The sequence below is a fragment of the Flagellimonas sp. S3867 genome (genome assembly GCF_014698935.1).
Lineage (GTDB): Bacteria > Bacteroidota > Bacteroidia > Flavobacteriales > Flavobacteriaceae > Flagellimonas.
Genome location: NZ_JACVMN010000001.1, coordinates 1,095,267 through 1,325,952 on the forward strand (window position 1 = coordinate 1,095,267; position 230,686 = coordinate 1,325,952).

Sequence of the window (230,686 nt, forward strand, 5' to 3'; positions counted from 1 at the left end):
ACCTTTAATACCAGGCCACCCAAAACCAGTGCTAATCCTTGTCCAAGTTTTACGACCCACCAGTATAATGCTCCAAAAGTACCTTCCTTCCTCGGCATTCCGTTAACAAGTTCATCCAAATCACAAACATCGGCTGTCATACTCATCATCAATGTGAATAAACTTCCTAAACCAAATGACATTAAAGGTATTGGAACAAAAGAAAGCCAAATATTCTCAGGGGTAAAAGCCCACCATTTCATGGCATACCCAACAATAGAGAGGGCCGTTGAAATAATAAACGCTTTCCTTTTACCCCATTTTTCAGCCATTTTTGATACAATTGGAATGACCAAAAACGCCGAAACCAATGCTCCAACAGAACTAAACCATGCAGGCCATGTAGAAGTGGCTTCATAACTACCGTTAAAAATGTAAAAAACGAAAATGAAAAAACTAAAAGATGCCACAATTTGGTACCCATTAAATACTAAAAAAGTCGCACCGCATAACTTCATAAAGGGTTTATTCTTTACAGCCTCTTTTATACTGCCCAACAAATCCTTCAAACTGCTAAATATTGAAGTAAAAGTTAATTTTTTTCTATTTCCCATATGGGAAGCATCAATACCTCTACAAAAAATAGCTGGCAAAAGCCCTAGAAGTAAACATGCTACACCAACATACATTGCCATTGTCCTTACTCCTTCGGCTTGATTACTAAAAAAATCCGGATCAGCGATAATTACCCAAAACCAAGGCACAATTACCCAAGCCAACAGTCCAACTGTTTGCGAAAATGCCATTAAACGAGTACGCTCGTTGTAGTCGGAAGTCATTTCATACCCTAAGCCAACCAAAGGTGTAGCAAACATGGTGTTTCCAATAAGAAAAACCATTGACATAATTAGGAAGTACCAAAAATTATAATCTGAAGAATTGTTTTCATGCAGTTGCCAAAGCAAAACAAATGTAATGGCACTTAAAATACCTCCCACAAAAATATACGGTCTTCTTCTACCCCATTTTGAACTCGTGTTATCTGAGATAAATCCCATAATAGGGTCGGTAATAGCATCAAAAAAACGTGGTAATCCACCTAAAAGTCCTGCCAAAAATGGGTCCATGCCAAAAGCAGTTAGCAAAAAGAACATAAAGAATCCCAATGCTCCTGGATATAAGTTCAAAACCAAATGTCCTGCTCCAAAAGCGGCTTTTTGCCCCAAAGGAACTCTATCTGTTTTGATGGTTTTTACGTTTGACATAATTTTAGTTTTTGTTAGTAATAGTTGGTTCCTTTTATGATTTACTAGGTATTAAAATAGTTTGTATGGCCTGGGGACTTATTGTTATCCCAGATGCATTTTCACCTAGTGCAAGTGTTGTATGTTTGGTTTCATTATCCTGATTCAATAGTATTACCACGATGGACCCATCAGGATTTCTGGCAGCTGTGACCTGTAAAGATTCGTCGGTATGTTCAAAACCAATCCGGACAGCTCCAGGTCTGATGTATTTACTGAAATGGGCCATGGTGTAGTAAAGCGGTGTAAAATACACCTCATCTTTATCAGGGTCGACAATAACTGGGGCAACGCACCAATTTTTAAACCAATTGGGGCCTCCTTTGGTATCCAGAACCATATTCCAATCGACCCAGCCATCTACCCAATTGTTCAAACAACCTATAATATCCCTTGCATATCGATACACCGGAACATATTTTGGATGTAGGTGTTTTTGGCTTTCGGGAGCCCAATCCCAACCCCAATCCGTTGCTTCTTTGGACCAATACCATGCATCATCGTTCCATTTTGGCACTTGGGCATCAACACAGGCTTCGGTTTGAATAAGATATTTATCCGGAGCTTTTTCATGAGCGTATTGCAATTCTTCAGGAAACACTTCATAGGTACTGGCATACCAATGGATAGCCGTTCCGTTAAAGTATTTGGAGCTTGCTTGGTCTTTGAACATTTCATCAACCCATTCCTGCAGATGTTCCCGATTTTGGTCATATCCTAGAATTTTCACCTCGCTTTTGCCATCTTTTTCCAGTTTTGGACCTAAATGATTTTGAACGAATTGAGTCATTTCAGCAGGAGAGAAATGCATGCTTTCCCAATTATTGTCGTTGCCCAAGGGTTCATTTTCTACTGTAAAACCCCAAATATCAATTCCTTCGGCTTTATAAGCGTCGATATATTTTGAGAAGAACAAGGCCCAAGTATCATAGAATTCGGGCAGTAGTTTGCCTCCCCTCCAGTCGTTATTATCCTTCATCCAAGGTGGAGCTGTCCATGGAGAAGCCAATATCTTAAATCCATCTTTGGAAGTAGCCATGGCCTCTTTGATAAAAGGAATGATATCATCTTGGTCTTCTTGAACAGAAAAATGTTCAAGTTCCAAATCTCCATCAACTGGAGCGTATGAATAGTTACCTAATGAAAAATCACAGGAGTTCATGTGTGTTCTGGTCAAGGAATATCGAGCTCCATCTTCACCAAAATAAGCTTCTATGACCTTTTTTCGGTTGTCCTTGCCTAGTCTGTTCAACAGGGAAGCTGAAGCTTCTGTAAATGAGCCACCAAATCCGGTAATGGTCTGAAACTTTTGATCAGGAAACAGCTTGATTTGTGAAGCATTATCCCCATCGGAGAATTCGTTAATGGCTGTCAGTTGGTTTCCTGCAGCAGAAGTCTCATAAATTTCCAAATCCAATTTGTTATGCGTACAAGAACTTAACATCATTATCGATACCAATAAGTAAACACTTTTGTTGAACATATTTTTCATTTTTGACGAAGGCTGTTGAATCTAATCTCGATACGTCAATGCGTTACCTCATATTCTTTTTTTAAAGGAGGAACCAAAACATCTTTAAGCAACGCTTCTTTATCTCCATCGTACGTTTTGGTTATTGGATTTCCATTTCTTGTCAAACCTTTGAATATTCCTTGATCCACCAAATCCCATAATGCATATTTTGCCTGTCCATCCAATGTGAACAATCCAAAATGGTTCTCGGACCCATTTTTATTGTGTGCATCTTTCCATTTTTCGTTGAACGCTTCAAAGTAGAAACAGGAAATTCCTGCTTTGTTGGTCCATTCCCTAAGGTGTTTGTGATAAAGTGCTTCTTTATATTCATCGGTAGCTCTAGAACCTTTTGGGCCATAATGTCCGCTGGATATGGTTGCCCATCCGGTTTCTCCGATATGGATGGGTTTATCTACTCCCAAGCTTTTTACATAATTTGATACAGCATCATATTGTGCCATTGCAAAGGCTTTTGACCTTAACATGGCTGCTTCTATTTTTCCTATATCGGAAAGCGGTTCCTCATCATCAGGCACCAGCCAGAATTCCGGATTGTAATGGGAATTGTGATATGCGTAGGTATGCATGGAGATATAGTCCACTGCCTTTACCAATTTCTCCAAATCTTCGGTATGATAACTGGAATCTCCGCCTCCCCAGGAAGAAAAATCGTCAGAACTGGTAATCCATAAGTCTTTGGACAGTTCTCCTTTTTCCTTGAGTTCCTGAAGATGGGTCACCCATTTTAGAATCACCCCTGGTTGTACATAATAGCTTGTAGCCCATTTTACCATTGCTTCGTTTCCAACGGCCAGAATTTTTACAATTTCTGGATACTGGTTGGCCAAAGCTACTGCCCTTGTAATTTCAGCTTCATTTTGCTCACTTTCAACATTGTGGTCGGGTTCCATACCGGTCCATGCATTCTTACAGTCGATCCACGCACCCAGCATCACATACATTTCAAACTGTGCATTTTCTTGCTTTAGCTCTTTTATAGCCTTCAATAAATTGGAAGCTTGCTGTAATTGCACATTATAGGTACGAACAATTCTGATTCCCATGGCGGATAGAATCTTCATATCTTCCTTGAGTTGTTCTACTGTAGGTTGAATCTCACGAGTGATCTCTCTGTATCCACCGTAGGAAATAGCCAAATAATCGGGATTGCCTAGTATATCCTTAGCTGTCACTTCTTGTTGTATTTGGGATTTATTCTCTTCACTATTTTTATTCTTGTCCTTACATGAATTACAAAGGATTAAAACCATTGCAACTAAGGTAATTTTTATAACTGGGTTCATAGTATTCCTTTTTTTTCATCTTAGATTTTTAGTACTAACATATACGCGAACATGGTCTACCTCACCTGTTCTTTTAAAAATTTTATTGCTGATGGATTGATCCAGCGATAAAAACCCAATGTTTGTGGTGGTATGGTTTTTATGAATCACCTCTAAACTTTCTTCCTTGGAGAGCATATAAACCACAGGTATTTGGCAATATGTAAAACAAAGTGATCCCTTGCCGAGTTCAAGCTGCTTTGGATTACCTTCTACATCAACATAGTCAAAAACCTTTGATTCGTTCAAAAATTCATTTTTTCGAAGTAGACATGGTTTAAAGTGGAGTTTTCCTTCCTTTACAAAAACACCAAGTTCACCATAGCGGCTTAGGATATCTTCTTTTACCTGACCTGTCATTCCTGGCTGTTGCGCCCCTTTGCCTGCTGGGGTATGCGAATAAGGATCCGTGGGGAATGCTCCGTATAAGGATGGTGGTTTGTGCACTCCTATTCCTTCATTGATTTCATAAAAATGCTCCAATAGCCTTCCAACAATCTCTTCATTTTCTCCTTCCGCAATGGCTTTTAAACAACATTCTTGCACTGCTAACAACAGTTTGGAAACCATATGCCAATATATCGACCCCAATCCTTCATAACCGTAAAAGGTACCTGACCTTCCAGTAAAGGATTTATGATCAAAAACATCTTCAAATATTTGTAGGATGTTCTCTTTTTCCGCAGTCGCCAATTTCCCGTATTGGGTTTGCGCCAATTCGGCCAAAGCTGTTTCAAGATCTCCTGCATTCTTAAAATTGCCGTTAAAGTGATATGCTCCGTTGCTGTCTTTCTCAATAATTCTTGAATCGCCTTCTGCTGCCATTTGCCCAAGTAATTTTGAAGCAAGAACAGCATCTTCTGGAACATTGTTCCTTTCTGAGAACGATGGCAATTCTTTATTGGGATACAACAAATAACTGTATTGATCTTCTCTGAAAAGCTTGCTGTTTTTTAAACCATCCAATGCTTCAAGTGCTTCTTTGGATGACAAATAACCTGAACTTAAGACCGCTACTTGGCCTTCCAACATTTCACTGAGATATGAGATGGATACCTCTTTTTCGTTTTCAACGGTCATTATGTTGTACGCATGGTACAACTGATCCTTCCTTTTGTTGGCTCTTATGGAATGCTCCAGAAACTGGATACCAACATCGACAAACTGTTTTAGTTCATCCAAGGAAACCGTATTTTTCTCGCCAGAAAATGAGCTTTCGTAGATTTTCTCCCTAAAATCACTTCCAGAGAGTCCAAGGCCATCCATGATTTGTTTTCGAGACTTGTCGTCAATTGTATCTGACAAAAGATTTATGTTACCTTCCAGAGTCTTCCGAATTCCGTTAAAAAGTTCGACCAATTCCTTGGATATTGGAATTTCTGCTGAAGCAGATGCATTCAATACTTCGTTGAAAAAATTCAAAAATCGTCTTAGATAATAAAGTGTCACCATTGAAACTCCATTACCGACCAGGGCATTATTGGCATCATTCCATTCGGGACGTTGTGTGTTCATCCAAATACCTCCTTCGGGAATAAAATTTGATAGTTTGGACAGTACGGTTGCCAATATCTTCTCAATAAAATTTACACGGTAAATGTTACCGTTTTCATCTTGCAACAAAGCTCCATCCGCTCCAATTGCATCCCTCCTATCTCGAATTTGAATATCAAGTTTGTGGTCGAACTCTATGGTGTCCTTAGGATTTTTGAGAATACTCTCATAGTTTTTGATCCTATAGGGTACGTTAGCATAGACAAACTGATCTTGGGCAAAATAACCCTCCATTTTCCCTGGGGCATGGTCCTGCATAAACTCCAAGAATTTGAGCAGGTAGATAATCTGGTGATCACCCCAATAGCCAATATAAGACCACGGATCATCAGGCTCAATGATTTCCCAATCAAAACCACCCTTGGTAACCCTATAAGGGTTATAGCCATCAAAAGTGGTGGCATTCAGAAATTTATTGATCATACTTTCAATAAACTCCGGATATGAGTGTGCAAGTGCCTCCCAGTTTTGGAATATATCTCGCCAATTCCCTTCATAATCCAAGATTTTGGATCCGTCACTTTCATTTTTTGTGTTGATGGAAAAACGGTTCCAAGGTCTACTGGGGTCTCCGTGCCTTCTGCTGAACTTCAAGGGCATGTATTCCAAACAAAGTCTTTTAAAGTCTTTATTCCCGCTTTTATCCGCCAATTCTTTTAAAGCAGATACTGAAAAGGTATCGGGAAGTTCCTGAATCAGGCCCTTTGAAGTTTCAAAGACTTCACTGTTAGCTTTTGAAATGTAATTGGAGAAATCCCATTTTTCAATTTCATAATTATTGTCAAAAATTCCCCCACGCATAATATTGAACAAGGTGTTGGAAAAATGTCGGGTATCCCGAAGTCCATCGGCCGTCAATTGCAAGCCATCTGAAGCTGCGCCAAGTTGAATCAATCGATTTGTTCCAAGTTCAATATCCGCTTCAACTTTTTGTTGAAGTTGGGCATCTTGTTTTATCTGGTTTGAAATCTTGACAATGGATGAATGGTTTTGATTAAGGTTTGCCGCGAACATCCATTTCTTTTCCTCTTTCGGAGGCAAGGTCAGGGCTGTATATGCAAAATAGGCTCCTTTTTCGGCCTTAATATCCGCTTCGGGTTGAAGTGGTATTCCTTTTCTGAAATTGGATAATTGCAAGGATGACAATAAATTTTCTGCATTTTCAAGTCCAAGAGACCACACAATGTTAGCCTTTAAGGCTTCACTAGGTTCTGCCTTGTCCACAATTATTGCGCTAAGCGCATAAATCCCCAATCCGGAATCCTTTACAAGTTCGCTTCGTTTATAGGCATCGACCAAGTTGCTCTGTCTGTTTTGAAGATCACTCCCCACTCCATAGGGTACAATATTTTGTAAGCCATCCAAAACGGATATGGTCCTATCGTTATACCCATCATTTATCAAAGTACAATGTCTTACGAATCCGTATGTATCGGAAGAACTCCATTGATACCGGAAAGTCAATTCTAAATGATGGTTGATCTCTTCGAAAATTATTTTGTTACCGTGTACATTTTTGTACAGGTTTCTACTTACCCAATAAACTCCTTGTAATCTATCTGAGAATGGTTCCCAAAGTTGGGAATCTTCACCTTTGCCAACTCTAAACAGGGTTTTGCAACCAGTAGTCTCAATAGCTTCCGTGATTTTATCGTCAGTATAATATGGAAATAGCGAATATTCGGCATTTTTTCTCCCGGCCGTGAGTCCCCCATTACTTGAAATAAACATCCAATGGTCCGAGTCGCTCACAATACTCATAAAAAATGGGCGAAGGTTATCACTGTTCGAAATTTTAAAATAGTTCTCGTTACCTATCTTAATTTGTTCCATTTCTTTGATATCGTTCTCTTTAATTTCTTGCATTATCGATTCTTCTATCATCTTAATTTTTATTCATCAAAATTTAATCCCTTATCAACAATTGTTCTACTTCTTCCAAGGTTTTTCCTTTTGTTTCGATCACATATTTGTATACAAAGAAGAAAGCCAGCAACGACAGTAAGGCATATATTGCAAATGTTGATGTAGGTCCTAAATTTGATAGTTCCCAAGGAAAAATTTGGGTTACGGAAAAACTCACTAGGGAGTTAAAGAAACCCACCACCGATATGGCAATCCCTTTTATCTTGTTCGGAAATATTTCTGAAATCAATGTCCACATTACTGGGCCCAATGAAATTGCAAAAGCTGCTACATATAACAAGATAGCGATTAAAACCAGTGTTGCATCTATATTGATGAAATTGGTAATTTCATTCCTTTTGAAATTTAAAAACTGCTCGTCATTGAGTTTTTCCCCTATTGTTAAAAATAATTCGGATTGACTGTCAAAGGATTCCCCTTCCATGATTTGCAGTGCATTGTGTATTTGTGGATCATTGACTCTTTTTAAGGCATCTTCCGTGAATTTATAGGTAGCATTATTGAAAGCCAAGGTGGCCAAGAGCAATGCAATGGTCATAAAACCTGTACCTAAAAGTAATAAGGGTTTACGTCCTAACCTGTCTATTAACCAGATGGCCACAAGGGTAAATACCAAATTGGTAAGTCCCACAACAATCGCTTGTAAGAAAGATGAATCTGTGCTACCTCCTGCCTGTTCAAAAATTGTAGGGGCATAGTAGAAAATAGCATTTATTCCCGTTATCTGCTGGAAAAATGCTATGCCCAAGGCAATTATCATTATAGTTGCATACTTACTTTTGAACAAATCGGAAAACCGTCCCTTCTTTTCCTTTTTTTCCAATCCTCTTTGGATTTCAGCAACTGTTATCTCTGCATACTCCTCTCCTCCGATTTTTTGCAATATTTTTCGGGCGAGTTTTACCTTATTCAGTTTTAAAATCAACCATCTTGGGCTCCGAGGGACCGTAAATAAAGATGCAAAATAGACTATTGCCGGAATGGCTTCTACTCCAAGCATCCACCTCCAGCTTTCATCTCCGTAGTTTACCAAAAAATAATTGGAAAAATAGGCTACCGAAATTCCGATAACAATGTTTAATTGATTGAAGGAAACCAAGCTTCCCCTGAGTTTAGGCGGAGCTATTTCGGCAATGTAAATGGGTGCGATTAGAATGGCACCTCCAATTCCGACACCTCCAATGATCCTGGCAATAATAAATTCCAAATACCCCGTTGCAAAGGCAGACCAGGTTGCCGAAACGGCAAAAAGTGCTGCAACAACAATCAAGACTTTTTTTCTTCCGAATTTATCAGCGAGTGGTCCGGCCATTAGATTGCCGGCCATTGCACCAAAAATGACACAACCCACAGAAAATCCCAGCATGGCATCCGTCATGTTAAAATAAACGGTAATGCCTTTGACCGCACCCGATATTACCGCACTGTCAAACCCAAGTAGAAAGCCTCCCAGTGCAACTATTAAACTTATGAGCACCGTGTAGGACTTATTCATTTTAACTGCTTGTTGGTTGGATGGCAAAATATCTTTGTTTATTGTTAGTTCTTGTTATTTCTTAATTGTAGTTGAACAGGCCGAAAATCTGTTTCCGACCCATTCAACAACCAATTTTCTAATTCACTCTGTTACTCCTGACTACTCAAGAATAATATCATCTACATAATAAGTTTCTGTAGTAGATGTTGGATTATTTCCAGGATCAAAATCAGGTATTATTACAATGGCATTATATATACTAGGGTTAAAATCCACTGGTACAATAGCTCCAAAATCAAAGGTTAACTCAACCCATTCATTTGCATTTACAACGGTCTGTTGTATCGAATAATTTGGAATACTACCATCATTGGGTCTTGACTGTAACTCAAACTGAAATATAGCGTTTGCCTTCGTTGAATATACTTTGACCTTAAATGTTCTTGTTGTGGTCATATCCAATGCCGAAGCAAAAACATTTTCCATACCACCGTAGAATTCTGTTCCGGATGGTTTGTTGAAGGTATAAATGTTTGCTGATGTATTGATACCTCCAGAAACAGTATTTGAAGTAATGGAACCGTTAACACTAGCCGGTTCAAAAACCGCACTAAATTCTTCTCCCCCTTCAAAATCAGCAGGCAAAGCAGAAAGAGCAGTAGGACCTCCACCGGAACCACCTCCATCGACTACCAAGGATACATTATCAATGTTCACCAAACCTGCTTCACCATTCAAATCAAACAATACTCTTGAAGTAGCATCACCAAATCCTGTAGCGGTCAAGGTAGCCATATACGTTTGTCTTGTTGTATTGATGTTCACCGTTTCCGTAGTATTTGCAAAACTTCCACCGCTTAACCCAATACCGGCAATGATAGATCTATTCGTATCTGACCAAGCATCAAAAGTTAAAGTATATGTTTCGTCAGGAGTAATCGCCAGTTTCTGGCTCAAATTAACCAAGAATGGCTGTCCAGGATCAGGAGTGGTAACGTTTACAGAATAAAAAGAATTACCACTATCGGTAGTAATTGGTGCTGCAGCACTATCATCCACACCTAAAATCCATGGTGCGCTTCCATTTTCAAAATCACCATTAGTCAAGAGTCCGTCATCAAATGAATTATCTGTAACAATAACTGTTCTAGTTACTTGTGTAGCTGCATTACCAGCGGCATCACTAACATTATACGTAATTGTATAAGTTGCCTCAACATTTGTATCTACTGTATCGCCACCTACTACAATATTACCGGAAATATCACCATCAACATTATCATTGGCAGTAGCACCTGCATCTACGTATGCTGGGTCACCCAAAGCAAGATTAACCGTAGCATCTCCAGTCAAAGTAATCACTGGAGCTTCTGTATCTCCACCTCCTGAAGAATCCAAAACAAGGGATACATTATCAATATTCACCAAACCGGCTTCACCATTCAAATCAAATAATACTCTTGAAGTAGCATCACCAAATCCTGTAGCGGTCAAGGTAGCCATATACGTCTGTCTTGTTGTATTGATACTAACTGATTCAGTAGTATTTGCAAAACTTCCACCACTTAATCCTATTCCTGCTATTATTGCTCTATCTGTATCGGACCAAGCATCAAAGGTCAATGTATATGTAGCATCTGGTGTAATCTCCAATTTCTGGCTCAAATTGACCAAGAATGGCTGTCCAGGGTCTGGAGTGGTTACATTTACAGAATAAAAAGAATTGCCACTATCGGTGGTTACTGGTGCCGCAGCGCCATCATCCACGCCCAAAATCCAAGGCGCGCTTCCATTTTCGAAATCTCCGTTAGTCAACAGACCATCATCGAAAGTACCACCGCCTCCAGAAGTATCTTCTTCCAAGCGCACGTTATCAATTACTACAACACCTACTTCAGCTCCCATATCGAATAGTATACGGCTATTGGCACCACCAAAATCCGTTGCAGAAAGATTAATTGTAAATGTTTGTGTATCTGTTGTCAAACTAACTGATTCATTAGTATTTGTAAAAGGAGCTTCGTTTAGTCCGATTCCTGCCAGTATTGTCCGTGCACGGTCCGAAGAAGCATCAAATGTCAATATGTAATCTGTGCCTTGTGTAATCTCTACCACTTGGCTTAAGTTAACATCAAATGCATTTCCTGCAGTTGTTACATCCGCTTCGTTAAAGCTATTTCCTCCATCAGTGACAACATTCAAGGCATTGCCTATCCAAGAATCTCCACCATTTTCGAAATCGCCATTGGTCAACAATCCATCATCAAAACTACTTCCACCACCTGCTGTATCAAGAATCAGATCATCTATATAATATGTGCCACCAGCGGTGATTGCACTATCTGCCATATCATTGTCTGGTTTGATAACCAATTGGTTATAAGCGGTAGGACCGCCCGGTAATCCCGTAAAAGTAACCTCAACCTCTGTCCATTCATCTGCATTAGGAATAGTAACAAATACAGGTGCTGGATTTCCGGTCACAGGGACTGTTTGAGGATTCAAGGCTAATTCAAATCGGAAAACCACATTTGCTTTGGTAGAATACACTTTTAATTTAAAGACATCGGTAGTAGTTAAATCAAAATTGCTTGCAAAAGTATTTTGAACTCCTGCAAAGAAATCTGAACCTGTAGGCTTGTCTATTTGAAGTACAAAATCAGATGTATTAATACCGGTCTTAAACGGATTCTCGGTAAGTTGCGATGTAATTCCATCTCCAAAGTTTTGTGAAGAAAGGAAAGTTTCACAACTTTCAAAATCCACAGGAACCGCTATAGCAGCAATTTCAGTATCTGTACATCCGCTAGGCGTTGTTGCGGTTTCAACCTGCTCAACGTCATCCATATAGAATGTACCTGCGGTAGTCCCAGGACCATCAACAAACATGGTCAATCTTGGGAAACTGTCTGAAGAAGTGAAATCGAATGAAATCAATTCCCATCCTGTACCTCCATGGCTAGCTGTAAGCTCAGTATCTGCTCCTGTTCCTTCTTCAAGTTTTACCAAAACATCTACTGGAGCATCTGCCCAGAAATTCATTTGAACGGTCTTGTTCGTAGTTAAATCAATATTTTCTCCCAAATCAAAAAAGATACCTTCAAATTCAGCGCCGCTATTTGTAATAGCACCAACATTGGAAGCTGCATCATTTGAACCTCCTAAATCTGGATTTTCCACTATTTCAAAAGTAGCTCCACCAAAGGTGGTTGGGTCATAATCAACATTTGCTCCATCAAAAGTAATGGGCAACATTACGAGTTCGGGAACCACGATGACCAATTCATCTTCAAAAGTATTGGTTCCGCCAGCTGCATTGGAAGCTGTTAAACTTACCGTATATGTACCTGTAACATAGGTTTTAATAGGGTCTACTTCCGTGGAACTGGTTCCATCTCCAAAATCCCATTCGTAGCTATCCGCATTTTCCGATACATTGATAAAGGAAACTGTTCCTGAATCTTCGCTGATCAATTGTGTAAAACCAGCCAATACTTCTGGAAGTAAATTGCCTTCGTCATCTTCTTCACATCCTGAGAAGGATGCTACCAATATCATTAAAAATACAATCTTGGCTCTGTTAAATAATAGTTTCATTGTCTTGAGTGTTAGTTTAGTCCGTTATGTTATTTTCATATACTCTTACATAGTCCACCAACATGGTCTGTGGAAAAGTAGTTTCTTCATTGGGTGATCCTGGAAAGCTGCCACCAACGGCAACATTCAAAATAATGTAGAAAGGGTGGTCAAAAACCCATTCTCCCACCACATCATCTGGGGTTATCTGATTGTATAGGTCACCATCTACATAATAATTGATGTAGTCTGGTCCCCATTCGATGCCAAAAACATGGAATCCTGTGTCAAACCGGTCGTCTTCAAGTGCATATTCTTTGGTTTCTCCTTCAGCAGCCGAATATCCGGGTCCGTGAACGGTACCAAAGACCACGTTAGGTGAATCTCCTAAGTATTCCATAATGTCTATTTCGCCACATTGAGGCCAGATGTTTTGGGCACAATCGTTGCCTAAAAGCCAAAATGCCGGCCATAGACCCTTGCCATATGGCAATCGAATCCTGGCCTCAAATCGACCATAGGTCTGTTCGAACAATCCACGGGTGACTAATCTTGCGGATGTATAGGATGCGCCTTCAAACGATTCTTCTTGTGCCGTGATGAGCAACAGCCCATTATCCACTTTCACATTTTCGGTGCGATCTGTATAGTATTGTAGTTCTTGGTTTCCCCATCCATCACCATTGGGACCTCTACCTAAATCGTATGTCCAAAGGGAAGGATTAGGTGCTCCTTCCGTATCGAACTCATCAGCCATTACAAGGTTTGTCAAGGTTGTAACTGTTTGCACATCATCGGTTTCACAGCTGGAAACCATCAATAGCATCACAAACAGCAACGATGGAAACTGTAAAGCTTTTACTTTTTTGTATGTATATGAATTATTCATCTTTTCTTTGTTTGAGATTAGTTTGCTACCTGTAGTAATAAATATTGTCCACGAAAATGTCGGCTATAGTAGCATCCGAAATAAAGAACAACAGTCCAATCTGCGAGCGATCTCCCAAGCCGTTAAAATCAGCAAGTGGTATATCCAAACTAACCCATTGATTTGCTGTTAGCGCAGCGCCATCAATGGTATAATCACCGGATGTTTCATTGTTCCCTACGGAATTCAACAGCTGTAATCGTATAAAATCACCTGAATCTATACTTTCGTTTACTTTGATGTCCACATGAATATGCGTCATCTCGGTTAGATTGACAGGAGCAACATCTTGGAAAGTTCCTATACCAACAAAATTCAAAACTGTGTAGTTGATAACCATATCGCCATTGACATCAATTGGAGGAGCACCACCTTCTGTTGTTTGAAAGCCATCTGTAAAGAATCCATTGTAGTAATCCACCGCCACATTGGTATAGGCATCACTAAATATGGAAACAACATCGTCAGGGTTCCTGGTGGGAGGTGTTGGTGCAAAATCAAACGTGCCGGAAACATCAAGTGCCAAAGAGCCCGCAGCGGCCACATTGGCCAAGGATGCAGTAATTGTTGCCTCACCTGTATCTACCACAGATACAATCCCAAGCTCGTTCGCTCTTGCCACATCAACATTGGTTGATTGAAAGTCGAAGTACGAAGGCGTTGTATTAACTGTGATATTTCCGCTGGCTGTGCTAAAAGTTTGCGTAAGTCCAGAAATGGTGATAGGAATATTGATAAAGGCGTCTTGTTCAACATCCACTCCGTTTAAAATTGCTGGCTGTGCCTGAGCAATGGTACCTAACTTTTCAAACTTTACTTCATCTAACCAAAAGGTATATCCAAAACCACCTGTTTCATTGGTTCCTGCTGAATACCAAAGCATTCCTCTTTCCTCTGTCAATTTAGATGGGTCTGGAATCGGTATAACATATTTTGCCCATTGGGTGCCCAAGGATACGTTTGTTCGGGTAACCTGGAACTTGTTTTCGCCAAAATCTTGACCAAATCCTATTTCTCCGATGTTAACTCCTTGTGAAGCTCTGGCCCAAAAGGTCAAAGCATCAAACTCTGTCAAGTTTCTACCTGAACCTTCTATTCTAAAAATGGCTCCGGCAAAGTTTCCTTCTGGGTCATTTGCATTTGGAACATCGAAACGCATGGATGCACCACTTTCATAAGCAACAAACTCGTCTACTGAAAATGCTGTAGCCTTTGATCCCAAAAATGGAAAGTAAAAGTCACTGCCAAGACCAATTGGTAAATCGGTAAACACCTCTCCTGTTGTTGAGAATGTTGCAAACTCCGCATCATTCGAGAGTTCTCTCTCACAACCTATTAGTGCCATAAAAACCAATATTGAAAAGATGGTTTTCATATGTTGTTGTTTTATATTTTTCATATCCATTTTTTTATTTTCCTATATTGATGTGAACATATGTGCTGATCTGCCACTCTTGACCCTCGTCAAATCCAACAGGGCTTAATACTGGAACCGGCGGAAAAGTATTCGGTGGTACGGCGGTGGGTGCATAACGAGGTGAAAACTCATCAAGTGAACGCCATATGCCCCTTACTCCAATTTTGGTATCTGGCAGGATAAACCAATCTGGTTTCCCTAAAGAGGTAGATATATCCAACATTAGCTGTACTGGATAGGTAAGGTTAAAATCACGATGGTAATCATAAGGACCCCAATCATTTACCTTGAAAGCATGTTCCAATTTCCATTTTTTGTAAATCACTCGAATATCACCGCCGAATCTTTCTATACTTCTAGAATCACTACCATTTGCTTGGGCATTACCACCATATATGTTGGCAATCAACGCCAAATCTGGACTTACCTTGGATACAATTCGCGAGCTAGCCTCCCATAGATCTTTGGCAGGCACAGAGTTCGGGAATGCAAAAGGGTTACGATCTGCGTTAAAACCAATTGCAGCGTCCATAGTAGTAGGCTGGTGTCGGAATACAAAACCTAAATTAAAGGCCAGTTTGGCATCTTCGCTACGGTCATTATCCCACTCATAAAACCAAGAACCGGGAGTAGGGTCAAATGTCAATAACAGTTCTCCTGCTGTTGTTTTCCTATTCCCTCGAACGGCAAATGGGTCGTCTTGTACATTTCTAAGTACTGCAGGGCCTCCTGCATCTCCTGGTACAGGACCTACCAAAGGTTCTTGCCATAAAAAGTTAGGCGCTATTTGAACATTTCCGAATGTATAGGTAAATCCAGAAAGGAAACTGTTTTGGTTCCCGCTTCCGTTATCTTTTAACTTCCAACCAGTAAATGTTCTGGTTTGGTCAACACCTCCATTAGCTACCAATCCCGTTGAAGCACCAAGGGCATACCAATTAAATTTACCTTTTGAATATGTGATTTTAGCTTTTGCTCCCCAATTGTCATCGGTGTTTATTTCGTCAGTGTATATAATGTAATTTCCTGGTCCGCCTTCCACAAATTGGAACTCACGTCCATTTAGTGGTTGTCCACCCCAAATACCACCAACTTCTAATCCTAAATTGCCAAACTCTCTTTCAACATGAAGAGTTGCTCTTCGAGTTTTAGGTAATGGAATAGCTCCTGAAGTTTCGGCATTACGTCTTTGTCCAATATCTTCATGATATACACCAGTTATATCGAAGTGTTTCCATTTCGTAGTGTATTTGAACAAAATTGCCGGGTTTGCGCCCCACCATAATTGATCTCCAAATGCTGCTTTTAATCCTTTAAAGGTCTTTTTCCCATCTACTTCCAAACCGAGTATCTCACCATTATACAAGTCCAAATTAGGACCGTAATTGGCTTCTGGGTATAGTCCAAAGAAATCACCTTCATAACCCCAATGGTAGTGTCCGGTTCTGTAAAAACCTCTTATATCTGCATCCTTGGTTTGCCAATCGAACTCAGCATTATACACTCTTACTCTATTAGGGTCGTCAAATGTTATATCGCCATCTGTTTCTAAAATTACCGGTCGGCCAACATTCTCGTAAAAAATCTCATTAATCGGATTTTGCGCAATATTGCCCAACACATTGAAATTGATATTAGCTCTCATATTGGAAGAAGGTTGTCCTTCTACACCTACATAATAGGATTGCATATGGTCAAAACCTCTTTGATCTGGAAAAGAATTTGAATCAGGATCTGCGATGGCTGGAGTTGTAATTAGTTTTCCTCCTGTATTAAAGGTGGTAAACTCAGCTCTTAATTGGCTTACTCTAATTTTCCCTCCTTGTGTAGCTTCAAAAGCGGCTTTATCTCCGCGAGCTCTGAGCACCGCACCAGTGAGCTCAATTCCTTTGAAATAGTTGTCAATGAAACTTAAATCGGTTCCGTCTGCATAAGGATTTAGTTGATGCGCATCTTTTAACGCATAATAAGCGGCGCGGGGATACAATTCGTAAAGTCCTCTTTCGCTAGTTGGTCCTTTGGCACAGATACCAAACCACTCTTCATTCATGTTGTTTTCTCCCGGTCCTGGTAAGTCTCTTGAGTATCCACCATTGGACCAAGAAGCATTGTTGTCATGGAGGTCAGCATTTTTTCTATCATCAAAACCAAACTTCCACCAGCCATCACTGAATTGGAAGGTAAAACCACCTATTGAGTTTCCAACTTTACCAACTCCAGCGGCATTTTCATAGATTTCTCTCCAGTTACCTACCATATAATAGGCCTGGGAATATTGATCTTCCTTATTCTCTTTGGCACTGAATGCATCCGCTCCAAATTCTGTGAACATCACTGGTTTTTGAAGTTTATCTTGTACTACCTGAAACATATCCCCGAAAGAAACACCTCGGTAGGTATTGGTTCCGTAGATATCTACATCTTTACATTCTTCAGCTACAATATCAATAAACAAGACATCTCCATTACAAATGGCCACTGGGTGCGAAGCATCCATGGCTTTCATTCTTTTGGCAGCTTCATTCATTAACTTATACATGGGTCGGCCTCGACTTTCACCTATAAATTGTATCCTCCCTTCATCATCGGGAAAATCTTCGGTTTCTGCTCCTGCCCAGAACAAACCGTAGTTATTCTCATTTCCTAATAAATACAGTAGTAATCCAGGGGTGTCTTTATACCCTTTGACCAATTCTTCCATTTCTTGGAGTAAAAACTCCGCCGTTTTCTCGTCATCATAAATGGTCACTGGAGTCCAAACTCCGTCCAAGGTCAGTCCGTAACGGCCGAATGAATGGTTAAGCATGGTGTAGATTCCATAATTTTCATAGATATACCGAATCCACTTAGCGGGGACGCCAGTATATTGACGAATAACATTTACGCCCATGTTTTTAAGGAGTGCCATCTCATGGTCGAGTCCTGCCTTAATGACATCATCGGACTTTTTCCAGAAATTTGCGTTTACGGTATTGGTTCCAATGGGAATATAATCCCAGTTCATACCATTGATAATGAAATCTTCGCCATTGACGACCAATTTCATTCCTTCTTCATTGCTAACAACAGATACTTTATCTGCTTGTGCAAATGCACCGAAGGCAACCAAGAAAAGTAATAATCTGAATAGATAATTTTTCATAGTAGAGTTTAGTTTAAGTTTATCCGAACTGATGGAAAGTTGTCCAACACAGCTAGCCATTGATTTGCCAGCAGCCGTTTTTCGGATGGTTAAACTTATCTTAATTAAATAGGAAATCCTCAAGAAGTACCTCAACAAAAAATATACACTTCAATAAATTTTCAATTTTATTGACAAATTCTCAAAAACCCTGTTTTTAAAGGGTTTGAGGGACGCTATTGAAATTGAAGTATTAGCAGAAAGTCGGTGTTGTATAGGTAATGTTGAGGTGAATAGAGGGTTGTGCTGTAGTTTAGAGCTTAAGAATGTAATCCACTAGGTTATCATCATGGGATAGATTCATCTTTTTACGCAGTCTATAACGCTTTATCTCAACACTTCGGGGGGAAATATTGAACATGGGGGCTATTTCTTTGGAGGACAAGTTAAGGCGAAGATAGGCGCACAATCTTATGTCATTCGGGGATAAATTGGGGTGGGCATTTTTTAATTTCTTTAAAAACTTTCTATCTGCATTGTTGAAAGCTTCCTTGAACAATTCCCAATCATCATTTTGTTTCAAGTTCTTATCAATAATCCCAATTATGGATTTCACAGATTCTTTGTTTTCCATACTAGCTGCCAATTGTTCTTTCACTCTTGTCAATAACTCATTCTTTTTAATGATGCTCATTGTAGAGGCCGCTAACTCGTTGCTCTTGCTTTTAAATTCTTCTTTTAGTTGCTGATTTTTAAGTTTGATGATCTCTTTATCGTTTTTGGCCTTGGCCAAAGCCATTTCACGCTGGTTTTTCTCTATTAGTTTTTGTTGACGCTTGTGGTAGTGCCTTCTATACGCATTATGTATTGCAATTGAACCTAAAATGACCACTATTAAATAAATGATCAAAAATAGATTTGAACCATACCAAGGTCGCGCAATCTTAAAACTATAGGAGGCGATATTATTGGAAATCTCTTCGCCAATTTTTGCCCTTACCTTGAAATTATATTCGCCGGGTGGAAGGTTTTCAAAAGCGACTGATGAATCTCTTGTCCAATCACTCCAGTTCGGGTAAATACCCTCCATCATATATTGATATTGAGGTTTAATGTATTTGTTGTAGGTGGGAACGTAATATGAAAATTCCAGACTGTTTTCGGTATTGTGAAAATCTCCGTCTAAATTTTTATTCAGTAAGCTTTTCTCCGTTTCGCTTCGATTTTTGCCCGCTTTTTTGATTGTGGCGATGTTCACATTGAATTCACTGTCTTGGAAATTATGGATGTTTATTGTAAAATATCCAGACCTGGCTCCGAAAATATATGTGTCTTTGTTGAGAGCGGTAGCACTCTCGTATCCGATTATGCCGTTTCTCATGTCCTCGGTAAGCGGAATTTGTCTAATGCTTGGCGTACTACCCAATCCACCTGCTGGCACAAATCCAATATTAGAGTTGGAAAATGTCCATAAATGACCATTGCTTTGGTCCAATACCATCTTGCCCGAAACATACTCCTCCTCTGTGTAAAGGTTGCTTAAAAAGGTATCCTTAGTAAACTTGTTTTGGTTCCAATCATATTTGAACACTCCTTTTTTATAAGCATACAGCAAATCTCCCCTATACTTTACAATTCCAGAATTGGACCCTTTAATCAATGTATCAATCTCCAAAGTTTTTAATCGGGAAAAAGTTTCATCCAATTGCAGCTTAAAAACACCTTTGTATTCGTGATTGACAAAAATCCCTTTTTTAAAAACTTCAAAATAGCGAGCTGAATGTTCAAACCCTTCAATCTTGTTCCTTAACTGCCAAGTATCATTAAATTTTTCTAAAACATATAGCCCATCGTAGTTTCCTTGTAATAAAAGGTTGGGGTGGTCTATAATCTCCCCTACCTTCCAAGTACCTTGTACGTCTGAAATTCTTTTTACTTTGTCGTTTTCCACCACATAGGTTCCTGTATGATGGCTACAAAATAGGTTTCCAGCGATAACTTCCAATGACCAAACTTGTCCCTGAGTGCCTTCGATAAATTTAAAATCGGACTCTTCATTAACCTTTTTGTAAAAAAGACCATGGTTAGTACCCAAATACAGATTACCTTCCTTTAAGGCCGAAGCATAAACGCTTCCTAATAAGCCTTTACTATCCGAATAAATACGAAATGGCGAACCGCTATTGATATAGCTTATTCCAACATCAAGGCCCAGCCAGATATTGTCATCGATATCTTCATATAAGGACAACACCGTGTTATTTTGTAAACTTTTGACTTGATTGATTTGCTCTATAATTTTTCCTTTTCCATCGATAAGGAATAAACCATGTGATATGGTTCCCAGGGCAAATCCACCCCCTTTCAGTTTTATGCCGCTGTAAAGACTTATTTCCGACAAAAGCTCCGATGCTTCAATTTCCCATTTTTCAATTGAACTGTTTTGGATCGTATAAAAGCCATTCTGTTTGGTGAGAACGAGCAAATTACCTTCTTCTTGAAATATATTAATTATCTCATCATCTCTTATCGGTGTTAAATCATGGACCAGCTCATCCCTACCATTTTCAATCTTAAATATTCCTTGGCCCATTTTTTGAAAATAAATGGTTTGGCCCACTCTAAATATTTTGGGTAAAAAAGAATCTGAATCAATAATATTTACAGAATGGTCCTCTATGTTTAATACATAAATACGGTTGTGCGATTGAAAAACAACGAATTCGCCCAATTCGAGAATTCCCCAAAACTCCTCATCTTGAAGTAATTTATCATTTATTACAGCAGATAAACTGGTGTATTCCAATGTACCCAATGCTCCTTTTTGCCAATAGCCAAACTCTTTGTAACTACCTGTATAAATCCTAGACCCTATGGCCTTGACCGATCTTATTATAGATTCGTTCGGGGAAGCATATAGGGTCCATGAAGCACCATTAAACTCTAACAACCCGTTATTGTTGGCCACATAAATGGTTTTGTCAACACTCTGTGTTATTGCCCAATTTTGACTTTCAGAACCGTATGCCGAAGGAGAGAAATTTTGTATGGGAGAGAGTTCTTGTGAAACCCCAATACTACATAGGGTAAGTGTGATTATGAAAAGAATGTGCCCTAGTTTGTTCACAAAATTTAATTCCAAGTTAGTCGAGTATTACTTTGTTTAAGCAAACGTAAACAAAAGTACTTTATACAATAGGTTGCGTTAAACAAAATCAACTTCTGCACATTTAAGTTACATAAAATCATTTTATGATTCCCTACTGAACAAACTTTATTGCCCATTACCAAATAAAAATTACACATATGAGTATGAATATCCTGGAGGAACTACCAAAAGAGTCCAGAAGAAATTAACCAGAGAACAGAAAAAATGTTCTCAATAGTAGAACATAAGAATCCCGTTGCCGCTAGTTTCCAACTTGTAGTCTAGCAACCAACAACAGCAACTCTTTATGGGTTGCTGTTTTTTCACCCACCCAACCCCTCTACCCTTTTTAGCTCGTTAAGTGGAGGAGTTTATTAAAAATCATCTCCTCAATGTACTATTTCAGTATAGGTGTGCTTTATCATAAGTTTTAAGTCTTTCTGTGGTGCATCTATGGTAAACTGTAAGCACAACTTTTCGGCATGTATCTCCAAAGTGCCATCGGCCAAGGGGCGGGACAGTTTTAACATCTTGGTATGGTATTCCTGGGAGAACGAAGGCCTTTCAAACCAAAACCAAAAGGGAAATACCAGGTTGTCCACCACTTTTATTTTGGCAAAATTTTGATCCTTCAGCTTATACAATACCAATCTAGCATTGGGCCGTAGGATGGTTTTTAGATAATGTCCGTGTTGATACATATCAATTTGCAACTGGGCAAAGCTGAGTTTTAGGGTGGTTCCCGTTTCTTGATCAAGAAAATCGATCAGGGTCTCAAATAGGTCTGCTTTGGTCATAATTAAAGATTTGGGTTGTTCAAATTCAATCGCGGGGTAAGTCAAATTTAAGTAAAAACAACTGAACGGTTGTTACATAAATTGAATTTTGACCTGAAATTGCCTGTATGGAAACTGAGAGCAAAGAGCAACTACTTAAAAGCTTGGCAAAAAGAGTCAAACAATTGCGAAAAATTAAGGACGTTACCCAAGAAGAAGCTCTTAATGATACCGGAATCCAATTTTCACGAATTGAACAGGGCAAAAGAGATGTTCAATTATCTACCATCTTGAAACTCTGCCAATATTTTGAAATTACACTGCATGACTTTTTTGATGGTTCTTTTGAGTGTAAGTAAGTACATAGCCGTATTAAAATTATTAAACCTGGCGAATGATATTTACAAAAAGTAAGCTGTTTTTTTATCTTCTATTTTTAGCATGCCTAATGTCATGCTCGAAGAGAAATGGAAAAGAGTATTATAGCAATGGTTATCTTATGGCTCAACATTATTATAACATGAGTGACCAGATTGATTCTTCAACATTTTATAGTGAAGAAATAGAGAATTTAATTGTATATAAAACATATTATCAAAGTAATCAGATTTATAAAAAGAACTTTGATCTTGATAATAGAATTACATCAGAAGGATACATTAGCAAAAGTAACAATAGAGTTGGAAAATGGTCACTTTACGATAAATCATCATATTTAAAGGAGGTACACGAGTATTTTGAGATTGAAGAAGACGAATATCTAAATCAAAGTTGGGCCTTTGACAAATCTGGGGACACCCTTTTTAGTAAAAGTAAATTTGTTGAATTTTTATTCAATAAAGACACTATCCCATTAAATGAACCTTTAAGGGCAGCGGTTTACTTAAGAGCAAATCTTTTTGAGTATGAAGATTCAGGTTTTTATGTGCTATTATCAAAGGGCTATGAAAATAACCTGGAAGAAAAATTTGCAAATGAGAAGAAAATTGAACTTGATACCTTTTACAGTCTTGCCATAGATTCTTTAAATGCTGGGGTTTTTGACTCAGAAATAGACAGCAAATATTTAGTTCCATTTGGAAAATGGTTTAAAACAAATGGAGATAAAACTCTAAGGGGTATAGCAATCGAATACCATAAAGAAAAACTAAAGGATAAGGATTCATTTTATATTGAAGTTAATAAAACCTATTTTGAAAAAAAACTACATGTGAAAGATTCAGTGGTGCATTAAAATAGTTTTTTTGACTTCAAACAACCAACAACAGCAGCTCTTTATGGGTTGCTGTTTTTCTTTACAACCGCTATTCCTTTCAGTGTGGTAATTTTCATCCACCAACCTCTATCCCATTTTTGGCCGGTTAAGTGGAAGGGCGACATTTTTTTAATTCTGGAAACTTAGTGCAATTAATTGCATATTTGCACCACAAATGAAAAATATAAGTGTACATAACAAACCCGGAGCACTGTTTGGTCGGTGCGACAATCGCAGAATAATGGAAATATTCTCGCGAAAGGGACGTGATGTGTCTAGTTTAAATAGGTTTTTATGTTGATTTAAAACAAATCTTAAGACCATATACAAGCGTCCAACCAAAATTGGGCGCTTTTTTTATGGAAATTTTCAAAATATGTTTGAAAAATAAAACCACATAACAATAGCTAAGTGAAACAGAAAACAATTGACAGACAGACGATTGTAAAAAGTTCAGAATCTGCTGAAAAGCGGACAGGGTCACTATTGTTTAAAATTAACATAACTAACTGGTTTTCAATTAATTAATTTCAATATTTGTTTGTGTAATTCAAAAATTGATTTCATCTTTGCCCCATCGAATCAAAAACGACAAAACAGAATAGTAACAACAAAAACGAAGCTATGCTTTTACATCAAAATTGTTTTAAAAGCCGAATGATCAAAGAAGGATCATTAAGAACGCTTCGGTTCTTGCCATAAGGGAGTTTTAGACTCCAAGAAGATCCGAAGCATTCGACCAGAGTGTTTCGGATTTTTTATATCCATCCGATATAACCATTCCGAAATCTAAAGGAAAACCGCATTGTTGGGGCAGCATAGCTGTGTCCAAAATGCACAAACTAAAATGTCATGGAAAGAACAAATTATAACATATACCTGTTCAAAGCATTGGAGGCATACCCATATGAATTGGAAAAAGCGGTTGAAGCCTTGAACTATGCCCTGTCTTATGAACCCAAAAATGCTACAGCTCTTTTGTTGATGGCAAGAGTTTACAGCGAACAATTGGGTGATTATGAGACTGCAAAGGAATATTATGCAGAGGCCTTGGCCGCGGATATGAACAACCCGAACATATATCTGTACTATGCCTATACCTTGTTCTTGAACGAGGATTATGAAGAGGCCAAAAAATTGCTTGATTATGCACTTACAGTCCGTGCTACCGATAAAGTTTTGATGCACTACTACCTAGGTCTTATAAACGAGGCGCAAATGAAGTATACAGAGGCCATCAAAGCAATGAAAGTTGCACGAGAGCAAACCCTCAATGAAGATTTTGACGCGTTTTTGGGAAGACAAATTCAAAGAATCGAAAAAAAGATTTCCCAGCAAACGAAGGAAAAACGACATAAAGATGCTCAGGAGAAATCTAAAAAAACCGGAGTACTTCGTAGGTTGAACTTGCTCTAGGCTAGTTTGGAGGAAATGCCAAATTTGGTAGATGTTAAATGCGCCAGCCAAGGCTGGCGCATTTTCTTTTGGCCCTTTTAATTCATATTAAATCAACACTCTCTTAAAATAAAACCAAATTGGTTCAGTCCATTTTCTAGAAATAATTGGTTAAAACCATTATCCCATTGTAAGAAATAACCAAGGAAAAGAACAATGCAGCTATCAGTCCAATATTAATCCATAGACCTGTTCTATGGGCCTGCATCAATTTTTTGTTGTTGATTAGTAATAAAATCCCAATGATAACCAAGGGCAATACAAAAACATTGAAAATCTGAGAGATAATCTGCATCTCAACAGGGTTTGATCCAAATATGGGAACAATCAGGGCAAATAAGCAAGCGAAGGCAGTTATTCGCTTAAACTGCTTGGAACTAGTGTCCAATTCCCCCGATTGGTAGTCAGCTATTAAAATAGGAACTATCAGTAAAATTGGGAAAACTGAGGAAAGCCCAGCACTTAGGGTTCCAAAAAAGAACAGGGTCAGCGCAAATTTCCCGGCAACCGGTTCCAAGGTATTTACCATATCCAAAACTTGGGTTACCGGTTTTCCTTCGTAAAAGAGTGCTCCGGTAGCAACCGCCATGATAGCGGCACTTATTACAAAGACCAAGATTGCGGCCACAATAGCATCCTTTTTTTGTTCTTTCAAGTTTTTAATCGTCCAACCCTTGCCTTTTATAAAAAGTGGACGTGATAAAAACGTTGCAGCGGCCATGGTCGTTCCTACAAATGCGGCCACCAATATTTTACCACCTTGTACTTCAGGAATACTAGGAACAAGTCCGCGCACCACATCCAAAGGTAATGGGTAAACCATAAAAAGGGATATGAGAAAGGAAAGCCCCATTATGGTAACAAAAATGACAAGAATTTTTTCAAAGAAAGTGTATTTGCCTACCAGAAGAAGGGCATAAAAAATAGCGATTACCACCACGGCAATGACTATGACCGCTTCATATTTGACTTCGGTGATTTGCGGAAAATAAATCGCAAATATCTCATAAATGATATTTGCGGAAAGGCCCATAATTCCCATCAAAGAATTCCACTGACCAAAAGCGATTCCAATAATAATGAGAATACCAATGAGCTTACCATATTTCAGGTGTTTTTTAAATGCGAATAAGGCTGTTTCACCCCTTATTAAGGTGTAATTGCCATAAACATATATAAGAATCCCTGAAAAAAAACAACTAAGTAACAGAACCCACAAAAGCTGCATCCCATAGGTGCTACCGGCAACAATCATTGAGGTAACGCTCCCTGTTCCGATGGTATAGCCAATAGCAAAAATTCCAGGACCAAATGCCAACACAGCAGCAAGTAGTTTTTTAACTAATGAATTACTGGTTGGTGATTGATTACTCATTTGGTCAGTTTCTTATCTTTATAATAGTATTTAACGTCTTTTTCACCAGATTCTCAAGAGTTTGAAAATTCTTGTTGGGCAATATTTCCTTTCCTAGGTGCTGGAGTTACTATGCAATTGACTCTCATTTGCACGAACATCGAGGTTGTCATTTTCCTTAAAATCATCTGAATGTAATAAAAATAAAAAGCACCATCAACTATTAGTTGACAGTGCCTTGATACCCACTGAAAAGTGGTTTGTCGGGATGACAGGTAGATGTCCAATCCTTTCCATCCCTTTATTTACAATACTTCCAAAAAATATCTTTCTTAGAGGTAACCGAACAGGTAACTTTTTATTTAATACAACTTGCGTTAAATTATAAGTAAGTTAGAAAATATAATTCACTTATTACAAGAATTATCTCCACCTCAAAACTTCATGCAGGACGGGATTGAACATAAATTACAGATAGGTTCTCGGAAGTAACCAATTCATGTGGGCTATCAACAACAAAAACTTATCCACAACCAAATTCAATTCCAAAGATTTGGTTTTAAGCCATTTATATTATACAGCTTAGTGATCAATAAGCAATATTCACAAATATATACGAAATTGTTTTAAATATAATAACTAATTTTCTTACATAGTAGAAATTAAATACCTAATATTATTGTAGCTTAAAATGACATTAATCACCTCCTCAATCGTAATTACTTTATCTATAACTACACACCTTAAGTTCCCAATAAGGCAAATTCATTCACGGAAAGCATACTATAAAACAGGGTAATATTCCTATATGCGTCCAATTCGGACGTTCGAACTACTACAATTTATATCGATTTATAAATTGACGCAAAAATCCTTTGTGATTTCTTCTGTTTACTTACAAAATTCCATAAGATTACTTACAAATATTATTTCATCTAAAACGGCATTTTGAACACACTATTAATATAGCAATCAAATCAACAGTTAAAAATGAAAAAACGAATCCGCCAAAAAGAACCCAAAAAAACCTTGGTCTGTCTTTTGACCATGTTGTTTACAATCGTCTCCTACACGCAGCAATCTTCATTCGATTTACCAAATTATCATCCGGTATCTCCTAATGCGGCTAGCTTGGGGAGTTTTGGATTATATCCAGTAAATAAGAATTTAGGGACCGCTAGTGTTAACGTTCCCATTTACACATTATCGGAAAAGGGACTAAGTGTTCCCATAAGCATAAGCTACAACACCTCAGGGGTACGATTAAACGACCTTGCCTCATGGGTAGGGCTTGGTTGGTCTCTCAATGCTGGTGGGGCCATAGTAAGAAATACTAAAGGATTACCGGATTTAGCTTATGATAGAACCATCCTCGATATTGAAAATGCCACTTTCAGTCAAACAAACTGGGATTATATGTACGGGGTGACCCTAGGTACAAAGGACACTGCACCCGATGCCTATGTTTTAAATGCCCTGGGCAGAAGTGCCACCTTTTATTTTGATCAGGACCAAAACTTTAAAGCAGTTTTTGAAGATGGTTCTCCTATAGCAATTAAAGTCATTTCGGTAGATGAAATACATGCTGTTCTTGAAGACGGAACAACGCTGATTTTTGGTAAAGGAAGTGATGGCAGCATTGCAACAGAAGTCACAGATTCAAATTTAAATGATCCTTTCTATACCTTAAATTTTATCTCTGCTTGGTATCTCACCGAAGTGATTTCCAAGGATGGGGAACACACTATTTCCTTTCGCTATAAATCGGGAACTGGAGGAGATGAATATGCTCTGGCCGCTACTGAAAGTATTGTTCTTGGGACACCAGGTATTACGACCTCCAATGCTACCGCCAATTTAAGCACTGGAAATTATGAATACTCCACCATCAGCAAAAAGTATTTAGATGAAATCACCTTTAGTAACGGGTACATCAAATTTGAATCAACCTTAAATCGTAATGACCTTATCGATGATTATCAATTAGATGCGATAAAAGTATATATGGATGATGGAAGTCCCAGTGGTACGATGATAGATGAATATCATTTTACCTATGGTGAGTTCACCAGATCAGGCGGCGTTTTTTCCAAAGACTATGATCATTCCGGTTCGCAATTCAATACCACAAGACAAAAGAACAGCCGAGAAAAATCACTGAAACTCTTAAGTATGTACCGGGGACCGTCGGCCAGCACGGGAGAAGTCCATAGTTTTGAGTACAATAGTACCCTTTTGCCCAAAAGGGGTACCACAGCAATGGATTCTTGGGGGCATCCCAATAACAACACCGGAACACTTCTACCGGAAACAACAACAACTGTTGAAGCCATAAATATAGTGACCTATACTTTGGGTAATGGAAATAGGGAGGTCAATGAATCCAAGATGAAAGCCGCTGTCTTGGAAAAAATCACCTACCCTACAGGAGGACATACCATATTTGAGCATGAAGCCAATAGGTTACTTACCACAGATCCTGTATGGGATACCAAAACCAAAGTGGCCAGGGCATTTGGAACCGAATGCACCGACCCTGCATACCCACACTATGACGAAGAGGTCAACTTCAATATTCCTTCAAATGCCACAAATATCAAAATGACCCTTTTCCTGAGTCCGGTAACTTCGCAGGGATCAAACCAATCTTATGTTTCCATAGATGGTTATCAATATTATCGTCCAACCCCAGATAGTAATGGAGGGGGTAGCGATAGTTCGGATGGGTATAGTGAGACCATTGGTTTGGTTTTTGGTCAAGATTTGGATCCTGATCCATTTGTAGCTAACATTTTTAATCCAGGTTTACATACAATAAAGGCTAATGACACAGGGTATGGGCCTTTTGGCGCCTATGGTTGCTCCACACTCAGTATTACACTTACTTGGGACGAACCTAATGGAACCCAGCAGGTAGAAAAATTGATCGGGGGCTTACGGATAAAATCCATCACTAATTATGACGGAACAGCATCCACACCGGTGAGCGTTAAAAAATATGAGTATGCACAGCCTAATTTGATTCAGCCAATACGAAACCGGGGTTATGTACGCAAATTCTTCTCTATAACCGATTTCATTTTAAAGACCCGTGTCTCCTCTTCGCCACATTTTAATAACAACTTGGGAGGTGAACCTGCCATCGAATATGGAACGGTGACCGAATACGACGAAGATCCGGTCACCCTGGAAAAAAAGGGTAAAATGGTTTCCTATTTTGACAATGTTACAAACACCAGGGTTCTCAGTTCCGTGGTCCCGGCCTCTCCATTTAAACATACAAGTTTCAATTATAACTTTAATTATGCAGGTCCCAACAATGATCTTGGTGATCTCTTTGTAAGACCACTCATATATAAGGCTTTGGATGGTTTAGAGGAATTTTCATTCTATAAAACCAATAAATGGAAAAGAGGAAAACTGCTCAAAGAGGAAACCTATAAAACAGAAAATGGCTCAGATATCTTGCTTTCTAAGGTGGAGAATGAATACGAGACTATTGCCCCTCTTACCATACCCAATAATTTTATTTTCTCTACCGGGGTTAACTCCAACCAAACCGTTTGGAGTGTTACGGACAATCCTTATGACCAGAATTTTGATTTTTGTAGCTTACAGTTTTGCTATCAGATTGGGGACGTCGAAATGGGGAGAAGGACACTTAAAAAGACCATAAACACCCAATACGATGATAGTGGGCTGAATCCGGTGGTGACCACCACAGATTATTTCTATGAGAACCTTACCCATATGCAGGTCACTAAAACGGAGACCACAGAAAGTTCCGGGAATACGGTCACAGTGAAAACATATTACCCGGATGATATACAGAGCACAAGTGGTTTGGGAGAACCTTTTCTTTCCATTCCTGAATTGGATGCCATTCAGAGACTTAGAAGATATGATTCAAATAACGCTACCCGTCTGAACCGTGTTACGGAACCCATACAGACCGAAACTACAATTAAAAATAGTGGGGGAACAGTGTTGGCCGAATCTCGCGTACGAACCAACTACAGAGAATGGACTACCGATTTGGTCATGCCTGAATTTGTAAAATCCTTAAAAGGGACCTATAATGTCTCAACCAATACAGAAGAAGATAGAATCATCTATAAAGCTTACGATGATCATGGCAATGTGCTTGAGGCATCCAAGGCGAATGGTCCTCCCATTAGTTATATATGGGGGTATAATAAAATGTATCCCGTAGCAAAGGTAGAGAACGCAACAAGGTCTCAGATTGAAGCGCTATCAGAATTTAGCACTGGTTTTCATGCAGGGGACGGAAACCTGACAACCGCTGAGGAGAATGCGCTCAGAGGGTTATCCGGTGCTCTTATAACTACCTACTCCTACGATCCTTTGGTAGGTGTGACAAGCATCACCGACCCTAGTGGTTATACCATAAATTATGTCTACGACAGCAATAACCGTCTGAAAGAAATCAGGGATGAAGATAATAATCTGGTCACCGATTATCAATACCACTACGAAGGACAATAAAAAACAATCATCATGAAAATGTTTATCATACCAATCAATATCATAAGAAAGGTTGTTTTGACCTTGTCTTTAATACTACTATTTACCTTGTCCTCAAACGGACAAGAAAGCAAACCACAAAATCCCTTGCTCGGAGGGTGGACCTTGGACTATTCCACTACAGCTAAAGCTGCAGAAGGTAAGGGATTGGCTCGTTTTAGCGGTATGGAAACCGCTACAAAACAACAGGTGACCACTTTCTATCAAGGACGTCAGTTTGTCTTTTTGGGCAACGGAACCTACCTAATGAAATCAACCGGCAGACCACAACGTGGAGGTTCATGGACATTGGCCAATGGTATACTTACCCTTGCAGACACAGGAAACAACCAAAAATTGACCTACGCCGCAGCCTTTACCAATACGCATCTGGTATTGCGATTGGAGGGTAATGGCGCCGAGAATGCCCTTTTTAGAAACCTCTACCTAATACCTTCCCTCTGATATGGCCGCAATACGTAACAACATGGAAACCGTACCGAATCAAAAAAATCATTTGATGAAAAAAATCAATTCCAATCAAAATAAGCAACACCATTTGCTTGGTTTGCTGGCCATGGTCATCTGCATGCTTATGACAACAGGGCTTAAGGCACAAACCATAAACGGCCCCTCCACTGTCAATCAGGGAAGTACCTATGGGTATACGCTATCCCATGGCAGTAGTATTATTTTTATGGTTTGGATTGCTCCTGGGGGAACCATAACTTCTTCAGGAAATACCTATGCCAATGTCCGTTGGGATCAGTCAGGAAATAAATCCCTTATCGCGGATTTTCAGGATCCTTACAATTTTTATACAATAACAAAGAATGTGACGGTAAATGCCACAGCACCTTCCACGCCAAGCACGCCCTCGGTATCCTCAAACGGTTGTGGACAGGCCGTGCTATCTCGTGGAACACCTCCTGGAGGGGTTACTTGGTTCTGGCAGACCAGTAGCAGTGGTACCAGTCTGGCAAATTCCTCATCAACATATACCGTGACCAGTACGGGCACCTATTACCTTAGGGCCCGCAACAGCGGTGGCACATGGAGCAGCAGTTCCAGTTCCCGCTACGTGGGAATCATAAACCTTACGGCAGGGGTCATTACAAATGCACAGACCATTTGTTACAGTGGCAACCCATCTACCCTTGGAAACTTTGAAGGGGCTGGGGGCACCAGTGGTAGCTTCAATTACCAATGGCAATATTCCAATAACGGCAGCAGCGGTTGGACCAATATCAGTGGGGCAACGGGTACGACCTATAATCCGCCCGGTGGGCTTACCGCTTCGCGCTGGTACCGCAGACGTGTTATCTGTGCCTCCCAGACAAAATACACCAATTCTATTAAAGTAACCGTACGTGCCAACCTTGCGGCAGGTAGTATTGGAGGGACCCAGACTATCTGTTATAATGGAAATCCCGGAAACCTGCATAGCAGCACCTCAGCCTCTGGCGGAGATGGTAGCTATAGTTACCAATGGCAATACTCCAATAATGGTAGTAGTGGATGGACCAATATAAGCGGGGCCACTTCTACGGCATACAACCCGCCGAGTGGATTGACCGCAGATCGCTGGTATCGCAGAAGGGCCATCTCTTGTGGGCAGACGAAGTACACCGGTGGTGTTAAGGTCACCGTGGCCTCCACTCCTGGCACACCTTCTAGCCCAAGCGTGACGAACAATTGCGGGAATACCGTGTTAACGCGTGGCACCCCGCCCAGTGGCATCACCTGGTACTGGCAGTCCAGTTCCTCGGGTACCAGCACCTCCAACTCAAGCACAACTGTTACCCGAACCAGTGGTACCACCTATTATTTAAGGGGGCGAAACAGTACTGGTTGTTGGGGGTCCTCAAGGACCATAAGCTATTCGGTGACACAGCCCACAACCTGGTATGCTGATACCGATGGAGATGGCAAAGGGAATTCCGCTGCTTCCACCTCGGGTTGTTCCCAACCCTCAGGTTATGTATCCAATAGTTCTGACCATGATGACACTACGGTGATGATTACCGATATTGCACCCCAGACCTATTATAAAGATGCGGACGGAGATGGTTTTGGGGTGAGCAGCCCAACCATTTATGCCAGTTTCAAACCCTTGGGCTATGCTACCAATTCTACCGATCAATGCCCGGATTCGCCAGGGACGACCAACGGATGTGATTATGTTTCACCTACGTTGAGTGATGAAAACTATGTGTACACCCGTTCCTACCAATCCGCCATGTCGGCTGCAACGGGCATTAAAAAGAACCGTGATGTGCTGGAGAGCGTGGCCTATTTTGATGGGCTTGGCAGGGCCAAACAGCAAGTAGCAGTACGGGCATCGGGTACGGCTACAAGGGCCTCAAGCCCCAATACGCCCCCCGAATGGACCATGGATTGGACCACAGGGACAGGTGGCACCCCTTTCTTCAATAAAAATGGGACAACGGCCGAAAACGAACGCATCCAGGGTCCAAACCCCTTTGGGGAGACCGATCTCATATGGCGTTGTGGAAACGAGCCCGATTATGGCTCCGATGGTGGCTGGAACACCGATTATATCAATGTGGACAAGACCAAGACCTATCGATATATGGTCTGGGTCAGGAGAGACCAATCCCAAGATGGTAAAACTTATCACGGAACACAGAACGTTGACAATCTTGGAGGAGGTGCCAATACAAACCCCTATTTCTGGTCCGGTGATATGCCACAACTTAGTGAATGGTATCTTTTGGTCGGGATCATACATCCGTATACCCATGGCAGTACCGATACTGGGGTCAGTGGGGTATACGACATGAACGGTGCAAAGGTAATAGATGGAACCGAATACAAATGGGGTTCTGGAACCACAACATCTAGATTTAGAAGTTACTTGTATTATAGCACCGATGTGAACGTGCGCCAGTACTTCTACCGCCCCATATTGGAGATTGTGGACGGCAACGAGATTCCACTCTCAGAAATGTTCGAGACGGGGAAAGCCGAGGACATTGTAACCCATGTCAGCTATGACAATTATGGAAGGCAGGACAAGGAATGGTTGCCCTATCATGAACCCACGGGCAATTATGGTAGCTATCGGGGAGACGTGGCAACACCCACCCAGCAGTACTACCAGAACAATTATGCTGATGACTTTATAGGACTTTCCACGGCCAATGTAAATGCGTATGCTGAAAAAGAGTTTGAACCCTCTCCGTTGAACCGGGTCTTGGAACAGGCCGCTCCCGGTAAGGATTGGAAATTGGGCAATGGGCATGAGATTCGATTCGATTATAAAAGCAATGCGGCCAATGAGGTGAGGCGTTACAAGGTGACCCTCTCCTTTGCCAACAACACCTATACCCCTACTCTGGTGGCCGATGGGCATTATGCGGCCAACGAACTGTACAAAAGTGTGACCAAGGACGAGAACTGGACCTCTGGCACGGATCACACCACCGAGGAGTTCACCGACAAACAGGGCAGGGTGGTGCTCAAACGTACCCATAACAGTGGGGACCATGACACTTATTATGTGTATGACGATTACGGGAACCTAACCTATGTATTACCACCAAAGGTGGTACACGACAGCAGTATCTCGGCCACCGAACTCTCCGAGCTCTGTTACCAATATGTATACGATTTCCGTAACCGTTTGGTGGAGAAAAAAATACCGGGCAAGGGATGGGAATATATTGTCTATGACAAGCTGGACAGGCCCATCATGACCCAAGATCCCTATTTGGATGCCCAGAACAAATGGCTGTTCACCAAATACGATGCCTTTGGTCGGGTGGCCTATACCGGGCTTTCCAATGCAACCACCTCAAGTAGGACGGCTTTACAGAATACCGTTAATGGATTGAGCACGCAATATGTTACCAAAAGTGGTTCGTCCATTGTGATAGCCGGAACCACCATCTATTATAACAATGGGGTCTATCCCACCGGGATATCTGAGGTACATACCATCAATTATTACGATAGCTATGTGGATACCAACGGACTCAATGTACCCGCCAACGTATTGGGGCAGACAACCGTATCAGGCAATGATCTTAAAGGATTGGCCACCGTGAGTAAGGTACGTGTGCTCACCACCAGTGACTGGACCACCACCATAACCGGTTATGACAGCAAAAGAAGACCCGTATATACGGCCAGCAAGAACAATTACTTGAATACTGTGGATGCAGTGCTCACGGAGCTCGACTTTGCAAGCAAGGCCATACAGGTAAAAACGGACCATACCATGGCCGGTCAGAGTACCTTGACCACTACCAATGACTTTACCTATGATCATGCGGCCAGGTTGTTAAAGCAGGAACAGACCATTGGGGCTAATACGGAAACATTGGTCGAGAACCATTATGATGGCCTAGGCCAATTGATTACCAAGGAGACCGGTGGTGGCCTACAGCATGTGGACTACAATTACAATGTACGCGGGTGGCTTAAACAGATTAATGATCCAGATAATCTGGGTACGGACCTTTTTGCCTTCAGTATGGAATATAACGATCTTACAGATGTAAGCAAGCGTCTATATAACGGCAATATAGGTAAAACCAATTGGATCACTGCTAGTGTAAATAGTTCTGGTAATCCAGTGAGCAATACCTATACCTATACATATGATGCGTTGAACAGAATAACTTCGGCAACCGAAAATACCAACAACTATTACGTAACAGGAATTGAATATGATAAAAATGGCAATCTGACCAAATTGAAAAGAAAAGGTGTTGGTAGTTTAATAGATGACCTCCATTATACATATTATGACAACCAGACAAGTAATAGGTTGCAAAGGGTCAGTGATAGTGCTGGAAACACCGAAGGCTTTAATGATGGCGCCTCTGCGACAACGGAGTACACCTATGATACCAACGGTAATATGATCACGGATAGCAATAAAGGTATTACGGCCATTACATACAACCACTTGAACCTACCCACCTCGGTAACCATGGGCGCCGGTACAATTTCGTATATTTACGATGCCGCGGGCACCAAGTTAAAAAAGACCGCGGGAAGTTCTGTGACAGAGTATGCCAATGGTTATGTGTATTCGGGTACAACCAGCTCCACCGCCCTACAGTTTTTTAACCACCCTGAGGGCTATGTGTACAAAGATGGTAGTGCCTATAAGTATGTATACCAATACAAGGACCATTTGGGCAACATACGGCTGAGCTATGAAGATGGCAACGACAATGGCAGTGTGGACCAAAGCGAAATTGTGGAGGAAAACAACTACTACCCCTTCGGGCTTAAGCACAAAGGTTATAATAGTGGCACCTCCCCTTTGGGGAACAGTGTGGCGAATCGATGGAAGTATGGTGGAAAAGAATTGGATGACAGCTTTAACGATGCTTTGGCCACTTATGATTTTGGAGCAAGGAACTATAGTCCAGATTTGGGAAGGTGGATGAATATTGATCCGTTGGCAGAAAAGTATATGCCTTTGACTCCATATAATTATGTTGGCAATAATCCAAATCTTTATGTTGATGAAACGGGAGAGGATTTTGCGATATATTTAGAGCGTAATGAAAATGGTGATTGGCAAATAAGAATTGCAGCAACATATTATGTTAAGACAGGAGATGAAGACTCTAAGAAATCAGCAGAAGCAGCCGTTAAAGCATGGAGTAATAAAACTGGCTATTCATTACAGATAAAAGATGAAAACAAAAACAAAAGTCAAATAGGAATCGTCTTTGATTTGAATGTAGTTGAAGTAGATAATCCACAATCAGAAAAAGATAAAGATGTAAGAGGAGATGATGATGCAAAAACAAAAGATGGATCAAGTAACATTTATTCTGTCGTCTCCGAACATGAGATAAAATCAAAATCCTCCCATGCGAGAGGGGTGACCACAGGTTTGTATAATATACTTGTCCCTGATAATGATCCAGGCATCAAAGTTGGAGCACATGAAATTGGACATACACTAGGATTAGACGATAAGGGGTCAGGTATAATGGCCGGTGGAAATGACACATCCATTTCACAATGGGATGTTCAAGATATTATTGAATTTGCGGAGAAAACTAAAAAAGCTTTTCCTAACCTGAATAAAGTTAGCGTTCATGGGAAAATTCCTAAAGGCCATAGAAAAAACAAAGTAAAACCTACATCAAATAACATTAAAAAATATCATGAGTAAAATAATCGGACAATATCAATGGTTTTTTAGTATTCTAATTTTGACTTCCTCTTGCTCACCAATTCAATATTGCAAAAAGACTAAAAATTATATCAAAAAAGTTGATACAACCAAGCCATTTAATATTGATGGTCAATACTGTATATCTAGTATTGCAAAAATAGATAAAGATCTTGCAGAAGTAAAATTAAATATATATGACCGAATATCAGGGAAGCCTCTGGAAGGGGTTATTTTTTTCACGGATTCAATATCATTAAAATCCGAATTTAATTCTGGGCAGATTACAAAAGAACTACCACCAGGTAATTATCAAATTGAAATTGCAAGTACCGGTCCAAATAGCATTTATAGTTTACCCTTTAAAACAAAAAAAATAAAGTTAGAAAAATTTTCCTCTACAGAAATTAATTGTTACATAGGGGGCATTCTTCAGCACTGACCCACTCCCGCTAGTCTATGACTAGTGGCATAAAACCAACAACAGCAGTTCATTATGGGCTGCTGTTTTTTCACCCGCCCAACCCCACTGCCCTTTTTGGCTGGTTAAGTGGAGGAATTGAATACTAGTTGTCAGTCATGCAATGATAAAAAAACAAAGGCTATTTATATTGAAAAAATTTAATTCAAGATGTGTCTTTGTGGTAACAAAGACATCTTGTTTTGCTCTCCATGGTCGCAAAAAACCTTCCATTACAAGAAACCCCGACGTCGGTAACATTGAAAGAGCGAGTGGAACAAAGTTTCACGCTGCAAGTCCCAAATCATACCAAAACTAATCTGCTGAGCGAGGCAAAAGTTCTGTTTTAAAGCAGAATTGGGTCAACTTTTCGCTCTGTTTATAGGGCTTTCAAAGGGATTTGACCCAATTCCCAAAAAATGAGCAATGGAAAATGCAAGTTGCCCTATTCATTTGGGTTGACTAAAAGATGCCATTGCTCTACTCACAATTTTTAGGTTTTTATTGTAAAATTTTTCAGTGTTTTTAGGGGTTTCCCGAGGTTTTACAGCAAAAAATAAAAATTTCATTAAGAGAAATAACCAATAAAAAACATTGATTTTACTGGCCTTTGAGCCAAAAATTGGTCATTGTAGCACCGCTTTAGCGTGCTACCCTCTCGCTATACCCCTCAACTCCCTTTCGGTCATTGTTGGGCATACCTTCGGCCTAACAAAAAGCAGGTTGCACCCTCTTCCAATTTTATTTGACGCTAATCTCCCGGATCGCTATAAAATCGGAACAGGGACCGTGCGCAAAGTCCAGTGGTAAGAAAAGGGACTTTTTTGTATTGCCCTTTTTGTTTCGGGAGAGGAACGGAAATAAAAAACCCGTCAATGGACATACTGATCCATCAACGGGCCTTCTTTATGATCTGACTTTCATACGCCAAACTATTTCTCCACTCCTGTGGCTTAATGCCTGCTTTTCATTTTAACAGTGATTTTCTCCCGGTTTTGAGGTTCTTTCGATCTTCTGGGGCTCAAACAACATTTTTTTCCTTCAAAATCAACCTGTTCTCCAACAGCTCCATATCACTGCTGATCTTGTTCTCGAGCACACGGGCGTAAATCTGGGTCGTTGAGAGTTTGGTGTGGCCCAATAACTTGGACACGGTCTCAATGGGCACGCCATTGGATAGGGTCACGGTCGTGGCGAAGGTATGTCTGGCCACATGGAAACTGATATGTTTGTTGATTCCGCACAGATCTGTCACTTCCCTAATATACTTGTTCATCTTTTGGTTGGAATATACCGGAAGGCTGTTTCTTATCCGAAGGTCCTCCCCATATTTATCCAATATGGCCAGGGCCTTGGCCAGCAATGGCACCTTCACTGGTTGCTTGCTTTTCTCCCTTTGCAAAAAAAACCATTTCTTTCCGTCTATCCCTATCGTTATCCGGTCAACCGTCAGTTGCTTCAGGTCGATATATGAAAGTCCGGTATAGCAGGCCAACACGAACATGTCCCTGCAAATGGACAATGCCGGTTTTTGGAGCTTTATCGTTGCAAAGTCTAACAACTCTTGTTCGGTCAGATAGCTACGGTCGTATTTGGTGAATTTAAGGGAGTACCTGGCAAAGGGGTTCCTTTCCGACCATTCAAGGTCCACAGCCAGGTTCATCAGCTTGTTGAGGCGCTCCAGGTGCTTCATCGTCCCGTTATTGGTCAACGGTTTGTTGCTAAGTGCATTCTTGGAGTTCCTCAGGTACCGTTCAAAATCTATGATGAAACCGTATTGCAGTTGTTCTAGGTAAATGTCCCTTGTCCTAAGGACTTTCAGTAGGTAACCTTCCAGATAGGTCTTTGTGGTCCGGTAGTTCTTGAGCGTACCCTCCTTGAATACACCTTCCATCTTTTGCCCATGGTAATCGACAATCTCCAAAAGGGTCCTTCCCTTTCGGTCCTCGCCAAGGTACCTTGACTTCACCGCCCTTGCGTCCACGAACGTGCCCTGGTCCAAGAGTTCTTTGTAACATTCATGGAGCCTGTGCTTGATCCGTTCCAGTTCTTGGTTAAGGGCCCTGGCACCCTCTGATCGTCCAACGATCCTGCTCGTTTTGCTGTCCCAATTCGCGACCGGGCAGTTTCTCCCCGTGCTGATCTCCGCACGCCTTCCCCTGATCGTGATTCTGGCATAGATCGGTGCCAATCCATTTTTTGCCTTTGCCCCATTCTGCCAGAGCAATACTTTAAAAGTCTTCATCTTGCTTTCGTTTTAGGTAACCAATAATTTTACTTTAACGAAAGTCAGATCATATGGAAAGCCCTGCTCCCACAGGAAAAGTTACGAAAAATTAGTAACCTGACAGGTAACCGAATAGGTCACTTTTTTTTCATAAAAAAAGCCAACCAAATGATTTCAATAAAAATTAACTTGTTGAAATCCATTAAGTTAGCTGTTCTTTGATACCCAATGATACCATCTTGGTCGGGATGACAGGATTTGAACCTGCGACCCCACGCCCCCCAGGCGTGTGCGCTACCGGGCTGCGCTACATCCCGCGATGTACTACAATTTTAAAGTAGTGCTTTAATTAGGAAGTGCAAATATACAATTTGACGGGATTTATCAAACATAGGTTTTGTTTATGTCGCAAAATACTTTTCTCTTTTCATTATCCTAGGAAGCTGTCATAAATTAGACTCGTATTTTACCAATTATCCAATAGGCTATAGAATTGGTCAATTTTAATATAAAAATTGAAATGAAATTAATATATTACGGAGATAGCTAATTCATTTCAAGAAATTTGAAACGGATTGTAATTGTTGGTCAAACTATGAGAAGAATTCTCACAATTACAATATTGTTGTACTCCTGTGCTGCTTTATCACAAGATAAAGAGGCTGCAATATGGCATTTTGGCCAGTTTGCGGGATTAGACTTCAGCAACCTTGTTCCACAATCCTTAATTGGAAGCTCCATGGATACACCTGAAGGAAGTGCCACCATTTCCACAGAAAATGGAGACTTGCTTTTCTATACCGATGGATTAACCGCGTACAACAGATTACATAGGCGTATGCCGGGGAGCAGAGCCTTATCAGGAAGTGGTTTTAGTACACAATCTTCTATTATTGTTCCTAAACCAGGTTTTCCAAACTTCTATTATCTCTTTATAACGGATGACTATGAGACAGTAGATACTATACTATGGGAGGGTGATGGTCTTAATTTTTTTGAGGTTAATATGACTGGGCCTGGGTCGATAAGCAGTAGAGGGGCACACCTTATTACTTATGACACTTCCAATAAGTTTGAAAAAGGTCTAAAATGTTCGCAAAAACTAACGGCTATCAAAGACCCTTGTGAAGATATTTATTGGGTAATAACACATTTCAAAGATTCTTTCTACGCTTTCAAAATTGATGAAAACGGAGTTGATGAAACCCCGGTCGTTTCTAAAATAGGTCCAAATATTTATTTGGGCGCTTATACGGGAAATTCAAAAGGACAAATTAAAATGTCGCCCGATGGGACCAAGCTTGCCATGGCTAACTTTATGAACAGCATAGACCTTAGCGGACATTCCCCAGGGAGTCTCTTTCTTTTTGATTTTGACATAGAAACAGGTCTAGTTTCCAATGAACAAAAATTGATGGATGATGACTTTGTGTTTGCTTATGGGGTGGAGTTTTCACCAGATTCAAAAAAACTATATTCCACCGTAAGTAGTTTCAGAAATGGCAATGTCCCTCCTAGTGGCCATAGTAATAATGGAAGCATCCTAGTGCAGGTGGATCTGGAGAACAACTATGCCTATCAAAAAATAGCAGATTCCCCAGCAGACCCAACAGCGCTACAATTATCCATAGATGGGAAGATTTACCAAGCCAATGAGAGAAGACGTGAATTGGGTGTAATAAACAATCCCAAAGAAAGAGGTATAGCTTGCAACTATGTCGAAAATGGCCTATCAATTGGCAGGTCTAGTCAGAAGGGACTCCCTTCCTTTATCCAATCCTATTTTCAGGTAAGGGTTGAATATGAAGAGGCTTGTATAGGTGATCAAACAAAGCTCTCAACCAACTACCTACCGGACCCAGATAATATTTTATGGGATTTTGGGGATGGATCACCCCAGCTCAACACCACGGATAAATCGCCGGAGCATGTCTATGCTAATTCAGGAACCTATATAGTGTCTGCAACAATTACAAAAGGCTCAGATGTTGAGACCTATACCAAAGAGGTTATGGTCACTGCTTTACCAAGGGTCACTCCAGCCGAACTTGTCCAATGCGATCCCGATGGAGACGGATTCTCCGAATTCAATCTCAATGAGGCCTCGAAACTAATCAATCCCGACTCCACCCTCACCTTTAGTTTTCATGAAACTCGCCGACAGGCCATTGGAGGGTCAATCCCAATTGCAGCTTCCCATACATTTTCCAACGCACTGGCCTCTCAGCTCTTTGTAAGGGTTGAAAATGAATTTGGATGTTTTGATGTGACCACTTTGGACCTTAGGGTCGTAAGCACGGCAATCCCCAGTGGTTTTAATCTAGAAGTCCGTGCATGCGATGATAGTGTTGACGATAATTATTCTGATGGCATTGGAACCTTTGATTTTAGCAGCGCCACCTCTACCATTTTGGCCTTGTTCCCTCCGAACAGTAATTTTGAGGTAAGTTATTATACCACTGCCGAAGATGCACTTTCCGAGCTGGAACCTATTGATCCTTCCAAATACAGAAACAAAGAATCTCCCGGTCAACAAGACCTTTGGGTACGGGTCGATGGCGCAGACCAAAATACCTGTATCGGACTTGGACAACATGTTTCGCTTGTCGTCGACGAAGGTCCCATTTTTGACCTTGAATCGAACCTTGAAGTTTGTCTAAATCAATTGCCATATGCTATTAGCGCCCGGAATCCACAGGATAACTACGCCTATGAATGGATTGATTCCGAAGGGAATCTTTTGGGTACAAATCAAGGTTTTCGCATACCACAAGAGGGAACCTATACCCTTAAGGCAACTAAAACGGATGGTACAGGATGTGAAGCTTTTAAAACCATTGATGTTACCTCTATTGAACCTCCAATAGTAACAGATCTGATTGTAGATGGTTTGATCAGTCAGCTTACTACGGTTACCGTGGAATTGGAAGAATATGAAAATTTTGAATTTTCAATTGATGACCCATATGGCCCATATCAAAATAGCAATACCTTCAACAATGTAGCACCAGGAATACATACCGCTTATATTCGAGATATTAATGAATGTGAAGTCGTGGAAAGAGAGTTTTCGGTAATTGGGCATCCTGCTTTCTTTACTCCTAATAACGATGGGTATAATGATTTTTGGCAAATTGATGGAATCAATGAGGATATACAGGCCGAATCGCTTGTTTATATCTATGACAGATATGGTAATCTATTGGCACAAATAAATCCTTCGTCCCCAGGGTGGGATGGCAGTTGGAAAGGACGTCCACTGCCTTCATCCGATTATTGGTTCAGTGTATTTCTTGAAGATGGGAGATCCTTTCGTGGTCATTTCGCACTAAAAAGATGAACCCGTTTTAAATGAATATTTGAAAAATAATTAAATCCCTAAAAGAAATTCCCTGATTTCAAAACAAAAGGCTTCTCTTGCCTCTGCCGAATCATTCATGGGATTCATAAGGAAATAACAAATTGTTTGTTTTTGGCAAAATTCCTCTAAATCCCTGCCTTCCCAGAGATGATAGCTAATGACCAACAAATGGTAGTCAATCTTATAGGGTTTGTAAGCTTCGTTATATCCATTTAGGTAGAGGTTGAGTTGAAAAATGGAATAATCAAGATCTTCTGGCTCGTTTGTAAGAAAAGAGGGGATTTGGGTAGTTACATTTTTGTTCATTTGGTTAAGTTTAGTAGCATCCCATCAAAACAATTTTGATTTCGGACTAACATGACATGCCCTAAATATAATCAAAAAACACCTTCGCGCTATCGGTACAATGTAAAATGGCCGACATATTGTTGTTTTTCACGATCGTTGGCATTGACCACATACCAATAATCGCCAGTGGGTAATGGATTGCCCTCATACATTCCATCCCATTTTTTTACTTGGTTCAGTCGAGCCACTACCCGACCATAACGATCATAGATAATGACATCTATATTTGGAAAGAATTCTCGGTTTTCTGGATACCAATAATCGTTTAATCCATCGCCATCCGGGGTAAAGAATGGAGGCATCTCTGGCATTCCATCAAAATTGAACGGCATCATCAAATTGGCCACACAACCGTTTTGATCCCTGACCATAATATTGATATTTGAATCTACATTGACATTGAAAACATTTACATCACCAAACGATTCGTCTTGGAAGAAATATTCATATCCACCAAATCCGCCTGTAGCTATCGCCGTTATTTCATTTGGGCCTGTTTTGGCAGCTTCCAACGTAAGTGGCTCGTAGGCATCAATTTCAAATTCCACAAAGGTTACACATCCATTTTGGTGATAGATGTATACGGTATGTTCACCTGCGGGCAAATCACCATAAACATGTTGCTCCGTAGCCAATAGAACATCATCCACATCCAGTGAGAACAATAGGTTTGGAAGCAAAGATGTATCTTCAATTGACACCGTGGCCGTGCTATTTGGAAAGATTCCCTCGCAACCATATTCGACGATAGGTTCGGCCATAAGTTCTATACCGATACCAATTTCAGCATTGACATTTGTTTGACATCCATTGGCATCTCGTACAAAGATAACATAGGTTGCTCCGCCCATAAGGTTATCGAAATATAGACTGTTGTTTTGCTCGAAATCAGCATCATCAGAGGAGTTTACGCTTGTATAATAGGGAGCGGTTCCTCCTGAAACATTTAGTGTGAGTGTTCCGTCTGCATCGCCCAGACAAGTCTCAGGGGTTGTAGCGACAACACTGGCCACCAATTCCATGGGCTGGGTTATTTCCACAGTTCTGGTAATAGTACAACCTAAATCATCTTGAATAATAATATCATAGGTCCGTGGTGCCAAATCATTAAATGTTCTTCTGTTGGGATTGACTGGATCATTACCTTCAAAAAATTCACTTAGGTTGTCAGAGATGGAATATCTGATTGCTCCGGTACCACCACTGGCCTCAATAATAATCTGACCGTTGGCATCTCCTGCGCAAACAACGGGAACAGCTTCTAAATAATCCAACACCAAAGGTGGTTTAGGTTCTATTAGTATGGGGTCTGATATGGCTTCACACCCTCCACTTTGAGCATATACATAATATGTTCCAGGGTTCAAGTTTCTGAATATCCCAGATGATTGAGCCGGTGCAACAGTATTGGTGACCGTGGGCACTGGAGGAGTATTTGAGTTTAAAAGGGTATACACGTAACTTCCTATTCCTCCAAAAGCTTCTGACCGTATAATCCCTGTTGCCTCTCCCGCACAATTGATGGTTGCATTGGTCAAATCCAAGGCAATGACCAACGGAGCTGCTGGATCTAATGAAATTTGATTGGAGCGTTCAAATGGACATCCATTCGAATTTTGGACATCGTATTGGAATGGCCCCGGATCTACAGTGATATCAACAGCAATTTCAACACTGGACAATCCTGCTCCAAATGGAGTAAAAGGGTCTGCAGTTCCAGCTCTTCGATAAAAGTAGTCCACACCAGCTTCTGGATTGGTGACCGTAAGTTCCATTCGACCCAAATCCCCGCAACCAGGTGGCTGAAGTTCCCTTAGTTCGGCAACCACAATTTCAGGGTCTTGAACCGTTATCGGAATGGTGGTGAAACTACAGTTCCAACCATCAAAAATGGTAATGGTATATTCTCCTGCCGATAAATTGGCAAAAGTTGGCGTAGTTTGGAGTCCACTATTGGTTCCATCGGTAATTCTATTCAATTGATACAAGTAATTCCCCGGTCCTTGCCCTCCAGCCACATTATAAGCTTCAATAATTCCATCATTGTCGTTGTTACAACGTAAGGGTTGAATTACTTGAATATCGGAAGTTATCGGTGTTGGCAACGGTAAATTGATATTTGTGCTCTCTTCGCAGCCCATAAAGTCCCTCACATTTATTGTATATGTTCCTGTTGAGAGATCCTGGAAAATAGGGTTGGTATTTGGGTAATCTACCAGAACGGTAATACCGTCGGGAGCAATCAATTGGTATTCATAGATGCCCCAACCACCATCTCCGGTGGCCGTAATTTCACCAAATCCGGGAACATTACAGGTAACTTCAGTTGTCTGAACAGCAGCAACGGAAAGTGCCCTATCGGGTGATCTTACGGTAACCACATTACTAGCTACATCACAGAATGGAGAAGCCAAGGCTTCGACACGGACTATCAAATTTCCTGCAGGAACTCCGGTAATTATTTCTGGTGTGTTTATGGGTGCATTGGTGTCAAAACTTCCGGTAACTCCGGTTGAAGTCTCCACTCCGGAGTTGTCCCTTGAGAAAACTTCATAATTATATGTACCACTATAGTTATTGATGGCCAAACTGATTTCTCCGTCATTTCCGTTAAAACAGGTAACAGGTCGCACCTCAGCAATAAGAGCCTCAATAGTATTATATTCTGGCATGTTTATCGTTGCAGTGAGATAAGAACATCCTCCGCTTCCAATATCGGTGACCGCAAAAATATAATCTCCTGGTGTTGAAATAGGCCAGGTAACTCTATCGGTTCCACTAGAACTACGAGCAGGTTCTGAACCTAAGGGTAGTATTTCTACCTCATAGTTTCCGGCACCTTCGTTTACAATAATTTCTATAAATCCGGGATTTATTCCGGTTCCTGAAGCATCACAGGTAATCTGTCCTACGTTATAACTAAATGTGATATCTGTCGGGGTATTGATATTGACCGTAGTGTTTTCCTCACACCCGTTTTGATCTCTGGCGGTAAGGATGATGCTTTGGTTGGTACCATTATCAATTATCTCAAACACGTTACTGGTCTGGAAATTGGTTCCATCAAATTGAGGGGTACCATCATTCATACTATAGGTATACGGCCCTGTTCCGGTAGCTGTTCCCGTACCATCACCGTTTGTATCTGTGTAAACCGTAATTGTTGCTGTACTAAATTGGTTGCTTGAAGGGTTACAGCTAAACTGGGTATTTATTGCATTGACCAATAGCACTGCCGGTTCAATTATGATGACATCACTTGAGCGGTCGGTACATCCTCTGTCGGAAACAACCTCAACTTGATAAGTATTTGGCCCCAAATTATCAAATAATGGTGAAGGTTGAGGTCCCGCAAGCACGGTAGCGCCAGCGCCATCATACAATATATAGCTCATTGGTGTATCCGTATCACTTCCGGGTTGAAGTTCAACAAATATGGACGCGTCTGCTGCTCCACTACAACTAATATCAGAAACAGGTGTAGCTGTAATGATAGGTGTATTTACTGTTGATACGTTTACAACAGTCTCATCAGAACATAATGGTGCGGTATTGGAACTTAAATCGGTAACCAAAATATTATAGTCTCCAGGCAAAACACTGTTGAATACGTTTGAGTTTTGCGCAGGACCAATGTTGGCCAAAGTACCCGCATCTCGTAATTGGAACTCAAAATTGCCACTACCTCCTGTTGTATTTACTGTGATAACACCATCTCCGGCGTTACATGTTGGGAATGAGGTGGCATCTGCAGTAATAGCGAAGAAATCAAAAACATCCGCGGTGACAGTATCAGTACACCCATTGCCATCTCTAATTGTAATCACATAGCTTCCTGGGTTAGGTACTACAAAATTGACGCTACTCTGGAAACCACTTCCAATATCATACATAAAGGTTTCTTCAGGTAGTCCAGAGCCTGTAGAAATTGGAGCAGTTACATCAATTTGATAACCACTGGTTGCCGTACACTGATTGGTAACATCTATGGCAGGAGTTGGAATTCCTGCTTCCTGAGTAACCGTAACCGTGGTTAAGGCGGTACATCCGTTTGCATCCTCTACATAAAAATCATAATCGGCAGGGTAAGGTCCTGGTATTTCAAAAGTGGTGGCAGTTCCAAAAGCAGTCGGAGCAGGGTTACCTGTTGGGACATAGGCATATCCAAAAGGTGCCGTTCCGCCAAATCCTCTTACGGTAACAAACGCTCCTGCATTACAGGTAGCTTCAACATTATTGTCAACTACTATGGTTGGTGAGCTAAAACCGATAAACACCAAAGTACTTGCACTACATCCGGTATCGGTATCTGTTACAATGATTTGGTAATTGCCCGGCGCCAATCCGGTAAATGTGTCGTTAAATGGAAGAGGTTCATTTGTAAACGTTGTAGGTCCAGATATGGTCGCTCCGGTATCCGTATTTTCTAGTGTAACCTCAAAGTTAGCTGGGTTTGCAGGCAGGCCAGAGATTTCATAAGTTATCTCCCCACTTCCCGCAACATTACAGGAAGCGGTATTTGAAGTTGCGGTTACAGTCACAGGGCTTGGTGGAACAATTGGATCTATTTCTTCGATATAGATACACCCAAGGGCATCTCTTACCTCAACAAAATAAGTTACTCCAAATGTTACAACAGCTGAAAAATCATGAATGTCCACGCCATTCACATTGGCAAGCACAAAAGTAGGATCTCCTACTAATCGGAATTCGTACGGAGCTGTTCCGCCCGTTGCTTGAACTCTATAGGAAATAAAAGGATCTGTACAAAGCGCTGGTGGTGCATCCAATGGAATTAAATCCAATACATTTTGGTCAAGAATCACATCATCCCTGTCCTCGCAACCTTGTGCGTCGGTAGTCACTATTGTATAGTTTCCAACACCGAGGTTAGGAAAGTTCACGGTTGTACTTCCAGTTCCTATTGACTGAGCCACCAAATTTCCTGCTGCATCCAATAGCACATAATCAAACGGAGCTACACCGTTATTTATGGTGGTTGAAATGGAACCGCCAACACTTCCAACGGAACAAACAGCTGGTGTTGGGGTGACGGTTGCATCCAATGGTGCACTTGCAGCAATGGTGACGTTATAGGCTGGACTCACACAACCTCTACTGTCGCGGATTATGAATCCTCCGTGCGTTCCTGGTCCATAGCCTGAAAAAATATTTTGAGTGCTGAAGGTGGCACCATTATCGTTACTAAATTCGTAAGGAGGGATTCCCTGAGTTGTATCCGGAATCAATTCTACAATACCACTGGTGTTATCTCCACATTGGGTATCTGTTCCCACAACGGAACCTGCGATGGTTTCTGGAGGGGTAATGGTGACAATATTTGATTCTGTGGTACATCCTTCGCTATCAGTAATCATAAATTGATAGGTAGTATCAACAATGATGGAACCGTCGTTAGGGATACTGTAGATGAAAGCATTCCCTGTTATATTATTATTGTCTGATGTGTAGGGCGCTCCATTGATGCTTACTTCGTAAATATCATAATCACCACCTGAAGTATAACCATTACTAATATTTACCTGAATTTGTGCAGGTGGGCCTGCGCAATCCAATTCTTGAATGGTAGTTGCCAAAGCTGTGACCTGCGGCTCAATGGTCTGTGTTACAGTATCCCTACAATCGTTGGCATCGACAACTTCGATTGTGTAAGTTCCTGGAGTTAATCCTGAAAAGCTATTGCTAGCTCCCAAAGCTCCACCATTGATTCGATATTGATACGGCGCCGTACCCAATGTAGCATTTACCACTAAGGTTGCAGCGTTGAAATTGTCGTAACATAAGTCAGAAGCTCCAGTGTCCAACGCTAACGTTGGGGGCTGCAAGGCGGTAAGCGTGAATGTATCTGTTATTGTACATCCGTTGGCATCAGTAACGCTAACTTGGTACAAGCCATCTTGGGAAAGATTGGCAAAAACGCTTCCATTTTTTGGTCCTCGGGTAGAGCTATCTGGTTGCGTAAGAGTGTATCGATTACCTCCCCAACCGCCAACGGTGTTTACTCTTACCGAACCTATATTACCGTTCTGACAGCTCATCGCCGTCACATCCAGACTAGAAATGGCAAAAGCTGTTGCAGGCTCTTCTATTACCAAGGTGGCTGTATCGGTACAACTGGTTTCTTCATCGGTAACCGAAATCACATAGCTTCCGGCCGCCAATCCCGTTAATGGGATTACGTTGGTATTTTGAGCCGTGAAAACCGTACCACCATCAATGCTGTAGCTGTATGTTGTGTTGAATCCATCAACAAGAAAACGTCCTTCACCATCTGTATCCCCAACACAAGTAACTACACGGGTTTGCTGTGCCTGAACCCCAATAGAACTGATATCGGTAATGGCATAGTTTTCATCATAGGAACATCCTTCATTATCAGTTACCCTAAAGGTGTAGGTTCCTAAACCTAATCCAGAAAATGTGTTATTGGTTCCATTATTTATGGCACTACCTGCTGGTGCTATTATTTCATAATTGTATGGTGCAGTACCTCCGGTAACAGTCAAAGCCACTGAGGCAGTAGTGGTGATACAGTTTAAGCTTGATATTGAAAAATTCAAGTCTGTTGGCTTGTCCAATGCATTGAAAACGATATCTGGCAAAGGTTGTACGCATCCATTGGCATCTCTGATCAAAGGTGTGTAAGTACCTACACCAAGATTGGCAAATACAGGATTGGTACCGAATCCGGCTCCGATACTATATTCATAGGGTGCTGTTCCTCCAGAAACGCCTGCAATGGTAATTTGCCCACCAGTCTCATTGGCACAAGTTGGCACGGTATCCGGTGTTGCCGTTGCATTTATATTCGAAGGCGTTCCTATTGTTCCCACTATTGGGGTGGTTGTACAAGTAAATGAGTCTTGCTCATATCTTAATACAATATCGTATGTTCCCGGAGCTAAGTTTGAAAACACATTACTAATCTGATAACTTGTCCCGTTATTGATGCTATATTCTATTTCATAACCAAATCCACTAGTTACGTTTATGGTGATTCGACCATCATTGGCACCACCACAATTGGCATCTTCTTCGGTTATGGTAAAAATTGGAGGTGGAATATCAGGAACGTTGACCGACGCGCTTCGTTGACAGCCGTTGACATCCTCAACCAAGATAGCATAGGTTCCCGCGGTAGTCACAGTAAAAGTTGTAGTACCTGTGTATGTAGCGCTGAATGGACCTCCATCCACACTGAAACGATATGGTGCTGTTCCTCCCGTGGTGGTCAAATCGACATCTACTGAAGTGGCCCCGCATCCAAAACTGGCGGAAGCAGTTGCGGACACATCTAATGGACTGATACCGTTACCGATCTCAATTGGGTTTCCTAAAGTATCGGTGGTAATGGTTTCCGAACAATCATTGGTCTCAACTCGTATACTATAAGTACCTGGACTCACATTAGCAAATGTGTAGGAATCTGAACCATTGGGTCCAAAGGTATCTACCGTAACGCCATTTTTAATCAAACGATAGGTATAAAAACCAGGGACTCCTGAAACCGCTACATCAATACTACCCAATTCGCTACTACAAAGAATATCATTGGCGGTAACGTCTACGGTAATATCCAATTCTTGAACATTCACTGTATTGGAAGGAAACAAACATGCACTTGCGGAAACATTCTTTAAACGCACCCATACCATGTAATTTCCTGGAGTAGTTACATCGAAGAAAGGATCGTCTTGGTATGGACCAGCAGAGCTGTTCAAACTGTATTCATAACCAGCAGGCACATTGGTTACCTCTACCCTGCCTGGGTTTCCACAAATAATATCATCCTTTATCAATTGGGGATCTAAGGGGTTAAGTGTGGATTTGAAATAGAAATATTGACCTGAATCTACCCGAACTCGAAATTCTCCTGCGGAACTTAGACTGAATGTGGACCCGGTACCAACCGTATTCCACGTACATGCTGCATTGATCGTAGGACAATCATCTACCACAGTTGGGGCACAGGTATTGGTGTCTAGTCGTTGCCATTCATAACTACTTCCAGATTGACTTAAGGATAACGATCTGATGTCGCTGGTACCACATAAAAAGAATTTGGCCAATGTACTACCATCATTAGGACATACCACTTCTTCATCCGCACCTTGGATGATGGTCATAAACATGCTACTGGAAAAAGTTGAGGAAACATCCGCCTTGACCTTCAAGGTCTCAGCCGACAATTCATTTGCTTTTTTTTCCTTAGAATCTGAAACATAGGATACCAGCGTCGCAAGTATATTGCGCGTTTCCGTTTTTGCTAGTACCGTGGAACAACAAATTGATATAAGCACCAATAACACGGCATATAGCAAATGCCTTGTTTTTTGAGGGAGCATAGGTTAAGTTTCGTTTGCAGAATATTAGATTTGGGACCTAAATATTCTAATTGTAATTATCTAAACTTATATAATTCTAATTATCTTTCGACTTTAAAAAGTCGTAGTTCATCTATAAAATCTATTATTTCAACGTAAATCTATGAAAAAAAGTGCTGTATTTCCTTATTTTTTCGTTGTAATGCTATCTACATCCTGTGCCCAAAACAAGGATAATGGCATAAATCTTCCGAAAACCATTGATTTTACTGCCGAAAGGGTGATATCCGATATTCAAAACCCTTGGGGTATGGCTTTTCTTCCTGAGGGAGGAATGTTAATTACAGAAAAATCGGGGAAATTGCTCCTTTACAAGGATGGAAAAACTGCTGAAGTAGGGAATCTTCCAAACATTTATGTCCGTGGACAAGGTGGCCTTTTAGATATTGAACTACATCCTAACTATAAAAACAACGGTTGGCTTTATTTGAGCTACTCATCAAATGATGGAGGCGGAAAAGGTGGAAATACCACATTTATGCGAGCTAAACTGGTAAATAACCAGCTTGTTGAAAAAAAAGTATTGTACAAAGCAGTTCCCAATACCACAAAAGGGCAACATTTTGGCTCCCGCTTTGAGTTTGATAATGAAGGATACCTTTATTTTTCTGTCGGAGATCGCGGTAATAGAGATGTAAATCCCCAAGATATCACAAAGGATGGTGGTAAAATTTATAGACTCCATGATGATGGAAGCATTCCAAAAGACAACCCATTTACGGATAAATCTGGCGCTAAAACCGCTATTTATAGTTATGGGCATCGAAATCCACAAGGTTTGGTAATACATCCAGAAACCGGTCAACTTTGGGAACACGAACATGGACCAAGGGGAGGTGATGAAATCAATATTGTGCAAAAAGGAAAAAACTATGGTTGGCCAGTGATTACCTACGGCATCAATTATGGAGGTACCAAAATTACGGATGAAACCTCAAGACCAGGAATGGAACAACCAGTTTACCAATGGACTCCCTCAATTGGACCATGCGGAATGACCTTTGTATCATCAGACAAATACCCAAAGTGGAAAGGAAATCTATTGGTAGGCTCTTTGGCCTTTCAATATTTGGAACGTTTGGTCATAGAAAACAATAAAGTCACCTATCGTGAAAAATTATTGGATGGTATGGGTCGTGTACGCAACGTTCGCCAAGCCCCAAATGGGTATATTTATGTGGGTATCGAAGGTAAAGGAATTTACAAATTGGTTCCTAAGAACCCGTAAACTATTTCATGGCCTCAATCGCATTTTTTACAGAGCCATATTTTTTTAGCGCAGCTCCTGCCGCATCATAATCCAATCCCAGTTCCTCCACTAAATATCGAGTACCCCGATCTACCAGTTTAGTGTTGCTTAATTGCATATTCACCATTTTGTTGCCTTTTACCCGTCCAATTTTGATCATCAACGAAGTAGTGATCATGTTTAACACCAGTTTCTGGCTTGTACCGCTCTTCATTCGTGTACTTCCGGTCAAAAATTCAGGACCAACATTTATCTCAATCGGGATATCGGAACCCTCGGCTAACGGCGAAGCGGGGTTATTAGTGATTCCTGCCGTCAAAATTCCATGTTTTTTGGCATCTGCAATACCTCCAAGCACATAGGGTGTAGTTCCCGAAGCTGCTATTCCCACCAAAACATCGTTGGGATCAATGTTGTACTCAAGCAAATCTTTCCAAGCCTGCTTAGGGTCATCCTCGGCGTGCTCCACTGACTTTCGAATGGCAACATCTCCGCCAGCAATCAACCCCACTACCCTTTCATGAGGAAGTCCGTAAGTTGGCGGAATTTCAGAAGCATCCAAAATTCCTAAACGGCCACTGGTGCCAGCGCCAATATAAAATAGTCTACCTCCTTTTAGAAAACGTTCAGCCGTCATGTCCACTAATTTGGAAATCTGCGGAATGACCTCTGCAACCGCCAAAGCAATTTTTTGGTCTTCCCTGTTGATGCTCTCTAAAATGGTTTGGGTATCCATTTGCTCCAAATTGTCATAATTTGAAGGACTCTCCGTAATTTTTGTGTAGTTCATTTGCATTATAAAAGATGAATCTCTTGGTTTCTAAATAGGTTTAGACGTTCATTGTCCGGGTCAAGTTCTGTAATCATGGTACCAATAGCGTTGATATCGCAGGTCTTATAGCGGTGTTGGGAATTCAATTTTTCGGAAATAGATAATAATATCGTCTTTTTGGATGCTTTTATCACAGCCTTTTTCACTTGAACAATATCCCAATCGAATTCAGTTAAACCATAGCTAGCATCAACATAACCCGTTCCTATAAAACTATAGTCCACATGAATTTCGGACAATTGGTTTATTGCTCCAGCCCCCAAAGATATTTGTGAATCCCTTGAAACTTCACCTCCAATTAAAATGACCTTCACGTTCGGTTTTACCAAAAGTTCCAAAGCCACCGGTAAGCTCATTGTAAAACAGGTTAATGTGATATTCTCTGGTATTTGCCTAGCCAGTTCTACGCAGGTAGTTCCTCCGTCAATAAAAATTACGCCCCCATCCTTCAAAAGACCAACAGCTTTTTCGGCTATTTTCTTCTTCTCCTCAAGAGCATAAATATTGGTGTTCCTTACCGTTGTATTTGTAAAACCCAAAGCAACGGCGCCCCCATGCACTTTGCGCAATTTACTGTCTGAATCCAGTTCTTTCACATCCCTTCTTACAGTATCGATAGATACATCCAACATTTCTGCAATATCGGTCAGAAGCACTTTATTGTGGAGTGCCACCTCATTTAAAATTGATCGCTGTCGTTCCTCTTTGAGCATGAATTTTTAATCTATTTCGCAAAGATATGCAATTTCAAAGTTTGCTGTTTTATTCTGTTTTAAAGTTAATAAATTGTTATTAAATGCAAAAAACGGCATTAAAAAAAGCAAAAAACGGCAAAATTGAATTTTATTTCCTACTTTTGCCCTATTAAATCTTGATTTTGAAAGTTCAAAAACCAATAATTAGTAACGCCAATACAAGGAAAATCCACGTTTCATGGAAACAGTAGCACTAAAAAAGAAAAGCATCGATATTTCATATAAACCGGTAGGGCGATTTGAAGAAACCCGTTTTGAGAAAATTCATAATATCATATTCGACAATTCTCGTGATGGTTCAGCAACTGTTGCCCAAGAGATTGCCCATTTAATCCGTCAAAAACAAGCAGAAGGTAAACGCTGCGTTCTTGGGCTTGCCACCGGATCTTCCCCAATACGGGTATATGAAGAATTGGTGAGAATGCACCAAGAAGAAGGATTAAGCTTTTCCAATGTAACCACCTTTAACTTGGATGAATATCTTCCTATGGAAAAGGAAAACAGGCAGAGTTACCACTACTTTATGCATGAGCATTTGTTCAATCATATTGATATAGCTCCTGAAAATGTCAATATTCCGAATGGAACGGTTACCGGTGAAGCAATCATTGAACATTGTTTGGCTTATGAAAAGAAAATAAGGGAAGCCGGAGGTCTGGATTTCCAACTTTTAGGAATTGGTCGGACGGGACACGTTGGTTTCAATGAACCAGGATCTCATTATAATTCAGCCACAAGGGTCATCACCCTGGATCATATTACCCGAGTTGATGCGGCCCCAGCATTTTTAGGAATAGACAACGTACCCAGAAAAGCCATCACCATGGGGATCGCTACGGTAATGAGTGCAAAACGCATCGTGCTGCTGGGATGGGGACAAAACAAGGCAGAAATCATTAAAAATACGGTTGAAGGTGAAATATCTTCACATGTTCCTGCCACCTATCTTCAAGAACATAAGAACTGTACTTTTGTCCTAGACACTGGTGCTGCAACCGAATTAACAAGAAACAAGACTCCATGGTTGGTCGATGAGTCCTGTGAGTGGACAGAAGAAATGACTGCAAAAGCCATCGTTTGGTTATGCGGAAAAACAGGAAAATCCATTTTAAGCCTAACGGATAAGGATTATAACGACAATGGTATGTCTGGTCTCTTGACCCAGCAAGATTCCTACGATTTGAATATTAAAATGTTCAACAGACTACAACACACTATCACAGGTTGGCCGGGCGGAAAACCAAATGCCGATGATACCAACAGACCAGAACGCGCACTTCCCGTCAAGAAAAGGGTCATCATTTTTAGCCCACACCCAGATGACGATGTAATTTCCATGGGTGGAACCTTTGATAGATTGGTATCGCAGGGACATGAAGTTCACATAGCCTATCAAACATCAGGAAATATTGCTGTTGCGGATACAGAAGCACTAAAATTTGCAGAAACCGCAAATGCCATACAACCAACGGAAGAGGCTCAAAAAATCATAAATTCCATACAGTCGAAAAAGGAAGCGGACTTTGACCCTGTTGAAGTAAGAAAGCTTAAAGGTAGTATCCGAAGAGGGGAATCCTATGCCGCTACGCGCTATTTCGGAGTAGATGATTCTAACGTGCATTTTCTGGATTTACCTTTCTATGAAACCGGAGCCATAAAAAAAAACGACCTTTCTGATGCTGATGTCGCCATAATGGAGGACATCATCAAAAAAGTAAAACCACACCAAATTTATGCGGCCGGCGACCTAGCTGACCCACACGGTACACATAAGGTCTGTCTCGATGCAGTTTTTGCAGCCGTAGAACAACTTAAAGACGAACCTTTCATGGATGATTGTTGGATATGGTTGTACAGAGGGGCGTGGCACGAATGGGATATTAACGAAATAGAAATGGCAGTACCCATGAGCCCGGGGCAGGTGCTCAGAAAACGACTTGCCATTTTCTGCCACCAATCCCAAAAAGATGGGGTTATGTTCCAGGGCGATGATTCTAGAGAGTTTTGGATGCGGGCCGAAGAACGAAATAAAGATACTGCCGAGCATTATAAAGCCTTAGGTATGGCAGATTATGCAGCAATAGAAGCATTTGTAAGATATAAGTTCAAATAATTATTGAACAAGACGATTTTAGTTTTGAGTTAATTTAATTTTAAGTTCAAGAAAAGGCCTACTTTTAGTAACAAGTAGGCCTTTTTCATTTAATTCCTATGCAACGTATTGTATTTCTTTTACTACTACTGATTTGCTTTTCGTGTTCCGTATACAAAGCGCCAAAAACAGAATTTAGAGGAGTTTGGGTAGCCACAGTTGTAAATATTGATTGGCCAAAAAATGGCAATGACAACTCAGAAAAGAAGAAAAAAGATTTCATCGAAATTCTCGATTTCTATCAAGATTTAAACTTCAATGCAGCCATTGTTCAAATTCGTACCGCCGGAGACGCGTTCTATGAGTCAGATCTATCTCCTTGGTCTAAATATTTAACAGGGGAAGAAGGGGTGGCTCCTGAAAATTTCGACAAACCCTTGGAATGGATGATTGAAGAAACCCATAAACGTGGTATGGAGTTTCATGCATGGCTGAATCCATATCGCGCCACTTTTGATTTAGATACAACCGCACTTTCCAAAGAACATGATTATTACTTACATCCGGAATGGATGCTCAAATACGGTAAAAAATATTACTATAATCCTGGGTTGCATGAAGTCCAACAAAAACTGACCCATGTTATCGAAGAAATCGTAACCAATTATGAAGTAGACGCCATTCATTTTGATGATTACTTCTATCCCTATAAAATAAAAGGTGAAATATTCAATGACAGTTTGGCATTCCAAACCTATGGCTTGCAAAATCAAACGTTGGATGATTGGCGAAGAAGTAATGTAGATTCCTTAGTGAAAAATGTCCATAAGACCATCAAACAAAATAAACCATGGGTTCAATTTGGGATTAGCCCCTTCGGAGTTTGGAAAAACAAAAGCACAGACCCCAATGGTTCGGAGACAAGGGCAGGACAAACCAACTACGAGGATTTGTACGCTGACCCCCTACTCTGGATTGAAAAAGAATGGTTGGATTATTTAGTTCCCCAAGTGTATTGGAGCATGGATTATCCACCTGCTTCACATCGCATCATTACCCAATGGTGGTCCAAAAAAGTCAAGAACACCAACCTCTATATTGGAAATGGCACTTATAAAATCAAGAATAATCCGGATAAAGCTTGGAAAAAGAAAAACGAAATACCCAAACAACTTTCTTTGGCAAGATCCACTGAAGAAATCACCGGTAATATCTTTTTTAGCGCCAAATCCCTAATTGGAAAACATGAAAACATTACCAAAGGATTAAAAAAGAAATTTTATAAATATCCCGCCCAAAACCCTGTTGGTCAAATAAAGACTAAAAGAACCTTACCGGCCATAGTGGTCGAATCTGCCCAAATCCATGATAGAAAGCTTCAAATTTGTGTTTCACATGAAGATAGCATTCCACGATTCCTACAGCTATATTCCATAGATAGGTCAGACTCCAACCAAAAACAACTCATAGGAAAGCGTTATCTTTCGGTAGGGCAAAAGCAGATTTGTTCCCAAATAGATTTGACCAAAAAACAAGTAAAAAACAAGATTGGCATCTCATTGATTGATGCATATGGTAATGAAAGTCAAACCCAAATCATTTCCCAATCCATAAAACAAAGTAAATGAGCACCGTTGCCAAAGACAAAGGGGCCTGGGCTTGGATACCCATTCTCTATTTTACCCAAGGAATCCCATATATTATGGTGGTTGTCGTTTCCGTAATCATGTATAAACGCTTGGGTATCGGTAATGCCGAAATTGGCTTGTACACCAGTTGGCTATATCTTCCATGGGTCTTAAAACCCCTCTGGAGTCCACTTGTAGACCTTAATGGAACCAAAAGAAAATGGTTTTTGGCCATGCAACTCGTGGTTGCATTATCATTTTTAGGCATTGGTCTTTTTCTTCCTTCCAATTCATTTTTTATCATAACCCTAGCATTTTTCTGGATGGCCGCATTCGCTTCGGCAACCAACGATATTGCTTCCGATGGGTATTACATGATCGGGCTTACGCAGAAAAAGCAATCTTTCTTTATCGGATTGCGAAGCACTTTTTACCGATTGGCCATGGTGACTGGGCAAGGGCTTTTGGTCATATTTGCCGGTTTTTTGGAAAATAAATACGGAGACAATACAAAAGCTTGGTCAATGACCATGATTTGCGCCGCAGTGCTAATGTTGCTATTGACTATTTCCAACTTTTTTGCAGCACCAAAGTTTGAACAATCATCCAACATTACCCAAGAAAAACCTGCTGGCTTTTTGGATGTATTTGCCTCTTTCTTTAAGAAAAAACAAATCTGGATTGCATTGGCATTTATCCTTAGCTATCGATTGGGAGAATCACAGCTTGTGAAAATGGCCTCCCCTTTTCTGTTAGATACTTTGGATGTCGGTGGTTTGGAATATTCCACGGAAGCTGTAGGTACCATTTATGGCACCGTGGGCGTCATTATGCTTTCTTTAGGTGGTATTTTAGGTGGAATCCTGATTTCAAGAGATGGATTGAAAAAATGGATGCTTCCCATGATGCTAGCACTTAACCTGCCCAATATTCTTTATGCACTTTTGGCTTTTACACAATCCACAAGTCTCTTTGCCGTAGTTGGGACTGTTGTTCTGGAGCAATTTGGTTACGGATTCGGATTTGCGGCTTTCCTTATCTATCTGATCTATATTGCGGAAGGAGTTTCCAAAACTTCACATTATGCCATAGCTACTGGATTCATGGCTTTGGGTATGATGCTGCCAGGAATGTTAAGCGGATATATTCAAGAATGGTTGGGGTATGATGGATTTTTCCTTTGGGTGGTCATTGCCGCCATCCCTGCCTTTTTAATCCTACGGTTTTTGAAATACCCGGAAGATTATGGCAAGAAATCCAATTCCGATGATGACGCATAAATTCGCATCATACAAAGAAGCATCAGAAAAGCTCACCTTAAAACAAAAAGTGGGGCAACTGTTCATGCCCGCTGTTTTTATAAATGATTCCGAGGAAGAAGTACAACAAATTGAAGATTTAATCCGCACCCACGCTATAGGAGCGATATGTTTCTTTCATAGTCGTGCCAGTGCTGCCACAAATTTCGAGGGCAAAAAGAAAGTAGTTCATAACGAACATAGTTACGACCGTTTAAAACAACTGATTTCCCGATATCAAAACGCGGCCCAATTTCCATTATTGGTGGCCATTGATGCCGAATGGGGACTGGCTATGCGCATTGAGAATACATATCAATACCCCTACGCAATTACGTTGGGAGCCATTCAAGAAAATTCAGAATTGATTTTTGAGGTTGGAAGGCAAATCGCCTTGGATTGTAAAAAGGCTGGCATACATTGGAACCTTGCTCCTGTAGTTGACATCAACGACAATCCGGAAAACCCTGTAATTGGATATCGGTCCTTTGGGGATGATAAAAACAAGGTGCTTTCCAAAAGCGAAGCTTATTTAAAAGGGATGAAAAGTGTTGGTGTGCTCAATGCTATCAAACACTTTCCCGGGCATGGTGATACCGCAACCGATTCCCATTTGGGATTACCCGTTATAACCAAATCCAAAGAAGATTTGTTGGATAACGAGTTATATCCATTTGCCGAACTCATAAAGCAGGGAGTGGATGCTGTAATGGTCGGACATTTAGCTGTTCCTGCATTGGATGATTCAGAAAATCCGGCTACCACTTCATCCAAAATAATTACGAATGTTTTACGGAAAGATTTGGGATTTGAGGGCGTAATCATTTCCGATGCACTCAATATGCATGCTGTTTCCAAAAAATTTCCGGAAAAAGGAACGCTGGAATCAACCGCATTTAAGGCCGGAATGGATGTGATGTGTTTTTCTGAGAATGTAGAGGAAGGGATTCAACAGATAATAGACTCAGCTTGCAAAGAACGAATTGATGCTAGTTTTAAAAGAGTATGGAAATTAAAAGAACATGCTTACACAGATGCAGACCAACAGCAAAGTACGTCACCTCTTTCAGCATTGAACAAAACATTGGCTCAACAGAGCATTACCGAGCTTTATAGAGATTCACTAGCTGTTGAACAAATCAAAAAATCCAATTTTCTGAACCTTTCGGTGGACAACCAGAAAGAGAACAACTTTTCTGTATCCGTTGAAAAGCAATACGGGCAGCGCCACCATCCATTGGAATTGAATTCAATTAATAAAATTAGAAAACTCACCGCTGAATATGAAAATATCGTATTGGCACTCTTCCCACCTTTAGTAAAACCTAAAAATCAATTTGGATTTCAATCTGAAATATTGGATTTCATCAATGAATTATCCGCACAAAAGAACGTTTTGACTTATCTTTTTGGAAACCCTTATGTTCTGGATATTCTAGAACTGAATCCACCCTCCAATGTCGTGGTCGCCTTTCAAGACTTCCCTGAATTCCAAACAGAAGCTATCCATCACTTCAATGGTCAAATTGAAGCCAAGGGCAAACTCCCGGTAAAACTCAAAAATTATCATGAAAAAGTTTAAGGTTTTAGGATTGATGTCCGGCACCTCTTTGGATGGTTTGGATTTGGCGTATTGCCATTTATGGCAAGTCAATAATCGTTGGGAGTTTTCGATTGAAAAAAACAAGGATGTTTCCTACGAAACTGAGCTAAAAAATTCTCTAAAGAATGCCATTTACTTATCTGAAAAAGAACATGGCCAATTACACAAGGATTATGGGGTTTGGCTAGGGAATCAAGCCAGAAATTTTATTGAAGAACACCATTTAGAGGTTGATTTTATAGCAAGTCATGGACACACTTCGCACCACCGGCCGGAAGATGGAATCACCTTTCAATTGGGAGATGGACAATTGTTGGCCAATACAAGCGGCAAACAGGTCATTTGTGATTTCAGAACGAAAGATGTTTCGCTAAAGGGACAAGGCGCACCCCTGGTTCCTATTGGAGACCAATTGTTGTTTTCTTCGTATGATTTCTGTTTGAATTTGGGTGGCATCAGTAATATGTCTTTTGAAAAAGATGGTAACCGAATCGCTTTTGATATTGGTTTGGCCAATATGCCGTTGAACTATATCACCCAAAAACTGGGTCTGGATTATGATGAAAATGGAAAACTTGCGGGATCAGGAAAATTGGATGAAGAATTATTGCAAAAATTGAATCAACTGGAGTATTACAAACTCCCCTATCCAAAATCCACGGGATATGAATGGTTCACAGAGAAGATTGTTCCGTTGATTGAAGCCTCCAATGCCTGGGAAAATGATTTACTGCATACTTTTATACATCACAACAATGAGCAAATTGCGATTGAAGTACAGAGACATTCCGTCAAACCTCAAAACAAATTATTCGTTACTGGTGGCGGTGCCTTAAATCGATTTTTTGTGGACACTCTTCGAGTCAAACTTGGTAATACAGTTGAGGTTGTGGTTCCTGACAAAACGTTGATTTCCTATAAAGAAGCTTTGGTTTTTGCTTTAATGGGAGTACTCCGCGTTGAAAATGAAATCAATGTGCTCTCCTCCGTAACGGGAGCAACCCAAGATTCCTGCAGTGGTGAGATTTTCTTTCCAGAATAATAGGAGTTAAGCAATTGTCTCTTCGAGTGCAGTCAAGAAATCTTAACACTATATCCTTAAATTGGTCTCGACCGCGCTCGACCTGACAGGTATAAAAATCTATCTGTAATTGTTTTATACTGCAGCTATTCTTCTTGGCTTCCGTATTGTCATATAAATAAGCAACGAAACAATCCCACAAATAGCCAACCCAGCAAAAAGTGGCCACACACTGGTCTCCACAAAGTCCCCAATAAATGTAGCAATTGGAATGGCCAACAAGGTAGACACAAAGCCATTGATTGCAGCCCCGATTCCTGCTATATGACCAATGGGCTCCATGGCTATGGACCTAAAATTCCCCCACATAAAACCAAGACAAAAGAACTGCGCTGAAAGAAATCCTACCAAAACAAAGATGTTCGGGTTGGGTGCGTTCCAAAATAGGAATGCATACAATAATGCTACTACGCAAAAGGCAGCGAGAGCCATTAAAGAAAGTTTGCGCATACCAAATCGCAACACCAATGTTCCGTTAAGAAATGTAGAAAGACCAATAGAAATTGCCAATCCCGCAAAAATATATGGAAATGCCTCCTTCATTTGGTAAATGTCTTCGAACACATGCTGTGCTGCACTCAGGTAGACCAAAAAAGCTCCTGTAACCAAGCCAGACATCAAAGTATAGGCAATAGTCTCCTTGTATTTCATAAACTCCTTGACTCCATCCACAAAAACATGACTTGAAAATGGGATTTTGAATTCTGGTTTCAGGGTTTCAGGCTGTCGTTTCCAAAACCAAATACAAACTAGTAGTCCAAAAACCAATTGTATATAAAAAATGGCCTTCCATCCCAAGTTATCTAAAATGACTTTACCTATTGCCGGAGCTACTACAGGTACCAGAATAAAAAATGCAACGACAAACGACATTACTTTGGCCATGTAGTCGCCTTTGTATGTATCACGAATTATGGATATGGCCAAGGTTCGAGGCGCAGAAAGACCAATCCCCTGTAATATTCTACCCACTATCATTATTTCCAAGGATGGTGCAAATACGCACAGGATACTTGCTAAAACAAATACGATAAAGCCAACGTAAACAATTGGTTTTCTGCCATAACAATCGGATAATGGACCAAAAAACAGTTGCCCCACTCCTAGCCCCAAGAATATCATGGTGACCAATAGCTGGTTATCTGTTGGATTTAAGCTATTTATTGCAATCCCGATATCCGAAATTGCAGGTAAAAGGGCATCAATTGCCAAGGCTACAATGGACATTAACGAAGCCATTAAGGCAATAAACTCAAAATTGGGTTTTTGGGTGTCTTTTTGCATTACGCAAAATTACGCATACCCTTTTCCACAGTGAATTTTTTAGGAAGGTATTTAGAAATGGAGTTATAAAAACTTCTTATGGTTCTGAAAAATCACAAAGGAATGTTCCCATGCTTCTTTTTTGGGGTTTGCACTTGTTTTTTCTCCAACATTGCAAAGGCTTTCAATAATTTGCGTCTTGTGTTTTTGGGCAAAATCACTTCATCTATAAATCCGCGCCTTGCAGCTCTGTATGGATTGGCAAATTTGTCGGCATACTCAGTTTCTTTTTCCTTTAGCTTGGCCTCTTGGTCATCAGCAGCAGCAATTTCCCTCCTGAAAATAATCTCACTGGCGCCTTTGGCACCCATTACGGCAATCTCCGCTGTGGGCCATGCAAAATTGAAATCGGCACCAATATGCTTGGAATTCATCACATCATAAGCCCCGCCATAAGCCTTTCTCGTAATCACTGTTACCCGAGGCACTGTTGCTTCGCTAAGTGCATACAGCAGTTTAGCACCATGCATAATGATTCCGTTCCATTCTTGGTCTGTTCCTGGTAAAAATCCTGGAACATCCACCAATACGAGTAATGGAATATTGAAGGCATCACAAAACCGGGTAAAACGCGCTGCTTTTCTTGAGCTCTTCACTCCCAAAACTCCTGCCAAAAACATAGGTTGATTGGCAATTATTCCAACACTTCTACCTCCTAATCGCGCAAAACCCACAATGATATTTTCAGCATAATCCTTATGGATTTCATAAAAGGAATCGGTATCAATAATCCCATTGATCACGTCGTGCATGTCGTACGGTTTGTTGGGATTGTCAGGTACAATATTGGAAAGTTCCTCGCGTAGTTCTTCTCCCAATTCGCACTCAATTGATTTGGGAATTTCCGAGTTATTTTGGGGAAGATATTCCAACAACTTTTTAATATCGTCCAGACAAGTGGCATCATTACTCGAAGTTTTATGTGCTACTCCAGATTTAGTTGCATGTGTACTTGCTCCGCCAAGTTCTTCTGAAGTTACTTCTTCATTCGTTACCGTTTTCACCACATTCGGACCGGTCACGAACATATAACTGGTCTCTTCCACCATTACAATAAAATCGGTCATGGCCGGAGAATAGACAGCGCCCCCGGCGCAAGGTCCCATAACGGCAGAAATTTGGGGAATAACTCCGGAGGCCTGCACATTTCTATAAAAAATATCGGCATACCCTCCCAAGGATTTGACCCCTTCTTGAATTCGTGCACCACCTGAATCATTCAACCCGATTATGGGTGCGCCCACTTTCATGGCCAGATCCATCACTTTGCAAATTTTTTCGGCATGTGTTTCAGACAAAGCTCCGCCAAAAACGGTAAAATCCTGGGCATATACATACACCAGCCTTCCGTTGATGTTTCCATAACCTGTTACCACACCATCGCCAAAATAGATTTCCTTGTCCATCCCAAAATCTGTGGTCCGATGGGTAACCAAAATGCCCATTTCTTCAAAAGATCCTTCATCAAGTAAATAATGGATTCGTTCCCGAGCAGTTAGTTTTTTCTTTTGATGTTGCTTCGCAATCCGCTTTTCGCCCCCACCTAAATGAGCTTCATCAATCTTATCTTTTAAAATTTTTATTTTGGAATCCATTGGTGTTAGTTTGTGGGTAGTTGTACTATTTTTTTATCATCAAGGTATTGATACAGTGCGACCATCGCAGCAATCTCTGCTTCACTTTCATTTTTCTTTTTGATTTTTTCCGGGGAATAGTAATTCTTTACAAAATGGGTATCAAAATTCCCCGATCGGAAGGCCTCATGGGTAAAAACAAAAGTTCCAAAGGGCAAAGTAGTTTGCACACCTTTTATTTTATAATCTTGAATGGCATCAAGCATCAATTCGATGGCTTCTTCACGTGTTTTTCCATAAGTAATCAATTTAGAAAGCATGGGGTCATAGTAAATTGGGATGTCCATCCCCTCTTCAAAACCATTATCTACCCGAACGCCATCTCCAACCGGAAGTCGGTACGTTTCCAAATTACCCACACTGGGAAGAAAATCGTTCAATGGATCTTCGGCATATACACGAAGCTCTACAGCATGGCCATCAATTTTTAAATCTTCTTGCTTGATGGATAGCTTTTCACCTCTAGCCACTTTAATCTGTAATTCTACCAAATCTACACCAGAAATCAACTCGGTAACCGGGTGTTCCACTTGCAAACGGGTATTCATTTCCAAGAAATAGAAGTTAAGGTCGGCATCCATTAAAAACTCGACCGTACCAGCACCTACATAATCGCAGGCTTTGGCAACTTTGGTTGCTGCCACTCCCATTTCTTCCCGCAATTCTGGAGTCAACACAGAAGATGGCGCTTCTTCCACCACCTTTTGGTGCCGTCGCTGTATACTGCATTCGCGTTCAAAAAAGTGCAGGACGTTGCCATGGGTATCAGCCATCACCTGGATTTCAATATGCCTAGGTGAGGTCACATATTTTTCCACAAAGACCGAACCATCGCCAAAGGCGGAGGTAGCCTCACTGATAGCCCGTTCCATTTGTGATTCCAAATCAGCTTCTTTTTCCACAATCCGCATACCTTTTCCACCGCCCCCTGCGGAAGCCTTTATCAAAACAGGATATCCAATCTCGTTGGCTATCTCATGCGCTTTGCCCACATCGGTAATAGCTTCATCTATACCGGGCACCATGGGAATATTATATTCCTTTACGGCATCTTTGGCCGCCAACTTGCTCCCCATAATCCGGATAGCTTTGGATTTGGGTCCAATAAAAGTGAGTCCATTTTTTTCAACGGCTTCGGCAAAATCTGCATTCTCACTTAAAAAGCCATACCCGGGATGGATTCCATCAACATTTAATTTCTTGGCCACCTCAATAATCTTGTCTCCCAACAAATACGATTTATTGGAAGGTGCCTCTCCGATGCAAACGGCTTCATCGGCGAACCGTACGTGTGGTGCATTTCTATCTACTTCAGAGAAAACAGCTACGGTGTTTATTCCCATTTTTTTTGCTGTCCGCATGACCCTTAAGGCAATTTCACCACGATTTGCAATCAATATTTTTTTCATAACCAATCTTATTGAAATTCAATTAGCAATTGTTGTTTATCAACTGCATCACCTTGCTTAACAGCAACCTTTTTTACAACTCCTTTTCTTGGCGAAGTGATGATATTTTCCATTTTCATGGCTTCCAAGACCAATAACTGCTGATCTTCCTCCACTTCTTGGCCCTCTTCTACCGAAATACTCAAAATAAGGCCTGGCATGGGAGCGGAAATAGAGTTAATATTTTTGGAGCCATTGGAAGCAAAGCCCATTTTCTTAATAAGCTCATCCAAAGGAGTGCCAATCGAAGTTTGATACTCACTCCCGTTCACTTTAACCGAATACAATCCATTTGGATAATCAGAAACAGTGATCTCTATCTTGAAAGCTGCTCCATTTTTTAGTATGTGGTAGGTGTTGTTACCGGTTTTGAGAATATCCAGTTCAGAAATATCCTCTTCGGACAATTGAAAATCAAAGTCTCCGTCAACTTTGATCATATGTGACTTTTCCATAAAAACAGTTCCCATGGTTACCTAGATAAATATAAGATTAATGACCTAATACCTTGCAAATCTAGTCTCATAAACTTTTATGAATTATGATAATAATCATTCATTACTATGCAGGACCTGCGTAATTATGCATTGAGATTGGTAGTTTGGAAATCTTATCAAATGCTTACTTTTGAGGTTAAAATTATCACCATGCTGATATTGGGAATTGCTGGAGGTACGGGTTGTGGAAAAACCACGGTTGTCAATCAAATTGTAGATCAACTACCGGAAAACGAAGTTGGTGTCATCTCTCAGGATTCTTATTATAATGACCTTTCCCATTTGACCAAGGAAGAGCGGGGGAAAATCAATTTTGACCATCCAAATTCGATAGATTTTGATTTGTTGATTGCCCATCTTGAAGAGTTAAAGCAAGGTAAGCCCATTGAAAAACCTATTTATTCCTTTGTTGAGGAGAACCGCTTGGAGGATACAATTCTCACGAAGCCAAGAAAGGTGATGATCGTAGAGGGCATTCTTGTATTGAGCAATGCCAAACTTCGTGAAATGTTTGATATCAAAATTTATGTACATGCAGATTCCGATGAACGTTTGATACGCAGATTGCAGCGTGACATTAGAGAGCGTGGTCATGATTTGGACAAGGTGTTAACAAGGTATCAAACCGCCGTTAAACCAATGCATCAACAATTTATAGAGCCTTCCAAAGAATTTGCAGATATCATAATCCCCAACAACCACTACAATACCGTGGCCGTGGATATGGTGCGGACAATCATAAATGATAGGTTACATTAAAATGGGATTCAAGGAATTTAAGAACAAAAAATGGTTTAAGATAATGACCAACATGTACGTGCTGGTGCTTACCATTTTTGTGATTTGGATGGCTTTTTTTGATGCAAATTCCATGTTTATTCATCAAGAATTAAGGAAAGACATCAAAAAGTTGAGAGAACAAAAAGAGTTCCTCCAAGGAGAAATCAATAAAGACAAAGAAGAGCTTCAAAAATTTTCAGATAAATGGGAACTCGAAAAGCTTGCTCGCGAAAAATACTATATGAAGAAAGAGAAGGAAGAAATCTTCTTGATTGAATACGAGGACAGCCTAAAAATCAAAAAAAATGAGTAAACCAGGTTTGTTTGACGAATTTCCCGAAGTTTCTGCAAAACAGTGGAAACAAAAAATCCAATTTGATCTAAAGGGAGCGGATTATAATGATACCTTGATTTGGGAATCTTTGGAAGGGATTGCGGTAAAACCTTTCTACCATGCTGAGGATTTAACAGGATTGAAAACCTTTTGTCTTCCAAAAGAACACCATTGGAAAATTGCACAGTCCATATATGCCGGTGACACAAAACAGGCTAACCAAAAAGCGGTTGACGCTCTAAATAAAGGCGCGGAGAGTTTAATGTTTATTATTCCGAATAAAGATTTGGATGCTAAATCACTATTGGCAAATATCGATTTGGAAACCACTCAACTACATTTCAATTTTGATTTTTTGGCGCTTGATCCTATTAAAAAGTTACTTGCATTTTTAGAGGGCACAAAAAATAGAAGTTATCTCAATATCGACATCGTTGGTAATTTGGCAAAAAATGGGAATTGGTTCCACAGTTTGGATAAAGACCATTCTATTTTGGAAGAAATTTATGGCTTGACCAAAAACCAAAACACAATTTCAACACTTTGTGTTGATTTGTCCCTGTATCAAAACTCCGGTGCCAACATGGTGCAGCAATTGGCATATGGTTTGGCACATGCCAATGAATACCTTAACCATTTTTCAAACATCGCCCCGAGCGCAGTCAAGAGGTCTTTCCCAATTACCTTCAAAACATCTGTGGGAAGCAACTATTTCTTAGAAATAGCGAAACTAAGGGCGCTCAGATGGCTATGGAAGACTGTTTCATCTGCTTATGGTATTTCAAATGAATGTCACATCTTGGCCTTTCCTTCAAAACGGAACAAGACTTTATATGATTACAATGTCAACATGCTGCGGACCACCTCAGAATGCATGTCCGCTATCTTAGGAGGAGCAGATACCGTTTGCAATACACCTTATGATGGCATCTATCACAAAGACAATGCATTTGGAGAACGAATTGCCAGAAACCAATTGTTGTTGCTAAAAGAGGAAAGCTATTTTGATCAAGCCTCAAAAGTGTCCGAAGGTTCCTATTATATAGAATCCATGACAAAGCAATTGGCAGAAAAGGCCCTTAAGCTTTTAAAATACATTGAAAACGCAGGAGGTTTTTTATCAGAACTGAAAAAAGGGAGCATCCAAGGAAAAATTAAAGACAGTGCCACAAAAGAACAGCAACTTTTTGATTGGGGTGGAATCACCTTGGTGGGTACCAACAAATTCCAAAACGCCGAGGATAAAATGAAAGCTGACATTGAACTATATCCTTTTGTAAAGATCAAGCCAAGAAAAACCATTATTGAGCCCATAATTGAAAGGCGTTTAGCAGAAGCATTGGAACAAAAAAGATTGGATGATGAGTAGAAAGAACCTTCAAAGTTTAGAGTTGTCCCAAATTGTCGGGTCGAGTGAGGTAGAGACTTCCAAAAACGAAAATCTCAACTTTGCCGCAGGTATTCCTCCTTTTCTTCGTGGTCCCTATTCAACCATGTACGTTCGCCGTCCGTGGACCATCCGTCAATATGCGGGTTTCTCCACCGCTGAAGAAAGCAATGCTTTTTACAGAAGAAATTTGGAGGCAGGTCAAAAAGGGCTTTCCGTTGCTTTTGATTTACCCACGCACCGTGGATATGATAGCGACAACAATCGCGTAGTTGGTGATGTTGGCAAGGCCGGGGTCGCCATTGATTCTGTAGAGGACATGAAGATCCTTTTCGATGGTATTCCCTTGGATAAAATGTCGGTTTCCATGACAATGAACGGAGCTGTACTCCCCATTATGGCATTTTATATAGTAGCCGCAGAGGAACAGGGTGTAGCCATGGAGAAACTTTCTGGGACCATCCAAAATGACATTCTCAAGGAATTTATGGTTCGGAACACCTACATCTACCCCCCAGCACCATCAATGCAACTAGTGGCAGATATTTTTGAGTTCTCGAGCAAAAACATGCCCAAATTCAACAGTATTAGTATTTCTGGATACCATATGCACGAAGCTGGTGCTCCTGCCGCCATTGAACTGGCGTATACCTTGGCAGATGGCATTGAATATATTAGAACAGGCATAAAAGCAGGGTTAAAAATAGATGAATTCGCTCCGCGACTTTCCTTTTTCTGGGGAATTGGAATGAACCATTTTACAGAAATCGCCAAAATGCGAGCCGGTCGTATGCTCTGGGCCAAATTAGTCAAGGAATTTGACCCAAAAACCGAAAAATCCTTAATGCTCCGTACCCATAGCCAGACCAGTGGGTGGAGTTTGACGGAACAAGACCCTTTCAACAATGTAGCACGAACAACTATTGAGGCCATGGCGGCGGCTTTTGGAGGAACTCAAAGTTTGCATACAAACGCTTTGGATGAAGCCATTGCCTTACCAACCGATTTTTCGGCTCGTATTGCAAGGAATACACAAATTTATCTGCAGCAAGAAACCCATATCACCAAAACCGTAGATCCCTGGGCCGGAAGCCATGTTGTTGAAAAACTTACTTCAGCAATTGCCGAGGAAGCCTGGAAACTCATCCAAGAAGTTGAAAAATTAGGTGGAATGACCAAAGCCATTGAGGCCGGAATTCCAAAAATGCGAATTGAGGAAGCAGCAGCAAAAAAACAAGCTCGCATTGATAGTGGCCAGGATACGATAGTTGGCGTCAATAAATATATTTTGAAAAATGAGGATGATCTTCAAATCCTTGAAGTGGACAACGACAAAGTTCGTAAGCAGCAAATCGCCCAATTACACCAACTTAAATCCCACAGGGATGAAGATGCTGTTCAAAAATCCTTAAGTGCAATCACCGAAGCTTCCAAAAAGGCGTTGCAAAACGGTGTAGAGCGTGAAAATTTATTAGCTTTAGCGATTACGGCTGCCAAGCTACGTGCCACTTTGGGTGAGATAAGTGATGCCATGGAAAGTGCTTTTGGCAGGTATCAAGCAAAAATACAATCGTTTACAGGAGTGTATTCCAAAGAAATCAAAAATGACGAAAGTTTTGAAAAAGCCAAAAACATGGCGAACGATTTTGCTTTGGAAGAAGGTAGGCGGCCTAGAATCATGATTGCAAAAATGGGTCAAGATGGTCATGATCGTGGTGCAAAAGTTGTTGCCACAGGTTATGCCGACCTAGGTTTTGATGTAGATATTGGTCCACTCTTCCAAACGCCTTCGGAAGTTGCTAAACAAGCGGTTGAGAATGATGTTCATGTTCTGGGAATTTCCTCCTTGGCCGGTGGACACAAAACACTGGTCCCTGAGGTGGTAAAAGAGCTCAAGAATTACGGACGAGAGGATATTCTGGTAATAGTTGGCGGGGTAATCCCAAAACAAGATTACAAACACTTATTGGATCATGGTGCAGTTGCCGTATTCGGCCCTGGTACTAAAATCAGCGATGCAGCCATTGATATCTTAAAGATTTTGATGGACTGACTCCTCATAAATTCCTTACAATTATAACTTTAACTTTCTTTAACGTGCAATGGGGATGTTATTCACCTAGTGTTAACAAAATACATTTTTTAACGTCTTAAATAATTGTATTTTTAGCACCTAACTTACTATGAAATGGGCAAGATAATTGCTATTGCGAATCAGAAGGGTGGTGTAGGTAAGACAACAACAACGGTGAACCTTGCTGCCTCACTTGGTGTACTGGAAAAAAAGGTGTTGTTGATTGATGCTGACCCACAAGCAAATGCAACCTCAGGTTTGGGCGTTGATGTAGATAGTGTTGAACAGGGCACATATCAGTTGTTGGAACATACCAAAACTGTGGATGAGGTTATCATACAAACTGATTCACCCAATGTAGATCTTATACCGGCACATATTGACCTCGTTGCCATTGAGATAGAATTGGTCGATAAGGACAACAGGGAATATATGTTAAAAGAAGCCCTTAAGGGCTTGGGTAATCGGTACGATTATATTTTAATCGATTGCGCACCATCATTGGGATTATTGACCTTGAATGCGCTGACCGCAGCAGACTCAGTTATGATTCCGATACAATGTGAGTATTTTGCTTTGGAAGGTTTGGGAAAATTGTTGAACACCATAAAAAGTGTTCAGAAAATCCACAATAATGATTTAGATATAGAAGGTATGCTGTTGACGATGTACGATTCAAGATTGCGCCTTTCCAATCAAGTTGTGGAAGAAGTTAAAAAGCACTTTTCGGATATGGTCTTTGATACCATTATCCAGCGAAACGTTAGGTTAAGTGAGGCACCCAGTTACGGTGAAAGTATCATCAAATATGATGCTAGCAGTAAAGGTGCTACAAATTACCTGAACTTGGCCAATGAAGTATTGAAAAAAAACAAGGAGAAAGTTTAAATGGCGAAAGCAACCAAAAAGCAGGCTTTGGGAAGAGGTCTGTCCGCTCTTTTAAAAGACCCCGAAAACGATATCCAGTCAGTTTCGGATAAAAACGCGGACCAGGTCATTGGAAATGTTGTTGAATTAGATGTAGATTCCATTGAAGTGAATCCCTTTCAACCTCGTTCCAACTTTAACGATGAAACCCTAAAAGAACTGGCAAGTTCCATAAGAGAATTAGGAATTATTCAGCCTATCACGGTTAGAAAACTCGATTTCAATAAATTTCAGCTTGTATCAGGAGAAAGAAGGTTTAGAGCTTCTAAATTAGTAGGGTTAAAGACCATTCCTGCATACATTAGAATTGCCAATGACCAAGAATCATTGGAAATGGCTCTAGTCGAAAATATTCAGCGTCAAGACCTTGATCCTATCGAAATTGCTTTGTCCTACCAGCGACTTATCGATGAAATTCAGGTTACCCAAGAAAAATTGAGTGATCGCGTGGGGAAAAAACGTTCTACAATAACCAACTACATGCGTCTTCTAAAGTTACATCCTATCATCCAAACGGGAATGCGAGATGGATTTGTGACCATGGGGCATGGACGTGCTTTGATAAATATTGAGAAGAAGAAAGACCAAATCAACATTTATGAAAAAGTGGTTTCCGATGGTCTTTCGGTAAGAGAGACAGAACGTTTGGTGAAAACATACAAAGATGCCAAGAGCGGAACGGTTTCAACTAAAAAGCAAGATGTTCAAAAAGAAGTTCCCAATTTTATCTCTAAAGGATTGGATGCGTTAAAAAAACGGCTATCCACGCAAGTCGACATTTCCACATCGCAAAGCGGAAAGGGTAAGATTGTAATTCCATTTCATTCCAAAGAGGAGTTTCAGCGATTAAGAAAATTATTGACAGGTGACTAAGAACCTTCTTTTTATTTGCATTTTTCTGCTTTCCTTTCATTTCGCTTTCTCACAAGAAAAAGATAGTCAGCAGCCTCCGAATGCAATTGATTCGTTGGCCCAGGATTTAGAGGGAGAAGGTATCACTCTCGAAGAGGTCACCTATGAGAAAAAAAGGATAAACCCACTTGCTCCGAGCAAGGCGGCATTTTATTCTGCCATACTACCTGGTTTGGGCCAGATATACAACAAGCGTTACTGGAAAGCACCCATTGTTTGGGGGGCCATTGGAACCGGAATCTATGTGTATTCTACGAACAATACGCAATACAATAGTGCAAGGGATGCTTTTAAAAGACGTCGTGCCGGATTCACTGATGACCAGTTTTACGACCTTAATGGTGATGGTGAAGGCCCCGATATTTCCTTGGATGCGCTACAAGATGCTCAAGAAAGTACACAACGTGATCGCGACTTATCTTTGTTGATAACCATTGCCTTGTATGCATTCAATATAATTGATGCCAATGTTGATGCCCACCTTAAACAATATAATGTGGATGATAATCTTTCCATCGATTTTCAACCCTATTTAGATTTAAATCCCCTGACCAACAATCCTAATTATGGGATGGCCTTGGTCGTTAAATTTTAGCTTATGAAGATTGGCTTGTTTGGCTATGGTAAAATGGGTAGAATGATTGAGCAAATAGCGCAACAAAGAGGGCATACCATAGTTGCCAAAGTTGATGTTGAAACTAAAGATGTCGATTACCAAAATATGGATGTGGCTATAGATTTTAGTACCCCTGATGCTGCTTTCAACAATATTATCTCCTGTTTCGAACATAGTGTCCCCGTAATTTCCGGCACAACAGGATGGCTCTCTAGATATGACGAAGCGGTAGATAGCTGCAATGCAAAAAAGGGCGCTTTCATCTACGCCTCAAATTTTAGCCTGGGAGTCAATGTTTTTTTTGAATTGAATTCCTATTTGGCCAAAATGATGTCTACCTTGGACCAGTATATGGTTTCCATGGAGGAGATACACCATACCCAAAAACTGGATGCGCCGAGCGGAACAGCTATTACCTTGGCAGATGGAATCATAAAGAACACCGCCTATTCAAATTGGAAATTGGACGATTCAGATGAATCTACAATTCCGATAACATCCAAACGTGAAGGCACGGTTCCTGGAACCCACACCATTGCCTACCAAAGTGCTGTTGATGATATTGAAATCAAACACACAGCACACAATAGAGAAGGTTTTGCTTTGGGTGCTGTTATTGCAGCTGAATGGATCAAAGGAAAAGTCGGTGTCTTTGCTATGAAAGATGTGTTAAATCTGAAATAAAACGTAACAACACTTTAGACTTTTAGTCTAAAAAATAAACTTCTATATGAACGGTACTCAGTGGATCATTTTTATCTTGATTATTCAGGTAATTCACTTTTTAGGAACCTGGAAGCTCTATGTAAAAGCCGGCAGAAAAGCTTGGGAAGCGGCAATACCCGTGTATAATGGCATCGTATTGATGAAAATCATCAACAGACCATGGTGGTGGGTATTATTGCTGTTCATTCCCATTATTAATTTGTTGATGTTTCCCGTGGTTTGGGTAGAAACCATACGCAGTTTTGGCAAGAGCAAGCTTTTAGAGACTTGGGCCGTGATTCTTACCCTCGGGTTTTATATTTATTATATCAACTATGTTGAAGATGTAAAATATATCGAAGACCGGGACTTAAAACCAAAAACAGGGTTGGGTGAATGGGTAAGTTCCATTGTTTTTGCCATTGTGGCTGCCACTTTTGTACATACTTATTTTATTCAACCCTATGTAATCCCTACACCATCTTTAGAACGGACACTGCGTATTGGAGATTTCCTATTTGTTAGCAAATTTCACTACGGCGCAAGAGTTCCGATGACCGCTGTTGCAGCACCAATGGTACATGATACCTTACCACTACTAAAAACGCGTTCGTACCTGAACAAGCCCCAAATACCATTTTTCAGGTTACCTGGATTTAACGATGTCAAAAAGAATGACATTGTGGTATTTAGCTGGCCAGCAGATACCGTACGTCAATTTTTTGTGGCGGAGCGAAAAGTAAAAAAGCCCATCGATAAAAAGTCCAACTACGTCAAAAGATGCGTTGGAACACCTGGAGATTCTTTGTCAGTGGTTGATGGTTTTGTGCATATTAATGGTAAAAAACTTAAACTTTCGGATCGTGCCAAACCCATGTACGATTACATCATTTATGCCCAAAAAGGGGTGTCTAGTAGATTGTTGGCAGAAGTGGAAGCAACCGACTATCTTAGAAAATATATTGCGACAAGCATTAACCAAAATCAGGTGGATGCACTTTCTTCTTATATTTTGGGCGTCAGACAAGCTCCCAATGGAAAAATTGAACTTACAACCCAAGAAAAAGGAATACCCACTGAGGTTATTAGACAGTTGAGGCTAGCCCTGACCGAAGAGAAGCCTCGAACCAGAGTAGCTAACCTTACCGACGAAATGGTCAACGCGCTGCAGAATAATTCAGCTATCGATTCTGTGGTTAGAACAGATGAAGGCAAAGGCATTTATGGTGGTTCATTTCCGCAAAAACCCAATTTCTATCCTTGGAACAATGACCAATTTGGCCCCATTTACATTCCAAAGGCTGGAACTACTGTAGAAATCAACCATAAAACCATTCCACTTTACAAAAAAATTATCCGCGATTACGAATACAATGATGTAAAGGTTTCTGGAGAAAAGGTTTATATCAACGACGAGGAAGCCACTTCGTATACCTTTAAACAAGATTATTATTGGATGATGGGTGACAACAGAGATCATTCTGAGGATAGTAGGGTTTGGGGTTATGTTCCGGCTAATCATATTGTTGGAAAACCGGTATTCTTATGGATGAGTTTTGATAACTTCAATGATGGATTGTTTAATTGGAGACCACGATGGGACCGAATTTTCACCACCGTAGGTGGAAGTGGGGAACCTGTTTCATATTTCAAATATTTTTTAATAGCAATTGGAGCTTGGTTCCTTTATGATTTTATTAGAAAACGAAGAAAAAAGAAAGCATAGTCATCGTAGATAGTAGATGATTCATCTTTTTGGTTAAATTGATTGATGTCAAAAACTCTAATACATCCTGCTTATTTTCCCAGCATTGCCACCTTTGCGGTAATCATTCAAAAAGATGTGATATGGGAAGTACATGATAACTTTCAAAAGCAAACTTATAGAAACCGGTGTTATGTTTGTACCGATCAGGGCAAGCACATGTTAAACATTCCTATAAGGCATTTGGGCGTAGAACATGGAAGACAAAAGTACAATGAAGTTATACCGGACAACAGTTATCCCTGGCAAAAAATTCATTGGAAAACATTGCAGACTGCATACAGAACTTCTCCTTTTTTTGAGTTCTATGAAGATGACTTGGAATTCATTTTTGAGGAAGAACATTCTACACTTTTTGACTTCAATATGAAAACCATCATGGCCATTGGTGATTGTTTGGGAGTTCAAATTCCTATTCAAAAAACGGAAACCTTTGAGAAAAAACCCTCGCAATATGCCGACGCTCGATTTTTGGTGGAAGCAAAACAAGTATTGACCATGAATATGAATCCATATCCGCAAGTATTTGGAGAACGGCATGGGTTTATACCCAATTTGAGTATTCTGGACCTCTTGTTCAATGAAGGAACCAATGCACTTACGTATTTGAAGAACCAATCATTGGATTTTTTAAATGTTTAGATTCTTCATTCATTACGGAATTCATCTCTTGGTACCCGTACTCATCGCTTTTTTCTTTTTTAAAGAAAGGAGGTTTAAGGTAATCTTGATTCTTTTGGCCGGAATGTTGATTGATCTGGACCACTTATTGGCAGATCCCATTTTCGACCCAAATCGTTGCAGTATCGGTTTTCATCCCCTGCATAGTTATATCGCCATTATAATCTATAGCGTGCTGCCTTTTTTTAAATGGACGCGGTTATTGGGTCTTGGATTGATTATCCATATTGTGGCAGATATGGTTGATTGCTTACTGATCTGATTTAATTCGCAATGTGGCCATAACGGGATAATGATCTGAGAGTTTCACATCGAAGTTTTCATGGGAAATCACCTCAAAATCAGAATCGGCAAATATATAGTCAATTCGAATCGGAAACCCTAAAAGGTTATAGGTTCTTCCAAACCCTCTGCCTTTCTCCAAAAAGGAGTCTTGCAAGTCATCTTTTAGCATCCTATAAACATTGGAAAATTGGGTATTGTTCAAATCTCCACAAACGATGTTCTTATGTGGGCTTTTGTTTTTGTGCTCCTCAAAAATCTTGACCTGTTCCAGTTGTTTGGCAAATGTCTTCACAAGTCTTTTATAATTTTTTTCAGACTCTTTCTCCGAAAAGGTTTTGGACGATGGGACAATTTTGAATGATTGCAAATGAACATTGTAAACGCGTACGGTATCAGTTTTATACTTGATATCAGCATAAATAATATTATTTATGGTACCTGGTAAATTCAAAGAACCACTACTAACAATGGGATACCTAGAGAATATGGCTTGAACACTCCTTGGAGTTGTATAAGGTGTCTCGCTACGATAGGGATATTGTGCTAATTGCTTATACCTTATTCTACTGTGTTCTTGAATGCATAAAATTTCTGGATCATTATCATTGATAAACTCAATAATTCGGTCTCCAATATTAGGTTCTTTAATCCATTCATATTTGTTAAAACCCCAAGCGTTGTATGTCATTATTTTTAAATCGTCACCTTCAAGGGTATCGTCTTCTTGGCTGGTAATTTTGTAGAATGCACCAAAAACAATATACCCAACCAATAAAGCAAAAAATGACCACACAATCTTTTTTTTACGCTTTACAAGCCAATAGATAAAAAACAAAAAATTAAAAATAAAGAGAATCGGAACGATTAAACTCAAAAACGAAAACAAAGGAATAATCTGAATGTCGACATATGAAAATAGACTAGTAACAATCAATAGTATCGCAATAAAAATATTTATTGCGTAAAATGTCACTTTCCATAAGCGAACTACTTTCTTCACGTATCAGTCCTCTTTACCTGCTTTAAACAAAAAATCCTTTTCTGCCTTGGACAAACTCTCATAGCCAGACTTGCTAATCTTATCCAGAATAGCATCAATTTTTCGTTGATTGGCCTCTTTATCGTATTCAGCTTTGCTTTTATTTTTTGCAGCCTTCTTTTTGTAAACTGTTTTCATTGGGGCTTTTTTCTCCCGAGGTTTAAACAGTTGTGCAATACCGTTTATAATCTTTGTAAATCCAGCGCCGATATCATTTCCTTTAAGCAATTGCCGCGCATAAATGTATCCGAGAGCAGCTCCACCTAAATGTGCCAATCTTCCTCCAACATTCCCTCCATATGGGATTTGAATTAAATCCACCAAAACAAAAAAGACACCTACATGCCATAGCTTAACATTAAAAAAAATAATTCTGACTTCCTGATTTGGAATGTATGCACATACAAAAATTAACACCGCTGTTACACCGGCTGAAGCACCTACAAGAGCTGTTTGTGTATCCAATAATGTTGGGAAGACATTATAGCTAAGGAGAAAAACAGCCCCTCCCACAATTACCCCCAAAAAGTACACATTCAGAAACCGTTGTGTGTCAAAAAGATTAAGAAAGATGCGGCCAGCAAAATAAAGCATGATCATATTCCAAAAAACATGTCCTATGCCCGCATGGAAAAACGAATAGGTCACCAAAGACCAAGGTTGGCTTAAAAAGCCAATAAAATCTTGAGGTAACTGAAACCATTTTACCACCGAGTTTCCCAACAGCGCTAATGATAGTCCATCAAGAATAAAAACCAGCACATTTATTGCAATTAGTTTCTCTGCAATGCTGAGTCGGGCAAAATTATATTGAAGTCCTCCGGCCATAGATCAATCCCATCGATTTTTATTAAACTCATTTTTTTTCCAATACCACATCATAATAAAACCAATTAATGCACCACCAATATGTGCAAAATGTGCAATTCCGGTATTTACGTTACCAATTCCGAAGAATAAATCGACTGCTAAAAGTAAGGGTACAAAATACTTTGCCTTAATTGGTACAGGTAAAAATATCAGCATCAACTTTGCTTCAGAATACATAAAGGCAAAGGCCACCAAAATTCCATAAATGGCTCCAGAAGCTCCAACTACAGGAGTATTATATGCGCTAAGAAAATTCTCAATCGTACTGCGAGAGGCAACATTGTACCAATCGGGACTGTATTGTCCCTTCGAGATAATATCCAACACTTGTTGTTCAGTCATTCCAGCATTTACAAGTGCGTTCAACCCCTCACTGAACAAATAATAATTGACCCCGGTATGCAGCAAAGCAGAACCTAGACCAGCAGAGAAGTAGAAAAACAAGAACTTATTCCTTCCCCAAACACGCTCCAATGGAGTGCCAAAGGCCCATAAGGCATACATATTAAATGCTATATGCATCAAATTGCCGTGCATAAACATATGACTCACTACTTGCCACCACTGAAAGTTTCCGTTTTTTGGAAACCAAAGTGACAACCATTGGTACATTTGATCTCCATACATTTGCGTGGCTAAAAACAATATTACATTGACGATCAATATATGTTTTACCGCCTCAGTCAATCTACCCATTTAATTCAATTTTTTTTCGATATCTCCTTCGGAGATAATGGTATATGTTATTTTTTGAAAGGGACTTAAGGTGGGTTCCTTGCAACCAAACAAATCGTTTACCAAAGCCAACTGTGACCCTTGGTCCAATGCTTCCCCGGTTCTTACCGCTAAATTTTTGGCCAGTGTTTTTGCCAATAGTTCAGCCTGTGAGATTTCACTTCCTTCAAATCCTTCCTTATAATCTGCAATTAGGCGATCCAATACCGTGCCAATTCCACTTTCTGCAACCGCCAAGGGAACACCTGTCACTTTTACCGTTTCATGGTCCAATGTATCGAACATAAAGCCCACATTGGACAAACTTTCTTTCATTTCTTTTAAAATGGTTCTATCCTGATGTGAAAATGGAAGCTCTAAAGGAAACAACATTTGTTGACTTATGCCTTCTTTTACTGTAATCTCGCCCAAAAACTTTTCAAAGAGGATACGTTCATGGGCGCGGTTTTGATTAATGACCAACATTCCGGATTTAATTGTGCTCACTATATATTTACGCCGAAGTTGAAAAGTAATTCCCGAAGATGCATCTTCATCATCTTCAGAATAAAACGTTCCTTGGACTCCAGTTTCTGATTCAATTTCCAAACTGCTAAAATCATCTGTATTCACCAAGGTTTCCAAACCTTCGTAGAGATTTTCCCAACCCTTTGTATTCGGTTTTTGATACAAAGATCTCCCGACCGATTTATTGGACACCTCTTGAAAGGGATTAAAGGAAGCATCGACCATCACATTGGGAATCACAGCTTCTTTTCCTTTAAAAGCATAGGGAGTATCCAGGTTGGGGTTATGTTCAAAATCCAATATCGGAGCCACATTAAACTGACCCAAACTATGTTTTATTGTAGAACGGATGATGGCATATAATGTATTTTCATCATCAAACTTCACCTCTGTTTTTGTGGGATGTATATTGATATCGATAGATGCAGGGTCTACATCCAAATACAAAAAATAACCTGGATAGGTATCCGATTTAATGAGTCCTTCAAATGCCGCAACAACTGCATGATGTAAATATGGGCTTTTTATAAACCTATTATTTGCAAAGAAAAACTGTTCTCCCCTACTCTTTTTGGCAAATTCAGGTTTGCAGACAAATCCAGAAATCCTGACCACTTCGGTCTCCTCGTTTACGGGCACCAAACGATCTTTCATTCGACCACCAAAAACATGGGTTATACGTTGTCGATGTTTTGCTTTGGGTAGATTGAAAATTTCCGAACCATTGTTATAAAAATGAAATTCGATATGTGGGTGTACCAAGGCAACCCTATGGAATTCATCCGTGATGTGCCTTAGTTCGACTTGGTTTGATTTAAGAAAGTTACGTCTGGCCGGAATATTGAAAAACAGGTTTTTTACCGAAATCGATGTTCCTTTGGGTGTTGCCACGACTTCTTGAGCGACAATTTTGCTGCCTTCTATTTTAATATAAGTTCCGGTCTCTGAACTTTCGGTTCTCGTGTGCATATCCACATGCGCTATAGCTGCAATAGAGGCCAATGCTTCACCTCGAAAGCCCTTTGTGTCAAGATTAAAAAGGTCTTCAGCACAGGAAATTTTGGATGTGGCGTGTCGCTCAAAGGATAATCGTGCATCGGTCTCACTCATTCCACTGCCATTGTCGACTACCTGAATCAGGGTCTTGCCTCCATCCTTAACAATGAGTTTAATCAAATCGGCACCCGCATCAATAGCATTCTCCAACAACTCCTTAACCACCGAAGCTGGTCGCTGAACCACTTCCCCTGCAGCAATTTGATTGGCAACATGGTCGGGCAAAAGTTTAATGATGTCCTCCATTAGGGATTCAGGAATATGGATAAGTCAAAGTCGATGATATACAGAAACAACAATATCAAAATTGCTACTATAACAAGAAATCGGAGTTTCAAATTCTTGTCCCCTTCTGTTTTTAAGTCATCTACAGCTGAGGAAACCTTATTTTTAAGACCTCTTTGCGTATGTGCAGTACTTCGGAATTTATCTAGTTTGTGTTCTATTTTATAAGGATTGCCTTCCCCCTTGTAATATCGTGGTGAGTAATTATAGCTCCTGTTTTTTCTAAGTTTTAGAAAATTTCGCATTGCATCCTTTTCGTGTAACCTCAAAGGTACTTAAAATCAAAAAACGGGATTGCTCCTTAATGCCAAAAAATGTTAACAGTCTTTGGGCTGATTGGATTTTTGGAATTTGGGATTTGGAAATTACGCGCCTAGCACAGCCATTTTAATGGCAGCTATTGCCGCTTCCGCACCTTTATTGCCATGCTTGCCCCCGCTACGGTCCACGGCTTGCTGCATAGTGTTATCTGTCAATACACAGAAGATTACAGGTGTATCGTACTGAATATTTAAATCTTTTATTCCCTGAGCGGCGGCGGAACATACAAAATCAAAATGACTGGTTTCTCCCCGAATTACACTGCCAATTGCGATAACAGCATCAACATTTTGTGTGGAAAGCATCTTTTTGCAACCATAAGTCAGCTCAAAACTTCCCGGTACGTTCCAGCGAATAATATTTTCCGGTGTAGCACCGCAATCTAAAAGCGCATCCTCAGCTCCTTTAAAAAGACCTTCGGTAATGGTTTCATTCCATTCTGAAACAACAATCCCAAACCGAAGTGACTTCGCATTTGGGATTGTGGTCTTATCATAGGCCGATAAGTTTTTGTTCTCCGTGGCCATTTTTAGTTTTTTGTCAACCCGATAAGCGCATCGATACCGTTGGCTTCCTGGGAAGATGAAAACTCATCTTTAATTCTTTTAAAAAAACCCATTGCCTTGTCCTTTTGACCTAAATCAATGGCAATGATGCCAGCTTTATATAAAAATCTTGGTGTTGTAAATTCGTTTGCACTATGGGCAATTGCCTTTTCGTAATACTCCAATGCCTCTTCAGGTTGATTCAATTGTGAAAAAGCGTCTCCGATTCCACCTTTGGCCATAGCTCCTAAAACGGCATCATCTGATGAAAAACCTTCCAAATGGGAAATAGCATTATCATATTGTTGCAGGTTCAAATAGGTCATTCCCGCAGAATACTGCGCCAAGTTTGCAGCTTTGGTACCGCTATACTCTTCAATAATATCTAAAAAACCATATTTTCCTTCTGCTCCATTAAGCGCCAAAGTAAACAATGAATCTTTTGCAGCCTCATTGGTCAATGCTTGGTCAAAATATTGTTGCGGATAAAAAAGTTCGTTGGCTGCAGATGCTTCTTTTGGTTTTTGAATGAACTCATTGTATCCCAAGTAACCTAAAACACCCAAGGCTATTGCACCAATGACACCCAAAATATAATTTTGGTTTCGTTGAACCCAGGCTTCTGTTTTGGAAGCGCTTTCATCCAAAGTATTGAATACTTCTGCCGTTGTACTGTTCTGTTCATCCAGTTGGGCTTCCTCAACCTTATTTTTTGGCTTAAAGCCACGCTTCTTGTATGTTGCCATCCTTGATTTTATTAATCGGGCAAAAATAAAGTTTTTATCCAAAACCAAAAGGTAATTTATTCGTTATTTTTGGATTCTTTAACTGGCTCCAAAGCCAATTGGAACGGCATTCTTCTTTAGATTTTATGTTTTTAAAACACTTATCCTTAGTTAATTACAAAAATTTTGATTCCAAAACCTTGGATTTCGACCCTGTAATCAACTGTTTGGTCGGCGATAATGGGGTAGGAAAAACAAACATCCTGGACTCGATTTACCATCTTTCCTTCGGAAAAAGCTATTTCAATCCGGTGTCTACCCAAAATATTAAACACAACACCGACTTTTTTGTAATTGAGGGTGAATTTGAGAAGGACGCACGTACCGAAAAAATAATCTGCAGCTTTAAAAGAGGGTTAAAGAAAGTAATCAAGCGAAATGGAAAAGCTTATGAAAAGTTTTCGGAACACATTGGCTTTTTACCTTTGGTAATAATTTCACCGTCGGACAGAGATTTGATCATTGAGGGAAGTGATACCCGCCGAAAATTTATGGATGGGGTCATCTCACAGTCGGACAAGGAATATCTTCAAACCCTGATCAAGTATAATAAAGTTTTGGTTCAGCGAAATTCCTTGCTGAAGTATTTTGTGGCCAACCATACGTTTGATTCAGATACTTTAGCAATTTACAATGAACAACTGCATCTTTTGGGGACAGCAATCCACAAAAAAAGAGTGGATTTTATCTCAACTTTCATTCCAATATTCCAAGAGCAGTATGCCCATATTTCAGAAAAAGATGAGCAGATTATGTTATCGTACGAAAGCCAGCTGTCAACAAAAAGCTTAATGGAACTTTTAGCGGGTGCTATAGAAAAAGATAGAGCCCTACAGTACACCAGTGTTGGCATTCATAAGGATGACCTTAACTTTACTATTGCTGGCCATCCTATTAAGAAATTTGGAAGTCAAGGGCAGCAAAAATCTTTTTTGATAGCGCTAAAACTGGCCCAGTTCCACTTTATAAAAGAGCAGGCCAAGACTACACCAATATTGCTGCTCGATGATATTTTTGACAAGTTGGATGAAAATCGGGTATCGCAAATCGTAGGTTTGGTGGACAACGACAATTTTGGTCAAATTTTTATAAGTGACACCCATGCCGAACGCACCGAAAATGTAGTTAAAAATATACGACAGAGCTATAAAATCTTTACCTTGTAACATGAAGAAAATCTTGATTTTCGGGATTTTATTATGCCTATTTTCCTGTGAAAAAAAGGAAGTCTCCAAGGAAGATTTGCCGTACTTGAACGGTTATTGGGAAATTTCAGAAGTTTCTTTTCCTGATGGCACCAAAAAGAATTACACTGTAAATCCTACCATCGATTTTATTCATTTGGAGAACAACCATGGTTTTCGAAAGAAGATGCAGCCCAAATTCGATGGCAGTTATAAAACTTCGAAAAAACAAGAATCTTTTAAGGTTGTGGAAGCACAGCAGACATTTATTCTTCGTTATGAAAACAATTTAAGCGAGTGGGAAGAAAAATTGATTCGATTGGATTCAACCTCCTTTGCGGTACAGAATAATGAAGGTGTTTTATATGCCTACAAACGATTTCATCCTATTGTAATTCCAAAATAATGGCCAAAAGACGAAATTCCCATCTTCCCTTAAACGAAGCTTTGAATGAGTTCATCAAAGAGAACAAGCTTCAAAAGGGTATGGACAAGGTAGACGCCAGAGCTGCATGGGAAAAGCTTATGGGCAATGGGGTAAATAATTATACAACTTCGGTGGAACTCAAAAATGAAACACTTTACGTATCCCTTTCGTCTTCAGTGCTACGCGAAGAGTTGAGTCTGGGTAAATCCAAAATAATTGCCATGCTCAATGAAGAGCTTAAAAAAGAACTGATTAAAAAATTAGTATTACGATAAACCATCCACAACCTCATAATGGGATGAAAATAGTAGCAGAAACCGAAAGATTGCTGATTGTAGAAGCAGAACTGGAAGATTCAAAATTCTTCATGGAACTTCTGAACAGCCCAAATTGGCTGGAATTTATCGGCGACAGAGGAGTCAAGACCAAAAAACAAGCCGAGAATTATATTAAATCAAGCTTGATTTCCTCTTATAAGAATAACGGATATGGTCTTTTTAAAATGTGTTTACGGCAATCTTTGGACCCTATCGGTATTTGTGGTTTTGTAAAACGGGATTATCTGAACCATCCTGACATTGGGTTTGCCATACTTCCCCAATTTGAAGGAAAAGGATTTGTTTATGAAGCTTGCACAACCCTTTTGAGTTATGGAAAGGAAATACTAAAATTGAGTCCGATTTTAGCGATTACCACGGTTGAAAACATCAAATCCCAACGGCTTCTAACCAAAATAGGTCTGAACAATTCTGGAACCATTAAACCAAAAACGGATAAGGAGGAATACCTACTTTTTTCAACCTAAAAAGGCCATTCGCAAAGGATAACCTTTTCCCATAAGTTTAAAAATTGGATTATGGACTTTTACAGTGATTTTACATAGTAATCAAAACAACTTGGGGTAATAAGGTCAGGGGCTTTAGCAGGGTCCACTTCATTAAAATCTTGGGAATGTGCGTATTTATAACCCATCCGTTGGTACCATGAACTGATTCTGGTTTTGAATCCTATTTCTCCGTTCTTAGGTTTTAAAATTGCAATTTGAATACTATTTATCCCGTTTTCGGTCGCTATTTTCTCCACAGCACTTACTAAAGCACGACCAATCCCCATTCCACTTTTCCCAAAATCGGCACATAACAATCCAAATCCGTAAGTGCCAGGAGTTTGTTCATAGTAATGAATTCCGCCAACAACTTGTCCATCACAATAGGCTACCAGAATTTCACCCTTCTCAATTAATTTATTGTAGCTGTCGAACGAAATCCGTGCATAATTTTCACCCCAAATCTCTTTTTCGGTTTCGCCATAGGCGATTGTCAAAATTTGATAGAGCCTTTTACGATCTTTCAAGGCTAGATTTTTAGACTTTGAGGAAACCACATCGATCATGGTGCAAAGTTAATGAAGAACCAGGGTGTTGTTGAATTTAGATTATACAAAAAAAGCCGCCCGGTTGGGCGGCTTTTAATTTTATTAGGTCTTTTATTAAAATACTTCCCTTCCTGAAAAATGGAAAGCGCCTTCAATAGCAGCATTTTCATCACTATCGGAACCATGCACAGCATTTTCTCCAATACTGGTAGCGTATAATTTGCGAATAGTGCCTTCTGCAGCTTCTGCTGGGTTTGTTGCCCCAATCAACGCACGAAAATCATCAACAGCATTGTCTTTTTCCAAGATGGCTGCTACAATAGGACCTCTGGTCATGAAATCGACCAATTCCCCAAAGAAGGGACGTTCTTTATGAATAGCGTAGAATTCCCTAGCACCCCTCTTGCTCAATTGGGTATACTTCATCGCCACAATTTTGAATCCTGCAGCAGTTATTTTTTCTAGAATCGCACCAATATGACCATTTTCAACAGCATCTGGCTTGATCATGGTAAATGTTCTATTTCCAGTCATTTTTTTAAAATTTTGCGCAAACTTACGCTTTTTCACCCAACGAGCAAGATTCGCACAATAAGCTTACATTAATTCTTTACTAATTTTTAAAACCGGTCTACCCTAAAAGGCACTTAAAGAGTTATGCCTTTCTGATATTATTGTATCTTTGCCCGCATGAATTTAGAGGATATTACGACGGTAAAGTCGATTCTTTCCCAACCCCAAAAGATCGTGATCATACCCCATAAAAACCCTGATGGTGATGCCATTGGTTCTTGTCTGGGATTATATGCCTTTCTTAAATCCCTCAATCAAGAGGTAGTGGTGATTGCGCCAAATGACTATCCAAAGTTTTTGAAATGGATGCCAAAAAATGAAACGATCTTAAATTTTGAAAGAGAAAATTCGCAGTCCAAAAAATGGCTAGAGGAAGCTACTGTGGTCTTTACTTTGGACTTCAACGACCTTTCAAGAACAGGGCAACTGGAATCTTTCCTAAAGGAAAAGGAAGCCGATTTTATCATGATCGACCATCATCAGCAGCCAAAGGATTACGCCAAGGTCACCTATTCTGATGTGAACATGAGCTCTACCTGCGAAATGGTGTACAACTTCATAGAATATCTTGGAGGACTGGATAAGATTGATGAAGAAATTGCAACCAATCTTTACACCGGTATTATGACCGATACCGGCTCCTTTAAATATCGCTCAACATCTAGCCGAACCCATAAAGTGGTCGCCAATTTGATAGATTGTGGGGCCAACAATATGGAAATCCATAGACAGGTTTTTGACACCAATTCCCCTTCTCGATTGCATCTCTTAGGAGTTGCCTTGAGCAATATGGTAATCTTATCTGAGTACAGCACGGCATATATTACCCTTACCCAGGATGAATTGGATGCTCACGATTTTAAAAAAGGAGATACCGAAGGTTTTGTCAATTATGGTCTAACCCTGGAGGATATTATTTTCGCTGTAATCTTTATTGAAAATAAGGAAGAGGGCATCATCAAGATTTCGTTCCGTTCTATCGGTGACTTTTCTGTAAACGAATTTGCCAGGGAACATTTTAATGGCGGTGGGCATGATAATGCTGCAGGGGGTCGAAGCGATGAAAATATGGATGTCACTATCCAGAAATTTAACACAATCCTTAAATCCTATAAATCGCAATTGAATCCATGAGAGTCCTCACATTTCTTACTTTGATTTTTATTTTGATCGGTTGCGATGGTCCTGAACCGCGAAGACCGGTGGAAGTAAAATCTGGTAGCTTTTTCAAAGAATCTGTAGAGCGGAATAAAGCGCTGTTGGCCAAAGAAGAAAAATTGATTCAACAAATCATTGCCCAAGACACCGCACATTCTTATATCTCAAGTCCAAGTGGGTTTTGGTATTATTTTGAAAACAAAAATGAGGCATCAGCATATTTACCAAAAACCGATGATCAAATTTTGTTTTCCTATAATCTGCTTACTATGGGCAATGACACCCTATATTCCGCAAAAGAAATAGGGCCCACTTCCTACGTTGTAGACAAGGAACAATTGTTTCCAGGATTGCAAAATGCCTTAAAATTGCTCAAAATCAATGAGCGGGCGACCTTTTTGTTCCCTTCGCTACAAGCATATGGCTACCATGGCGATGGAGGCAAAATTGGCCCGAGAACACCAATAAAATCAACAATCGAATTACATACAATCATTATAAATCAAGATAGCTTAAATCTTAAACCATGAATACAATGAAACAATCACTTGTTTTAATCACTTTATTTTCAATCGTCCTTTTGGGATGCAAATCGAGCAAACATGCCGATTTAGGTGATGGAATCTTCGCTGATATCCAAACGACACAAGGAGACATCATCATTAAATTGGAACATGAAAAAACCCCTGTTACCGTTGCCAATTTTGTTTCACTGGCCGAAGGCAACAACCCCTACGTTGCAGATAGCGTAAAAGGTAAAAAATATTATGACGGTATTGTCTTTCATAGAATCATCAAGGATTTTATGATTCAGGGTGGTGATCCAATGGGTACCGGAAGAGGAAATCCTGGGTACAAATTCAAAGATGAATTTCATGATTCATTATCACATTCCAAAAAGGGAATTCTTTCTATGGCCAATTCCGGCCCTAAAACCAATGGAAGCCAATTTTTTATCACGCATAAAGAAACTCCTTGGCTAGACGGCAGACATACTGTTTTTGGCGAAGTTGTAAATGGAATTGAGGTTGTGGACACCATTGCCAATGTAAAGACATTGCCAGGGGATAAACCGGAAGTGGATGTGGTCATGAACAAGGTGGAAATCGTTAGAAACGGAAAAGAAGCCCGAAAATTTGATGCCGTTCAGATCATGCAAGACTATTTCAAAGAGGAAGAGGCCGAAGTAGCTGCTTTCAAAAAAATGAAGGAAGATTTTGTTGCTGAGCTTGCCAGGCAAAAAGAAGAAGCCGAGGAAACCCCATCCGGACTTAAGATACTTACTATTGTCAAAGGTGATGGAGAAAAACCAAAAGTTGGTCAAAAAGTTTTGGTGAATTATGCCGGATGGTTGCCTAGTGGGGATTTATTTGATACTACAGAATCCGGGATAGCCGAAAGATTTGGAAAACTGCAACAAATCACTCAAGGACATCGTGGGGATATGTCGCCATATCCAATGCTCTACAGCCCTGAAGCTAGATTGTATCCCGGTTTCAAGGAAGGACTTCTCACAATGAACGTAGGGGACAAACTTAGAATTTTTCTACCTCCCCATTTGGGGTTAGGCCCTCAAGGTGGTGGTCCAATTCCTCCCAACTCAGATCTTATTTTTGATTTGGAAATAACTGGAATTCAAGAATAGTATATCTAATATATAGGTTTAGAGCAGCACCTATGTGCTGCTCTTTCTTTTGCATAAAGCTTTGTTAAGATATTAACCTGTATTGGGAATCTAGGAATTAAGAACTAGATTAGAAGCGTATAATACCCAGCTTGCTATTTTGAAGGGACAGAAAGTCAAAACAATCGTTGCGCTTGCTTTGCCTGTGCAAATAATCCTTGTAAAATGGATTGGCCGCTATCCGGAATTTGTGGAGCAATACTACAGTAAAGGATTGTACCCGCCCATTTCTCAATTTTTTCGGGCGCTTTTCGGATGGATTCCTTTTTCTATTGGGGATATTTTTTATTTATCACTTTTTTGGTTTGCCGGAAAATATATTTTTAAACATTGGAAATCCATTAGAAGAAAACCGTTGCTTTTTGGCAAGGATATCCTGGTGGTGTTTTCCATAACCTATTTTGCCTTTCATCTGTTATGGGGAATGAACTATTACCGACTTCCCATTGCTACCAAATTGGACATCGAAAAGGAATACAGCGAGGAAGCATTGGTTGATTTTACCCTATACCTAACGGAAAGAGCCAACCACTATCAATCGAAAATTACCGGGGATACCATTGACCCCGTCAAAATTCCATATTCCAGAAGTGAAATCTTCAAAAAAACAGAAGAAGGATATAACCAATTGAAGAAAGTCTATCCAGACTTCGTGTACAAAAACCCAAGCGTAAAAGCTTCACTGTTCAGTATTCCCCTGACTTATATGGGTTATGGAGGTTATCTGAACCCCTTTTCAAATGAGGCCCAGGTGAATGGTATTACACCTACCTTTAGATTGCCCACGGTAAGCGGTCACGAAGTGGGGCACCAATTGGGCTATTCCGCTGAAGATGCCACTAATTTTATTGGATTTCTGGTTACTTCCCAGAACGAAGACCCTTATTTTAAATATGCGGCCTATAGCCATGCATTGGGCTATTGCCTTTCAGATTTGGCACGAAAAGACGAGGTAAAATCCAAGGAAATCATAAAAAAACTCAATCCTGGAGTCAAAAAGAATTTTAGGGAATTGTCCGAGTTTTGGGCGCGATATGAAAATCCGTTGGAACCGGTCTTCAAATCTATTTTCAATACCTTTTTAAAAGCGAACAATCAGGAAGAGGGAATTAAAAGTTACAATTCGGTCGTGGGCTTATTGATAAGTTACCACGACCGAAAAGGGTTTTGAGTTAGTCTCTCAAGGTTTAATTTTTAATTGCTGTTCTTGGCCTCAACAAAGTTGCCTCCTTCAGGCTTGGCATAATAACCTTCTGGCTTAGCTGTTTTGGTCAAGGTAACATTCTCAAAGTTCACCGTACTTCTGGCATCCAATATTTTGGTTCCTTCATAATTGTACCATGTTATCGCCTTTGGGAGTGTCAAACCATCAATTTCTTGCCAATCATCATATCGAATCCATTTTACATTATCCGATATCTCTCCCGTTCTATATGTTACGGTATACCCCAACCATGCCATTTTATGGGTTTCAGCATCAAAATGAATGAAATATTCATCCTTGGGTGAAGTCCCGACCCCCGAATCATAGTAAATTCGGATTCCCGGGTAGCTTTTTCCATCATACTCCAAAGCTTCGGTTTCGCCATAGTGTATGCCATCATCTGCTAAAACAAATGGCATTGCATAGAAATAGAACATCAGGTTATGATAAAAAACAGCATCTCCTTTATAATTTTCCGCCGCATCCAATAACCAGACCTTTTCTCCATTGGAGCCCATAGAAAATTTTTCCGTGTCAACACGGTCTTTTCTTGTCCAAAGATCAATGATATGTAACTCTTTCAGCTTTGGTTTTGGCATTTCATACGTCAATGTTCGTTGACTTTTCCAGTTTTTTAAACCGCCGTGGGCAGTAAAAACATTTTTGAGGGCTTCAGGATAATTTATTGTTGAAGTTGCTTCTTGAGGCTGAGGTTCTTCATGCACAACCTCCTTTTGGGAATTGTTTTTGCACGCGAATGCAATAAATGCAAGGAGGAGAATACTTAATTTTCTCATTTTGGTAGTTGTTTGCCGCTTTGTCGTAAAAGCCATTTCAAGATTACAAGAATATGTATTTTTGATGTGTGAAGGAAGCCAAAGTAATCAGCAGTACCCAAAATTCTTTAATCAAAAAGATTATTCTCCTTAAGGAGAAGTCCAGGGAGCGAAAAAAAACAGGGCTTTTTGTGGTGGAAGGTCAACGAGAAATTGAATTGGCCATAAAAGGTGGTTATGTCATTGACACTTTTCTCTATTGTCCTGATATTTTGCCTGAAGCTCCCGATGCGTTCATTTCCGAGACTCCAGAAGCCCCATTAATCCAACTAACCAAATCGGTTTATGAAAAAGTGGCCTATCGTGAAAGTACCGAGGGGATTTTATGTGTTGCCAAGGCAAAGAACCAAACTTTGGAGGACCTCCAGTTTAAAAACGAGCATCCATTGGTTCTGGTTGCAGAAGCTCCTGAAAAACCCGGAAATATTGGTGCTCTGTTACGTACAGCGGACGCCGCGGCCGTTGATGCGGTTTTAATTGCCAATCCTAAAACGGACATCTACAATCCGAACATTGTTCGATCTAGTGTTGGCTGTGTTTTTACCAATACCATCGGAATGGGAACTACCGCCGAAATCATTCAATTTCTTAAAGAAAAGGACATCAGAATATTTTGCGCGGCACTTACAGCGTCCAAAAACTATGTTGATTGCGATTTTAGCTCTGGGTCTGCCATAATAGTTGGTACAGAAGCAACTGGGTTGACAGAAGATTGGCTGCAAAACTCTGATCAAAATATTATCATTCCCATGCAAGGCGAAATTGATTCCATGAACGTTTCCGTATCAGCAGCAATACTTATATTTGAGGCAAAGCGTCAGCGCGGATTTTAAGCTATGGAAAAAACTACTCTGTTCTATGTGATCATTGCAATTTTGGTGATCCAATACCTGATTCAACAACTTTTAGAGTATCTTAATGCACGACGTTTTGAGTCGACCGTTCCTGAAGAGCTGAATGATGTTTTTGATTCCAGCGAATACCAGAAATCACAGGAATACAAACGTGCCAATTACCGGTTTGGGGTGTTTTCCGATGGCTTTTCACTAATTCTTACACTCTGCTTCCTCTTTTTTGGCGGATTTGAATGGATCGATGATCTCACGCGTTCATTAGTTGACAAAACCATTCCCATGGCTTTGGTTTTCTTTGGTATAATCCTATTGGGCAGCGGAATTTTGGGACTTCCGTTCTCCTACTACCAAACTTTTGTGATTGAAGAGCGTTACGGATTCAACAAGGCGACTAAAAAAATATTCTTTTTGGACAAAATAAAAGGAGTGTTGCTCGCCACCGTTTTTGGAGGAGGACTGCTTGCTTTGTTTATTTTATTCTATCAATGGACAGGACCAAAATTTTGGATGTACGCATGGTTACTAGCGGGCACTTTTATCCTTTTTATGAATCTTTTTTATAGCCGATTGATAGTTCCTTTGTTCAACAAACAAACTCCACTTTCTGATGGAAACCTAAAAAGCGCCATCGAGGCCTATGCCAAAAAAGTGGGTTTTGAGCTCAAAAATATTTTTGTCATTGATGGTTCAAAACGATCTACCAAAGCCAATGCCTATTTCTCCGGATTTGGCAAAGAAAAGAGGATAACCCTGTTCGATACCTTGATCAACGATTTGGATGAAGATGAAATTGTGGCAGTTCTAGCACACGAAGTGGGACATTATAAACGCAAACATATCATTTTCAACCTAACGGTTTCTTTAGGATTGATGGGACTCACACTTTACATCCTGTCACTTTTCATTAATAATCCTGAAATATCCTTGGCCATTGGGGTTTCCGTTCCAAGTTTTCATGCGGGGCTCATCGGTTTTGTTTTGCTTTACAGCCCTATCTCAGAAATTACAAGCCTTGCTATGAATTATCTGTCACGAAAATTCGAATTTCAAGCTGATGATTATGCCAAAAACACCTTTGCCGCAAAACCTCTGATTACTTCTTTAAAAAAGTTATCAAAAAATAGTTTGAGTAATTTAACACCACATCCGGCATACGTTTTTGTCCATTATTCCCATCCCCCTTTAATTGAGCGAATTAGGAACTTAAAGGCATAGTTTTTGTTGTTTACCTTTAAAGATTATGGTAACTTTAATATACTATGACGGAGGCTGCTATCGAAAAAGAGAATAAGGAGATTGCCAAGCAATATAAAGAATTGCTTCGCATCAGCTATCAAACCTTGACCGCTGAGGACAAGAAGTTGATACGCTCTGCATTTGATGTGGCCGTTGATGCACATAAAGATCAACGCCGAAAATCTGGCGAAGCCTACATTTTCCATCCTATTGCCGTTGCCAAAATAGTCGCTTCAAAAATTGGTTTGGATGCCGTTTCCATAGCCTCCGCCCTGCTCCACGATGTGGTGGAAGATACCCCATATACACTTGATGATATTGAGCGTATGTTCGGAGAGACCGTGGCCCGAATTGTGGACGGACTTACCAAAATAGCCCATCTTAAAAAAGATAAGGATATCAGTCAGCAAGCTGAGAATTTCCGAAAGATGTTGCTGACCTTACACGATGATGTCCGGGTAATCATCATAAAAATTGCGGATAGATACCACAATATGCTCACCATGGACTCCATGCCTGAGCACAAGCAGGTAAAAATAGCTTCGGAAACGCTATACATCTACGCTCCTTTGGCCCATAGAATTGGCCTTTATAATATTAAAACCCACTTGGAGGACTTGAGTTTAAAGTATACCGAACCTGAAGTATACCAAGATATCCAAGCGAAAATTGAGGATACTGAAGAAGAGCAGTTGGCCTATATTGAGGATTTTTCAAATGTTATTCGAAACTCTTTGGATAAAGAGGGACTCAATTATGATATAAAAGGTCGGATGAAGTCCATTTTTTCCATCCGAAGGAAAATGAAGGCCCAAAACGTGGCTTTTGACGAGGTATATGACAAATTTGCCATTCGAATCACCTATAAATCTGACAGAAAGAATGAAAAGTTCTTGGCTTGGAAGATTTATTCCATCGTTACCGATCACTTCACCCCTAACCCTATTCGTTTGCGCGATTGGATCACTTCTCCCAAATCTACAGGTTACGAAGCCCTACATATTACTGTTATGGGTCCGAAAGGAAAATGGGTAGAAGTCCAAATACGAAGCGAGCGGATGCATGAAATTGCGGAAAAAGGCTATGCCGCCCATTTTAAATATAAGCATGGGGAACAGCAAGAACAGGGTATTGAAGATTGGCTGAACCGTTTACAAGAAGCCTTGGAAACTTCCAATGCCAATGCTGTGGATTTCGTAGAGGAATTTAAATTGAACCTCTATTCCAAAGAAATCTTTGTTTTTACACCCAAGGGAGATTTAAAATCAATGCCCAAAGGTGCTACCCCCTTAGATTTTGCTTTCCACATTCATACCGAGGTTGGCATGAAAACCCGTGGAGCGCGGGTAAATGGAAAACTTGTACCGCTTGGGTCTGAGCTGAACAGTGGCGATCAGGTGGAAATAATTACCTCCGAAAGTGCAAAGCCCAATCAAAGTTGGTTGGATTATGCGCAAACGGCCAGGGCGCGGTCCAAGATTAAATCCTCACTGAGCGAGGAGAAAAAGAGTATTGCCTCTGATGGAAGGGAAATTCTGCGAAGAAAATTAAAATCACAAAAAATTACGCTGAATGAGGACACTGTCAATAAATTGGTAATCTTCTTTAAGCTAAAAACTAGTCTGGACCTCTTTTATAGGGTCGGAATCGGCGTCATCGATAATGAGCGTATCAAAGATTTTGCCTCTTCGTACCACAATGCCTTCCTGAATTTCTTCAAAAACAAAATCCGAAGAAATCCCACTCCCAAAGATGTGGACAAGGATGAAATAACCACCAAATATGACATGTTGGTGTTTGGTAAAGAAGAGGAAAAATTAACTTATAAACTCTCACAATGCTGCAACCCCATTCCTGGTGACGATGTCTTTGGCTTTGTAAGTGTAAACGATGGGATTAAAGTGCACAAAAAAAACTGTCCGAATGCCATTTCATTGCAATCCAATTATGCGTACCGGATCATGTCTGCCAAATGGATTGATTCTACCCAAGAAGAATTTTCGGTGGATGTTGAACTTACGGGAATAGACAATTTGGGATTGGTCAACGACATCACCAATATTATTTCAGACAACATGCATGTGAACATGCGTAATCTTAATTTTAGTGCCGATGGAGGGACCTTTACCGGTAAAATTAAATTGGTGGTAAAAAACAACAACATCCTCAAAAAATTGATGAACAATCTAAAGCAGGTTGAGGGTATTGACAAAGTGACCAGAATTTAATTTTTAGCTGTACCTTTGTTCTTTAGCATTGGTGAGAAGGCTATGGGAAACAACAAAGACCAAGAAATCGTAAAAAATGTGTTCACATCCTTTTTGGAAGAAAAAGGACATCGAAAAACACCTGAACGCTACGCCATTTTACAAGAAATTTACAACAGTGACGATCATTTTGATGTGGAATCCCTCTACATTAAAATGAAAACCAAAAACTATCGGGTAAGTCGTGCCACGCTGTACAATACCATTGAGCTTTTATTGGACTGCAAACTGGTACGAAAGCATCAGTTTGGCAAAAACCAGGCACAATACGAAAAATCTTATTTTGACCGACAGCACGACCATGTTATTTTAACCGATACCGGTGAAGTAAAGGAGTTTTGTGATCCCCGTATCCAATCCATCAAAAAAACCATAGAGGAGGTTTTTAATATTAAGATCCATAACCACTCCCTCTATTTCTACGGCACAAAAAACAAAGAAGAAAACCTAACCGAATAACCAACACATTTCATGGTAGATTTATTGCTTGGACTCCAGTGGGGAGACGAGGGAAAAGGAAAAATTGTTGATGTACTAACCAAAGACTACGACATTATAGCTCGTTTTCAAGGAGGTCCCAATGCCGGGCACACTTTGGAGTTTGATGGCATAAAACATGTGCTCCACACCATTCCATCAGGGATTTTCCATAAAAACGCCATGAATATTGTGGGCAACGGGGTTGTTATTGATCCTGTTATCTTCAAAAAAGAGCTGGACAATCTGGATAAATTCAATATTGATATTATATCCAAACTACTTATCTCACGAAAAGCACATCTGATTCTACCTACCCACCGTTTGCTAGACGCAGCCTCAGAAACTGCAAAGGGAAAGGCAAAAATCGGATCTACCCTTAAGGGTATCGGCCCAACATATATGGACAAAACGGGTAGAAACGGTATGCGCGTTGGGGATTTGGAATTTGACAATTGGAAAACAAAGTACCGCAACTTGGCAAACAAGCATGAGGCCATGATCGGGTTTTATAATGTGGATATCCAATACGATCTGGCCGAATTGGAGGAAGTGTTTTATGAAGCCGTTGAAAAGCTAAAAGAACTGACCTTTATTGACAGCGAAGAATATATGTTCAAGGCGCAGGCGGAAGGCAAAAAAATATTGGCCGAAGGTGCCCAAGGTTCTTTGTTGGACATTGATTTTGGAACCTATCCCTATGTAACCTCATCCAATACCACTGCAGCTGGTGCATGTACCGGTTTGGGCGTTGCCCCAAATAAAATTGGACGGGTATTGGGCATTTTTAAGGCCTATACCACCAGAGTAGGCAGTGGCCCCTTCCCTACCGAACTGTTCGATAATGATGGTGAGACCATGGGCCGCGTAGGAAACGAATTTGGTGCCACTACCGGAAGGGCCAGACGTTGTGGATGGTTAGATTTGGTTGCCCTTAAATATGCCGTACAAATTAATGGCGTTACCGAACTGATGATGATGAAAGCGGATGTGTTGAGCGGCTTCAAAAACATCAAAGTTTGTACCGCTTACAAATACAAAGGAGAGGAAATTCAGCACCTGCCCTACAACATAGAAAGTGAAAACATAGCTCCAATATATACTGAAATGAAGGGATGGGCCAAGGATTTGACCAAAATGACAAAGGCCGAGGAACTGCCACCTGCACTTAACGACTACATTGCATTTTTAGAGGAGCAATTGAACGTTCCCATTAAAATAGTTTCGGTAGGACCTGACAGGGTACAGACCATAAATCGATAAGGTTGCAGTAACAAAATCCTGTCAGATCAGTCTTAACAAAAAACTGATCACCATGGATGCACCAACAACTTCTGACCAAACGTTTACCATAGGTAAAGCGGCCCTAATTGCCGGCTTGGGCCTCTTGCTCATGACACTTACCGTACCTTTTTCAGAGTTTTACATTTTCCCAAAACTCATTGGCGACAATGCTACCGCAACTGCTGAAAACATCAGCAATGAAAAACTGTTGTTCACCACAAGCATTTTTCTCCATACAATTACTCTACTTTGCGATATTGTGGTTGCCTGGGCCTTGTACCTATTTTTGAAACCGGTAATGCGACGCTTTTCACTACTTGTAGCATGGTTTCGATTGATCTATACGGCCATGTACCTTATTGCACTGGCCAATTTGATAAAAATTTTGACTCTAGTACAGACCACCGACCCAACAAGCACACAATTGGCCGAATCAATAGAATTCCATATAGATGCCTTTAGGCTGGAATGGTCTTTTGGGCTGGTCATTTTCGGGATATACCTCGTTTTATTGGGCTATTTGGTCTTTAAGGCACAGTATGTTCCCAAAGTCTTCGGAATTCTATTATTGATTGCCGGATTGGGCTATGTTGTCCACACCCTGGGTGCTTTCATCAGCCCAACCACTGATTTGGGCTTTCTCTTCTTTACCTTCTTTGGTGAACTGGTGTTTATGATCTGGCTGTTGGTTAAGGGCCGAAAATTACAATTGGCAATTCCCAAATAACACAAAATAGATAGTTGGGCCGCAAAGCGGCCCAATTTAGTACTATACTAAAGTATCTTCAATAAGCTGACAAAGCACCTTTACTTGGTACAAAGCCTCTTTTTCTTCCTCATACAAGGGTTCTCTGGATTCGTAAATGGCCACATCGTGCACCCATTTTAGGGCCTTTACCCGATCAGGGCCATCGAGGGCATCTACATAGAGCAACAATTTTAACTGGGCGGGGCTAAGTTTTGATACGTGACGGGCATCATTCGTGATCATGGGCGCATTACAATGCGGGCATGGCAGACCATCATGTGTTGACATAAATAATGTGGTTTAATAATTAAAAAACAGGGAGGATCACCGTCAACACATTCCAGGCTATGCCTAGATGGTCTCGGGACTTGCACCCGTATGCCCTCCCTTTTTTCTATGTAAACCAATTTTGGAGATTGTGCATAGCGAGGTTTTCAGAATGTGTTGACGGCATAAAGATACTGTTTAAAATAAAATGGTGGGATTTATCTTTATGTAACCAAAGGTTAATCGTGTAAAATGGGTAAATTGTGTTTATAAATGAGTCCAGCATAATTATGAAAAAACAAATAACTATTCTTGACGATTACCTTAATAGTGCAGCGAAAGCCTTATCTGGAATTTTGATGATTGGGCTTTTTTTTGGTTCCCTTAATCTATTTCGAAGTCCTCTGTTTCTTAAGGATCTTACAACTGGATTCCTATGTCTGCTAGCATTAAGTTTTATGGCGACTTTGTTTTTTTCTAAGAAAGTCCTGTTTATGGAAAATGAACGAACATACCAGGGACTTATATTTCGAGACAAAATATTATTTAAAAAAGAAATTGACCTAGTAAATGTGAAATCCCTCAATGTTTATGACAACGGAAATCAAGTGGTTATACCTTGGTGGATTAGTATGACAGCAAATTTATTGACAGACGAAATAGCTTTTAATTTTAAATTAGAGACTACAACCGGAAAAGAAAAATATTTGATTTCTTTTAAGAGTACGGACTCAAAAAACAAAGCAATCGGATTTTTTAAAAGTAATATGGACTTGGAAATAAAAAACTGTGGGTAACCTAGGCTATAATTCATTATGGTTTTGTGCCACACCAAAAATCAAAAGGACCAAAAAATATTCGGATCATGAAAAAAATAATAACACTACTTATTTGTACTTTCCTTGCGTTTGCAATTAAAGCGCAGGGCATTATAGGTTCTTGGGAAGGCTATACCACTGCGGAGAATGGAGACCAGTTTAAAAATGTGGTGATTTTTGCTGATGGTTATCAAGTAATCAGCATCTATGATGCCACTACCGGAAAATTTGTGCACTCCAATGGTGGTACCTGGAAATTGGAAGGAGATATGATGACAGAGAAAGTAGAATTTGATACGGATAATCCTGAACGTGTGGGCTCCGAAGTAAGTTTTAAGGTCATTATTACCGAAAATACCATCCAGATTGCCGGTTCTGACCTCAAATTAACCCGAATAGATAATGGAACACCGGGAAAGTTAAGTGGAGCTTGGCTAATCTCCGGCAGAATGCGGCAAAGTAAAATGCAAACAATCGATACAAATAGACCACGAAAAACCATGAAAATTTTATCTGGCACCCGATTTCAATGGATTGCCTATAATACAGATACAAAACAATTTATGGGAACGGGCGGGGGTACGTACACCACTTTAAATGGTGAATATACCGAGAACATCGAATTCTTTTCAAGGGACGATTCCAAAGCGGGACGGAGCCTAAAGTTTAATTATGAACTGATCGATGGTAAATGGCACCATTCAGGTTTATCCAGTAAAGGAGACCCCATTCATGAAATTTGGAGTATTAGGGATTGATTGTATTGCGAAAGGCAACAGCAGAAGAGTAAAACTAAAGAGGCTGGCAATGGTTGTGATTTATTATGGTTTTGTGCCACACCAACCCGCTCGCTGCTTCGCAGACGCCGACACAACGAAATCATGGCCAAAATCGTTGGCACCAGTTTAAAAATGACCGTAACTAACAAGAAGCATAGTCAAGAGTTGACCGAACATTTTTTCAGAAATGAGTACGGGAAAATGGTTTCTGTTATTACAAAATACATCGGAACAGAAAATGTCCAAACAGCGGAAGATATTGTACAGGAAACTTTACTGAAAGCGGTTGACTACTGGCAACACAAAGGAATACCAAAGAATCCACAGGCTTGGTTGTACACGACAGCAAAAAATCTGACACTTAACGTTCTAAAGCGAAAAAAGTATCAAACGGAATTTAACGACCATACAATTGAACAAAGTTCTGAACAATTAGAAAATCTACAAATTTCCAAAGAACTCATAGCTGATGAACAACTAAAAATGATGTTCGTTTGTTGCCATTCCTCAATTTTCGAAAATTCACAAATTACACTAATCCTTAAAATTCTTTGCGGATTTAGTATATCCGAAATTGCAAATGCCTTTTTTACATCAAAAGAAACAATTAACAAGCGTTTGGTAAGAGGTCGAAAACAATTGCGAACAAATAATGTGAGTTTTGAAATTCCAAAAAATCTTATCGAAAATCTTCCGATTGTTCTCAAAACCATTTTTTTGCTTTTTAACGAAGGTTACAGTCCTACACAAAAAAATGAGCTGATAAGATACGACTTGTGCCTTGAGGCAATACGCCTAACCGAAATTTTGGCACAAAGTGATATAATTACAAAAAAGGCAGACTGCTACTCTCTTTTGGCTTTAATGTACTTTAATGCTTCACGTTTTGATTCACGAATGAATACGACAAATTCAATTATCGAAATGGACAAGCAAGACAGAAAAAATTGGAATCAAGAATTAATTAATAAAGGAATCCAAAATCTGAATCAAGCAACTAAACAAAAACAGATTTCAATTTATTTAATTTTGGCAACTATTTCTGCAAATCATTGTATTGCGCCAAGTTTTGAAGAAACCGATTGGGAAGAAATTTTATCACTTTATGACAGTTTAATTGAATTACAAGACACACCGATCTCAAGACTGAACAGAAGTGTTGCTCTTTCAAAAGTAAAAGGAAACACGGAAGCTATATCTGAATTGAAACATCTTGAGAAGATAACCCAAATTGATAAAAACCACCTTTTTCATTCAACATTGGCTGAACTTTATAAATTGGAAAACGAAACGGAAAAAGCTAAAAGCAGCTACAAAAAAGCTATTTCTCTAACCAATAATAAACGAGATATAAAAATGCTTCAAAAAAAATTAATAGAAGTTGTCCTTATTTAACAAACCCGATTGTTATAAAGGTATAATCTATTAATCTAAAATTTATGAAGAAAATTATTATTGGCTTAATGGTCTTTATGTCTATTTCAAACAGTTTTGCACAATCTAACAGCAAAGCAGAAGTCCAACAAGAGTTTATGTTTTTTGTCTATTCAGATGGAAATCGTGTTACCAACCTTTCAACCGAAAAACAACAATTGCATATTCAAAAAATTGGAGCGTACATTGAAAATTTAGCAAAAACTGGTAACCTAAAAGACGCACAGCCTATAGCAATGGAAGGCATTAAAATATCAAGTCACAAAAATGGTTTTAGCGAAACCCAACTAAATAAAGACAAGAAAGTAATAGCAGGATATTACCACATTTTAGCTACTGATATGGGTGAAGCGATAGCCATTGCAAAAGCAGACCCAAGATTTGAGGAAGAAGGATGGGAAATAGTAATCCGTCCAATTAAAAAAGTCGAAGGAATCAATAAAAAGTAATCTCAAAAAATATCAATCATGAAAGAATTTATGTTATTTATACGAAGTGAAGGAAATCCAGTAGCAAACCTTTCGCCGGAACAACAACAAGAACACGTTCAAAAAGTTGGTGGATTTATCAAAAAAATGGTCGGAGAAGGGAAAATGAAATCAGCCCAACCTTTGGAAATGCAAGGACACATTTTGTCCTTTGAAAATGGCAGTTTTACAGACGGTCCATTTAACGAAACCAAAGAAGTCATTTCTGGATATTATCATATTTTGGCAAAGGATTTGAATGAGGCGATTGGAATTGCAAAATCCGACCCAAGGTTTGAAGACGGAAAATGGAGAATTGAAGTTCGTCCAATTATGAAGGTTGACGGAATTAACGAATAAGTACCGCAAATGCAGTGGAATTAAAACTGCTGTCAACAACGCATAAAAATAATAGCGACTTTGAGGCTTAATCAAAGTCGCTAATTTTATATTTACTGATAAATCTTAAACAAAAGTTAGTGTTTTAAATTCGCGACTATTCGTATATAAAACCATTAGCTGCAAGCCAAATCAAACAACTGATAAGACGTGAAAAATAATGAGTAACAAATTACTTTTTTTGATAGGAATACTTGGAGTAACACTTTTTGGTATGGCTTCCTTTTTGGGTGGTTTTCAATTTGATGATTATGACCCAATTTCACAATATATAAGTGAAACAATGGCTGTTGACACGCCATATGGAAAAAAGCTAAGGTTTTTCGGATATATACCAGGTGGAATTCTATTGGCAATATTTTCTTTCGTTGGGTTGCAAAAGTTCCCTAAATCGAATCTGACCAAAATTGGATTTTTAGGACTTGGAATATTTTATGGTATTGCAACTATAGTAGTTGGAATATTTCCTTGTGACCAAGGTTGCAATAAAGAGTTAGTTGACCCAAGTATTTCGCAAATAATACATAATTTGACTGGAATGTTAACCTACATTTTTGTTCCAGTCAGCATTATAATTATTGGTCTTGGATTACTTAAATCAAAAAATTACCGCGGATTATCAAAAATTGGAATCATTTGCGGATTAATTAGCATTGTGTTTATCGGTTTATTAATGTCTGATCCTTTATCAAATTACGCAGGCTTATTTCAGCGAATTACTGAGGGCATATTTATCATCTGGATTATTACTTGTTCTATATTTATTAAAAAAGGTGCTTTATTAGAAAAGAATACCTACAGAAATTAATATGAAGCCAACAGTTAACAATGGCTATAATCCATTGTGGCGGATTTTCCCAATGGTTTTATAACAGCTATTGGTTTTGTTAGTCTAGTTCTTATATTTAGCTTTTTCTTTATTTCTTTTTTAATGACCAAGAATACTAGTAAACGCAATACAGAAGTGTTATACAAAATAAATGGTGGAAATCCATTGTTGAACATTTTTATGCTTTCCAGTATTTTAATTGCAATTTTTCATGTTTTAGCTATGCTTGATTATTTACCAACCTGGTAAAATTATTCTCTTTTAGATCATGACACAGATTATTCCAGCACTCTCAAAAGAAACTTACCCAATTATAGCGGATTTAGCCAAAAGTATATGGACAGAACATTATACGCCAATAATTGGAATACATCAGGTTGAATACATGCTGGACAAATTTCAGTCTGCTAATGCAATCGAAGATCAAATCAAAAATGGAATCCTCTATTATCTAATATTTTACCAAGAGACTCCCGTTGGTTATTTTTCCTATAGTATCAACGAAAACTTTCTTTTTTTGAGCAAATTATATGTCTTAAAATCAGCCCGGGGAAATAGTTTGGGCAGAGCGGCACTTTCGTTTATTGAAGCACAGGCAAGAGAACTTGAATTAAAAAAAATAAAATTGACGGTAAACAAATACAATACCAATTCCATTAAGGCATATGAGAGAATGGGTTTTATCAATATTGAAGCTATAGTACAGGATATTGGCAACAGCTATGTAATGGATGATTACGTCTTGGAGAAAGTAATAGAATAATTAACAGCAAATAACAATCGCCAAAATGAATAATAAGCTTAGCATTATCAGCATAATGTTTTTCTTGCTGTCCATTGCCATTTACGGTCAAGAAGAATGGACTAGTGAACAGCAACAGATATTGGAAACAATGCAGTTTTTTTCAGAAACAACCGCTCCTAATGGAAAAGGAGCTGATGCATACGGTAGTTATCTTTCTGATGACTTTAGCAGATGGACCATTGGAAGTTCCATTACCAATAACAAGAACAAATGGGTTGAAGGAGTTAGAGAATGGTTTGATGATGGATGGCGTGTTTCAGAAAGAAAACAGCAAAATCTTGAAATTCTGATTATAGATAGCTATGCGCATACGCGTAGAATTGTAACAGAAACGTATTTAGGCCCTAAAGGTGATACTTCAGAATCAAAAGCTGCTTTGGCCGAAATATGGATTAAGAAAGATAACAAGTGGTTGCTATATAGAGTCAATGTACATCCAATGCCAAATGATTGAAAGAATTAAAGACAAAAGCACAAGAATGACTATAATCGCTGACGCCAGTTCGCTTCGTTTTGGCCCTATATTACAACAGAAGCTGCACTAAATACAATAAAATGATACGAATCATATACAACTGGAAAGTAGCCCCTAAAAACTTAGAGCTTTTTATTGAGACATGGAAACGAACAACCAATAGGATCCATGAAGAAGTTGAAGGAGCACGAGGCAGTTTTATGTTGCAGAATCATGAAGATTCCACAATAATAAAGACCATAGCAAGATGGGATTCTCTCGAAGATTGGAAAAAGTTTTGGAATGAAGGCAATCACAGCCAAATGGGGTCCATGCATGATTTGGGGAAACGGGTCTCAATAGAAATCTTCAAGGAGGTTGATGATTTTACAAAATAAAAATGACCGTTAGCAACAAGAACATTGCAACCGATTATAAAAATCGAATCAACCGGGTTTTTGAATTTATTGACGAAAATCTGGACGCTGACCTATCATTGAACACCATTTCCAAAATTGCCTTTTTCTCACCATACCACTTTCATCGGGTGTTCAAGTTCATCACAGGTGAGGCGGTAAATCAATACGTAACAAGGCGTAGAATAGAAAAATCTGCCTTGGACCTGCTACATAAAACTATCACAATAACGGAGATAGCCCATAAATATGGATTTAATGATGTTTCTTCACTCACAAGAGCATTTAAAAAATACTACGGAGTGAGTCCGACAGAATTCAAAAAACAAAACCCCAATAAGTTTAGCAAGATTCGTCAATTGCAAAGCAAGAATGGTCAAACCTATCCTGACCATGAAAAATACATTTGCACCATTACTAATCTTAAAAATTGGATAGCGATGAATGCAAAAATTGAAATCAAGGAAACCCCAGAACTGAATGTTGCGGCAATAACACATATTGGAAAAAATGGTGTGGAGACCGCCTTTGAAAAGCTTTTACGATGGGCTACCCCAAAAAATTTATTGAAAGATCCCCATGCCAAGCTGGGCAGGGTTTTTTACGACAGTGTTAAGGTTACAGCACCGAACAAGGTACGTATGAGCATCTTTTTGAAGACCAATGCCCCTTTTGAAGTTGATGGGGAGGTCAATAGGTTGACCATTAATAAATCAAAATGTATTTTCGGCAGGTTTGAGATCACTCCCAACGAATTTGAAAAATCTTGGACAGGCCTATTTCTTTGGATGAACGAAAACGGGTACAAAAAAAGTGTAGAGAATCCCTTTGAAATTTATCACAATGATTTTAGGGAACATCCCGAAAATAAATTCATTGTGGATTTGTATATTCCCATTGAGTGAAAATGGAGGTAACGTGCTTACCTAAATATCAAACAGACCAAAATGGAGAAAAACAAGACAAATTACATAGACGGGTTTGTACTTCCCATACCACAAGATCATTTAGATCAATATAAGAGCGTAGCCGAAAAGGTTGCAAAGATTTGGAAGGAACATGGTGCTCTTGCGTACTTTGAATATGTTGGTGAGGACTTAAAATTGGAAGGCACACAATCGTTTCCAGAACTTATGAGAACAAAAACGGATGAAGCCATTGTATTTGGATGGGTAGTATTCGAATCGCGCCAAGTGCGCGACCTTGCAAATGAGCGGGTCGCAGCTGACCCGAGAATGATTGATCTAATTGCCCCTTTGACAGACCCGTCAAGGATGGTTTTTGATGCCAAACGAATGGCATATGGTGGATTCCAAATGCTAATCCAATGAAATGGCCGCAAGGTTTAATAAATATTAATTGAACATTTAAGTAAAGATGACATTAGAATCCGAACGATTACAACTACAGGAAATCAGTTGGGATGATTTATCAGAAATTCATACACTTCATTCCTATTCGGAAGTCGATAAATATAATACGCTGGGTATTCCAAAAGATATTGAAGAAACCAAAGAAGTTATTCGTCCTTTGATTGCTGCCCAAAAAAGTGAAAATAGAAAATCTTATTTCTGGAAAATTGTAATCAAAAATACAAAGGAATTTATCGGCATTGCAGGTATAAATCTATCGCTAAACAAGTTTAAACTTGGTGAAATTTATTACAAATTATTGCCCTCTTCTTGGGGAAATGGATATGCAACAGAAGTATCAAAAGCCTTGATAAAATCCGGATTTGAAGATTTTAAACTGCATAAAATAGAGGCCGGAGTCTCAACAGAGAACATTGCTTCCATAAAAGTTCTTGAAAAATCAGGAATGACCAGAGAAGGTTTAAGAAGAAAAATACTTCCGATTCGGGGAGAATGGAAAGATAATTATCATTACGCAATTGTTGAAGATGATCCCATGGATTATTAGAAAATGACAGCGTAAACTCCCAATCATAGATATGATTGCTTTCTTTTATTTGTTATCTTAGTGACAACACCACTTTCCATTCCAAAACTCATTGTATAACATTTTATGTGCTGTTTAGCCATAAAGTTGAAAAATTAAATTGTTTCATGAGAAATTTAATCTTTGGAATAAATCAGAGCTTGACTCTTTTATTCCTGTTAATGGTTCTAGGTGGTTGCAACACCAAAAAAAGCGAAAGAAATCTTACCGTTAAGAAACTGATTGGCAATTGGGAATGGTCCTATACAAAAGGTAACGAAAAGGGTGATCATTACAATGTCACACCTGAATCCATGAACATGGCCATCAAGTACCACTTTGACAAAGACAGTGTTTCCATTTTCATCAATAACACTTTAAATGAAAAATATTCATTTTATTTTTCTGGCGATACCCTCTTCTATGGAAAGGAAAAAGTTTTGTTTGAAATGCCCTCCAATGATTCATTGATGCTTCGAAATAGCTCATGCTGTGATGATATTTTTGAAAAACTATTCGTAAAAGGTAAACATTGACGGCTTTTTCACTTCGAAAAAGTGTCCCATCAAGAAACAACTAGAACACGCTCAAGATTGTATATCTAAGCATAATAAATCAAGGAAATTATAAAATACGGAAACATGATCATTCAAATAATCAAATTGAAATCAAACCTATCCGAAGAAGAGCTTTTGAAAAGAGCCAAAGAACGGGAACCTCAATTTAGGGCAATATCTGGGCTCTTACAGAAATATTACGTAAAACTTGATCAGCCAGGTCAATATGGAGGAATCTACCTCTGGGATACACAAGAATCTTTGAATGCCTATCGCGTATCTGAGTTGGCTTCCAGTATTCCTGGGGCCTACGAAATTACCGAAGCCCCGAATATTGAGATTATGAATATCCTTTTTAAATTAAGAGAATCATAAAAGCAGTATGCAGTATTGTTCAGAGTTCAAGTGATTTCATTAGTTACGCTAGTATTAAACCTTTCTAAATCCCTGTGCATACCTTGACCAAAAACCCTACTTTTGGGCAAAATTAGATGGATTGAAGACCCTTTCTTTTTTCATAACAGCCCTCTCCTTTATTGTGGCATTTGGGCAAGATGCCCCCCCACCTACCGAAGGTAGACAGATTAACATCGTATATGGGGCCAATTTTACCAAAAATGAAGAAAAATATCCCGGAGCATCCATATTCAGCAAGGATGATGAACGCCAAGTTCAGTTTGAACACCAAGGTGCCGACCTATGGTGTGACATTGCTATATTCTATTCAGCAGAAAACCGATTAAGGGCATTAGGCAACATTCGCTTGCAACAGGGCGATTCCATTGAAATGAACAGCGGTAAAATTGATTATGACGGCAACACCAAACTAGCCAAAGCTTGGGAAAATGTTGATCTAACCGATGGGCAGATGACCTTGACCACCGATACGCTGTATTTTGACAGGGAAAACCAATTGTCCTACTATCGTTCAGGTGGCAAAGTAGTGGATTCTGCCAACGTGCTCACCAGTATTATCGGTAATTACTTTATGGAACTGAAGAAAGTGCAATTCCGTAAGAACGTTCATATCGATAATCCTGAGTATATCATAGATTCCGAACAGCTCGATTATTATCGAATTTCCAAGAATGCCTACATGTACGGCCCATCCACAATTGTTGGAGAAGATTATCAAATCTATTGTGAACGTGGTTTTTACGATACCAAAATTGAACAAGGTTATGGGGTAAAGAACACTACCATCAATTACGATAATAAAATTATTGAAGGAGACAGTCTCTATTTTGACAAACTATCCTCCTTTGCCTCTGCCACCAATAACATCAAAATCACGGATACTATCAATAATGGGGTGATAAAGGCACACTATGCCGAAGTTTTCAAAGAAAAAGACTCCGTTTTTGCTACCAAAAGGGCAGTAACCATCAGTTTGGTACAGCAAGATTCCCTCTATATGCATGGCGATACCCTTATGGCAACTGGCAAACCAGAAGCGCGAATTATAAGAGCTTTTCGTAATGCGAAATTCTACAAAACCGACCTGAGCGGAAAGTGCGATTCTATACACTACAACGAAGCTACAGGAGTAACTGAGTTGATTACAGACCCTATTATTTGGAATGTGGAAAATCAGATAACAGGAGACAGCATTCATTTGATATCCGAGAAAGAAACGGATAAGCTCGATTCTCTTAAGGTGCTGAACAATGCTTTTATTATTTCATTTGACACTATTGGAAAGCAGGGGTACAATCAAGCAAAAGGCAAAGATTTGTTTGGAAAATTCATCGAAAATGAGTTAAAAATCATCGACTTGGTCAAAAATACCGAAGTAATCTATTACGTGTACAATGACGATGATGAGTTGGTAGGTATTGACAAAACCATCTGCAGTAAAATAAGATTGGAGATGGCCAATAACGATATTGAGGATATCACATTCTTTGTAAATCCTGATGGAGATATTTTTCCCGATAAAGAACTGCCATTAGAAAGTAGAAAACTAAAAGGTTTTGTATGGCGAGGTGAGGAACGAATCCTTAAAAAGGATGACATTTTTGATGAAGATGACAACAATATCGAGTTGGTAAAAATTCGCGGAATCGATAACCCCGTTGACATTGACACTGAAGAACAAGAACGACAAAAAAATAGCGGCGCAATTGGGGCGAAAGCTCCAAACTCCCAAGCCACTAAACCTAAAAAGACTGAGGTTAAAAAAGTCCAGCATCCCTAATGCTAAAAGAAGATTTTCTAAAATATCAGGCCCAAACCACTCCACATCCATTAGGTTTGGAGGTTTCCCATGCAAAAGGCAGTTATATCTATGATATAAAGGGCAACAAACATCTCGATTTTGTAGCCGGGGTCTCAGCCTGTAGTCTAGGACATTGCCATCCTAAAATAGTACAAGCGGTTAAAGAACAGGCAGAAAAATATATGCATGTTATGGTTTATGGTGAATATGCCCAACAACCAGCCGTCGCCTATACCAAACTCCTGGCATCCCTGCTACCCAAAAACTTGGAGACCACTTATTTGGTTAACTCTGGGACAGAAGCTATTGAGGGCGCGATAAAATTGGCAAGACGGTTCACAGGACGTTCACAATTGATTGCTGCCAAACATGCCTATCATGGAAATACGATGGGCAGTTTGAGCCTAATGGGTCATGAAGAACGAAAAGGTGCTTTTAGACCATTGATACCAGATGTAGGCTTTATCCAATTCAATCTAGAATCAGATTTGGAAAAAATCACGGAAAAAACCGCCGCCGTAGTCTTGGAAACCATTCAAGGAGGAGCGGGTTTTATACTTCCGAAAGATGGATACCTCGAAAAAGTACGAAAACGTTGTGATGAAGTAGGTGCAATGCTGATTCTTGACGAAATTCAACCCGGTTTTGGTAGAACCGGCAAACTTTTCGCCTTTGAGCACTACAATTGTACCCCGGATATTCTAGTAATAGGAAAGGGTATGGCTTCTGGACTTCCGGTGGGAGCATTTGTAGCTTCAAGACAGATGATGGATTCCCTCCAGGTCAGCCCAAAGCTAGGTCATATAACCACTTTTGGCGGCAATCCTGTAATTGCTGCTGCCAGTTTGGCCACCTTAAAGGAAATCACTGAAAACCAGCTTATTGAACTGACTTTAAAGAAAGAAAGATTGTTTAGAACCCTTTTGGTACATCCTTTGATTAAGGAAATTAGAGGTAAAGGGTTAATGCTTGCCTTGCTATTTGAAAAATCTGAAATCGTCAATTATTTGGTGTTGGAATCAGCTAAAAAAGGACTCATTCTTTTCTGGCTTCTATTTGAACCAAAGGCGGTTAGAATATCACCGCCGTTGACCATTTCCGAAAAAGAAATAGCCGAAGGGTGTGACCAAATTATCAGTGTTTTAAACGCCTACAAGCCCACCCCTGTTAACTAAATTGTTGATAACATACCCGAAATAGGGACTTAATAATGCTTGCAAACGGCTAATTTTAAGTCCATAGTTAAACCAAACACGTTCCTATGGCGTTAGATTCTAACGAAAATCCTGACAAGTCCATTAGCAAGTTTGAGTCTATGCTCAAGACAGACGATGTGTACTTCTTTGATGCAGAGGACTTTGAGGAAATCATTCACTATTATCTGAACAACGGAAAGATATCTTTGGGTAAAAAGGCCATCCAAATTGGATTGGAGCAGCATCCCAATTCTTTGGAATTGAAGTTGTTACGGGTCGAAGTTCTGGTTTTCGAGGACAAATATGAAGAGGCCGGAAAATTGTTGGATCAATTACAAAATATAGATTCCCATAACGAAGAAATCTACATTCAACGGGCGAACATCCAATCAAAACAAGATAACCATCCTGAAGCAATAAATCTCTTATTGGAAGCGCTGCAACTTGCAGAAGATAATTTCGATATTCACTCATTATTGGGCATGGAATACCTTTTTATGGATGATTTTGAGCAGGCCAAAAGAAGTTTTATGAAATGTGTTGGGTTAGATGAAAGTGATTATTCTTCCCTGTACAATGTGGTATATTGCTTTGAATTTTTGGAAGATTTCGATGGAGCCATTTACTATCTCAATGATTATTTAGAACGCAATCCCTACTGTGAGGTGGCTTGGCATCAGCTGGGCAAAATGTACTATACCAAAGATATGTACCAAGAGGCTTTGACCGCCTTTGATTTTGCCATAATCTCCGACGATTCCTTTATAGGGGCCTATTTTGAAAAAGGAAAGGTTTTGGAAAAACTGGGCAAGTATAACGAAGCCATTGAAAATTACGAGACCACAATATCCATAGAAGACCCGACCTCGCATGCCTATTTAAGAATTGGAAGGTGCCATGAAAAACTGGGCAACAACGATTTGGCCAAATACTATTACTATAACACCGTACATGAAGACCCACTTTTGGATAAAGGATGGTTGGCAATTACTGATTTCCATTTCAAAATAGGCAATCATGAAAAGGCACTGTACTACATTAATAAGGCCATAAATATTGACGGTGAAAATCCTACATATTGGAAACGAAGTGCTAAAATCTATGCGGCTCTCAAAAATTTTGATGAGGCAGATTTTGCATACAAGCAAACTGTCGATTTGGGCAATTATGAATTCGATACTTGGAAAAATTGGGCCGATGTACTCAAAAACACCGGGGATTATGGCTCCTCCATCCAAGTTTTGGTCCAAGGGCTTGAGTTTTATCCTGAAAACGCCGAACTTTTATTTAAACTTGCGGGTATCTACTTAAAAAACGGTGAGGTTTTAAATTCCAAAGAAAAATTGGCTGCTGCCATGCAGACTGACATTGATAAATTGCAGTTGTTCGAAGACGAATTTCCTGAGTTCAACAAAATAAAATGGTTGCAAACGTTGGTTTCAGAAATAAAAAAGGCCTCTACCTAAACTCCAGATTTTACCATCAAATACATGAAAGTACGTCAAGCTAAAGATTATGTGCTCATCACATTAAAAGGAATGGCAATGGGGGCAGCAGATGTTGTTCCTGGAGTATCTGGAGGCACCATCGCCTTCATCTCCGGCATATACGAAGAACTTATTACCTCGATTAACAACATCGACCTTTCACTCTTCAAGGTGCTCAAAAAAGAAGGAATAAAAGCAGCATGGGCCAAGCTAAATGGTAATTTTTTATTGGCCCTTTTCCTTGGCATATTCATTAGCGTGCTCTCTTTGGCAAAATTCCTTAGCTGGTTGCTCGAAAATCAGCCCATTTTACTATGGTCTTTCTTTTTTGGACTCGTTTTGGCCAGTATATTTTTTGTTGGCAAAGAAATTAAAAAATGGACGTTGGCCACATTAGTAGTGTTTATAGTCGGGGCGGCAGCGGCGTATTTTGTGACAGAACTTCCACCCAATGAAAATGTAGATAGTATGCCCTATCTGTTCCTATCAGGTGCATTGGCTGTATGTGCCATGATTCTACCTGGAATCTCAGGCGCCTTTATTTTGGTTCTTTTGGGGTCTTATAAAACCATTTTAGACGCTGTTCATGAGCGTGACGTCAAAATTGTAATAACCGTTGCTTTGGGAGCTGTTTTTGGGCTTTTGAGCTTCGCTAGGTTGTTAAAATGGATGTTCAAAAATTACAAAAACATCACCTTGGCCCTGTTAACAGGTTTCATTCTTGGGTCGCTAAACAAAATCTGGCCTTGGAAAAAGGTCTTGGAAACCAAAACTTTTGGTGACAAAACGGTGGTCATCGACGATATAAACGTTTGGCCATCAGCCTTTGAAGGGGACAATCAATTAATACTGGCCGTAATCTTAGCAGTGATAGGTTTTTCGCTTATTTTTATCTTGGAAAAAATTGCTTCCAAAAAATAAGAGAACCCTATTTTCAAATGCATCAGCCTAGAACATTTCTGGATAATTTTTTTTTGGTGATCAAAGGCCTTTGCATGGGAGCCGCCAATAAGGTGCCCGGTGTCTCTGGTGGTATTGTTGCCTTTGTAGGTGGATTTTATGAAGAATTTATCTATTCCCTTCAAAAGATAAATTCTAAAGCATTCAAACTTCTTTTTAATGGAAGGTTCAAAAGTTTTTATCAATATACCAACGGACAATTTTTAGTACTGCTCATTTTTGGAATGTTGGTCAGTTATTTTAGTATCTCTAGGGTACTTGATTATTTTTTGGCTCAAAAAGAGCTCTTTGTTTGGGCTGGATTCTTTGGAATGATTCTTGGTTCCATCTACTATATCGCCAAAGATTTTAACCACTGGAATAAAAAGACGGTTCCTGCCGGCATACTTGGTTTAATAATTGGTATTTCCATCAGTTTTTTAAGTCCGGCCACGCAAAACGACAATCTGTTGTTCATCTTCTTTTGCGGAATCATCAGTGTTTCGGGTATGACCTTACCGGGACTTTCAGGTTCTTTTATTTTGATTCTTTTGGGCAATTATGTGCTTTTGCTGGTGGATTCGGTCAATGCGCTTTACGATACACTTTCCGAAGTTTTTATTGGCAATTTTGACTTTGTCAATAACGAAAAAAGAATGGAAACCCTAAAAATTTTGGCCGTTTTCACCTTGGGTTCGGCAACGGGATTGGTCACCTTCTCACACCTATTGAGTTATGTGCTCAAACATTTCAAGCGGATTTCAACAGCTGTAATATTGGGGTTCATTACAGGGTCTTTGGGAGTGGTATGGCCTTGGAAAAGAACCATTTTTAAGTTGGATGCGATGGGTAACGCCCTAATCGATTCCAACGGAGATAAAATTGTACTTAACTACGAACGCTATTTTCCCAATTTGGGAATAGCCGAAACTTGGTGGGCCGCACTTTTTATAGTTCTTGGAATTTTGGTATTATTGGTTTTGGATTGGTATGGAAAAAATAGAAAAGAAAGAAAACAGGTACGGACTGCTAGGTAGGGCTATCTCATATTCCTTTTCACAAGGATATTTTACCGAAAAATTCAAGGAACTGGGCTTGACCGACCATAGCTACGAGAATTTTGATATCCCTGAAATCTCTGACCTAACTACAATCCTAAAACAAGCTAATCTTAAGGGTTTTAACGTAACCATTCCGTATAAAGAAGAAGTCATACCTTTTTTAACCCATTTAGATACCACAGCGGAGCAAATAGGGGCTGTCAACACCATAAAAATTACCGAAAATAGTCTAAAAGGATACAATACTGATGCATACGGATTTCAAAAATCCCTGGAGCCCTTTGTAAAGCCCTATCACCAAAAAGCTTTGATTTTGGGCACTGGAGGAGCTTCCAAGGCAGTACGGTTTGTATTGGAAAAGCTCGGTATAACCCCCACCTATGTGTCAAGAACCAAAAAAGAAGGGCAGCTTACATATGAAGAGCTGGACAAAACCATAATGACGTCGCATACCGTGATCATTAACTGCACTCCCTTGGGAACATACCCCAATATCCATGAAAAACCTGCTATTCCTTATCAATTTCTTGGTGACCAACATCTTTTGTTCGATTTGATCTATAATCCTGAAAGAACAGCATTTTTAAAGGAGGGAGAGACCAAAAATGCAGCCATTTGCAACGGTTTGGACATGCTCAAGTTTCAAGCAGAAAAAGCTTGGGAAATTTGGAACAGCCCATAAGAGCAACGTCCACCATACCCCTATTTATTTGACACATACATAACAAAACTCCTTCAAAAGAAGAATTAATACCTTTGGTATTGGATAATATAGTTGTTAACTTGGCTATAATTATCGTCAATCATAGGAAAAGCAACTACTGATGCAGGAAAAGGAGCAAAAACTTCAGGAAACTGAAGGTGGTACTGAGCATATAACGGATAGTGTAGAAACAACAGCGAAAGAAAACCCCATTTCTGAACCGACAACATCCGAAGAGCCAGTTAAAACAGATTCAGAAAAAGAGGATTTAAATCCAGAGGTTTCAGAAGAAGCCAAGGACGAGGTTGAATCGGAAAAAGAGGACTCAAAACTTGAGGTTTCGGAAGAAACCAAAGACGAGGCTGAGTCGGAAGAAGAGGAACAGGCCGATGACCATATAGAGGAAATTGAAGAATCGAATGCAGAGGATGCTGAAGATGTGGAAAATGAAAAGAGACATCATATTCCCATGCTGGATTACCACGCCATGCCAATGGAAAACCTTGTGGGTGAGCTGCAGCGTTTGGTGAAAAACGAAAAGATTCAGGCGATAAACAAGCACGTTAGCTCGATCAAGTATGAGTTTGATCAAAAATTCCAAGAATTTCTAGAGCACAAAAAAGAGGAATTTGTTGCCAATGGCGGAAATGAAATAGATTTTAGATACAATTCGGTCGCAAAGCGACAGTTCAACGAGGTTTATTCTGAATATCGTGAAAAAAGAGATCAGCATTACAAACAGTTAGAGCAAAATCTAAAAAGTAATCTCCAAAAACGACTTGATATTATTGATCAGCTCAAGGGATTGGTGAATGTTGAAGAGGATATCAATACCACATACAAGAACTTTAAAGAGCTACAGGAAAATTGGCGTAATGCCGGTCCGGTACCAAGAAAAAATTATAATGATGTGTGGCGAACATACCACCATCACATGGAAATCTTCTACGATTTTCTTCACCTGAACAGGGAACTACGTGATCTTGATTTTAAACACAACCTTGAAGAGAAGTCGAGATTGGTCGAAAAAGCCGAAGCTCTTGCCAACGAACCTGATATCAATAAAGCTTTTCGAGAACTCCAGATGCTGCATAAAATCTGGAAAGAGGACATTGGTCCGGTCTCCAAAGAACAGCGTGAAGCGGTTTGGGAGCGTTTTAGTAATGCTACCAAGGCAATGCACCACCGTAGGCAAGAACATTTTCAAGAACTGGAAAAGGACTTCGAGAAAAACCTGGAAAAGAAACAGGAAATTATCGCCTCTATAACCGCTATTGCAGAAAACGTATCCAACAGTCATAGAGCCCTTCAACAACAAATCAAGGAGATAGAAGGTCTAAGGGAAGCGTTCTTTAAAGCGGGAAAAGTGCCCCAAAAAGTAAACGAACAAACCTGGAGTGCTTTTAAAGACGCCGTAAGAAACTTCAATAGAAACAAAAACTCCTTCTACAAAAACCAGAAAAAAGACCAGCTCGATAATCTGGAAAAGAAAAAAGCACTGTTGGGTCTAGCCATGTCCTTAAAGGAAAGTGAGGATTGGGAAATGGCTACTCCAGAGATGAAACGCATACAAAGTGAGTGGAAGAAAATAGGACATGTACCACGCAAATACTCGGACAAAATTTGGAACGAATTCAAAGCCGCCTGTAACCACTACTTTGATCGCTTACATGCCGAAAAAAATGAATCACAAAAAGAAGAGTACGAAAATTTAGAAAAGAAAAGTGCCTGTTTGGAACGTTTAAAGGCTTTTCAGTTAAGTGGAAACAAAGAAAAAGACCTGGAAACACTGAAAAAGTTCTTGGCTGAATGGAAACAATATGGGCGAATACCTTACAGAAAAAAGCACATTAACGCCAAGTTCAGTAAAATAGTGGATGCCCTCTTCAAAAAACTAGGGGTAAGCAGGCAGCAGTCGGAACTGTTAAAATATGGCGATAAAATGCAGCAACTTGCAAAATCCGACGATGATTATGCCATTAACAATGAACGGGCCTTTATCCGTAAAAAGATAAATGAGAGCAAGTCCGAGATTCGACAGCTTGAAAACAATCTTCAATTTTTTTCCAATGCATCTGAAGATAGTCCATTGGTAAAAGATGTGATAAAAAATATTGAGAGTCATAAAGAATCATTGGAAACTTGGATGGCCAAGCTCAAGAAACTCAATATTCTCAAGAACAACCGAAATAGAGAAGAAGAAAACAGCAACGAAGAGGAATGATCCCATTCCGTTTTAATCACTGGCTTCTTATGTTCCAGTACTTGAAAATCAGTATTGCTCAAGCAAATAGTTGATTAAATCCGTTGTTGTAACAATTCCTTCCAATTTTCCATCTTCCACCACGGGCAGTGCATGAAATTCTTTTTGGGCTAGAAATTGAGCAACTTCCTTGATTGTGGTTTGCGGAGAAACGCTTACCACATCCCTGGCCATAACTTGGGATATGGTGAACATATTGTACACCATGGTATCCACACTTTCTTCGGTTTCATCTACAGCATCGGCGAAGCTGATCCTTAACAAATCCGTTAAGCTCAACATACCTAGAATGGTGTTTCCAGAAACTATTGGAATATGTCTAATGTCGTACTTTTTGAAATATTTTTCAGCAGTTGTCAGATTATCATTTATGGTCAAGGTGACCAAATCTGTGGTCATAATTTTGGAAACTGGTACGTTCTTTCTCATTTTGAATAGATTTAATATCTACCCATGAAATTACCTTAGTTCCAAAAAGAAAAGTATGATAATTGTCAGTATTACTTTGCAACATTCACCGACCGGGTTTCCCTGATCACGGTAACTTTTACCTGTCCGGGATAGGTCATATCCGTTTGGATTTTCTGTGAAATCTCAAATGAAAGTTCCGCAGCCTTGTCATCGCTTACCTTTTCACTCTCAACAATCACACGTAATTCCCTTCCAGCTTGAATAGCATATGCCTTTTGCACACCATTGAAACCAAAAGCGACATCTTCCAGGTCTTTTAATCTTTGAATATAGGAATCAAGCACCTGACGGCGAGCTCCTGGTCGAGCCCCGCTTATGGCATCACATACCTGAACGATAGGAGATATTAGGGTAGTCATCTCAACTTCATCGTGGTGAGCTCCTATGGCATTACAAACTTCCTTCTTTTCTCCGAATTTTTGCGCCCATTGCATTCCCAGGATGGCGTGTGGTGTTTCTACCTCGACCTCTGTCATGGGTACTTTTCCAATATCATGCAAAAGACCAGCCCTTTTTGCCATTTTTGGATTCAATCCCAATTCCGCGGCCATTACGCCACACAGTTTGGCAACTTCCCTAGAGTGTTGCAATAGATTTTGTCCGTATGACGAACGGTATTTCATTCGACCCACGGCCTTGATCAATTCTGGGTGAAGCCCATGGATGCCCAAATCTATTACTGTCCTTTTTCCTATTTCAGCAATCTCTTCATTGATTTGCTTTTCTGTCTTCTTTACGATTTCTTCAATTCGTGCTGGGTGAATTCTACCATCAGTCACTAATCGATGCAACGATAGTCGGGCCACTTCCCTTCGCACTGAATCAAAACAAGATAAAATTATTGCCTCTGGAGTATCATCTACAATAATCTCTACGCCTGTGGCCGATTCCAAGGCACGAATATTACGTCCTTCGCGTCCAATAATACGTCCTTTTACATCATCGGACTCTAAATTGAATACAGAAACGCAGTTTTCAACGGCTTCCTCAGTACCTATCCGTTGAATGGTGTTAATGACTATTTTTCGAGCTTCTTGTTGTGCAGTAAGTTTGGCTTCTTCCAAGGTACTTTGAAGGTAGGCCATAGCGTCTGTTTTGGCCGTTTCTTTAAGAGATTCCAACAACTGGCTTTTGGCATCTTCTGCGGAAAGTCCAGAAATTACCTCGAGCTGCTGTACCTGGCTCTTATGCAGTTTCTCTGTCTCAGATTGTTTCTTGTCCAGAATTTCACCTTTGTAGGTCACTTCCGTGATTCGAGCCTCTAAATTTTCGTTCAATTTCTTGCTCTTAGAAAGCTCATTGCTGATCTGCGACTCTTTATCCCTTGTTCGCTTTTCTGATTCAGCTATTTTTTTGTCCTTATTGATAATGACCTTTTCATGCTCGGCCTTAAGCTCTAAAAACTTCTCTTTGGCCTGGAATATTTTATCTTTCTTAATGTTCTCTCCTTCTTTCTTCGCTTCCTTTATGATGTCTGTAGCCTCTCTTTTGGCATTGGAAATGGTTTTTGTCGCCTTTCCTTTCTCCAACATTTTGGCAATAATAAATCCTATTACCAATCCAACAACAGCAGCTACAACAATTATGATAGTGTTATCCATGTTGATTGTGTTTGTTTATAAAAAAAGCCCACATCGGCCGAAGTTTTGTACAAACTCCTAATTACAGGTTTAGGGCTAACAAGCTGCTCAAGGATCCCTATACAGGTAGGGCCTGCTTTTACAACTTAAACTCACCCTTTTTAATTATAATAGTGTTGAGCTTGTCAAAAATTAATTACCAATGTGGGCAGTAACAATATTTTATTTAAAAGAACTTATTCTCCAAGTTTGGAATGTACCAAATCGTTCAATGCTTTAAGCCGCTCTACTGCAGCCGTAGTATTTTCAGAACGGTCTATTCCACCTTGTTCAATTTTAGAGGCAAATTGCAGTGCGCACATAGCAAGTACATCTTGCTTGTCCCTTACCGCATAATTCTGCTCAAACTTTTTGGCCAAATTGTCAATATTTTTGGCCGCCTTTCGTAATCCTTCCTCTTGTTTAGGGTCTATAGTCAATGGATACACCCTATCCGCGATGGAAAGCTTTATTTTGAGCTTTTCCTCCATATTTGGTTACAAGCTAATCTGCAAGTTTAGCGATGCAAACATCCAGTTCGCGAATCAACGTATTTATCTTGAGCTTAGCTTCTGTTTTATTCGTATTACTACCCAGCATCGTATTTGCCATTTTCAGGGAATTATACTTTTCTTCCCATTCGGTTACGGCGTTCTGTTGTAATTGGTTCTCCTCTTTTGCAAGGTTCAATTCTTCTTTCAACTCAGCATTGGCTTTGTGCACCAATTCCAACTTGTGCAGCAATTTACTTACTTTATTTTCTAAAGAATCAACAATCTCAACCAGTTCGCCCATATGCAAACATCAAATGCGTATCACACAAAGTTAACCAACCTTGCTGTACCTCGCAATACTTTTTGGATTTATTCTTTATGTTAATTCTGGCACTTTTATTGCTTTTGACTAATCAAAACATTGGTTACTTTCGTAAGTAATTATAAATCATAGTATGCGCTTATATTTTTTTGGAGTTATCTGTTTTGCTTCCCTCCTCTTAACCGCCCAAGAAAAATATCCCAGTGATGCTTTTCGCTCTCCCATGGAAATTCCTTTGGTTCTGGCCGGGACTTTCGGCGAGCTTCGGTCCAATCATTTTCACTCCGGCATAGACATCAAAACCCAAGGCAGACAGGGTCTGCCCATAATTGCCATTGCAGATGGCACCGTGGCCCGAATAAAAGTATCCCATTGGGGCTATGGCAAAGCACTTTACATAGCGCATCCAAATGGTTATACTTCAGTATATGCCCATTTACGAAAGTTCAGCCCCGAAATTGAAGCCTATATCAAAAAATTACAGTATAAAAAACAATCGTACGAAGTGGAAGCGTTCCCCGATTTTGGAGAATTGAAGGTTGCCAAGGGCAGCACAATAGCGTATTCAGGAAATACAGGAGGCTCTTCTGGTCCACATCTTCATTTTGAAATCAGAAATAGCGTGACTGAAAAGCCCACTAACCCCTTGCTTTACGGTTATGATGTTCGGGATGCAACCAATCCGTCGTTGATAGGACTTTTTGCATATCCTTTGTCCAACGAAGCCGTAGTCAACCAAAGTGCCAAAAAAATCCAATTAAACTACACGAAACAACCAGATGGCAGCTTTTTGACTGATACAGTAAAGGCCATTGGTGTAATTGGTTTTGGATTTAATGGTTTTGATAGACAGGACATGGCCGCCAACAAAAATGGAGTTTATGCGGTAAAGCAAGTGGTAAACGGAAAGGTTTATTCTGAATACGATTTTGAAACCTTTTCTTTTAGGGAAACGCGCTATATAAATACGCTAATCGATTATGCCCATTTTGGTAAATTCCGACAGCGCATCCAAAAATGCTTCAAAGAACCCTACAATAGACTGGGAATCTATAAAAACCTCCATAACAATGGAAAAATCACCGTTAAGGAAGGCTTGTCTTATTCTGTAGAAATCCAGATTTCTGATGTTGAGGGAAATATTACCAAATTGGTTATTCCGGTTGAAGGGGTGCGCGAAACGGCCAAAATAAAAAAGGATGACAAAACCACCAACGATTTTGTGCTAGCTGATAAACCCAATAATTTTGATTTAGGTGCGGCCAAGGTTTATTTTCCTGCAAACACGTTTTATCAAGATTTTTATATTGAATTGGAAAAAGGAACGGACACAATCTCAATCCACAACAACAGCGTAGCCGCCCATCGAAATTTTACCATAAGTTTTGATGTGTCCAAGTATACCTATGATCAAAGAAAGCAGCTTTTCATTGCCCGTTTGAACGATAAAAAGATGCCCATACATTCCAGAACTTTTAAACGTGACGGTTCGTTTACCACGCGTACCCGCTCATTCGGAACATATACCCTGGCAAAAGACAGTGTTGCTCCAAAAATCAAGGCCAAAAATTTTAAAGAAAAGCAATGGCTTAGCAATTATAGCTATCTAAGTCTGGAAATTTCCGATGACCTCAGCGGAATAAGCACTTATAATGCAACTTTAAATGGGGAATGGATATTGATGGAGTATGAACCCAAAACCAAGACCATTATCTATAACTTTGATGATAATATACTGAACCAAACCCAATGCGACCTTAAAGTGGTTGTTAGCGATAATGTTGGTAATTCCACTACCTTTAAAAGTACTTTTTTCAGAAAATGACAACGTGATCAATGTAAAAAGGCTACTTGTTCCGCTTACAATTTTATGGGCTTTTCTAGCCCAAGGTCAAACTGCAACGATTTTAGGAACCGTTCTGGATGCAAACAACAATCCTATTTCTGAAGTAAACATTGTGTCGGGAAATTTGGGCACAAATACCGATTCCAATGGGTATTATTTGCTCGAATTGGTCGCCGAAACCAAGAATACCATCACTTTTTCACATTTGGGTCATGAGAATATCGTTCTGAAAGATGTGATCTTGAACTCCAATGAAACCTTCGAGTTCAATCCGGTAATGAAAACAGACACCATTCAGGTAGCAGGAGTAATAGTAAGCCCGACTGGTGATAAAACTTTGGAGGGAGTGACCACAATAGATCCGGAAATTGTTCGCAAAATCCCTGGAGCCAATGCAGGGGTGGAGAATATCTTGAAGCTTTTGCCAGGAGTGTCATTTAACAACGAACTTAGCACACAATACAATGTTCGCGGCGGTAATTTTGATGAAAATCTGGTCTACGTCAATGGCATTGAGGTATATCGTCCTTTTTTGGTTCGTTCTGCAAAACAAGAAGGATTAAGCTTTCTCAACAGCCATATGATCTCGCAATTGGACTTTTCATCAGGAGGGTTTCAAGCTAAATACGGTGATAAACTCTCTTCTGTACTAGACATTACCTACAAAACTCCTGTCGATTTCGGTCTTCGAGTTGAAGGAAGTCTTTTGGGTGCCGGCACTACCCTCGAAACCATTTCAAAAAATAAAAAATTCAGTAGCATTACCGGAGTGCGGTATCGCAACAATAGTCTGCTTGTGAACAGCCAACAGACCCTTAGCAACTTCAACCCAAAATTTGTTGATGCCCAAAGCTATTTAACCTATAGGTTTTCTAAAAAGTTTCATCTTAATTTTTTGGGGAATTATTCCATCAACGATTATGAAAACGAACCTCTAACCCGTCAAACCAATTTCGGAACCATAAATGACCCTAGGGCGTTGTTGGTTTTTTACGAAGGCAAGGAAAACAGTAAATATAGCAATGCACTTGGTGCTATTAAGGCTGACCTATTAATAGGCGACGATGTTAAATTGAGCGCCACTACTTCCATTTACCATGCCCAGGAGGAGGAGTTTTCAGATATAATCGCTTCCTACGAGTTGGCCGAGGTCGACACCAATTTGGGAGGCAATCTTGGTGGGGTAACCTCATCGCGGGGTGTGGGTTCACAATTCAATCGTGCAAGAAACCAATTGGATGCCCTAATTCTTAATCTGGCTCATCGAGGTAAGTACAAGAAAAATGGGAAAACTCTGGAATGGGGTATAAAATTTACTCATGAAGACATCCGAGATCAACTTAGGGAATCTGAATTTATCGATTCTGCCGGATTTTTCATTCGCCCATCGGAACCTCCAGTGATAAATAATCAACCAGAAGAACCTTTCACGGGTGATTTGGTGGCTTTCGAAGGTGTCCAGGCTATCAATTTTGCAAAAACGAACCGATTTTCAAGCTTTGCCCAATTTAGTCAGCAAACACAATGGGGCAACAACGAAATCTATTTCAATCTGGGTATGCGTGCACAGCATTGGGTACTGAGCGGAGAGGGTTTCAATAGCAATTCACAAACTCTTTTCAGTCCACGGGCTCAGTTTTCTGTCAAACCCGACTGGGAAAAAGACCTGTTGTTCCGATTTGCAATTGGTAGCTATCAACAACCTGCTTTTTATAGGGAATTACGAGACATTACTGGTTCCATAAACCCAAATGTGAAAGCTCAAAGATCCATTCATTATGTGATGGGAAGTGAATTCAGTTTCAACCTATGGAATCGTCCTTTTATTTTGACTGGCGAAGCTTATTATAAAGATTTAAACAACGTGAACACCTATACCATAGAAGACATTCGCATTCGGTACGCTGCCCAGAACAATGCCACGGCCTATGCCTATGGATTTGATTTTAGATTGACTGGCACTTTTGTTCCTGGTGCAGAATCTTGGGTAAGCCTGGGCTATTTAAAAACGGAAGAAAATATTGATGGCCGAGGGAATATTTCGAGACCCACGGACCAGCGTTTGAAATTAGCTGTACTGTTCCAAGATTATGTGCCTACCATTCCAAATCTTAGGCTTCATTTGAATTTAGTTTATAACACTGGGGTCCCTGGAGGCTCTCCCAATAATGCGGACCCTTATGATTTTCAGAATAGATTAAGAGATTATAGAAGGGCCGATATGGGAATTTCCTATATTTTTGCCGACAGTAAAAACAAACATCCCCAAGGGCACTGGCTTCATGGTTTTAAGGAATTTAATTTTGGTTTTGAGATTTTCAATATGTTCAACAATCAAAATTCCATAACAAATACCTGGGTCCGCGATGTGGATACACAACAACAGTTTGCAGTTCCCAATTTTCTGACCAGCCGAGTGCTCAATGTAAAATTTGGAATGCGTTTTTAAACAAAGTGATGAGAAAAAGTCTATTTATTATAACATTTTTGATGTGTGCCTTTGGGAGCGCCCAAAAAAATATATATGAGAACCGAAGGTTCGATGAACTTAGCGACCATCACAAAGTTTTGGCCATAGTTCCCTTCATTACCAATTTAGATCTCAAGAAAAGCGTAGATCAAAACGAGCTTAAAAACTTGGCCAAAAAAGAGGGTTACGCCGTTCAGAATGCCTTGGAAACGTATTTTTCCAAACGAAAGAAAAGAAAAAAATTCAACGTCGAATTTCAGAATATTGAGGATACCAATGCCATATTGGCCCAAAATGGGGTTACCTATGACAATCTGGATATATATACCATAAAGGAATTATGCAAAATTCTAAAGGCAGATGGTATTATCAGCGGCAACCTCAACCTCAATATTTTACTCTCAAAAGGTGTACCCACCAATTTTAGTCTCTTGGATTATTTCAGTGGAGACGCCAATTACGGCAGAATCGGGGTGAAAGTCAGCGACGGGAATTCAGGTAAACTGCTCTGGAAATACGAAAAGGGCATTACCAAAAAAACGGGAAAAAATACCACTGAGCTCATCGATAAAATGATGAAACTTGCCTCCCGTAAATTTCCTTACGATAAAGAAAAGAAACAACGCAAGAACAAAAACTAGCTCGCTGCAAATTCCTTAAGTACACCTATGGTGTAATCTATCTCCTCTTTGGTATTGTACATGGAAAATGAAAACCGTAGTGAGGGTTTTTCCAGCTCTTCTCCGGACAATATTCCATTGAGCACATGCGACCCCATATTACTTCCAGATTGACAAGCACTTCCCTTTGAACAGGCAATTCCCTTTATGTCCAGATGAAAAAGTAGCATTAGTGCCTTTTGTTTATCAAATGGCAGACGAATATTGACCAATGTATAGGTACTCTTGTCCAAATCGCCTGAAAGTCCATTGAAACGGGCATCCGGAATTTCTTGCTCTATTTTTTCAACAAAATGGCGTTTTAGTTCTTTTACAAACTTAATTTCTTCATCAAGATGTTGGTATGCTTGGACAAAGGACTCTTCCAGACCAACAATATTGTGAAACGGTTCAGTACCAGCTCTAAATCCACGCTCCTGCGAACCACCAAAAATCATAGGTTTTAGTCCGGAATTTTTTCGAATAAAGGCAAAACCAATACCTTTTGGTCCATGAAATTTATGCGCTGCGGCAGTAAAAAAGTCTATCGATGTGCTTTGCACATCCCAAGGGTAATGCCCTACGGATTGTACGGTATCTGAATGAAATAGAGCACCCTTTTCTTTGCAAAGTTCACCTATGGCCTGAATATCTATAATATTGCCAATTTCATTGTTTACATGCATCAGGCTCACCAATTTTTCGGATTCATCTGCATCCAACAGTTCATTAAGGTGTTCCATTTTTGGGTTACCATTTTCATCCAAATCCACAAATTGCAATGAAATCTTGTACTCTTTTTCCAATTCCTCTGCGGTATGCAATACGGCATGATGCTCGATTTTGGAAGTTATAATGGTCTCCACCCCAAGATCACGAACTGCACAACGCAAAATCATATTGTCTGCTTCCGTACCACCAGAGGTAAATATAATTTCTGAAGGTTGGGCGTTCAAAATTTTGGCTATTGTTTTCCTCGCTTTTTCCACGGCTGTCTTCGCCGACCTACCAAAACTATGGGTAGATGAAGGGTTTCCGTAATAAAGGGCAAGCGCTTCTTGCATTTTGGCAATTACCTCGTCCCTCACCTGGGTAGTCGCCGCATTGTCCAAATACACTTTTTGCATGACTTAGTTATCAATTTAAAACGCCTCAAAAATAAGTGAAATAAAGTTAATTTCTTTTAAAGTATTGCTTGGTTTGGTGTATTAAAATGGAATTCCTTTAAATTTGGCAAATGAGAAAATTTTTCTTCCCCATTCTAACATTTTTTGTGTTGCTTTCTTGTAGTGATGGCGACCTTCAAGTAGAAACCATTGACTTTAACGGGGTGTCCCTTCAGTTTTGCGCCGACCCCGTTGCAACTTCCAACAATGTATTGTTCAAAATCAACACAACGGAAGCGCTTATACTTGATTTACAAAGTAGTGTTCTTAACAACGGAGTAGTTGGTGAAACCATAACGACTACAAGTACCATTCCCGGACAGTCAACACTTGTATATCGAAATTTTTCTGATAATGTGACCAGCGCTTATTTCTGTGATGATGTACCACCCGCCACACCAACAGTTGCACAAGAGATAGAAGCTCAAGATGGGATAGTTACAATTACCACCGTTGCGGATACGGATGGGACTAACTTTGTACATACCATAACGCTGACAGGAGTGTCCTTTGTTGCTGAAAATGGAGAACGTATTACAAACTTAACCATAGATGAATTTGGGGAAGTAACCACCGTGGTACCTTAACCAACATTAATTTTTCTGAAAAACATACACTTCGGTTGCGCCTAGACCATATTTTTGATAGTCTGCATCATACCATTTTAGATGATCATATTTGTTAAAAAGGTAATATAGTTCCTCTTTAAGCACCCCTTCCCCTACTCCATGTATAAAAACGACTTTTTGGATACGTTTTTTGATGGCAAACTCCAATTGTCTTTTGGCTGCATCTAGTTGAAGATTTAGGATTTCAAAATTACTCAAACCCTTGGCCGATTTCACCAACTGGTTTATATGAAGGTCCACCTCCATTTTAGGGGCGTTCCTTTCCTTGGGCTTTTTACTGATCGATGTCTTTTTTTTGGGTAGTTCTTTCTCCTGTTTCACCTTAGCGACAGCAAAATTGCTCACATGGATGCCTTGGCCTGATCTGACCAGTTCATTAGAACTGTATTTTAGCGGAAATCCATCAGCTGTCATCAAGGTAATCTGGTTGCCTTCAACAGCTATTACTCTACCCGAGATTGCCTCATCAAGAACTTCAACTTCATCACCTATATCAAACATGTTCATTTTGGATTTCAACAGTGTTTTTTTTGGAAAAGTTTAATATGAATAGCAAAAATAGTAGTATTTTTCTTGGCCATAACCGCAACCATGTACCCACAACTCACCTATTTCTTGATTAACGCAAAGGATTTAATGCTTCCTTGCTTTAGTAAAAGGTTATTCGGGATGGATTGTCCCGGTTGTGGATTACAACGTTCGGCACTTTTACTTTCCCATGGAGAATTTTTGGCGGCTTTTAAGATGTACCCTGCTATTTATCCGCTTGGATTGTTATTCTCGTTTTTGTTGGCCAACAATTTTGGCAAATTCAAACATGGAAATCAAATCACAATAGTTTTAAGCATTTTAAGCGTCTCAACAATTCTGATAAATTATTTTTATAAACTTTTACAATAATTCAATAATTATGGAACAGAAAAAATTACCAAACGGAGTCTTAAGTATTGTACTCGGAATTTTTGGCTTTATTTGTTGCTGTACTGGAATATTTGGCGCCATTTCTTCGGGAGTTGGTTTTTTCCTTGCCAAAAAATCCGAAAAAATATACCAGGAAAATCCAGATGAGTACGACAATTATGGCCAAATAAAAACGGCCAAAATAATCTCACTGATCGCTTTGATTTTAAGTTTATTGATGGTAATCAGATGGATCTATATTATATATAGCGCCGGTGGATTTTCTGAGTTTATGGAAGAATTTAGAGCGGCTTATGAGGAAGCTGTGGAGCAATATAATTAACCATCAAAATTTTCTAAATGGAAGAAAACAATTCAAACATGCCACCAAAACCGAACAACCATCTGGTTTGGGCCATTTTAAGTACCATTTTCTGTTGCCTGCCAACAGGGATAGCAAGTATTATTTATGCCTCTAAGGTAAATGAGGCATATGCTCGTGGAGAGTATGAAGAAGCCCAAAAAGCATCTAAAAATGCCAAAATGTGGGCTTTGATTGGAGCTGCATCCTCGATTGTAATTATTATTATCTATCTGGCAATCTTCGGATTTGCATTTCTTGGAGCTATGGCCAATGGAGGCAACTACTAAAAAGAAGTATCTAATTGCGATATTGGGAGTATTGTCCGTTTTGGCAATACTCCTTTATTTTTCGTTCAACCCGGAAAATGGGCTTTTTCCCAAATGTCCTTTTAATAATTATGTGGGCATTTATTGTGCCGGTTGTGGTACTCAAAGAGCAATTCACGATTTGTTACACCTCAGGATTACAGATGCCTTAAGCCATAATTTCTTATTACTTCCATCCGTCCTGGTTATTCTTCAACATATTGTAGTAAAATCAGGAATTTACAAAGGTCAGAGTCTTCTAAGCTATAGATATGCTCCTTTGGTTATATTGATTCTGGTATTTCTTTTTATGGTACTTAGAAATTTAAGGTTTTACCCTTTTGAATTTTTGGCACCTTAATTGGCCACCTCGCTGATAAATTTTATACGATAAAGCTGTAGTTCTTCGTCTTCATAGTCTCCATCAAATTCATCAACAGCATCGGATATAGCGTCTGTTTCTGCTTCTATAAAGTAATCATGGATTTCTTCTTGCTGGTCTTCATCAAGAATTTCGTCTATCCAATAGGCAATATTGAGTTTGGTTCCACTGAATACTATTTGCTCCATTTCCTTGATCAGGGCAGGAAGTTCCAATCCTTTCGCAGATGCAATATCATCCAAAGGCAATTTTCTGTCGATGTTTTGGATAATATAAAGTTTCAAACCTGAATTGGCCCCTGTACTTTTCACGACCAAATCGTCAGGTCGTACCACATCGTTTTCCTCTACATACTTGGCGATAAGATCAATAAAGGGTTTTCCATATTTTTTTGCTTTTCCTTCACCAACACCATGAATATTCAAAAGTTCGGGCATAGTGATTGGATATTTCAATGCCATATCGTCCAATGAAGGGTCTTGAAATACCACAAAAGGTGGCACCTCCATTTTTTGAGCTTCCCTTTTACGCAGATCGCGCAACAATTTCAATAAATTATCATCCGCTCCTCCCCCTCTTGATTTGGCAGCTGTGATTATGGCATCATCGTTTTCCTTGCTGTACACATGATCTTTGGTCATTAAAAATGAGCATGGGTTTTCCAAAAACTCTTTACCCGCATCAGTTACATGCAAAATTCCATATTGCTCAATCTCTTTTTTGAGCAGTCCGGCCACCAAAACCTGCCGAGTCAATGCCATCCAATAGGCCTCATCTCTTTCTGAACCAATGCCAAAGAAATCCTTTTCATTGGTTTTATGCGATGAAATCATGGCATTCACATGTCCCACCAAAACCTTTACGATTTCCTTGGTCTTGAATTTTTCTTTGGTATCCCGAACAACACTCAAAAGTTTTACAACTTCTTCTTGAGCTTCTTCCTTTTGTTTAGGATTTCGGGTATTATCATCCATATCTGCACCATCTCCATTCACTTCGTCAAAGCCCTCCCCAAAGTAATGTAGAATGAATTTTCTCCTGGAAATGGAAGTTTCTGCATAAGCAACAATCTCCTGCAATAGCGCATTTCCAATTTCCTGTTCGGCCACTGGCTTGCCCGACATGAACTTTTCCAACTTTTCCACATCTTTATAGGAATAAAAGGCCAAACAATGCCCTTCGCCGCCATCTCGACCTGCCCTACCTGTCTCTTGGTAATAACTTTCTATACTTTTTGGAATATCATGGTGAATCACAAAGCGTACATCCGGTTTGTCTATACCCATGCCAAAGGCTATTGTGGCCACTACAACATCCACATCTTCCATCAAAAACATGTCCTGGTATCTGGAACGTGTCTTTGCATCAAATCCTGCATGGTAAGGAACGGCACTAATTCCGTTTACTTGAAGCACTTGGGCCAGCTCTTCGACGCGCTTGCGGCTTAGGCAATAAATAATTCCAGATTTGCCCTGATTTTGTTTGACAAAACGAATGATGTCAGCATCAACATTCTGGGTCTTTGGCCTAATTTCATAAAAGAGATTTGGCCTGTTGAAGGATGCTTTAAACACCTTTGCCCCAACCATTCCCAAATTCTTAATAATATCTTCCTGGACTTTTGGAGTTGCCGTTGCTGTAAGTCCGATGATGGGAATATTATCTCCCAATCTATTGATAATACTCTTTAGGTTCCTGTATTCAGGTCTAAAATCGTGTCCCCATTCCGAAATGCAATGCGCTTCGTCTACTGCCACAAATGAGAGTGTAACTCCCTTTAAAAATTCTACATTTTCCTCTTTGGTCAAAGATTCTGGGGCAACATAAAGTAGTTTGGTGATTCCGTTACTGATATCTTCCTTTACTTGTTTTACTTCCGTTTTTGTAAGGGATGAATTTAGTACATGTGCCACTCCGTTTTGTTCGGAAACCCCACGAATGGCATCTACTTGATTCTTCATCAATGCAATTAAGGGCGAAACCACAATTGCCGTTCCTTCCTTCATCAATGCCGGCAGTTGGTAACACAACGATTTACCGCCTCCTGTGGGCATTATCACAAACGTATCGTTATCAGCTAGTACATTGTGTATAACTGTTTCTTGAAGCCCCTTAAACTGAGAAAAACCAAAGTATTTTTTAAGTGAGGAGTGCAAATCGGTGTTCGTCAAACCCATTTCCGTTTTTTCATTTTAACCAAACAACCCAAGTAGGGGGTTGCTAAATTTTTAAAAATTGAATATCCATTTTATGGAAAAAGCTTTCTAACTTCCATTAATGGTATGTAAGAGATAGTTTGTTTAGTTTTGTAAACTTAAATATAAGACATTCTTTTAGGAATACAACTTAGATAATCTATTAATTACCTTGAGCGATACCCAATCTATTCTATCCATTGCAAAAAGGACCTTGGAAACTGAAAGCAAGGCCATTGAAAATCTAATTGACCAACTCAATGATCAGTTTGCCGAGGCAGTTCAATACATTCTAGAATCCAAAGGAAGAGTGATCGTATCCGGCGTTGGGAAAAGTGCAATAATTGCTTCAAAAATTGTGGCAACCTTAAATTCTACAGGAACTCCAGCTGTTTTTATGCATGCTGCCGATGCAATTCACGGTGATCTTGGTACCATTCAAGATAACGATGTGGTGGTCTGTATTTCCAAAAGTGGGAACACCCCTGAAATCAAAGCGTTGTTACCGTTAATAAAAATTGGCAAGAACAAATTGATCGGAATGACAGGAAGCATGGATTCAATTTTGGCAAAACAGGCTGATTTTGTTTTGAGTACCTATGTCGAAAAAGAAGCTTGCCCAAATAATCTGGCACCAACTACAAGTACCTCTGCCCAGATGGCCATGGGAGACGCCCTTGCCATTTGTCTTTTGGAACTGAGAGGTTTTAGTAGTGCCGACTTCGCAAAGTATCACCCAGGAGGTTCATTGGGCAAAAAACTTTATCTACGGGTTGCAGATATTGTTATCAACAATCAAAAACCACAAGTCGATGCAACATCTGGGGTAAAAGATGTAATAGTTGAAATCTCTGAAAAGATGCTCGGGGTCACCGCGGTGATGGAAAACAATAAAGTGGTCGGAATTGTAACGGATGGCGATATTAGGAGAATGCTCAGTAAATATGACAACATTGGTGAGTTGACCGCAAAGGACATAATGACCGCCAATCCCAAATCGGTAACAATAGATACTTTGGCTGTAAAAGCTCTAAAAACATTACAGGACAACGGCATCTCCCAGCTCTTGGCTTTTGATAATGGTTCATATGCAGGAGTTGTCCATATTCATAACCTTATAAATGAGGGCATCTTATAATGGCAGAAACAATAAACAACAACCCTAACGAAATGTCCTTTTTGGACCATTTGGAAGAGCTTCGATGGCATCTGATTAGATCAATAATCGCGATAGTCATAGTCGCCTGTGCAGCTTTTGTGATGAAGGACTTCATTTTTGATACGATCCTTTTTGGACCCAAAAGGATGGATTTTCCGACCTATCGTTTCTTTTGTAAAATAGCTACTTTCTTTGGGGTCGATTCTGAATTTTGTGCCGATTCCCTACCTTTTACCCTACAAAATAGAACCATGGCCGGGCAATTCTCTGCCCATATTTGGACATCCATTTGGGCTGGATTCATCGTCGCATTTCCCTATGTATTATGGGAATTATGGAAATTCATTAGCCCTGGTCTACATGAAAAGGAACGAAAACACTCAAGAGGTTTTATTATTGCTGCCTCATCGCTCTTCTTCTTGGGAGTGCTTTTTGGTTATTATGTGGTTGCCCCTTTGTCCATTAATTTTTTGGGCACTTATCAAGTGAGTAAGGAGGTCCTCAATGAAATTGACATCGGTTCGTTTATAGCCAACGTTAGAACTTCGGTAATTGCTTGTGGAATTATGTTTGAATTGCCCATTATCATTTACTTTTTGACCAAAGTAGGTCTGGTCACACCTGAAATTCTGAAAAAATACAGAAAAATAGCACTTGTAATCGTTTTGATTTTATGTGCGGTTATTACCCCACCTGATGTAACTAGTCAAATTTTAGTGGCCATCCCTGTATTGATTTTGTACCAAGCCAGTATTTACATTTCTAAAATTGTAGTGAAAAGAGAAGCCAAAAAAGAGAAAGAAAATGCCAAATAATGTAGAAGAATTCAATGCATATCGTTCCAAAATGAACGAAAAGCTCTTGGCGGAAAATAACAAGCTAATTAAGCGCATATTTAATCTGGATACCAATGCCTTTATGCCGGGAGCCTTAGACGTAAAGACAAAAGAGCTATTGGGTTTGGTGGCCTCAGCTGTAATGCGCTGTGATGATTGTGTGAAATATCATTTGGAAAGCTCCAAAGATCAGGGAGTAACCAAGGAAGAAGTCATGGAAACCCTGGGCATTGCCACCCTCATTGGAGGAACAATTGTAATTCCGCACCTACGGAGAGCTTTTGAATATTGGGAAGCGTTAGAAGAAAACGAGGCATAAAAAAATCCCAAAGTCAATGACCCAAATAGAGAATATGTGTAGTTTTGGCGAATTCTTATGAAGCTTAGAGCCGAAAATATAATGAAGGCCTATAGAGGCCGAAAGGTTGTAAAAGGTATTTCTCTTGAAGTAAACCAAGGAGAGATTGTTGGTTTATTGGGACCCAATGGTGCCGGTAAGACCACTTCTTTCTATATGATCGTGGGCTTGATCAAGCCCAATGGCGGTAAGATCTTCTTGGATGACATGGAAATCACCACCTTCCCTATGTACAAAAGAGCGCAGAATGGAATCGGTTATTTGGCCCAAGAGGCTTCTGTTTTTAGAAAACTAAGCATTGAAAAAAACATTTTAAGTGTGTTGCAACTCACCAATTTGAGTAAAAAAGAGCAGCATATGAAAATGGAATCCCTTATCGATGAATTCGGATTGGGACATATCCGTAAAAATAGAGGGGATTTACTTTCTGGTGGAGAACGCCGCCGAACTGAAATAGCTCGCGCCCTTGCAACAGATCCCAAATTTATTTTACTGGATGAGCCCTTTGCCGGAGTTGACCCCGTAGCGGTGGAAGATATTCAACGTATTGTGGCCCAGTTAAAGGATAAGAACATTGGAATCCTGATTACAGATCACAATGTTCAAGAAACTTTGGCAATTACAGAACGTTCATACTTGATGTTCGAAGGTGGCATCTTAAAAGCAGGTATTCCAGAAGAGTTGGCCATGGATGAAATGGTTCGCAAAGTATATTTGGGTCAAAACTTCGAACTCCGTAAAAAGAAATTGGATTTTTAGCGCTATTAATTAACGGTAAATTCTAATCCCAGGTTTGTACTTCCAGCAGTTGTCAAAGGTGATTTTACGATTACAGTTTCATAGGTATTTCGACGCATTTTTTGATCTTCAAAGACGAAAACCCATTCATTTTTCGATTGGTGATATTGAGATAGGATAAAATCTCCCTTCTCTTTCAATAAAACACCAAATCGAAACACATAGTTTTCCCCATCAAGCAACATAGCACAATGTATTCGGGTCCGATCATATTCATCCAAATATACCTCTCCATTTATCACTACCAACTCGTTTTCAGAAAGGGATAAAATGGAGGGATTGGAAAAATCTCCTTTCTTACTCAGCTTCATTGCGAAATGGGATGAAACGGTACCTAAATCATTTTGTAAATCTATCCTTTCCCCCTCTACAGTGACCACGTTTCTTGGAATTTTGGCTATTAAATAAAGGGTGTCGCCTTGAAGAAAATTTATTTTCTCTCCCTCAAAGGCAACAACATTGGGAATTACGGATTCGTATTCCACAAAATAATTGTCCGGAGGACAACCACACAATGAAACACACAGTACATAAAGAAAACATAGTGAGTAACTTAGAACCATCTTCATAACATTTAAGTTTTATGGATGTCTAAGTAAGGTTGAAAGCATTCAAAGATGCGCTTCAACATCCGAATTAATCTAATTTTGTTTGTTGAGGAGAGAGCTTACAATATACAACATTACGATCAAAGGCAAAGCCAAGAATTGTAGCGTAATCAACAAAACCACACTTCCAATTAAAAAGAGATATCTAACCGCGTTGTCCTTAAAACTCCAGTTATCAAATTTTAGTGCAAAAAGTTCAATTTTGGAATTGAGCAAGTAGGCACTTAAAACCGTTAGCCCAATTAAAAACCATTGGTTTAAAATAAGTCCATTTAAAATATCACTCTGGTGAAATAATAAAATAAGGGGCAAAGACAGGATCAAAAGTGCGTTTGCAGGTGTTGGAAGTCCTTTAAAAGAAGAAACCTGATTCTCGTCTACATTGAATTTGGCCAAACGATAGGCCGAGGCCAACGTAATTACAAATCCGAAAAACGGAAGTGCAGTCATATCGGTTTCATGTCCAAAAAATCCCAAATTCCAACCCCCGGTTACAGCCATATTCAACAATTGGAACATTACAATCCCAGGTACCAACCCACTTGTGACCATATCGGCTAAAGAATCGAGCTGTACCCCGATTTCACTTTTCACATTAAGCAATCGGGCTGCAAATCCGTCCAAAAAATCAAAAAATATGCCGATGCAAACAAAAAGTGCTGCCAGTTCCAAATGATTGAGTACCGCAAAAACTGCAGCTATACATCCACTAAAAAGATTTAGGAGGGTTATAAAATTCGGAATATGGCGCTTCATGCATTCGTGTTTGCGTAAAAATAAGGGAAAAAATAAAGTGTTTTGTTTTCCGGCTCCATCATGTGTGATTTATTCTGATATTTGCCCAGATAAAATCACAAATGAAGCACTGGATTTTCTTTTGGGCTTTGCTTTTTTCGCTCACACAACATGCAATATCCCAAATTCCTCAGCTATCCGAAAAATCGCAAATAAGCCTGCTCACCTGTGCCAAAGGGGATGATTTAATTACATCCTTCGGGCATACGGCCATTCGGGTTCAAGATTCAACATTGGGCATTGATGTAGTTTACAATTACGGCACATTTGATTTTAATCGACCCAATTTCATCCTGAACTTTGTCAAGGGTAGGTTGATTTATTCCCTATCCCGAAGTCCATTCGACAGATTTCTTTTTGCCTACGAAATGGAAAGAAGGTGGATGAAAGAGCAAATTTTGAATTTGAACTTGGAAGAAAAAAACAAGTTTTTTGCCTTTTTAGAGAATAATTATCTGCCTCAAAACAGGGACTACCTGTACGATCCATTATTAAATAATTGCTCTAGTATTGTTGGAGATATTTTAAAACAGTTATATGGTGACGAGATTGTTTTTGATGGTTCTTATTTGGATAAAAAATTCACCTTCAGGGAATTGGTACGTCAGAATTTAGCAACTAATTCCTGGTCCTCTTTTGGCATAGACGTGGCTTTTGGATCTGTGGTAGACAGGAAAGCCACTGTAAAAGAACATACATTTCTGCCCTATTATGCCATGAAACAGCTGAGTAATACAACCAAAAATGGAAAGCCTTTGGTTCAAAGGGAACGCACAATATTGGATTACGATGAATTTGATGCGAACAGCTTTTTTCCGCTTTCCCCACTCTTTTGGTTTACCCTATTATTATTGTTTACCGCTACAATAACCTATCTTGATTATAAACATGGTTCTCGAAGCCGATGGTTGGATTTTTCGCTCCTTTTTATAACCGGTTTTATTGGGCTTGTTCTTGCATTGATTTGGTTCGGAGCGGATCATACGTCAACACCTAAAAACTATAATCTATTATGGGCTTTTCCATTGAATTTGGCTGTTGCTTTTATTTATATATTTCAAAGAAAGCTGCCCGATTGGTTTTTTAAATATCTATGGATGGCCATAGGATTAATTGGGCTTACCTTATTGGTATGGATTTTTAACATCCAGAGTTTTTCGCCCCTATTGATCCTTATTTTACTAACACTGGCCGTACGCTATGTTTTCTTGATAAAATTTGCCAAGGTTTAGGCCAAGGTTGTAAATTGTTCCGATGAATTTGTTGACTGTTGAAAATATTTCAAAATCGTATGGAGAATTGGTGCTTTTTTCCAACATTTCCTTTGGAATAAATAAAGATCAGAAGATAGCTTTGGTGGCTAAAAATGGAAGTGGAAAGACTTCAATTCTCAACATAATTTCTGGTAAGGACGCCTCCGAAACGGGCCAAATCACCAGTCGCAAAGGCATTCAAGTAGCATTTTTGGAACAGGAACCCAACCTAAACCCAAATTTGACCGTCGAGGAAACCATCTTTAGCTCGGACAATGCTATTTTAAAAATCATAGCAGATTATGAAAAAGCTGTCTTAAATCCCGATGATTCCGAGCAATTTCAGAAAGCCTTCGAAGCTATGGATCGTCACAACGCTTGGGATTTTGAAACCCAGTACAAACAAATCCTCTTTAAATTACAATTGGATCAGTTGGATTTAAAAGTTGGAACACTATCCGGTGGGCAAAAAAAACGGCTGGCTCTGGCCAACGCATTGCTGAATAAACCAGATTTGCTCATTTTGGATGAACCTACCAACCATTTAGATCTTGAGATGATCGAATGGCTCGAAGCTTATTTTGCCAAAGAAAACATGACGTTGTTCATGGTCACCCACGATCGTTATTTTTTGGAGAGGGTATGTAATGAAATTATAGAACTGGACAACAATCAATTGTACAGCTACAAAGGCAATTATTCCTATTACCTCCGCGAAAAAGAAGGTAGAATGGAACGCGAAGAGGTTGAACAACACAAATCCAAACTTCTCTTTAAAAAAGAATTGGATTGGATGCGGAGACAACCCAAAGCACGAACTACCAAATCCAAATCCCGAATCGATGATTTTAAAGAGATAAAACAAAAGGCCCATCAACGCAGGGTTGACCATCAGATTCAACTCGAACTGAATATGGAGCGCTTGGGAAGTAAAATTTTAGAGCTTCACAGTGTCTCAAAATCCTTCCAGGACAAAACTATCTTGGAGAAATTCAACTACAACTTCACCAAAGGTGAACGTGTTGGCATAATTGGACAAAACGGGACCGGAAAGTCCACTTTCCTCAACATAATAACACGACAAGAATCCATAGACGGGGGGAAAGTTGTGATCGGGGACACCTTAAAGTTTGGGTATTACACGCAAAAGGGAATTTCAGTTAAAGAAGGACAAAAGGTTATCGATGTCATACGTGAATTCGGCGATTATATTCCGCTGAAAAAAGGCAAGCAAATTTCTGCCCAGCAACTTTTGGAGCGATTTCTATTTGACCGGAAAAAGCAATATGATTTTGTTGAAAAACTCAGTGGTGGGGAGCGAAAACGATTGTATTTGTGCACTGTGCTCATTCAAAATCCAAATTTTTTGATATTGGATGAACCGACCAATGACCTTGACATTGTTACTTTGAACATTTTGGAAAGTTTCTTATTGGATTTCCCTGGATGTTTGATCGTTGTATCCCATGACCGTTATTTTATGGACAAAATCGTAGATCACCTTTTCATTTTCAAAGGGAACGGCAAAATTGAAGATTTCCCAGGAAATTACTCAGATTATCGGACTTATGAAAATAGCAGGGTCATTGCCGAACGTGAAGCCAAAAACAACCTAGAGAAAACTGAAAAAACTTCTTGGAAAGAAAGAGACGATTCTAAAAAGTTATCCTATTCAGAACAAAAGGAATATAATAAGCTAGAAAAGGAAATTCAAAAGATGGAGACAAGGAAAGAAGAGCTCCAAAACAAATTTGCCGATGCTAATTTATCTGGAGAAGAAATCAACCAACTATCTATTGAACTCAAAGAAATTTCAAACACTTTAGAGGAAAAAACAGAGCGTTGGTTCGAATTATCGGCGATATTAGAAGGATAGATTGTCACACTGAGCTTGTCGAAGTGTGCTATTAAAATAGCCTCATGTTTTTCAAATTAAAATCATATCTCAAATTCCTTTTAAAATCAACCAATCAGCATGGGGTACATTCCCCTTTTGTATTTGCCTTTGTAACAAAGTGCCTATACTCAAAAAGAAAATGGAGGCACAAAAAAACCATCAAGGTACTTCTAAAGAGTATCGATTATTTTGATTTTAGAAGTATTAAACTTGATGACCCATCACTAAAAGAAATCATTCAGCACGTCAACCCCAAAATTATGTTTGCATCAAATAAGGTCGACATTTTGTACACAAAAGGATTAAGTAAAAAAAGGTTTGACCAACTACTTTCAGAACAAATACTACACAATAACAGCATGATTCTTATTGATGGTATCCATTCCAATCAAAAAAAAGAAGAGCTTTGGGAAGATTTAATTCAAATACCAAATATCACGGTCAGTATTGATATGTTCCATTGTGGAGCTCTTTTTATACGCAAGGAACAAGTCAAAGAACATTTCACCATCCGGATTTAAAAAAGTAATTTTAGGAAACAAAGAATTCTCATATGGAAGGCGATGTAATCTATTACGTTCTTGGAGTTTTGGCCATAATTTATCTGGCAGTTCTTTTCAAGAACAAACGAGGTAGACGAGATAGAAAGTCCAGAAAGTTTATGGATGGAAAAAGAAAACACAACAATCACGATTAAACAATTATCAATGCTCAATAATCAATAGCCATCTAAACACATTGCTAATTGTACATTGTTAATTGTTAATTGTTAATTGCTAACTGATAATTGGCCACTGACAGAATGAAAATCTACACCAAAACAGGAGACAAGGGCACAACCGCACTTTTTACCGGCAAAAGAGTCTCAAAACACCACATACGCATAGAAAGTTACGGCACCATTGATGAGATCAACTCGTTTTTAGGCCTTGTTCGAGATCAAGAAATTGATTCTCATAGCAAAAAAGTATTGGCAGATATCCAGAATAAGCTATTCACGGTTGGTGCAATATTGGCAACTGAACCAAAAAAAGAAAACAGACTGAAAATTCCTAGAATCTCGGATGAGGATATTGAATTTTTGGAAAAGGAAATGGACCAAATGAATGAAGAACTCCCCGAAATGACACATTTTATACTCCCTGGCGGACACACCACCGTGTCATACTGTCATATTGCCCGTACGGTTTGTCGAAGGGCGGAGCGAATGATTTCTTACCTCAACGAAAATGAACCACTGCCAAGCAATCTATTATCCTACGTAAATAGACTTTCCGACTATCTTTTTGTATTGGCACGAAAGTTGTCAAAGAATTTGCAGGCCCAAGAAGTGAAATGGATTCCTGAAAAATTAGACTAATAAATCGTTATTTTCTGCGTTACACATTAATATGCAGAAAATATTTTTCAAATAATTTCAATTTTGCTTGGCAATTTGGGTTTAAAAATTATTTTTGCAAAAAATTTAAAATCAAACCGTTACTATGTACTGGACATTAGAATTAGCTTCATATTTAAGTGATGCGCCTTGGCCAGCCACCAAAGACGAATTAATAGATTATGCCATCCGTACCGGAGCTCCATTGGAAGTTGTTGAAAATTTACAATCCATGGAAGAGGAAGGTGGCGAAATTTACGAGTCCATCGAGGAAATATGGCCCGACTATCCCACCGAGGAAGATTACCTCTGGAATGAGGACGAGTATTAGATTTCAAAAAACATAAACACTACTAAAAAGTCTCATTTGAGACTTTTTTTTATGTAATTTTGGCAGCCTAGCAGAAGGTTTTCGACCACTCTTTATAATGGAACGGCTTTTGCAATCCAAAAGAAAAATTATTCATGAGCTTTATTAATTCCGTACTAAAGGTTTTTGTAGGAGATAAATCCGAAAAAGACGTAAAGGCATTACAACCTTTGGTAAATGAAATAAAATCCTTCGAACAACAACTGGAAGGACTTACCCACGACGAACTAAGACAAAAAACGGTTGCTTTTAAAGCGCAGATCCAGGAAGACTGCAAAGAGATCAACGACAAAATAGCCAAGCTTCAGGAAGAGATACAAAATTCGACCGATATAGATCGCAATGAGGAAATCTATGCCGAAATCGATAAGCTCAATGAAGAAGCCTATAATCTTTCCGAAAACACCCTAAACACCCTTTTGCCCGAAGCCTTTGCTGTTGTAAAGGAAACAGCAAAACGATTTGTTGGCAATGAAACCCTCACCGTTACGGCCACAGAATTTGATCGTGCCCTTTCAGGCTCCAAAGATTATGTGACCTTGGAAGGAGAAAGTGCCGTTTGGAAAAATTCTTGGGATGCTGCAGGAAAGGAAGTTACCTGGGATATGATCCATTACGATGTGCAATTGATCGGTGGCATCACATTACACCAAGGTAAGATTGCCGAAATGCATACAGGAGAAGGAAAGACCTTAGTGGCCACACTCCCACTCTACCTAAATGCCTTGTCTGGAAAAGGAACCCATTTGGTTACTGTAAATGACTATTTGGCCAAAAGGGACAGTGCTTGGATGGCCCCAATTTTTGAATTCCATGGGCTTTCGGTGGATTGTATAGATAAACATCAACCCAATTCCGAAGGAAGAAGAGCAGCCTATAATGCTGATATCACTTACGGAACCAACAACGAATTCGGTTTTGACTACCTGCGGGATAATATGGCTCACACTCCTGGCGATTTGGTTCAACCTCCCCATCATTATGCGATTGTGGATGAGGTGGATTCTGTTTTGATTGATGACGCACGAACCCCTTTGATCATATCAGGACCAGTACCTGAGGGCGACCGACACGAATTCAATGAATTGAAACCAAAGGTTTCGGATATCGTCCAAAAACAACGTCAGCACCTCACCGGGGTCTTGGCCGAAGCCAAAAAACTGATTAAAGAAGGAGAAACCAAAGAAGGAGGTTTCCTTTTGCTTCGCGTACATAGAGGTTTGCCCAAAAACAAGGCATTGATCAAGTTTTTAAGTGAAGAAGGAGTAAAACAATTACTTCAGAAAACAGAAAACTTCTATATGCAAGACAATAATCGGGAGATGCCCAAAGTGGATGCCGATCTATTGTTCACCATTGATGAAAAAAACAATCAAATTGAGTTAACCGATAAAGGTGTCGATTACATTTCAGGTGATCAGGACAAAGATTTCTTCGTGATGCCCGATATTGGAGGGGAAATAGCAAAAATTGAAGAAAAAAGTCTGGAAATTGAAAAAGAGGCCGAACTCAAAGAAGATCTTTTTAAGGATTTTGCCGTAAAGAGCGAACGTATCCATACCATGAGTCAATTGCTCAAGGCCTATACCCTATTTGAAAAGGACGTTGAGTACGTGGTCATGGACAACAAGGTGATGATTGTGGATGAACAAACTGGACGTATTATGGACGGGCGCCGCTATTCGGATGGACTGCACCAAGCCATTGAAGCCAAGGAAAATGTAAAGATCGAGGCCATGACCCAGACCTTTGCGACCATTACGCTTCAGAATTACTTCCGAATGTATAACAAACTGGCTGGGATGACAGGTACCGCGGTCACTGAGGCTGGAGAATTCTGGGAAATCTATAAACTGGATGTGATGGAAATTCCAACCAACCGTCCAATTGCTAGAGATGACCGTCACGATTTGATCTACAAGACCAAACGCGAAAAATATAATGCCATTATTGAAGAGGTTACTGAACTTTCCAAAGCAGGCAGACCTGTATTGATAGGTACCACTTCAGTAGAAATATCAGAATTACTCTCCAAATTATTGAGTGTACGAAAAGTTCCGCATAACGTGTTGAACGCGAAGCTGCACAAGAAAGAGGCAGATATTGTTGCTGAAGCTGGTTACGCAGGTATAGTTACCATTGCAACCAATATGGCCGGTCGTGGAACGGATATTAAACTCAGCGATGAAGTAAAAGCAGCCGGTGGTTTGGCCATTGTTGGAACAGAAAGACACGACTCCAGACGTGTTGACAGGCAGCTACGTGGACGTTCCGGACGTCAAGGAGATGTGGGAAGCTCACAATTTTATGTTTCGTTAGAGGATAACCTTATGCGTTTGTTTGGCTCAGACCGTGTGGCCAAAATGATGGACCGCATGGGATTGGAAGAAGGTGAGGTCATTCAGCATTCCATGATGACAAAATCCATAGAACGGGCCCAAAAGAAGGTAGAAGAAAACAACTTTGGTATTCGTAAACGCCTTTTGGAGTATGATGATGTTATGAACGCTCAGCGTGAGGTGGTGTACAAAAGAAGACGCCATGCTTTGCAAGGTGAACGTTTGAAGGTGGATGTCGCCAATATGATCTACGATACCTGTGAGGTAATTGCGGAAACCAACAAAATGGCCGATGATTTCAAAAATTTCGAGTTTGAACTCATCAAATACTTTTCAATAACCTCCCCCGTCAACGAGGAAGATTTTAAAAGATTGAGTTTTCAAGAAATTGCCAACGTGGTTTATAAGGCCGCTTACGATTTCTATCAACAGAAAATGGAACGAAGTGCCACAGTCGCTTTTCCAGTCATCAAAAAAGTCTACGAAGATAAATCCAATAAATTTGAACGCATTGTGGTCCCATTTACGGATGGAATCAAAACTTTGAATGTGGTTACCAACCTAGAATCCGCATACAACAGCAACGGAACACAATTGATCACCGATTTTGAGAAGAACATTTCCCTGGCCATCATAGATGATTCTTGGAAAACACACCTTCGAAAAATGGATGAATTGAAACAATCGGTGCAATTGGCTGTACATGAGCAGAAAGACCCGCTTCTCATCTATAAGTTTGAGGCCTTTGAGCTATTCAAGGAAATGATCGATAAGGTGAACAAGGAAATCATTTCTTTCTTGTTCAAGGGAGAATTGCCCTCCGAGAATACCAACCCCATCCAAGAAGCTGGATCTGTACGCAGACCAAAGGAAAATTTGCAAACTTCCAAGGAAGAAATACCAAATAGCGATGAACTTGCTGCCCAAAACAGGGCAGCCGGACAGACTCAGGGAAGAAGACCACAAGTAACCGAGACCATAGTAAGAGAAAGACCAAAAATTGGTCGAAATGATAGGGTTACCATTAAAAATATCATGTCCGGAGAGAGTAAAACGGTTAAATTCAAACAAGCTGAACCTCTTATCGACAAAGGTGAGTGGGTATTGCTGGACGAATAACCAAAAAAATTAATTTAGCTAAACGACAGTCATTTATGGCTGTCGTTTTTGATTATAACAAAAACATATTTAGATTTACAGATTAAACTCCCCATATTAAGGTATTTTTGCTACCATCTTTTATAGATTTTGTAGCAGAAGCACAACCCAAGCGCAGCCCATGAAAATTCCTTTTGAGGATAAATATCATTTTCAAGACAAAATCGATTTGGTACTTAAGGTAAACTATAGTTCTTCTTTCATTGCGATAATTTTTGGGTTGGTATGTCTATTTTTTTTAGACATCAAGGAAATTATTCCCTATACTTTTTTTGGTTACGCCCTATTGAATCTGCTCAATACGGTATTGTATACCAGACATAAAAATCTTATTCTTTGCTATAACATCACCTCCATTGTATCAATGGTCGGGGCAACCATCATAACCCTTTATAGTGGCGGCATACAGAGTCCATTTCTTTTTGTTCTGGCAATTGTGGTTTTCTCGGGATATGTAATTACCATGGTTTACGGGCAAGTATATCTGGTTATAAACCTATTCGTCATTGCCGTATTATTTATTTATGATTTAGGAGATTATAAAATTTCCCAGAATCTTGTCCCAGAATCTTCTAAGAGCTGGTTCGCGTTGGGAAGTGCCCTATATGCAGTTTATTTATTAGGTGTGGTTTTGGGTAAAAATTTGCTCAAGGCCCATCATAAACTATATAAGTCCCGTAGCGAGATACAAGAACGTATAGATGAAAAGGAAACGCTTCTAAAAGAAGTCCACCATAGGGTGAAAAACAATTTACAAACCGTTTCCAGCCTATTGAGCCTGCAATCAAGAACCGTTGCTGATGAAAAAATCAGCAGTATCATCAAGAGTAGTCAAAATAGGGTGGTTTCTATGGCCATGGTTCACGAAATGCTCTATAAGCGGGACGATTATCTATCCAAAATAGAGGTTAGAACCTATGTTAAAGAACTTACAGAATATTTGGTGCGATCTGTAAAGGGCAATACCAATAAGATTAAGGTCGATCTGCATATTGAGGAAAGTAAATTGAGTATCGACACTGTAATTCCACTTGGATTGATCATTAATGAAACCATTACCAATGCTTTAAAATATGGTATCTCGGAAGATCAAGGTGGAGAAATCACCATCTCACTCAAAAGTCTAGCTGAAAACCGTTACGAACTCTATTTAGGTGATAATGGTATAGGATATTCAGAAAACTTTGATCCCAAAAACGCAAAATCCCTTGGACTAAAGTTAATTTATAACCTTACACGACAGCTTCGCGGAACCATTGCAAGGGATTTATCCAAAAAGGGTACCTATTATCGAATTGAGTTTGAAGAAATTGTGGAAGATTTCAACGCTATCGATTAAAGCTTTTCCTATCTTTAACCGACTAACAAATTTTTCATCTAATGCTCAAAAAACTGCTTTTGGCAGCACTATTTCTAAGTGCTCCACTTTCCGCACAAGATTATTTCTATAAAAAATTCCACCCTTTTAATTCAAACATTCCTTCTCCCCAAGAATTCTTGGGCCATGGTATTGGTGAAAAGCACACGCGACATGATTTAATCGTCAGTTACCTCACCAAGCTTTCAGAACTTTCAGATAGAGCCAGTATTCATGAATATGGAAGAACACATGAAGGAAGAAAACTGGTCATTTTAACAGTCACAACACCAGAAAACCTAAAAAATTTAGGTCAATTAAAAGCAAGGCACCTTCAATTCACGGATCCATCACAAAATCCGACCAATTATGACGAAACACCCATTTTTGTCAATTTGGGTTACAATGTCCACGGTAATGAACCTTCTAGTTCTGAAGCTGCAATGCTCACTGCATATACATTGGTAGCTTCGAACAATCCAGAGGTACTAAATTATTTGAACAAAGGTGTAATTTTCATTGACCCGACCATAAATCCGGATGGCAGGGATAGGCATACCCATTGGGCAAATATGTACCAAGGAAATCCTTTGGTTGCAGACCCGCAAGACGCCGAACATAACGAGTATTGGCCAAGAGGAAGAACCAACCATTATTGGTTCGATTTAAACCGTGACTGGCTATTGGGAATAAATCCAGAAAGCCGAGGCAAATTGGCATGGTATCACGAGTGGTATCCCAATGTTGTGACTGACTTTCATGAAATGGGCACACAAAGCTCGTACTTCTTTGAACCAATGAAGGACAATGGATCCTTGAACCCTATCATGCCTAAAGAAAACTATATTGACCTCAACAACCTGTTCGGAGATTACTTTGCAAAGGCATTGGATAGCATTGGGTCGTTTTACTTTACCAAAGAAGCGTTTGATGGCACCTATCCTGGTTATGGCTCTTCTTACCCTGATCTTCAAGGTGGTTTGGGGTTATTGTTCGAGCAAGCAAGTTCACGGGGGCATAAACAGACCACAGATTTCGGTGAAATCACTTTTCAATTTACCATTCGAAATCAGTATTTGTCCAGCATCACCACAATAAAGGCAGCAGTTGAAAATAAGGCCCTATTAAGAAAATATCAGCAAGATTTCTTTAAAAGCGCGTTAGGGAATGCCTCCAAAAGTAGAATAAGAGGTTATTCCTTTAGAGACAATCACGATCCAAATCGGGTAAAAGCTTTTATTGACAAGTTATTGCTGCACAAAATTGACGTGTACAAATCTGGAAACGAATTTGTAGTACCAACAAGGCAACCGCAGTATCGGATGGTTCAGAGCATGTTCGAAACCTATGAAAAATATCGTGACAGTGTCTATTACGATGCCTCCGCCTGGTCTGTGGCCAATTTTTACAATATGAAGTACAAACCGGTGACCTCCCTAAATCTTGGTGAGAAAATCACATCGGTCGACAATTTGGTGAAACCGATATCGGTTCAAAAGTCCAACTATGCCTACATCATCGATTATGACGATTACAATGCAGTAGCAGCTTTGAACTATCTGCAATCCAAAGGATTGGTGGTTTCTAGCTCGTTTAAACCCTTTACCGCCAAAACCAATTCAGGAAACAAGAGTTTTAACTACGGTGCATTGGTGGTTCCTGTAAGTCTTCAAAAAAAGAACGTGGATGAAGTCTTCAAAAGAGTCCAAGAAGCACAGCAGAAATTCCAGGTCCCCGTATTTGCAACCAATTCTGGCTATAACATAAAGGGTATTGATTTGGGAAGTAGATATGTTTCCGCTGTAAAAAAACCAAAGGCTGCCATGATCATTGGTAACGGTATCCGCTCTTATGAAGCAGGAGAAGTTTGGCATTTGTTAGATACCAGAGTACACATGCCCATTACCAAAATCCCGATGAGAAATCTCGGTTGGGTCAATCTGGATAAATATAATACGTTGGTGATGGTTTCAGGTAGTTATGATTTCAACAAAAAACAGCAAGAAAAGATAAAAACATGGGTAGGTAAGGGCAATACTTTGATTACCATAGGAACCGTATCCAAATGGGTTATCGATAAAAAATTGATCGAAGAAAAACTGACCGAAAAAGAAAAGGATACCACTGAGGTCACTCAAAGAAAACCCTATGTTAATGCTCCTGAAAATTTGGGTAAGGAAAGAGTCGGCGGGGTAATTTTAAAAGTTGATTTGGATATAACCCATCCACTAGCCTTTGGCTATCGGGATGATTCAATTCCGGTGTATAAAAACAATACCGTTTGGCTTTCTCCCAGTAAAAATGCATATGCCACGGTGGCCAAATATGCCAAAAACCCTCATATCGATGGTTTTCTCACTAAGAAAAACATGGAGGAAAAGCTCAAACCTTCTGCATCACTTATTGTTAGTAAGTTGGGAAGTGGCAGAGTGGTACTCTTTGCGGACAATCCCAATTTTAGGGGGTCGTGGTATGGCACCAATAGATTGTTCTTAAATGCCTTGTTTTTAGGTGATAAAATTAGAATTCCAGAATAACCAGCATTATGAAAAAACTATTATTCCTTGTAGTCTTGTTCCAATTATCTTTTGGTTTTGGGCAAGAAAACCTTAGTGAAGGACCATTTTCTCAACTCATTATTAGAGGAGTAACATTGATCAATGGAAATGGAGCCCCTCCCCGTGGACCAGTGGACATTGTGGTAGAGAAAAACAAAATCACGAAAATTCAAGTAGTGGGCTATCCAGGAGTCAAAATTGACAATTCCAAACGACCTCAACTCAAACCCGGTGGCAAAGAATTGAATTGCGAAGGTATGTACCTTCTTCCTGGATTTGTTGATATGCATGGGCATATTGGTGGCATTGGGCAAGGTGCAGAGGCCGATTATGTGTTCAAACTATGGATGGCGCATGGCATTACCACAGTCAGGGAACCTGCTGGGCGCGGTGTGGACTGGACATTGGACTTGAAACGACAAAGTAAAAAAAATGAGATTATCGCACCCAGAATATTGGCTTATACAGCCTTTGGACAAAAATCAAGCGGTTTTAATCCCTTGAACGATGCCCCAATCAGTACACCTGAACAAGCCAGAAAATGGGTTCGTGCCAATGCCGAACGTGGAGCCGATGGTATTAAATTCTTTGGCGCCCCTCCGGAAATTATGGCGGCAGCTTTGGATGAAAATAAAAAATTAGGTTTGCGTTCTGCCTGTCACCATGCACAATTGGATGTCGCCCGATGGAACGTATTGCACTCCGCACGGGCCGGATTGACCAGCATGGAGCACTGGTATGGGCTTCCAGAAGCGTTATTTGAAGATAGAACGGTACAAGATTATCCCTTGGATTACAACTATCAAAATGAACAGCATCGGTTTGAAGAAGCCGGCAAACTGTGGAAACAGGCCGCTAAACCATATTCCGAACACTGGAACAAGGTCATGGATGAATTGATCAGTCTGGATTTCACTTTGGACCCCACGTTCAATATTTATGAAGCAAGTCGGGATTTGCACAGAGCACGGCGCGCTGAATGGCATGAAGATTACACCTTACCTTCTTTATGGGATTTCTATCAGCCCAGCAAAATTTCGCATGGTTCCTATTGGCACGACTGGGGCACAGAACAAGAAGTGGCTTGGCGTGAGAATTACAAATTATGGATGACTTTTGTAAACGAATACAAGAACAGAGGAGGCAGAGTGACAACAGGGTCAGATTCTGGGTTTATATTTCAATTGTATGGCTTCGCCTATATCCGGGAGATGGAACTTTTAAGAGAGGCTGGTTTTCATCCCTTGGAAATCATTCGTTCAGCCACATTAAATGGCGCTGAGGCATTGGGAATGGATAATAAAATTGGTACAGTAGCGGTCGGCAAGCTTGCCGACTTTGTAGTCGTTTCCGAAAACCCACTAAAAAACCTCAAGGTACTTTATGGTACCGGAGCAATCAAACTAACGGATGACAATGAGGTTGTCCGCGTGGGAGGTGTCACCTATACCATTAAAGATGGAATTATTTATGACGCGAAGGCACTTTTGCAGGACGTAAAGAAAACAGTACAGCAACAGAAACAAAAATTAAACTACAAAATAAAGCAACCGGGATCAGAATAGTTGATATCATAACAAAAGGTTTGGGATTAAATTTGAGGTTTGGGGTGTAAAGTTGTATAGCCAATAATTTTTTTGACCTATTCACGCGGATTTTGTTTTTTTCGCAACGAGAAAGCAATCGAAGCAATAACAAATGCCGTGCTAAAGAATACTGCAAGCGGTATGGCAATTCCCATAATCATGATTAAGCTAATTTAGATTTGTTTCTTTTTGTTCTAAAAGAAAGCTCTTTTTTAATTCTAGAGTTTTTGAATTTGTACAATCTAGCAACTTTGATTTCCTTTTTGGTCTCTTCTTGAATCGTAATATCCAATTCAACACCAACAGTTGTAGTTTCAATTTTCACTTCTTTAGAAGCGTCTTGGGCCATTGCTAAAGTTCCGAAGAAGATTACTGCGATAAGGGTTAAAATTGCTTTCATGACTTGGGTTGTTTTTACATTGTAAATCTACCCTCGTCCGGTACCTGACCCGGATTTATCTCGCTTAACGCCCTTTTTTTTTCGGTGTGGGAACTTTTTTCGGCTGAAGTGCATTTTATCCTCGATAAACGTTTTTAGGATAAAAAACATGCTGTCGATTCCACGTGCATTTCATCGATTTTTGCAGCACTGGCCTTTGATACAGCTTGTGCATTTGGTCTGGTTTTTTGGTAAGGACATCGACTGAACATTTTGTTTTGAACCTATAGATTTTATAACTTCAATACATTTTCCGTCACATTGGAACATTTTTAAACCACAAATCATGAAAATTACGTTCTTGGGTCATGCCACCCTTTTTATCGAAACAGAAAACACCAAGCTAATTGTAGATCCTTTTATCAGTGGAAACAGTTTGGCAGCTCATATTGATATGAATGCGTTAAAGGCGGACTATATTCTAATTACCCATGGGCATCAAGATCACGTCTTGGATGTAGAAACTATTGCCAAAAACAACCCAGAGGCGCTTTTAATCTCTAACTATGAAATTGTGGAGTGGTTTAGCACCAAGGGAATAAATGGTCACCCGTTGAACCATGGCGGAAAGTTTAAATTCGATTTTGGAACTCTAAAATATGTAAATGCCATACATTCCAGCATACTACCCGATGGTTCCTATGGTGGAAATCCAGGTGGATTTGTATTGACAACTCCTTCCAAATGTGTTTACATAGCCGGAGATACCGCATTGACCCTTGATATGAAATTGATTCCTGAAACCTGTCCCCCATTGGATTTGGCCATATTTCCTATCGGAGACAATTTCACCATGGGTTATGAAGATGCCTCAATTGCCAGTGATTTTGTGAATTGCAGCAAGGTGCTGGGTTATCATTATGACACCTTCCCTCCTATTAAGCTGGACAGAGCCAAAGCACAATCCCATTTTAGATCCAAAGGAAAGGAGTTGATATTGTTGGATATAGGGTCCGCCATATCTATTTGATAAAATTATTTTTCCTAGTAGTAATACATTATATTTCCATGCGACAAAGCATAAAAACAAAGTAGTGAGAAGCTTATTTATACTGTTGATTTTATCCACATCCTTCGGATGTCAATCCAAAACTCCCAAAGTTCAACCAACGGTTGCCGAACATAAACCTGTAGAAAAGGTAATTCTGTCTTCAGAAGAACTGCAAGAATATGAAACCGCTTACTTTGCCAGCGGCTGTTTTTGGTGTGTTGAAGCCATTTTTGAAAGCGTAAAAGGGGTTAAAGAGGTATATTCTGGCTACTCCGGAGGGCCGGAAAAGAACCCTACCTATCAAGATGTAGCTTATGGAAAAACAGGACATGCAGAGGCTGTAGAGGTATTTTATGATCCAGAGGTAATTTCCTTTACTCAGTTGGTCCAGGTATTCTTTGGTTCTCACGATCCTACTTCGTTGAACCGACAAGGACCAGATCGTGGTGCACAATATCGTTCGGTAGCTTTTTATAAAAATGATGCGCAAAAGAAAATCATCACGGATTATATCTCCCTTCTAGAATCCAAAAATGTTTATGATAGGCCCATTGTGACTCAGGTGACAGCATTTGATGTTTTTTATAAGGCAGAGGAATATCATCAGGATTACGAAAGAAAAAATCCTTATAATTCCTATATCAGAAATGTATCAATACCTCGATTGAATCGATTTAAAGAAAATTTCAAGTCGTATGTAAAGGAAAAATCACACTAAAGTGTGATGGATTAAGAAAGCTACTTGAGGAGTAATTTGTAGGAAGAAAGAAAAGTTAATGGGACTTACATACTGGCATAATTGTGCTATTCTTTCAATACCACCTCGCTGTACTTGGAGTTTATATTGACCGATTTATTGGTTTTATCGTTGATATGGAATCCTTTATGTACGTTGGTACCATAATTTTTAGATGATTCAATGGTCATAACTTCAGGAAAACTAATATCCGAAGAGGTTTCCTTCACATAAATGGAAAAAGCTGTTGTGGGGATTACAAAATCCAGTTCTCCGTTCTCAACAGTAATATCAACATTGGAAAAATTATCAGAAACCGAGTTTATTCGAAGGTCTCCCAGACTATTGATAATATAGACCTTATCCATCAAACGGTCTATGGTTACGTTGGACGAAACAGAATTCAAGGTCAATTCTCCCACCTCTTTTAAATCAATATGATCCGAGTAATCGGCCTTTAATTGTCCATAATTCCATTTTTGGACGACCACCGGGGAATAGGAGGCCCGTATATCTGTCCGGTCCCCATCAATGGTAGAGGCAAGCAAGCTTGCATAAGACAAGCTTGCTTTTATATTTTTAGTATTTGCTGCCAACTTTACCTCACCGTGCCTAACGTTCATTTTAAGCTTAACGGATTTGGGCATTTTGATCTTGATATGCTTTTTAACCTTATATTTTTTATGCTCTCCATCGGAAGAAAAATAAAATATATTGGAATCGTCCCCGCTTTGCAGTCTAAATACCCTATTCTCTCTAAGCCTAACACGTTCTCTATTTCTTTCCCCACGAAGTTCATCACGTTCTGCCCTAAGTTCGTCGCGTTGTGCACGAGCTTCATTCCTCAAGGCACGAGCTTCCTCTCTCATTCTTTCGCGCTCTTCCAAAAGTTTTTCTCGCTGCCCCTCACGTTCTTCGGTCATTTTTTCCATTTTTTTGCTCCATTCTTCAAAGCGCTTGTGATACTTCTTATCAAAGTTCTTGTCAAATTCCTTCTTCCATTGTTTTAGGTATTTATCCCCATCTTTTTTATAGGAATCGTAGTCAAAATTGATATGTGGAATAGGTGGTAATGGTGGCATCTCGGGAATTACCATTATTTCTGGCATTTCTGGCATTTCTGGCATTTCCGGAAGTTCTGGAATCACCATGTTCTCCATAAGTGGTGCAACAAAGGATACATCTGGTACTACGAAGTCAAAATCGTGCTCCAACATATCGCCAGAAAAGACACTAAAACTGTTGCCCACCGTTTTAATCTGGATTTCCTTGCTGTTGCCTAGGATTTTCACAACGTCTCTTTCAAAATAAGTCTTGGCCTCCTCTTCTGTAGCTCCTTCAAGCTCAACGGTGGCGATAATTTCTACTTGGTCTTTGTCCCAAGTTTCAAATTCAATGTCGGCATGACTGGTATCGATGTTCAAAACCGTCTCCTTGTCCACATTAAAGGTCTCTTTGTACGTTTTCGATTTTTCCTGAGCCTGACAGACAATTCCGATCAGACCGAAAAGAAAAACACTAAACAATATTTGCGGGTTCCTGTTCATTTTTTGATGATTTTAATTGATTTAACTTTGATTTTAATTTTTGTAATAATTGTAATCGTAACTGTAGGTTTTGGATCAAGGCGTTTATAGTATCGTCATTGGGTCCAATATCATTGAGTTCAACCGTAAGTCTTCTGTATTCCTTGTCCAATTCCGAAAGTCGCAGCATATAGCTATCAATAATAGCTTTATTGTTTCCAGTAAATTCCAAATCCGAAAGTTGAAGGTTGATGTTGGTTACGTAATAGCTCTCCACCTTTTTCAAATCGGGTGAAAGGTCACCCAATGAAATGCCCGTGCGTTGTTCACTAGTATTTTGGATATCGGCAATTTCCACTTTGGGTTCCTCTGTGCCAGTTTTGCCATAGATAAAATAAGCTGCCAAACCTAACAACACAACCGCTGATGCTGCAATCCGAAGCCAGAAGAATGACTTAACCCTGGTTTTAGATTTAGATTCAACTTCCCCTTTACCCAGTGGGATCTTTTCCTCCAATTTGGATAAAAACCGAGCCTCGTGCCCTGCTTTCATCACTTTTTTATCTTGCTCTCTCTCTTTTGCGAACAATTCTCTAAGATCCTGTGCCATAAGTTCTGTCCTTTAATGATTCTTTTAATTGCATTTTACCACGTAACAATCGGGTTCTGGAGGCGGTCTCCGAAATTCCTAATATTCCTGAAATTTCATTGTGGTCATATCCCTCGACCAGAAATAATTGCACCACATATCTATATTTTTCCGAGAGGTTCTCAATGGCCTCTTTAACTTTATCCAATGAAATTCCTTCCTCTACCGTCCAATCATCATCATCTACCACATGAATATGTCCTTCGTTTAATTCTACCGTTTTTTGGTGTTTCGACTTTAAAAAATCGATACTTCCATTTATTACAATTCTTTTCAACCAGGCCCCAAACGTAACCTCTCCCTTAAATTGATCTATTCGTTGAAAAGCTTTTATAAAAGCATCCTGCAATACGTCCTCTGCGTCATGCGGATTTTTCAGAAAACGTAGGGCCACGCCATACATACCATCACAATATTGCTTGTAAAGCTTTAATTGTGCCTGGCGATCGTTGGCCTTGCATTTTTCTACCAGTTCAATCTGAAACATGGTCGGTTTTGGTGTTTGGTATTCTAGCTGTTCAAGTTAAGGACGAAATAAAAAAGGGAGCGTTGCAAAATAGTCTCAATTTTGGTCTTTTTTAACATATAAATGCTAAAAAAGGCTGCATTCATATTACCATATCCTGATAAAATGTATTCCAAAAACCCATCAAAACTTTATACCTTAGTGCTCAACAATAGTAATTATCGCCTTGGCAAACGAACAACATATTTCTTCCCAAGTTTCCAAAATTAAAAAGCTTCGAAAGCAAGATATCCCAGCGGAGCAGATGCTAGAAGGTGTTTTTAAGGGTGACAAAGCATATCTAGCCAAGGCAATAACGCTTATTGAAAGTTCAAATCCCGAACATTTTGAAAAGGCCAATTCACTTATTGAGCAATGTCTCGCCAAATCCAATGATAGTGTCCGAATTGGAATTACAGGGGTTCCAGGAGTAGGAAAGAGCTCCTTTATTGAGGTTTTCGGTAAAACTTTGACCCAATTGGGAAAAAAAGTAGCTGTTTTGGCTGTGGATCCGACAAGTACGTTGAGCAAGGGAAGCATTTTGGGTGACAAAACCCGGATGCAAGGCCTTTCTAAAGATCCAAATGCTTTTATACGACCCTCACCTTCCGGTGAATCGTTGGGCGGTGTCGCTCAAAAGACAAGGGAAAGTATTATTCTCTGTGAGGCCGCTGGTTATGATATTATTTTAGTGGAAACCGTTGGTGTAGGCCAAAGTGAAACCATGGTGCACAGCATGGTCGATTTCTTTCTATTGTTAAAACTTTCCGGTGCGGGGGATGAATTACAAGGTATTAAACGAGGCATTATGGAAATGGCCGATGCCATTGCCATCAACAAATCGGATGGTGGCAACCTCGAAAAGGCCAAACTAGCAGAAGTTGAGTTTTCAAGAGCGCTTCACCTGTATCCGCCCAAAGAAAATGGATGGACACCAAAGGTACTTCGTTGTTCGGCTGTTGAACAGACCGGAATCGTTGAGATATGGGAAATGATAGAAAACTTTGTATATCAGGGTAAAAAGAGTGGACATTTTGAAAGTAATCGGAAAAATCAAAACAAAAACTGGTTCATTCAAACCGTGGATGAACGATTAAAACAATATTTCCATCAGAAACAGTCCTTTAAAAAAGTTCAGGAAGAAATGTTGAAGGCGGTCGAAGAACATAAAATATCCCCGTTTTATGCGGCAAAAAAGCTATTGGAAAACATAACTGGGGAACTTAAATAAAAGAAGTAAATTTGCCCAGATCATAAGCCAATACATGAGCACTGTCACCGATTCCCTACTATCCATTGTGGTTCCATTGTACAACGAAGAGGACAATGTGGTCTTGTTGACCGAAAAAATTCATGAGAATTTAGAAGGTTACAACTACCAAATCGTTTATGTCGATGATTTTTCCACTGACAATACCAGAAAAGTGGTCAAAGATATGGATGATCACAAAGTCCATTTGATAGAGCTTAAAAAGAATTATGGCCAGAGTTTGGCCTTGGCAGCTGGAATCGATTATGCAGAAGGTGAATACATTATTACCATGGATGGTGATTTGCAGAACGACCCTTCGGATATTCCGCAAATGTTGGGGCATGCGGTTACCGAGGAGTATGATGTTGTAACAGGAATCCGGCAAAAACGGAAAGATTCACTTGTAAAAAAAATACCTTCAAAAATTGCCAACTTTTTGGTGCGAAGGGTGACCAAATTGGATATCAAGGATAACGGTTGTGCGCTAAAAGTTTTTACCAAAGACATTGCCAAAGGGTTAAATCTGTATGGCGAAATGCACCGTTTTATTACCCTTTTGGCCTATTTGGAAGGTGGGCAGATAAAGCAAGTGCCCGTTAAGCACCATGCGCGACATGCTGGGGTTTCAAAATATGGGTTGGAGCGAGTTTTTAAGGTCGTAGCCGATATGATGCTTTTGCTTTTTATTCGAAAGTATTTTCAACGACCCATCCATCTTTTTGGAATTTTTGGTGTACTCCTTATCATACTCGGTTTTTTCATTAATATTTATTTATTGATTGTAAAACTAGGCTTCGGAGAGGATATTGGAAGCAGACCATTGTTGATTTTTGGAATGATGTTCATTCTGGGTGGAATTCAATTGTTTACCATTGGTATTGTGATGGAATTGCTCATCAGAACCTACTATGAATCGCAACAAAAAAGACCGTATCGCGTAAAAAAAATAACCATCGGTGACGGAAAAGCTGCGTAAAAGATTAATTACAGCATTAAAGATTGTTGTCAGTGCAGCGCTGATCTACTTTATTTTTACCAAAATTCAGTTTCAGGATGTTGTAAAAACCCTGAAGGACAGTAATCCACTTTATCTGGTTCTAGGTGTTTTACTTGTGGTGCTGTCCAAGGTTTTGGCAGCTTTTAGACTTAATCTCTATTTTCATCAAATCGAAGTTAAAATATCCCAGTTGAGCAACCTAAAATTATACCTGCTTGGGATGTTCTACAATCTATTTTTACCGGGCGGAATTGGTGGCGATGCGTACAAGGGCTACGTTATTCAAAAGAAATACCAATCCGGCACCAAAAAAGTGGTTTCTGTTCTGCTGCTTGACCGATTAAGCGGGATGTTGTTGATTTTTATCTATGCCTGTATTTTGGCCCTAATGCTTGAGCAATCGATTTTTAAAACTTATAACTGGGTCTTTGCTACCGGAATTCCTTTGAGCATAGTGGTTTTTTGGTGGCTCAATAAGCGGTTTTTCTCGTATGCGTTGCCCATTTATTGGAAATCTTTAGTCTATTCGGCATTTATACAGTTATCACAACTCATTTGTATTCTTTGCATACTGAAATCACTTTCAATTGACCTTCAAACGGTGGAATATTTGTTCATCTTTTTGGTATCTTCCATTGTATCGGTCATACCGCTGACCATAGGTGGTATTGGAAGCAGGGAAGTCACTTTTTTGTATGGAGCAAAATGGTTGGAATTGGATGCTAGTTCGTCAATAAGCATCAGTTTTGTCTTCTTCCTGATAACTGCGTTGATATCGCTTTTCGGGATAGTTTACCACTTTAAAAAGCCAAAATTGGAAACGGTAAATTAATCTAAATGCACCAAATGCATTTTGTTGAGTTTATCGCGACGGGTCAATGGGTTTAGAAATTTCAATTGCAATCTAGTGATTCGAAATTGATCAACGGTAATTTCATCGTGCCAATGATACCCGGCATTTCTTAATTTTTGCAATTCTTCATTGGTAGCGTACACCCATGCCTTGGGTTTGTTTTCCAAATCGGAAACCGAAATGATATTGACCGGGTTTTGATTATAAAAATCTAGAGCCCAGGTATGCCTATCGGAAATCTTGTAAATATCATCGGTTGGAATGTTGTGCTCCATGACTTTTTCGGCCATGGTAGAACCTGCTTGATATTCTAAAAGTGATGGGTAAAAGTGTAGATTCAACACCACATTCAATAAAATTGAACTGTAGGCGGACAATGTAATGATCCTCTTAAAATATTCTTCTCGTTTAAGACAAAAATGGCATATCACCATAAACAAGATCAGTAACATTAAATAGTATTGAACACCATTAAAATCGAAAACATAAAAACATGCCAACAATGTAAATATGAATACCAAACTGAGGATGAAATATTGAACCCCAAGAAGAACTTTCAACGTCTTCTTCTTGGATTTCTCATATACCTTGATCAGGTATGCCGCTGTTAGTACGGAATATAACGGGATAAGAATGTTTATATAATGTGGAAGCTTGAACTGGGCCAGGCTAATAAGAAAGAATAGAATGGTGATGGCTCCAACGGTCAAAAATTCCGTATTAGGTTTATAGGCAAGTTTCGTTTTCCAAAATGTTTTTACCTGTGTCCAATAAGCTAATAACGCAATCACGGTCCACGGAAGAAAAACCCATAGAAATGTGTGGAAAAAGAAAAAGAAATCGCTGCTATTTTTTCCCACTCCCTGACCGCTCATTCTTTCGAAGCTCTGCTCCCAAAGAATAAAAAATATCCCACTTCTATTATCTCTACCTCTGATAATCTTTTCTGGATGTAAATCAAATTGAAGGTAATAGGCGTACAACATTGGGGTAATGGTCAAACCAAAAACCAGCACGGCTAGAAATACCTTCCAGCTCCATAAACTTTTCCATTTTTTGGTGTATGCCAAATGGCATAAAATTGAAACACCAATGACCACCAATGCAATCTGTCCTTTGGTGGAAAATGCCAGTCCCGCCCCTAGGGCTCCCCACAAAATATTATGAAGTTTATTTTTTTCAATATATGAGGCCAATTGCCAAATAGAAAAGATGGTGAATCCGGTTAATACCGCATCAGTTCTTACATCAATATTACTGAGGACAATGGTTTGGGCGGTCATAAAAACAAGTGCAGAAAGCTTGCCCACATCCTTGCTGTAAAGCAATTTTCCAAGTCCAAAACAACTCCATGCCCCTAATAAGGCCACCAAAATTGCGGGAATCCGATATGCCCAATCGTAAATGCCAAAGATTTTAAAAGACAAGGCGGCCAACCAATAATGCATATGCGGCTTGTCCAAATATTCTTCGGTACCCTTGATCAGGGTAAAGAAATCATTTTCTTGTACCATACGCATGGCCATGACCGCAAATTGTGCCGAATCATTTTCGAAAAGGGTGACAAACATCCCGGCTACATACACCAGAACGACTAGGGAAAGTAAAAACCAATATCTGACCGATGATATCATGTTCCCAATTTTTGGAATGCAAATATAGCCAACCTGGCAAATACCCATCCAAAAAAGATTCCGACCAGCATTCCAGTCAAAACATCCAATGGGTAGTGTACTCCAATATATATTCTGCTGTAGGCGACAATACATGCCCAAATAACCAGAACCAATCCTATATATTTAACCTTTTTATGAAATAAAATTGCAAAAAAAGTGGCCGGACCGAAAGAGTTTGCTGCATGGGCAGAGAAATAACCGAATTTTCCTCCGCAATAACTTTTGACCAAACGCATGACCCCATTTACTTCTGGATCATGACATGGTCGCAAGCGACCAACACCATATTTAAAGAAATTGGACAGTTGATCGGTACAGGTAATCAATAAGGCGATGCTTACCAAAACAATTGCGGTTCCTTTTAATCCGAAGTTTTTATAGGTCAGGTACAATAGTAATGCATACAAGGGGGCAGAGTTTCGGGTCTTGGTCATAAACATCCAAAACGCATCCCAAGTTTGTGTTCCGAGTCCATTCAGAAACAAAAACATCTCTTGGTCCCACTGTATGAGTTCTTCGAGCATTAGTTATCGTATCGTGAAACTTCCCTATCGTAAAATGCGGTTGCCGCCTCAATCAGATTTTCTGCTTCTTCGGCCAATTCAGTTTCATCTTCCTTGGAAAATTCTTCCAACCATTCTACTTCATCATTTTCAAGATTGATAATGAAACGCGGGTATTCGGTATGTACTATAAAAATTGAGTTTGGATGATCTGTATTATCACCTAAAAGAAACTTGGGTAATTCCATGCTTAATCTATTCGATTCCTTCGGAATCTTGTTTGCTTTTAATTAGTTTTTTGGTCAGGTAATTAAATCGAATATACAACATTACCGCTGATGCTGTGAGCCCCAATAAAAGGCCCATCCATATACCTGTACTCTTCAATTCTGTGAACAACCCAAAATAATAGCAAATGGGAAAACCAATGAGCCAATAGGCAATAAAGGTTATTAAAGTGGGTATTTTCACATCTTGTAGTCCACGCAATGCTCCTAAAACAACAACCTGTATTCCATCTGAAATCTGGAAAAATGCTGCTACAAGTAATAATTTAGCCGCAATAATGATTACCTCCGTGTTATCCATTTGGTTCACCATGTCATCGACATCTAAATAGATGGTGGGCAACCAATGTCTTCCTAAAAGGAAAATGGCAGCAAATACAATCTCCAGCAATAATGTTAGGAAAAAAATTGATTCCGCTATTCTTCTTAAATCTTTAAAGTTTTGTAATCCTTTTTGGTTTCCTACCCGTACCATCGCAGCAACACTCAAACCCATTCCGACCATGAAGGTCATGCTGCTTAAGTTCAAGGCAATCTGGTTTGCAGCTTGGGCATTTTTTCCAAGCACTCCACTCAACCAAATAGCTGCAGTAAAAATGGCAACCTCAAAAAACATTTGAAGCGCTGATGGAAAGCCCAAACTAATAATCTTCCGCATTACCTTTTTCTCAATCAATCTAAAATTGAACTTGGTAATATAGGGCTGGAATTTCTCTTTTCGCTTCAACAAAAACCAGATATACGCCACCATAACAAATCGTGCAACCAGGGTTCCAATGGCCGCGCCAACAATGCCCAATTTTGGGAATCCGAACGACCCAAAAATCAGCAAGTAGTTGATTACGATATTGAGCACATTCGCCAGTACCGTAGCATACATGGGATATTTAGTTTGGGAAAGCCCTTCAGAAAACTGTTTAAACGCCTGAAACACAATCAAGGGCACCAATGAAAAGGCAACCAATTCCAAATATGGAATTGCCAATTCAACCACCTCGGCAGGTTGCTTCATATGATACATTAGCGGTTTGCAAAGCAAAATGATACCAAAAAGTGAAACTCCCAATATGGTGCAGAGGACCAATCCATGTTTTAACGCACTTTTCCCATTGGCCACATTGCCAGCGCCATCTGCTTCGGCAACCAAAGGGGTTATTGCCGTAGAAAATCCTATACCTAAAGACATGGCAATAAACACAAAACTATTTCCCAGGGATACAGCAGCAAGTTCTGCCGTACCCAATTGCCCTACCATAATGTTGTCCGCAAATGCTACAAAGGTATGCCCCAACATGCCCAAAATAACGGGATAAGCCAATCTTAAGTTATAGGAAAATTCTTTTATGTACCCCTGAAACAAAGCTAAAATTTAAGAAGCGTAAAGATAGTCAGTTGGAATGGTTAAACTTTTGGTTTTTTTCAATTCTTTATCTCCAAATTCATGAATTCACAATTCAAATCCATCAACTAGCCCTTGAATCTTAGGTGAAATTTCCCGAACTTCACTTACCTGTACTGAACTTGTTTCAGTATCGGTTGCTAAACAATCATTAAAACGATTTTTAGCGGAAGCGTTGGCATTCACATTGACAAAGAACACGAAAGAAAAAAATGAATAAAAAGAATAGTGTATTTATCGCAACAAGTTTAGACGGATACATCGCAGATAAAAATGGGGGAATTGATTGGCTTAATTCTATTCCAAATCAAGATAATGATGATATGGGATATGTGAATTTCACAAACGGAATTGACGCACTTGTGATGGGACGAACAACATTTGAAACTGTCCTCGGATTTGATGTCGACTGGCCATATAACAAACCTGTTTTCGTATTGAGTAATAAACTAAAAGAAATACCTGATTCCCATAAAGACAAAGCCTATTTGGTAAAAGGAACATTAACGGAAATTTTAGACCAAATTCACGAAAAAGGATATGAAAGATTATACATTGACGGAGGAACAACAATCAGGAATTTTCTAAAAGCGGACTTGATAGATGAAATGGTACTTACAACAATTCCTATTTTATTAGGTGGTGGTTCTTCCTTGTTTGCGGAACTGCCAAACGAACTGAATTTTGAACTGATTGGAACAAAAACGTTTCTGAATCAAATAACGCAGAATCATTATAAACGGAAAAAATAAAATACGAAATGCCAACAACGGTTATACTTCATTGCGACGGAATTTCCTAAACGGAAATTCTTATCTTGCAATGATGGCTAGGTTATCTCGGAATGTCCTAACGAACGATTCCGCAACGAAACCATAGCTCAACCGATACGTGCAAGCCTAAAAAATTTTGTTTTTATCGCTGCAAACTTTTATGATAAAAAATCCAACAACCTCCTAAATTATTGCGTTTTAGCCTCTTCCCAAAAAACATCCATTTCCGAAAGCGTCATTTCTTTTAGAGTTTTTCCGGCCTCCTTTGCCTTGCTTTCAAGATATTGAAATCTCTTGATGAACTTCTTATTGGTGCGTTCCAAGGCATTTTCTGGATTTACATCCAAAAATCGGGCATAATTGACCATAGAAAACAGTACGTCACCGAATTCAGATTCCGTTCTATCTTGATTTCCAAGTTGGATCTCTGTTTGAAGTTCGGACAATTCTTCTTTTACTTTTTCAAAAACTTGTTCTGGTCGTTCCCAATCAAAACCTACACCGGAAACTTTTTCCTGAATCCTATTTGCTTTTACAAGGGCGGGCAAACTACTTGGAACTCCCTGAAGCACGCTTTTTTTCCCCTCTTTGAGCTTAATGTTCTCCCAATTTTGTTGTACCTGTTGTTCATTATCAACTTTTACATCACCATAAATGTGCGGATGTCTGTTAATCAACTTCTCACAAATATCATTGGCTACATCAGCAATATCAAAATCTTCTGTTTCTGAACCAATCTTGGCATAGAACACAATGTGCAGTAACAAATCGCCTAACTCTTTTTTGACCTCTTCGAGGTCATTGTCCAAAATGGCATCACCCAATTCATAAGTTTCCTCAATAGTCAAATGACGTAGCGATTCCATAGTCTGTTTTTTATCCCACGGACACTTGGCGCGAAGCTCGTCCATGATGCTCAACAGCCTATCAAAAGCCTTCAGTTGCTCTGATCTTGCGTTCATCTAAAAAATTTTATCTAAAAGTACAAAGACCTTAATTTAGGACATCCTAGTTTTTGATGTTATTTTCATACACTATTAACTATTTTTCAACAGCTAAATGCGACATATCTTTTTCTTTCTTTTACTCACACTTTCGCTTAACGCTCAGGATGATTTACCCTTTTATGATGAGGTAAAACAAATTCAAGAGCAAGTTAATTCTACTTGGAATTCTACCAAGTCCACAATAGTTTTTACGGGAAGTTCAAGTGTTCGTTTGTGGAAAGACTTGCAAGAGCGGTTTCCAGATAAGCAAATATTGAATACAGGGTTTGGTGGTTCCCAATCATCAGATTTGGAGCTTTATTTAGATGAGCTCATTTTAAACTATAATCCGGAGCAAGTATTCATTTATGAGGGTGATAATGATATCAGCAATAAAAAAAGACCTAGAGCAATCAAGGGTACTATACATGATATTATAGAGGAGCTTTTACGAAAAAAGCCGCAAATGGAAATTGTTTTGATCTCGGCAAAACCGAGTATTGCCAGATGGCATTTAAAAAGGAAGTATATGAGATTGAACAAGAGACTCCATAAACTGGCTTCCGAAATAAAAAATGTTCGATATGCTGATGTTTGGTCGGCAATGACAAACAAAAGAAAATTAAAAACCCATCTTTTCATTTCAGATGGATTACATATGAACCATCAAGGGTATGAACTATGGTACAATGTGCTAAAAGATTATGTAAACTAAACACCTATAAAATGTTATCAAGAGCTGTCCTCATTTTTGCAGTAGTTATATCACTGGCTGCATGTCAATCGCAAAAGAAGGAAATCAATTTTCCTAAAACTGACCTGTCTTCCGTTCCTTTGATTCCCAAACCGGTAAAAACCGTGCCAACAAACAGTGCATTTGGCTTGGATTCAACAACAGCAATTTTGACTTCGGCCAATGACCCGGCATTTGAAAAGGCAGGTCGTTTTCTGGCGGAAAAAATCAATGCGAAGCTTGGGTTCAAATTGTCCGTCAATAATACCTTAGAAGAAAAAGAGATAGATCGTTTCATTTATATCAACCAATCGGATAGTATTGATTTAAAAACTACGGAGTCTTATCAACTCTATATCAAAAAAGATTCCATCTACTTAAATGCGAAAACCGCAGCAGGCGCTTTTAGAGGTGTACAAACGCTAAGACAATTGATTCCTGAACAAAGCAACGACACCTTGACCGACCATCCTTTATGGTTGATCCCAACAGGAAAGGTATATGATGAACCTCAATTTGAGTATCGAGGAGCCATGTTGGATGTTGCCAGACATTTCTTTACTGTGGACGAAGTAAAAAAGTTTATTGATCTTCTTGCCTATTATAAGTACAATGCTTTGCATCTTCATCTTACCGATGATCAAGGGTGGCGATTGGAAATAAAATCATGGCCTAAACTCACCGAAATTGGTGGAAAAACTGAAGTAGGCGGAGGTGAAGGTGGATTTTATACCCAAGAGGACTATAAAGAGATCATACAATATGCGGCGGATAGACATATGATCATAATACCGGAAATTGATATGCCCGGGCATACCAACGCAGCATCATTAAGCTATCCTTTTTTACACGCTGGGGGGAAAGCTGATAAACCTCGGGTAAGAACAGATATGAAAGTAGGATACAGCTCGTTTCATACACGAAAAGACACAGTCTATGCATTTTTGGATGATGTTATCGGCGAAATTGCTTCGATAACCCCAGGTCCATACATTCATATTGGAGGAGATGAAAGCCATGTCACCAAGAAAAAAGATTACCTTCATTTTGTTGAGAAGGTTGAGAAAATTGTTTTGAAATATGGCAAAAAGGCAATTGGTTGGAACGAAATTGCACAAGCTAAACTTGACCCATCTACCATAGCACAACTTTGGAACGAGCCGCACAGTGCTATGAAAGCGGCTGAAGGTGGTTCAAGAATAATAATGTCTCCTGCAAAGAAGACTTATCTAGATATGAAATATGATTCGCTCTCACAATATGGACTTACTTGGGCCGGCATGATTCCCGTTGATGTAGGTTACAATTGGAGTCCTGAGAACTATGTTGAAGGTTTGCCCAAAGAGCAGATTCTAGGGGTTGAGGCACCACTTTGGTCGGAGACCATCTCAAACAGTGCAGAACTTGAGTATCTAGCCTTTCCAAGAGCAATTGGTTATAGTGAGCTGGGTTGGTCTAAACCAGAAAACAGGGATTGGGAAGATTTTAGACAACGCTTGGCCCAACAGGTTCCTTTCCTAAATCGTATGGAAGTAAATTATTACCCATCTAAATTGATAGATTGGGCTGAGTAAATGCTATTCTTCTTCATCTGATTTGGAAGATTCAGCATCTTCCGAATCAGTTGCGGAGAAATCAGTAATATCATTATTAATCAAGATGTTGTACCACTGTACTATCTTCTTGATGTCGCTGGCATATACCCTATCTTCATCGTAGTTGGGTAAAATCTCGAAGAAATATTCTTCCAATTGGATTTTTTCGGCCTTATGGCTTACTGAAGATTTTTTGCCGCCTTCCTTTTCTTTGATTTTTTGGAAAACTTCCCTTAAAGGAACTTCTTCTTCCAAGGTATAGATTGCGATTTCCGACAGGACACTAACATTATTGCGAAGTCCAACGGTGACTCTTTTCCCATCCAACAAGGATTCTCCGACAAAACCACTTCTGGTCTGCGTCACCAACTTAAAAAGTCCGGGTTTACCTCCAACCGATAAAATTTTGTCCAGTGCCATTTTTACAATTTATGCGCGCAAAATTATGCTTTTAATTGAAACTCAATTTTTTTTAACGTGCTTTTTTGATATTGGGAAATCGCATTTTGTAGTCCACACTGATTTTCCCTTTGGATATTTTGTCCAACCTGCTTTTCAAAAGCCTCTTTTTCAAGGAAGAAAGTTTATCTGTGAACAGGACTCCTTGAATATGATCATATTCATGTTGAATCACCCTGGCCAACAGACCATCGTATGTTTCGGTATGCTCTTTAAAATTTTCGTCCAGATATGTGATAGTGATTTCCGGTTTGCGTTTTACATCTTCCCGAATATCAGGTATGCTCAAACATCCTTCATTAAAATCCCATTCATTACCTACTTCATCCTCTATTTTGGCATTGATAAAAACTTTTTTAAACCCATCAAGCGAGTTTTGTTCTTCTTCTGTCAATTCTTCATCATCTGAAAAGGGTGAAGTGTCCACTAAAAACAAGCGTATCGCCAATCCTATTTGAGGAGCCGCCAAACCTACTCCGTGTGCATTATACATGGTTTCCCACATATTGGAAATAAGCTCGTCCAATTTCGGATAATCCGAAGTGATATCTTTTGCAACTTTTCTTAAAACGGGGTCTCCGTATGCAACAATAGGTATGATCATATATTATATGCTATTAAGGTATGCTTGTAAAATCAGGGTTGCGCTGATTTCATCAACCAATGCTTTATTCTGTCTTTTTTTCTTTTTCATTCCGCTATCCAACATAGATTGAAATGCCATTTTGGAGGTAAAGCGCTCATCTTGCCTTTCTATTTGAATTGCTGGAAACCTGTTCGACAATTTTTTCAAAAAAGGTTGAATCAATGCTTCTGATTCAGATGGTGAATTATCCATTTGTTTGGGAAGGCCCACGACAAACTTTTCCACGTTCTCATTGTCCAAATAATCGACAAGAAATGGGATGAGGTTCTTTGTATCCACCGTAGTGAGGCCCGAAGCAATCAATTGCAGCTCGTCGGTAACTGCAATCCCCGTTCTCACTTTCCCATAATCCAAAGCCAAAATCCTTGCCAATCCAAAATTTTTGGCAAAAATAACCCTAAAAATGTTATGCTTTTAAAATAAGCGCCAATATTACAATATGCCGACTATCTTTGCCAAAATTTTAATTACAATGACAGCATTACGAGCGCTAATAGAAAAAGCTTGGGACAACAGGGAATTATTGAAGGAGGAATCGACCCAAAATGCCATAAGGGAGGTAATCAATCTTATTGACGTGGGTGAATTGCGATGTGCTGAACCCTCAGAAGGTGATTGGCAAATCAACGAATGGGTAAAAAAAGCAGTTGTGCTTTATTTTCCAATCCAGAAAATGGAAGTGCTCGAAGCTGGAATTTTTGAATATCATGACAAGATACCTTTAAAAAGAGGATATCAGGAAAAAGGTGTTCGTGTGGTTCCACATGCAGTTGCCAGATATGGCGCCTACATATCTCGAGGAACCATTTTAATGCCCAGCTACGTAAACATTGGTGCTTATGTAGATGAAGGAACAATGGTGGACACATGGGCAACCGTGGGAAGCTGTGCCCAGATTGGTAAAAATGTACACTTAAGTGGTGGTGTTGGTATTGGAGGTGTTTTGGAACCTCTGCAAGCAGCTCCTGTTATTATTGAAGACAATGCTTTTATCGGGTCGAGATGTATTGTTGTTGAAGGTGTACGGGTAGAAAAGGAAGCAGTACTTGGCGCGAATGTGGTATTGACTGCCTCCACCAAAATAATTGATGTTACTGGTGATGAACCAATTGAATTGAAAGGAAGGGTTCCGGCTAGGTCTGTGGTTATTCCAGGAAGTTATACCAAAAAATTTGCGGCGGGAGAGTATCAAGTTCCCTGTGCGTTGATCATTGGACAAAGAAAAGAAAGTACAGATAAAAAAACCTCATTGAACAATGCGCTAAGGGAGCATGATGTAGCTGTTTAGCAATTAAAGAATAAAATATTTGCAAACTTTTATTTGTGATTTTTCTCACATTTTATCGATTTTTTTCATATTCAAAGCAACCTTCTTATTTATTATATATCTATAGAATATTGATTTAAACTGTTAAAATTTTGTAGAAAAGTAGGGTATCTGAATTTCAAATTGTTTTGTAGGAAAATAACCCCGCAAACAATTTTTACCCCATTTTTTTGTTATAGTTTTGTAGTCACCAAACCTCGCACCTATAAATATGGCTGTTTTGAGCACCCCAAAGCAAAAAATATCAGCGTTGATCATCACCTACAATGAGATAGGTTATATCGAAAGATGTATAAAATCTATTTCGTTTGCAGATGAGATTCTTGTTGTCGATTCGTATAGTACGGATGGAACCTTTGAATATCTTAAAGAGCATCCAAAAGTCAAGATAATCCAAAACCCTTTTGAGAACTTTACCGCACAAAAGAACTTTGCGTTAAGGCAGGCTTCAAATGACTGGATTCTTTTTGTTGATGCCGATGAAGTGGTAAGTGAAAAACTCCAAGATGAAGTCGTGGAGACCATTAATAATCCGAATGCTTGCGAGGCATACTGGTTTTATCGAAATTTCATGTTTCAAAACCAACGCCTTTATTTCAGCGGGTGGCAAACCGATAAAAACCACAGACTTTTTAGAAAAAGTAAGGTAAAGTTTACCGATAAGAAATTGGTACACGAAACCTTGGAAGTAGATGGTTCTTCTTGCATACTAAAAGAAAAACTTACCCATTATTGTTATAAAAATTATGAAGATTACAAGGGTAAAATGTTGCGCTATGGCCAATTAAAGGCCAAAGAGGCTTTTTATAAAGAAAAGCAGTTTAATTATGCCCTTATGATAATTAAACCTTCTTGGAAGTTTTTCAACCATTATATCATCCGATTAGGGTTTTTAGATGGTAAAAAAGGCATTATCATCTCTTATCTAAATGCCTTGAGCGTACTGGAAAGATATCGCGAATTAAAACGATTGGAAAAGAAAAACGAGCTTACCTATTATTTGGTAATGCCATGATGACTCCACACTAGTTTTTGATTTCTTGTTTCTTTACGAATGGATTGATTCTTTGCAATGGATTCAGGCGTTTTATAACCTCTTTTATGATCTAGGTGTACACAAACTGCACTGTACCGCAATTGTTTGGATTTTATCCCGAAATTAAATAGTCGTTCCCCCAACTCCCGGTCTTGTCCACCGTATTGCATTCGTTCGTCAAATCCGTTCACATTAACAATATCCTTCTTCCAGCCCGATGAGTTATGCCCGTTCCAACTAGCATTGGTAGGAGTGAATGTATTTAGCAACTTAGAAATAAATCCTGTTGCGGTAAGTTTGTTGTTCTTAAATGTCTTGGGTACCCCCTGCTCCTTCAACCATTGAATTTTAAAACAATTTTGTTGTTCAATATCCTTCAGGGATATCAGCTTTGAAATATTCATGGGCAACATATAATATCCGCCAGAAATAAAATAACCCTGCTCTTTATTTATGTAGTGCACCTCAACAAAATCTTCTCGCGGAATGCAATCACCATCCGTCATAATAATATAATCGGCACTGCAGGCCACAACAGCCTTGTTCAAAATCCTAGATTTCTGGAAACCTTCGTCCTCTTGCCAAACATGAACAATTTTATAGAAGACTTCTTTGGACATCGATTCTAACAATTCGCGGGTTTTAGGTCCTGATCCATCATCCGCAACAACGACTTCAAAACTCTTAAAAATCTGACAATTAAAGCCCCAAAGCACCTTCTTCAGCCATTCCTCTGAATTATAGGTGCTTACAATTATTGATATTTTAGGTGTATCCTTTTCCTCTAACTTCATCCCGGCAAAAATAGAAATATAAAATATTATCGCATATGCTTAATTTTGAGGTTTTAAAACATTTCGATGAAAGTAAAAGAAATACCAACCTCCATATCAACGCAAATTAGACTTTCGTCAACAACTAAAGAAAATTTTATAAAGCAAAAAGAGCGCATCCCGGCCGTTGTTTCTGTGGCCTCAATCCCATCACGACTGAATATAGTCCACCTTACCATCCGAAGTATTTTAAATCAGGATGTACTGCCAAAAAAAATAATCCTTTGGTTGCATAAAGATTTAGAAACTAAAATCCCAAAGAAGTTAGCTTATCTTGAAGGAGATATTTTCAGCATTAAATTTTCAAATACTTATAGTTCACACAGAAAGCTGGTGGAAACACTCCGGCTATACCCAAATGAAGTCATTGTCACATTTGATGACGATATGATGTACCGGAAAAATTGGTTGTCCAAACTTTACGAGGTTCATAAAAACCAACCTAAAAAGATTATAGCAAACCAGACCAGGTGTATTACCCGTGATGAGAATGGGGAGTTATTATCGTACAAACAATGGACCCCTGGACAAACGATTTGCGAAAATCCTGATACTGTTTTGCCCATTGGAGCTGGCGGAACCCTGTACCCATCCAATTCATTAGACTCCCAAGTTTTCGATGAAAAGTTATATATGCAACTTGCGCCAAAGGCTGATGACCTCTGGTTTAAGGCTATGGCCCTTTTAAAAGGAACCAAATCCATTCAGGCTAACAATGGCGGCAAAGAGCCCATTCCTATTTGGGGTTCACAAAAGGTCTCTTTAAAAAAGAGCAACATTTCAGAGGATAAAAATCGGTCACAATGGTTAGCTTTGGCCAATCATTTTAAACTCAAAGTCTAAAAAGTTGATTGAAGAAATCAATAATTGTGTAAAACAACTCCAAGCGGGTAATTTGATTCTCTACCCGACCGATACGGTATGGGGAATAGGTTGTGATGCTACCAATCCTAAAGCGGTTAAAAAGGTATATGCGCTCAAAAATAGAGTAGATAGCAAAGCTCTAATCTGTTTGGTTGCCAGCCAAGCCATGTTGGAACGACATGTTACCGAGGTACCCGAAATGGCTTATGACCTTATTGACTTAGCTGAAAAGCCTATTACAATCGTATTTGATCAACCCAAGGGAATAGCTAAAAACCTCATTGCCGAGGACAATACACTTGCCATAAGGGTGGCTTCAGACAAATTTTGTCAATACCTCATCAATAAATTTGGAAAACCTATTGTTTCTACCTCGGCGAATATTTCCGGTATGCCCACCCCAAAACAATTCAAAGAGATAGCTCCGGAAATTTTAAAAGGAGTGGACTATGTGGTAAATTTGCCCGACGAGAACAAAAACCCTTACCCATCATCCATTATCAAATTGGGCAATGATGGCCAGGTGAAGGTAATTCGGGAATAAAATGACGCAGGAATTCCATAAAAAAGTAATACAACATCCCATATTTAAACTTATTGGAGAAACTTCGGAAGCGTTGGGAATGGATTCCTATGTGATTGGTGGGTTTGTTAGGGATTATTTTTTAAACAGGGGCACCCCAAAAGACATCGATATTGTAGCCATTGGCAGTGGAATCGAACTCGCCAAAAAAGTAGCCTCAAAACTCAAGGGAAATCCGCAAGTATCCGTCTTCAAAAATTTTGGCACTGCCATGATCAAACACGAAGACATTGAATTGGAATTTGTGGGTGCACGAAAAGAAAGCTACCAACGCAACAGCAGAAAACCCATTGTAGAGGACGGAACTTTGCAAGATGATCAAAACCGTCGTGATTTTACCATAAATGCCATGGCTTTGGCTTTAAATACATCAAATTTTGGGCAACTGTTGGATCCCTTTGATGGTAGAAAAGATCTAGACATAAAAATCATTCGCACCCCATTGGATCCAAAAATCACATATTCAGATGATCCCCTGCGAATGATGCGGGCCATTCGATTTGCTTCGCAATTAAATTTTGAGATCGAGCTCAAATCCCTTCAAGCCATAAATGATAACAAAGACCGTATTAAAATTGTATCCAAGGAACGGATTGTAGACGAGCTCCATAAGATCATTTTGAGCGAGAAGCCATCAGTTGGTTTTAAGTTGATGCATCAAACAGGGCTTTTACCGCTTATTTTGCCTGAACTTACCTCACTTCAAGGAATTGAGGAAATTGAAGGGCAACGACACAAGGACAACTTTTGGCATACCTTGGAAGTAGTTGACAACATTTCAAAAAATACCGACAACCTTTGGTTGCGATGGGCGGCTTTGTTACATGACATTGGCAAAGCACCTACCAAACGTTTTCATAAAAAAATCGGATGGACCTTCCATGCACACGAATTTGTGGGTTCAAAAATGGTGTACAAACTTTTTAAAAGACTTCGGATGCCATTGAACGACAAGATGAAATTCGTTCAAAAAATGGTGCTGATGAGTTCAAGACCCATAGCTCTATCCGAAGACCATGTTACCGATTCTGCAGTGCGTCGCCTAGTATTTGATGCTGGTGATTACGTTGATGATCTAATGACGTTATGCGAAGCGGACATCACCACAAAAAATCCAAAAAAGCAGCGGAAATACAAGAACAACTTTAAGATTGTGCGCCAAAAAATTGTTGAGGTAGAAGAAAAGGATCAGGTTCGAAACTTTCAACCGCCGGTCTCGGGGGAAGAAATCATGAAAACCTTTAATCTAAAACCCTCAAAAGAAATCGGAATCATCAAAGATGCCATAAAAGAGGCCATTTTAGAAGGGGAAATACCCAATGAACACGAAGCAGCTTATGAATTCATGCTTCAAAAAGGTAAAGAAATGAACCTAAACCAAGTGTCGAATGAAAAATAGCAGGAATGTCATCTATTGGCTGTTAACAGGATGTATTCTTATTTTCATTATGGTTGTAGTTGGCGGAATCACAAGATTGACCCACTCAGGACTTTCTATTTCCGATTATAAGTTGATAACGGGTACACTGCCCCCCATGAATCAACAGCAATGGGAAGAGGCGTTTGAACTATACCAACAATATCCCGAATACCAAAAACTGAATTATCATTTCACTATAGAAGATTTTAAGAGTATCTATTTCTGGGAATGGCTTCACCGGGTTATTGGAAGGTTGATAGGGATTGTTTTTATCATTCCCTTTTTTTTCTTTTTGGTTCGGAAAAAATTGGATGGACCAACCATTAAAAAATGTTTGATCTTGCTCTTTTTGGGTGGATTTCAAGGATTTTTGGGTTGGTACATGGTAAAAAGTGGTCTTGTAGATCGTCCAGATGTGTCACATTATAGGTTGGCTGCCCATCTTACCACTGCATTTTTAACCTTTGCCTACAGTCTTTGGGTCGCACTCGATTTAAAATATCCCGGCAAGAAAGAAATCCACATTGGAATCCGAAATTTAATACGTGTTGCTTTTGTGGTATTGGTACTGCAAATTATTTGGGGTGCTTTTGTGGCCGGTTTGGATGCCGGTTTCATTCACAACCATTGGCCCTTGATGAGCGAGGGAAAATTAATTCATCAGACCGTTTACATTGAACAACAACCCTTGCTAAAAAACTTTATCGAAGGTAAAAGTGGTGTTCAATTTGTGCACAGATACATGGCATATATCGTTGTGGCGCTTATTATTTGGATTTGGTACCAAACCAAAAATATGAAGCTTACCACATTGCAAAGCAAAGGGATACAATCACTGCTTGTTTTGGTGCTGCTTCAATTTTTACTGGGCGTGCTCACCTTGATCTATGCCGTTCCACTTTGGTTGGGTGTTGCCCATCAGGTTTGTGCATTTTTTTTACTGGCAGCTATGACTTTTACCTTGCACAGATTCACCAAATGAAACACTATTTATCTTAACTTTGTCCCCTACTTTAATTATTGTTGAATGATCTATAAAATCAGGATAATTCTTGATACTGAAGAAGATATCTTTAGAGATATCGAGATTGAGGCTTCCAATACTCTGGAAGAATTCCATAATTCCATTACCCAAGCCTTCGGATTTGGTGGAAGTGAAATGGCTTCTTTTTACACTTGCGACCAAGAATGGACACAAGATGAGGAAATAGCCCTGTTTGACATGAGTGAAACCGGCTCCGATGTTAGGTTAATGAACGAGACTTCGTTGGATGATGTACTAACCGAGAAAAGTCCAAAACTGATCTATGTTTATGATTTTTTGAGCATGTGGACCTTTTTTGTGGAATTGGCCGACATTGTTGAAAAGGAAAATGGTAGACCTTATCCAAACATTCTCTTTAGTTTTGGCGAACTTCCTGATTCTCCTCCTGAGAAGAAATTCGAATCCCAATCCGAAATAGAATTCGGCGATTCATTGGATAGCTATGATGATTTGGATTTTGATGAAAATTGGAATTGATCAAGAAGTTCAAGTTTAAACTTAAAATTCACGCCCTTAACCCTTAACCCTTAACCAAAAGATGCTAAACCTATACTCTGCCCAAATCGAAAGTGTATCCCTCCACCGTGTTGGAAACAAAAGTAAGAACGAGCCCATTTTTCTATCCTCCGAACCCTTTTCATTAAATGATGAAATGGCCGGTTTACTTAAAGAATACTTTTTTAAGCCATTCAGGGAGAAAGAAGAAAACTATTTTAAGTTTGCCCATGAAGTGGATTTGGAATTCAATGAAGTTTTTACATCTGTTTCTGAACTATTTGTTGACAGTTCCAACGCTCATCAAATTTCAAAGAAAATAACCACTCAACTTTTTGAGCAATCCAATCACCCCCATATTAAAAGTGGTGAAGTTTATGTTGTCCATTTTTCTGATATGGTCATTGATAATGAAAAAAAAGATGCCATAGGAATCTTTAAAAGTGAATTGAAACATGATTTCCTGCAATTTGAAGAACAAGGGCAAAATCTTGAAATATTAATCCAGCAGGGTATCAATATCAATAAATTGGATAAGGGTTGTATTGTGTTCAATGTGGATAAAGAAGAGGGTTATAAAGTACTTTCTGTTGACAGCAATCGATATGATGCTAAATATTGGTTGGAAAATTTTTTAGGATTAGCACCATTGACCGATGAAAATTTTTACACCAAAAACTATCTGAAGTTCTGTCAAAATTTTGCCAAGGATGTGGTTTTACCAGCAGAGGACAAACAGCAAGAGGTTTTGTTCATGAACCGTGCTGTAAACCACTTCGCAAAAAATGATGCTTTTGAAGAAAGTTCATTTTTAAATGAGGTCATGGAAAATCCAGAGCTTATTCCTGAGTTCAAACACTACAAAGTAGAAAAAGGCCCAAAGTTCAGTATTGAGGATGTCTCCAACTTCGATATTGCCAACAAGGCCGTTTCGGATGCTCGAAAAAAAATAAAGAATGTCATCAATTTGGATACCAATATCCAGATAAAAATGGACTTCATCAATCCTGAATCAGCGCAAAAGTTTGTGGAAAAAGGCTGGGATGAGGAACGACAGATGTATTATTATTTAGTGTATTTCAACAAGGAGCAGAAGAGCTAGCTTGAAAACAATTTACAATGAACAATTGAAAACCTGGTCGTTGCTAACTAAAACTTTTTATCAATAATCTGTCTCATGCTCACGTCCTGATAGTTTCTTTTTACAAAATCAAGAGCTAAGGAAAGTACCTCACCCATTGTGGTACACTTTTTAAAATTGATGTCCTTTGCCAGGTCGTAAATTTCTAGTTTGAGCTTGGTAATATTTTCGTCCAACGAAATTTCATCTTCCAAACAAGCATCTAAAAGTCGTTTAATACGATCTCCGGAACTCATTATCCGTTTGGCCACAATCGAGCGTTCCTCAATTTTATACTGGTCAACCGAGTGTTTTTGAAGTTTAGCTCGAACCAATTCGACCATTAGGAAATTTTCCTTGAAAAACTGAGGTCGATACACCTTAAGTTTCCCCTCAAAACACTGTTGGTCAAAATCTATAGCCCTTATTTTGTACACCACATGGTCAAAGTCGTGCGTGGGAACTATGACATAATTGTAGGAGCGCATATCGCCCAACAAACGAATCATACAACGTTCATTGAATTTCACAAATTCTTTGGCCAACTGCGCCTTTTCTGGCCCGGTACATTTTGGAAGCACCTCATTGATGAAAGCATCACCCGGAATACCGGCTATATGTTCTTCTATTAACGTATCGCCATGCACCAAAAAGTTGAGATTGTAAGGTGATAGCATATGCTCCAACTCCAGTCCATACACCCTGGATGCATCAGCTTTTTTTACATAGAAATAGGTGTAATTATCGTTAAGAATATTCCTAATCTTGATTCGAAAAGGTTTGGAGTTTCCAAAAGTGCAATAATCAACTGCATCCACATTTAAGTATTCCAAAATACGATTGCTCCCATCCGAATGTAGTATGGAATAAACCTTTTTCAAGCTTGCGTCAATCTCCTCTCTATCAAAGTCGGAATAATAAACCCGCACCCAAAGGGTGTCATTGCCTTCCGCATCATATACTACTACGGAACCCGCGAACCGAAGCAAATCGTCATAAAAAATAGGAATCTCTATTTTCCGATTGTAACGGTCCAGGTAAGCATCCAGTTTTTTATTGACCGGATATGCTGGTTTTTTCTTTGACATCAACTTTTCACCAGACATTCTTTCCCTATTTTGTAACAAAATTCATAATATCTCGTCAAGTTACTATAAACAAATCAAAAAACGATTCCAGTTTGGAAACTATACTGACCGTAAAAGGCTTAACAAAGAAATTCGGTTACCTGACCGCCGTAAAAGATTTATCCTTCACTATTGAAAAAGGTAATGTCTATGGTATTTTGGGACCTAACGGAAGTGGCAAATCGACCACATTGGGCATTATTTTAAATGTAGTGAACCGAACTTCGGGAGATTTTAGTTGGTTCGACGGAACCATAACCACGCATGATGCACTAAAAAAGGTAGGGGCCATTATCGAACGACCCAATTTTTATCCTTACATGACCGCAATTCAAAATTTGAAGTTGGTCTGTAAGATTAAGGAGGTTCCTGCAGAGAAAATTGAGGAGAAGTTGCAACTGGTAGGACTATGGGAACGACGAAACAGTAAATTCAAAACATATTCCCTGGGGATGAAACAGCGCTTGGCAATTGCTTCAGCGCTGCTAAACGATCCCGAGATTCTGATTTTAGACGAACCCACCAACGGTTTAGACCCACAAGGAATACATCAAATTAGACAGATCATCAAAAAGATTGCCGGTAAGGGAACCACTATTTTATTGGCCTCCCATTTATTGGATGAGGTTGAAAAAGTATGTACCCATGTTGTCATCTTAAGAAAAGGCGAAAAACTATACTCGGGTCCAGTGGACGAAATGCTGTCTAGCCATGGTTTCTTTGAGTTAAGAACTTCCGATTTGGATAAGTTGGAAGAACTTCTGGAGAAAAACGCCAGTTTTGGAAAAATCACAAGAGAAAATGGTACTATGACCGCCTTTTTAAAGGAAGAAATGAATGCAGAAGAACTCAACAAAATGCTGTTTGACGAGGGAATGGTGCTTTCCCACCTTGTAAAACGCAAAGAAAGCCTGGAAGAACAATTTTTAACCTTGACCAAGAACAACTAACAAATGGTACGCCTACTACAAATAGAATTCATAAAACTGTGGAATAACAGAGCAAGTAAAATATTGATTACTTCATATTTTATTTTGTTAACATCGATTGCGTTGATAGCTGCCATTAAGTTTGATATTGGTCCAGTGAAATTTCATTTGGCTGATCAGGGAATCTTTAATTTTCCTTATATCTGGCACTTCAACACCTTTGTTACTGCAATTTTTAAACTTTTCCTTGCTATTGTCATCGTTTCCATGATGGCCAATGAGTACAGCAATAAGACCATTAAACAGAACTTGATAGATGGACTTTCCAAAAAAGAGTTTATCCTTTCAAAATTTTTGACGGTCATCTCTTTCTCGTTGATTTCAACTGTCTTTGTCTTTATAGTATCAATGATTTTGGGATTGGTTTATTCCGACTACAATGAAATGTCAATCATTTTTTCCGATATGGAATTTTTATTGGCGTTTTTTGTGAAATTGGTCGGATTCTTCTCTTTCTGTCTCTTTTTGGGAATTTTTGTTAAGCGATCCGCTTTTGCTCTCGGCTTTTTGATCTTGTGGGCAGTTTTGGAACAAATCATCTTTGGTTTATTGGGTTGGAAAGTAACAAGTTGGGAAATCGCTGGTCGAATCAAGGATTTTTTGCCACTGGAATCTATGGCCAATCTTATTAAAGAACCAGCCACAAGATTATCGGCTGTCCAGAACATCGGCGACCAAATAGGAGAAAATCTAAGATCCGACTATCACGTGTATTGGTACGAGTTTCTTATTGTCATCCTCTGGACGGCACTTTTCATCTATTTATCCTACGCATTATTGAAAAAGCGCGATTTGTAGTATCTTGTGAGGTGCTGGAACTCGCAGAATGCTATATAGAAGTTGCTTATTACTAATTCTTTGCCTGTCTTCCTATACCCTTTTTGGTCAAGGAGAGACCGCTAATTGGTATTTTGGAAATGGAGCCGGTGTCAGTTTTAACAATGATGGTACCGTTTCGGCATTGAACAATGGCCGTATCAGTACTTTTGAAGGCTGTGCCTCCATTTCAGATGCAGCAGGCAACCTCATCTTGTATACCGACGGAATTCGAGTTTTTGACCGAAACCATACCATAATGCAAAACGGTTCGGGATTATTCGGTGATCCGTCCAGTACCCAGTCGGCCATAATCGTACAAAAACCAAACGACCCCAATATCCTTTATATTTTTACGGTTGACACCTCTACTTTTGAGGGAGATCCCGATCGAGGATTGAATTATTCGACCGTCGACCTCACCATGAACAATGGAGATGGGGCTGTTGTTAACAAGAATGTCAATCTCTTAAGAGATTGTTCAGAGAAAGTAGCTGCAGTGATCAAAGATTGTTTTGACAAGTCCATTTGGGTAGTAACACTCGGAAGAGAAAATAGAGGAGATACCCCGTTTGATACCTACTACGCTTTCGAAATTACCACAGCAGGAGTCAATATAACTCCTGTAGCAAGCACATTCAATGACTTAAGGGTTGTGGACCCTCGAGGATATCTTAAATTTTCTGCCAGTGGAGGTACCTTGGCAAGTGCCAATTCTTCTTCAGGTCTATATTTGTACGACTTCGATGTCAATACCGGGATTTTGACCAATCAAAAACGCCTTTTGGTATCCGCTCCAAATAAATTCCCTTATGGGATCGAATTTTCATCCAATCAACGATTCCTATATGCCCATACCTCCAATAATGCTCCCGCTGGTCAGGTCGGAGGACATTCGTCCTCATTGTTGCAATACGATCTAACCGCCGCCAATATCGCTGCCTCTGAAATTGAAATTGACCGAAGATTAATGTACCGGGGAGCCTTGCAGATAGCTCAAAATGGTAAGATTTACAGAACAATTGCCGAAAATTACCTTACCGGAACTCCGTTTTTAGGAGTCATAGAAAATCCAAATGAATTAGGCGCGGGCGCAAACTATTCTCATAATGCGGTTGCCTTAAACGGAAGAAATGCAACACAGGGTCTTCCGCCCTTTATTCAATCCTTTTTTGACCGGGTGGATATCATAAAAAATGCTGATGGTTCTAGTGGTTCCTCACTAAGTCTTTGCGAAGGAGAACAGTTCACCTTGGAAACAAAAAATATTCCGAACGCCACTTATAATTGGGAAAAGGATGGTAATCCCATAGCAAATTCCACAAATACGCTTACCGTAGATCCAGTCGGAGTATCCGATTCAGGTCGCTATAGCTTGGAGGTCATACTGGCAGATCCAGGTGAGTGCCCCATAATTGGTGAAGCTTTTATTTCAATTAATCCTTTACCACAAGCATCTCCGCTCGTATTGATTCAGTGTGATGCCTCTACCATTAATTCAACAGATGGAATTGCGCCTTTCAATCTTGAAGAGGCCATAACATCACAGGATTATACCTATTCATTTTATGAATCATTGGCAGATTTGAATGCCGATAACCCCATAAGCAACCCGATTGGTTTTATCAATACAAGTTCATTTAATCAGACACTCTATTATAAAATTGTGGATGAACAAGGTTGTGAAGACTCCTCTACACTGGATTTGCAGGTGAGATCAGTGATTTTTAGCCCTAACGATGAGAAAAATTATTATGTCTGTGATCAGAATCCCGACGATTTGCTCTTGGATGGAACTTTTGATCTTGATACGCTTTTAAACCAAGATTATCCTAACACCAATGTTGTGCTTTACACCACATTGGAGAACGCATCTCTAGAACAACAACCAATCAGCGGAGCTTACAGAACAGAGTCGACTACAATATACGCAAGAATTGAAAATTCAAATGTATGTGAGGATGTTGATGTCATCAATCTAATTGTTAACCCAACACCATTGTTCACATTTGATGAGGAAATCCTATGGTGTACCGATGGTCCATCCATTTTTTTAGATGCTCCAGCAGGTTTTGACCTGTATAGATGGTACAATAACGATGGAGGTGTACGACAAGAAATTAGCTCACAACAGCGTATCGAAATTTCAGCAATTGGAAATTATATTCTTGAAGCGGGCTATCGGTATGTGACCAATGAGGGTACTTTCGATTGTATGAATGAAGTTGGTTTTGTGGTAAGCCCTTCAAATAGAGCAATTATCGAAGATATTTTGGTTGAGGATATATCGGATAATAATAGAGTAGAAATTTTGGTGTCTGGAGATGGAGATTACGAGTATGCACTGACAGATGAAACCAATTATCAAGACACGGCAATGTTTGAAAATGTTGAACCAGGTTTTGTTACGGTTTATGTTAGAGATAAAAATGGATGTGGGGTATCACAAGAAATTATCTCAGTAATCGGTTACCCCAAATTTTTCACTCCAAACGGAGACAATGTGAACGATACATGGCAAATTATCGGTATCGATGAACAATTTCAATCCGAAAGTATCATTTCAATCTACAATAGGTTTGGTAGGCTTATGGCACAAATAAGTCCCAGAACAGGTGGATGGAACGGCACATTTAACAACAGCACCCTTCCAGCAGCCGATTATTGGTTTAAAGTTGCATTGGAAGATGGGCGCATTTTCAAAGGTCACTTTGCATTGAAACGCTAAAGCATTAAAAAAAAATTGATTACCTTAAATAGTTTGATTTTTATCAAATGTTAAAAAAATTGCTCCTTATAATCGTCCTCTGTGTTTCCGCAATGGGAACAGCGCAGCAATGTCCCAACTTGTTGAGTCCGGTGAACGGCGCTACTAATGTAGCTGTGGACACTGCTATTTCGTGGGAATCGGTTGCAGGAGTTCCGGGGTACCGAATACGACTGGGACTAACTCCTGGCGGTGCTGAGATTCTTGAGCGTTCTGTGGGAAATTCTACCTCTTACACCCCTCCTTTGGGATTACCCGAAAATACCCAGATTCATGTGACCATAATTTTGGATTTTTTATTTAATGGTGGACCTGATATTGTTTGTTCAGGTCAATCATTTCGAACAGAAGATGTAACCACGCCTCCGGGCTGTACAACCATTAGAAATCCCGCGGATGGTGCAATCAATGTTAGCGTCTTTACCAATATTGTTTGGAATTATGCTCCGACCGCTACGGATTACTCAATAAGACTTGGGACAACACCAGGTGGCAGTGATATACTTTCACCAACTTTGACCGGCAATGTGCTTTCATATAACCCTCCAGGTCAACTTCCTTCCAATACTACCATTCATGTTACGATATTTCCCAGAAACGAAAATGGCTCCGCCAGTGGATGCGCGGGAACCAGTTTTACTACGGGAGCCGTTGCAAGCATACCAGGGTGTACCAGTTTGATAGATCCGTTGAATGGAGCAACTAACGTGCCCTTGACCCCACTACTCGAATGGTTTCCAGTTCCCGGGGCCACTGGATATAGAGTGACCATAGGGTCTACTCCAAATGCTGCAGATATTTTGGACAATACTGCGTTTCCGACAAACTCTACATTTGTTTTGGAATTTGAGCCGAACCGGACATTTTTTATTCGAATTGTCCCCTTTAATTCGGCTGGTGATGCTATCGGGTGTGGGCAAGAAAGTTTTTCAACATTATTAGGCTGCGGACCCTATTTGGACACAACCACGGGTGAATTTATATCCTTAAATCCGGAAATTACCTTCCCTGATACCATTTCACTATGTTCAAACGAATTACCGCATACCGTTTCTGCTACCGATGTGGCAGATGGATATCGATGGTTCAAAATTGACATTTTCGGAAACGAAAGTCTTATTTCCGACACTGCCAATGTTGAATTGAATGAAAATGGCACCTATCGATATGAGGCTTACACCAATATTGCCCAATCTGGGCAACTTATTGAATGTCCGACAACAAAAACATTTACTGTGGTTTCGTCTGAGCTTGCAACAATCAATAACCTAGACATACAAGATTCTGGGTTGAATCTGCAAGTTACTGTGGATGCATCTGGAGGCGGGGATTATGAATACGCAGTGGACAACATAAATGGTCCCTATCAAAACAGTAATGTATTCAATGGCATAGAGCCAGGTACCCATACATTTTATGTTCGAGATAAAAATGGTTGTGGCATTGTGGAGGAAACTTTTTCGCAAGACTTGACTGTTGAGGGGTTCCCTAAATTTTTCACACCAAATGGTGACAGTGTAAACGATTTTTGGCAGTTTATTCAACCTCAGAATTCTGAAACCGTTGTGTTTCAATCCATTCGTATTTTTGACCGATATGGTATGCTTCTTAAAGAAATCTCTCAAAATTCTTTAGGTTGGGACGGTAATTTTAGTGGTCGACCTCTTCCATCAGGTAATTATTGGTTTAGCGCAGTCGATGGTACCAATCGTGAAATAAAAGGGTATTTCGCCCTAAAAAGATAATACCCTTTTTTACTTTATTATGGCAGCTCCCTTTAGTATTTTTATGGGATGAAATTTCAAGTTGTTTCAGATTTTAGCCCCACCGGCGATCAACCCCAAGCCATTGCAGAATTGGTCAATGGAATCAATGAAAAAGAACCCCATCAAACGCTTCTTGGAGTTACGGGGTCAGGAAAAACCTTTACCGTTGCCAATGTAGTGGAAACCGTGCAGCGCCCAACCTTGGTCTTGGCCCACAACAAGACTTTGGCGGCTCAGCTCTATTCAGAATTCAAACAGTTTTTTCCGAACAACGCGGTTGAATACTTCGTATCCTATTATGACTACTATCAACCGGAAGCCTATATTCCAACAAGTGGGTTGTATATTGAAAAAGACCTTTCCATTAACGAGGATATTGAAAAGCTCCGATTGAGTGCAACCTCTTCCCTGCTCTCTGGACGAAGGGATGTGATAGTGGTCGCTTCTGTCTCCTGCCTGTACGGAATTGGAAATCCTGTTGAATTTCAAAAAAATGTCATCTCCATTAAAAGAGACCAAGTAATCTCAAGGACAAAATTCTTGAAACAACTGGTACAAGGCCTTTATTCAAGAACTACTGCCGATTTTAAAAATGGAAACTTTAGGGTAAAGGGTGATGTTGTGGATGTATTTCCAGGATATGCCGACCATGCTTTTAGGGTTCATTTTTTTGGTGATGAGATTGAAGAAATTGAAGCTCTGGATCCTTTCAACAATAAAGTGATCGAGGTTTATGATGCATTAAACATTTATCCGGCCAATATGTTTGTTACTTCTCCAGATATTCTTCAAAATGCAATTCACTTGATTCAAGATGATCTGGTAAAACAAATTGACTATTTCAAAGAAATAGGAAGGCCTTTGGAAGCCAAACGTTTGGAGGAACGGACAAATTTTGACCTAGAGATGATTCGTGAACTGGGTTATTGCTCTGGAATTGAAAACTATTCGCGCTATTTGGACGGTCGGGAACCCGGCACACGTCCATTCTGCCTGTTGGATTATTTTCCTGATGATTATCTAATGATCATTGATGAAAGTCACGTGACCATTCCACAAGTTCATGCGATGTATGGCGGTGATCGGTCAAGAAAAGAGAACTTGGTAGATTACGGCTTCCGTTTACCCGCTGCAATGGACAACAGACCTTTAAAATTTGAAGAGTTTGAGGCACTTCAGAACCAAGTTATTTATGTAAGTGCGACACCGGCAGATTATGAACTTCAGTTGAGTCAGGGTGTTTATGTGGAACAGGTAATACGACCTACAGGATTGTTGGACCCAATCATTGAAGTGCGCCCTAGTTTAAACCAGATAGATGATTTGGTAGAAGAAATTCAGCAACGAGTAGAGTTGGATGAACGGACCCTGGTCACCACTTTGACCAAACGTATGGCGGAAGAGTTGACCAAATATCTGTCCAGAATCAATGTACGAAGCCGATATATACACAGTGATGTTGATACTTTGGAGCGAGTGGAAATCATGCAAGACTTGAGAAAAGGGTTGTTTGATGTGCTGATTGGTGTCAATTTGCTCAGGGAAGGTCTTGACCTTCCTGAAGTTTCGCTTGTGGCTATTTTGGATGCGGATAAGGAAGGATTTTTACGAAGTAACCGTTCATTGACCCAAACTGTGGGAAGGGCGGCTCGTAACTTAAATGGAAAAGCTATCATGTATGCAGATACCATTACTGAAAGCATGCAAAAAACTATGGACGAAACCAATTACCGTAGAGAAAAGCAAATAAGTTATAACACGGAAAACAATATTGTTCCCAAAGCATTGAACAAAAACTTGGATAATGCCCTTGCAAAAAATTCGGTTTCCACCTATCATTTTCAAAAAGAAGAGTTCAGGGCCGCGGAACCTGATTTAGCGTATTTAACACAAGGTCAAAAGGAAAAATTAATTCGTGAAAAGCGGAAAGCAATGGAAAAAGCAGCCAAAGAACTCAATTTTATGGAAGCTGCCAAATTAAGGGATGAGATAAAAACCCTGCAAGAACAGGAGTAGAAGTAAAAGAAAGCCCCGTAAAAAACGGGGCTTTCTCAACTAACCAACTAAACCAACCATCATGAAACACCTGAGAAGGTGTTCTCCTAAAAAGTTATACTATCCTATTGAAATCATTCTTTTGGGTTCTGGTAACGCTTCTTCTTTCTTTGGAAGGGTTACTTTTAGTATCCCATCTTCATATTTTGCATCAATTTTAGAACCGTCAACGGTTTCCGGTAGGGTAAAAGCCCTTTTGAAAGATGTATATGAAAATTCTTTTCTTGTGTAGTTTTCCTTTGTTTCCTGATTCTCAGATTTCGCTTCACTTGAAATGGCAAGTACATCATTCTCAACCTCAACCTTAAAATCTTCTTTCTTTCCGCCAGGAACGGCCAATTCAATTTCAAATCCATCGGTATTGTCCTTAATATTTACAGCAGGAACCGAAGTTTTCAAGTTATCAACTCCTCCAAACCAATCGGGGTTTAAAAAATCGTCCATTAAAGATGGAAAAAACATATTATTTCTTTTAACTAGACTCATAGTGATCAAATTTTGTATTAAACATGTAAATCACTCTGATATAGTCAAAGGTTATACCAATAGACTTTTAATGCCATTCTGGCATTTTATTAACAAACTATACTGCCAATGTGGCATTAATTGTAATACGCTTTGAAGATATTGATCAACACATCTGCCGGGACAACCTTATTTGGGTACTTGTGCATTACTTCCAATACTTGCCCAATAGCTGAAGGAGGGAGCCCCATGGTAAGGCCAATATTATACAACGTATTGATCTCTTTTTGATGCTGCTCCTCGTCAATGTTCATTAAAAGTAAGAGTCTGTGGAACTGCACTATGCGCTCTGCTTGCGACTTTAACGTCACTTTGGGGGATTTTTGGTTCAAGAGTTTTTCAAAAGTCGCTTCCTTGATTCCTAGGTTTGATGCCACTCCAAGTAAAAATTGGTATTCGGAATCCTTTAAGGTATAGTCTACCCTTGCAAAGGCAATCATTTCGGAAAGTATGCTTAATTTTTCCTCGTAGGTTCCCATATGGTTTGGAGCTGATTCTTAATAAGATAACTCCAAAACATTACAGTTTAGTGTATAAATGGTTGAGGTATTGTCATAAAATAAAAAAGGCAACGTAAAACAACGTCGCCTTTTCTTATGAATTAGAGGAAAGATTAACTCAACACCTCTTTTACTTTATCCGCTGCTTCTTTGAATTGAACGGCTGAGTGTACCGCCAAACCAGAATTGTCTATAATTTCTTTGGCCAACTCCGCATTGGTACCTTGCAACCTTACAATAATTGGCACCTGAATAGCATCTCCCATGTTCTTGTAGGCATCCACAACACCTTGTGCCACACGGTCACAACGTACAATTCCGCCAAAAATATTGATCAGGATAGCTTTTACATTGGGGTCTTTCAAAATGATTCTGAAAGCTTCTTCCACACGTTTTGCATCTGCGGTACCACCTACATCCAAAAAGTTGGCCGGTTCTCCACCTGCCATTTTAATCAAATCCATGGTTGCCATGGCAAGTCCTGCGCCATTCACCATACATCCGACATTTCCATCTAAATCTACATAGTTCAGACCCACCTCACGAGCTTCTACCTCAATCGGGTTTTCCTCGCGAAGGTCACGCATTTCAGCATATACTTTTCTTCTGTATAAAGCATTATCGTCGATAGAAACCTTGGCATCAACTGCCATGATTTTATCATCTGAAGTCTTTAAAACAGGGTTGATTTCGAACATACTTGAATCACTTTCAACATATGCTTTATAAAGTGAGGAGACAAACTTTGTCATTTCTTTGAAAGCCGTACCGGATAGTCCTAGATTAAAGGCAATTTTACGGGCTTGGAAAGGCATTAATCCAGTTGCAGGGTCAATCTCTTCAGTAAAAATTAGATGTGGAGTCTTTTCTGCAACCTCCTCAATATCCATTCCACCTTCGGTAGAGTACATAACCATATTTCTGCCTGTAGCCCTATTTAATAAGACAGACATATAAAATTCATTGGTTTCGCTATCACCAGGATAATAAACATCTTCGGCAACAAGTACTTGATGTACTTTTTTACCTTCTGCAGATGTTTGTGGAGTAATCAGGTTCATCCCGATTATATTGCCGGCCAGTTCTTCTACTTCTTTCAAGTTTTTGGCCAATTTTACACCGCCACCTTTACCACGTCCGCCAGCGTGCACTTGTGCTTTGATCACATGCCATCCTGTTCCGGTTTCTTGGGTAAGTTGTTTGGCAGCATCAACTGCTTCTTTGGCGTTGCGTGCTACAATACCACGTTGGATTCTAACCCCAAAACTGGCTAAAATTTCTTTTCCTTGATATTCGTGAAGATTCATTTGCGAATTGACTTTTAATTGGGGACAAAAATAGAAAACGACATTGACAAATTGAAGGTGAAAAAGGAATAATTGAAGCTGAATGCTATGCAAGACAAACCTGAAATAGTTTCATGGGCCGGCCTAGCATGATTTACATCCTAAAATCCTCAAAATCCAAAGGGTCAAAATTCTTAAAATGTCCGTTCATTTCAATAATATCCTTTGTTCGATTAACCTCACTCAATACAGTAGATGTGGTTTCCAAATGCTTTTTGATGAACAGTAATCTTTCATTTTCGCTGGATATTTGCAGTAATTGATATTCTTGCTCGAACGAAAGACCCATTTTATGGGCGAGTATGTAACTATTGAATTGTTTCTCCGGAATTTTTGTAAAGGGAACATCCATCAATTCATACAAACTTTCAATCTTTTGCATAACTTCAAGTTTTAGCTCTTCATCAGCATTGTTTTCAGAGTCCAAAAATTCCACATCCCCACCAGCATACAGCTTTCCTTCCAGTTGATTTTCGAAAGACAGAATTTTGAACACTTGTCGAGCCACACAGACCACATCCATTTCACCGTTTTCATATGTGGTGACCACCTCCGCCAATTGCACTTCGGTGCCATATGCAATAGTGTTGTCAATAAATACAGGTATTCCAAAAGTAATTGCTTCTTGCCTACAATCGCGAATCAATTGTTTGTACCGTTCCTCAAAAATATGGAGGGGCACGGTTTCACCAGGAAAGAAAACCGTCTGTAACGGAAATAGGGGTAATTTCATGCTGCGAATTTGGACTAAAAGTACGATGTGGACTTTAAAAGAGCAAGCTAGCTGAATTGTTAAATGTTATTTTTAAAACAAATTGTTATATTAATATGATTTGGTGTCATATTCTTGGCAAACTTGCTAGCAAAGTTTAGATTTGCTTGAAACAAAGATAGCATATGAACTCCCAAAATTTATTGAAGCTCGCCACCCAATTCGGCGCCCCACTATATGTCTATGATGCTGAAAAGATTTCCTCTCAATTTCAGCGATTGACCAAAGCTTTTTCCGGCGTAGGTAGTCTTAGGTTGAACTATGCTGCGAAAGCACTGTCCAATATTTCCATTTTGAGACTGATGAACAGTTTGGGAAGTGGGTTGGACACCGTTTCGATTCAAGAAGTTAAACTTGGGCTTATGGCAGGCTTTAAACCTGAATCAATAATCTTTACACCCAATGGTGTTAGCCTTGAGGAAATTGAGGAAGCATCCGCACTTGGGGTACAAATCAATATTGACAATCTTTCTGTTTTGGAGCAATTTGGGAGTAAACACCCCGATGTGCCTGTTTGCATCCGAATTAATCCTCATGTAATGGCAGGCGGAAATTCCAAAATTTCGGTAGGACATATCGATTCCAAGTTCGGAATCAGTATTCACCAGATTCCACATTTGTTGCGGATAGTAGATCTCACTAAAATGAATATCAACGGCATCCATATGCATACAGGAAGTGATATTTTGGATATTGACGTGTTTCTTTATGCTTCTGAAATCTTGTTTGAAACGGCGAAGAATTTCAAAAATCTTGAATTCATTGATTTTGGAAGTGGATTTAAAGTGCCTTACAAAACCGGGGATATTGAAACCAATGTTGAGGAATTGGGCAACAAACTGACCAGTAGGTTCAATGAGTTCTGCAAAGAATATGGCAGAGAACTGACCCTGGCCTTTGAACCTGGAAAATTTCTCGTGAGCGAGGCAGGACATTTTTTGGCAAAAGTCAATGTGGTAAAACAAACCACTTCCACCGTTTTTGCAAGCGTGGATTCCGGTTTCAACCATTTAATTCGTCCAATGCTTTATGGATCTTCCCATGAAATTGTCAATTTATCAAATCCTAAAGGAAAGGAGCGTTATTATTCGGTTGTTGGTTATATTTGTGAGACGGATACCTTCGGTAACAACCGTAGAATCAATGAGATTTCTGAAGGTGATATCCTTTGTTTTAAAAATGCCGGCGCTTACTGTTTTACCATGTCCAGTAATTACAACTCTAGATATCGGCCTGCAGAGGTACTTTGGAACAAAGGAAAAGCCCATCTTATCCGTGAAAGGGAAACTTTTGATGATATCCTCAGAAATCAAGTTGACGTAAAGGACTTGTTTAAAAAACCAAAAGCAGCTACCGTAAAATAGCATGGATGTATTGGCCATATTGATTTCAATTGTTCTGATTATTTTGGCCATACTTCATTTTTTTTGGGCATTATTTGGCATCAAAGAGCCCGGAGCTGTAGTTCCAACCGCACTTGGAAGCAATCAGGTAAAAACTCCAAATAAGATTATGGCCGCACTGGTAGGAGTTATTTTGCTTGGATTTGCTTTTGTGTTCATCAATAAGATCATCAATTATGTTGCTTTTGGATGGTTGCGATATGTTTCTATAGGTATAGGCATCATTTTTATTGTCCGCGCCTTCGGTGATTTTAAGTATGTAGGCTTTTTCAAAACCGCCAAGAACAGTAAATTTTCTGCTCTTGATACGCGGTATTACTCGCCATTGTGCTTGCTTATGGGCATTCTTGTCTTAATTCTGGAACTGTTAAACTGAACACTATTTTGGCATAATTTTCGTTAGTTTTGTATTAGTCCCCAGACTAAACCCTCAAAATAAGGAACGATGCGAGCAGTTTTTACCTACTTAACCCAGATCAGTCTATTTCTATTGCTTTTTGTTGGATTCCAGTCCCATGCACAAAATGTACAATGGCTCAGTTGGAACGAAGCGGTAGAGTTATCCCAAACCGATGCGAATCCTAAAAAGATATTTGTTGATGTATATACCGACTGGTGCGGATGGTGCAAAAAAATGGACAAGGATACGTTTCAAAAACCAGAAGTGGCCAAATATATGCAGGACAATTTTTATATGGTGAAATTGGATGCTGAAGGTAAAGACCCTATTGAATTCAAAGGAAACACTTTTAAATTTGTCCCTTCGGGAAGAAGAGGTTATCATGAATTTGCTGCGGCACTCCTCCAGGGAAAAATGAGCTATCCAACGGTTGTGTTCCTTGATGAAAAATTGAATATGCTATCTCCAGTTCCTGGATATCAAAAGGCAAAACCTTTTTTACAGATTGCCAGATATTTTGGTGACGACATCTACAAAGACAAAGATTGGCAAGCCTACGCCGGTAAATAACATTATCTACTATAATTTGGACTCTCTTTTGTGATGGTCACATCGTGCGGATGGCTTTCGTTGATACCGCTTGCGGTAATCTTTACAAATTTACCTGACTCTTTTAAGGTTTCAATGTCTTTTGCTCCGCAATAACCCATTCCAGCACGTATTCCACCAATAAATTGATGAATACTTTCATACAATTCGCCTTTATAGGGGACACGACCAACAATTCCTTCGGGAACCAACTTCTTAATGTCATCTTCCACATCTTGAAAATAACGATCCTTACTACCTTCCCTCATAGCTTCAACAGAGCCCATACCACGGTAGGATTTGAACTTTCGTCCTTCATAAATAATGGTTTCTCCAGGAGATTCTTTGGTTCCCGCTAATAAGGAACCCAACATCACCGTATCGGCACCGGCAGCAATGGCTTTCGGAATATCTCCGGTATAACGGATTCCTCCATCCGCGATAACTGGAACTCCACTCCCCTTTATGGCCGCTGCAACTTCCAACACAGCTGAAAATTGCGGAAATCCAACACCTGCTACCACACGCGTTGTACAAATAGATCCCGGACCTATTCCAACCTTAACGGCATCAGCACCAGCGTCCACCAAATATTTTGCTGCTTCTCCAGTTGCGATGTTACCAACAATAACTTCCAATTCGGGAAAGTTCTTTTTAACTTCTTTGAGCACTCCGACAACACCTTGGGTATGCCCATGAGCGGTATCAATTACGATTGCATCCACCCCAGCATTTACCAAGGCCCCGGCTCTATCCACGGCGTCTGGTGTGACTCCGATGGCAGCAGCGACCCGCAGTCGACCGTATTGGTCTTTGTTGGCGATGGGCTTTTGGGTCAGTTTGGTGATATCCCTAAATGTGATAAGCCCAACCAACTCGTCATTTGCATTAACCACAGGAAGTTTTTCTATTTTGTTCTCTTGCAAGATTACTTCGGCCTGTTCCAAAGATGTTCCCTCGCCTACCGTGACCAAATTTTCTGAGGTCATGACTTCACTAATAGGTCGGCTATTGTTCTTTTCGAACCTTAAATCACGATTGGTAACAATTCCAATCAATTTTTTATCACCATTAACTATTGGAATTCCGCCAATGCTATGCTCTTTCATATTAGCCTTGGCATCCTTTACCAAAGCATCTTGTGGAAGTGTTACGGGATCCATGATCATGCCACTTTCTGCACGTTTCACCTTCCTCACCTTCAATGCCTGTTGATCAATACTCATGTTTTTGTGCAAAACACCAATACCACCTTCGCGAGCCATAGCTATGGCCATTTGCGATTCGGTAACGGTGTCCATAGCAGCCGAAACAATGGGCACATTGATAGTGATGTTTCTGGTAAATTTTGTTTGAATATTGACTTCTCGGGGTAGTACTTCGGAAAATGCCGGCACAAGTAGGACGTCATCATAAGTTAGTCCTTCGCCAACAATTTTATTTAGGTGGGCTTCCATTGCAATTACGGATTAATTGCGTGCAAATATACCACTTTTAATTCAAGTGGAAGTGGGTTGGGTTTTTAGATTGTTTTTAATTTATTTTTATTTAGACTTATTATAAATAATGAATATATTTACTTAAAACTTTAGCCTATGTGTGAGTCTCAAAAAATTCTTGGCCAAACAAAAAATGGAACATTGACGTTTTGCAATAAAAGCAAGCTTTTTCAATTGATCTACAACAATTTGTGCTTTGAACTTTACGAATGGGAGCTCGACTCTTTTAAATCCTATATTTCCCAACTTGACATTTCATATTGGGAAAACGAATTCAGAAATTGGATTCATGAACGTAAAATACCTATTTCCGTAGGTCAAAAGCATTTTATTATCCTCGTAAGTAAACGGGAGATTTTAGAAATCAAGCAATTATTATCAATACATCAGGAACCCGTAGAGTTTCTGGAATATGCTGATATCAATTATACGTTTATTGAAAATTAGGTACTCAATTTCGCCCTTTTACACATTGTAAAAAGACCAGAAGTGCAGCGAACGTGAAAGTCAATGTCATTAAAGTACCTGAAAAAATTACAACGTATTTCATCCAAAAAACTCCACTCCACATCAAATATATACCTCCAAAGGTCAGCAGTACAGATAGAAAAGGTTCAATAGTCAAAAACAGCTTCCAGTTTTTGGGAAATTTAGTAATCCACACCAATCCTCCCAACAAGAAAAAAATAAAGGACATAGACAATATGTGTGTATGAACTATGGTGAGCATTTCGCGCGGTCCCTTTTCGAATTTCATTACTGCTACGCTTTCATCTTCTTCATTGCCCAGATAGTTTTCTTCCAACCCCGACGGAGTCATGGATTCTGTTTGCCCAACAAATAGTAGGCCTGAAAAAAAACCAATGGAAAGTATAATTACAAATACCGCGATAAAAAGTCGAATTTCTTTGGGAAAAGTAGCCAAGAGACCGTTATACATCATTATAATTGCCCTTTTTCCTGAAGGATGCCAATGGTCTGCAAAAGATTATCCATAGATTTTGTCATGGAGCGCACCGAAATGGTAGCTCCAGAAATTGCATCTATATTGGTCTCATGGTTTACTCTATCAGCACCCGTCTTACCAATAAATTGTTTGAGCCATCTTTTACTTCCTATTTCACCACCATATTCCTCTCGGTAAATCAAAACCTTGGAGTTCACTACTTTCAAATCACTATCAAACACCACCAAATAATCAAATTTGGCTGTCTTGCTCGGTGCTTGACCCACAAATGCATAGCCTAAAATGGAATCTTGAAGGTCAATTTTATATAGGTTATCACCTGAAATCTTAGTCGGTAGTGCTGTATTCAATTCGTTGGCAACCATGATAGCGGTCATATCAAAGTTGGATACTTCAAAAGTTTTTTGAACTTCTTTAATGACCTTTTTATGTACACCTTTCGGGATACTAAATCCGAAGAAAAGTAACAATATGAAAAGCAAAGCAAATGGTTTGACCAATTTCATGCCCCAAATATATTAATTTAGACTTATTATGAATAAAAATAAGCTTAATAATCTTTCAACATCACCAAAAAAAAAGGTGTGGTTAAAACCACACCCCTATTCCAAAATTAAGTCGGTCGGTGACATCGTCACCATCCAAAGCATTGCTCCTGAATTGATAATCTCCCTTTATTACCACTCCCGGGGCAATATGATAGGTAAGACCAGTGGTTACATCTGTGCGATCGTATGCTTCATTATCAACTAAAGTTCCATCCGTATTGGCATGGGTATCATACTTTTCGTAGCGTGCAAAGGCAAACAGTTTTTGTCTTTTGTTTGTTGGAAGTAGGTTATATGCCCCCTCTACATACCATCCTTGCAGGGCACTTCCCAAATCTCGTCCTGTTAAATTATTATATGCCTCTGTATCTGACAATGAGGCGTGAATAAATTGTCCACGAGCTGTAAAGCGTTGGTAGGCATACCTCGCATCCAAACCGAACATTGCCATTCCAATATCGGAACCGTCAAACTGTTCTACATCATCTGTCGCCTGGGTACGCCCAAGGTAGGTCGAAAATCCAAGTCTCAAACCGCGTATTCCATAGTAATCCAATTTAGTGGCCAAGTTTGGGCTATCTATTGTTGACTGAATTCCTTTTTGTCTTCCACTACGTAATCCGTTTGAACCTTTTAAGATTCCCGTGACACCACCTTCACCATCCGCTTCGGCAGATTTGAACCCGTTGAACAAATAAGCTTGGTAACCCAATGAAATGGAATTGAATCTACCGGTTACCCCTACTCCAAGCTCTCTCCAGGTTGTAGGAACTATTACATTGTCTACCGCTGGTCTTTCAGTTCCATTAAACGTTGTAGGTTCATGAAATTCGTTCACAATTCCCATAGGAACCAACATTAAACCACCGCGTACATTAAAATTTGGAGCTGCATTATAGTTGATGAAAGCTTGTTCTACAAAAACCTCTTCTACATGCTCAAATTCGATTTCGGTAACAAACTGGGTGCGATCATCAAATCGATATCCAAAAAGAAGTACCAAGCGTTGTACATCCAACTCTCCATTTTGACCTTCCGGTTGATTGTACAACATCTCACCATAAGCCCCAACCGTGACGGCGGATGCATAATTTCCAGAAAGTAGTCGTTGTGCTGCGTTGATTTGTTTTTGCGGGTTCAATGTGATGGAATCGGTTTGGGTCTGTGCAAAAATTGGTGCTGAAAATAGTACTGCTAAAAGGAGAATATAATACCTCATTTGTTTAAAAATTATTATTTAGATTGATTTTAAATAAGTTGATGGGAGCAAATATATTTCGCTCTTCGTAATAGACCAAATTTATTTAGACTTAATTTAAATAAAGATTAAAATTTAACATTAAGATCCTTCTTTGGGACTCAAGGCAAGAATTAGTGATATACCGAAAAGAGCTCGGTAGCCTTGTTGTAAGCAGCTTCAAAAACCATCCAATTTACACCGGAGTCAGCTTTTTCGGCTGTGAGGTATGACAGCATTTTTTCCGTGGGCATATTACCTGTGAGTTCATCTTTGGCCATGGGACACCCTCCAAACCCTTGCACTGCTCCATCAAATCGTCTACATCCAGCCTTATAGGCTGCATCTATTTTTTCATGCCATTTGGTTGGTGTCGTATGCAGATGAGCACCAAACTCAATATCCGGAAATTTAGGAATCAAGTTGGAAAACAAATAGTTGATAACTTCAGGGGTAGAGCTTCCAATGGTATCGGAAAGCGACAGTATTTTGGTTCCCATTGCCGCCAGTTTTTCGGTCCATTCCCCTACAATTTCCACGTTCCATGGATCTCCGTACGGGTTACCAAATCCCATGGAGATGTACGTTACCACTTCCTTATTGTTTGCATTGGCAATCTCCAAAATACTTTTCAATGTATCCACAGATTGGGCAATGGTCTTGTGGGTATTCCTCATTTGGAAATTTTCAGAAATAGAAAACGGATAGCCCAAATAATCAATTACCTCGTGCTGGGATGCGTCACTCGCCCCCCTAGAATTGGCCACTATTGCCAAAAGTTTGCTTTTAGTCTTTGAAAGGTCGAGCTGTTCCAAAACTTTAGCGGTATCCACCATTTGCGGAATGGCCTTCGGAGATACAAAAGAGCCAAAATCAATGGTATCAAACCCACAACCCAAAAGCGATTGTATATACTTCACCTTTTCCGTTGTGGGGATAAAGGCTTTTATGCCTTGCATGGCATCCCGTGGACATTCTATAAGCTTTACCTCTGCCATAGTCTACGTAAAATTACCATTATTTATTCGATACAATCAAATAGATGGTTATTCCCTTTAAACCAAAATCTGCTCTCATTTCAAGTAAAACAAAGTTTTGGATTTCTCAATATATAGTCAGAAATAGCCCCGACCAATAACATGAAAATTCCAAAATAGATATCACTTCGTTTAATTATTTCAGAAATAGAGGTAAAACTAAGCCGTCACAAGAGAGTCAGCATTGCACTTATATTGGCTCAAATACGATTTAAAATTGCCTGATTTATACTTTTGACCAAGGCTGGACCTTCATAAACAAAACCAGTATATAGTTGAATCAAATCTGCGCCTGCATCCAACTTTTCGAGAGCATCTTCAGGTGAATGTATCCCTCCTACTCCAATAATTGGAAAAGCTTTGTTACTTTTTTCGGCCAGGAATCGAATTACTTCGGTACTTCTGCTAGTCAATGGTTTTCCGCTCAGCCCACCTTTTTCTTCGGTCAAAATCATGTGCGACTTCAACCCTTTCCTTGAAATGGTCGTGTTAGTGGCAATAATTCCATCAATTTCAGTGTCTTTGACAATTAAAATAATATCCATTAACTGATCGTCGCTTAAATCTGGAGCTATTTTTAAAAGAATTGGTTTTTCTTTTTGATTGGTTTTTTTTGTTTGTTTGGCATTTTGTCTTTTTAGTTTCTTCAGCAAATTGGTCAGTGGTTCTTTATCCTGAAGTTCTCGTAATCCAGGAGTATTTGGAGAACTGACATTGACAACAAAATAATCTACATGATCAAAAAGCGTCTCAAAACAAATGAGGTAATCCTTTATTGCGTTCTTATTCGCTGTAACCTTGTTTTTGCCAATATTACCGCCGATCAAAACCCGATGATCTTTTTTTAATTGTTCGACCGCTTCAAAAACGCCTTTGTTATTGAAACCCATACGGTTGATAATACCTTGGTCATCCAAAAGACGAAACAATCGCTTCTTAGGGTTTCCTTCTTGGGGCTTAGGAGTTAAGGTGCCTATTTCAACAAAACCAAAACCAAAATCGGACAATTCATTGTACAAACACGCATCTTTATCAAAGCCTGCTGCCAAACCAACAGGGTTTTTAAATTTCAGCCCAAAAACCTCCCTTTCCAGTTTAGGATCGTTAACCGCCCATATTTTGCGAAAAAGGCGATTGAATCCAAATTTGGAAAGCGTCCGTATGGCCCAAAAAGAAAAATGGTGTGCAGTCTCAGCATCGAGCAAGAAAAGCAGTGGACGGATAAGGAGCTTGTACATTTAAAAAATTTTGAACAAAAATATAAACTCTGAATTCACATTGTAAGAAATCGGTTATTTTTCGTTAACTGACCTATCTAAATGTATAGGTTGCAACATCATTTGTCCACAAAGATCCATATAAAGATTGTATTGTTTGTCATTGAAAATGGAAAGTAGCCGTTTATCCAGCATTCTCACATTCTGCTTCATACTATCTAAAAGACTTCGATACTTATAGGATATGGAAAGTAAATCTTCGGGAGAGCTTTGGGCGTTGCGTTTAAGAATAAATTTGGCTTGGTCCTTTAAAAGTTCATTCCTGATTTTTAGCTCAGCGCTCCAGTTCTTCAGTTTTTCCAATTGTAGCTCGTTGAGTTGAAAAACTTCGGCTATGGAATCATCATTTCCTCCCCCTATTCCCAATGCACATTCTTTTTGGGCAGAGCAGAAAATGCCTGACATCAATATGAAGCAAAAAAAAGCCTTTCTCAATTTGGTTGGTATTCAGAAACGGGAAGATAGCTTTTAGGGCACTTTTTTTCTTAAAATCACGATTGAATAAACATTATTTTTGATGAAATGCACGATATGGAAAAATTGTTACCCCGATTTCTTGAATATGTAACGGTCGACACCCAAAGTGATCCCCATTCACAATCTACGCCCAGTACAGAAAAACAATGGAATCTTGCTAAAAAATTGGTAATGGAACTGCATCAGATTGGAATGCAGGAAGTTTCTATTGATGAGCATGCATATATCATGGCCACCCTGCCGAGCAACCTAGAAAAACATGTTCCGGTCATAGGATTTATTTCTCATTTTGATACCACGCCTGATTTTAGTGGAAAAAATGTCAAGCCGAATATTGTAAAGGATTATGATGGAAATGATATCATCCTTAATAAAAAGAAAAACATAGTGCTTTCACCGGATTACTTTGATGATCTTTTGCAATACAAAGGCCAAACATTGGTCACTACGGATGGTACTACCCTTTTAGGCGCGGATGATAAGGCTGGGATTGCTGAAATTATCACTGCTATGGAATATTTGGTAAACCATCCTGAAATCAAGCACGGAAAAATTAGAATTGCGTTTACTCCTGATGAGGAAATAGGTCGTGGAGCCCACAAGTTCGATGTGGAAAAGTTTGGTGCCGATTGGGCCTATACTATCGACGGCAGTCAAGTCGGTGAATTGGAGTTTGAGAATTTCAATGCTGCCAGTGCCAAAATAACCATTGCTGGAAAAAGTGTACATCCGGGATACGCAAAAGGAAAAATGGTGAACGCGATAGGCATTTCAAATGAATTTTTGAGTCTACTTCCCTTAAGGGAAGTTCCGGAACACACCACAGATAGGGAAGGCTTTTTTCATGTGCAGAAAACAAGTGGTGAGATTGAGAAAGCAGAAATTGAGCTGATCATCCGGGATCATGATATGGAACATTTCGAAGCGCGTAAAGCGTTGCTGCAAGACATAACAAATAAGCTTTCCAAAAAATATGGCGATTGCATTGAACTACAGATTGAAGATCAATACCGGAACATGCGGGAAAAAGTGGAACCGGTCTTCCATATTGTGGAAATTGCAAAAGAAGCCATGGAGTCTTTGGGAATAGAACCCATAATTAAACCCATACGAGGTGGCACCGATGGATCCCAACTTAGTTTTATGGGACTGCCTTGTCCCAATATTTTTGCCGGAGGGCATAACTTTCATGGAAAATATGAATATGTTCCTGTTGAAAGCATGGAAAAGGCCGTACAAGTCATTGTGAAAATCTGTGAGCTTACCGCAGTTCAAATAAAATAACATGGAAAAAGTAGAAAAAACTGAAGCGTATTACCAAACAGAGCACCGTTTCAAGGAAGAAATTATCGTGTTAAGAAAACTAGCTTTGCAAACCGATTGCGTTGAAGATTATAAATGGAATATACCAGTGTACACCATAAATGGTAAAAATGTATTTGGCATCTGTAGATTTAAAAATCATTTTGGGGTCTGGTTCTTCAACGGTTCTTTTCTAAGTGATTCAAAAAAAGTGCTCAGGAACGCTCAAGAAGGGAAGACCAAAAGCATGCGACAATGGAAATTTGAATCCATGGAAGCAATTGATTCCAAACAAGTGCTCAACTATATGAATGAGGCCATTGAAAATCAAAAAAAGGGGCTTTCCATTGCCCCGGAAAAATCTTCAAAGGAATTGCAAGTGCCAGCATTGTTAAGGCAAGCTTTAACAAAAGACGCTACTATTAAAACTGCATTTGAAACGCTCTCTCCATATAAGCAAAAAGAATTCTGCGAATATATTATGGAGGCCAAACAAGAAAAGACCAAAGCTAGAAGATTGGAAAAAATTCTACCCATGATTGCAAAAGGAATTGGGCTGAATGATGCTTACCGTTAGGCGGTTATAGAAAGCTCTTTTCCCAAAGGGAAGGGACTGTTTTCATGTTCGTGAATTCGTATTACGTATCCATCAATTCGAGTTGGCTTTTTAGTTGGAAATTTCCGAACTTCACTTGCCTGTGCTGAACTTGATTCAGTATCGTTGGAAATAAATCATTAAAACAGATTCATATCCTTTTAGATAAGTGTAATTACTTTTCTTATCCCATTTTTGGTAGCTTCCACCCATTATGGTATGTAGTGCTTAGCAGCAAATCTGCTTCGCTATTGTTAAAGCTTGACTTTTTGTTATCCCAAAACAACCGCTCTCCTGTTTTAAAAGCAATATTGCCCATATGGCAGACCTTGGCTGCATCGTATCCAACTTTTATAGGGGCTCTTAATATGGTTTTGTCTCGTTGTTTTACAGCTTCAACAAAGTTGGCTGTGTGCAAGTCCAATCCATTTCCTGTATTGGGTTGCAATGGCACGGGTTCAATTTTGGGTCCAAGATCCTCGCTCCAATTTGGACGGTTTTTTTCCGGGATTACCTCCCAGCCTCCTCGATCTAACACCAAAGTGCCATTGTTGCCGATAAAAGCAATCCCATGGTTTCGTCCATAATTGCCACCATCAATACCGGTTGCATGTTCCCATAACAGTGAAAAATCATCAAATTCATAAACGGTTTGCAAAGTATCCGGAGTTTCCGAAGCATCATCAGGATAAGCGAATTTTCCACCTAATGCCATAACAGATTTAGGGGTCGAGGCTTTCATACCATACAGGGCATAATCAACAAGGTGCACGCCCCAATCCGTCATCAATCCACCGGCATAATCCCAAAACCATCTAAAATTAAAGTGAAATCTATTTTGATTGAATGGACGATTTTGTGCGGGTCCAAGCCACATTTTATAATCCACTCCGTTTGGAACGGCACTATTGGGAACTACAGGCACGGGTTTCATCCACCCTTGAAATGCCCAGGCTTTGGCCATCCGTATTTTACCAAGCTTGCCAGAATGCACATAATTTATGGCATCCACAAAGTGGGGTTGGCTGCGCTGCCATTGCCCAATCTGAACCATTCTGTCGCTCGAATTGACACGGTTCAGCATTAGATCACACTCAGCTATGGAGTTGGCAATTGGTTTTTCGCAATACACATCCTTACCGGCTTCAATAGCATCGATTAATTGAAGGCAATGCCAGTGATCTGGTGTGCCGATAATCACAATATCCAAATCCCTGTTTTTTAGCAGTTTTCTGTAATCGCCGTACAACTTGGGTTTTTTAAGCCCTGCTTTTTCCAAATCTACAGTGCGTTGCCTGAGTACGTTTTCATCTACATCGCAAAGGCCCAAAACATTTACCTCAGACATTTTTAGCATGGAAGTCAGGTTAGCAAAGCCCATTCCTTTGCAACCAATCAGGCCCACATTGATTCGATCATTGGCCCCAACTGGTTTTCGAATAGTGGCCAAAAGATCCATCGGAAATAAGGTCGAGGCTGCCATTCCTCCCACAAACAAGGCATTTCTTTTGATAAAATTTCTTCGGTTTTCCATGATAAAAATTGATGTTCAACAAGTTATCACTTTTTTATCGTTTTCAATCCGAAACAAAAAAAGCACCCTAAAAGGGTGCTCTTTCATCTAATATAGAATCTTGTTTATTTTTTTACTGGAGCTGCCATTTTTTTGCTCATCTCCATGGATATGGCAGAACGGTCAAATTTAAGGCGACCTGCCATAGTTTCAATGACACAAGAAAAATCTTTGTCATTCAATTCAACTATCTTTCCATGAAGTCCACTTTTGGTGATTATTCGATCACCTTTTTTGAGCTCCGCAGTAAATTTTTTTTCATCCTTCTGACGTTTCATCTGTGGGCGAATCATAAAAAAATACGCTACCACAAAAATCAATATCAGTGGGAAAAACTGTCCGAGGTTTTCCATTTAAACTTTAACTCTTATTTAACAGGACCAGCTTGCTGACCTCCGTTTTTGGGGTTAACAAACGCTTTAATTCTTAACAATTCTGTTCCCTTTTCCGTGTTGGCGGTAACAGTTATTGTTTTGGTTACCTGATTTTGTCCAGTACCATTAAATTTCACCAAAAGTTCACCGGTATCACCTGGTGCAATCGGAGTATTTTTTGGGTAATCTGGAACGGTACAGCCACAGCTACTTTTGGCATCGGTAATGATCAACGGTGCACTACCTGTGTTTGTAAATTTAAACACGGTTTCCTGCGGTGTTCCTTGGGTTATGGTGCCGAAATCGTGCTCAGATTTTTCAAAATTCATGACAGGAAGTTGCTTTTGCGCTTCATCCCTATCTGTAGCATTTTCAACGTTGTCTGCAACTATTTTGTTCGAGGCCTTGTCTTTGCAGGATACGCCAACCAGCGTAACTGCCATAATCAAACTTAAAATTGTTGTTATTCTCTTCATGATAAAATAAATTTTTCCAAAAATAAAGAAATATTGTTTATTGAAGACCCCTTCCAATTTTTTGTAATCTTCCAGTTGACTTATATTCTTTTGCCAATTTATCCAAAACTCCGTTTACAAAAATGCTGCTCTTCGGGGTTGAATATTCCTTGGCTATTTCCAAGTATTCGTTCAAAGTAACCCGCTCAGGAATAGAAGAAAAATTAAGTAATTCGCAAATGGCCATTTTTAATATTATGGAATCTATCTCCGCAATACGATCGTTGTCCCAGTTGGGCGTTTTCCCCTCAATTTCCTCTTCCCATTGGGCATCGTTCAGCAAAGTTTTGGACAAAAGGTCATTGGCAAACTCCATATCTTGCTGGTCTTTGAGTAAAGACGGCAAAAAGAACTTCTCATCGGAAGTATCTTTTGCCTTTCGGAGTCTTTTAACCAAAAAAGTGTTAACTATTGGAACGTCATCAACCCAGGTGAGTTTATCATCTTCAAAGTACTCATAGATCTTATCATTGGGAGCAATGATATCTTTGTACAATTGAAGCACCACTTCCTTGTCGTTTTCATAACCCGTTTTTCCATTGGACATGTACGCTTTGTAAATATCGCTTGCCACCACTTCTTTGTGGATGATTTTAACGTACTCCTCGTTTAGGTACCAATTGTTAAGCTTTCTTTTGGAAATTTCTTTTTGGAGCAATTGGTTGCTTGAAATTTGAACCAATAGTTTATTGTTCACAAATTTCTTCGGGTCGGGAAAGTTATCTTCTTCAGTTGCAACGTATTTTTTGGAAGCATGCTTCGCATGCTTATCGGCAAGTTGGTGCAATTCGGACAGCAGACTTAAAACTAGCAGATAGAGCACATACATATTCTCTATACTGACTTTTAGAAACTTCTGTTGTTTTTCCAAAGAATCATCCTTGGACTGGACCAATGCATAAATGCATTGCATCACTTTTACTCTGATATGCCTTCTGGTAAGCATTTTTAAAGAACTTTTAAAGTCAATGATTGGCTTTCACTGCGCAAAAGTAATCTTATATTTCAATCCTACCTACCAAAGTTGCTTTCTTATCAGTTTTATAACATTTACTTTGTGGTCGATGGCATATATTTGCTGAATTGTCATTCGAAAACCACACCTAAAACGCACCTTTTCTTTCTATGAAAGAACTTAAACATCTAAATAAATACTTCAAAAAATATTGGGTTAAACTGTTTATGGGGATTTTAATCACCATAATAGCCCGTGTTTTCTCATTGGTTATGCCTTCCTATGTTAGCAAATCGATACAGACGGCAGAAGACGCGTTCGCAAATATCATTACCGGTTCGGAAGCCAAGGAACAATTGTTCGAATATATTCTCATCATTTTGGGTGCGGCCCTGCTGTCGGCCCTATTTACTTTTTTAATGCGCCAGACCATCATCAATGTATCGCGTTATATCGAATTTGACTTAAAAAATGAGGTGTTTGATCATTATCAACGTCTCAACTTGGCCTTTTACAAAAAGAATCGCATTGGTGACCTTATGAACCGAATCAGTGAAGATGTCAATCAAGTAAGAATGTACGTTGGCCCGGCAATAATGTACGGCATGAACACCTTGACCATGTTTGTTTGTATCATTCCATTGATGTTTATAAAAGCGCCCAGTCTGGCCGCCTACACCCTGATTCCGCTCCCCATATTATCCGTATTGATCTATCAGATCAGTAAAATCATACATAAAAGAAGCACGAAAGTCCAGGAATTTTTATCCACGCTGTCCACATTTACACAAGAATCGTTTTCAGGGGTTGCCGTAATAAAAGCATACACTCTTGAACCCAAAATAAACCGGGAACTTAACGATTTGGCTATTGAAGGAAAAGATACCAGTATGGATCTTGCAAAAGTCAACGCCTGGTTTTTTCCTTTGATGATCTTATTGATCGGTATTAGCAACATTTTTGTAATCTATATAGGAGGAAAACAATATATCGATGGGGAAATAGCCTCGATAGGCATAATTGCAGAGTTCATTCTTTACGTAAATATGTTAACATGGCCCGTTGCCATTGTGGGATGGCTTACCTCCATAATCCAGAGAGCGGAAGCATCCCAAAAACGAATCAATGAATTCTTAAAAGAAGAGCCTTCCATTAAAAATGAGATTGCCCAATCTACCCCGATTACTGGCAATATTGAATTCAAGGACGTGACCTTTACCTATGATGACACCAATATTACAGCGCTAAAAAATATTTCATTCAACATAAAAGCGGGAGAAACTGTTGCCTTTTTGGGAAAAACCGGGTCAGGAAAATCTTCGATTTTAGATTTAGTGGCAAGGCTATATGATGTAACCTCAGGTGAAGTCCTTGTAGATGGAACGCCAGTACAAAAGCTGAATCTGGACAGCCTTCGGGGTTCTATTGGTGCAGTACCACAGGATGCATTCCTCTTCTCCGATACCATTGAGAACAATATTCGTTTTGGTGATGAAAATGCTTCCTTTGAAGAAATCAAGGCAGTTGCCAAAAAAGCGGTGGTCCATGAAAATATTGAAGGCTTCGCCAAAAAATACGACACCATTTTGGGTGAACGTGGTATCACTTTAAGTGGTGGACAAAAACAAAGGGTCTCTATTGCCAGAGCGTTGATGAAAAACCCAAGGGTATATCTTTTTGACGATTGTTTATCGGCGGTGGACACCGAAACCGAAGAAGAGATATTGAACAATTTGAAACAGGTTTCCGAGAACAAAACCACTTTAATTGTAAGTCACCGGGTATCGTCTGCAAAAAACGCGGATAAGATAATTGTATTGGAAAATGGTGAAATAATCCAAGAGGGAACCCATGAGCAATTGAATAATATTGAAGGTTACTATAAAGAACTTTACCTTAACCAACTCTCTGAGAAAGAATAAGAAAAAAGTTGCTGGATTAGCATTTTTTTTACATTTTTGGTAGAATTATACAACATTGCACTAAACAGATACACTAGACCATATGAGCGATAAAGATATAATGGATCAAGAAGAGATTTACTCCAAAGTCTTAAGAGCCGGAAGAAGAACCTATTTTTTTGATGTAAGAAGCACTAAAGCTGGCGACTACTATTTGACCATCACCGAAAGCAAAAAATTCACTCATGACGATGGTTCTTTTCACTATAAAAAACACAAAATCTATTTGTACAAGGAAGATTTTAGCTCCTTCAGGAGCATTATGGAAGAAATGATGGATTACATCATCGATGAAAAAGGGCATGAAGTGATTTCAGAACGCCATCAAAAAGATTTTAAGAAAGACGAAGAAAACAAGCCTAGTGAAAATGGTACTACTACCGAAAATTTCACAGATGTTGATTTTGACGATATTTAGATCATAATCATTAAAAAAATGATAAAACGGCCCGCTTTCAGCGGGCCGTTTTTTATTTTTAGCAAAGACTAATTCATTCAACACTATCACATGAAGCAACTCAGCTTTTTATGGCTTGCCTTTTTGGGTTTCAGCCTTTCCGCACAAAATGTAAAACTTGACTATTACTTGCCCGACGATGTAACTTACAATCCAAATGTTCCAAAACCATCGGAAGTTATCGGCCACGAAGTGGGCGAATGGCATGTAACCCATGATAAATTGGTATACTACATGCAAAAACTTGCTGCATCCAGTGATAGAATTACCATTGAAGACAGGGGAAAAACCTATGAAGGGCGACCTATTCTTTTGCTAACAATCACTACTCCGGAAAACCATCAAAATATCAAATCCATCCAAGAGCAACACTTGGCACTATCCGAAGCAGGCAGCTCTTCGAATACTTCAGATATGCCCATCGTGGTTTACCAAGGGTTTTCCATCCATGGTAACGAACCCAGTGGAGCAAATGCCTCTCTTGCTTATGCCTATTATTTGGCAGCGGCCCAAGGTCAAAAAATAGATGAGCTGTTGGAAAATATGGTCATTCTTTTAGACCCAAGTTTCAATCCAGATGGGTTGCAGCGCTTCGCGTACTGGGCCAACACCAATAGAAGCCAAAATCTAAACCCTGACAGCAACGAACGTGAATATCATGAAGTATGGCCTGGGGGCAGAACTAACCACTATTGGTTTGATATGAACCGGGATTGGCTGCCGGTACAATTGCCGGAAAGTAGGGCCAGAATCACCACATTCCATAAATGGCTCCCAAACATTCTTACAGATCATCATGAAATGGGTACCAACTCTTCTTTTTTCTTTCAACCGGGTGAACCTTCCAGGGTTAATCCGTTAACCCCACAGGTCAATCAAGAGTTGACCCGTGAAATTGCTACTTATCATGCTAAGGCATTAGATAAAATTGGGTCGCTGTATTATTCCGAAGAAAATTTTGATGATTATTACTACGGAAAGGGATCCACCTTCCCTGATGTCAACGGAAGCATTGGTATTCTATTTGAGCAAGCCAGTTCTCGAGGACATATTCAAGAGAGTGAAAATGGGATTTTGACTTTTCCTTTCACCATAAGAAACCAGTTTACCACTGCTTTGTCCACCATAGAAGCAGCCAAAAATATGCGAGCCAAGATTTTGGATTATCAGCAAAAGTTTTATGCCGACATGCGAGCGGAAGGGGCCAGAAATAAATCTAAGGCCATCATCTTTGGCGATAGCAAGGACGCTACCAAAACATGGCATTTGGCCGAGATTTTGAATAGGCACAAAATAAAGTTCCACGAACTTGCATCTGATGTTTCTATTTCAGGAAAAACATTCAAAAAAGGGTATGGTTATATCGTGCCTCTAAATCAAAAAAATCCACGTTTGATCAATACTATGTTCGAAAAAAGGACAACTTTTAAAGACAGCCTTTTTTATGACGTATCCGCTTGGACATTTCCGCTGGCCTTCAATCTAGATTATGCCAACCTAAGTTCGATGTCCAATGCAGGCCCCCAAGTAACCAATTTTCAACCACGGGAGGGTTCGCTTGACAAGAAAAGTAACTATGCCTATCTTTTTGAATGGCATGAATATTTCACACCAAAGGCCTTGAACAAGATTTTGCAAAAAGGTTTACGAGCCAAAACGGCCAAATCCCCTTTTACCCTAGAAGGAAAAAAATACGATTACGGAACCATCATGGTACCCGTGCAAAATCAAACTTTGGATTCAGGACAACTCTATAATTTCCTAAACCAAATCGCAAAGGAAAGTGGAATTCACATTTCAGGAGTATCCACTGGTCTTACCCAAGGTATAGATCTTGGAAGCAATGACTTTGACCCTATTAAAAAACAAAAGGTGGCCATTTTGGTCGGTGATGGAATCCGTTCGTATGACGCAGGTGAGATTTGGCATTTATTCGATACCCGTTATGAAATGAAAATAACCAAATTGGATACTGATTATTTTAAATCGGTCGATTTGGATAAATACACGGATTTGATTTTACCCAGCGGTTGGGGAAACAATATTTTGGACAAAAAGGGAGCCGAAAAAATAAAAGATTGGGTAAAAAAAGGAGGTACCGTTATTGGATATCGCACGGTGGCCAACTGGTTCAAAACATCGGAGTTGATGCCATTGGAATTGAAGGTGGATACACTGGTGGCTAAAAACATCGCGTTTGACCAGAAAAGCAGTTTCAGCGGTGCCCAAGTAACCGGAGGTGCCATTTTTGAGGCAAATCTAGACCGTTCGCATCCCATAAACTATGGTTACAAAAATGATAAACTGGCTTTTTTCAGAAATACCAATATTTATTTGAAGCCTGAAAAAAACAGTTACGACAACCCCATCCAATACACTGGAAATCCCCTGTTGAGTGGATATATTTCAGAAGAAAATTCAGAATTGATCAAGAATAGTGTTCCGTTCAAGGTTAGCAGAATGGGTAAAGGAAGGGTGATTTTATTTACCGATAACACCAATTTCCGTGCTTTTTGGTATGGTACAAACAAACTGCTCATGAATGCCATCTTCTTTGGTCAAATGATGTAATATTAGCGTTACGGTTAATTTTGGAAAGTGTTTTTAGTATCTTTAAACTGTCTCCCGATACTTTATACCATTTTTCACGAGTAACTAAATTTTGATATGCGGATAAGCAATTTTTCGTTTAAGCTATTGGTTTTGCCATTTGTATTGGCATTGTCAACCTCTTTTGGTCCTGTTTTGGATATAAAACAGTCCAGACTTGAAGTTGCTGAACAAACGTTAAGCTTCAACACAGACGGTTTGTTTAATGCCGAGTTTTTTGATTATGTTTTTAGAGGCGAGTTTCAAAATGTGGCATTGAAACGCGAAGACACTCATTTTCTCATGATTTTCGAGCAATATCTAAGAACTTTTGGCAGACAATGCCCCTCTTCCCTTCCCACTAACAAAGTGGAAATAATGAACTGGGTATGTGCTACTGAAGAAGTCACCACAAATGGATATGGTATTGAAACAAGCAGAGTTTGTATTGAATGGAAAACTGTGGGTTCTGGCCTTTTCGCTCGTCGTGATCTTTATGAAGCCAAATTGAATGTAGAAAGAATTCAAAGTGCCGACGTATTACGAAATACTTTGGCCATGATGGCAGACCCGAATGCCATGGGCAATTCTGTGGATATGATTCATAAAGCCAATGGTCTAAAAAACGATATGGCCCAACTTTTCAACCTCAATACTTGTAACAATCCTGGTGTGAAACGCTTTGAAGAAAACCTAAAACGATTTGCGCTGAATCAAGCCCCCATCAAAATGAAGGGTACAAGCAAGTATACGGCCATGAAAAAATCTGGTGGTCCGGTAGGAGCTCAAAATTTGTCGAAACTTACAAATGATCTGATTGCCAATCATGCTCAGACATGGGCCTTTAATCGGTATGTTCCAGGAAGCATAGCTGGTTTGACGGTACATTCAACGGATGACCAAGGAAGACCAAGGGAACTCCAAGCAAACTATAATTATAAAGGATTTTCAGGTAGCAGTGCGGGCTGGGTTAGAATATCTTTTACCAATGGGCTGCCCAAGTGCATTTATTTCTTTGACTTTCCAAACAATTGTAAAACCCCTAATAGCAGCATTGTGGCTTCTTTTGCGCAAGGTGAGTATAGCAAATGACACCCTTTTTCGTGTAACGCTTTGAAGAAACAAAAAATCTTAAACTAAATAAATGGCAAGAACTCCCAGCAATATGTTGGCCTTAGGTACCAAGGCCCCAGATTTTAAATTAGTTGATACTGTAACGGATACGCCACACGCCTTGGAACAGCTTAAAGGAGAAAGAGGTACTGTTATCATGTTCATCTGCAACCATTGTCCATTTGTAATCCATGTAAACCCCGAGATTACAAGAATGGCAACTGAATATCAATCTAAGGGTATTGGCTTTATCGCTATTTCCAGTAACGATATTGTTAATTATCCTCAAGACGCTCCACATTTAATGAAAAAGAAGGCGCAAGAAGAGGGTTATTCCTTTCCTTACCTTTTTGATGAGACCCAGGAAGTGGCCAAAGCGTACGATGCTGCCTGTACACCCGATTTTTATTTATTTGATTCCAATATAAAATTGGTTTATCGTGGTCAGTTGGATGATTCACGACCCGGAAATGGGATTCCGTTGACCGGTTACGATTTGCGAAATGCATTAGATTCACTTTTAAAAGGTGAGGCTATTGATGAAAACCAAAAACCCAGTATTGGTTGCAACATTAAATGGGCAACCACTTAACCCTAGACTCAAACAAATGGAATTTAACCTAACAGAAAGCATACAGATACTTGCTAAAACACCTTCTGTAATTTCAAATTTACTGAAGGATCTTCCGGATGCATGGGTAACAACCAATGAAGGAGGTGATACCTGGAGCCCATATGATGTTGTCGGGCATTTAATCCACGGTGAGAAAACGGATTGGATTCCGAGAGCTGAGATTATTCTTGGCGACAAAAAAAACAAAGCGTTTGAACCCTACGACAGATTCGCCCAATTCAAAAATAGTAAGGGTAAGACCTTGGACCAACTGCTAACTAAATTTCGTGAGTTGAGAGCCGAAAATATTAAAAAGCTAAAAGCTTTGAACATTGGCGAACAAGCGTTAATGAAGACAGGGGTACATCCTGAATTTGGACCGGTTACACTCAAACAACTGTTAGCAGCATGGGTAGTACACGATTTAGGGCACATTAATCAAATTACTCGCGTAATGGCCAAGAATTATAAAGTTGAAGCAGGTCCTTGGCCCAAATACCTTACGGTTCTCCAGGACAAATAATTAGAGCCGATTTTGATAAATCAAATTTGATTGAACCATGAAAATAAACCCTCAGGAAGCCTTAAAGAAATTGGCAACTCAAGATTCACCATTTTTTACCCTTTTTGAACATGGGACACTTTCCGTGGAAATCTATAAACCCGAAAAGGTAGATCTACAACAACCGCATACCAGGGATGAAGTCTATGTAGTGGTTTCGGGAACTGGGGAGTTTTTAAACGGTGGTGTTCGTACCACTTTTGGGCCTGGGGATTTCCTTTTTATACCCGCGGGAGTAGAACATCGGTTCGAGAATTTTACGGACGATTTTTCAACATGGGTGCTATTTTATGGCCCGGAAGGCGGCGAGAAGAATTAAAATGAGCAAGGAAATTATCTTAGAACCAGTAAATCCCTCCACGATTTCCACCTATATTTCTGTTGGAAAAAAGTCGTACAACCAACATTATCTTCATCTATGGGAAGGCGAAAATTCCAATCCCTATATCAATACTAGTTTCACCGTTTCTGTTCTCGAAAAAGAATTGATGGACCCAAACAGTATTAATTTTCTGGTAAAAGTCGAAAGTCATACCATAGGTATTGTAAAATTGGTCAAAAACGCAAAACTTGACGAACACCCTGCTAAAAAGGCCCTGCTAGCCGAAAAAATATACCTTCTAAAAGAATTTTCGGGCAGGGGATTTGGCAAAAAAGTTCTTTCAGAAATTGAGACTTATGCCAAAAGTTTGGACAAACAGGTATTATGGCTCGATACTATGCAAAAGGGAGGTCCCATCCACTTTTATCAAAAAAATGGATTTACAATAAAAAAAGAAAGTGAATTAAGTCTGCCTGGCGCCAAAACAGCCGAAAAAGCCATGTGGGTTCTTACAAAACAACTTTAAATTACCAACCTTCTCTTTTTATCAGATTTTCGATATGCGCAAAATGATGACTGCCGTGCCAAGCATAGCGTCCAACGTTTTCAGCCAAGGTAGTTTCCTCGTTCCCTTCAGGATGGGTGAATTTGCGTTGTAAATCTTCTTCAGAAAGTCCTTTAAGCATATACACCAATTTGGCATGCACTGCTTTCAGATGATCCAATGACATTTGAATGGGAGCCGACCGTGCATCGAACAATTTGGACCACTCTTTTTCAAAATAAGGTTTTATTACCGGGTTGTTCTCCGTCAAGCCCCATTTAAATCGGATATAACTGTGGTGGTGACTGTCCGAAATATGGTGCACCAATTGTCTTACCGTCCAGCCTTCAGGTCGATAAGGAGTTTCCAACTGTTCGTTGGACAAAGGAGTGACCATAGCTTCCAATCGCTGTGGCAAATTTTCCAAAACATCAATCCACTCATCCAAATGTTCCTGGGTAATTGTTTCAGGAATTTTGTATGTTCCAATGGGATAGCGAAGTTGTTCCAAAGTGTCTTTTTCCATAGCATAAAAGTAGTGAACTTTGCATTTCAAATAATCATTAACATGATCAAAGTCATTGTTGTGGTTGAAAGTTTAATAGACTTTTAACTTCTATAAAATTATCCGCTCAAATTATCTATTAATTTTATGGGATTTTAAATTTCAACAACCTAAAATAATAACATTATGGCTATACGATTAGGAGATGCTGCTCCTGACTTTACCGCTGAGACTTCACAGGGAACCCTTAATTTTTACGATTATCTGGGTGATGGATGGGGAATTCTTTTCTCACATCCTGCAGATTTTACCCCGGTTTGTACAACCGAGTTGGGCACAGCTGCCAAATTCAAGGCAGAATTTGAGAAACGCAATGTAAAAATGATCGCTTTGAGTGTCGATGGAACCGAATCACATGCAGAATGGATCAAGGACATTAATGAAACCCAAAATACCGTCGTTAATTTTCCCATTATTGCAGATGAGGACAGAAAGGTCTCCGACCTTTACGATATGATCCATCCCAATGCGGATGATACACTCACCGTACGCTCTGTTTTTATTGTCGGACCTGATAAAAAAGTAAAATTGACATTGACTTATCCGGCTTCTACTGGACGTAATTTTTATGAACTACTACGTGTTGTAGACTCTTTACAGCTCACCGCACATCATAAAGTAGCTACTCCAGCCAATTGGGAACATGGAGAAAAGGTAGTTGTAAGCCCATCAATCCCGACCGAAGAAGCCAAAGGTATTTTCGCCGGAGGGGTAGAAGAAATCAAGCCTTACCTGCGTTTAACACCTGATCCAACGACCTAGTCCGAAGCTGTTTCAAGAGAAAAATGACAAATTTGTTAATTCTCAACAAATTAACTGTATCTTTGCAACCAATTTAATTTTTTAATTTTTTTTATAATGAGTAAAGGAACAGTAAAATTCTTCAATGATTCAAAAGGCTACGGTTTTATCACTGAAGACGGTTCAAACACAGATCACTTCGTACATGTTTCAGGTTTAATCGATGAAATCAGAGAAGGTGACGTTGTAGAATTCGAACTACAACAAGGTAAAAAAGGATTGAACGCCGTAAATGTACAAGTTACAGATTAAGTCAACAACACACTTTTTTATAGAACAAACCCGGATTTAACGATCCGGGTTTTTTATTGATTTTTTTCTTTTTATTCGACGCAACCTATCCAGCTTTTGCAATCTACTCTATGAACCAAAAACTTGTATTTGTCAATTCAAATACTCCAACGATTGATTAAGAAGCTCAATTAGAGCAGGTTAATCATAACTTGTAGATGAGGTTCCCCCAATAACCACTAAATAAGCTTGTACCATGAGTACCTTTTTTGCAATTCTATCCGTTTTGCTTGTCATTAATTTATTGTTGCTACTAGTGAGCGTCAACAGTTCTAAAAAGTAGTTTTTTTATGTTAATACATTGAATTTGTAGTCATTAGAAACAATAAGTAGGGTTTTTCTGCGTTCGGTTGTTATTAAACCAAAGTAACTAAATAGATAACACTAACTAAATTTCTACATCAATGGGTACTTTTTTTACGGTTTTACTTTTACTGCTCGCTCTAAATCTCTGCTTACTATTGGTAAGTGTGAATAGATCAAAATAAAAAGCCCCTTAAAGGGGCTTTCTTTTTTTTAAACTGGGCTAAAATAGCCTGGCGTTAAAAATTATTTCACATCCATTAACTCCACATCGAAAACAAGGGTAGCATCCGGTGGAATTACTCCTCCAGCGCCAGCGCTTCCATATGCTAAATCTGATGGAATTACAAAGCGGGCCTTGTCACCAACTTTTAGTAAACCAATACCTTCGTCCCATCCCGGGATAACCTGTCCAACACCCAAAGTAAAATCAATAGGTTGATTGCGGCTATATGAAGAATCAAATACTTGACCGTCGGTCAAACTACCTTCATAGTGCACAGAAACGGTTTTACCTTTTTCTGCATTAGCACCACTCCCCTGTTGAATCATTTTATATCGAAGTCCGCTTGCTGTTGTATCAAAACCGGCCGCCAATTTTTCCATTTCAGCCTCTGCCTTGGCTTTGGCCTCAGCAATTCTCTTTTCACGAGCCCCTTCAAAAGTCCGAAAAGCCTCAATGGCATTCCAATCTTGTGCATCATCACCTACCCTAACAATTTCCAAACTATCTATGGCATCGCCTTGGGCAATGGCATCCACAACTTCTTGACCGTGTTCCACATGCCCAAATACGGTGTGTTTGTTATCCAGCCATGGAGTGGCTACGTGGGTGATAAAAAACTGGCTTCCGTTTGTTCCAGGGCCAGCATTGGCCATAGACAGCACGCCTGGATTTTCATGGGTTAATTCACTATGAAACTCGTCATCAAATTTATATCCAGGGTCACCGGTTCCGGTTCCTTGTGGACAACCACCCTGAATCATAAAATCTGGTATAACTCTGTGGAACTTTAATCCGTCATAATATGGATTCCCTTGTGGTTTGGCCGTATTTTCCATATTCCCTTCAGCCAAGGAAACAAAGTTACCTACCGTACCAGGTGTTTTATCATGGGTTAATTTTACCAAAATTTCCCCTTTTGTTGTATTAAATTTTGCGTAGATTCCGTCTTGCATGGTATCTGGATTATTAAAATTTTTAGGGCGCAAAGGTACAGCTTTTATATGCTGACCCAATGAAATTTATAAGACTAGTCCAAAAACCATATGTTTTTCCTATTTGAAAATATTTATGCCCTTTCAAGGATTGATGATAGCTCCTTTTTTGTAAATTTTGAAATTGACAGGTCAATTTCAATGCTTCCAAAGATTGTATAACATTAAATTTTCAATAATGACCAAACGAACCCTTGTTTTTATTTTGATAATTATCGGGTTAATCCTCTTTTCTTCATCAATGCACAAGAGTCTAAATCTCGGCACAAATAGTTCAACTACATTCAAAACCTTGGTCTGGTCTGATGAATTTGAAGATGACGGCCCAATAAATAAGGAAAAGTGGTTTCAACAAACCAAACTTCCCCCAGGCGGAAGCTGGTGGGGAGGCTTAATTCAGCATTATACGGACCGTGATGATAATTCCCATGTAAAAGATGGTCTTTTAAATATTGTTGCCAAAAAACAAGAATTTCACGATCAAGGGGAGGTTAAGCAATTTACTTCTGCAAGATTAAATTCAAAATTCGCTTTCACCTATGGACGAGTAGAGGTTAGAGCTAAATTACCAGAAGGTGTTGGTACCTGGCCTGCAATTTGGATGTTGAATAAAAATATCAACGAAGATGGTGCATATTGGCAAAAACAGGGATTTGGAGAGGTAAATTGGCCAATTTGTGGTGAAATAGATATTCTAGAACATTGGGGAAAGAATCAAGATTATGTGCAAAGTGCGGTGCACACGGCCGCAAGTTACGGGCATGATGTGGTAAACCTAAGCGGTAAGAACATAACAAGTGCGTCAGATGAATTTCATGTATACAGTGTTGAATGGACCAAAGAGAAAATGGCATTTAGTGTGGATGGAGACATTCATTACGTGTACAATCCATCACATAAAAATTCGGATAACTGGCCCTTTGACACAGATCAGTATATTATCTTGAATATTGCTATTGAACCCGATATTGACCCCAATTTTGTTGAAAGCTCCATGCAAATAGATTATGTAAGAATTTATCAATGACAGTCTCGAATGCTACACAAACCAACCAGCATGTTTAAAAGTCATATCCTATTGGTATTTTGCCTGGTCTTTTTATCCTCATGCAATACGGAAAAAAAGAAGCATTCCGAAAAATCTGCTGATGTTGAGCCAGATAGTGTTGAATATGTTAGTATTTCCCGTGACAGGTACTACAATCAATTATATGGTTTTTGGTTGGGGCAATGTATTGCCAATTGGACAGGCTTGGTAACGGAGATGGATAAAATTGGCAATATCGGGGAAATTAAAACGGGGAATTTTTACACTCGTGAAGATTGGGGGAGCCCTGATTTGCCAAGTATATGGGGCGAAGGCATTCCCAGCGAACTATCACCTACAATTGATTTTGTTTTTAGAGACACCACTGAAATTTGGGGAGCTGATGATGATACAGATATAGAATACATATATCAACATCTTATGCATTCAATAGACACCAATATTTTAACCCCTAAACAAATACGTGATGGTTGGTTAAAACACATAAAACATGAAGAAGAGAATTTTTTATGGGTTTCCAATCAAAGGGCTTTTGATTTAATGAAGGAGGGGGTTCTGCCCCCTGAAACGGGAAATCCGGACAACAACGAGCATTTTGAAATGATCGATGCCCAACTAACAACAGAGATATTTGGGCTGTTCTCCCCTGCAAGGCCCGATGTTGCTTTGTCAATTGCCCAATTGCCCATCCAGACCACCGCGCGTGAAGAAGCAGAGCAAATTTCAAAGTTTTATGTAACCATGCATGCTTTGGCATCAACAATTGATACGGACAGAAACATGCCACAGCAAATTATGTGGATGGCCCAACAGGGAAGGAAGGTTCTTACGGACACTTCTTATGCGGCCAAAATGTTCGATTACACCCTTGCTAAATACAAATCGGGCATTCCTTGGGAACAAACTAGGGATTCCATCTATACAAGATATCAGGTAAATCAAAAAGATGGCTACGACATAACTTCCAAGAACTTATATTGCAACGGATGCTTTGCGGCCGGAATAAACTTTGCAGCAAGTTTGGTAAGTCTTTTTTATGGTGAAGGGGATTTTAAGGAAACTATAAAAATTGGCACACTGGCGGGATGGGACTCTGATAATCCGACTGCTACTTGGGGTGGTTTAATCGGTTTTATGGTTGGAAAAGAGGGCATTGAAAAAACCTTTAACAGAAAATTTTCCAATCGATATAATATCCATAGGACTCGCCAGAATTTTCCAAATGATGGCATTGATACTTTTGAGAATATGGCCCAAAAAGGTCTATTAATAACCGATAAAATAATAAAAGAGCAAATAGGGGGAACCATGGACATGAAAAATAACTCATGGAACATTCCGTTGAAAGATTTAGACTAAACATACAGTTGAATCGAAATGTAAAATCTTTTAAATGAACCAATTACACTTTAAATACCCAAGTATCTTTATCATTGCATGTTTTGGGTTACTAAGTAGCTGCAAACATGATAAAAAAACCATTTCGAAGGAAAAAATCCAATCCATAACACTTTTTGACTCAAAAATTGACCAAAATGTGGCCTGTTATAGAATTCCTTCTATCATAACAACTTTAAATGGCACTTTGATCGCGGCTATTGACGAACGGGTTGAATCTTGTAATGATCTTAGGGATAACAAAGACATTAATATTGTAATCCGAAAAAGTGAAGACAACGGTGTAACCTGGTCAGCTATTGCAAGTCTGGTGGACTATCCGTTTGGGGAATCGGCCTCTGACCCTTCAATGATTTTGGACGAAGATACGGGCGAGATTTTCCTTTTTTACAACTATATGAATTTGGAAACTCATCCTGACCAATACCTTTTTAAAGTAATAAAGAGCAAAGATCATGGAGAAAGTTGGTCACGCCCTATCGACATCACCAACCAAATAGCCCCGGAAAACTCAACCACCGATTTTCAATTTATTACTTCAGGCAAGGGAATTCAGACAAGCTCGGGTAAATTACTGCATACTTTGGTAAACCTAGAAAAGGGGATTTTTGTTTTTGGAAGTGGCGACCATGGTGAAAATTGGTATCTAATTAATACCCCAATTACTCCGGGTGATGAATCAAAAATTGTTGAACTTTCGGACGGAAGCTGGATGGTCAATAGCAGAGTGAACAAAAGTGGATTGCGATATGTTCACAAATCCAGCAACAATGGGCAAAGTTGGGAAGCACATGCAGATTCAACCTTGATAGATCCCTCGTGCAATGCCAGTATAATTCGATATAGCTTGGCAAAAAATGAAGGCATAAATCGTTTGTTGTTCAGCAACCCCAGCTCCAGTTCAGATCGTAAAAATCTGACCGTAAAGGTCAGTTATGATGAAGGTGAAAGCTGGAAGCACGCAAAGTCCATTGCATCAGAAATGGCGGCCTACTCTTCTTTGTGTATTTTAAAAGATGGAAAAATTGGACTATTTTATGAGACCGACAATTATCAAAGGAATGTTTTTACAAGTTTTACTTTGGATTGGATCACCGATGGAGGAGATGTAACCCCGTAGTATTTTTAAAGATTTAAATTCAGTTTATTATGGATATACAAAAGAACAAAGAAAATGCAATCGCATTTTATAAAATGGAGTGTGAAGGAAACCTCGCCAGAGAAATTGATTGTACGTCTAACCACATTTTTTCAACATATGAATAAGCTCATAACCTTGGTACTCATGATCCTGAGTGTCTATTCCTGCTCAAACGACCAAGAAACCACTATACCCGATGAAAACATTGGCATTTTGTTTATTGGCAATAGTCTCACCTATTTTAATGATTTACCCATACTTGTAAGGGATAGGGTTGAAGCGCAAGGAAAAGAGATTACGGTTAAAATGGTGGCGTATCCCAATTATGCCATAGTGGATCATTGGGCAGATGGTGAGGTGCAACAACTCATTTCGAGCAAAAATTATGACTATGTAATTATTCAACAAGGACCTTCATCGCAAAGTGAGGGTAGACAAATGCTCATAGAATCCGGCAAATTGTACAGCGATTTATGTGAACAAAATGATGCTAAACTATGTTATTTTATGGTCTGGCCTTCGATTAGCAATTACGGCACCTTTGATGGGGTCATTATAAACCATACGGATGCTGCAGCAATGAACAATTCAATTTTGCTTCCTGTGGGCGAAGTTTGGAAAGCATACATTGACAACACCAACAATTTGGATTATTATGGCCCTGATGGATTTCACCCTTCTGTAAAAGGTAGTGAGGTTGCTGCGGAAGTTATTGTTGAACACTTGTTCAATTAAACAAACTCGAAAAATGCTTATCCCTTTATTTTCTTGTTGGGAATGGTTCCATATTTGTCTATTAAATAGACCAAGCTGGCCATAGTTGCAGCTCCCAACTCCAGTTCACGTTTGTTTACATGTTCAAAAGTGTCATTTTCGGCATGGTGATGGTCAAAATAGCGCTGAGAATCGGGGCGTAAACCTGCTAATACCAGATCTTCGCTTTTTAACGGACCTATATCGGCTCCGCTATACCCCTGTACAAACATATGAATAAGATAAGGCTCGAATAGACCTTTCCAACTTTGTACCTGCTTCAAATTTTCCTCAGAACAGTCAAAAGAAAAGCCCCTTGGAGTAAATCCACCTGAGTCGCTTTCCAGTGCAAAAACATGCTTTTCATTCTTATTTTGGGCCACTTCGGCATATTTGTTACCCCCTCTTAAGCCGTTTTCCTCATTCATAAACAATACCACACGAAGAGTGCGCTTTGGTTTATAACCTGTTTCTTTAAGTAGTCGCAACACGTCCATACTCTGCACGCAGCCAGCACCATCATCATGTGAGCCATCTCCCAAATCCCAAGAATCCAAATGACCTCCAACGACCATTATTTCATTCGGATGTGTAGTTCCGCGAATTTCGCCAATAACGTTATAGGATTGCACATCATCAAACTGCTTGCAATTTTGTCTGAAAAAGAATTTGATATCTGGATCAAGCTTCAGTGTGGTACTCAACAATTCAGCACCTTTAGTGCTAATAGCGGCAGCCGGAACTCTATCGGAAACCGGGGTATCCCCATAACTCATGGAACCAGTGTGCGGATAATTGTCCAATCGAAGCGTCATGGAACGTACAATGACACCTGCAGCACCATACTTTCCTGCTTCTGCAGCACCTGCATATCGCTGGTCAACACATCCTGAATAAGATGCAAAAGTGCTGATCAATTTTGGGTCCATAGGTCGATTGTAAAAAACAATCTTGCCTTTAATCTTTTCCTTTCCCAATTTTTCCAATTCCTCAATCCCGCTTACTTCAATAATGTTGGCTTTTAGTCCACCGTCGGGCGTTGCAACTGACCCTCCAAGGGCACAAATAGGAACATTGGTGGTGAGTCCTGGTTTGGTTTCAAAATAAGCGAATTCGGGAGTGCCCCGCACCCATTTAGGCACCATTACGGGTTGTAACCAAACCCTATCAAGTCCAAGGGAGTCGAGTTGATTTTTTGTATAATCAACTGCTTGCTGGGCTTGTACTGAGCCCGAGAGTCTACCCCCGATTTGGTTGGAGAGGTGATTGAGCCAATCATACGCTTTGCCATTGGCAAGGGCTTGATCATAGATTGCCCTTATTTGTTTTTCATCTTCTGATTGTGCTAAAAATGGGGTAGATACCAGTAAAAAGGTTAAAAGTAAGATTGTTCTCATTCAGCTTCTTTTTCCAATTCTTGTTTAAAGTTTTCTAAGTTACTTTTTATTTTATCACTCAACTCGGGTTCCTCAATATCTTTATATTTTTTTAACGCTTTCAATAGAATGGAAGCCACGATCACCCTTGCCGCTTTTTTGTTATCGGCAGGAATTATGTACCATGGTGCGTGTTCTTTGGATGTTCTGTTTATTGCTTCTTCATAACAATCTTGATAATGGTTCCAAAGCCTCCGTTCTTTAAGATCACCGGGTGAAAATTTCCAATTTTTTTCCTTTAATCGAAGTCTTCTTAGTAATCGTTGCCGTTGTTCTTCTTTAGACAAATGCAGGTAAAACTTGAATATTAAGGTCCCATTTTCGGCAATATGTCGTTCAAAATCATTGATCTGGCGGTATCGGTGTTCCCAAAAAGTTGCATTAATGTCTTCTACCGACTCAATACCCGGAATGTTTTCGCCTAAAATGTATTCAGGATGTACTTTGGTCACCAATACATTTTCATAGTGCGTACGATTAAAAACACTGAATTTACCCCTTGCCGGCAAGGCTATATAGTGACGCCAGAGATAATCATGACTAAGTTCCAGTTCGGTAGGGACTTTAAAACTGTGTACTTCCACTCCCCTAACATTGAAATCCTTGAATACTTCCCTGATCAGGCTATCTTTTCCTGAGGTATCCATGCCTTGTAAGCATACCAAAACCCCGTATTTTCCATGGGCATATAGGACATCCTGAAATTTTCCTAGCTTTTCCCGTATATCTTCCAGTTCTTTTTTCAATTCTTTTTCGGAAGCCCCAAAATTGGTAAATGTGGCTTTTTCAGAGAGTTTTATGGTATTTTCTACCTGATAGGTGCTCAAATCAATTTTTTCCATAGGTCTGAATATAGTTTTTTTTGGTCATTCCTTCAACCATCGCCTAAAAACTACCGTTCAACGATCCTTTTTACATTTCATAGTTTTTGACCGTTTTTTATCGATTTTTTTCGTCGCTCGCCCAGCTCCCAACGTAACTTAGTGATAATCAAACAGACGCGTTGTCCCAAATCTAGCGTTATGAAAACAAGAAAGATTATCCTGCTTATAGTCTTTATAATAGGCGTTCTCAGTCTATTATTAATGGCTTCATTCACTACCCGAAATGCATGTGAATATGCAAGTTCCAATATAGAGTATATTAAAGGTGAGCTGCAAAGTGCTATTATTTCCGATGATTTCGAAATGTCAAAATACCATGCGTTCAAAGCACTAAATGGTATTGAAAAGACTCGGTTGAACTTTTTGGATTGTGGTTGTTCTGCTGCAATAGAGAGTTTGGAAAAGACTTCTACATACTTAAAAAGTGCTACGGCAACCAAATCTTTTGAGGATTCGAAGGAATGGTTGCATCTAGCTTTGGAAAATACCGTTATTGGTATTAAGGTACTACGGGTTTTTGAGCAGGAAACCTCTAGTCATTATGGTAACGATCTTTTGGTTATGAACACTAAAGATGCCATGGAAAATGAGGTAGGTACGCTTTTGCCTCAAGGTGACCTTAAGAAACTTGTACACAAATGTCTTTTGGGGTTTGAGACCTCATTGGATAAAGTGGTTACTGAGGTGGAATGTGAAGAGGCCAGCAGATTTATTACCAAGATTCATGAAGAGGCGCAATCTACCTTGCTCAAAACGGAGTTGACGGTTGCTAAAAAAGAATATCACCAACGTGTGAAAACTATTGCCAAAGAGGCTTTGAACAAATTGGGCGAATGTTCGGAAGAGTAAGTTATTTACTTGCAAATAACTTCACATCATCTTCTGACACTTCTTTGCCTCCCAGAATGATCAAGCGCTCAACAACGTTACGTAGTTCTCTTACATTTCCGGTCCAATCATATCCTTTTAGAAGATCAATGGCTTTTTTCGCAAAATCTTTCTGGGCCGTACCTTGTTCTGATGCGATTTTTTTGGCAAAATGGTCTATTAAGATGGGAATATCATCCCTACGATCATTAAGAGATGGTACTTTAATTAAAATAACTGCTAATCTATGATACAGATCCTCCCTGAAGTTACCATCGGCTATTTCTTTTTTAAGATCCTTGTTGGTAGCCGCCAATACTCTAACATCAACTTTGATATCCTTATCCGTACCCACCCTGGAAATTTTGTTTTCCTGTAGGGCGCGAAGCACCTTGGCTTGGGCCGATAGACTCATATCCCCGATTTCATCCAAAAAGATGGTTCCTTTGTTGGCAGCCTCAAATTTACCTGCTCTATCTTTTACAGCCGATGTAAAAGCCCCTTTTACATGACCAAAAAGTTCACTTTCTATCAATTCTGAAGGAATTGCAGCACAATTTACTTCTATAAATGGCGCTGACGAGCGCTGACTCTTTTCATGTAGCCAATGCGCCACCAGCTCTTTTCCTGTACCATTGGGGCCAGTAATTAAAACTCTAGCATCTGTGGGTGCTACTTTCTCGATCATGTCTTTGATAACATCAATTTCCTTGCTCTCTCCGACCATTTCATAGTTTTTGGAGACCTTCTTTTTAAGAATTTTGTTCTCCACTACCAACTCCTTCCGGTCCAAGGCGTTTCTAACTGTTGTCAGAAGTCTATTCAAATCTGGAGGTTTGGAAATGTAATCAAAGGCACCCAATCGCATGGTATTCACAGCAGTATCCAAATCTCCATGCCCTGAAATCATTATAAATGGGACTTCGGGTTTTATTTTTTTAGCGGCTTCCAAAACTTCAACTCCATCCATTTTGGGCATTTTTATATCGCAAAGTACCAAGTCAAAATCGTCTTTCTTTATGGCTTCAACACCTCTTAGTCCGTCTTCGGCCTCATGAACATCATAGGTATCACTTTCCTCGCCCAAAATTTTTACCAACACTCTTCGGATGGCAGATTCATCTTCAATTACCAATATTTTTGACATAGTCTGTTATTTAAAAAATTCCAATTTTGAACCCAGTCCTAATATAGAGATTTGATTCATCATTCAATAAAAAAACATCGCCTCGGTCATCATTTCTCAACTTGCCCTCTTGTTCAAACGACCGTCCAAAAATTGCATATAGGGCCATCCGTTTTGAAATATTATATTGATAACCCACTGCACCTATCAATGCAGATAAAGAGATTTTGGACCCCAGTTGATTCGTTGGCAAAACGATATCGTCTTGGATGTTCAGAAAATAACCATCCAAGAATAATGCCAGTTCGAACGTATGCTTTTTGGTAACATGGTGTTTGAAGTTTGATCGTGGTATTCCCAGGGTGAAAGACCATTTAGGGTGAAACCTTCGGTAGTAACTTACCAAAGGAAGAGGTACCGGGAGTCCCGTGGTACTATTATAGGACAACCCGAGGACAATTCGATAAGGTTTGTCGGCTTTGGCATTTTCTTTCCAAAAGGTCGCTGTGGCATTTAAAAAGAAATCATCGGTCATCGCACCGTGCGTGAAGTTCGATGCTAGTCTTGGAGTAATAATGGTAACCAAATTCCAGTTTTCGTTCCATTTGGTGATAAATCCGAGGTTTAAATCAACAACATGAAATCGAATCAGGTCTCTTTTGTCAAAGGGAAATTCGCGAGAATAACCAATATCGAACCTATTGTATTCCATGCCAGCAATCAGGTAGTCTTTTTTTTCGTTGAGCTTAATGGGCAGATTGAACAAAAATTTATATCGCTGGGTCTTTATGCCTGTATCATTTTCAGGGATATTCAGGTAATCAATCTTAAACACATCGGAACTTTGGGCATGCAACAAGGTAGCATAAAAGAATCCTGCGGAAGCCAAAAGCACCCTAATAGTAGTATGATATGTCGAGGTTTTTATGCTATTGAGGTTTTTGTGTCGGAATTAAATGTACATCTCGTTGTGGGAACGGAATGCTAACGCCATGTTCCTTAAATTTAGTATTGATGTTATATCGTATTTCGCTTTTTATTTTTAGGTCCCCAAAAATATCATTGGTGAAATAATGTATGGAAAACAAAAGTGCAGAATCTCCAAAATCATCAAAAAGCACAAAGGGCTTTGGGCTTTTTAGCACTCTTTTTTGTTCAACGGCCACTTGTTCCAAAAGTTGCGTTACCAATTGTACATCGCTTCCATAAGACACCCCCACACTAACACTTTCCCTAGTAGTTTTATGGTTTTGTGTATAGTTATAAACAATGTCACTAATAAACTTATGGTTGGGTATTATAATGACCTTGTCATCTCTGGTAATAGCTCTTGTAGTTCGGAGTTTAATCTCAAATACCTTTCCAACCTTTCCATCTACCTTGACAATATCGCCTACTTGAAGGGATTTGTCCACAATAATAAAGATTCCTCCAAGAATGTCTTGAAACAGCTCTTGAAGAGCAAGTCCCAAACCAACAAAAAGAGCCGCAGATGCAGTTATTACCAATGTAATATCGATTCCCGCTGCACTCAGGGTTACCAATACCACAACCAAATAAATAACGTAATTGATGAACTTAAAGACACTGGTGAATTTCTGTTTATCCTCGGTTTCCATCTTACGGGTAAACAGATATCTAAGCCATTTTAGAAGAAATTTGGTCGCAACAAAGGCAACAACCAGCAGCAGTAGTAATCCGACGGTCAAATGAATAGACTTCTCACCTTCGCCCACATGGATTCCCCAATTCAGAAATTCCTTTATGGAACCCCAGATATCTTCTTGAATAATCTCCTTTATTTCGCTGTTATTGTCCTGCATTGTTTTAATACCTTAACCACTTGAACAGTTCTTTATAGGTCGGCCTTTTACCGTACATTAAAATTCCGATTCTGTAAATTTTTGCTGCCAATGAAACAATCCCTAAGAAAGTGACTATCAAAAGGGTAATGGACAGCAATAATTGCCACAAAGGTACACCTCCTTCTCCAATACCTCCTGGTAATCGCATTAGCATAACAATGGGAGAAGTAAGCGGGAACAAGGAAAAACCAACGGCTATAGGTCCATGGGGATTACTGAAAACAGAGAAAAATCCAACATAAATGGCCAACATCAAGGGTAAAATTATTGGAAATATAAATTGTTGAGTATCGGTTTCGTTATCCACGGCGGCACCGATCGCGGCATATATGGAGCTATAAATCAAATATCCCAAAATAAAATATACCAAAAACGAACTGATTAAAAGTGCCCATGGAATGTTTACGATCTCTTTGGCATATAACATCATTTCGCTATCAAGCTGTGGCATGCCCTGAATTCCAGGAGCAGCGAGGCTCGCTTCGCCAGAAAGTGCGCTCAAGTCAATCTTAAAAACCAACATTGAAATGAAAAGTAATAAAGAGGCAGAAACAATCCATATGGCAAACTGGGTTATTCCGGCCAAAGATGTTCCGATAATCTTACCCAACATCAGCTGAAAGGGTTTTACCGAAGCAATGATTACTTCAATGATTCTACTGGTCTTTTCCTCAATGACACTTCGCATCACAAAGCCTCCATAAATTATAATGAACATCATTATGGCGTAACCAAAAACTCCACCAATAAAAGCTTTTATTTCATTGATTCCTTTTACACTTTTTTCGCCATCAAAACTCGCCAAATTAAGCTCGAATCGCTTTTCAATACTTGAAAATTGCTTGGATGACACTCCCAAGCCCTCTAAACGTTTCTGTCGCAAGCTTTTTTGGAAGATGTTTTCCAGCCCTCCTATTACATTGGTATTCGGATTATCTTGTGTGAATAAATAAGCACCTTTTGCTACCTGCTCTAAATCTTTGCCAAATGGCAGATAAATCAATCCATAATAACCCAGTGAAATGGTTGAATCCTTGGCCTCATCCAAAGAAATATTATCAAACTGAACGTAGGAAGTATTTTTTGTAGCCGTAAACTCCCTTTCAAAAAAATCACTTTGGTTTAGAACAGAAATCACCCTTTTCTCATTGTCATTGATATCAGTTAGAAAGGCAATCAACACGATCATTCCAACAATGAGGATTGGACTTAAAATAGTCATTACTATAAAGGACTTGTTCCTCACTTTTGCCAAATACTCCCGCTTTATGATCAACCTCAACTTATCTATCATTGTCCTTCTTGTTTACAGTTTGAATGAAAATATCGTTTGCAGATGGAATGGTTTCTTCAAAACGGTTGATATTTGCTTTTTTCGATAATTCGGCAATGACTTCGGAAGTACGATTGGAAGGCAATTGCAAGGTAAAATCCAATTGGTTCTCGGCCGTATCAAAACGAGGGGAGCGTATGTTGAATTTATCTTCCAATACTTTTAAAAATGCATGGGCATCTTGTTCTACCTCCAATCCTACATTAAAAACGTTGTTTTTATAGGCTTTCTTGATTTCGGACAGCTTCCCGTCCAATATTTTTTCAGATTTGTGGATGAGTGCGATGTATTCGCATAGTTCTTCTACAGATTCCATGCGGTGGGTAGAAAATATGATGGACGTTCCTTTTTCCTTTAATTGAAGAATCTCGTCTTTGATAATATTGGCATTAATGGGGTCAAATCCACTAAAAGGTTCATCAAAAATCAACAGTTTGGGCTCGTGCAAAACGGTAACGATAAACTGTATTTTTTGGGCCATCCCTTTGGAAAGTTCTTGGATTTTCTTGTTCCACCAGTCACCAATCTGAAGCCGTTCGAACCAAAATTCCAGTCTTTTTTTTGCTTCACTTTTTGAGAGTCCTTTTAACTGGGCCAAATACAGTGCCTGCTCCCCTACTTTCATGCTTTTATAAAGCCCTCTTTCTTCGGGCAAGTAGCCAATATGGGCAATGTGGCTTGGAGAAAGTGGTTTTCCGTCGAAAATTACTTCTCCAGCATCTTGATAGATTATTTGATTGATTATTCGAATAAAAGTGGTTTTTCCTGCGCCATTTGGCCCAAGTAGTCCATATATGCAGTTTTTTGGAATTTTAAGAGAGATATTGTTCAGTGCAGTGTAGTCTCCATAGGCCTTGGAAACGTTTTTGGCAACAAGGATGTCATCCATTTAAGCTGTTTTTTCAAAGATATGTATTTGCCCAAAAAGATAGGCCTCCCAATAAAAACAAAACCCACCCTCAAAAAAATCAAGGATGGGAAAAAAATTGCTATGAAAAAGAAAATTAGATATTGGTTGCCCAACATCTGTTTCAAATATACGTTTTTTATTTAAACAGTAAACTTTTGCACTAAGAGAACATGTCTTTTACCTTCTCAAAAAAAGATTTATCCGATTTTTCAGGTTTTGGTTCAAAATTGTCATCACTCTGCATACGTTCAAAAAAATCTTTTTGCTCCCTGCTTAGTTCTTTAGGTGTCCATACGTTTACATGAACCAATAAATCACCGCTTCCATAACCATTGATACTTGAAATACCTTTGCCGCGTAATCTTAAAATCTTACCAGACTGAATTCCTGGTTCTAATTTAATGCGCACTTTTCCGCCAACGGTGTCAATTTCTTTTGAACTACCCAAAACGGCTTCGGAAAAGCTAATATACAAGTCGTAATGTAGGTTATCCCCTTCTCTTTTCAAGGTATCGTGCTCAAGAGTCTCAATGGCCACCAACAAATCACCGGGCACTCCATTTCCTGGAGCTTCATTACCCTTGCCAGAGACTTTGAGCTGCATTCCCTCTTCCACTCCCGATGGAATTTTGATGGAAACCGTTTCTTCTTCAACTACAAGTCCCTGTGCATCGGCACCACTGGGGCGATTATCTATACTCTGTCCAGCTCCACCGCAGGTATTACAGGCGGTAGCGGTCTGCATTCTACCTAAAATTGTGTTGGTAATTTTCATCACCTGGCCACTTCCATTACAGGTTGGACATGTTTTGTAGGTTACACCCTGAGCCTGCTTTTTTCTTCGGACCTTGACTTTTTTCTCAACTCCTTCGGCTACTTCTTCCAAAGTTAGTTTGACCCGAATGCGAAGATTACTTCCTTTTACTCTGCGTTGGCCACCACCAAATCCGCCGAAGCCACCAAATCCGCTGCCACCAAAAGCGCTGCCAAAAATATCTCCAAATTGACTGAAGATATCATCCATATTCATGCCACCACCACCAAATCCGGCACCACCTTCAAAGGCCGCATGGCCAAACTGGTCGTACTTGGCTTTTTTGTCAGGGTCACTGAGTACCTCGTAGGCTTCTGCCGCTTTTTTGAACATTTCCTCAGCTTTGGCATCGCCCGGATTTTTATCTGGGTGAAATTCTATGGCTTTTTTTCTATAAGCCTTTTTAATTTCTGCCGCCGAAGCACCTTTGGAAACTCCCAATATTTCGTAATAGTCCTGCTTCATGTGCTTTTAGTTACCAACAACCACTTTAGGATGCCTTATGATGCGCTCGCCAAGTTTAAATCCTTTCTCGACCACATCTATTATTTTTCCCTTCAACTTTTTGTTCGGAGCCGGTATCTGTGTTATGGCATCATGTACTTCAGCGTCAAACACATCACCTTCTTTGACTTTTATTTGCTCCAACCCTTTTCCTTTAAGGGTTTCCTTTAATTTGTTGTTGATAAGCTCCACTCCCTTGAACATTTCCTTATCCTCCGACTTTGCTATTTCTTTCAAAGCTCTATCAAAATCATCCAAAACGGGAAGCATAGAGACTATTACCTCTTGCCCTGCCGTTTTAAAAAGTTCCATGCGTTCTTTTGAGGTTCTTTTCTTAAAATTTTCGAATTCAGCAAAAAGTCTAAGGAATTTATCTTTTTCCTTGGCCAAATCATTTCGCAATTGATCTTCTGAAGAAATTTCCTCTTGAGAATCAACCTCGTTTTCATTGGTTATATTTTCGTCGTTCAGCTCAGGATTTTCAACTGTTTGGGAATCGTTAAACTCCCCTTTCATTTCCTCAACCTTACTTTTCTTGCTCATATACTCTTAATTTTATCTTTTTTGAAGTGGCAAAAGTACTGCCAATTGTCCAAAAATGTCAAAATGTCACTACAAATCATTAAAAAATCCGCCAAAGGCGGATGCTCAATTCTAAAAGGAAAAGTTTTTCTAAACAAACTTCTCGTCCAGCGATTTAATCTTGGACGCTCCATTTCCGCTTTTAGGCAAATAGATTTCTTCCAAGGCGGGTCCAATATTGGGGTAATAAAATTGAAATCCTTTTTTCTCAATGCTTTTACTACTCACACGCTGCGAAGCAAAAAGCAAATAGGCCATTTGGCCCAATAGCATTTGCATTACAAATTTTGGAATATTGGGTAAGATCAACGGTCTTTCTAGCACTCTTGCCAACTCTTTTGTCATTTTTGCGTGGGTCACCGGATTGGGGGCAACTCCATTAAAAGTTCCTTCAAGGCTATTTTCTATTGTAAACACAAACATTTGGGCCAAATCATCAATATGAATCCAAGATTGCCACTGTTTACCGCTTCCAAAAATGGCACCGACAAAATTGCGAATAGGTCTGGCCATTTTTGGCAATGCTCCATCCAAATCCGATAACACAATTCCAATTCTTATTTTGGACACATTGCACCTAAAATCCTGAAAAGCGTCCATTTTTTCTTCCCATTTTTCAACAACTTCCCCTAAAAAACTTTTATCAACATCGGTAGTTTCTTCGCTATAAAAATTGGACAATGAATTTGGATATATCCCAATTGCTGAGGCAGAAACAAAAGTATCGATTGCTGAAGCATCTATCTTTTGCATGGCGCTATATAGCGTTTGAAGACTGTCTACTCTACTACCAATGATTTTCTTCTTGTTACGGACAGACCATCTTTTGGCAATACTTGATCCTGCCAAGTTAATAACAGCACTAACTTCTTTGAAACAGCTAGGGTCTATCTCGCCTTTGGATGGATTCCAATAAAACCCTTTGAAATTCTCTTTGGATACTATTTTCCTTTTATTCGTGGATAGATAATTGACAGCAATTCCTTTTTCATTTAGAATTTTTACAATTGCCTTGCCAACCAAACCTGTAGCCCCTGTCACCAACACCTTCATACAAACATTTTAAGGTAAAATTAGTGGTTTCATCCTCAGTTTATTGGGCATTAATTTAGGTTTAACATTAATGTTTAAACTTTAGATCAATTTATGATAATATTCAAGTATGATTTAACATGGTTTTTGCATGGATCATGTTTTAGTGGCACGCAACATTTCTCTTTTGCCAGGAGGCCCCGGAAGACGTTCAACGTTAAACCCAACAGCCTGCATGG

Annotated in this window: 208 protein-coding genes, 1 tRNA gene, 1 other RNA gene and 1 pseudogene (2 of these 211 only partly in view); 125 read left to right on the forward strand and 86 right to left on the reverse strand. The window is 39.5% G+C overall.

What is annotated here, in order from left to right; genetic code table 11:
- The 11 genes from IAG46_RS04940 to IAG46_RS04990 all read right to left on the reverse strand — a co-directional run.
- Positions 1-1,244, reverse strand: the 5' portion of a protein-coding gene (locus tag IAG46_RS04940; protein WP_190809205.1) for an MFS transporter. It extends 187 nt beyond the left edge of the window; 1,244 of the gene's 1,431 nt are visible here — the first part of the coding sequence; it begins with the start codon at positions 1,242-1,244; the stop codon falls past the left edge of the window.
- Between the two features lie 34 nt (positions 1,245-1,278).
- On the reverse strand, positions 1,279-2,775 hold the full coding sequence (locus tag IAG46_RS04945; protein WP_190809206.1) for a glycoside hydrolase family 30 beta sandwich domain-containing protein: 1,497 nt from the start codon (positions 2,773-2,775) through the stop codon (positions 1,279-1,281).
- Positions 2,776-2,810: 35 nt separating this feature from the next.
- On the reverse strand, positions 2,811-4,103 hold the full coding sequence (locus IAG46_RS04950) for a glycosyl hydrolase family 17 protein (protein WP_223826580.1): 1,293 nt from the start codon (positions 4,101-4,103) through the stop codon (positions 2,811-2,813).
- A gap of 15 nt (positions 4,104-4,118) precedes the next feature.
- On the reverse strand, positions 4,119-7,562 hold the full coding sequence (locus IAG46_RS04955; protein ID WP_223826581.1) for a hypothetical protein: 3,444 nt from the start codon (positions 7,560-7,562) through the stop codon (positions 4,119-4,121).
- A 40-nt stretch (positions 7,563-7,602) separates the two neighbouring features.
- The gene (locus IAG46_RS04960) at positions 7,603-9,117 is read right to left on the reverse strand and encodes a sugar porter family MFS transporter (protein WP_190809208.1); all 1,515 of its coding nucleotides are present in this window, start codon (positions 9,115-9,117) and stop codon (positions 7,603-7,605) included.
- 141 nt (positions 9,118-9,258) lie between these two features.
- Positions 9,259-12,696: a carbohydrate binding domain-containing protein gene (locus IAG46_RS04965; RefSeq protein WP_190809209.1), complete on the reverse strand. Its 3,438-nt coding sequence runs from the start codon at positions 12,694-12,696 to the stop codon at positions 9,259-9,261.
- Positions 12,697-12,712: 16 nt separating this feature from the next.
- Positions 12,713-13,564 (reverse strand): family 16 glycosylhydrolase, encoded by an 852-nt coding sequence (locus tag IAG46_RS04970; protein WP_190809210.1) that lies wholly within the window; start codon positions 13,562-13,564, stop codon positions 12,713-12,715.
- Between the two features lie 25 nt (positions 13,565-13,589).
- On the reverse strand, positions 13,590-14,978 hold the full coding sequence (locus IAG46_RS04975) for a carbohydrate-binding protein (RefSeq protein WP_223826582.1): 1,389 nt from the start codon (positions 14,976-14,978) through the stop codon (positions 13,590-13,592).
- A gap of 34 nt (positions 14,979-15,012) precedes the next feature.
- On the reverse strand, positions 15,013-18,162 hold the full coding sequence (locus IAG46_RS04980; RefSeq protein ID WP_190809212.1) for a glycoside hydrolase family 2 TIM barrel-domain containing protein: 3,150 nt from the start codon (positions 18,160-18,162) through the stop codon (positions 15,013-15,015).
- A 292-nt stretch (positions 18,163-18,454) separates the two neighbouring features.
- Positions 18,455-21,268 carry a triple tyrosine motif-containing protein gene (locus IAG46_RS17810; protein WP_190809213.1) on the reverse strand — a complete coding sequence of 938 codons (2,814 nt, stop codon included), beginning with the start codon at positions 21,266-21,268 and terminating at the stop codon, positions 18,455-18,457.
- Positions 21,269-21,678: 410 nt separating this feature from the next.
- Positions 21,679-22,086, reverse strand: a complete 408-nt coding sequence (locus tag IAG46_RS04990; protein WP_190809214.1) for a hypothetical protein — start codon at positions 22,084-22,086, stop codon at positions 21,679-21,681.
- A gap of 107 nt (positions 22,087-22,193) precedes the next feature.
- Here IAG46_RS04990 and IAG46_RS04995 point away from each other — a divergent pair, with 107 nt between their 5' ends.
- From IAG46_RS04995 to IAG46_RS05005, 3 genes are all read left to right on the forward strand, one after another.
- A complete protein-coding gene (locus IAG46_RS04995) occupies positions 22,194-22,424 on the forward strand; it encodes a helix-turn-helix domain-containing protein (protein ID WP_190809215.1) in 231 nt (76 codons plus the stop codon).
- A gap of 161 nt (positions 22,425-22,585) precedes the next feature.
- A complete protein-coding gene (locus tag IAG46_RS05000; protein WP_190809216.1) occupies positions 22,586-23,299 on the forward strand; it encodes a hypothetical protein in 714 nt (237 codons plus the stop codon).
- An 873-nt stretch (positions 23,300-24,172) separates the two neighbouring features.
- Positions 24,173-24,736: a tetratricopeptide repeat protein gene (locus IAG46_RS05005; protein WP_190809217.1), complete on the forward strand. Its 564-nt coding sequence runs from the start codon at positions 24,173-24,175 to the stop codon at positions 24,734-24,736.
- Between the two features lie 136 nt (positions 24,737-24,872).
- Here the strand turns inward: IAG46_RS05005 and IAG46_RS05010 are convergent, their stop codons facing one another.
- Complete coding sequence (locus IAG46_RS05010; RefSeq protein WP_190809218.1) at positions 24,873-26,150, reverse strand: NRAMP family divalent metal transporter; 1,278 nt, start codon at positions 26,148-26,150, stop codon at positions 24,873-24,875.
- Between the two features lie 969 nt (positions 26,151-27,119).
- On the opposite strand from IAG46_RS05010, the gene IAG46_RS05015 reads away from it, so the two are divergent.
- Genes IAG46_RS05015 through IAG46_RS05030 form a run of 4 tightly spaced genes read left to right on the forward strand, consistent with a single transcriptional unit; the run spans position 27,120 to position 37,261 of the window.
- Positions 27,120-30,635 carry a hypothetical protein gene (locus IAG46_RS05015; RefSeq protein WP_190809219.1) on the forward strand — a complete coding sequence of 1,172 codons (3,516 nt, stop codon included), beginning with the start codon at positions 27,120-27,122 and terminating at the stop codon, positions 30,633-30,635.
- A 12-nt stretch (positions 30,636-30,647) separates the two neighbouring features.
- Entirely contained in the window at positions 30,648-31,118 is a 471-nt protein-coding gene (locus tag IAG46_RS05020; RefSeq protein WP_190809220.1) for a hypothetical protein, read from the forward strand.
- Positions 31,119-31,173: 55 nt separating this feature from the next.
- Positions 31,174-36,819 carry a DUF6443 domain-containing protein gene (locus IAG46_RS05025; RefSeq protein ID WP_190809221.1) on the forward strand — a complete coding sequence of 1,882 codons (5,646 nt, stop codon included), beginning with the start codon at positions 31,174-31,176 and terminating at the stop codon, positions 36,817-36,819.
- Entirely contained in the window at positions 36,812-37,261 is a 450-nt protein-coding gene (locus IAG46_RS05030) for a hypothetical protein (RefSeq protein WP_190809222.1), read from the forward strand. Before IAG46_RS05025 ends, IAG46_RS05030 begins: the two co-directional genes overlap by 8 nt.
- A gap of 1,039 nt (positions 37,262-38,300) precedes the next feature.
- Here the strand turns inward: IAG46_RS05030 and IAG46_RS05035 are convergent.
- The 3 genes and pseudogenes from IAG46_RS05035 to IAG46_RS05040 form a co-directional block, all read right to left on the reverse strand.
- Positions 38,301-39,248 (reverse strand): site-specific integrase, encoded by a 948-nt coding sequence (locus tag IAG46_RS05035; protein WP_368668169.1) that lies wholly within the window; start codon positions 39,246-39,248, stop codon positions 38,301-38,303.
- Between the two features lie 18 nt (positions 39,249-39,266).
- Positions 39,267-39,524, reverse strand: a pseudogene (locus IAG46_RS17815) (Arm DNA-binding domain-containing protein); the annotation flags it as partial.
- Between the two features lie 222 nt (positions 39,525-39,746).
- Positions 39,747-39,823: transfer RNA gene (locus IAG46_RS05040), tRNA-Pro, on the reverse strand.
- Between the two features lie 278 nt (positions 39,824-40,101).
- On the opposite strand from IAG46_RS05040, the gene IAG46_RS05045 reads away from it, so the two are divergent.
- On the forward strand, positions 40,102-42,846 hold the full coding sequence (locus tag IAG46_RS05045; protein WP_190809224.1) for a T9SS type B sorting domain-containing protein: 2,745 nt from the start codon (positions 40,102-40,104) through the stop codon (positions 42,844-42,846).
- A 30-nt stretch (positions 42,847-42,876) separates the two neighbouring features.
- Here IAG46_RS05045 and IAG46_RS05050 read toward each other — a convergent pair whose 3' ends face one another.
- Positions 42,877-43,173 (reverse strand): hypothetical protein, encoded by a 297-nt coding sequence (locus IAG46_RS05050; RefSeq protein ID WP_190809225.1) that lies wholly within the window; start codon positions 43,171-43,173, stop codon positions 42,877-42,879.
- A gap of 89 nt (positions 43,174-43,262) precedes the next feature.
- Entirely contained in the window at positions 43,263-51,581 is an 8,319-nt protein-coding gene (locus IAG46_RS05055; RefSeq protein WP_190809226.1) for a T9SS type B sorting domain-containing protein, read from the reverse strand.
- A 142-nt stretch (positions 51,582-51,723) separates the two neighbouring features.
- On the opposite strand from IAG46_RS05055, the gene IAG46_RS05060 reads away from it, so the two are divergent.
- The gene (locus IAG46_RS05060; RefSeq protein ID WP_190809227.1) at positions 51,724-52,848 is read left to right on the forward strand and encodes a PQQ-dependent sugar dehydrogenase; all 1,125 of its coding nucleotides are present in this window, start codon (positions 51,724-51,726) and stop codon (positions 52,846-52,848) included.
- A gap of 1 nt (position 52,849) precedes the next feature.
- Here the strand turns inward: IAG46_RS05060 and IAG46_RS05065 are convergent, their stop codons facing one another.
- Together IAG46_RS05065 and IAG46_RS05070 are read right to left on the reverse strand one after the other, a co-directional pair.
- On the reverse strand, positions 52,850-53,659 hold the full coding sequence (locus IAG46_RS05065) for an N-acetylmuramic acid 6-phosphate etherase (RefSeq protein ID WP_190809228.1): 810 nt from the start codon (positions 53,657-53,659) through the stop codon (positions 52,850-52,852).
- A gap of 5 nt (positions 53,660-53,664) precedes the next feature.
- Entirely contained in the window at positions 53,665-54,414 is a 750-nt protein-coding gene (locus IAG46_RS05070) for a DeoR/GlpR family DNA-binding transcription regulator (RefSeq protein WP_190809229.1), read from the reverse strand.
- Between the two features lie 220 nt (positions 54,415-54,634).
- Here IAG46_RS05070 and nagB point away from each other — a divergent pair, with 220 nt between their 5' ends.
- The 5 genes from nagB (at position 54,635) to IAG46_RS05095 (ending at position 62,119) form a co-directional block, all read left to right on the forward strand.
- A complete protein-coding gene (nagB, locus tag IAG46_RS05075) occupies positions 54,635-56,569 on the forward strand; it encodes a glucosamine-6-phosphate deaminase (protein WP_190809230.1) in 1,935 nt (644 codons plus the stop codon).
- A gap of 98 nt (positions 56,570-56,667) precedes the next feature.
- Positions 56,668-58,176 (forward strand): glycoside hydrolase family 10 protein, encoded by a 1,509-nt coding sequence (locus IAG46_RS05080; protein WP_190809231.1) that lies wholly within the window; start codon positions 56,668-56,670, stop codon positions 58,174-58,176.
- Complete coding sequence (locus IAG46_RS05085; RefSeq protein WP_190809232.1) at positions 58,173-59,456, forward strand: MFS transporter; 1,284 nt, start codon at positions 58,173-58,175, stop codon at positions 59,454-59,456. The genes IAG46_RS05080 and IAG46_RS05085 overlap by 4 nt, the downstream gene beginning before the upstream one ends.
- Positions 59,422-61,056: a glycoside hydrolase family 3 protein gene (locus tag IAG46_RS05090; protein WP_223826583.1), complete on the forward strand. Its 1,635-nt coding sequence runs from the start codon at positions 59,422-59,424 to the stop codon at positions 61,054-61,056. Before IAG46_RS05085 ends, IAG46_RS05090 begins: the two co-directional genes overlap by 35 nt.
- The gene (locus IAG46_RS05095; RefSeq protein WP_190809233.1) at positions 61,043-62,119 is read left to right on the forward strand and encodes an anhydro-N-acetylmuramic acid kinase; all 1,077 of its coding nucleotides are present in this window, start codon (positions 61,043-61,045) and stop codon (positions 62,117-62,119) included. Before IAG46_RS05090 ends, IAG46_RS05095 begins: the two co-directional genes overlap by 14 nt.
- Before the next feature lie 114 nt (positions 62,120-62,233).
- Here the strand turns inward: IAG46_RS05095 and IAG46_RS05100 are convergent, their stop codons facing one another.
- The 4 genes from IAG46_RS05100 to IAG46_RS05115 form a co-directional block, all read right to left on the reverse strand.
- Positions 62,234-63,442 carry a multidrug effflux MFS transporter gene (locus IAG46_RS05100; protein ID WP_190809234.1) on the reverse strand — a complete coding sequence of 403 codons (1,209 nt, stop codon included), beginning with the start codon at positions 63,440-63,442 and terminating at the stop codon, positions 62,234-62,236.
- A 92-nt stretch (positions 63,443-63,534) separates the two neighbouring features.
- Positions 63,535-65,076 carry an acyl-CoA carboxylase subunit beta gene (locus tag IAG46_RS05105; RefSeq protein ID WP_190809235.1) on the reverse strand — a complete coding sequence of 514 codons (1,542 nt, stop codon included), beginning with the start codon at positions 65,074-65,076 and terminating at the stop codon, positions 63,535-63,537.
- Between the two features lie 5 nt (positions 65,077-65,081).
- Positions 65,082-66,524 carry an acetyl-CoA carboxylase biotin carboxylase subunit gene (gene accC / locus IAG46_RS05110; RefSeq protein ID WP_190809236.1) on the reverse strand — a complete coding sequence of 481 codons (1,443 nt, stop codon included), beginning with the start codon at positions 66,522-66,524 and terminating at the stop codon, positions 65,082-65,084.
- A gap of 8 nt (positions 66,525-66,532) precedes the next feature.
- A complete protein-coding gene (locus IAG46_RS05115) occupies positions 66,533-67,033 on the reverse strand; it encodes an acetyl-CoA carboxylase biotin carboxyl carrier protein subunit (protein WP_223826584.1) in 501 nt (166 codons plus the stop codon).
- A gap of 177 nt (positions 67,034-67,210) precedes the next feature.
- Between IAG46_RS05115 and udk the strand changes: the two genes are divergently transcribed.
- The 11 genes from udk (at position 67,211) to IAG46_RS05170 (ending at position 77,503) form a co-directional block, all read left to right on the forward strand.
- Entirely contained in the window at positions 67,211-67,819 is a 609-nt protein-coding gene (udk, locus tag IAG46_RS05120) for a uridine kinase (protein ID WP_190809756.1), read from the forward strand.
- Position 67,820: 1 nt separating this feature from the next.
- A complete protein-coding gene (locus IAG46_RS05125; RefSeq protein ID WP_190809237.1) occupies positions 67,821-68,153 on the forward strand; it encodes a septum formation initiator family protein in 333 nt (110 codons plus the stop codon).
- Positions 68,146-69,543 (forward strand): methylmalonyl-CoA mutase subunit beta, encoded by a 1,398-nt coding sequence (locus IAG46_RS05130; RefSeq protein WP_190809238.1) that lies wholly within the window; start codon positions 68,146-68,148, stop codon positions 69,541-69,543. Before IAG46_RS05125 ends, IAG46_RS05130 begins: the two co-directional genes overlap by 8 nt.
- Positions 69,536-71,614 carry a methylmalonyl-CoA mutase gene (scpA, locus tag IAG46_RS05135; RefSeq protein WP_190809757.1) on the forward strand — a complete coding sequence of 693 codons (2,079 nt, stop codon included), beginning with the start codon at positions 69,536-69,538 and terminating at the stop codon, positions 71,612-71,614. The genes IAG46_RS05130 and scpA overlap by 8 nt, the downstream gene beginning before the upstream one ends.
- A gap of 135 nt (positions 71,615-71,749) precedes the next feature.
- Positions 71,750-72,523: a ParA family protein gene (locus IAG46_RS05140; protein WP_190809239.1), complete on the forward strand. Its 774-nt coding sequence runs from the start codon at positions 71,750-71,752 to the stop codon at positions 72,521-72,523.
- Complete coding sequence (locus IAG46_RS05145; RefSeq protein ID WP_190809240.1) at positions 72,524-73,435, forward strand: ParB/RepB/Spo0J family partition protein; 912 nt, start codon at positions 72,524-72,526, stop codon at positions 73,433-73,435.
- Positions 73,428-74,069, forward strand: coding sequence for a DUF5683 domain-containing protein (locus IAG46_RS05150; protein ID WP_368668165.1), 642 nt, complete (start codon positions 73,428-73,430; stop codon positions 74,067-74,069). Before IAG46_RS05145 ends, IAG46_RS05150 begins: the two co-directional genes overlap by 8 nt.
- 3 nt (positions 74,070-74,072) lie before the next feature.
- Entirely contained in the window at positions 74,073-74,774 is a 702-nt protein-coding gene (gene dapB / locus IAG46_RS05155) for a 4-hydroxy-tetrahydrodipicolinate reductase (RefSeq protein ID WP_190809241.1), read from the forward strand.
- Positions 74,775-74,820: 46 nt separating this feature from the next.
- A complete protein-coding gene (gene lepB / locus IAG46_RS05160; RefSeq protein ID WP_190809242.1) occupies positions 74,821-76,521 on the forward strand; it encodes a signal peptidase I in 1,701 nt (566 codons plus the stop codon).
- Positions 76,522-76,566: 45 nt separating this feature from the next.
- On the forward strand, positions 76,567-77,202 hold the full coding sequence (locus IAG46_RS05165; protein WP_190809243.1) for a WbqC family protein: 636 nt from the start codon (positions 76,567-76,569) through the stop codon (positions 77,200-77,202).
- A complete protein-coding gene (locus IAG46_RS05170; RefSeq protein WP_190809244.1) occupies positions 77,195-77,503 on the forward strand; it encodes a DUF6122 family protein in 309 nt (102 codons plus the stop codon). Before IAG46_RS05165 ends, IAG46_RS05170 begins: the two co-directional genes overlap by 8 nt.
- Here IAG46_RS05170 and IAG46_RS05175 read toward each other — a convergent pair.
- The 7 genes from IAG46_RS05175 to IAG46_RS05205 all read right to left on the reverse strand — a co-directional run bounded on the left by IAG46_RS05175 (position 77,492) and on the right by IAG46_RS05205 (position 83,630).
- A complete protein-coding gene (locus IAG46_RS05175; RefSeq protein WP_190809245.1) occupies positions 77,492-78,319 on the reverse strand; it encodes an endonuclease/exonuclease/phosphatase family protein in 828 nt (275 codons plus the stop codon). The genes IAG46_RS05170 and IAG46_RS05175 overlap by 12 nt on opposite strands.
- Before the next feature lie 210 nt (positions 78,320-78,529).
- Positions 78,530-79,393: a rhomboid family intramembrane serine protease gene (locus IAG46_RS05180; protein WP_190809246.1), complete on the reverse strand. Its 864-nt coding sequence runs from the start codon at positions 79,391-79,393 to the stop codon at positions 78,530-78,532.
- Between the two features lie 3 nt (positions 79,394-79,396).
- Positions 79,397-80,131, reverse strand: a complete 735-nt coding sequence (locus IAG46_RS05185; RefSeq protein WP_190809247.1) for a rhomboid family intramembrane serine protease — start codon at positions 80,129-80,131, stop codon at positions 79,397-79,399.
- Complete coding sequence (gene mutL, locus IAG46_RS05190) at positions 80,132-81,979, reverse strand: DNA mismatch repair endonuclease MutL (protein WP_190809248.1); 1,848 nt, start codon at positions 81,977-81,979, stop codon at positions 80,132-80,134.
- Positions 81,979-82,263 (reverse strand): riboflavin synthase subunit beta, encoded by a 285-nt coding sequence (locus IAG46_RS05195; protein WP_190809249.1) that lies wholly within the window; start codon positions 82,261-82,263, stop codon positions 81,979-81,981. The genes mutL and IAG46_RS05195 overlap by 1 nt, the downstream gene beginning before the upstream one ends.
- A gap of 120 nt (positions 82,264-82,383) precedes the next feature.
- Positions 82,384-82,866 carry a 6,7-dimethyl-8-ribityllumazine synthase gene (ribH, locus tag IAG46_RS05200; protein WP_190809250.1) on the reverse strand — a complete coding sequence of 161 codons (483 nt, stop codon included), beginning with the start codon at positions 82,864-82,866 and terminating at the stop codon, positions 82,384-82,386.
- Positions 82,867-82,868: 2 nt separating this feature from the next.
- Entirely contained in the window at positions 82,869-83,630 is a 762-nt protein-coding gene (locus IAG46_RS05205) for a tetratricopeptide repeat protein (RefSeq protein WP_190809251.1), read from the reverse strand.
- Between the two features lie 125 nt (positions 83,631-83,755).
- Here IAG46_RS05205 and IAG46_RS05210 point away from each other — a divergent pair, with 125 nt between their 5' ends.
- From IAG46_RS05210 to IAG46_RS05225, 4 genes are read left to right on the forward strand one after another with little or no spacing between them, the layout of a single operon-like run.
- Positions 83,756-84,835, forward strand: a complete 1,080-nt coding sequence (locus IAG46_RS05210) for a DNA replication/repair protein RecF (RefSeq protein ID WP_190809252.1) — start codon at positions 83,756-83,758, stop codon at positions 84,833-84,835.
- A gap of 1 nt (position 84,836) precedes the next feature.
- Positions 84,837-85,259, forward strand: a complete 423-nt coding sequence (locus tag IAG46_RS05215; RefSeq protein WP_190809253.1) for a hypothetical protein — start codon at positions 84,837-84,839, stop codon at positions 85,257-85,259.
- Positions 85,259-85,555, forward strand: coding sequence for a DUF721 domain-containing protein (locus IAG46_RS05220; protein WP_190809254.1), 297 nt, complete (start codon positions 85,259-85,261; stop codon positions 85,553-85,555). The genes IAG46_RS05215 and IAG46_RS05220 overlap by 1 nt, the downstream gene beginning before the upstream one ends.
- Before the next feature lie 23 nt (positions 85,556-85,578).
- Positions 85,579-86,085 (forward strand): GNAT family N-acetyltransferase, encoded by a 507-nt coding sequence (locus IAG46_RS05225; RefSeq protein ID WP_190809255.1) that lies wholly within the window; start codon positions 85,579-85,581, stop codon positions 86,083-86,085.
- A 59-nt stretch (positions 86,086-86,144) separates the two neighbouring features.
- Here the strand turns inward: IAG46_RS05225 and IAG46_RS05230 are convergent, their stop codons facing one another.
- Positions 86,145-86,633 carry a GNAT family N-acetyltransferase gene (locus tag IAG46_RS05230; RefSeq protein ID WP_190809256.1) on the reverse strand — a complete coding sequence of 163 codons (489 nt, stop codon included), beginning with the start codon at positions 86,631-86,633 and terminating at the stop codon, positions 86,145-86,147.
- 135 nt (positions 86,634-86,768) lie between these two features.
- The gene (locus IAG46_RS05235) at positions 86,769-87,188 is read right to left on the reverse strand and encodes a nucleoside-diphosphate kinase (RefSeq protein ID WP_190809257.1); all 420 of its coding nucleotides are present in this window, start codon (positions 87,186-87,188) and stop codon (positions 86,769-86,771) included.
- Between the two features lie 156 nt (positions 87,189-87,344).
- Here IAG46_RS05235 and IAG46_RS05240 point away from each other — a divergent pair, with 156 nt between their 5' ends.
- The 4 genes from IAG46_RS05240 (at position 87,345) to IAG46_RS05255 (ending at position 91,240) form a co-directional block, all read left to right on the forward strand.
- Complete coding sequence (locus tag IAG46_RS05240) at positions 87,345-88,361, forward strand: bifunctional oligoribonuclease/PAP phosphatase NrnA (RefSeq protein ID WP_190809258.1); 1,017 nt, start codon at positions 87,345-87,347, stop codon at positions 88,359-88,361.
- Positions 88,358-88,915 (forward strand): gliding motility-associated peptidyl-prolyl isomerase GldI, encoded by a 558-nt coding sequence (gene gldI, locus IAG46_RS05245; protein WP_190809259.1) that lies wholly within the window; start codon positions 88,358-88,360, stop codon positions 88,913-88,915. Before IAG46_RS05240 ends, gldI begins: the two co-directional genes overlap by 4 nt.
- 5 nt (positions 88,916-88,920) lie before the next feature.
- Positions 88,921-90,030, forward strand: coding sequence for a peptidylprolyl isomerase (locus IAG46_RS05250; protein ID WP_190809260.1), 1,110 nt, complete (start codon positions 88,921-88,923; stop codon positions 90,028-90,030).
- 139 nt (positions 90,031-90,169) lie between these two features.
- Entirely contained in the window at positions 90,170-91,240 is a 1,071-nt protein-coding gene (locus IAG46_RS05255; protein WP_190809261.1) for a DUF3810 domain-containing protein, read from the forward strand.
- 23 nt (positions 91,241-91,263) lie between these two features.
- Here the strand turns inward: IAG46_RS05255 and IAG46_RS05260 are convergent, their stop codons facing one another.
- The gene (locus tag IAG46_RS05260; RefSeq protein ID WP_190809262.1) at positions 91,264-92,070 is read right to left on the reverse strand and encodes a DUF6503 family protein; all 807 of its coding nucleotides are present in this window, start codon (positions 92,068-92,070) and stop codon (positions 91,264-91,266) included.
- A gap of 68 nt (positions 92,071-92,138) precedes the next feature.
- On the opposite strand from IAG46_RS05260, the gene IAG46_RS05265 reads away from it, so the two are divergent.
- Genes IAG46_RS05265 through IAG46_RS05290 form a run of 6 tightly spaced genes read left to right on the forward strand, consistent with a single transcriptional unit; the run spans position 92,139 to position 98,954 of the window.
- Positions 92,139-92,942, forward strand: a complete 804-nt coding sequence (locus IAG46_RS05265) for a TrmH family RNA methyltransferase (protein WP_190809263.1) — start codon at positions 92,139-92,141, stop codon at positions 92,940-92,942.
- 3 nt (positions 92,943-92,945) lie between these two features.
- Positions 92,946-94,178 (forward strand): M48 family metallopeptidase, encoded by a 1,233-nt coding sequence (locus IAG46_RS05270; RefSeq protein WP_190809264.1) that lies wholly within the window; start codon positions 92,946-92,948, stop codon positions 94,176-94,178.
- A 44-nt stretch (positions 94,179-94,222) separates the two neighbouring features.
- Positions 94,223-96,427 (forward strand): bifunctional (p)ppGpp synthetase/guanosine-3',5'-bis(diphosphate) 3'-pyrophosphohydrolase, encoded by a 2,205-nt coding sequence (locus tag IAG46_RS05275; RefSeq protein WP_190809265.1) that lies wholly within the window; start codon positions 94,223-94,225, stop codon positions 96,425-96,427.
- 42 nt (positions 96,428-96,469) lie between these two features.
- On the forward strand, positions 96,470-96,925 hold the full coding sequence (locus tag IAG46_RS05280) for a Fur family transcriptional regulator (protein WP_190809266.1): 456 nt from the start codon (positions 96,470-96,472) through the stop codon (positions 96,923-96,925).
- 12 nt (positions 96,926-96,937) lie between these two features.
- Positions 96,938-98,206 carry an adenylosuccinate synthase gene (locus tag IAG46_RS05285; RefSeq protein WP_190809267.1) on the forward strand — a complete coding sequence of 423 codons (1,269 nt, stop codon included), beginning with the start codon at positions 96,938-96,940 and terminating at the stop codon, positions 98,204-98,206.
- Between the two features lie 52 nt (positions 98,207-98,258).
- The gene (locus tag IAG46_RS05290; RefSeq protein ID WP_190809268.1) at positions 98,259-98,954 is read left to right on the forward strand and encodes a DUF4386 domain-containing protein; all 696 of its coding nucleotides are present in this window, start codon (positions 98,259-98,261) and stop codon (positions 98,952-98,954) included.
- Positions 98,955-98,996: 42 nt separating this feature from the next.
- Here the strand turns inward: IAG46_RS05290 and IAG46_RS05295 are convergent, their stop codons facing one another.
- Positions 98,997-99,263 carry a hypothetical protein gene (locus IAG46_RS05295; RefSeq protein WP_190809269.1) on the reverse strand — a complete coding sequence of 89 codons (267 nt, stop codon included), beginning with the start codon at positions 99,261-99,263 and terminating at the stop codon, positions 98,997-98,999.
- A 269-nt stretch (positions 99,264-99,532) separates the two neighbouring features.
- Here IAG46_RS05295 and IAG46_RS05300 point away from each other — a divergent pair, with 269 nt between their 5' ends.
- From IAG46_RS05300 to IAG46_RS05405, 22 genes are all read left to right on the forward strand, one after another.
- Complete coding sequence (locus tag IAG46_RS05300; RefSeq protein ID WP_190809270.1) at positions 99,533-100,039, forward strand: hypothetical protein; 507 nt, start codon at positions 99,533-99,535, stop codon at positions 100,037-100,039.
- Between the two features lie 68 nt (positions 100,040-100,107).
- Positions 100,108-100,818, forward strand: coding sequence for a membrane or secreted protein (locus IAG46_RS05305; protein ID WP_190809271.1), 711 nt, complete (start codon positions 100,108-100,110; stop codon positions 100,816-100,818).
- Positions 100,819-101,004: 186 nt separating this feature from the next.
- The gene (locus IAG46_RS05310; protein WP_223826585.1) at positions 101,005-102,234 is read left to right on the forward strand and encodes an RNA polymerase sigma factor; all 1,230 of its coding nucleotides are present in this window, start codon (positions 101,005-101,007) and stop codon (positions 102,232-102,234) included.
- 44 nt (positions 102,235-102,278) lie between these two features.
- Positions 102,279-102,722 (forward strand): YciI family protein, encoded by a 444-nt coding sequence (locus IAG46_RS05315; RefSeq protein ID WP_190809273.1) that lies wholly within the window; start codon positions 102,279-102,281, stop codon positions 102,720-102,722.
- Positions 102,723-102,740: 18 nt separating this feature from the next.
- Entirely contained in the window at positions 102,741-103,100 is a 360-nt protein-coding gene (locus IAG46_RS05320; RefSeq protein WP_190809274.1) for a YciI family protein, read from the forward strand.
- Between the two features lie 199 nt (positions 103,101-103,299).
- Positions 103,300-103,947: a DUF998 domain-containing protein gene (locus IAG46_RS05325; protein WP_190809275.1), complete on the forward strand. Its 648-nt coding sequence runs from the start codon at positions 103,300-103,302 to the stop codon at positions 103,945-103,947.
- 36 nt (positions 103,948-103,983) lie between these two features.
- The gene (locus IAG46_RS17820) at positions 103,984-104,217 is read left to right on the forward strand and encodes an aromatic amino acid transport family protein (protein ID WP_190809276.1); all 234 of its coding nucleotides are present in this window, start codon (positions 103,984-103,986) and stop codon (positions 104,215-104,217) included.
- 19 nt (positions 104,218-104,236) lie between these two features.
- The gene (locus tag IAG46_RS05335) at positions 104,237-104,731 is read left to right on the forward strand and encodes a GNAT family N-acetyltransferase (protein WP_190809277.1); all 495 of its coding nucleotides are present in this window, start codon (positions 104,237-104,239) and stop codon (positions 104,729-104,731) included.
- Between the two features lie 25 nt (positions 104,732-104,756).
- Positions 104,757-105,227 (forward strand): DUF4440 domain-containing protein, encoded by a 471-nt coding sequence (locus IAG46_RS05340; RefSeq protein WP_190809278.1) that lies wholly within the window; start codon positions 104,757-104,759, stop codon positions 105,225-105,227.
- A 101-nt stretch (positions 105,228-105,328) separates the two neighbouring features.
- Positions 105,329-105,625, forward strand: a complete 297-nt coding sequence (locus IAG46_RS05345) for an antibiotic biosynthesis monooxygenase (RefSeq protein WP_190809279.1) — start codon at positions 105,329-105,331, stop codon at positions 105,623-105,625.
- Between the two features lie 2 nt (positions 105,626-105,627).
- Positions 105,628-106,548 (forward strand): GyrI-like domain-containing protein, encoded by a 921-nt coding sequence (locus IAG46_RS05350; RefSeq protein ID WP_190809280.1) that lies wholly within the window; start codon positions 105,628-105,630, stop codon positions 106,546-106,548.
- A 42-nt stretch (positions 106,549-106,590) separates the two neighbouring features.
- Complete coding sequence (locus tag IAG46_RS05355) at positions 106,591-106,974, forward strand: DUF1428 domain-containing protein (protein ID WP_190809281.1); 384 nt, start codon at positions 106,591-106,593, stop codon at positions 106,972-106,974.
- A 46-nt stretch (positions 106,975-107,020) separates the two neighbouring features.
- On the forward strand, positions 107,021-107,563 hold the full coding sequence (locus tag IAG46_RS05360; protein ID WP_190809282.1) for a GNAT family N-acetyltransferase: 543 nt from the start codon (positions 107,021-107,023) through the stop codon (positions 107,561-107,563).
- Between the two features lie 146 nt (positions 107,564-107,709).
- Positions 107,710-108,117 (forward strand): hypothetical protein, encoded by a 408-nt coding sequence (locus IAG46_RS05365; RefSeq protein ID WP_190809283.1) that lies wholly within the window; start codon positions 107,710-107,712, stop codon positions 108,115-108,117.
- A 105-nt stretch (positions 108,118-108,222) separates the two neighbouring features.
- A complete protein-coding gene (locus IAG46_RS05370; protein ID WP_190809284.1) occupies positions 108,223-108,513 on the forward strand; it encodes a YdhR family protein in 291 nt (96 codons plus the stop codon).
- A gap of 163 nt (positions 108,514-108,676) precedes the next feature.
- Positions 108,677-110,335, forward strand: a complete 1,659-nt coding sequence (locus IAG46_RS05375) for an OstA-like protein (RefSeq protein ID WP_368668170.1) — start codon at positions 108,677-108,679, stop codon at positions 110,333-110,335.
- The gene (locus IAG46_RS05380) at positions 110,335-111,531 is read left to right on the forward strand and encodes an aspartate aminotransferase family protein (RefSeq protein WP_190809285.1); all 1,197 of its coding nucleotides are present in this window, start codon (positions 110,335-110,337) and stop codon (positions 111,529-111,531) included. Before IAG46_RS05375 ends, IAG46_RS05380 begins: the two co-directional genes overlap by 1 nt.
- Positions 111,532-111,617: 86 nt before the next feature.
- A complete protein-coding gene (locus IAG46_RS05385) occupies positions 111,618-113,018 on the forward strand; it encodes a tetratricopeptide repeat protein (RefSeq protein ID WP_190809286.1) in 1,401 nt (466 codons plus the stop codon).
- A 24-nt stretch (positions 113,019-113,042) separates the two neighbouring features.
- Positions 113,043-113,960, forward strand: a complete 918-nt coding sequence (locus tag IAG46_RS05390) for a DUF368 domain-containing protein (RefSeq protein ID WP_190809287.1) — start codon at positions 113,043-113,045, stop codon at positions 113,958-113,960.
- A gap of 17 nt (positions 113,961-113,977) precedes the next feature.
- Entirely contained in the window at positions 113,978-115,015 is a 1,038-nt protein-coding gene (locus IAG46_RS05395; protein ID WP_190809288.1) for a DUF368 domain-containing protein, read from the forward strand.
- The gene (locus IAG46_RS05400) at positions 114,969-115,721 is read left to right on the forward strand and encodes a shikimate dehydrogenase (protein ID WP_190809289.1); all 753 of its coding nucleotides are present in this window, start codon (positions 114,969-114,971) and stop codon (positions 115,719-115,721) included. The genes IAG46_RS05395 and IAG46_RS05400 overlap by 47 nt, the downstream gene beginning before the upstream one ends.
- 142 nt (positions 115,722-115,863) lie before the next feature.
- Complete coding sequence (locus IAG46_RS05405) at positions 115,864-117,966, forward strand: DUF349 domain-containing protein (RefSeq protein WP_190809290.1); 2,103 nt, start codon at positions 115,864-115,866, stop codon at positions 117,964-117,966.
- Between the two features lie 48 nt (positions 117,967-118,014).
- Here IAG46_RS05405 and IAG46_RS05410 read toward each other — a convergent pair whose 3' ends face one another.
- From IAG46_RS05410 to IAG46_RS05430, 5 genes are all read right to left on the reverse strand, one after another.
- Complete coding sequence (locus IAG46_RS05410) at positions 118,015-118,434, reverse strand: CBS domain-containing protein (protein ID WP_190809291.1); 420 nt, start codon at positions 118,432-118,434, stop codon at positions 118,015-118,017.
- A 71-nt stretch (positions 118,435-118,505) separates the two neighbouring features.
- Positions 118,506-120,077 (reverse strand): ribonuclease Y, encoded by a 1,572-nt coding sequence (gene rny, locus IAG46_RS05415; protein ID WP_190809292.1) that lies wholly within the window; start codon positions 120,075-120,077, stop codon positions 118,506-118,508.
- A gap of 51 nt (positions 120,078-120,128) precedes the next feature.
- Positions 120,129-120,238, reverse strand: a non-coding RNA gene (ssrS, locus tag IAG46_RS05420) — 6S RNA.
- Between the two features lie 54 nt (positions 120,239-120,292).
- Complete coding sequence (locus IAG46_RS05425; RefSeq protein ID WP_190809293.1) at positions 120,293-120,586, reverse strand: cell division protein ZapA; 294 nt, start codon at positions 120,584-120,586, stop codon at positions 120,293-120,295.
- A gap of 13 nt (positions 120,587-120,599) precedes the next feature.
- Positions 120,600-120,890: a hypothetical protein gene (locus tag IAG46_RS05430; protein WP_190809294.1), complete on the reverse strand. Its 291-nt coding sequence runs from the start codon at positions 120,888-120,890 to the stop codon at positions 120,600-120,602.
- Between the two features lie 154 nt (positions 120,891-121,044).
- Here IAG46_RS05430 and IAG46_RS05435 point away from each other — a divergent pair, with 154 nt between their 5' ends.
- The 3 genes from IAG46_RS05435 to IAG46_RS05445 are packed head-to-tail and all read left to right on the forward strand — an operon-like array spanning position 121,045 to position 125,868.
- Complete coding sequence (locus tag IAG46_RS05435; RefSeq protein ID WP_190809295.1) at positions 121,045-122,736, forward strand: M23 family metallopeptidase; 1,692 nt, start codon at positions 121,045-121,047, stop codon at positions 122,734-122,736.
- Positions 122,690-125,206, forward strand: a complete 2,517-nt coding sequence (locus tag IAG46_RS05440) for a carboxypeptidase-like regulatory domain-containing protein (protein ID WP_190809296.1) — start codon at positions 122,690-122,692, stop codon at positions 125,204-125,206. Before IAG46_RS05435 ends, IAG46_RS05440 begins: the two co-directional genes overlap by 47 nt.
- An 8-nt stretch (positions 125,207-125,214) precedes the next feature.
- Positions 125,215-125,868 (forward strand): hypothetical protein, encoded by a 654-nt coding sequence (locus IAG46_RS05445; RefSeq protein WP_190809297.1) that lies wholly within the window; start codon positions 125,215-125,217, stop codon positions 125,866-125,868.
- Here IAG46_RS05445 and IAG46_RS05450 read toward each other — a convergent pair.
- Complete coding sequence (locus IAG46_RS05450) at positions 125,865-127,013, reverse strand: cysteine desulfurase family protein (protein ID WP_190809298.1); 1,149 nt, start codon at positions 127,011-127,013, stop codon at positions 125,865-125,867. The two genes, IAG46_RS05445 and IAG46_RS05450, sit on opposite strands and share 4 nt — an antisense overlap.
- A gap of 110 nt (positions 127,014-127,123) precedes the next feature.
- On the opposite strand from IAG46_RS05450, the gene IAG46_RS05455 reads away from it, so the two are divergent.
- Complete coding sequence (locus IAG46_RS05455) at positions 127,124-127,639, forward strand: hypothetical protein (RefSeq protein ID WP_190809299.1); 516 nt, start codon at positions 127,124-127,126, stop codon at positions 127,637-127,639.
- 6 nt (positions 127,640-127,645) lie between these two features.
- Here IAG46_RS05455 and IAG46_RS05460 read toward each other — a convergent pair whose 3' ends face one another.
- Positions 127,646-128,188: a Smr/MutS family protein gene (locus tag IAG46_RS05460; protein WP_190809760.1), complete on the reverse strand. Its 543-nt coding sequence runs from the start codon at positions 128,186-128,188 to the stop codon at positions 127,646-127,648.
- 129 nt (positions 128,189-128,317) lie between these two features.
- Here IAG46_RS05460 and IAG46_RS05465 point away from each other — a divergent pair, with 129 nt between their 5' ends.
- The 4 genes from IAG46_RS05465 to IAG46_RS17825 are packed head-to-tail and all read left to right on the forward strand — an operon-like array spanning position 128,318 to position 129,611.
- Positions 128,318-128,581 (forward strand): DUF2752 domain-containing protein, encoded by a 264-nt coding sequence (locus tag IAG46_RS05465; protein WP_368668171.1) that lies wholly within the window; start codon positions 128,318-128,320, stop codon positions 128,579-128,581.
- 10 nt (positions 128,582-128,591) lie between these two features.
- On the forward strand, positions 128,592-128,924 hold the full coding sequence (locus IAG46_RS05470; RefSeq protein WP_190809301.1) for a CCC motif membrane protein: 333 nt from the start codon (positions 128,592-128,594) through the stop codon (positions 128,922-128,924).
- Positions 128,925-128,941: 17 nt separating this feature from the next.
- On the forward strand, positions 128,942-129,232 hold the full coding sequence (locus IAG46_RS05475; protein WP_190809302.1) for a CD225/dispanin family protein: 291 nt from the start codon (positions 128,942-128,944) through the stop codon (positions 129,230-129,232).
- Positions 129,216-129,611, forward strand: a complete 396-nt coding sequence (locus IAG46_RS17825; protein ID WP_190809303.1) for a DUF2752 domain-containing protein — start codon at positions 129,216-129,218, stop codon at positions 129,609-129,611. The genes IAG46_RS05475 and IAG46_RS17825 overlap by 17 nt, the downstream gene beginning before the upstream one ends.
- Here IAG46_RS17825 and recQ read toward each other — a convergent pair.
- The gene (gene recQ, locus IAG46_RS05485) at positions 129,608-131,809 is read right to left on the reverse strand and encodes a DNA helicase RecQ (RefSeq protein ID WP_190809304.1); all 2,202 of its coding nucleotides are present in this window, start codon (positions 131,807-131,809) and stop codon (positions 129,608-129,610) included. The two genes, IAG46_RS17825 and recQ, sit on opposite strands and share 4 nt — an antisense overlap.
- A gap of 190 nt (positions 131,810-131,999) precedes the next feature.
- Between recQ and IAG46_RS05490 the strand changes: the two genes are divergently transcribed.
- The 4 genes from IAG46_RS05490 to lptB are packed head-to-tail and all read left to right on the forward strand — an operon-like array spanning position 132,000 to position 134,939.
- Positions 132,000-132,965 carry an SIS domain-containing protein gene (locus tag IAG46_RS05490; protein WP_190809305.1) on the forward strand — a complete coding sequence of 322 codons (966 nt, stop codon included), beginning with the start codon at positions 132,000-132,002 and terminating at the stop codon, positions 132,963-132,965.
- Entirely contained in the window at positions 132,965-133,801 is an 837-nt protein-coding gene (gene tatC / locus IAG46_RS05495) for a twin-arginine translocase subunit TatC (protein WP_190809306.1), read from the forward strand. The genes IAG46_RS05490 and tatC overlap by 1 nt, the downstream gene beginning before the upstream one ends.
- Positions 133,791-134,141 carry a carboxymuconolactone decarboxylase family protein gene (locus IAG46_RS05500; protein WP_190809307.1) on the forward strand — a complete coding sequence of 117 codons (351 nt, stop codon included), beginning with the start codon at positions 133,791-133,793 and terminating at the stop codon, positions 134,139-134,141. The genes tatC and IAG46_RS05500 overlap by 11 nt, the downstream gene beginning before the upstream one ends.
- Before the next feature lie 57 nt (positions 134,142-134,198).
- Entirely contained in the window at positions 134,199-134,939 is a 741-nt protein-coding gene (gene lptB / locus IAG46_RS05505; protein ID WP_190809308.1) for an LPS export ABC transporter ATP-binding protein, read from the forward strand.
- Between the two features lie 5 nt (positions 134,940-134,944).
- Here lptB and IAG46_RS05510 read toward each other — a convergent pair whose 3' ends face one another.
- Both IAG46_RS05510 and IAG46_RS05515 read right to left on the reverse strand, forming a co-directional pair.
- The gene (locus tag IAG46_RS05510) at positions 134,945-135,547 is read right to left on the reverse strand and encodes a hypothetical protein (protein ID WP_190809309.1); all 603 of its coding nucleotides are present in this window, start codon (positions 135,545-135,547) and stop codon (positions 134,945-134,947) included.
- Between the two features lie 72 nt (positions 135,548-135,619).
- Entirely contained in the window at positions 135,620-136,342 is a 723-nt protein-coding gene (locus IAG46_RS05515; RefSeq protein WP_190809310.1) for a phosphatidylcholine/phosphatidylserine synthase, read from the reverse strand.
- Between the two features lie 101 nt (positions 136,343-136,443).
- Here IAG46_RS05515 and IAG46_RS05520 point away from each other — a divergent pair, with 101 nt between their 5' ends.
- From IAG46_RS05520 to IAG46_RS05565, 10 genes are all read left to right on the forward strand, one after another.
- The gene (locus IAG46_RS05520) at positions 136,444-137,613 is read left to right on the forward strand and encodes a DUF4105 domain-containing protein (protein ID WP_190809311.1); all 1,170 of its coding nucleotides are present in this window, start codon (positions 136,444-136,446) and stop codon (positions 137,611-137,613) included.
- Between the two features lie 22 nt (positions 137,614-137,635).
- Positions 137,636-139,510 (forward strand): ABC-F family ATP-binding cassette domain-containing protein, encoded by a 1,875-nt coding sequence (locus tag IAG46_RS05525; RefSeq protein WP_190809312.1) that lies wholly within the window; start codon positions 137,636-137,638, stop codon positions 139,508-139,510.
- 44 nt (positions 139,511-139,554) lie between these two features.
- The gene (locus tag IAG46_RS05530) at positions 139,555-140,052 is read left to right on the forward strand and encodes a hypothetical protein (RefSeq protein WP_190809313.1); all 498 of its coding nucleotides are present in this window, start codon (positions 139,555-139,557) and stop codon (positions 140,050-140,052) included.
- Positions 140,053-140,084: 32 nt separating this feature from the next.
- The gene (locus IAG46_RS05535) at positions 140,085-140,228 is read left to right on the forward strand and encodes a hypothetical protein (RefSeq protein WP_190809314.1); all 144 of its coding nucleotides are present in this window, start codon (positions 140,085-140,087) and stop codon (positions 140,226-140,228) included.
- 105 nt (positions 140,229-140,333) lie between these two features.
- Positions 140,334-140,891 carry a cob(I)yrinic acid a,c-diamide adenosyltransferase gene (locus tag IAG46_RS05540; RefSeq protein WP_190809315.1) on the forward strand — a complete coding sequence of 186 codons (558 nt, stop codon included), beginning with the start codon at positions 140,334-140,336 and terminating at the stop codon, positions 140,889-140,891.
- Between the two features lie 124 nt (positions 140,892-141,015).
- Complete coding sequence (locus IAG46_RS05545) at positions 141,016-141,240, forward strand: DUF2795 domain-containing protein (RefSeq protein WP_013551418.1); 225 nt, start codon at positions 141,016-141,018, stop codon at positions 141,238-141,240.
- Positions 141,241-141,374: 134 nt separating this feature from the next.
- The gene (gene secA, locus IAG46_RS05550; protein ID WP_190809316.1) at positions 141,375-144,737 is read left to right on the forward strand and encodes a preprotein translocase subunit SecA; all 3,363 of its coding nucleotides are present in this window, start codon (positions 141,375-141,377) and stop codon (positions 144,735-144,737) included.
- A 160-nt stretch (positions 144,738-144,897) separates the two neighbouring features.
- Positions 144,898-146,115, forward strand: coding sequence for a sensor histidine kinase (locus IAG46_RS05555; protein ID WP_190809317.1), 1,218 nt, complete (start codon positions 144,898-144,900; stop codon positions 146,113-146,115).
- A 41-nt stretch (positions 146,116-146,156) separates the two neighbouring features.
- Positions 146,157-148,670, forward strand: coding sequence for a M14 metallopeptidase family protein (locus tag IAG46_RS05560; RefSeq protein WP_190809318.1), 2,514 nt, complete (start codon positions 146,157-146,159; stop codon positions 148,668-148,670).
- Positions 148,671-148,678: 8 nt separating this feature from the next.
- Positions 148,679-150,256: an amidohydrolase family protein gene (locus IAG46_RS05565; RefSeq protein WP_190809319.1), complete on the forward strand. Its 1,578-nt coding sequence runs from the start codon at positions 148,679-148,681 to the stop codon at positions 150,254-150,256.
- 184 nt (positions 150,257-150,440) lie between these two features.
- On the opposite strand, the gene IAG46_RS05570 is transcribed toward IAG46_RS05565, so the two are convergent.
- Positions 150,441-150,677, reverse strand: a complete 237-nt coding sequence (locus IAG46_RS05570; RefSeq protein ID WP_190809320.1) for a hypothetical protein — start codon at positions 150,675-150,677, stop codon at positions 150,441-150,443.
- 325 nt (positions 150,678-151,002) lie between these two features.
- Here IAG46_RS05570 and IAG46_RS05575 point away from each other — a divergent pair, with 325 nt between their 5' ends.
- Both IAG46_RS05575 and msrA read left to right on the forward strand, forming a co-directional pair.
- On the forward strand, positions 151,003-151,686 hold the full coding sequence (locus IAG46_RS05575) for a metal-dependent hydrolase (RefSeq protein ID WP_190809321.1): 684 nt from the start codon (positions 151,003-151,005) through the stop codon (positions 151,684-151,686).
- Positions 151,687-151,750: 64 nt separating this feature from the next.
- The gene (gene msrA, locus IAG46_RS05580; RefSeq protein WP_368668166.1) at positions 151,751-152,425 is read left to right on the forward strand and encodes a peptide-methionine (S)-S-oxide reductase MsrA; all 675 of its coding nucleotides are present in this window, start codon (positions 151,751-151,753) and stop codon (positions 152,423-152,425) included.
- 86 nt (positions 152,426-152,511) lie between these two features.
- Here msrA and IAG46_RS05585 read toward each other — a convergent pair whose 3' ends face one another.
- From IAG46_RS05585 to IAG46_RS05595, 3 genes are read right to left on the reverse strand one after another with little or no spacing between them, the layout of a single operon-like run.
- Positions 152,512-153,990: a hypothetical protein gene (locus tag IAG46_RS05585; RefSeq protein ID WP_190809322.1), complete on the reverse strand. Its 1,479-nt coding sequence runs from the start codon at positions 153,988-153,990 to the stop codon at positions 152,512-152,514.
- Positions 153,962-154,579, reverse strand: coding sequence for a hypothetical protein (locus tag IAG46_RS05590; RefSeq protein ID WP_190809323.1), 618 nt, complete (start codon positions 154,577-154,579; stop codon positions 153,962-153,964). The genes IAG46_RS05585 and IAG46_RS05590 overlap by 29 nt, the downstream gene beginning before the upstream one ends.
- A complete protein-coding gene (locus tag IAG46_RS05595; protein WP_190809324.1) occupies positions 154,563-155,105 on the reverse strand; it encodes an RNA polymerase sigma factor in 543 nt (180 codons plus the stop codon). The genes IAG46_RS05590 and IAG46_RS05595 overlap by 17 nt, the downstream gene beginning before the upstream one ends.
- A gap of 205 nt (positions 155,106-155,310) precedes the next feature.
- Between IAG46_RS05595 and meaB the strand changes: the two genes are divergently transcribed.
- Genes meaB through IAG46_RS05610 form a run of 3 tightly spaced genes read left to right on the forward strand, consistent with a single transcriptional unit; the run spans position 155,311 to position 158,204 of the window.
- Positions 155,311-156,354, forward strand: coding sequence for a methylmalonyl Co-A mutase-associated GTPase MeaB (meaB, locus tag IAG46_RS05600; RefSeq protein ID WP_190809325.1), 1,044 nt, complete (start codon positions 155,311-155,313; stop codon positions 156,352-156,354).
- A gap of 34 nt (positions 156,355-156,388) precedes the next feature.
- On the forward strand, positions 156,389-157,351 hold the full coding sequence (locus IAG46_RS05605; protein WP_190809326.1) for a glycosyltransferase family 2 protein: 963 nt from the start codon (positions 156,389-156,391) through the stop codon (positions 157,349-157,351).
- On the forward strand, positions 157,332-158,204 hold the full coding sequence (locus IAG46_RS05610) for a lysylphosphatidylglycerol synthase transmembrane domain-containing protein (protein WP_190809327.1): 873 nt from the start codon (positions 157,332-157,334) through the stop codon (positions 158,202-158,204). Before IAG46_RS05605 ends, IAG46_RS05610 begins: the two co-directional genes overlap by 20 nt.
- Here IAG46_RS05610 and IAG46_RS05615 read toward each other — a convergent pair.
- From IAG46_RS05615 to IAG46_RS05630, 4 genes are read right to left on the reverse strand one after another with little or no spacing between them, the layout of a single operon-like run.
- Complete coding sequence (locus IAG46_RS05615; RefSeq protein WP_190809328.1) at positions 158,201-159,859, reverse strand: glycosyltransferase family 39 protein; 1,659 nt, start codon at positions 159,857-159,859, stop codon at positions 158,201-158,203. The genes IAG46_RS05610 and IAG46_RS05615 overlap by 4 nt on opposite strands.
- Entirely contained in the window at positions 159,856-160,425 is a 570-nt protein-coding gene (locus tag IAG46_RS05620) for a phosphatase PAP2 family protein (protein WP_190809329.1), read from the reverse strand. Before IAG46_RS05620 ends, IAG46_RS05615 begins: the two co-directional genes overlap by 4 nt.
- Positions 160,425-160,652 carry a hypothetical protein gene (locus IAG46_RS05625; RefSeq protein WP_190809330.1) on the reverse strand — a complete coding sequence of 76 codons (228 nt, stop codon included), beginning with the start codon at positions 160,650-160,652 and terminating at the stop codon, positions 160,425-160,427. The genes IAG46_RS05620 and IAG46_RS05625 overlap by 1 nt, the downstream gene beginning before the upstream one ends.
- Before the next feature lie 7 nt (positions 160,653-160,659).
- Entirely contained in the window at positions 160,660-162,051 is a 1,392-nt protein-coding gene (locus IAG46_RS05630) for an MATE family efflux transporter (protein WP_190809331.1), read from the reverse strand.
- A gap of 251 nt (positions 162,052-162,302) precedes the next feature.
- Here IAG46_RS05630 and IAG46_RS05635 point away from each other — a divergent pair, with 251 nt between their 5' ends.
- Entirely contained in the window at positions 162,303-162,842 is a 540-nt protein-coding gene (locus IAG46_RS05635) for a dihydrofolate reductase family protein (RefSeq protein ID WP_190809332.1), read from the forward strand.
- Between the two features lie 209 nt (positions 162,843-163,051).
- Here the strand turns inward: IAG46_RS05635 and mazG are convergent, their stop codons facing one another.
- Positions 163,052-163,825, reverse strand: coding sequence for a nucleoside triphosphate pyrophosphohydrolase (mazG, locus tag IAG46_RS05640; RefSeq protein ID WP_190809333.1), 774 nt, complete (start codon positions 163,823-163,825; stop codon positions 163,052-163,054).
- Between the two features lie 97 nt (positions 163,826-163,922).
- Between mazG and IAG46_RS05645 the strand changes: the two genes are divergently transcribed.
- Both IAG46_RS05645 and IAG46_RS05650 read left to right on the forward strand, forming a co-directional pair.
- The gene (locus tag IAG46_RS05645; RefSeq protein WP_190809334.1) at positions 163,923-164,564 is read left to right on the forward strand and encodes a GDSL-type esterase/lipase family protein; all 642 of its coding nucleotides are present in this window, start codon (positions 163,923-163,925) and stop codon (positions 164,562-164,564) included.
- An 11-nt stretch (positions 164,565-164,575) separates the two neighbouring features.
- Positions 164,576-166,156: a family 20 glycosylhydrolase gene (locus IAG46_RS05650; RefSeq protein WP_190809335.1), complete on the forward strand. Its 1,581-nt coding sequence runs from the start codon at positions 164,576-164,578 to the stop codon at positions 166,154-166,156.
- A 3-nt stretch (positions 166,157-166,159) separates the two neighbouring features.
- Here IAG46_RS05650 and IAG46_RS05655 read toward each other — a convergent pair whose 3' ends face one another.
- The 3 genes from IAG46_RS05655 to ruvX are packed head-to-tail and all read right to left on the reverse strand — an operon-like array spanning position 166,160 to position 167,654.
- Positions 166,160-166,597 (reverse strand): DUF5606 domain-containing protein, encoded by a 438-nt coding sequence (locus IAG46_RS05655; RefSeq protein ID WP_190809336.1) that lies wholly within the window; start codon positions 166,595-166,597, stop codon positions 166,160-166,162.
- 52 nt (positions 166,598-166,649) lie between these two features.
- Positions 166,650-167,240, reverse strand: coding sequence for a peptide deformylase (gene def, locus IAG46_RS05660; protein ID WP_190809337.1), 591 nt, complete (start codon positions 167,238-167,240; stop codon positions 166,650-166,652).
- A gap of 3 nt (positions 167,241-167,243) precedes the next feature.
- Complete coding sequence (gene ruvX, locus IAG46_RS05665; protein ID WP_190809338.1) at positions 167,244-167,654, reverse strand: Holliday junction resolvase RuvX; 411 nt, start codon at positions 167,652-167,654, stop codon at positions 167,244-167,246.
- A gap of 100 nt (positions 167,655-167,754) precedes the next feature.
- Between ruvX and IAG46_RS05670 the strand changes: the two genes are divergently transcribed.
- Together IAG46_RS05670 and IAG46_RS05675 are read left to right on the forward strand one after the other, a co-directional pair.
- Entirely contained in the window at positions 167,755-168,570 is an 816-nt protein-coding gene (locus IAG46_RS05670; RefSeq protein ID WP_190809339.1) for a 2,3,4,5-tetrahydropyridine-2,6-dicarboxylate N-succinyltransferase, read from the forward strand.
- 250 nt (positions 168,571-168,820) lie between these two features.
- Positions 168,821-169,624 carry a glycosyltransferase family 2 protein gene (locus IAG46_RS05675; RefSeq protein ID WP_190809340.1) on the forward strand — a complete coding sequence of 268 codons (804 nt, stop codon included), beginning with the start codon at positions 168,821-168,823 and terminating at the stop codon, positions 169,622-169,624.
- Here the strand turns inward: IAG46_RS05675 and IAG46_RS05680 are convergent.
- Positions 169,606-170,439, reverse strand: coding sequence for a glycosyltransferase family 2 protein (locus tag IAG46_RS05680; protein WP_190809341.1), 834 nt, complete (start codon positions 170,437-170,439; stop codon positions 169,606-169,608). The two genes, IAG46_RS05675 and IAG46_RS05680, sit on opposite strands and share 19 nt — an antisense overlap.
- 66 nt (positions 170,440-170,505) lie before the next feature.
- Between IAG46_RS05680 and IAG46_RS05685 the strand changes: the two genes are divergently transcribed.
- The 6 genes from IAG46_RS05685 to IAG46_RS05710 all read left to right on the forward strand — a co-directional run bounded on the left by IAG46_RS05685 (position 170,506) and on the right by IAG46_RS05710 (position 175,987).
- Positions 170,506-171,321 carry a glycosyltransferase family A protein gene (locus IAG46_RS05685; RefSeq protein WP_190809342.1) on the forward strand — a complete coding sequence of 272 codons (816 nt, stop codon included), beginning with the start codon at positions 170,506-170,508 and terminating at the stop codon, positions 171,319-171,321.
- A gap of 4 nt (positions 171,322-171,325) precedes the next feature.
- Positions 171,326-171,886 (forward strand): L-threonylcarbamoyladenylate synthase, encoded by a 561-nt coding sequence (locus IAG46_RS05690; RefSeq protein WP_190809343.1) that lies wholly within the window; start codon positions 171,326-171,328, stop codon positions 171,884-171,886.
- Between the two features lies 1 nt (position 171,887).
- On the forward strand, positions 171,888-173,324 hold the full coding sequence (locus tag IAG46_RS05695) for a CCA tRNA nucleotidyltransferase (RefSeq protein ID WP_190809344.1): 1,437 nt from the start codon (positions 171,888-171,890) through the stop codon (positions 173,322-173,324).
- The gene (locus IAG46_RS05700; RefSeq protein ID WP_190809345.1) at positions 173,314-174,327 is read left to right on the forward strand and encodes a COX15/CtaA family protein; all 1,014 of its coding nucleotides are present in this window, start codon (positions 173,314-173,316) and stop codon (positions 174,325-174,327) included. The genes IAG46_RS05695 and IAG46_RS05700 overlap by 11 nt, the downstream gene beginning before the upstream one ends.
- Before the next feature lie 45 nt (positions 174,328-174,372).
- Positions 174,373-174,867, forward strand: coding sequence for a hypothetical protein (locus IAG46_RS05705; protein ID WP_190809346.1), 495 nt, complete (start codon positions 174,373-174,375; stop codon positions 174,865-174,867).
- Between the two features lie 61 nt (positions 174,868-174,928).
- On the forward strand, positions 174,929-175,987 hold the full coding sequence (locus IAG46_RS05710) for a nucleoid-associated protein (RefSeq protein ID WP_190809347.1): 1,059 nt from the start codon (positions 174,929-174,931) through the stop codon (positions 175,985-175,987).
- Between the two features lie 47 nt (positions 175,988-176,034).
- On the opposite strand, the gene IAG46_RS05715 is transcribed toward IAG46_RS05710, so the two are convergent.
- Positions 176,035-177,111, reverse strand: coding sequence for a hypothetical protein (locus IAG46_RS05715; protein ID WP_190809348.1), 1,077 nt, complete (start codon positions 177,109-177,111; stop codon positions 176,035-176,037).
- Positions 177,112-177,185: 74 nt separating this feature from the next.
- Here IAG46_RS05715 and IAG46_RS05720 point away from each other — a divergent pair, with 74 nt between their 5' ends.
- The 5 genes from IAG46_RS05720 to uvrB are packed head-to-tail and all read left to right on the forward strand — an operon-like array spanning position 177,186 to position 185,486.
- Positions 177,186-178,082, forward strand: coding sequence for an ABC transporter ATP-binding protein (locus tag IAG46_RS05720; protein WP_190809349.1), 897 nt, complete (start codon positions 177,186-177,188; stop codon positions 178,080-178,082).
- 3 nt (positions 178,083-178,085) lie between these two features.
- Complete coding sequence (locus IAG46_RS05725; protein ID WP_190809350.1) at positions 178,086-178,919, forward strand: ABC transporter permease; 834 nt, start codon at positions 178,086-178,088, stop codon at positions 178,917-178,919.
- Positions 178,920-178,947: 28 nt separating this feature from the next.
- A complete protein-coding gene (locus tag IAG46_RS05730) occupies positions 178,948-181,665 on the forward strand; it encodes a T9SS type B sorting domain-containing protein (protein ID WP_190809351.1) in 2,718 nt (905 codons plus the stop codon).
- 59 nt (positions 181,666-181,724) lie between these two features.
- On the forward strand, positions 181,725-183,449 hold the full coding sequence (locus tag IAG46_RS05735; protein WP_190809352.1) for a T9SS type B sorting domain-containing protein: 1,725 nt from the start codon (positions 181,725-181,727) through the stop codon (positions 183,447-183,449).
- Positions 183,450-183,497: 48 nt separating this feature from the next.
- Positions 183,498-185,486: an excinuclease ABC subunit UvrB gene (uvrB, locus tag IAG46_RS05740; RefSeq protein WP_190809353.1), complete on the forward strand. Its 1,989-nt coding sequence runs from the start codon at positions 183,498-183,500 to the stop codon at positions 185,484-185,486.
- 99 nt (positions 185,487-185,585) lie between these two features.
- Here the strand turns inward: uvrB and IAG46_RS05745 are convergent, their stop codons facing one another.
- From IAG46_RS05745 to IAG46_RS05760, 4 genes are all read right to left on the reverse strand, one after another.
- The gene (locus tag IAG46_RS05745) at positions 185,586-186,011 is read right to left on the reverse strand and encodes an Hsp20/alpha crystallin family protein (RefSeq protein ID WP_190809354.1); all 426 of its coding nucleotides are present in this window, start codon (positions 186,009-186,011) and stop codon (positions 185,586-185,588) included.
- A gap of 116 nt (positions 186,012-186,127) precedes the next feature.
- The gene (locus IAG46_RS05750; protein ID WP_190809355.1) at positions 186,128-186,529 is read right to left on the reverse strand and encodes a TerB family tellurite resistance protein; all 402 of its coding nucleotides are present in this window, start codon (positions 186,527-186,529) and stop codon (positions 186,128-186,130) included.
- Between the two features lie 134 nt (positions 186,530-186,663).
- A complete protein-coding gene (gene sucC / locus IAG46_RS05755; protein ID WP_190809356.1) occupies positions 186,664-187,857 on the reverse strand; it encodes an ADP-forming succinate--CoA ligase subunit beta in 1,194 nt (397 codons plus the stop codon).
- 133 nt (positions 187,858-187,990) lie between these two features.
- Positions 187,991-188,629 (reverse strand): LON peptidase substrate-binding domain-containing protein, encoded by a 639-nt coding sequence (locus tag IAG46_RS05760; RefSeq protein ID WP_190809357.1) that lies wholly within the window; start codon positions 188,627-188,629, stop codon positions 187,991-187,993.
- A gap of 164 nt (positions 188,630-188,793) precedes the next feature.
- Between IAG46_RS05760 and lysA the strand changes: the two genes are divergently transcribed.
- The 3 genes from lysA to IAG46_RS05775 all read left to right on the forward strand — a co-directional run bounded on the left by lysA (position 188,794) and on the right by IAG46_RS05775 (position 191,041).
- Positions 188,794-190,032: a diaminopimelate decarboxylase gene (gene lysA / locus IAG46_RS05765; protein ID WP_190809358.1), complete on the forward strand. Its 1,239-nt coding sequence runs from the start codon at positions 188,794-188,796 to the stop codon at positions 190,030-190,032.
- 1 nt (position 190,033) lies between these two features.
- Positions 190,034-190,447: a DUF3995 domain-containing protein gene (locus IAG46_RS05770; RefSeq protein WP_190809359.1), complete on the forward strand. Its 414-nt coding sequence runs from the start codon at positions 190,034-190,036 to the stop codon at positions 190,445-190,447.
- A gap of 69 nt (positions 190,448-190,516) precedes the next feature.
- Complete coding sequence (locus tag IAG46_RS05775; protein ID WP_190809360.1) at positions 190,517-191,041, forward strand: DUF255 domain-containing protein; 525 nt, start codon at positions 190,517-190,519, stop codon at positions 191,039-191,041.
- Between the two features lie 2 nt (positions 191,042-191,043).
- Here the strand turns inward: IAG46_RS05775 and guaB are convergent, their stop codons facing one another.
- On the reverse strand, positions 191,044-192,516 hold the full coding sequence (guaB, locus tag IAG46_RS05780; protein ID WP_190809361.1) for an IMP dehydrogenase: 1,473 nt from the start codon (positions 192,514-192,516) through the stop codon (positions 191,044-191,046).
- A 138-nt stretch (positions 192,517-192,654) separates the two neighbouring features.
- Between guaB and IAG46_RS05785 the strand changes: the two genes are divergently transcribed.
- Positions 192,655-193,005 carry a DUF6686 family protein gene (locus tag IAG46_RS05785; RefSeq protein WP_190809362.1) on the forward strand — a complete coding sequence of 117 codons (351 nt, stop codon included), beginning with the start codon at positions 192,655-192,657 and terminating at the stop codon, positions 193,003-193,005.
- A gap of 4 nt (positions 193,006-193,009) precedes the next feature.
- On the opposite strand, the gene IAG46_RS05790 is transcribed toward IAG46_RS05785, so the two are convergent.
- The 6 genes from IAG46_RS05790 to IAG46_RS05815 all read right to left on the reverse strand — a co-directional run bounded on the left by IAG46_RS05790 (position 193,010) and on the right by IAG46_RS05815 (position 198,029).
- Positions 193,010-193,501, reverse strand: a complete 492-nt coding sequence (locus IAG46_RS05790; RefSeq protein ID WP_190809363.1) for a hypothetical protein — start codon at positions 193,499-193,501, stop codon at positions 193,010-193,012.
- A complete protein-coding gene (locus IAG46_RS05795; RefSeq protein ID WP_190809364.1) occupies positions 193,501-194,031 on the reverse strand; it encodes an FMN-binding protein in 531 nt (176 codons plus the stop codon). The genes IAG46_RS05790 and IAG46_RS05795 overlap by 1 nt, the downstream gene beginning before the upstream one ends.
- An 82-nt stretch (positions 194,032-194,113) precedes the next feature.
- The gene (locus IAG46_RS05800) at positions 194,114-195,292 is read right to left on the reverse strand and encodes a hypothetical protein (protein ID WP_190809365.1); all 1,179 of its coding nucleotides are present in this window, start codon (positions 195,290-195,292) and stop codon (positions 194,114-194,116) included.
- 152 nt (positions 195,293-195,444) lie between these two features.
- Positions 195,445-196,308 carry a hydroxymethylglutaryl-CoA lyase gene (locus IAG46_RS05805; protein WP_190809366.1) on the reverse strand — a complete coding sequence of 288 codons (864 nt, stop codon included), beginning with the start codon at positions 196,306-196,308 and terminating at the stop codon, positions 195,445-195,447.
- A 239-nt stretch (positions 196,309-196,547) separates the two neighbouring features.
- Entirely contained in the window at positions 196,548-197,585 is a 1,038-nt protein-coding gene (locus IAG46_RS05810; RefSeq protein WP_190809367.1) for a quinone-dependent dihydroorotate dehydrogenase, read from the reverse strand.
- A 54-nt stretch (positions 197,586-197,639) separates the two neighbouring features.
- Complete coding sequence (locus IAG46_RS05815) at positions 197,640-198,029, reverse strand: hypothetical protein (protein WP_190809368.1); 390 nt, start codon at positions 198,027-198,029, stop codon at positions 197,640-197,642.
- Positions 198,030-198,155: 126 nt separating this feature from the next.
- On the opposite strand from IAG46_RS05815, the gene pepT reads away from it, so the two are divergent.
- Both pepT and IAG46_RS05825 read left to right on the forward strand, forming a co-directional pair.
- Positions 198,156-199,385 carry a peptidase T gene (pepT, locus tag IAG46_RS05820; protein WP_190809369.1) on the forward strand — a complete coding sequence of 410 codons (1,230 nt, stop codon included), beginning with the start codon at positions 198,156-198,158 and terminating at the stop codon, positions 199,383-199,385.
- Between the two features lies 1 nt (position 199,386).
- Positions 199,387-199,980, forward strand: coding sequence for a YdeI family protein (locus IAG46_RS05825; RefSeq protein ID WP_190809370.1), 594 nt, complete (start codon positions 199,387-199,389; stop codon positions 199,978-199,980).
- Between the two features lie 202 nt (positions 199,981-200,182).
- Here IAG46_RS05825 and IAG46_RS05830 read toward each other — a convergent pair whose 3' ends face one another.
- The 4 genes from IAG46_RS05830 to nusB form a co-directional block, all read right to left on the reverse strand.
- Positions 200,183-201,532: a Gfo/Idh/MocA family protein gene (locus tag IAG46_RS05830; protein ID WP_190809371.1), complete on the reverse strand. Its 1,350-nt coding sequence runs from the start codon at positions 201,530-201,532 to the stop codon at positions 200,183-200,185.
- A gap of 104 nt (positions 201,533-201,636) precedes the next feature.
- The gene (gene yajC, locus IAG46_RS05835) at positions 201,637-201,924 is read right to left on the reverse strand and encodes a preprotein translocase subunit YajC (protein ID WP_190809372.1); all 288 of its coding nucleotides are present in this window, start codon (positions 201,922-201,924) and stop codon (positions 201,637-201,639) included.
- A gap of 14 nt (positions 201,925-201,938) precedes the next feature.
- Positions 201,939-202,421: a DUF1573 domain-containing protein gene (locus IAG46_RS05840; RefSeq protein ID WP_190809373.1), complete on the reverse strand. Its 483-nt coding sequence runs from the start codon at positions 202,419-202,421 to the stop codon at positions 201,939-201,941.
- A 37-nt stretch (positions 202,422-202,458) separates the two neighbouring features.
- The gene (nusB, locus tag IAG46_RS05845; protein ID WP_190809374.1) at positions 202,459-203,406 is read right to left on the reverse strand and encodes a transcription antitermination factor NusB; all 948 of its coding nucleotides are present in this window, start codon (positions 203,404-203,406) and stop codon (positions 202,459-202,461) included.
- A gap of 179 nt (positions 203,407-203,585) precedes the next feature.
- On the opposite strand from nusB, the gene IAG46_RS05850 reads away from it, so the two are divergent.
- The 8 genes from IAG46_RS05850 (at position 203,586) to IAG46_RS05885 (ending at position 211,558) form a co-directional block, all read left to right on the forward strand.
- Positions 203,586-205,337, forward strand: coding sequence for an ABC transporter ATP-binding protein (locus tag IAG46_RS05850; RefSeq protein WP_190809375.1), 1,752 nt, complete (start codon positions 203,586-203,588; stop codon positions 205,335-205,337).
- 82 nt (positions 205,338-205,419) lie between these two features.
- Positions 205,420-205,794, forward strand: a complete 375-nt coding sequence (locus IAG46_RS05855; protein ID WP_190809376.1) for a PUR family DNA/RNA-binding protein — start codon at positions 205,420-205,422, stop codon at positions 205,792-205,794.
- A gap of 90 nt (positions 205,795-205,884) precedes the next feature.
- Positions 205,885-208,404, forward strand: coding sequence for a M14 family metallopeptidase (locus IAG46_RS05860; protein ID WP_190809377.1), 2,520 nt, complete (start codon positions 205,885-205,887; stop codon positions 208,402-208,404).
- Positions 208,405-208,500: 96 nt separating this feature from the next.
- On the forward strand, positions 208,501-209,514 hold the full coding sequence (locus IAG46_RS05865; RefSeq protein WP_190809378.1) for a hypothetical protein: 1,014 nt from the start codon (positions 208,501-208,503) through the stop codon (positions 209,512-209,514).
- A 52-nt stretch (positions 209,515-209,566) separates the two neighbouring features.
- On the forward strand, positions 209,567-210,127 hold the full coding sequence (locus IAG46_RS05870) for a thioredoxin family protein (RefSeq protein WP_190809379.1): 561 nt from the start codon (positions 209,567-209,569) through the stop codon (positions 210,125-210,127).
- A gap of 16 nt (positions 210,128-210,143) precedes the next feature.
- The gene (locus tag IAG46_RS05875) at positions 210,144-210,671 is read left to right on the forward strand and encodes a DinB family protein (RefSeq protein ID WP_190809380.1); all 528 of its coding nucleotides are present in this window, start codon (positions 210,144-210,146) and stop codon (positions 210,669-210,671) included.
- A 37-nt stretch (positions 210,672-210,708) separates the two neighbouring features.
- Positions 210,709-211,029 carry a cupin domain-containing protein gene (locus tag IAG46_RS05880; RefSeq protein WP_190809381.1) on the forward strand — a complete coding sequence of 107 codons (321 nt, stop codon included), beginning with the start codon at positions 210,709-210,711 and terminating at the stop codon, positions 211,027-211,029.
- A 1-nt stretch (position 211,030) separates the two neighbouring features.
- Entirely contained in the window at positions 211,031-211,558 is a 528-nt protein-coding gene (locus IAG46_RS05885; protein ID WP_190809382.1) for a GNAT family N-acetyltransferase, read from the forward strand.
- Position 211,559: 1 nt separating this feature from the next.
- Here the strand turns inward: IAG46_RS05885 and IAG46_RS05890 are convergent, their stop codons facing one another.
- Complete coding sequence (locus tag IAG46_RS05890; protein WP_190809383.1) at positions 211,560-212,102, reverse strand: YfiT family bacillithiol transferase; 543 nt, start codon at positions 212,100-212,102, stop codon at positions 211,560-211,562.
- A gap of 162 nt (positions 212,103-212,264) precedes the next feature.
- On the opposite strand from IAG46_RS05890, the gene IAG46_RS05895 reads away from it, so the two are divergent.
- Both IAG46_RS05895 and IAG46_RS05900 read left to right on the forward strand, forming a co-directional pair.
- Positions 212,265-212,903, forward strand: coding sequence for a peroxiredoxin (locus tag IAG46_RS05895; protein WP_190809762.1), 639 nt, complete (start codon positions 212,265-212,267; stop codon positions 212,901-212,903).
- 96 nt (positions 212,904-212,999) lie between these two features.
- On the forward strand, positions 213,000-213,194 hold the full coding sequence (locus IAG46_RS05900) for a cold-shock protein (protein ID WP_190809384.1): 195 nt from the start codon (positions 213,000-213,002) through the stop codon (positions 213,192-213,194).
- A 588-nt stretch (positions 213,195-213,782) separates the two neighbouring features.
- On the opposite strand, the gene IAG46_RS05905 is transcribed toward IAG46_RS05900, so the two are convergent.
- Positions 213,783-214,715, reverse strand: a complete 933-nt coding sequence (locus tag IAG46_RS05905; RefSeq protein ID WP_190809763.1) for a peptidylprolyl isomerase — start codon at positions 214,713-214,715, stop codon at positions 213,783-213,785.
- A gap of 217 nt (positions 214,716-214,932) precedes the next feature.
- Between IAG46_RS05905 and IAG46_RS05910 the strand changes: the two genes are divergently transcribed.
- From IAG46_RS05910 to IAG46_RS05925, 4 genes are read left to right on the forward strand one after another with little or no spacing between them, the layout of a single operon-like run.
- A complete protein-coding gene (locus IAG46_RS05910) occupies positions 214,933-215,781 on the forward strand; it encodes a family 16 glycosylhydrolase (RefSeq protein ID WP_190809385.1) in 849 nt (282 codons plus the stop codon).
- A gap of 30 nt (positions 215,782-215,811) precedes the next feature.
- Entirely contained in the window at positions 215,812-217,161 is a 1,350-nt protein-coding gene (locus IAG46_RS05915; RefSeq protein WP_190809386.1) for an ADP-ribosylglycohydrolase family protein, read from the forward strand.
- 34 nt (positions 217,162-217,195) lie between these two features.
- A complete protein-coding gene (locus IAG46_RS05920; protein ID WP_190809387.1) occupies positions 217,196-218,320 on the forward strand; it encodes an exo-alpha-sialidase in 1,125 nt (374 codons plus the stop codon).
- Positions 218,321-218,374: 54 nt separating this feature from the next.
- The gene (locus tag IAG46_RS05925) at positions 218,375-219,076 is read left to right on the forward strand and encodes an SGNH/GDSL hydrolase family protein (RefSeq protein ID WP_223826588.1); all 702 of its coding nucleotides are present in this window, start codon (positions 218,375-218,377) and stop codon (positions 219,074-219,076) included.
- A gap of 17 nt (positions 219,077-219,093) precedes the next feature.
- Here IAG46_RS05925 and IAG46_RS05930 read toward each other — a convergent pair whose 3' ends face one another.
- On the reverse strand, positions 219,094-220,491 hold the full coding sequence (locus IAG46_RS05930) for a M20/M25/M40 family metallo-hydrolase (protein ID WP_190809388.1): 1,398 nt from the start codon (positions 220,489-220,491) through the stop codon (positions 219,094-219,096).
- On the reverse strand, positions 220,488-221,372 hold the full coding sequence (locus IAG46_RS05935; RefSeq protein WP_190809389.1) for a PPK2 family polyphosphate kinase: 885 nt from the start codon (positions 221,370-221,372) through the stop codon (positions 220,488-220,490). The genes IAG46_RS05930 and IAG46_RS05935 overlap by 4 nt, the downstream gene beginning before the upstream one ends.
- Positions 221,373-221,552: 180 nt before the next feature.
- On the opposite strand from IAG46_RS05935, the gene IAG46_RS05940 reads away from it, so the two are divergent.
- The gene (locus IAG46_RS05940; RefSeq protein ID WP_190809390.1) at positions 221,553-222,263 is read left to right on the forward strand and encodes a hypothetical protein; all 711 of its coding nucleotides are present in this window, start codon (positions 221,553-221,555) and stop codon (positions 222,261-222,263) included.
- A gap of 1 nt (position 222,264) precedes the next feature.
- On the opposite strand, the gene IAG46_RS05945 is transcribed toward IAG46_RS05940, so the two are convergent.
- From IAG46_RS05945 to mnmD, 9 genes are all read right to left on the reverse strand, one after another.
- Entirely contained in the window at positions 222,265-223,428 is a 1,164-nt protein-coding gene (locus IAG46_RS05945) for a sigma-54 dependent transcriptional regulator (RefSeq protein WP_190809391.1), read from the reverse strand.
- A 10-nt stretch (positions 223,429-223,438) separates the two neighbouring features.
- Complete coding sequence (locus tag IAG46_RS05950) at positions 223,439-224,302, reverse strand: DUF6268 family outer membrane beta-barrel protein (RefSeq protein WP_368668167.1); 864 nt, start codon at positions 224,300-224,302, stop codon at positions 223,439-223,441.
- 34 nt (positions 224,303-224,336) lie between these two features.
- Positions 224,337-225,230, reverse strand: coding sequence for a mechanosensitive ion channel family protein (locus IAG46_RS05955; RefSeq protein ID WP_190809392.1), 894 nt, complete (start codon positions 225,228-225,230; stop codon positions 224,337-224,339).
- A 4-nt stretch (positions 225,231-225,234) separates the two neighbouring features.
- The gene (locus IAG46_RS05960; protein WP_190809766.1) at positions 225,235-226,563 is read right to left on the reverse strand and encodes an ABC transporter permease; all 1,329 of its coding nucleotides are present in this window, start codon (positions 226,561-226,563) and stop codon (positions 225,235-225,237) included.
- Positions 226,556-227,494: an ABC transporter ATP-binding protein gene (locus IAG46_RS05965; RefSeq protein WP_190809393.1), complete on the reverse strand. Its 939-nt coding sequence runs from the start codon at positions 227,492-227,494 to the stop codon at positions 226,556-226,558. Before IAG46_RS05965 ends, IAG46_RS05960 begins: the two co-directional genes overlap by 8 nt.
- Positions 227,495-227,675: 181 nt before the next feature.
- On the reverse strand, positions 227,676-228,794 hold the full coding sequence (gene dnaJ / locus IAG46_RS05970; RefSeq protein WP_190809394.1) for a molecular chaperone DnaJ: 1,119 nt from the start codon (positions 228,792-228,794) through the stop codon (positions 227,676-227,678).
- 6 nt (positions 228,795-228,800) lie between these two features.
- A complete protein-coding gene (locus IAG46_RS05975; RefSeq protein ID WP_190809395.1) occupies positions 228,801-229,376 on the reverse strand; it encodes a nucleotide exchange factor GrpE in 576 nt (191 codons plus the stop codon).
- Positions 229,377-229,505: 129 nt separating this feature from the next.
- The gene (locus tag IAG46_RS05980; protein WP_190809396.1) at positions 229,506-230,468 is read right to left on the reverse strand and encodes a TIGR01777 family oxidoreductase; all 963 of its coding nucleotides are present in this window, start codon (positions 230,466-230,468) and stop codon (positions 229,506-229,508) included.
- A gap of 135 nt (positions 230,469-230,603) precedes the next feature.
- Positions 230,604-230,686 carry the end of a tRNA (5-methylaminomethyl-2-thiouridine)(34)-methyltransferase MnmD gene (gene mnmD, locus IAG46_RS05985; RefSeq protein WP_190809397.1) on the reverse strand. It continues 580 nt past the right edge of the window, so 83 of the gene's 663 nt are visible here — the last part of the coding sequence; its start codon lies off the right edge, out of view; its stop codon occupies positions 230,604-230,606.

Bases quoted from the DNA above. Each gene is read 5' to 3' on its own strand.
- IAG46_RS05810 (WP_190809367.1), bottom strand. From the start codon at position 197,585: ATGTACAAGCTCCTTATCCGTCCACTGCTTTTCTTGCTCGATGCTGAG.
- IAG46_RS05225 (WP_190809255.1), top strand. From the start codon at position 85,579: ATGAAAATAGTAGCAGAAACCGAAAGATTGCTGATTGTAGAAGCAGAA.
- IAG46_RS05445 (WP_190809297.1), top strand. From the start codon at position 125,215: ATGAGAAAAAGTCTATTTATTATAACATTTTTGATGTGTGCCTTTGGG.
- nusB (WP_190809374.1), bottom strand. From the start codon at position 203,406: ATGCTTACCAGAAGGCATATCAGAGTAAAAGTGATGCAATGCATTTAT.
- IAG46_RS05590 (WP_190809323.1), bottom strand. From the start codon at position 154,579: ATGGCACAGGATCTTAGAGAATTGTTCGCAAAAGAGAGAGAGCAAGAT.
- IAG46_RS04950 (WP_223826580.1), bottom strand. From the start codon at position 4,103: ATGAACCCAGTTATAAAAATTACCTTAGTTGCAATGGTTTTAATCCTT.
- IAG46_RS05620 (WP_190809329.1), bottom strand. From the start codon at position 160,425: ATGCTCGAAGAACTCATACAGTGGGACCAAGAGATGTTTTTGTTTCTG.
- IAG46_RS04955 (WP_223826581.1), bottom strand. From the start codon at position 7,562: ATGCAAGAAATTAAAGAGAACGATATCAAAGAAATGGAACAAATTAAG.
- IAG46_RS05865 (WP_190809378.1), top strand. From the start codon at position 208,501: ATGCGGATAAGCAATTTTTCGTTTAAGCTATTGGTTTTGCCATTTGTA.
- IAG46_RS05185 (WP_190809247.1), bottom strand. From the start codon at position 80,131: ATGGGTAGATTGACTGAGGCGGTAAAACATATATTGATCGTCAATGTA.
- IAG46_RS05675 (WP_190809340.1), top strand. From the start codon at position 168,821: ATGGCTGTTTTGAGCACCCCAAAGCAAAAAATATCAGCGTTGATCATC.
- IAG46_RS05390 (WP_190809287.1), top strand. From the start codon at position 113,043: ATGAAAGTACGTCAAGCTAAAGATTATGTGCTCATCACATTAAAAGGA.
- IAG46_RS05325 (WP_190809275.1), top strand. From the start codon at position 103,300: ATGAGTAACAAATTACTTTTTTTGATAGGAATACTTGGAGTAACACTT.
- IAG46_RS17825 (WP_190809303.1), top strand. From the start codon at position 129,216: ATGGAGGCAACTACTAAAAAGAAGTATCTAATTGCGATATTGGGAGTA.
- IAG46_RS05130 (WP_190809238.1), top strand. From the start codon at position 68,146: ATGAGTAAACCAGGTTTGTTTGACGAATTTCCCGAAGTTTCTGCAAAA.
- gldI (WP_190809259.1), top strand. From the start codon at position 88,358: ATGAGAGTCCTCACATTTCTTACTTTGATTTTTATTTTGATCGGTTGC.
- IAG46_RS05635 (WP_190809332.1), top strand. From the start codon at position 162,303: ATGAATAAAAAGAATAGTGTATTTATCGCAACAAGTTTAGACGGATAC.
- IAG46_RS05335 (WP_190809277.1), top strand. From the start codon at position 104,237: ATGACACAGATTATTCCAGCACTCTCAAAAGAAACTTACCCAATTATA.
- IAG46_RS05260 (WP_190809262.1), bottom strand. From the start codon at position 92,070: ATGAGAAAATTAAGTATTCTCCTCCTTGCATTTATTGCATTCGCGTGC.
- IAG46_RS05830 (WP_190809371.1), bottom strand. From the start codon at position 201,532: ATGGAAAACCGAAGAAATTTTATCAAAAGAAATGCCTTGTTTGTGGGA.
- IAG46_RS05170 (WP_190809244.1), top strand. From the start codon at position 77,195: ATGTTTAGATTCTTCATTCATTACGGAATTCATCTCTTGGTACCCGTA.
- accC (WP_190809236.1), bottom strand. From the start codon at position 66,524: ATGAAAAAAATATTGATTGCAAATCGTGGTGAAATTGCCTTAAGGGTC.
- IAG46_RS05030 (WP_190809222.1), top strand. From the start codon at position 36,812: ATGAGTAAAATAATCGGACAATATCAATGGTTTTTTAGTATTCTAATT.
- rny (WP_190809292.1), bottom strand. From the start codon at position 120,077: ATGGATAACACTATCATAATTGTTGTAGCTGCTGTTGTTGGATTGGTA.
- tatC (WP_190809306.1), top strand. From the start codon at position 132,965: ATGGCAGAAACAATAAACAACAACCCTAACGAAATGTCCTTTTTGGAC.
- IAG46_RS05570 (WP_190809320.1), bottom strand. From the start codon at position 150,677: ATGAAAGCAATTTTAACCCTTATCGCAGTAATCTTCTTCGGAACTTTA.
- IAG46_RS05290 (WP_190809268.1), top strand. From the start codon at position 98,259: ATGGATGCACCAACAACTTCTGACCAAACGTTTACCATAGGTAAAGCG.
- IAG46_RS05750 (WP_190809355.1), bottom strand. From the start codon at position 186,529: ATGGGAACCTACGAGGAAAAATTAAGCATACTTTCCGAAATGATTGCC.
- sucC (WP_190809356.1), bottom strand. From the start codon at position 187,857: ATGAATCTTCACGAATATCAAGGAAAAGAAATTTTAGCCAGTTTTGGG.
- IAG46_RS05860 (WP_190809377.1), top strand. From the start codon at position 205,885: ATGAAGCAACTCAGCTTTTTATGGCTTGCCTTTTTGGGTTTCAGCCTT.
- IAG46_RS05715 (WP_190809348.1), bottom strand. From the start codon at position 177,111: ATGTCTGGTGAAAAGTTGATGTCAAAGAAAAAACCAGCATATCCGGTC.
- IAG46_RS05070 (WP_190809229.1), bottom strand. From the start codon at position 54,414: ATGCTCAAAGAGGAACGACAGCGATCAATTTTAAATGAGGTGGCACTC.
- IAG46_RS05300 (WP_190809270.1), top strand. From the start codon at position 99,533: ATGAAAAAACAAATAACTATTCTTGACGATTACCTTAATAGTGCAGCG.
- IAG46_RS05430 (WP_190809294.1), bottom strand. From the start codon at position 120,890: ATGGGCGAACTGGTTGAGATTGTTGATTCTTTAGAAAATAAAGTAAGT.
- IAG46_RS05770 (WP_190809359.1), top strand. From the start codon at position 190,034: ATGGATGTATTGGCCATATTGATTTCAATTGTTCTGATTATTTTGGCC.
- IAG46_RS05655 (WP_190809336.1), bottom strand. From the start codon at position 166,597: ATGGCACTGGACAAAATTTTATCGGTTGGAGGTAAACCCGGACTTTTT.
- IAG46_RS05080 (WP_190809231.1), top strand. From the start codon at position 56,668: ATGCAACGTATTGTATTTCTTTTACTACTACTGATTTGCTTTTCGTGT.
- IAG46_RS05205 (WP_190809251.1), bottom strand. From the start codon at position 83,630: ATGGCAACATACAAGAAGCGTGGCTTTAAGCCAAAAAATAAGGTTGAG.
- IAG46_RS05925 (WP_223826588.1), top strand. From the start codon at position 218,375: ATGCAATCGCATTTTATAAAATGGAGTGTGAAGGAAACCTCGCCAGAG.
- IAG46_RS05295 (WP_190809269.1), bottom strand. From the start codon at position 99,263: ATGTCAACACATGATGGTCTGCCATGCCCGCATTGTAATGCGCCCATG.
- IAG46_RS05565 (WP_190809319.1), top strand. From the start codon at position 148,679: ATGAAAAAACTATTATTCCTTGTAGTCTTGTTCCAATTATCTTTTGGT.
- pepT (WP_190809369.1), top strand. From the start codon at position 198,156: ATGGAAAAATTGTTACCCCGATTTCTTGAATATGTAACGGTCGACACC.
- IAG46_RS05955 (WP_190809392.1), bottom strand. From the start codon at position 225,230: ATGCAGGACAATAACAGCGAAATAAAGGAGATTATTCAAGAAGATATC.
- IAG46_RS05625 (WP_190809330.1), bottom strand. From the start codon at position 160,652: ATGGAATTACCCAAGTTTCTTTTAGGTGATAATACAGATCATCCAAAC.
- IAG46_RS05410 (WP_190809291.1), bottom strand. From the start codon at position 118,434: ATGAGAAAGAACGTACCAGTTTCCAAAATTATGACCACAGATTTGGTC.
- IAG46_RS05980 (WP_190809396.1), bottom strand. From the start codon at position 230,468: ATGAAGGTGTTGGTGACAGGGGCTACAGGTTTGGTTGGCAAGGCAATT.
- IAG46_RS05100 (WP_190809234.1), bottom strand. From the start codon at position 63,442: ATGCAAAAAGACACCCAAAAACCCAATTTTGAGTTTATTGCCTTAATG.
- IAG46_RS05195 (WP_190809249.1), bottom strand. From the start codon at position 82,263: ATGCGAAATTTTCTAAAACTTAGAAAAAACAGGAGCTATAATTACTCA.
- IAG46_RS05905 (WP_190809763.1), bottom strand. From the start codon at position 214,715: ATGCAAGACGGAATCTACGCAAAATTTAATACAACAAAAGGGGAAATT.
- IAG46_RS05775 (WP_190809360.1), top strand. From the start codon at position 190,517: ATGCGAGCAGTTTTTACCTACTTAACCCAGATCAGTCTATTTCTATTG.
- IAG46_RS05010 (WP_190809218.1), bottom strand. From the start codon at position 26,150: ATGAGTAATCAATCACCAACCAGTAATTCATTAGTTAAAAAACTACTT.
- IAG46_RS05605 (WP_190809326.1), top strand. From the start codon at position 156,389: ATGAGCACTGTCACCGATTCCCTACTATCCATTGTGGTTCCATTGTAC.
- IAG46_RS05105 (WP_190809235.1), bottom strand. From the start codon at position 65,076: ATGGATTCCAAAATAAAAATTTTAAAAGATAAGATTGATGAAGCTCAT.
- IAG46_RS05645 (WP_190809334.1), top strand. From the start codon at position 163,923: ATGCGACATATCTTTTTCTTTCTTTTACTCACACTTTCGCTTAACGCT.
- IAG46_RS05650 (WP_190809335.1), top strand. From the start codon at position 164,576: ATGTTATCAAGAGCTGTCCTCATTTTTGCAGTAGTTATATCACTGGCT.
- IAG46_RS05320 (WP_190809274.1), top strand. From the start codon at position 102,741: ATGAAAGAATTTATGTTATTTATACGAAGTGAAGGAAATCCAGTAGCA.
- lysA (WP_190809358.1), top strand. From the start codon at position 188,794: ATGAACTCCCAAAATTTATTGAAGCTCGCCACCCAATTCGGCGCCCCA.
- IAG46_RS05405 (WP_190809290.1), top strand. From the start codon at position 115,864: ATGCAGGAAAAGGAGCAAAAACTTCAGGAAACTGAAGGTGGTACTGAG.
- scpA (WP_190809757.1), top strand. From the start codon at position 69,536: ATGAGTAGAAAGAACCTTCAAAGTTTAGAGTTGTCCCAAATTGTCGGG.
- IAG46_RS05540 (WP_190809315.1), top strand. From the start codon at position 140,334: ATGAAAATCTACACCAAAACAGGAGACAAGGGCACAACCGCACTTTTT.
- IAG46_RS05900 (WP_190809384.1), top strand. From the start codon at position 213,000: ATGAGTAAAGGAACAGTAAAATTCTTCAATGATTCAAAAGGCTACGGT.
- IAG46_RS05090 (WP_223826583.1), top strand. From the start codon at position 59,422: ATGGCAAGAAATCCAATTCCGATGATGACGCATAAATTCGCATCATAC.
- IAG46_RS05915 (WP_190809386.1), top strand. From the start codon at position 215,812: ATGTTTAAAAGTCATATCCTATTGGTATTTTGCCTGGTCTTTTTATCC.
- IAG46_RS05315 (WP_190809273.1), top strand. From the start codon at position 102,279: ATGAAGAAAATTATTATTGGCTTAATGGTCTTTATGTCTATTTCAAAC.
- IAG46_RS05855 (WP_190809376.1), top strand. From the start codon at position 205,420: ATGAGCGATAAAGATATAATGGATCAAGAAGAGATTTACTCCAAAGTC.
- IAG46_RS05930 (WP_190809388.1), bottom strand. From the start codon at position 220,491: ATGAGAACAATCTTACTTTTAACCTTTTTACTGGTATCTACCCCATTT.
- IAG46_RS05020 (WP_190809220.1), top strand. From the start codon at position 30,648: ATGAAAATGTTTATCATACCAATCAATATCATAAGAAAGGTTGTTTTG.
- IAG46_RS05500 (WP_190809307.1), top strand. From the start codon at position 133,791: ATGCCAAATAATGTAGAAGAATTCAATGCATATCGTTCCAAAATGAAC.
- IAG46_RS05910 (WP_190809385.1), top strand. From the start codon at position 214,933: ATGACCAAACGAACCCTTGTTTTTATTTTGATAATTATCGGGTTAATC.
- IAG46_RS05785 (WP_190809362.1), top strand. From the start codon at position 192,655: ATGTGTGAGTCTCAAAAAATTCTTGGCCAAACAAAAAATGGAACATTG.
- IAG46_RS05745 (WP_190809354.1), bottom strand. From the start codon at position 186,011: ATGAGTCTAGTTAAAAGAAATAATATGTTTTTTCCATCTTTAATGGAC.
- IAG46_RS05345 (WP_190809279.1), top strand. From the start codon at position 105,329: ATGATACGAATCATATACAACTGGAAAGTAGCCCCTAAAAACTTAGAG.
- secA (WP_190809316.1), top strand. From the start codon at position 141,375: ATGAGCTTTATTAATTCCGTACTAAAGGTTTTTGTAGGAGATAAATCC.
- IAG46_RS05285 (WP_190809267.1), top strand. From the start codon at position 96,938: ATGGTAGATTTATTGCTTGGACTCCAGTGGGGAGACGAGGGAAAAGGA.
- IAG46_RS05795 (WP_190809364.1), bottom strand. From the start codon at position 194,031: ATGAAATTGGTCAAACCATTTGCTTTGCTTTTCATATTGTTACTTTTC.
- IAG46_RS05940 (WP_190809390.1), top strand. From the start codon at position 221,553: ATGAAAACAAGAAAGATTATCCTGCTTATAGTCTTTATAATAGGCGTT.
- IAG46_RS05700 (WP_190809345.1), top strand. From the start codon at position 173,314: ATGAAAAATAGCAGGAATGTCATCTATTGGCTGTTAACAGGATGTATT.
- IAG46_RS05385 (WP_190809286.1), top strand. From the start codon at position 111,618: ATGGCGTTAGATTCTAACGAAAATCCTGACAAGTCCATTAGCAAGTTT.
- IAG46_RS05510 (WP_190809309.1), bottom strand. From the start codon at position 135,547: ATGAAGATGGTTCTAAGTTACTCACTATGTTTTCTTTATGTACTGTGT.
- IAG46_RS05530 (WP_190809313.1), top strand. From the start codon at position 139,555: ATGTTTTTCAAATTAAAATCATATCTCAAATTCCTTTTAAAATCAACC.
- IAG46_RS05710 (WP_190809347.1), top strand. From the start codon at position 174,929: ATGCTAAACCTATACTCTGCCCAAATCGAAAGTGTATCCCTCCACCGT.
- IAG46_RS05760 (WP_190809357.1), bottom strand. From the start codon at position 188,629: ATGAAATTACCCCTATTTCCGTTACAGACGGTTTTCTTTCCTGGTGAA.
- IAG46_RS05525 (WP_190809312.1), top strand. From the start codon at position 137,636: ATGAATTTGTTGACTGTTGAAAATATTTCAAAATCGTATGGAGAATTG.
- nagB (WP_190809230.1), top strand. From the start codon at position 54,635: ATGGAAACAGTAGCACTAAAAAAGAAAAGCATCGATATTTCATATAAA.
- IAG46_RS05215 (WP_190809253.1), top strand. From the start codon at position 84,837: ATGAAGAAAATCTTGATTTTCGGGATTTTATTATGCCTATTTTCCTGT.
- IAG46_RS04945 (WP_190809206.1), bottom strand. From the start codon at position 2,775: ATGAAAAATATGTTCAACAAAAGTGTTTACTTATTGGTATCGATAATG.
- IAG46_RS05575 (WP_190809321.1), top strand. From the start codon at position 151,003: ATGAAAATTACGTTCTTGGGTCATGCCACCCTTTTTATCGAAACAGAA.
- IAG46_RS05585 (WP_190809322.1), bottom strand. From the start codon at position 153,990: ATGAACAGGAACCCGCAAATATTGTTTAGTGTTTTTCTTTTCGGTCTG.
- yajC (WP_190809372.1), bottom strand. From the start codon at position 201,924: ATGGAAAACCTCGGACAGTTTTTCCCACTGATATTGATTTTTGTGGTA.
- IAG46_RS05815 (WP_190809368.1), bottom strand. From the start codon at position 198,029: ATGTCAGGCATTTTCTGCTCTGCCCAAAAAGAATGTGCATTGGGAATA.
- IAG46_RS05825 (WP_190809370.1), top strand. From the start codon at position 199,387: ATGGAAAAAGTAGAAAAAACTGAAGCGTATTACCAAACAGAGCACCGT.
- IAG46_RS05275 (WP_190809265.1), top strand. From the start codon at position 94,223: ATGACGGAGGCTGCTATCGAAAAAGAGAATAAGGAGATTGCCAAGCAA.
- IAG46_RS04995 (WP_190809215.1), top strand. From the start codon at position 22,194: ATGGAAACTGAGAGCAAAGAGCAACTACTTAAAAGCTTGGCAAAAAGA.
- IAG46_RS05250 (WP_190809260.1), top strand. From the start codon at position 88,921: ATGAAACAATCACTTGTTTTAATCACTTTATTTTCAATCGTCCTTTTG.
- dnaJ (WP_190809394.1), bottom strand. From the start codon at position 228,794: ATGAAGCAGGACTATTACGAAATATTGGGAGTTTCCAAAGGTGCTTCG.
- IAG46_RS05800 (WP_190809365.1), bottom strand. From the start codon at position 195,292: ATGAGGTATTATATTCTCCTTTTAGCAGTACTATTTTCAGCACCAATT.
- IAG46_RS05875 (WP_190809380.1), top strand. From the start codon at position 210,144: ATGGAATTTAACCTAACAGAAAGCATACAGATACTTGCTAAAACACCT.
- IAG46_RS05965 (WP_190809393.1), bottom strand. From the start codon at position 227,494: ATGGATGACATCCTTGTTGCCAAAAACGTTTCCAAGGCCTATGGAGAC.
- IAG46_RS05005 (WP_190809217.1), top strand. From the start codon at position 24,173: ATGGAAAGAACAAATTATAACATATACCTGTTCAAAGCATTGGAGGCA.
- IAG46_RS05380 (WP_190809285.1), top strand. From the start codon at position 110,335: ATGCTAAAAGAAGATTTTCTAAAATATCAGGCCCAAACCACTCCACAT.
- guaB (WP_190809361.1), bottom strand. From the start codon at position 192,516: ATGGAAGCCCACCTAAATAAAATTGTTGGCGAAGGACTAACTTATGAT.
- IAG46_RS04970 (WP_190809210.1), bottom strand. From the start codon at position 13,564: ATGAATAATTCATATACATACAAAAAAGTAAAAGCTTTACAGTTTCCA.
- IAG46_RS05270 (WP_190809264.1), top strand. From the start codon at position 92,946: ATGGAAAAAACTACTCTGTTCTATGTGATCATTGCAATTTTGGTGATC.
- IAG46_RS05475 (WP_190809302.1), top strand. From the start codon at position 128,942: ATGGAAGAAAACAATTCAAACATGCCACCAAAACCGAACAACCATCTG.
- ribH (WP_190809250.1), bottom strand. From the start codon at position 82,866: ATGGCCACGGAGAACAAAAACTTATCGGCCTATGATAAGACCACAATC.
- IAG46_RS04990 (WP_190809214.1), bottom strand. From the start codon at position 22,086: ATGACCAAAGCAGACCTATTTGAGACCCTGATCGATTTTCTTGATCAA.
- udk (WP_190809756.1), top strand. From the start codon at position 67,211: ATGCTGATATTGGGAATTGCTGGAGGTACGGGTTGTGGAAAAACCACG.
- mutL (WP_190809248.1), bottom strand. From the start codon at position 81,979: ATGGAGGACATCATTAAACTTTTGCCCGACCATGTTGCCAATCAAATT.
- IAG46_RS05145 (WP_190809240.1), top strand. From the start codon at position 72,524: ATGGCGAAAGCAACCAAAAAGCAGGCTTTGGGAAGAGGTCTGTCCGCT.
- IAG46_RS05085 (WP_190809232.1), top strand. From the start codon at position 58,173: ATGAGCACCGTTGCCAAAGACAAAGGGGCCTGGGCTTGGATACCCATT.
- IAG46_RS04965 (WP_190809209.1), bottom strand. From the start codon at position 12,696: ATGAAACTATTATTTAACAGAGCCAAGATTGTATTTTTAATGATATTG.
- IAG46_RS05730 (WP_190809351.1), top strand. From the start codon at position 178,948: ATGCTATATAGAAGTTGCTTATTACTAATTCTTTGCCTGTCTTCCTAT.
- def (WP_190809337.1), bottom strand. From the start codon at position 167,240: ATGATCATACCTATTGTTGCATACGGAGACCCCGTTTTAAGAAAAGTT.
- IAG46_RS05220 (WP_190809254.1), top strand. From the start codon at position 85,259: ATGGCCAAAAGACGAAATTCCCATCTTCCCTTAAACGAAGCTTTGAAT.
- IAG46_RS05305 (WP_190809271.1), top strand. From the start codon at position 100,108: ATGAAAAAAATAATAACACTACTTATTTGTACTTTCCTTGCGTTTGCA.
- IAG46_RS05060 (WP_190809227.1), top strand. From the start codon at position 51,724: ATGAAAAAAAGTGCTGTATTTCCTTATTTTTTCGTTGTAATGCTATCT.
- lepB (WP_190809242.1), top strand. From the start codon at position 74,821: ATGAACGGTACTCAGTGGATCATTTTTATCTTGATTATTCAGGTAATT.
- IAG46_RS05180 (WP_190809246.1), bottom strand. From the start codon at position 79,393: ATGGCCGGAGGACTTCAATATAATTTTGCCCGACTCAGCATTGCAGAG.
- IAG46_RS05370 (WP_190809284.1), top strand. From the start codon at position 108,223: ATGATCATTCAAATAATCAAATTGAAATCAAACCTATCCGAAGAAGAG.
- IAG46_RS05890 (WP_190809383.1), bottom strand. From the start codon at position 212,102: ATGGAAAAAGACACTTTGGAACAACTTCGCTATCCCATTGGAACATAC.
- IAG46_RS05680 (WP_190809341.1), bottom strand. From the start codon at position 170,439: ATGAAGTTAGAGGAAAAGGATACACCTAAAATATCAATAATTGTAAGC.
- IAG46_RS05400 (WP_190809289.1), top strand. From the start codon at position 114,969: ATGGAAAAAATAGAAAAGAAAGAAAACAGGTACGGACTGCTAGGTAGG.
- lptB (WP_190809308.1), top strand. From the start codon at position 134,199: ATGAAGCTTAGAGCCGAAAATATAATGAAGGCCTATAGAGGCCGAAAG.
- IAG46_RS05095 (WP_190809233.1), top strand. From the start codon at position 61,043: ATGAAAAAGTTTAAGGTTTTAGGATTGATGTCCGGCACCTCTTTGGAT.
- uvrB (WP_190809353.1), top strand. From the start codon at position 183,498: ATGAAATTTCAAGTTGTTTCAGATTTTAGCCCCACCGGCGATCAACCC.
- IAG46_RS05235 (WP_190809257.1), bottom strand. From the start codon at position 87,188: ATGACTGGAAATAGAACATTTACCATGATCAAGCCAGATGCTGTTGAA.
- IAG46_RS05140 (WP_190809239.1), top strand. From the start codon at position 71,750: ATGGGCAAGATAATTGCTATTGCGAATCAGAAGGGTGGTGTAGGTAAG.
- dapB (WP_190809241.1), top strand. From the start codon at position 74,073: ATGAAGATTGGCTTGTTTGGCTATGGTAAAATGGGTAGAATGATTGAG.
- IAG46_RS04975 (WP_223826582.1), bottom strand. From the start codon at position 14,978: ATGAAAACCATCTTTTCAATATTGGTTTTTATGGCACTAATAGGTTGT.
- IAG46_RS05165 (WP_190809243.1), top strand. From the start codon at position 76,567: ATGTCAAAAACTCTAATACATCCTGCTTATTTTCCCAGCATTGCCACC.
- IAG46_RS05555 (WP_190809317.1), top strand. From the start codon at position 144,898: ATGAAAATTCCTTTTGAGGATAAATATCATTTTCAAGACAAAATCGAT.
- IAG46_RS05450 (WP_190809298.1), bottom strand. From the start codon at position 127,013: ATGCAAAAAGTGTATTTGGACAATGCGGCGACTACCCAGGTGAGGGAC.
- IAG46_RS05470 (WP_190809301.1), top strand. From the start codon at position 128,592: ATGGAACAGAAAAAATTACCAAACGGAGTCTTAAGTATTGTACTCGGA.
- IAG46_RS05870 (WP_190809379.1), top strand. From the start codon at position 209,567: ATGGCAAGAACTCCCAGCAATATGTTGGCCTTAGGTACCAAGGCCCCA.
- IAG46_RS05280 (WP_190809266.1), top strand. From the start codon at position 96,470: ATGGGAAACAACAAAGACCAAGAAATCGTAAAAAATGTGTTCACATCC.
- IAG46_RS05425 (WP_190809293.1), bottom strand. From the start codon at position 120,586: ATGGAGGAAAAGCTCAAAATAAAGCTTTCCATCGCGGATAGGGTGTAT.
- IAG46_RS05350 (WP_190809280.1), top strand. From the start codon at position 105,628: ATGACCGTTAGCAACAAGAACATTGCAACCGATTATAAAAATCGAATC.
- IAG46_RS05725 (WP_190809350.1), top strand. From the start codon at position 178,086: ATGGTACGCCTACTACAAATAGAATTCATAAAACTGTGGAATAACAGA.
- IAG46_RS04980 (WP_190809212.1), bottom strand. From the start codon at position 18,162: ATGAAAAATTATCTATTCAGATTATTACTTTTCTTGGTTGCCTTCGGT.
- IAG46_RS05685 (WP_190809342.1), top strand. From the start codon at position 170,506: ATGAAAGTAAAAGAAATACCAACCTCCATATCAACGCAAATTAGACTT.
- recQ (WP_190809304.1), bottom strand. From the start codon at position 131,809: ATGGGTTTGACGAACACCGATTTGCACTCCTCACTTAAAAAATACTTT.
- IAG46_RS05455 (WP_190809299.1), top strand. From the start codon at position 127,124: ATGAGAAAATTTTTCTTCCCCATTCTAACATTTTTTGTGTTGCTTTCT.
- IAG46_RS05880 (WP_190809381.1), top strand. From the start codon at position 210,709: ATGAAAATAAACCCTCAGGAAGCCTTAAAGAAATTGGCAACTCAAGAT.
- IAG46_RS05025 (WP_190809221.1), top strand. From the start codon at position 31,174: ATGAAAAAAATCAATTCCAATCAAAATAAGCAACACCATTTGCTTGGT.
- IAG46_RS05670 (WP_190809339.1), top strand. From the start codon at position 167,755: ATGACAGCATTACGAGCGCTAATAGAAAAAGCTTGGGACAACAGGGAA.
- IAG46_RS04960 (WP_190809208.1), bottom strand. From the start codon at position 9,117: ATGAATAAGTCCTACACGGTGCTCATAAGTTTAATAGTTGCACTGGGA.
- IAG46_RS05050 (WP_190809225.1), bottom strand. From the start codon at position 43,173: ATGAACAAAAATGTAACTACCCAAATCCCCTCTTTTCTTACAAACGAG.
- IAG46_RS05935 (WP_190809389.1), bottom strand. From the start codon at position 221,372: ATGGAAAAAATTGATTTGAGCACCTATCAGGTAGAAAATACCATAAAA.
- IAG46_RS05615 (WP_190809328.1), bottom strand. From the start codon at position 159,859: ATGATATCATCGGTCAGATATTGGTTTTTACTTTCCCTAGTCGTTCTG.
- IAG46_RS05840 (WP_190809373.1), bottom strand. From the start codon at position 202,421: ATGAAGAGAATAACAACAATTTTAAGTTTGATTATGGCAGTTACGCTG.
- mazG (WP_190809333.1), bottom strand. From the start codon at position 163,825: ATGAACGCAAGATCAGAGCAACTGAAGGCTTTTGATAGGCTGTTGAGC.
- IAG46_RS05210 (WP_190809252.1), top strand. From the start codon at position 83,756: ATGTTTTTAAAACACTTATCCTTAGTTAATTACAAAAATTTTGATTCC.
- IAG46_RS05115 (WP_223826584.1), bottom strand. From the start codon at position 67,033: ATGGGAACTGTTTTTATGGAAAAGTCACATATGATCAAAGTTGACGGA.
- IAG46_RS05240 (WP_190809258.1), top strand. From the start codon at position 87,345: ATGAATTTAGAGGATATTACGACGGTAAAGTCGATTCTTTCCCAACCC.
- IAG46_RS05125 (WP_190809237.1), top strand. From the start codon at position 67,821: ATGGGATTCAAGGAATTTAAGAACAAAAAATGGTTTAAGATAATGACC.
- IAG46_RS05460 (WP_190809760.1), bottom strand. From the start codon at position 128,188: ATGAACATGTTTGATATAGGTGATGAAGTTGAAGTTCTTGATGAGGCA.
- IAG46_RS05515 (WP_190809310.1), bottom strand. From the start codon at position 136,342: ATGAAGCGCCATATTCCGAATTTTATAACCCTCCTAAATCTTTTTAGT.
- IAG46_RS05440 (WP_190809296.1), top strand. From the start codon at position 122,690: ATGTTGGTAATTCCACTACCTTTAAAAGTACTTTTTTCAGAAAATGAC.
- IAG46_RS05545 (WP_013551418.1), top strand. From the start codon at position 141,016: ATGTACTGGACATTAGAATTAGCTTCATATTTAAGTGATGCGCCTTGG.
- IAG46_RS05535 (WP_190809314.1), top strand. From the start codon at position 140,085: ATGGAAGGCGATGTAATCTATTACGTTCTTGGAGTTTTGGCCATAATT.
- IAG46_RS05015 (WP_190809219.1), top strand. From the start codon at position 27,120: ATGAAAAAACGAATCCGCCAAAAAGAACCCAAAAAAACCTTGGTCTGT.
- IAG46_RS05975 (WP_190809395.1), bottom strand. From the start codon at position 229,376: ATGAGCAAGAAAAGTAAGGTTGAGGAAATGAAAGGGGAGTTTAACGAT.
- IAG46_RS05055 (WP_190809226.1), bottom strand. From the start codon at position 51,581: ATGCTCCCTCAAAAAACAAGGCATTTGCTATATGCCGTGTTATTGGTG.
- IAG46_RS05885 (WP_190809382.1), top strand. From the start codon at position 211,031: ATGAGCAAGGAAATTATCTTAGAACCAGTAAATCCCTCCACGATTTCC.
- IAG46_RS05365 (WP_190809283.1), top strand. From the start codon at position 107,710: ATGAGAAATTTAATCTTTGGAATAAATCAGAGCTTGACTCTTTTATTC.
- IAG46_RS05790 (WP_190809363.1), bottom strand. From the start codon at position 193,501: ATGATGTATAACGGTCTCTTGGCTACTTTTCCCAAAGAAATTCGACTT.
- IAG46_RS05945 (WP_190809391.1), bottom strand. From the start codon at position 223,428: ATGTCAAAAATATTGGTAATTGAAGATGAATCTGCCATCCGAAGAGTG.
- IAG46_RS05560 (WP_190809318.1), top strand. From the start codon at position 146,157: ATGCTCAAAAAACTGCTTTTGGCAGCACTATTTCTAAGTGCTCCACTT.
- IAG46_RS05395 (WP_190809288.1), top strand. From the start codon at position 113,978: ATGCATCAGCCTAGAACATTTCTGGATAATTTTTTTTTGGTGATCAAA.
- IAG46_RS05045 (WP_190809224.1), top strand. From the start codon at position 40,102: ATGAGAAGAATTCTCACAATTACAATATTGTTGTACTCCTGTGCTGCT.
- IAG46_RS05920 (WP_190809387.1), top strand. From the start codon at position 217,196: ATGAACCAATTACACTTTAAATACCCAAGTATCTTTATCATTGCATGT.
- IAG46_RS05695 (WP_190809344.1), top strand. From the start codon at position 171,888: ATGACGCAGGAATTCCATAAAAAAGTAATACAACATCCCATATTTAAA.
- IAG46_RS05360 (WP_190809282.1), top strand. From the start codon at position 107,021: ATGACATTAGAATCCGAACGATTACAACTACAGGAAATCAGTTGGGAT.
- IAG46_RS05340 (WP_190809278.1), top strand. From the start codon at position 104,757: ATGAATAATAAGCTTAGCATTATCAGCATAATGTTTTTCTTGCTGTCC.
- IAG46_RS05355 (WP_190809281.1), top strand. From the start codon at position 106,591: ATGGAGAAAAACAAGACAAATTACATAGACGGGTTTGTACTTCCCATA.
- IAG46_RS05850 (WP_190809375.1), top strand. From the start codon at position 203,586: ATGAAAGAACTTAAACATCTAAATAAATACTTCAAAAAATATTGGGTT.
- IAG46_RS05435 (WP_190809295.1), top strand. From the start codon at position 121,045: ATGCGCTTATATTTTTTTGGAGTTATCTGTTTTGCTTCCCTCCTCTTA.
- IAG46_RS05595 (WP_190809324.1), bottom strand. From the start codon at position 155,105: ATGTTTCAGATTGAACTGGTAGAAAAATGCAAGGCCAACGATCGCCAG.
- IAG46_RS05805 (WP_190809366.1), bottom strand. From the start codon at position 196,308: ATGGCAGAGGTAAAGCTTATAGAATGTCCACGGGATGCCATGCAAGGC.
- IAG46_RS05520 (WP_190809311.1), top strand. From the start codon at position 136,444: ATGAAGCACTGGATTTTCTTTTGGGCTTTGCTTTTTTCGCTCACACAA.
- IAG46_RS05705 (WP_190809346.1), top strand. From the start codon at position 174,373: ATGATCTATAAAATCAGGATAATTCTTGATACTGAAGAAGATATCTTT.
- IAG46_RS05465 (WP_368668171.1), top strand. From the start codon at position 128,318: ATGCTTCCTTGCTTTAGTAAAAGGTTATTCGGGATGGATTGTCCCGGT.
- IAG46_RS05065 (WP_190809228.1), bottom strand. From the start codon at position 53,659: ATGAACTACACAAAAATTACGGAGAGTCCTTCAAATTATGACAATTTG.
- IAG46_RS05000 (WP_190809216.1), top strand. From the start codon at position 22,586: ATGAGTGACCAGATTGATTCTTCAACATTTTATAGTGAAGAAATAGAG.